The 230,686-nt window shown below is 67.4% G+C and carries 197 protein-coding genes, 1 tRNA gene and 2 pseudogenes (2 of these 200 cut by a window edge); 92 read left to right on the top strand and 108 right to left on the bottom strand.

Features of this window, described 5'->3' with window-relative positions:
- From U0177_RS04750 to U0177_RS04735, 4 genes are all read left to right on the top strand, one after another.
- Positions 1-851: the end of an ABC transporter ATP-binding protein gene (locus U0177_RS04750; protein ID WP_409569446.1), read on the top strand. 970 nt of this gene lie to the left of the window's left edge; only the last 851 of its 1,821 coding nucleotides appear in the window; its start codon lies beyond the left edge, outside the window; it ends in the stop codon at positions 849-851.
- Positions 848-2,668 carry an ABC transporter ATP-binding protein gene (locus U0177_RS04745; protein WP_409569445.1) on the top strand — a complete coding sequence of 607 codons (1,821 nt, stop codon included), beginning with the start codon at positions 848-850 and terminating at the stop codon, positions 2,666-2,668. Before U0177_RS04750 ends, U0177_RS04745 begins: the two co-directional genes overlap by 4 nt.
- A gap of 147 nt (positions 2,669-2,815) precedes the next feature.
- Positions 2,816-3,229 (top strand): CBS domain-containing protein, encoded by a 414-nt coding sequence (locus tag U0177_RS04740; RefSeq protein WP_409569444.1) that lies wholly within the window; start codon positions 2,816-2,818, stop codon positions 3,227-3,229.
- A 125-nt stretch (positions 3,230-3,354) separates the two neighbouring features.
- Positions 3,355-3,741, top strand: a complete 387-nt coding sequence (locus U0177_RS04735) for a RidA family protein (RefSeq protein ID WP_409569443.1) — start codon at positions 3,355-3,357, stop codon at positions 3,739-3,741.
- Here U0177_RS04735 and U0177_RS04730 read toward each other — a convergent pair.
- Both U0177_RS04730 and U0177_RS04725 read right to left on the bottom strand, forming a co-directional pair.
- Positions 3,738-4,040, bottom strand: a complete 303-nt coding sequence (locus U0177_RS04730; protein WP_409569442.1) for a hypothetical protein — start codon at positions 4,038-4,040, stop codon at positions 3,738-3,740. The genes U0177_RS04735 and U0177_RS04730 overlap by 4 nt on opposite strands.
- Positions 4,041-4,121: 81 nt before the next feature.
- Positions 4,122-5,075, bottom strand: a complete 954-nt coding sequence (locus U0177_RS04725; RefSeq protein WP_409569441.1) for a ParA family protein — start codon at positions 5,073-5,075, stop codon at positions 4,122-4,124.
- A gap of 324 nt (positions 5,076-5,399) precedes the next feature.
- On the opposite strand from U0177_RS04725, the gene U0177_RS04720 reads away from it, so the two are divergent.
- A complete protein-coding gene (locus U0177_RS04720; protein ID WP_409569440.1) occupies positions 5,400-5,660 on the top strand; it encodes a glutaredoxin family protein in 261 nt (86 codons plus the stop codon).
- A gap of 172 nt (positions 5,661-5,832) precedes the next feature.
- Here the strand turns inward: U0177_RS04720 and U0177_RS04715 are convergent.
- Positions 5,833-7,122: pseudogene (locus U0177_RS04715) on the bottom strand (adenylosuccinate synthase).
- Between the two features lie 261 nt (positions 7,123-7,383).
- Here U0177_RS04715 and U0177_RS04710 point away from each other — a divergent pair.
- Together U0177_RS04710 and U0177_RS04705 are read left to right on the top strand one after the other, a co-directional pair.
- A complete protein-coding gene (locus U0177_RS04710; protein WP_409569439.1) occupies positions 7,384-9,519 on the top strand; it encodes an ATP-binding protein in 2,136 nt (711 codons plus the stop codon).
- Between the two features lie 72 nt (positions 9,520-9,591).
- A complete protein-coding gene (locus tag U0177_RS04705) occupies positions 9,592-10,230 on the top strand; it encodes a YigZ family protein (RefSeq protein WP_409569438.1) in 639 nt (212 codons plus the stop codon).
- A 345-nt stretch (positions 10,231-10,575) separates the two neighbouring features.
- Here the strand turns inward: U0177_RS04705 and U0177_RS04700 are convergent, their stop codons facing one another.
- Positions 10,576-10,893: a transposase gene (locus tag U0177_RS04700; protein WP_409569437.1), complete on the bottom strand. Its 318-nt coding sequence runs from the start codon at positions 10,891-10,893 to the stop codon at positions 10,576-10,578.
- A gap of 546 nt (positions 10,894-11,439) precedes the next feature.
- Here U0177_RS04700 and U0177_RS04695 point away from each other — a divergent pair.
- Positions 11,440-11,877, top strand: a complete 438-nt coding sequence (locus tag U0177_RS04695; protein WP_409569436.1) for a hypothetical protein — start codon at positions 11,440-11,442, stop codon at positions 11,875-11,877.
- Positions 11,878-12,007: 130 nt separating this feature from the next.
- Here U0177_RS04695 and nifS read toward each other — a convergent pair whose 3' ends face one another.
- The 9 genes from nifS to U0177_RS04650 form a co-directional block, all read right to left on the bottom strand.
- A complete protein-coding gene (nifS, locus tag U0177_RS04690) occupies positions 12,008-13,186 on the bottom strand; it encodes a cysteine desulfurase NifS (RefSeq protein WP_409569435.1) in 1,179 nt (392 codons plus the stop codon).
- Positions 13,187-13,304: 118 nt separating this feature from the next.
- Positions 13,305-14,384 (bottom strand): ABC transporter ATP-binding protein, encoded by a 1,080-nt coding sequence (locus U0177_RS04685; RefSeq protein ID WP_409569434.1) that lies wholly within the window; start codon positions 14,382-14,384, stop codon positions 13,305-13,307.
- A gap of 82 nt (positions 14,385-14,466) precedes the next feature.
- Positions 14,467-15,495, bottom strand: coding sequence for an ABC transporter ATP-binding protein (locus tag U0177_RS04680; RefSeq protein ID WP_409569433.1), 1,029 nt, complete (start codon positions 15,493-15,495; stop codon positions 14,467-14,469).
- A 49-nt stretch (positions 15,496-15,544) separates the two neighbouring features.
- Positions 15,545-16,540, bottom strand: coding sequence for an ABC transporter permease (locus tag U0177_RS04675; protein WP_409569432.1), 996 nt, complete (start codon positions 16,538-16,540; stop codon positions 15,545-15,547).
- Between the two features lie 101 nt (positions 16,541-16,641).
- Positions 16,642-17,655, bottom strand: coding sequence for an ABC transporter permease (locus U0177_RS04670; protein ID WP_409569431.1), 1,014 nt, complete (start codon positions 17,653-17,655; stop codon positions 16,642-16,644).
- 110 nt (positions 17,656-17,765) lie between these two features.
- On the bottom strand, positions 17,766-19,568 hold the full coding sequence (locus tag U0177_RS04665; protein WP_409569430.1) for an ABC transporter substrate-binding protein: 1,803 nt from the start codon (positions 19,566-19,568) through the stop codon (positions 17,766-17,768).
- 195 nt (positions 19,569-19,763) lie between these two features.
- Positions 19,764-20,012 carry a hypothetical protein gene (locus U0177_RS04660; RefSeq protein ID WP_409569429.1) on the bottom strand — a complete coding sequence of 83 codons (249 nt, stop codon included), beginning with the start codon at positions 20,010-20,012 and terminating at the stop codon, positions 19,764-19,766.
- Between the two features lie 165 nt (positions 20,013-20,177).
- Entirely contained in the window at positions 20,178-21,347 is a 1,170-nt protein-coding gene (locus U0177_RS04655; RefSeq protein ID WP_409569428.1) for a hypothetical protein, read from the bottom strand.
- 366 nt (positions 21,348-21,713) lie between these two features.
- Complete coding sequence (locus U0177_RS04650; protein WP_409569427.1) at positions 21,714-23,117, bottom strand: UTP--glucose-1-phosphate uridylyltransferase; 1,404 nt, start codon at positions 23,115-23,117, stop codon at positions 21,714-21,716.
- Between the two features lie 562 nt (positions 23,118-23,679).
- Between U0177_RS04650 and U0177_RS04645 the strand changes: the two genes are divergently transcribed.
- From U0177_RS04645 to U0177_RS04590, 12 genes are all read left to right on the top strand, one after another.
- Positions 23,680-25,152 carry a PLP-dependent aminotransferase family protein gene (locus U0177_RS04645; RefSeq protein ID WP_409569426.1) on the top strand — a complete coding sequence of 491 codons (1,473 nt, stop codon included), beginning with the start codon at positions 23,680-23,682 and terminating at the stop codon, positions 25,150-25,152.
- A 195-nt stretch (positions 25,153-25,347) separates the two neighbouring features.
- Positions 25,348-26,130, top strand: coding sequence for a PhzF family phenazine biosynthesis protein (locus U0177_RS04640; RefSeq protein ID WP_409569425.1), 783 nt, complete (start codon positions 25,348-25,350; stop codon positions 26,128-26,130).
- A gap of 117 nt (positions 26,131-26,247) precedes the next feature.
- Positions 26,248-26,757: an Lrp/AsnC family transcriptional regulator gene (locus U0177_RS04635; RefSeq protein WP_409569424.1), complete on the top strand. Its 510-nt coding sequence runs from the start codon at positions 26,248-26,250 to the stop codon at positions 26,755-26,757.
- A 1-nt stretch (position 26,758) separates the two neighbouring features.
- Complete coding sequence (locus U0177_RS04630) at positions 26,759-27,025, top strand: hypothetical protein (protein ID WP_409569423.1); 267 nt, start codon at positions 26,759-26,761, stop codon at positions 27,023-27,025.
- 306 nt (positions 27,026-27,331) lie between these two features.
- Positions 27,332-28,303: a DMT family transporter gene (locus tag U0177_RS04625; RefSeq protein ID WP_409569422.1), complete on the top strand. Its 972-nt coding sequence runs from the start codon at positions 27,332-27,334 to the stop codon at positions 28,301-28,303.
- Between the two features lie 89 nt (positions 28,304-28,392).
- Positions 28,393-29,448 carry a homoserine dehydrogenase gene (locus U0177_RS04620; protein WP_409569421.1) on the top strand — a complete coding sequence of 352 codons (1,056 nt, stop codon included), beginning with the start codon at positions 28,393-28,395 and terminating at the stop codon, positions 29,446-29,448.
- Positions 29,449-29,500: 52 nt separating this feature from the next.
- Positions 29,501-30,469, top strand: a complete 969-nt coding sequence (locus tag U0177_RS04615) for a threonine/serine dehydratase (RefSeq protein ID WP_409569420.1) — start codon at positions 29,501-29,503, stop codon at positions 30,467-30,469.
- 519 nt (positions 30,470-30,988) lie between these two features.
- The gene (locus U0177_RS04610) at positions 30,989-31,210 is read left to right on the top strand and encodes a hypothetical protein (protein WP_409569419.1); all 222 of its coding nucleotides are present in this window, start codon (positions 30,989-30,991) and stop codon (positions 31,208-31,210) included.
- A 39-nt stretch (positions 31,211-31,249) separates the two neighbouring features.
- On the top strand, positions 31,250-33,139 hold the full coding sequence (locus tag U0177_RS04605; RefSeq protein ID WP_409569418.1) for a cupredoxin family copper-binding protein: 1,890 nt from the start codon (positions 31,250-31,252) through the stop codon (positions 33,137-33,139).
- 281 nt (positions 33,140-33,420) lie between these two features.
- Entirely contained in the window at positions 33,421-34,251 is an 831-nt protein-coding gene (locus U0177_RS04600; RefSeq protein WP_409569417.1) for a hypothetical protein, read from the top strand.
- A 37-nt stretch (positions 34,252-34,288) separates the two neighbouring features.
- Positions 34,289-36,433 carry a cupredoxin domain-containing protein gene (locus U0177_RS04595; RefSeq protein ID WP_409569416.1) on the top strand — a complete coding sequence of 715 codons (2,145 nt, stop codon included), beginning with the start codon at positions 34,289-34,291 and terminating at the stop codon, positions 36,431-36,433.
- Positions 36,434-36,667: 234 nt separating this feature from the next.
- A complete protein-coding gene (locus U0177_RS04590) occupies positions 36,668-37,066 on the top strand; it encodes a PleD family two-component system response regulator (protein WP_409569415.1) in 399 nt (132 codons plus the stop codon).
- A gap of 368 nt (positions 37,067-37,434) precedes the next feature.
- On the opposite strand, the gene U0177_RS04585 is transcribed toward U0177_RS04590, so the two are convergent.
- Positions 37,435-37,611: a hypothetical protein gene (locus tag U0177_RS04585; RefSeq protein ID WP_409569414.1), complete on the bottom strand. Its 177-nt coding sequence runs from the start codon at positions 37,609-37,611 to the stop codon at positions 37,435-37,437.
- 148 nt (positions 37,612-37,759) lie between these two features.
- On the opposite strand from U0177_RS04585, the gene U0177_RS04580 reads away from it, so the two are divergent.
- A complete protein-coding gene (locus U0177_RS04580; protein WP_409569413.1) occupies positions 37,760-38,686 on the top strand; it encodes an alpha/beta hydrolase in 927 nt (308 codons plus the stop codon).
- 231 nt (positions 38,687-38,917) lie between these two features.
- Complete coding sequence (locus U0177_RS04575) at positions 38,918-40,102, top strand: phosphodiester glycosidase family protein (RefSeq protein WP_409569412.1); 1,185 nt, start codon at positions 38,918-38,920, stop codon at positions 40,100-40,102.
- On the opposite strand, the gene U0177_RS04570 is transcribed toward U0177_RS04575, so the two are convergent.
- From U0177_RS04570 to U0177_RS04540, 7 genes are all read right to left on the bottom strand, one after another.
- Positions 40,089-41,570 carry an ATP-binding protein gene (locus tag U0177_RS04570; RefSeq protein ID WP_409569411.1) on the bottom strand — a complete coding sequence of 494 codons (1,482 nt, stop codon included), beginning with the start codon at positions 41,568-41,570 and terminating at the stop codon, positions 40,089-40,091. The two genes, U0177_RS04575 and U0177_RS04570, sit on opposite strands and share 14 nt — an antisense overlap.
- A 6-nt stretch (positions 41,571-41,576) precedes the next feature.
- A complete protein-coding gene (locus U0177_RS04565) occupies positions 41,577-42,257 on the bottom strand; it encodes a response regulator transcription factor (RefSeq protein ID WP_409569410.1) in 681 nt (226 codons plus the stop codon).
- 205 nt (positions 42,258-42,462) lie between these two features.
- On the bottom strand, positions 42,463-43,200 hold the full coding sequence (locus U0177_RS04560; protein ID WP_409569409.1) for an SIMPL domain-containing protein: 738 nt from the start codon (positions 43,198-43,200) through the stop codon (positions 42,463-42,465).
- Positions 43,201-43,306: 106 nt separating this feature from the next.
- Positions 43,307-44,101 carry a hypothetical protein gene (locus U0177_RS04555; RefSeq protein WP_409569408.1) on the bottom strand — a complete coding sequence of 265 codons (795 nt, stop codon included), beginning with the start codon at positions 44,099-44,101 and terminating at the stop codon, positions 43,307-43,309.
- Between the two features lie 121 nt (positions 44,102-44,222).
- Entirely contained in the window at positions 44,223-44,792 is a 570-nt protein-coding gene (locus U0177_RS04550) for a histidine phosphatase family protein (protein ID WP_409569407.1), read from the bottom strand.
- The gene (locus tag U0177_RS04545; RefSeq protein WP_409569406.1) at positions 44,789-45,880 is read right to left on the bottom strand and encodes a site-specific DNA-methyltransferase; all 1,092 of its coding nucleotides are present in this window, start codon (positions 45,878-45,880) and stop codon (positions 44,789-44,791) included. Before U0177_RS04545 ends, U0177_RS04550 begins: the two co-directional genes overlap by 4 nt.
- A 173-nt stretch (positions 45,881-46,053) precedes the next feature.
- Positions 46,054-46,129, bottom strand: a tRNA-Gly gene (locus U0177_RS04540).
- 355 nt (positions 46,130-46,484) lie between these two features.
- On the opposite strand from U0177_RS04540, the gene U0177_RS04535 reads away from it, so the two are divergent.
- Together U0177_RS04535 and U0177_RS04530 are read left to right on the top strand one after the other, a co-directional pair.
- Positions 46,485-48,476 carry an acetoacetate--CoA ligase gene (locus U0177_RS04535; protein ID WP_409569405.1) on the top strand — a complete coding sequence of 664 codons (1,992 nt, stop codon included), beginning with the start codon at positions 46,485-46,487 and terminating at the stop codon, positions 48,474-48,476.
- Entirely contained in the window at positions 48,463-48,966 is a 504-nt protein-coding gene (locus tag U0177_RS04530) for an aminoacyl-tRNA deacylase (protein ID WP_409569404.1), read from the top strand. The genes U0177_RS04535 and U0177_RS04530 overlap by 14 nt, the downstream gene beginning before the upstream one ends.
- Before the next feature lie 91 nt (positions 48,967-49,057).
- Here the strand turns inward: U0177_RS04530 and U0177_RS04525 are convergent, their stop codons facing one another.
- Complete coding sequence (locus U0177_RS04525; protein WP_409569403.1) at positions 49,058-49,525, bottom strand: Lrp/AsnC family transcriptional regulator; 468 nt, start codon at positions 49,523-49,525, stop codon at positions 49,058-49,060.
- Positions 49,526-49,907: 382 nt separating this feature from the next.
- Here U0177_RS04525 and U0177_RS04520 point away from each other — a divergent pair, with 382 nt between their 5' ends.
- The 3 genes from U0177_RS04520 to U0177_RS04510 all read left to right on the top strand — a co-directional run bounded on the left by U0177_RS04520 (position 49,908) and on the right by U0177_RS04510 (position 53,328).
- The gene (locus U0177_RS04520; protein WP_409569402.1) at positions 49,908-50,933 is read left to right on the top strand and encodes a fumarylacetoacetate hydrolase family protein; all 1,026 of its coding nucleotides are present in this window, start codon (positions 49,908-49,910) and stop codon (positions 50,931-50,933) included.
- 97 nt (positions 50,934-51,030) lie between these two features.
- Complete coding sequence (locus tag U0177_RS04515) at positions 51,031-51,576, top strand: hypothetical protein (RefSeq protein ID WP_409569401.1); 546 nt, start codon at positions 51,031-51,033, stop codon at positions 51,574-51,576.
- Between the two features lie 180 nt (positions 51,577-51,756).
- Positions 51,757-53,328: a VanZ family protein gene (locus U0177_RS04510; RefSeq protein WP_409569400.1), complete on the top strand. Its 1,572-nt coding sequence runs from the start codon at positions 51,757-51,759 to the stop codon at positions 53,326-53,328.
- On the opposite strand, the gene U0177_RS04505 is transcribed toward U0177_RS04510, so the two are convergent.
- The 4 genes from U0177_RS04505 to U0177_RS04490 all read right to left on the bottom strand — a co-directional run bounded on the left by U0177_RS04505 (position 53,314) and on the right by U0177_RS04490 (position 60,203).
- Complete coding sequence (locus U0177_RS04505) at positions 53,314-55,044, bottom strand: sugar phosphorylase (protein ID WP_409569399.1); 1,731 nt, start codon at positions 55,042-55,044, stop codon at positions 53,314-53,316. The genes U0177_RS04510 and U0177_RS04505 overlap by 15 nt on opposite strands.
- An 83-nt stretch (positions 55,045-55,127) precedes the next feature.
- The gene (locus U0177_RS04500) at positions 55,128-57,041 is read right to left on the bottom strand and encodes a glucosyl-3-phosphoglycerate synthase (RefSeq protein WP_409569398.1); all 1,914 of its coding nucleotides are present in this window, start codon (positions 57,039-57,041) and stop codon (positions 55,128-55,130) included.
- A 64-nt stretch (positions 57,042-57,105) separates the two neighbouring features.
- Complete coding sequence (locus U0177_RS04495) at positions 57,106-58,425, bottom strand: glycosyltransferase (RefSeq protein WP_409569397.1); 1,320 nt, start codon at positions 58,423-58,425, stop codon at positions 57,106-57,108.
- The gene (locus U0177_RS04490) at positions 58,422-60,203 is read right to left on the bottom strand and encodes an amylo-alpha-1,6-glucosidase (protein ID WP_409569396.1); all 1,782 of its coding nucleotides are present in this window, start codon (positions 60,201-60,203) and stop codon (positions 58,422-58,424) included. Before U0177_RS04490 ends, U0177_RS04495 begins: the two co-directional genes overlap by 4 nt.
- Before the next feature lie 393 nt (positions 60,204-60,596).
- Here U0177_RS04490 and U0177_RS04485 point away from each other — a divergent pair, with 393 nt between their 5' ends.
- The 12 genes from U0177_RS04485 (at position 60,597) to U0177_RS04430 (ending at position 74,949) form a co-directional block, all read left to right on the top strand.
- Positions 60,597-61,247, top strand: coding sequence for a TetR/AcrR family transcriptional regulator (locus U0177_RS04485; RefSeq protein ID WP_409569395.1), 651 nt, complete (start codon positions 60,597-60,599; stop codon positions 61,245-61,247).
- A complete protein-coding gene (locus tag U0177_RS04480) occupies positions 61,244-63,004 on the top strand; it encodes an efflux RND transporter periplasmic adaptor subunit (RefSeq protein ID WP_409569394.1) in 1,761 nt (586 codons plus the stop codon). The genes U0177_RS04485 and U0177_RS04480 overlap by 4 nt, the downstream gene beginning before the upstream one ends.
- A gap of 81 nt (positions 63,005-63,085) precedes the next feature.
- Positions 63,086-63,859, top strand: coding sequence for an ABC transporter ATP-binding protein (locus U0177_RS04475; protein WP_409569393.1), 774 nt, complete (start codon positions 63,086-63,088; stop codon positions 63,857-63,859).
- 151 nt (positions 63,860-64,010) lie between these two features.
- Entirely contained in the window at positions 64,011-65,261 is a 1,251-nt protein-coding gene (locus U0177_RS04470; protein ID WP_409569392.1) for an ABC transporter permease, read from the top strand.
- A gap of 286 nt (positions 65,262-65,547) precedes the next feature.
- Positions 65,548-66,612 (top strand): glycosidase, encoded by a 1,065-nt coding sequence (locus tag U0177_RS04465; protein ID WP_409569391.1) that lies wholly within the window; start codon positions 65,548-65,550, stop codon positions 66,610-66,612.
- A 155-nt stretch (positions 66,613-66,767) separates the two neighbouring features.
- Positions 66,768-67,559, top strand: a complete 792-nt coding sequence (locus U0177_RS04460; RefSeq protein WP_409569390.1) for an ABC transporter permease — start codon at positions 66,768-66,770, stop codon at positions 67,557-67,559.
- Between the two features lie 214 nt (positions 67,560-67,773).
- A complete protein-coding gene (locus U0177_RS04455) occupies positions 67,774-68,571 on the top strand; it encodes an ABC transporter permease (protein WP_409569389.1) in 798 nt (265 codons plus the stop codon).
- A gap of 221 nt (positions 68,572-68,792) precedes the next feature.
- Positions 68,793-69,881, top strand: coding sequence for a DNA sulfur modification protein DndB (gene dndB / locus U0177_RS04450; RefSeq protein ID WP_409569388.1), 1,089 nt, complete (start codon positions 68,793-68,795; stop codon positions 69,879-69,881).
- A 13-nt stretch (positions 69,882-69,894) separates the two neighbouring features.
- A complete protein-coding gene (gene dndC, locus U0177_RS04445) occupies positions 69,895-71,343 on the top strand; it encodes a DNA phosphorothioation system sulfurtransferase DndC (RefSeq protein ID WP_409569387.1) in 1,449 nt (482 codons plus the stop codon).
- Positions 71,340-73,367, top strand: coding sequence for a DNA sulfur modification protein DndD (gene dndD / locus U0177_RS04440; RefSeq protein WP_409569386.1), 2,028 nt, complete (start codon positions 71,340-71,342; stop codon positions 73,365-73,367). Before dndC ends, dndD begins: the two co-directional genes overlap by 4 nt.
- Positions 73,364-73,759 carry a DNA sulfur modification protein DndE gene (gene dndE / locus U0177_RS04435; protein WP_409569385.1) on the top strand — a complete coding sequence of 132 codons (396 nt, stop codon included), beginning with the start codon at positions 73,364-73,366 and terminating at the stop codon, positions 73,757-73,759. Before dndD ends, dndE begins: the two co-directional genes overlap by 4 nt.
- A complete protein-coding gene (locus U0177_RS04430; RefSeq protein WP_409569384.1) occupies positions 73,759-74,949 on the top strand; it encodes a cysteine desulfurase family protein in 1,191 nt (396 codons plus the stop codon). The genes dndE and U0177_RS04430 overlap by 1 nt, the downstream gene beginning before the upstream one ends.
- A gap of 82 nt (positions 74,950-75,031) precedes the next feature.
- On the opposite strand, the gene U0177_RS04425 is transcribed toward U0177_RS04430, so the two are convergent.
- From U0177_RS04425 to U0177_RS04395, 7 genes are all read right to left on the bottom strand, one after another.
- A complete protein-coding gene (locus U0177_RS04425; RefSeq protein ID WP_409569383.1) occupies positions 75,032-75,343 on the bottom strand; it encodes a DUF433 domain-containing protein in 312 nt (103 codons plus the stop codon).
- Positions 75,344-75,696: 353 nt separating this feature from the next.
- Entirely contained in the window at positions 75,697-77,529 is a 1,833-nt protein-coding gene (locus U0177_RS04420) for a DUF262 domain-containing protein (RefSeq protein ID WP_409569382.1), read from the bottom strand.
- Positions 77,530-77,754: 225 nt separating this feature from the next.
- Complete coding sequence (locus U0177_RS04415) at positions 77,755-77,967, bottom strand: helix-turn-helix domain-containing protein (protein ID WP_409569381.1); 213 nt, start codon at positions 77,965-77,967, stop codon at positions 77,755-77,757.
- Between the two features lie 365 nt (positions 77,968-78,332).
- Positions 78,333-78,749, bottom strand: coding sequence for a hypothetical protein (locus tag U0177_RS04410; protein WP_409569380.1), 417 nt, complete (start codon positions 78,747-78,749; stop codon positions 78,333-78,335).
- Positions 78,746-80,689, bottom strand: a complete 1,944-nt coding sequence (locus U0177_RS04405; protein ID WP_409569379.1) for an AAA family ATPase — start codon at positions 80,687-80,689, stop codon at positions 78,746-78,748. The genes U0177_RS04410 and U0177_RS04405 overlap by 4 nt, the downstream gene beginning before the upstream one ends.
- Complete coding sequence (locus tag U0177_RS04400) at positions 80,679-80,873, bottom strand: hypothetical protein (protein ID WP_409569378.1); 195 nt, start codon at positions 80,871-80,873, stop codon at positions 80,679-80,681. Before U0177_RS04400 ends, U0177_RS04405 begins: the two co-directional genes overlap by 11 nt.
- Positions 80,874-80,876: 3 nt before the next feature.
- Positions 80,877-82,928 (bottom strand): DEAD/DEAH box helicase family protein, encoded by a 2,052-nt coding sequence (locus U0177_RS04395; protein ID WP_409569377.1) that lies wholly within the window; start codon positions 82,926-82,928, stop codon positions 80,877-80,879.
- A 693-nt stretch (positions 82,929-83,621) separates the two neighbouring features.
- Between U0177_RS04395 and U0177_RS04390 the strand changes: the two genes are divergently transcribed.
- Positions 83,622-84,608: an ATP-binding cassette domain-containing protein gene (locus U0177_RS04390; RefSeq protein ID WP_409569376.1), complete on the top strand. Its 987-nt coding sequence runs from the start codon at positions 83,622-83,624 to the stop codon at positions 84,606-84,608.
- 229 nt (positions 84,609-84,837) lie between these two features.
- Here the strand turns inward: U0177_RS04390 and U0177_RS04385 are convergent, their stop codons facing one another.
- The 3 genes from U0177_RS04385 to U0177_RS04375 form a co-directional block, all read right to left on the bottom strand.
- The gene (locus tag U0177_RS04385) at positions 84,838-85,203 is read right to left on the bottom strand and encodes a hypothetical protein (RefSeq protein ID WP_409569375.1); all 366 of its coding nucleotides are present in this window, start codon (positions 85,201-85,203) and stop codon (positions 84,838-84,840) included.
- A gap of 540 nt (positions 85,204-85,743) precedes the next feature.
- A complete protein-coding gene (locus U0177_RS04380) occupies positions 85,744-87,588 on the bottom strand; it encodes a beta-N-acetylhexosaminidase (RefSeq protein WP_409569374.1) in 1,845 nt (614 codons plus the stop codon).
- Positions 87,589-87,703: 115 nt separating this feature from the next.
- Entirely contained in the window at positions 87,704-89,092 is a 1,389-nt protein-coding gene (locus tag U0177_RS04375; RefSeq protein WP_409569373.1) for a GH1 family beta-glucosidase, read from the bottom strand.
- Positions 89,093-89,543: 451 nt separating this feature from the next.
- On the opposite strand from U0177_RS04375, the gene U0177_RS04370 reads away from it, so the two are divergent.
- From U0177_RS04370 to U0177_RS04355, 4 genes are all read left to right on the top strand, one after another.
- On the top strand, positions 89,544-90,548 hold the full coding sequence (locus U0177_RS04370; RefSeq protein WP_409569372.1) for a LacI family DNA-binding transcriptional regulator: 1,005 nt from the start codon (positions 89,544-89,546) through the stop codon (positions 90,546-90,548).
- A 199-nt stretch (positions 90,549-90,747) separates the two neighbouring features.
- Positions 90,748-91,257, top strand: coding sequence for a CvpA family protein (locus tag U0177_RS04365; RefSeq protein ID WP_409569371.1), 510 nt, complete (start codon positions 90,748-90,750; stop codon positions 91,255-91,257).
- Between the two features lie 78 nt (positions 91,258-91,335).
- Positions 91,336-91,686, top strand: a complete 351-nt coding sequence (rsfS, locus tag U0177_RS04360; RefSeq protein WP_409569370.1) for a ribosome silencing factor — start codon at positions 91,336-91,338, stop codon at positions 91,684-91,686.
- A gap of 7 nt (positions 91,687-91,693) precedes the next feature.
- Positions 91,694-91,885, top strand: coding sequence for a hypothetical protein (locus U0177_RS04355; RefSeq protein WP_409569369.1), 192 nt, complete (start codon positions 91,694-91,696; stop codon positions 91,883-91,885).
- Positions 91,886-91,911: 26 nt separating this feature from the next.
- Here U0177_RS04355 and U0177_RS04350 read toward each other — a convergent pair whose 3' ends face one another.
- The 9 genes from U0177_RS04350 to U0177_RS04310 all read right to left on the bottom strand — a co-directional run bounded on the left by U0177_RS04350 (position 91,912) and on the right by U0177_RS04310 (position 99,761).
- Positions 91,912-92,394 carry a molybdenum cofactor biosynthesis protein MoaE gene (locus U0177_RS04350; RefSeq protein WP_409569368.1) on the bottom strand — a complete coding sequence of 161 codons (483 nt, stop codon included), beginning with the start codon at positions 92,392-92,394 and terminating at the stop codon, positions 91,912-91,914.
- A complete protein-coding gene (gene moaD / locus U0177_RS04345; RefSeq protein WP_409569367.1) occupies positions 92,387-92,677 on the bottom strand; it encodes a molybdopterin converting factor subunit 1 in 291 nt (96 codons plus the stop codon). Before moaD ends, U0177_RS04350 begins: the two co-directional genes overlap by 8 nt.
- Before the next feature lie 99 nt (positions 92,678-92,776).
- Complete coding sequence (gene hisF, locus U0177_RS04340) at positions 92,777-93,574, bottom strand: imidazole glycerol phosphate synthase subunit HisF (protein ID WP_409569366.1); 798 nt, start codon at positions 93,572-93,574, stop codon at positions 92,777-92,779.
- 60 nt (positions 93,575-93,634) lie between these two features.
- On the bottom strand, positions 93,635-94,729 hold the full coding sequence (locus U0177_RS04335) for a hypothetical protein (RefSeq protein WP_409569365.1): 1,095 nt from the start codon (positions 94,727-94,729) through the stop codon (positions 93,635-93,637).
- A gap of 89 nt (positions 94,730-94,818) precedes the next feature.
- Positions 94,819-95,532: a 1-(5-phosphoribosyl)-5-[(5-phosphoribosylamino)methylideneamino]imidazole-4-carboxamide isomerase gene (hisA, locus tag U0177_RS04330; RefSeq protein WP_409569364.1), complete on the bottom strand. Its 714-nt coding sequence runs from the start codon at positions 95,530-95,532 to the stop codon at positions 94,819-94,821.
- 69 nt (positions 95,533-95,601) lie between these two features.
- A complete protein-coding gene (gene hisH, locus U0177_RS04325) occupies positions 95,602-96,243 on the bottom strand; it encodes an imidazole glycerol phosphate synthase subunit HisH (protein WP_409569363.1) in 642 nt (213 codons plus the stop codon).
- A 20-nt stretch (positions 96,244-96,263) separates the two neighbouring features.
- The gene (locus U0177_RS04320) at positions 96,264-97,448 is read right to left on the bottom strand and encodes a class I SAM-dependent methyltransferase (protein ID WP_409569362.1); all 1,185 of its coding nucleotides are present in this window, start codon (positions 97,446-97,448) and stop codon (positions 96,264-96,266) included.
- The gene (locus tag U0177_RS04315; protein WP_409569361.1) at positions 97,448-98,482 is read right to left on the bottom strand and encodes a histone deacetylase; all 1,035 of its coding nucleotides are present in this window, start codon (positions 98,480-98,482) and stop codon (positions 97,448-97,450) included. Before U0177_RS04315 ends, U0177_RS04320 begins: the two co-directional genes overlap by 1 nt.
- 316 nt (positions 98,483-98,798) lie before the next feature.
- Positions 98,799-99,761, bottom strand: coding sequence for an A/G-specific adenine glycosylase (locus U0177_RS04310; protein ID WP_409569360.1), 963 nt, complete (start codon positions 99,759-99,761; stop codon positions 98,799-98,801).
- A gap of 247 nt (positions 99,762-100,008) precedes the next feature.
- On the opposite strand from U0177_RS04310, the gene U0177_RS04305 reads away from it, so the two are divergent.
- A complete protein-coding gene (locus U0177_RS04305; protein ID WP_409569359.1) occupies positions 100,009-101,868 on the top strand; it encodes an ATP-binding protein in 1,860 nt (619 codons plus the stop codon).
- A gap of 36 nt (positions 101,869-101,904) precedes the next feature.
- On the opposite strand, the gene U0177_RS04300 is transcribed toward U0177_RS04305, so the two are convergent.
- The 6 genes from U0177_RS04300 to U0177_RS04275 all read right to left on the bottom strand — a co-directional run bounded on the left by U0177_RS04300 (position 101,905) and on the right by U0177_RS04275 (position 107,806).
- The gene (locus tag U0177_RS04300) at positions 101,905-102,876 is read right to left on the bottom strand and encodes an isoaspartyl peptidase/L-asparaginase family protein (RefSeq protein WP_409569358.1); all 972 of its coding nucleotides are present in this window, start codon (positions 102,874-102,876) and stop codon (positions 101,905-101,907) included.
- A gap of 49 nt (positions 102,877-102,925) precedes the next feature.
- Entirely contained in the window at positions 102,926-103,165 is a 240-nt protein-coding gene (locus U0177_RS04295) for a hypothetical protein (protein ID WP_409569357.1), read from the bottom strand.
- Positions 103,162-103,845, bottom strand: coding sequence for a TIGR03560 family F420-dependent LLM class oxidoreductase (locus tag U0177_RS04290; protein WP_409569356.1), 684 nt, complete (start codon positions 103,843-103,845; stop codon positions 103,162-103,164). Before U0177_RS04290 ends, U0177_RS04295 begins: the two co-directional genes overlap by 4 nt.
- Before the next feature lie 271 nt (positions 103,846-104,116).
- On the bottom strand, positions 104,117-105,643 hold the full coding sequence (locus tag U0177_RS04285) for a sugar ABC transporter ATP-binding protein (protein WP_409569355.1): 1,527 nt from the start codon (positions 105,641-105,643) through the stop codon (positions 104,117-104,119).
- Positions 105,644-105,660: 17 nt separating this feature from the next.
- Complete coding sequence (locus tag U0177_RS04280) at positions 105,661-106,647, bottom strand: ABC transporter permease (RefSeq protein ID WP_409569354.1); 987 nt, start codon at positions 106,645-106,647, stop codon at positions 105,661-105,663.
- A 67-nt stretch (positions 106,648-106,714) separates the two neighbouring features.
- Positions 106,715-107,806, bottom strand: coding sequence for a sugar ABC transporter substrate-binding protein (locus tag U0177_RS04275; protein WP_409569353.1), 1,092 nt, complete (start codon positions 107,804-107,806; stop codon positions 106,715-106,717).
- Between the two features lie 161 nt (positions 107,807-107,967).
- Here U0177_RS04275 and U0177_RS04270 point away from each other — a divergent pair, with 161 nt between their 5' ends.
- Complete coding sequence (locus U0177_RS04270; protein WP_409569352.1) at positions 107,968-109,005, top strand: LacI family DNA-binding transcriptional regulator; 1,038 nt, start codon at positions 107,968-107,970, stop codon at positions 109,003-109,005.
- 223 nt (positions 109,006-109,228) lie between these two features.
- Here the strand turns inward: U0177_RS04270 and U0177_RS04265 are convergent, their stop codons facing one another.
- The gene (locus tag U0177_RS04265) at positions 109,229-109,498 is read right to left on the bottom strand and encodes a hypothetical protein (RefSeq protein WP_409569351.1); all 270 of its coding nucleotides are present in this window, start codon (positions 109,496-109,498) and stop codon (positions 109,229-109,231) included.
- A 16-nt stretch (positions 109,499-109,514) separates the two neighbouring features.
- Positions 109,515-111,539, bottom strand: coding sequence for an APC family permease (locus tag U0177_RS04260; protein ID WP_409569350.1), 2,025 nt, complete (start codon positions 111,537-111,539; stop codon positions 109,515-109,517).
- Between the two features lie 219 nt (positions 111,540-111,758).
- Between U0177_RS04260 and U0177_RS04255 the strand changes: the two genes are divergently transcribed.
- The 8 genes and pseudogenes from U0177_RS04255 (at position 111,759) to U0177_RS04220 (ending at position 119,671) form a co-directional block, all read left to right on the top strand.
- Positions 111,759-113,219 carry a DUF4118 domain-containing protein gene (locus U0177_RS04255; RefSeq protein ID WP_409569349.1) on the top strand — a complete coding sequence of 487 codons (1,461 nt, stop codon included), beginning with the start codon at positions 111,759-111,761 and terminating at the stop codon, positions 113,217-113,219.
- Positions 113,216-113,902, top strand: coding sequence for a response regulator (locus U0177_RS04250; RefSeq protein WP_409569348.1), 687 nt, complete (start codon positions 113,216-113,218; stop codon positions 113,900-113,902). The genes U0177_RS04255 and U0177_RS04250 overlap by 4 nt, the downstream gene beginning before the upstream one ends.
- A gap of 88 nt (positions 113,903-113,990) precedes the next feature.
- Positions 113,991-114,872, top strand: a complete 882-nt coding sequence (locus tag U0177_RS04245; RefSeq protein ID WP_409569347.1) for a CPBP family intramembrane glutamic endopeptidase — start codon at positions 113,991-113,993, stop codon at positions 114,870-114,872.
- Between the two features lie 278 nt (positions 114,873-115,150).
- Positions 115,151-116,287, top strand: a complete 1,137-nt coding sequence (locus U0177_RS04240) for a hypothetical protein (protein WP_409569346.1) — start codon at positions 115,151-115,153, stop codon at positions 116,285-116,287.
- 251 nt (positions 116,288-116,538) lie between these two features.
- Complete coding sequence (locus U0177_RS04235; RefSeq protein WP_409569345.1) at positions 116,539-117,180, top strand: HAMP domain-containing protein; 642 nt, start codon at positions 116,539-116,541, stop codon at positions 117,178-117,180.
- 641 nt (positions 117,181-117,821) lie between these two features.
- Positions 117,822-118,706: a GAF domain-containing protein gene (locus tag U0177_RS04230; protein WP_409569344.1), complete on the top strand. Its 885-nt coding sequence runs from the start codon at positions 117,822-117,824 to the stop codon at positions 118,704-118,706.
- A 58-nt stretch (positions 118,707-118,764) separates the two neighbouring features.
- Positions 118,765-119,203, top strand: a pseudogene (locus U0177_RS04225) (ATP-binding protein); the annotation flags it as partial.
- A complete protein-coding gene (locus U0177_RS04220) occupies positions 119,183-119,671 on the top strand; it encodes a response regulator (protein WP_409569456.1) in 489 nt (162 codons plus the stop codon). The pseudogene U0177_RS04225 and the gene U0177_RS04220, both read left to right, overlap by 21 nt.
- Positions 119,672-120,113: 442 nt before the next feature.
- On the opposite strand, the gene U0177_RS04215 is transcribed toward U0177_RS04220, so the two are convergent.
- The gene (locus tag U0177_RS04215; RefSeq protein ID WP_409569343.1) at positions 120,114-120,566 is read right to left on the bottom strand and encodes an SRPBCC family protein; all 453 of its coding nucleotides are present in this window, start codon (positions 120,564-120,566) and stop codon (positions 120,114-120,116) included.
- Between the two features lie 386 nt (positions 120,567-120,952).
- Between U0177_RS04215 and U0177_RS04210 the strand changes: the two genes are divergently transcribed.
- Positions 120,953-122,224 carry a DEAD/DEAH box helicase gene (locus tag U0177_RS04210; RefSeq protein WP_409569342.1) on the top strand — a complete coding sequence of 424 codons (1,272 nt, stop codon included), beginning with the start codon at positions 120,953-120,955 and terminating at the stop codon, positions 122,222-122,224.
- A 287-nt stretch (positions 122,225-122,511) separates the two neighbouring features.
- Here U0177_RS04210 and U0177_RS04205 read toward each other — a convergent pair whose 3' ends face one another.
- Both U0177_RS04205 and U0177_RS04200 read right to left on the bottom strand, forming a co-directional pair.
- On the bottom strand, positions 122,512-123,147 hold the full coding sequence (locus U0177_RS04205) for a DUF998 domain-containing protein (RefSeq protein ID WP_409569341.1): 636 nt from the start codon (positions 123,145-123,147) through the stop codon (positions 122,512-122,514).
- On the bottom strand, positions 123,144-123,806 hold the full coding sequence (locus U0177_RS04200) for an MBL fold metallo-hydrolase (RefSeq protein WP_409569340.1): 663 nt from the start codon (positions 123,804-123,806) through the stop codon (positions 123,144-123,146). The genes U0177_RS04205 and U0177_RS04200 overlap by 4 nt, the downstream gene beginning before the upstream one ends.
- Before the next feature lie 120 nt (positions 123,807-123,926).
- On the opposite strand from U0177_RS04200, the gene folB reads away from it, so the two are divergent.
- From folB to U0177_RS04175, 5 genes are all read left to right on the top strand, one after another.
- The gene (gene folB, locus U0177_RS04195; protein WP_409569339.1) at positions 123,927-124,298 is read left to right on the top strand and encodes a dihydroneopterin aldolase; all 372 of its coding nucleotides are present in this window, start codon (positions 123,927-123,929) and stop codon (positions 124,296-124,298) included.
- Between the two features lie 34 nt (positions 124,299-124,332).
- Entirely contained in the window at positions 124,333-125,025 is a 693-nt protein-coding gene (locus tag U0177_RS04190) for a RibD family protein (protein ID WP_409569338.1), read from the top strand.
- Positions 125,018-126,055, top strand: a complete 1,038-nt coding sequence (locus U0177_RS04185) for a zinc-dependent alcohol dehydrogenase (protein WP_409569337.1) — start codon at positions 125,018-125,020, stop codon at positions 126,053-126,055. Before U0177_RS04190 ends, U0177_RS04185 begins: the two co-directional genes overlap by 8 nt.
- Positions 126,056-127,332: 1,277 nt before the next feature.
- Positions 127,333-127,710: a 6-pyruvoyl trahydropterin synthase family protein gene (locus tag U0177_RS04180; protein ID WP_409569336.1), complete on the top strand. Its 378-nt coding sequence runs from the start codon at positions 127,333-127,335 to the stop codon at positions 127,708-127,710.
- Positions 127,703-128,785, top strand: coding sequence for a glycosyltransferase family 4 protein (locus U0177_RS04175; protein ID WP_409569335.1), 1,083 nt, complete (start codon positions 127,703-127,705; stop codon positions 128,783-128,785). Before U0177_RS04180 ends, U0177_RS04175 begins: the two co-directional genes overlap by 8 nt.
- On the opposite strand, the gene ribA is transcribed toward U0177_RS04175, so the two are convergent.
- On the bottom strand, positions 128,758-129,399 hold the full coding sequence (gene ribA, locus U0177_RS04170; protein WP_409569334.1) for a GTP cyclohydrolase II: 642 nt from the start codon (positions 129,397-129,399) through the stop codon (positions 128,758-128,760). The two genes, U0177_RS04175 and ribA, sit on opposite strands and share 28 nt — an antisense overlap.
- A 126-nt stretch (positions 129,400-129,525) precedes the next feature.
- Here ribA and U0177_RS04165 point away from each other — a divergent pair, with 126 nt between their 5' ends.
- A complete protein-coding gene (locus U0177_RS04165) occupies positions 129,526-130,791 on the top strand; it encodes a glycosyltransferase (protein ID WP_409569333.1) in 1,266 nt (421 codons plus the stop codon).
- Between the two features lie 71 nt (positions 130,792-130,862).
- On the opposite strand, the gene U0177_RS04160 is transcribed toward U0177_RS04165, so the two are convergent.
- Both U0177_RS04160 and U0177_RS04155 read right to left on the bottom strand, forming a co-directional pair.
- The gene (locus U0177_RS04160; RefSeq protein ID WP_409569332.1) at positions 130,863-132,053 is read right to left on the bottom strand and encodes an MFS transporter; all 1,191 of its coding nucleotides are present in this window, start codon (positions 132,051-132,053) and stop codon (positions 130,863-130,865) included.
- On the bottom strand, positions 132,050-132,904 hold the full coding sequence (locus U0177_RS04155; RefSeq protein ID WP_409569331.1) for a 1-acyl-sn-glycerol-3-phosphate acyltransferase: 855 nt from the start codon (positions 132,902-132,904) through the stop codon (positions 132,050-132,052). The genes U0177_RS04160 and U0177_RS04155 overlap by 4 nt, the downstream gene beginning before the upstream one ends.
- Positions 132,905-133,239: 335 nt before the next feature.
- Between U0177_RS04155 and U0177_RS04150 the strand changes: the two genes are divergently transcribed.
- Entirely contained in the window at positions 133,240-135,921 is a 2,682-nt protein-coding gene (locus U0177_RS04150; RefSeq protein ID WP_409569330.1) for a LuxR C-terminal-related transcriptional regulator, read from the top strand.
- Positions 135,922-136,164: 243 nt separating this feature from the next.
- Positions 136,165-137,142, top strand: a complete 978-nt coding sequence (locus U0177_RS04145) for an NAD(P)-dependent alcohol dehydrogenase (RefSeq protein ID WP_409569329.1) — start codon at positions 136,165-136,167, stop codon at positions 137,140-137,142.
- A gap of 184 nt (positions 137,143-137,326) precedes the next feature.
- Here the strand turns inward: U0177_RS04145 and U0177_RS04140 are convergent, their stop codons facing one another.
- From U0177_RS04140 to U0177_RS04130, 3 genes are read right to left on the bottom strand one after another with little or no spacing between them, the layout of a single operon-like run.
- Positions 137,327-138,064: a DUF2306 domain-containing protein gene (locus U0177_RS04140; RefSeq protein ID WP_409569328.1), complete on the bottom strand. Its 738-nt coding sequence runs from the start codon at positions 138,062-138,064 to the stop codon at positions 137,327-137,329.
- A gap of 23 nt (positions 138,065-138,087) precedes the next feature.
- Positions 138,088-138,318: a helix-turn-helix transcriptional regulator gene (locus U0177_RS04135; RefSeq protein ID WP_409569327.1), complete on the bottom strand. Its 231-nt coding sequence runs from the start codon at positions 138,316-138,318 to the stop codon at positions 138,088-138,090.
- 1 nt (position 138,319) lies between these two features.
- Positions 138,320-138,772 (bottom strand): hypothetical protein, encoded by a 453-nt coding sequence (locus tag U0177_RS04130; protein WP_409569326.1) that lies wholly within the window; start codon positions 138,770-138,772, stop codon positions 138,320-138,322.
- Between the two features lie 349 nt (positions 138,773-139,121).
- On the opposite strand from U0177_RS04130, the gene U0177_RS04125 reads away from it, so the two are divergent.
- Complete coding sequence (locus tag U0177_RS04125; protein WP_409569325.1) at positions 139,122-139,637, top strand: ClbS/DfsB family four-helix bundle protein; 516 nt, start codon at positions 139,122-139,124, stop codon at positions 139,635-139,637.
- Positions 139,638-139,671: 34 nt separating this feature from the next.
- Here U0177_RS04125 and glmS read toward each other — a convergent pair whose 3' ends face one another.
- The 4 genes from glmS to U0177_RS04105 all read right to left on the bottom strand — a co-directional run bounded on the left by glmS (position 139,672) and on the right by U0177_RS04105 (position 144,727).
- Entirely contained in the window at positions 139,672-141,516 is a 1,845-nt protein-coding gene (gene glmS, locus U0177_RS04120; RefSeq protein WP_409569324.1) for a glutamine--fructose-6-phosphate transaminase (isomerizing), read from the bottom strand.
- An 803-nt stretch (positions 141,517-142,319) separates the two neighbouring features.
- On the bottom strand, positions 142,320-143,105 hold the full coding sequence (locus tag U0177_RS04115) for a hypothetical protein (protein ID WP_409569323.1): 786 nt from the start codon (positions 143,103-143,105) through the stop codon (positions 142,320-142,322).
- Between the two features lie 222 nt (positions 143,106-143,327).
- On the bottom strand, positions 143,328-143,723 hold the full coding sequence (locus U0177_RS04110; RefSeq protein WP_409569322.1) for a hypothetical protein: 396 nt from the start codon (positions 143,721-143,723) through the stop codon (positions 143,328-143,330).
- Positions 143,684-144,727 carry a bifunctional metallophosphatase/5'-nucleotidase gene (locus U0177_RS04105; protein WP_409569321.1) on the bottom strand — a complete coding sequence of 348 codons (1,044 nt, stop codon included), beginning with the start codon at positions 144,725-144,727 and terminating at the stop codon, positions 143,684-143,686. The genes U0177_RS04110 and U0177_RS04105 overlap by 40 nt, the downstream gene beginning before the upstream one ends.
- 127 nt (positions 144,728-144,854) lie before the next feature.
- On the opposite strand from U0177_RS04105, the gene U0177_RS04100 reads away from it, so the two are divergent.
- A complete protein-coding gene (locus U0177_RS04100) occupies positions 144,855-145,883 on the top strand; it encodes a zinc-binding dehydrogenase (RefSeq protein ID WP_409569320.1) in 1,029 nt (342 codons plus the stop codon).
- 243 nt (positions 145,884-146,126) lie between these two features.
- On the opposite strand, the gene U0177_RS04095 is transcribed toward U0177_RS04100, so the two are convergent.
- Positions 146,127-147,401: a hypothetical protein gene (locus tag U0177_RS04095; RefSeq protein WP_409569319.1), complete on the bottom strand. Its 1,275-nt coding sequence runs from the start codon at positions 147,399-147,401 to the stop codon at positions 146,127-146,129.
- 200 nt (positions 147,402-147,601) lie between these two features.
- On the opposite strand from U0177_RS04095, the gene U0177_RS04090 reads away from it, so the two are divergent.
- Together U0177_RS04090 and U0177_RS04085 are read left to right on the top strand one after the other, a co-directional pair.
- Positions 147,602-148,636 (top strand): DUF2330 domain-containing protein, encoded by a 1,035-nt coding sequence (locus tag U0177_RS04090; protein WP_409569318.1) that lies wholly within the window; start codon positions 147,602-147,604, stop codon positions 148,634-148,636.
- Between the two features lie 378 nt (positions 148,637-149,014).
- Positions 149,015-150,403: a hypothetical protein gene (locus U0177_RS04085; RefSeq protein WP_409569317.1), complete on the top strand. Its 1,389-nt coding sequence runs from the start codon at positions 149,015-149,017 to the stop codon at positions 150,401-150,403.
- On the opposite strand, the gene U0177_RS04080 is transcribed toward U0177_RS04085, so the two are convergent.
- The 6 genes from U0177_RS04080 to U0177_RS04055 form a co-directional block, all read right to left on the bottom strand.
- Entirely contained in the window at positions 150,400-150,831 is a 432-nt protein-coding gene (locus U0177_RS04080) for an ACT domain-containing protein (RefSeq protein ID WP_409569316.1), read from the bottom strand. The two genes, U0177_RS04085 and U0177_RS04080, sit on opposite strands and share 4 nt — an antisense overlap.
- An 8-nt stretch (positions 150,832-150,839) precedes the next feature.
- Positions 150,840-151,628 (bottom strand): alpha/beta fold hydrolase, encoded by a 789-nt coding sequence (locus tag U0177_RS04075; protein ID WP_409569315.1) that lies wholly within the window; start codon positions 151,626-151,628, stop codon positions 150,840-150,842.
- Positions 151,629-151,847: 219 nt separating this feature from the next.
- Positions 151,848-152,705, bottom strand: a complete 858-nt coding sequence (locus U0177_RS04070; protein WP_409569455.1) for an alpha/beta fold hydrolase — start codon at positions 152,703-152,705, stop codon at positions 151,848-151,850.
- Positions 152,706-152,804: 99 nt separating this feature from the next.
- Entirely contained in the window at positions 152,805-153,242 is a 438-nt protein-coding gene (locus U0177_RS04065; RefSeq protein ID WP_409569314.1) for a universal stress protein, read from the bottom strand.
- Positions 153,239-154,393 (bottom strand): hypothetical protein, encoded by a 1,155-nt coding sequence (locus U0177_RS04060; RefSeq protein ID WP_409569313.1) that lies wholly within the window; start codon positions 154,391-154,393, stop codon positions 153,239-153,241. The genes U0177_RS04065 and U0177_RS04060 overlap by 4 nt, the downstream gene beginning before the upstream one ends.
- A 98-nt stretch (positions 154,394-154,491) precedes the next feature.
- Positions 154,492-155,853 carry a tetratricopeptide repeat protein gene (locus U0177_RS04055; protein WP_409569312.1) on the bottom strand — a complete coding sequence of 454 codons (1,362 nt, stop codon included), beginning with the start codon at positions 155,851-155,853 and terminating at the stop codon, positions 154,492-154,494.
- A 349-nt stretch (positions 155,854-156,202) separates the two neighbouring features.
- Between U0177_RS04055 and U0177_RS04050 the strand changes: the two genes are divergently transcribed.
- Positions 156,203-157,588 (top strand): cystathionine beta-synthase, encoded by a 1,386-nt coding sequence (locus U0177_RS04050; RefSeq protein ID WP_409569311.1) that lies wholly within the window; start codon positions 156,203-156,205, stop codon positions 157,586-157,588.
- Between the two features lie 109 nt (positions 157,589-157,697).
- On the opposite strand, the gene U0177_RS04045 is transcribed toward U0177_RS04050, so the two are convergent.
- Positions 157,698-159,707: a CapA family protein gene (locus tag U0177_RS04045; RefSeq protein WP_409569310.1), complete on the bottom strand. Its 2,010-nt coding sequence runs from the start codon at positions 159,705-159,707 to the stop codon at positions 157,698-157,700.
- 328 nt (positions 159,708-160,035) lie between these two features.
- Between U0177_RS04045 and U0177_RS04040 the strand changes: the two genes are divergently transcribed.
- The 3 genes from U0177_RS04040 (at position 160,036) to U0177_RS04030 (ending at position 164,251) form a co-directional block, all read left to right on the top strand.
- Positions 160,036-161,946, top strand: coding sequence for a SpoIIE family protein phosphatase (locus U0177_RS04040; RefSeq protein WP_409569309.1), 1,911 nt, complete (start codon positions 160,036-160,038; stop codon positions 161,944-161,946).
- Positions 161,933-163,132, top strand: a complete 1,200-nt coding sequence (gene cysS / locus U0177_RS04035; protein WP_409569308.1) for a cysteine--tRNA ligase — start codon at positions 161,933-161,935, stop codon at positions 163,130-163,132. Before U0177_RS04040 ends, cysS begins: the two co-directional genes overlap by 14 nt.
- Before the next feature lie 387 nt (positions 163,133-163,519).
- The gene (locus U0177_RS04030) at positions 163,520-164,251 is read left to right on the top strand and encodes a hypothetical protein (RefSeq protein ID WP_409569307.1); all 732 of its coding nucleotides are present in this window, start codon (positions 163,520-163,522) and stop codon (positions 164,249-164,251) included.
- Between the two features lie 206 nt (positions 164,252-164,457).
- Here the strand turns inward: U0177_RS04030 and U0177_RS04025 are convergent, their stop codons facing one another.
- The 4 genes from U0177_RS04025 to U0177_RS04010 form a co-directional block, all read right to left on the bottom strand.
- Positions 164,458-165,570: a sugar phosphate nucleotidyltransferase gene (locus U0177_RS04025; RefSeq protein WP_409569306.1), complete on the bottom strand. Its 1,113-nt coding sequence runs from the start codon at positions 165,568-165,570 to the stop codon at positions 164,458-164,460.
- A 208-nt stretch (positions 165,571-165,778) separates the two neighbouring features.
- The gene (locus U0177_RS04020; protein ID WP_409569305.1) at positions 165,779-166,738 is read right to left on the bottom strand and encodes a GDP-mannose 4,6-dehydratase; all 960 of its coding nucleotides are present in this window, start codon (positions 166,736-166,738) and stop codon (positions 165,779-165,781) included.
- Between the two features lie 184 nt (positions 166,739-166,922).
- Positions 166,923-168,881 (bottom strand): AAA family ATPase, encoded by a 1,959-nt coding sequence (locus U0177_RS04015; RefSeq protein WP_409569304.1) that lies wholly within the window; start codon positions 168,879-168,881, stop codon positions 166,923-166,925.
- Between the two features lie 54 nt (positions 168,882-168,935).
- Positions 168,936-169,622: a hypothetical protein gene (locus U0177_RS04010; protein ID WP_409569303.1), complete on the bottom strand. Its 687-nt coding sequence runs from the start codon at positions 169,620-169,622 to the stop codon at positions 168,936-168,938.
- 113 nt (positions 169,623-169,735) lie between these two features.
- On the opposite strand from U0177_RS04010, the gene U0177_RS04005 reads away from it, so the two are divergent.
- The 3 genes from U0177_RS04005 to U0177_RS03995 all read left to right on the top strand — a co-directional run bounded on the left by U0177_RS04005 (position 169,736) and on the right by U0177_RS03995 (position 173,622).
- On the top strand, positions 169,736-170,578 hold the full coding sequence (locus U0177_RS04005) for an ABC transporter substrate-binding protein (protein WP_409569302.1): 843 nt from the start codon (positions 169,736-169,738) through the stop codon (positions 170,576-170,578).
- A 650-nt stretch (positions 170,579-171,228) separates the two neighbouring features.
- Positions 171,229-172,212 carry an N-acetyltransferase family protein gene (locus U0177_RS04000; protein ID WP_409569301.1) on the top strand — a complete coding sequence of 328 codons (984 nt, stop codon included), beginning with the start codon at positions 171,229-171,231 and terminating at the stop codon, positions 172,210-172,212.
- Positions 172,213-172,215: 3 nt separating this feature from the next.
- Entirely contained in the window at positions 172,216-173,622 is a 1,407-nt protein-coding gene (locus tag U0177_RS03995; protein ID WP_409569300.1) for a cytochrome P450, read from the top strand.
- A gap of 112 nt (positions 173,623-173,734) precedes the next feature.
- Here the strand turns inward: U0177_RS03995 and U0177_RS03990 are convergent, their stop codons facing one another.
- The gene (locus U0177_RS03990; RefSeq protein ID WP_409569299.1) at positions 173,735-175,066 is read right to left on the bottom strand and encodes a glycosyltransferase; all 1,332 of its coding nucleotides are present in this window, start codon (positions 175,064-175,066) and stop codon (positions 173,735-173,737) included.
- Positions 175,067-175,195: 129 nt separating this feature from the next.
- Complete coding sequence (locus U0177_RS03985; protein WP_409569298.1) at positions 175,196-175,663, bottom strand: NUDIX domain-containing protein; 468 nt, start codon at positions 175,661-175,663, stop codon at positions 175,196-175,198.
- 236 nt (positions 175,664-175,899) lie between these two features.
- Between U0177_RS03985 and U0177_RS03980 the strand changes: the two genes are divergently transcribed.
- From U0177_RS03980 to U0177_RS03950, 7 genes are all read left to right on the top strand, one after another.
- Positions 175,900-176,037, top strand: coding sequence for a hypothetical protein (locus tag U0177_RS03980; protein ID WP_409569297.1), 138 nt, complete (start codon positions 175,900-175,902; stop codon positions 176,035-176,037).
- Between the two features lie 3 nt (positions 176,038-176,040).
- On the top strand, positions 176,041-176,910 hold the full coding sequence (locus tag U0177_RS03975) for a metallophosphoesterase family protein (protein WP_409569296.1): 870 nt from the start codon (positions 176,041-176,043) through the stop codon (positions 176,908-176,910).
- Positions 176,911-176,946: 36 nt separating this feature from the next.
- Positions 176,947-177,480, top strand: coding sequence for a hypothetical protein (locus tag U0177_RS03970; protein ID WP_409569295.1), 534 nt, complete (start codon positions 176,947-176,949; stop codon positions 177,478-177,480).
- On the top strand, positions 177,480-179,099 hold the full coding sequence (locus tag U0177_RS03965; protein WP_409569294.1) for a S8 family serine peptidase: 1,620 nt from the start codon (positions 177,480-177,482) through the stop codon (positions 179,097-179,099). Before U0177_RS03970 ends, U0177_RS03965 begins: the two co-directional genes overlap by 1 nt.
- 61 nt (positions 179,100-179,160) lie before the next feature.
- Positions 179,161-179,769: a sigma-70 family RNA polymerase sigma factor gene (locus tag U0177_RS03960; RefSeq protein WP_409569293.1), complete on the top strand. Its 609-nt coding sequence runs from the start codon at positions 179,161-179,163 to the stop codon at positions 179,767-179,769.
- Positions 179,770-179,820: 51 nt separating this feature from the next.
- Positions 179,821-180,717, top strand: coding sequence for an anti-sigma factor family protein (locus tag U0177_RS03955; RefSeq protein ID WP_409569292.1), 897 nt, complete (start codon positions 179,821-179,823; stop codon positions 180,715-180,717).
- 83 nt (positions 180,718-180,800) lie between these two features.
- Positions 180,801-181,391: a VTT domain-containing protein gene (locus U0177_RS03950; protein WP_409569291.1), complete on the top strand. Its 591-nt coding sequence runs from the start codon at positions 180,801-180,803 to the stop codon at positions 181,389-181,391.
- A gap of 4 nt (positions 181,392-181,395) precedes the next feature.
- On the opposite strand, the gene U0177_RS03945 is transcribed toward U0177_RS03950, so the two are convergent.
- From U0177_RS03945 to U0177_RS03895, 11 genes are all read right to left on the bottom strand, one after another.
- Positions 181,396-182,460: an ATP-binding protein gene (locus tag U0177_RS03945; RefSeq protein WP_409569290.1), complete on the bottom strand. Its 1,065-nt coding sequence runs from the start codon at positions 182,458-182,460 to the stop codon at positions 181,396-181,398.
- 49 nt (positions 182,461-182,509) lie between these two features.
- Positions 182,510-182,794 carry a DUF503 domain-containing protein gene (locus U0177_RS03940; RefSeq protein WP_409569289.1) on the bottom strand — a complete coding sequence of 95 codons (285 nt, stop codon included), beginning with the start codon at positions 182,792-182,794 and terminating at the stop codon, positions 182,510-182,512.
- Positions 182,795-182,861: 67 nt separating this feature from the next.
- Positions 182,862-183,599 carry an LON peptidase substrate-binding domain-containing protein gene (locus U0177_RS03935; RefSeq protein WP_409569288.1) on the bottom strand — a complete coding sequence of 246 codons (738 nt, stop codon included), beginning with the start codon at positions 183,597-183,599 and terminating at the stop codon, positions 182,862-182,864.
- Positions 183,600-183,849: 250 nt separating this feature from the next.
- On the bottom strand, positions 183,850-185,058 hold the full coding sequence (locus U0177_RS03930) for a bifunctional ornithine acetyltransferase/N-acetylglutamate synthase (protein ID WP_409569287.1): 1,209 nt from the start codon (positions 185,056-185,058) through the stop codon (positions 183,850-183,852).
- Between the two features lie 63 nt (positions 185,059-185,121).
- On the bottom strand, positions 185,122-186,306 hold the full coding sequence (locus tag U0177_RS03925; protein WP_409569286.1) for a class I SAM-dependent rRNA methyltransferase: 1,185 nt from the start codon (positions 186,304-186,306) through the stop codon (positions 185,122-185,124).
- Positions 186,307-186,380: 74 nt separating this feature from the next.
- Positions 186,381-187,421, bottom strand: a complete 1,041-nt coding sequence (gene tdh, locus U0177_RS03920; RefSeq protein ID WP_409569285.1) for an L-threonine 3-dehydrogenase — start codon at positions 187,419-187,421, stop codon at positions 186,381-186,383.
- Between the two features lie 176 nt (positions 187,422-187,597).
- Complete coding sequence (gene recG, locus U0177_RS03915) at positions 187,598-190,120, bottom strand: ATP-dependent DNA helicase RecG (protein ID WP_409569284.1); 2,523 nt, start codon at positions 190,118-190,120, stop codon at positions 187,598-187,600.
- 13 nt (positions 190,121-190,133) lie between these two features.
- Positions 190,134-190,970 carry a DegV family protein gene (locus U0177_RS03910; protein WP_409569283.1) on the bottom strand — a complete coding sequence of 279 codons (837 nt, stop codon included), beginning with the start codon at positions 190,968-190,970 and terminating at the stop codon, positions 190,134-190,136.
- 46 nt (positions 190,971-191,016) lie between these two features.
- Positions 191,017-191,865, bottom strand: coding sequence for a DegV family protein (locus U0177_RS03905; RefSeq protein ID WP_409569282.1), 849 nt, complete (start codon positions 191,863-191,865; stop codon positions 191,017-191,019).
- A 75-nt stretch (positions 191,866-191,940) separates the two neighbouring features.
- Positions 191,941-193,569, bottom strand: coding sequence for a DAK2 domain-containing protein (locus U0177_RS03900; protein WP_409569281.1), 1,629 nt, complete (start codon positions 193,567-193,569; stop codon positions 191,941-191,943).
- An 83-nt stretch (positions 193,570-193,652) separates the two neighbouring features.
- Positions 193,653-194,021: an Asp23/Gls24 family envelope stress response protein gene (locus U0177_RS03895; protein WP_409569280.1), complete on the bottom strand. Its 369-nt coding sequence runs from the start codon at positions 194,019-194,021 to the stop codon at positions 193,653-193,655.
- Positions 194,022-194,126: 105 nt separating this feature from the next.
- On the opposite strand from U0177_RS03895, the gene rpmB reads away from it, so the two are divergent.
- On the top strand, positions 194,127-194,312 hold the full coding sequence (rpmB, locus tag U0177_RS03890; protein ID WP_409569279.1) for a 50S ribosomal protein L28: 186 nt from the start codon (positions 194,127-194,129) through the stop codon (positions 194,310-194,312).
- 184 nt (positions 194,313-194,496) lie between these two features.
- Here the strand turns inward: rpmB and U0177_RS03885 are convergent, their stop codons facing one another.
- The 8 genes from U0177_RS03885 to accD all read right to left on the bottom strand — a co-directional run bounded on the left by U0177_RS03885 (position 194,497) and on the right by accD (position 204,657).
- A complete protein-coding gene (locus U0177_RS03885; protein ID WP_409569278.1) occupies positions 194,497-195,375 on the bottom strand; it encodes a Cof-type HAD-IIB family hydrolase in 879 nt (292 codons plus the stop codon).
- 56 nt (positions 195,376-195,431) lie between these two features.
- A complete protein-coding gene (gene prmC / locus U0177_RS03880; RefSeq protein ID WP_409569277.1) occupies positions 195,432-196,400 on the bottom strand; it encodes a peptide chain release factor N(5)-glutamine methyltransferase in 969 nt (322 codons plus the stop codon).
- A gap of 38 nt (positions 196,401-196,438) precedes the next feature.
- Positions 196,439-196,933 carry a hypothetical protein gene (locus tag U0177_RS03875; RefSeq protein WP_409569276.1) on the bottom strand — a complete coding sequence of 165 codons (495 nt, stop codon included), beginning with the start codon at positions 196,931-196,933 and terminating at the stop codon, positions 196,439-196,441.
- A 178-nt stretch (positions 196,934-197,111) separates the two neighbouring features.
- Positions 197,112-198,608, bottom strand: coding sequence for a SpoVR family protein (locus U0177_RS03870; protein ID WP_409569275.1), 1,497 nt, complete (start codon positions 198,606-198,608; stop codon positions 197,112-197,114).
- An 88-nt stretch (positions 198,609-198,696) separates the two neighbouring features.
- Positions 198,697-199,806, bottom strand: a complete 1,110-nt coding sequence (locus U0177_RS03865) for a DUF444 family protein (protein ID WP_409569274.1) — start codon at positions 199,804-199,806, stop codon at positions 198,697-198,699.
- 115 nt (positions 199,807-199,921) lie between these two features.
- Complete coding sequence (locus tag U0177_RS03860; protein ID WP_409569273.1) at positions 199,922-201,994, bottom strand: PrkA family serine protein kinase; 2,073 nt, start codon at positions 201,992-201,994, stop codon at positions 199,922-199,924.
- 803 nt (positions 201,995-202,797) lie between these two features.
- Positions 202,798-203,661, bottom strand: coding sequence for an acetyl-CoA carboxylase carboxyltransferase subunit alpha (locus U0177_RS03855; RefSeq protein WP_409569272.1), 864 nt, complete (start codon positions 203,659-203,661; stop codon positions 202,798-202,800).
- 96 nt (positions 203,662-203,757) lie between these two features.
- Positions 203,758-204,657, bottom strand: a complete 900-nt coding sequence (accD, locus tag U0177_RS03850; RefSeq protein WP_409569271.1) for an acetyl-CoA carboxylase, carboxyltransferase subunit beta — start codon at positions 204,655-204,657, stop codon at positions 203,758-203,760.
- A gap of 399 nt (positions 204,658-205,056) precedes the next feature.
- Here accD and U0177_RS03845 point away from each other — a divergent pair, with 399 nt between their 5' ends.
- The 5 genes from U0177_RS03845 (at position 205,057) to U0177_RS03825 (ending at position 210,510) form a co-directional block, all read left to right on the top strand.
- On the top strand, positions 205,057-206,055 hold the full coding sequence (locus tag U0177_RS03845; RefSeq protein WP_409569270.1) for an SH3 domain-containing protein: 999 nt from the start codon (positions 205,057-205,059) through the stop codon (positions 206,053-206,055).
- A 220-nt stretch (positions 206,056-206,275) separates the two neighbouring features.
- A complete protein-coding gene (locus U0177_RS03840) occupies positions 206,276-207,103 on the top strand; it encodes an exonuclease domain-containing protein (protein WP_409569269.1) in 828 nt (275 codons plus the stop codon).
- A 326-nt stretch (positions 207,104-207,429) separates the two neighbouring features.
- Positions 207,430-208,182 carry a CehA/McbA family metallohydrolase gene (locus U0177_RS03835; protein ID WP_409569268.1) on the top strand — a complete coding sequence of 251 codons (753 nt, stop codon included), beginning with the start codon at positions 207,430-207,432 and terminating at the stop codon, positions 208,180-208,182.
- Positions 208,183-208,273: 91 nt separating this feature from the next.
- The gene (locus tag U0177_RS03830; RefSeq protein ID WP_409569267.1) at positions 208,274-209,458 is read left to right on the top strand and encodes an MGDG synthase family glycosyltransferase; all 1,185 of its coding nucleotides are present in this window, start codon (positions 208,274-208,276) and stop codon (positions 209,456-209,458) included.
- Positions 209,459-209,469: 11 nt separating this feature from the next.
- Complete coding sequence (locus U0177_RS03825) at positions 209,470-210,510, top strand: YbhN family protein (protein WP_409569266.1); 1,041 nt, start codon at positions 209,470-209,472, stop codon at positions 210,508-210,510.
- A gap of 89 nt (positions 210,511-210,599) precedes the next feature.
- Here U0177_RS03825 and U0177_RS03820 read toward each other — a convergent pair whose 3' ends face one another.
- Positions 210,600-211,523 (bottom strand): LPXTG cell wall anchor domain-containing protein, encoded by a 924-nt coding sequence (locus U0177_RS03820; protein ID WP_409569265.1) that lies wholly within the window; start codon positions 211,521-211,523, stop codon positions 210,600-210,602.
- Between the two features lie 331 nt (positions 211,524-211,854).
- Here U0177_RS03820 and U0177_RS03815 point away from each other — a divergent pair, with 331 nt between their 5' ends.
- Positions 211,855-214,605 (top strand): protein kinase domain-containing protein, encoded by a 2,751-nt coding sequence (locus tag U0177_RS03815; protein ID WP_409569264.1) that lies wholly within the window; start codon positions 211,855-211,857, stop codon positions 214,603-214,605.
- Between the two features lie 158 nt (positions 214,606-214,763).
- On the opposite strand, the gene U0177_RS03810 is transcribed toward U0177_RS03815, so the two are convergent.
- The 3 genes from U0177_RS03810 to U0177_RS03800 form a co-directional block, all read right to left on the bottom strand.
- Positions 214,764-216,311 (bottom strand): aldehyde dehydrogenase family protein, encoded by a 1,548-nt coding sequence (locus tag U0177_RS03810; RefSeq protein ID WP_409569263.1) that lies wholly within the window; start codon positions 216,309-216,311, stop codon positions 214,764-214,766.
- A 101-nt stretch (positions 216,312-216,412) separates the two neighbouring features.
- Complete coding sequence (locus U0177_RS03805) at positions 216,413-217,990, bottom strand: hypothetical protein (RefSeq protein WP_409569262.1); 1,578 nt, start codon at positions 217,988-217,990, stop codon at positions 216,413-216,415.
- 402 nt (positions 217,991-218,392) lie between these two features.
- Positions 218,393-220,312, bottom strand: coding sequence for a hypothetical protein (locus U0177_RS03800; protein WP_409569261.1), 1,920 nt, complete (start codon positions 220,310-220,312; stop codon positions 218,393-218,395).
- A 551-nt stretch (positions 220,313-220,863) separates the two neighbouring features.
- Here U0177_RS03800 and U0177_RS03795 point away from each other — a divergent pair.
- On the top strand, positions 220,864-222,663 hold the full coding sequence (locus U0177_RS03795; protein ID WP_409569260.1) for a pseudouridine synthase: 1,800 nt from the start codon (positions 220,864-220,866) through the stop codon (positions 222,661-222,663).
- A 63-nt stretch (positions 222,664-222,726) separates the two neighbouring features.
- Here the strand turns inward: U0177_RS03795 and U0177_RS03790 are convergent, their stop codons facing one another.
- Together U0177_RS03790 and U0177_RS03785 are read right to left on the bottom strand one after the other, a co-directional pair.
- Positions 222,727-223,425: a CAP domain-containing protein gene (locus U0177_RS03790; protein ID WP_409569259.1), complete on the bottom strand. Its 699-nt coding sequence runs from the start codon at positions 223,423-223,425 to the stop codon at positions 222,727-222,729.
- A 122-nt stretch (positions 223,426-223,547) separates the two neighbouring features.
- Positions 223,548-224,117: a CAP domain-containing protein gene (locus U0177_RS03785; protein ID WP_409569258.1), complete on the bottom strand. Its 570-nt coding sequence runs from the start codon at positions 224,115-224,117 to the stop codon at positions 223,548-223,550.
- Positions 224,118-224,506: 389 nt separating this feature from the next.
- Between U0177_RS03785 and U0177_RS03780 the strand changes: the two genes are divergently transcribed.
- The gene (locus U0177_RS03780) at positions 224,507-225,160 is read left to right on the top strand and encodes a DNA-3-methyladenine glycosylase family protein (RefSeq protein WP_409569257.1); all 654 of its coding nucleotides are present in this window, start codon (positions 224,507-224,509) and stop codon (positions 225,158-225,160) included.
- Here the strand turns inward: U0177_RS03780 and U0177_RS03775 are convergent.
- The 3 genes from U0177_RS03775 to U0177_RS03765 all read right to left on the bottom strand — a co-directional run bounded on the left by U0177_RS03775 (position 225,150) and on the right by U0177_RS03765 (position 228,377).
- Positions 225,150-225,440 (bottom strand): PspC domain-containing protein, encoded by a 291-nt coding sequence (locus U0177_RS03775; protein ID WP_409569256.1) that lies wholly within the window; start codon positions 225,438-225,440, stop codon positions 225,150-225,152. The genes U0177_RS03780 and U0177_RS03775 overlap by 11 nt on opposite strands.
- Before the next feature lie 187 nt (positions 225,441-225,627).
- Positions 225,628-226,218, bottom strand: a complete 591-nt coding sequence (locus U0177_RS03770) for a CBS domain-containing protein (RefSeq protein WP_409569255.1) — start codon at positions 226,216-226,218, stop codon at positions 225,628-225,630.
- Positions 226,219-226,667: 449 nt separating this feature from the next.
- Positions 226,668-228,377 carry an NAD-dependent malic enzyme gene (locus U0177_RS03765; RefSeq protein ID WP_409569254.1) on the bottom strand — a complete coding sequence of 570 codons (1,710 nt, stop codon included), beginning with the start codon at positions 228,375-228,377 and terminating at the stop codon, positions 226,668-226,670.
- Between the two features lie 290 nt (positions 228,378-228,667).
- Here U0177_RS03765 and U0177_RS03760 point away from each other — a divergent pair, with 290 nt between their 5' ends.
- Both U0177_RS03760 and U0177_RS03755 read left to right on the top strand, forming a co-directional pair.
- The gene (locus U0177_RS03760) at positions 228,668-230,302 is read left to right on the top strand and encodes an acyl-CoA dehydrogenase family protein (protein ID WP_409569253.1); all 1,635 of its coding nucleotides are present in this window, start codon (positions 228,668-228,670) and stop codon (positions 230,300-230,302) included.
- 98 nt (positions 230,303-230,400) lie between these two features.
- Positions 230,401-230,686 carry the beginning of an SDR family NAD(P)-dependent oxidoreductase gene (locus tag U0177_RS03755; protein WP_409569252.1) on the top strand. Its footprint extends 8,423 nt past the window's final position, so the window shows 286 of its 8,709 coding nt (coding positions 1-286); its start codon is at positions 230,401-230,403; its stop codon lies beyond the right edge, outside the window.

The raw sequence follows: 230,686 nt of genomic DNA, 5'->3' as shown, positions 1-230,686 counted from the left end.
TGCGCGATGGCGACACGCCGCTGCCGGCCGGGCCGCTGGCCGTCGATTTCGAAACGGTGTCGTTCGGCTATGCCGACGAGGCCGCCAGCGGCCCGCAGCAAACCAGCGCCGGCGTGCCGGCCGGCGCCTACCAGCCGCCGGCTGAGATCGAGCGGGTTGTGCACGAGGTCAGCTTCTCGCTCGCTCCTGGCCGGGTGCTCGGCATCCTTGGGCGCACCGGCAGCGGTAAAACCACGCTCACCCGGCTGCTGTTCCGGCTCTACGACCCGCAGGCCGGCGCCATTCGGCTCGGCGGGCTCGACATTCGCGACGCCAGCCGGGCCGGCCTGCGCGCCCGCGTGGGCATGGTGACGCAGGACGTCCAGCTGTTCCACGCCAGCGTGCGCGATAACCTGACATTCTTCGACGAGACGATCGGCGACGCGGAGCTGCTGGCCGCGCTGGGCGAGCTGGGGCTGCGGCCCTGGCTCGACGCGCTGCCCCAGCGGCTCGACACGATCCTGGCCAGCGGCGGCGGGCTCTCGGCCGGCGAGGCCCAGCTGCTGGCGTTCACGCGCGTGTTCCTGCGCGACCCCGGCCTGGTGATCCTGGACGAAGCCTCGGCCCGGCTCGACCCGGCTACCGAGCAGCTGCTCGAGCGCGCGCTCGACCGGCTGCTGCGCCCGGCGCAGGGCCGCCGCACCGGTATTATCATCGCGCACCGGCTTGGCACCGTGCTGCGCGCCGACGACATTCTGATCCTCGAGGGCGGGCGCGTCGCCGAGTTTGGCCCGCGCGAGCAGCTGATGCGCGACCCTGGCTCGCGCTTCGCCGCGCTGCTGCGCGTGGGCATGCACGAGGTGCTGGCATGAAACCAGCCTGGTGGTTCTACTGGCGGCTGATCCGCTTTGTGCCGTGGATCTACGCGATCAACCTGGCCGCGATCATCGTGGTGCTGCTGCTCGAGCTGGCGCCAGGGCTGCTCATCCGCGAGTTCTTCGATACGCTCTCCGGCCAGGCGCGCACCGGCCTGGGGGTGCCGGCGCTGGCGGCGCTGCTGGTGGGGGTGGCGCTGGCGCGCATGGCCACGCTGTACTTGCTTCCGGCTACCAACACCACATTCAAGTACACCGCTGGTGGTCTCATCCGCACCAACCTGCTGGCGCGCATCCTCGAGCGGCCTGGCGCGCGCGCGGTGCCCTACTCGCCCGGCGAGGCGATCAGCCGCTTTCGCGAAGATATCGACGAGACGCTGTGGAGCCTGATCCTCACGAACGACCTAATCGCGCTGACGATCTTCGCGCTGGCTGGCCTGGCGATCATGCTGGCGATCAACCCGTTCATCACTGTCGCGGTGTTCCTGCCGCTCGCGCTGGTCGTGGCCGTCACTAACCTTGTCGGCCAGCGGCTGCAGGCGTATCGCAAGGCCAGCCGCGAGGCCACCGGCGGCGTCACCGGCTTTCTGGGCGAGGTGTTCGGCGCGGTGCAGGCGGTGCAGGTTGCCGGCGCGGAAGCGCGCGCGGTGCGTCACTTCCGCAAGCTCAACGACGCGCGCCGGGTTTCGAGCCTGCGCGACCGGCTGTTCAACGAGATCCTGCACTCGGTGTTTTTGAATACCGCCAACCTTGGCACCGGCCTGATCTTGCTGCTGGCGGCCGACGCCATCCGCACCGGCGGCTTCACGGTGGGCGATTTCGCGCTGTTCGTCTATAACCTTGGCTGGATCACCGAGTTCACCGGCCATTTTGGCGTGATGCTCTCGCGCTACCGCCAGGCCCAGGTGTCGTTCGAGCGCCTGGTGCTGCTGCTCCAGGGCGCCCCGCCCGAGTCGCTCGTCGCGCACCGGCCGGTGTGGCCGGCGAGCCCCACACCCCACGCCCCGCGCCAGGAAGCCGCGCCGGCCCCTGGCGATCGGCCGCTGCTCGAGGCGCGCGGGCTGGCATTTCGCTACCCCGATTCGGGGCGCGGCATCGAGCAGATCGATCTGCGGCTGGAGCGCGGCTCGTTCACGGTGATCACCGGCCGGATTGGCGCGGGCAAGACGACGCTGCTGCGCGCGCTGCTGGGGCTGCTGCCGGCCGACGCGGGCGTGCTGCTGTGGGAGGGCGCGCCGGTGGCCAACCCCGGCGCGTTCTTTGTGCCGCCGCGCTGCGCCTACACCGCACAGGTGCCGCGCCTGTTCAGCGCCAGCCTGCGCGAGAACTTGCTGCTGGGCCTGGGCGAAGATCGGGCCGACCTGCCCGCTGCGCTCCACGCCGCCGTGCTCGAGCACGACCTCGCCGCGATGCCGCATGGCCTCGATACGCCGGTAGGTCCGCGCGGCGTGCGGCTCTCGGGCGGCCAGATCCAGCGTGTCGCCGCCGCGCGTATGTTCGTGCGCCAGCCGGCGCTGCTGGTGCTCGACGACCTCTCGAGCGCGCTTGATGTCGAGACCGAGCAGGCGCTATGGGAGCGCTTGGCGGCTGGCAGGCCGCAGACGGCAGGCGATCGCGAGGCCTCGCCGGCCGGCCACTCGCCGCCGACGATATTGGCCGTCTCGCACCGCCGTGCCGCGCTGCGGCGGGCCGATCAGATCATTGTGCTGAAAGACGGCCGCGTCGCCGACCAGGGCACGCTCGATCAGCTGCTGGCCGCCAGCGACGAGATGCGCCGCCTGTGGGCCGGCGACGCCAGCGCACCGCCAGCCTGAGAAGAAAATATCACCAACGCTTGTCGGATCTTCCCTTACAAAACCGGCCGCTAGGCGTATGCTTGACGTATCTGCATTTGACAACTTAGGGAGCATATGGCTGCCGGCCGCGCTGCGCGCCCACGACAGCCAGGAAGGAGCCGGATCATGCGTGTTGCGGATCGGATGAGCACTCCGCCTGTGACCATCGTGCCGGACATGAACCACCATGCCGCGCTACGCCTGATGCAGGAGCATGGCATGCACCACCTGCCGGTCGTCGATCGGCAAGGGCATCTGGTTGGCATCGTCGCCGAGCGCGATCTGCTGCTGGCAGTCGCTCACTATGTTCAAACCCCGATCGAGATCTCCGAGGTAATGCAGCGCAATGTCTTCACCGTCGCCGCCGATACGCTGCTGACCGAGGCTGCCACGCTGATGGTGCGCCACAAGATCGGCGGCCTGCCGGTGGTCGACGCCGAGCAGCAGATTGTCGGCGTCATCACCGAGACCGACATTTTCAAGGCGTTTGTGGCGATGCTCGAAGAGGGCCAGGATTTCACCAAGGCCCGCGGCAGCTAGGCTTCGCCGCTGCCCGCCGCTCGTGCCGCAGCCCCGCTTCCCATCCGGGAAGCGGGGCTGCTTGTTTGCGCGCGGTAGTACAATGAACCGGCGCGCGAATGCCGCGCGATCAGCAGGAGGTGACCATGGCTCCGGAAGTTGTGTACCTGGCGGCCGAGGGCGCGGCTGCGGCGCTGCCGTTCTCCGAGGCGGTGCGCGTCGATCACACGCTGTACCTGTCGGGCCAGCTCGGCACCGACGCGGCGCTGCGGCTGGTGCCGGGCGGCATCGCCGCCGAGACGCGCCAGGCGCTCGAGAATATTCGCCGCGTGCTCGAGCGCAACGGCGGCTCGCTCGCGAATGTGGTGAAGTGCACGGTCATGCTGGCCGATATGGCCGAGTGGCCAGCCATGAACGAGGTGTATCGCACGTTCTTCACCGAGCACCTGCCGGCGCGCAGCGCGTTTGGCGCCACTGGCCTGGCGCTGGGCGCGCGCGTCGAGATCGAGTGCGTCGCCGTGCTGCCGGGCTAGCGCTCGTCGGTCGGGCCGCCCGAGATCGTCTGCGTCAGCGATTTCCAGATGTCCTGCACGGTCGTCTGTACCGTCGCGATCGTCTGGCGGATGGGGTCGGGCGAGAGGCGCGCGTCAAGGCGGGTGCGCGCGTCGTTGAATACGTCGTTCAGCAGCTTGTGCGCGTAGTCGCCGTGCAGCCGCGCGAACTCTTCCACGTACACTTCCAGCATCACATCGGTGTTCGAGCTGGTCTGGGCCTCGCTGAGCACCTGCTGAAGCAGCGCGCGCACGTCGCTGCGAAAATCGTCGGTTGACATAAAAGCTCCTTTAAGGGCAGCCAGCGCCGCGGCCATCGCAGGTTTGACGGCCCGGCCGCGCGCGTTGTTGCATCGCCTGGCTCAGCGCCGCGGGCCGCTCGCCAGTGTCTGGTGGCGGTACTTGCAATGCTCGCAGTAGGCCACGCGGTAGCCGGCCAGCGTGGCGAACTGCAATGCGTGCCCGCAGTTTGGGCAGGCCTCGGGGCCGCGCGGCGCGGCAGCCACCGCTGTTGGCGCTGCGGTGGCCGGCCTGGGCGCGGCGTCGCTGCCATTGGCCGGGCGCGCGCTGGCGCGGAAGCTGAACATCGCGCCGAGCCGCTCGACCAGCAGCGCGTAGTCGATCGCGCCGCGCGATCGCGGATCGTACTCGTAGATCGTCTTGCCCAGCGTCGGCGCCTCCGAGAGCCGCACATTCACGCGGATCGGGTCGGCCACCAGCGCGCCGTAGCGCCCGCGCAGCGCGGCCAGCAGCTCGCCCGACTGGCGCACGCGCGGGTCGAACATCGTGGGGATGATCAGGCGGATGCTGCCGCTGTTGCCCTTCACGCCGGCCACCTGCGCGAACAGTAGGTCGATGCTTTTGAGCGAGAAGTGCTCGATTGCCGTGGGCACGATCACGTCGGTGGCGCAGGCCAGCGCGTTGGTGCTCAGCGTGGTGAGCGAGCCGCCGCTGTCGATCAGCACCAGGTCGTAGGCGCCATACAGCGGGCGCAGGCTTGCGTCCAGCGCGCGGCTCCAGTCGGCGCGGCGGGCGATCTGCGGCTGCACGCTCAGCAGCGTCTCGTCGGAGGCCAGCAGGTCGAGGTTTGGCCGCGCCGGCACGACGCACTCGGCCGCGCCCACGCCGTCGGCCAGCACATCGTAGAGTGTGCGGCGCGGGCGCAGCCCCAGCGCCAGCGCCAGGTTGCCTTGCGGGTCGGCATCAATCAGCAGCACGCGCGCGCCCTTCAGCGCGAACCCTGCGCCAATACTTACGACGGTGGTGGTTTTGCCGATCCCACCCTTGGCATTCGCAACGGCAATGACGCGGCCCATGCCTACCCTCTGATTTCGCGGCCAGGTGCAGTAGATCCAAGTGTATCATACTTACTCCGTTTGATCACTTTCTTTTTGGTATGCCCTAGGGCTCGTGCAACGCCGGCCCTCGCCTCCCCCTACCCCCTCTCCCGAGCGCGGGACACGGGGGATTACTGTTGGCTGTGTGGTGCGGTCGCCGCCGCGACCGCACCACAAAGGCAGATGTGTTTCCCGAAACCAAGAAATCAGCCGAATTTGGTATAATATTGGTGTATAGGCGCAATCGAGGCGGCCGGCTGCCGCCTTGCGGCTCAGAGACATGTATTGGAGGCAGATTTTCTTATGACTATCGCGAATCTGACCATTACGATCTATGCGACACCCTGGTGCGGCGATTGCAAGCGCGCGATGCGCGTGTTCAACCAGCACCAGATCGACGTGTACTATGTCAATATCGAAGAGGACGACGAGGCCCGCCGCTATGTCGAGCAGCTGAACAACGGCTACCAGAGCGTTCCGACGATCGTATTCCCCGACGGCTCGATCATGGTTGAGCCATCGCCGGCGGCGCTGACGCAAAAGATCGCGGCGCTGAACAGCTGACGCGCTGCCGTAGCCATGGCGGCACTTACGAAATGAGCAGCGGCCAAGCATCGCTTGGCCGCTGCTCGTGTTGTGGGCTTGATACCAAATCCAGCTGATCGCTTGGATTATGCCGGGGGTTTGGGGCGGCTTCGCCGCCCCGGCCAAATTCTTTTCTTGTGCGGCGCCGGCACTACAACGCCGAGTTCACCTCGATGATCTGGTCGCGGCCGGGGCCAACCGAGATCATCCCGATGCGCGCGCCAGTCAGCTCGCACAGCCGCGCCACGTAGTCCTGCGCCTCGGCGGGCAGCCGGTCGAAGCGCCGCACGCCGCTGGTTGGCGCCTGCCAGCCTGGCAGCTGCTCGTAGATCGGCTCGACCTTGGCGAGCACCTGGACGTTGCTGGGCGGGTAGTTCAGCTCGGCGTCGTGCAGCCGGTAGCCGACGCAAACCTTGATCGACGGCAGCGTGTCGAGCACGTCGAGCTTGGTGATCACCATGGTGTCGATGCCGTTCACACGCGCGGCGTAGCGCGCCAGCACCGCGTCGAACCAGCCGACGCGCCGCAGCCGCCCGGTGGTCGTGCCTACCTCGGCCCAAGGCGTGCCGATCTGGCGCAGCACATCGGCTTCGGCGCCCTGCACCTCCGAGGGAATGGGCCTTCGCCCACGCGCGTGGCGTAGGCCTTGTACACGCCCACCACCGAGCTGAGACGGGTCGGCCCGATCCCCGCGCCCTGGCAGGCGCCAGCCGCGCCCGGCGGCGATGATGTGACATACGGGTACGTGCCGTAGTCGAGGTCGAGCAGCGCGCCCTGCGCGCCTTCGAGCAAGATCGTCACGTCTTTGTCCAGCGCGCGCTGGACGATCGGGTGGATGTCGGTCACGTGGTCGGCCAGCTTGCGGCCATGCTCGAGGTAGCGCAGGTAGATCTCGTGCAGCGACAGCGGCGGCGCGTTATACACCGCGGCCATCAGCTTGTTCTTGAGGTTCAGCACCTGGCGCAGCCGGCTGAGCAGCGTTTCCTCGTACAGCAGGTCGCCGAGCCGGATGCCCACGCGCGACATCTTGTCGGCGTAGGCCGGCCCGATGCCGCGCCCGGTCGTGCCGATCCGCTGGTCGCCGCGCAGCGTCTCGTCGCTCTGATCCTGCACGATGTGGTAGGGCATAACCACGTGGGCGCGCTCGCTGATGAACAGCTTGGCCGTGCTGATCGCCTGGGCCTGCAGCGCCTCCAGCTCTCGATCAGCACCGCTGGGTCGACCACCACGCCGTGGCCGATGATATTGACTGTGCTTGGGTCGAAAATGCCCGAGGGAACAATGTGCAGCTGAACGCGCCGCGGTCGTTCACCACGGTGTGGCCGGCGTTATTGCCACCGCCATAGCGGATCACCAGCCGAGCGCGCTCGGCCAGCAGATCGACAATATGGCCCTTGCCTTCGTCGCCCCACTGGGCGCCGATCACTGCAACGACCGGCATAGCACGTTTCCTTTGCGAGCTTGGGTAACAACGAAGCCTATTATAGCGCAACCGCGCGCGCTATTGGCAAACCCATAAGTCCTGCTTTTTCCGGCGGCTGTGTAGTAGCCTGGCCGGCGCGGCGCGCATAAGTTGGCTGTTTGTCATCTTGCGGAGTTGACAGTGCCCCGAGACGCGCTACAATACAAGCCATATCAACGGCCTGCCCGCTGAAGCCTCATCGGCGCGACGGCGAAGCCATCCGCCGCTCGGAAGCCCTGGATGCTCACGCTACCATCCACAACCCAGCCCGCGCTGCCGCTGCTGGCCACAGCCGCACGCTTGCTGTCGAGCGACCACGCGTTCGCCGATCGCATCCGCGACTTGTTCACACTGCTGCACGAAGCCGTACACTACTACGATGCCCGCCTGGTCTACTGGCGCCAGACCGCCGCCTCGGGCACGCCCGCCGAGCAGATCGCCACCGCCGACGGCTGGCACACCTACTGGATCGACGACCTGACCGACCTGGCGGTGCAGCGCGGCGCGCCGGTGCATACGACCATCCCGTTCAGCAAGCTGCTCGACGATGCTCCCGGCGATCTGCCCGCCGAGATCGCGTACTTCGGTACGCCGATCGTGTGGAGCGACCAGACGTGGGGCGTGCTCGAGCTGCGCGCGGCTGAATCGGCCGCCTTTTCGCCCGCCGAGCAGGCGTTTGTCGCCGCGCTGATGCCGCTGCTGGCCGCCGCCGTCGCCGTCGAGCATAGCGACAGCGCGCTGCCGACGATCACGCAGCGCGCCGACGAGCTGACCACCGACCAGGCCCACGAGATCGCCATCCTGCGCCAGGCCCTCGAGCCGCCGCTCTCGCTCAGCGCGCTGCTGAGCATGCTGCTGCGCTGGGCGCTCGAATCGACCGGTGCCGAGGCCGGCGCGATCAGCCTGGTCGACGCCGATCGCGGCGAGCTGGTGGTGCAGGTGCACGAGGGCTACCCTTTCAACGAGGCCAACCTGTACGGCGAGCAGCGCCGCCGTCTAAGCTGGGAGCAGGGCGTGGTGGGCAAGGCCGCGCGCACCGGCCGCTCGATCCTGGTGCGCGACGTTCATCGCGAGCCGGATTTTCAGCCCGGCAGCCCGCTGATCCGCGCCGAGCTGGCGCTGCCGATCGTCGCCGAGGCGAAGACGCTGGCGGTGCTCGTGCTCAGCAGCCCGCGCTCGGCCGCGTTTGGCGAAAGCGAGGTGGCCTTCGCGCAGGCGATCTGCGCGCTGGCGCCCCAGCCGCTGCGCCGCGCGCTGCGCTACCAGGAGCTGCTCGAAACCAGCACGCAGCTCAACCAGGTGGTGACGAGCATGCCGATTGGCCTGGCGCTGCTCGACATGCAGGGCCGCGTGCTGCGCCACAACCCGGCGTGGCTACACGTCTGGGGCATCGTCGACAGCGCCGACGACGCGCCGTTCCACGTTCCCTGGGATCTCGTGCCGCTGGTGCTGGCGCGCCTCGCCAACCCGATGGGCCTGAACGATTTCTGCGCCGCCGACCAGGCTTCGCCCACCGAGGTGCAGACGATCACGATCCGCCTGCGCGACCCGCACCAGGAGCTCGACGTGCTGTCGGTGCCCACGCGCGATAGCCTCGGCCAGCTGACCGGGCGGCTCTGGCTGGTGAGCGATGTGACGCGCGAGCGCGAGGCCGACCGGCTCAAGAGCGAGTTTATCTCGGTGGTGTCGCACGAGCTGCGCACGCCGCTTACGTCGATACTCGGCTATACCGAGCTGCTGCTGGCGCGCGACTTCGCCCCGGCCGAGCAGCGTGAGTTCGTCCAGACCGTCTACAACGAGGCCAACCACCTTTCGCAGATGGTCGAAGATATGCTCGGCATCTCGCGCCTCGAGGCCGGCACCGTCAAGCTGAACCAGTGGGTTGTGTCGATGCGCCAGCTGGTGAACGAGATGACCGCCCAGCTCAGCCACCATCTCTCGGTGCGCCACCGTATGATCATCGACATCCCCGAGCAGCTGCCGCCAGCCTACATCGACCGCGACAAGATCAAGCAGGTGCTGTTCAACCTGCTGATCAACGCCGCCAAGTACTCGCCGCGCGGCGGCGAGCTGGGCCTGACGGTCGCCGAGGCCGCCGAGCTGCCGCCCGATCACCCGGCTGGGCGCTTTCTGCTGGTGAGCGTGCGCGACCAGGGCATCGGCATCGCCGCCGAAGACCTGCCGCGGATCTGGGAGCGCTTCTACCGCGTCGACAATACCAACACGCGCCGGATCGGCGGCACCGGCCTCGGCCTGGCGATCACCAAGGCGCTGGTCGAGCTGCACGGCGGGCGGATCTGGGCCGAGAGCACGCCCGGCAAGGGCAGCACCTTTCTCTTTACGCTGCCGACCGTCACCGAGCTCGTGCGGCCATAGCCCGGCTGCCCTGGCGCCGCCGCAGCCTGCGCCCGGCCGAGTAACGAATTTCGCCAGCCTGCACCGGTTGCTATGCCCGATCGCGATACAACCAGCCCGCCAACAAACCTGGTTCCCGCCGCGCCGGCCCGCGCCGAGATCCGCGTCGTCAACTCGCGCTTTATCGCCAGCATCGCACCCGCCGCCAGCGTCGACGCTGCGCGCGCCTTTATTGCCGCAGTGCGCGCCGAGATGCCCGACGCCAGCCATCATGTGCACGCCTACCTGATCGGCCACGGCGCCACCACCACGCTTGGCGCCAGCGACGACGGCGAGCCGCCTGGCACGGCCGGCCGCCCGACGCTGGCGGTGCTGCGCGGCAGCGGCCTGGGCGACACCGCGCTGGTGGTGACGCGCTACTTCGGCGGTACGCTGCTGGGCACCGGCGGGCTGGTGCGCGCCTATGGCGACGCCGCCAAGGCAGTGCTGGCGATCGTGCCGCGCGCCGAGAAGATTGAGCGGCGCGTGCTCGAGCTGGTGGTTGAGTATGGCGCCTACGAGCCGGTGCGCCGCCTGGCCGCCGCGCATGCCGGCAGCATCCTCGCCGAGCAGTTTGCCGCCGATGTGACGCTGCAGGTGCGGCTGCCGCTGGCGCAGCTGGCCGCGTTCACCCGCCAGCTCGAAGAGCTGACCGCCGGGCGCGCGCGCGTGGCCGAGCTGCCGGATACCTAGGGCATACCAAAAAGAAAGTACCCAAGGTGATGCCAAATCCGGCTGATCACGTGCTTCAGGGTGGTGGTTCGGGGGCGGCTGTGCCGCCGTGAATTTCTGCTTCAGGGTGGGGGTTCGGGGGCGGCTGTGCCGCCGTGAATTTCTGCTTCAGGGTGGGGTTTGGGGGCGGCTGTGCCGCCGTGAATTTCTGCTTCAGGGTGGGGGTTCGGGGGCGGCACAGCCGCCCTATGCGCATTGCTTACGCCACACAGCTATCGGTACTCATCAAAAACCGCTGGAAGGTACACGGATGTTTCCTGCGTCGGTTCTTGCGGCAGCCTGCTTGAATACAGCGTGCCAGCGTCGTCAGCGCGTCCCGCAGCCGTGCGGGCTGCCCCATCGCCGTTGCCAGCGCGATCCAATGCGTACGAATTGTCTGTGCCGCTTTTCTTCAACCCGTGCGGGCGCATCCCACCTGCTCACGAGCAGCAGCCAATGCTGCACAATTTGATTGAGCAAGCGTCCATACAATTCACACAGCACCCGCCACGGCTGCACGTCCCGTACCAGATCAATCTGCCCGTGGCTTTTCCACAGCTTAAACAGCAGTTCGATCTGCCAGCGCGCCCGCGCCAGCACCAGCGCCTCCGTCACGGTCAGTCCGTCCGGCGGGATGGTGGTCACAAACACGCTCCACGCCGCCAAGGCCAAGCGTCAGCGCGCTGACCATCTGGCCCTGCGCTTTGGCTTCCTCCCGCAAGCGGCGGCGGCGCTGGTCGACCACCTCCTGCGGTGCCCGCACTGCCAGCAAGCGCGCCCGCACCTGCGCCTCCCGCCCCAGCCGCACCGGCAGATCGAGCGTTGCCTCGGGCATGGCGGCCAGCAGGTCGTGCAGGCGCCGCCCAGCGTCCATCGTCCGTTTGCAGGCTGGTCAGTGCCTGCATGCGGAGAACCAGGACACGCCCTGCGCGTCCAACTCCGCCAGCAGGGCGAGGTCAAAATAGCCCAAATCCACCAGCCGGACCGCGCCCTGCGGCAGATCGTGATGCAGGGTGGCGTGAGCATCCGGTTACCTGCGGCCATCGTGCAGGGTCGGGCCGCGCAAGCGCCCGTGCGCAGGTCGAGGGCGACCTGGAGCTTAAGCGCCGCGTTGCCGGCGTCGGGCGTGCCATTACCGCAGCCGGTCCAGACCGCAGCGAGCGCCTCGGGCAAGGCGATCGTGGTACTATCTTGCACCACCACCTCGGCGAAGCGGTCGAGGATGGGCAAGCTGAGTGGGTCAGCACACAGCACCTCGCCAATCGCAGCCCCGAGCACGTGTTCCAGACAGGTGGCGGCGGTTCGGTCAAACCGCTGATGCAAGGCTTCGGGCGAGATGGTTACGCCCAAGGCGGCACTCGTCTGCGTCAGGGCGCTCAAGCTCGCCTGCGGGTCGGCACCGAGGCCAAACACGAGCGTTTGCACGAACACACTGCCGGTCAGTTTGGCGTCCGAGCGCTGAACAAAGCCGGTCTGGCGGCCGGCACGGTGGCTTCCTCGGTCAACACCGCCGCAAGCGTGGCGGCCAGCTGCAGTATAGTCGTCATCAGGGCGGCTCCTGTCGGTGTTTGGTTGTGGTTTGGCGACAACAACCATACCACAAGAGCTGTCCTTGTCTACTACGCTTAATGCGTATGGGGGCGGCACAGCCGCCCCCGAATTTCTTTTTGTGTTGCACTGCGTGGCTTCGCCACGCAGTGCAACACAATCTACGTATCATAACAAGAAAGTGACCAAACGGAGTTGATACGAAACAGCTCTAGGCCGCGTTGCGGTATGCTGCCGAGACCGAGCGCAGCCGCTCGATCAGGCCCGGCAGCGTATCGAGCACAAAGTCGATATCGGCCTCGGTCGTCGATTTTCCCAATGTGAAGCGCACCGAGCCGATCGCGCGCTCGTAGGCGATGCCCAGCGCCGTCAGCACGTGCGAGGCTTCGAGCGAGCCGCTGGAGCACGCCGAGCCGCTTGACGCGGCGATGCCCTGCTGGTCGAGCAGCAGCAGCACGCTTTCGCCCTCGACGAACTCGAACGCCAGGTTGGCATTATTGGGCAGGCGCTGTGTCGGGTGGCCGTTGAGCGAGCTATACGGCACCCGCTCGAGCACCCCGGCGATCAGCCGGTCGCGTAGCGCCGTGCATTGCGCCACGTGCTCGGCGCGGCGCGCCAGCGCCAGCTCCAGCGCGGTTGCCATCCCGACGATCCCTGCCACATTTTCGGTACCGGCGCGGCGTCGGCGCTCTTGCCCGCCGCCGTTGAGCTGCGGCAGCAGCGGCGTGCCGCGGCGCACATACAGCGCGCCTACGCCCTTGGGGCCGTAGAACTTGTGCGCCGCCAGCGTCAGCAGGTCGACATTCAGCGCGTCGACGTTTAAGTCGAGCGAGCCGGCGGCCTGCACGGCGTCGGTGTGCAGCGGCACGCCGCGCGCCCGGCAGATCGCGCCAAACTCGGCCAGCGGCTGGATTGTGCCGATCTCGTTGTTGGCGTACATCAGCGACACCAGCACCGTGTCGGGCCGGATGGCAGCCCGCAGGTCGTCGGGGCTGACCAGCCCGCCGCTATCGACCGGCAGCACCGTTGTTTCGAAGCCAAACGCCTCGAGGTATTCGAAGGCGTGCAGCACCGCGTGGTGCTCGATCGCGCTGGTGATCAGGTGCGCGCCGCGGCCGGCCTGGCGCTGCGCCAGCGCCACGCCCTTGATCGCCAGGTTATCGGCCTCGGAGCCGCCGCCGGTGAAAATGATCTCTTTGCGGCTCGCCCCCAGCGCGCGCGCCACCGTCTCGCGCGCGTCGTCGAGCGCCTCGAGCGCGGCGCGGCCGGCCTGGTGAATGCTCGAGGGGTTGCCGAATGCTTCGCTGAAATACGGCAGCATCGCCGCGACAACCTGCGCGTCGACGGGGGTAGTTGCGGCGTAGTCGAGGTAGATCGAACGCTCGGCCATGGGAGTTCCTTTGTTGAAATGGCCACGAAGACGCGAAGACTCAAAGATTCGAAGGCGTCGTGTGCCTTGGAGTCTTCGAGTCTTCGTGGCGCTTGATATCGCGTTGGTAGGCTGCGGGCTATGCCTGGGGCGCGGGCGGCGCTGCCACTGGCGGCGGCGCGATCGCCTCGGCACCACGGCCGGGCATCAGCTCAATCGACTCGCGCGCGCGCCAGCAGGCCGCGAAGTGGCCATTGCCATAGTCGGCGAACGGCGGCTCTTCGACTTTGCAGCGGTCGATCACGATCGGGCAGCGCGTATGGAAGTGGCAGCCCGACGGCGGGTTGAGCGGGCTGGGCACATCGCCCTCGAGGATAATGCGCTTGCGGCGCTTTTCGACGCGTGGGTCGGGGATGGGCACCGCCGACAGCAGCGCCTGGGTGTACGGGTGCATTGGCATGGTGTAAAGCTTGCTGCCTTCGGCCAGCTCGACGACCTTGCCCAGGTACATCACCGCCACGCGGTCGCTGATGTGCTTCACCACCGAGAGCCCGTGCGCGATAAACAGGTACGTCAGCCCCAGCCGGTCCTGCAGGTCTTCGAGTAGGTTGATCACCTGGGCCTGGATCGACACGTCCAGCGCCGACACTGGCTCGTCGCACACCACGAACTCGGGCTCGACGGCCAGGGCGCGCGCGATGCCAATGCGCTGGCGCTGGCCGCCCGAAAACTCGTGCGGGTAGCGGTTGATGAAATACGGGTTCAGGCCCACCAGCTGCAGCAGCTCTTGCACGCGCTCGCGCACGGCCTTGCCCTGCCGCAGGTTATGCACGCGGATCGGCTCGCCCACAATATCGCCAACCGTCATGCGCGGGTTGAGCGAGGCGTACGGATCCTGGAAGATCATCTGCACCTTGCGGCGCATGCGGCGCATATCTTCGCCCTTGAGCTTCACCAGGTCCTGGCCCTGAAACAGCACCTCGCCGGCAGTGGGGCGGTACAGCTGCAGAATCGCGCGGCCGGTGGTCGATTTCCCGCAGCCCGACTCGCCCACCAGGCCAAGCGTTTCGCCCTTCTTGATGCTGAAGCTCACGCCGTCGACCGCCTTCACGGCGCCGACCTGGCGCTGGAATACAATCCCCTTGGTGACGGGAAAGTGCATCTGCAAATCACGCACCTGGATCAGATCATTCCCCGATCCGTTTGCATGTGTCGTCATAGCTATCCTCGTTCATCGTAAGGCCGCACGCGGTGTGCGTAGCCGGCTGCTCTGGGCGCCACGCACGGCGCACGGCGGATGATCAGGCGATCTCGGAGACGGCTCGCAGCTCGTCTTTGTTCGGGATCGGGGTTTCGAGCGTAATATCGAACAGGCAGGCGGCGCGGTGATCGGGCCCGACCGGCCGCAGCGGCGGCACTGTCTGGTCGCACTTGCCGGCCACGAAGTAGTCGCAGCGCGGGCTGAACGGGCAGATCGGCGGCAGGTTGATCAGATCCGGCGGCAGGCCGCGGATCGGCGTGAGCTTGCGGCCCTCTTGCTCGTCGAGGCGCGGGATCGAGCGCAGCAGGCCGATCGTGTAGGGCATGCGCGGGTTGGCGAAGATCTCGTTGGTTGGCCCTTCCTCGACGATCCGGCCGGCGTACATCACCACCACGCGGTCGGCCATGCCGGCCACCACCCCCAGGTCGTGGGTGATGATAATCACCGCGGTGCCGGTCTCGTTCTTGAGCCGGTTGATCAGCTCGAGGATCTGCGCCTGGATCGTCACGTCGAGCGCGGTGGTCGGCTCGTCGGCGATCAGCAGCTCGGGGTTGCACGAGAGGCCCATGGCGATCATCACGCGCTGGCGCATGCCGCCCGAGAACTGGTGCGGGTAATCGTCGAGCCGGCGCGCGGCGCTGGGGATGCCGACCATGCTCAGCAGCTCGACCGCGCGCTTGCGGGCTTCGGTGCCGGTGAGCTTCATATGCAGCTCGAGCGACTCGGTGATCTGGCGGCCGATCGTCAGCACCGGGTTGAGCGACGTCATCGGGTCCTGGAAGATCATCGAGATCCGGTTGCCGCGAATATGGCGCATCTCCTCTTCGGAGTAGTCCAGCAGGTTTTCGCCGTCGAACATCACCGAGCCGTTGGCGATCTTGCCGGGCGGGTTGGGGATAAGCCGCATCAGCGACAGCGACGTGACGCTTTTGCCCGAGCCGCTCTCGCCCACGATGCCGAGCGTTTCGCCGCGCTCGAGATGAAAAGAGACGTCGTTGACGGCGTTGACAATGCCGTCTTGCGTCTTGAATTGCACTTTTAGGTTACGAACCTCGAGTAATGGCGGCATAGTAGCGTCCTTCGATATGCATTGAGTGGAACTCAGGATGCCTATATTGTTACCCGGCGTCGCGTGGGTCGAGTGCGTCGCGTAGGCCATCGCCGATGAACGTGAACGCCAGCGTGATCGTCGCGATCGCGATCGCCGGCGCGATCATCAGCCAGGGCTGGGCGGTGAGCGCGGCTTTCCCGTCGAGGATCATATTGCCCCAGCTCACCGGGAACAGCGCGTCGCGGTCGGTGGCCGGGCGCAGGCCGATGCCCAGGTACGAAAGCACCGCCTCGGCGATGATCGCGCCCGGCACGATAAACGCGCCCGAAATAATGATCGGGCCGAGCGAGTTGGGCAGCAGGTGTTTGAACAGGATATTATGCTGGCGCACGCCGATCGCGCGGGCTGCCTCGACGAACTCTTTCTCCTTGAGCGAGAGCACCTGGCCGCGCACCAAGCGGGCCACGCCGACCCAGCCCACCAGCGACAGCGCGCCGAACAGGATCACGAAGCCATTCCAGAACTTGCCGATCGGCGTGTCTTTCAGCGCGGTCATCACGATGATGAAGAACAAAAACGCCGGGAACGAGTAGACGATCTCGGCGAAGCGCATGAGCAGCGCGTCGAGCCAGCCGCCGGCGAACCCCGACACCAGGCCGATCACCGTGCCGAGGAACAGCGTAAACGCCATTGGCACGAAGCCCACCACCAGCGAGGTGCGCGTGCCGTACACCAGGCGGCTCCAGACATCGCGGCCGATCGCGTCGGTGCCAAGCGGGAAGTTCCAGTTGCCCGAAACCGCCGGCCGGTTCGGCACCGATATCCAGGCGGCCTGGCGGTAGCTGTTATTCTGAAAGATGTCGAGCGGGTTATGCCCGGCCAGCAGCGGCGCGATCACCGCCACGATCACCAGAAAGCCGATGTATATCAGCGCGCCCACGGCGGCCTTGTTGCGCAGCAGGCGGCGGCGTGCGTCGCTCCACAGGCTGCGCGGCGCGCGCTGCGCAAACGCCTGCTCGACCGAATCGACCACGCTGTTTGTATTTGTCAGGGTCGTCGCCATAATTCACCTCGTATTCCAGTTGTGAATGTTGATGTACGGGCACGATTCGATCCGCCGCGCCCGCACTGTGGTGCGTGCTTGAGCGCACGCCCGACGAGACGCTAGCCCTGGCTGCGAATGCGCGGGTCGAGCAGGCCATAGCTCAGATCGACGACAATATTGGCCGCCACCACCAGCGTGGCATAGATCAGCGTCGAGCCCATGATCATCGAGTAGTCGCGCTGGAAGATCGCGTCGACGAAGAACTTGCCGACGCCGGGGATGCTGAAGATCGACTCGGTGATCACCGCGCCGGTGATCAGGTCGACCAGCGCGGGGCCGAGCACCGTCACCACCGGGATCAGGGCGTTGCGCAGAATATGCCGCGTGATCACCATGCGCTCGTTCAGGCCCTTGGCGCGCGCGGTGCGGATATAATCCTGGCGCTTGACCTCGAGCACGGTGGTGCGGGTGATGCGCGTGATGAACGACATCGTCGAGAGGCCCAGCACCAGGCCGGGCGCCAGGTATGGCCGCCAGGTATTCCAGTCGTTGTTGGTAATCGAGATCCATTTCAGCGTCGTGCCGAAGAAAATAATCACCAGCAAGCCGATCACAAATGTTGGCACCGACACGCCGATTGTGGCGAAAAACAGGCTGATGTAGTCAACAATCGAGTTCTGGCGTAGCGCGGCCACCACGCCGAGCGGGATGCCGACGCACACCGCAAACAGCATGGCCAAGAGGCCGAGGCGCATCGAGAACGGCCACTGCTTGAAAATAATATCTTGCACGCTCTTGCCGCGCTGGCGATACGACGGCCCCAGGTCGCCGCGCACGGCGTTAGCCACATAGTTGAAAAACTGGCTGTCGAGGTAGGCCCGGCCGAGCGTCAGCGGGTTGCGCTCGCCCTGGTCGTAGAGCTTCTGAAACGCGCTGGTATTCACATACTGCGGTTTATCGAGGCCGAAGCGCCGATTAAGCGAGGCCAGCGTCGCGCCGTCGACCTGTTTCTTGTTGTTGTCTTTATCGAATGGGCCGCCAGGGGCCTGGTGCATCAAAAAGAACGACACCAGCGCCACAAAGAACAACACCGGGATGGCCCACAGGAACCGACGAATAATAAACTGCAGCATGTCGTCAATCCTCTCAAGCCGGCCTGCGCTGCCTGTTGGCGCTGCGCGGGGCGGCGGCGATGCGATGATGGTGGCACCTTGCGAGCGCCACCATCATCACGTTGGTCAGCTTACTGTCCGAGTGTCACATTCATCAGGCCGGTGATCAGGCCGGGCTCGTCCGAGTCCTGCGGCGTGAAGTCGAGGCCCTTCACCCATGGCTTGATCAGGAACTGGTTCTTGCTGTTGCCGTAGATGATCATCGGCAGGCCGCCAATCACCTGCACCTGCGCCTGTTGGTACAGGTCGGCGCGCTTGGCCGGGTCGAGCTCAATGTCGGCGGCGTCCATCAGCTTGTCGGCCGCGGGATCCTTGTAGCTGATGTTCTTGGCGAACTCGGTGCGCGAGTGCCAGAAGATGCTGAGCCAGTCCTGCTGGTCGGGGTAGTCGGCGCACCAGCCACCGCGCGTCAGCTGCGGGAAGGTCTTCGGGTCTTTGCGCAGCGCGGTCAGCGTCGTGGCCTCGACCGGGTCGAGCACCAGGTCGACGCCGAGGTTCTTCTTGTACATCTGCACGAGGTACTCGGCGCGCTGCTGGTTGGCCGGGTTGCTGCTCGAGTAGGTCAGCTTGATCTCGGGCAGGCCCTTGCCCTCCGGGAAGCCAGCGTCGGCGAGCGCCGCCTTGGCCTTGTCGAGGTCGAGGTCGAAGCGCTTCTCATTCGCGTCGTACCCAGGGTACCCCGGCGGGATCCAGGTCAGCGTCTTGACGTTGCTGTTCTTCAGCGCGTCGCGGATGAACGCCTCGCGGTCGAAGCCGTAGGCGAACGCCTCGCGCACCTTCGGGTTGTCGAACGGCTTGCGCAGCAGGTTGAACTCCCAGCCCAGGGTGCAGGCGCCGGCGTAGCTCTTGAACTCCTTGCCAAGCACCGCGTCGGCCTCAACCGTCGGCACGTCGTTCGCGTCCGGGGTCATCACGTCGACTTCGCCGTTCTTGTAGGCTTGCAGCGCCACGGCGAGGTCTTCGATGTACTGGAAGCGCACGCCGGCGATCTTGGGCTTGCCGCCCCAGTAGTTCTCGTTGGCCTTGAACTCGATCAGGTTCGAGGCTTTGTCGATCTTGCTGATCTGGAACGGGCCATTGCCGATCTGCTTGCTGGCATCTTCCCACCACGTCTCGCTCGACTCAAACGAGTCTTTCTTCGACGGGTAGGCCACCCAGATGCCGGCGATCGTCGGGAAGTACGGCGTCGGCTGGGTCAGCGAGAACTTGATCGTCTTGTCGTCGGGGGTGGCGATGCCGAGCTTGGCCTTGAGGTCAGTCAGCTTGGCCTCGTCGGTCGGCACAACCGTGTTGATCACGTCCTCGGCGCCCTTGATCATGAAGAACGTCTGCTGGTAGTCGCCGGGGTTGTGCGGGTCGAGCGAGTGGTAGATCGCCTCGGCGAAGTCCTTCGAGGTCAGCGGCGAGCCGTCGCTGTACTTCAGGCCATCGCGCAGCGTGAACGTCCACTCGGTGCCGTCCTTGTTGCTCTCCCACTTCTCTGCCGCGGCCGGAACCGTCTTCAGGTCTTTGTCGAAGCGGGTCAGGCCCTCGTAGTTCAGGATCAGCACCGCGATCTCGTTCGAGAACGACGATTTCTGCGGGTCGAGCTGATCGGGCCAGGTCGACTCGGCCATGCGCAGGTAGCCGTCCTTGTCGGGCCCGCCCGCGCCAGCATCGGGCGCGGCGGTGGCCTCGGGCGCAGCGGTGGCCTCGGGGGCGGCGGTAGGCGCAGGCGCTGCGGTGGGCGCAGGCGCGGCGGTGGCCTCGGGCGCGGCGGGCGCGGCAGTGGGTGCGGCGGCCGGCGTGCCGCCGCCACAGGCGGCGAGAATCGGCAGAACGAGGGCGAGCAGCAGTGCCATAGCGAAGCTGCTGCGTAGGTTCATTCGCTTCATGTGAAGCAAGCTCCTTTCACAAGCGTCTGTTCACAGCATGATTTCGAGTTCGGAGCGAGCGAGGGTGTCGATCGCTCTGGACCGATATCGTCGGTTCGGCCGATAGCCACCTCCTTTCCAGCGAGACAAACGCGCCTGCAAGATAGCATCGTTGCGCATGCTCAGCGATAGGAACAAGCTCGTCATGGGCCGGCGCTAGCGCATCATGCGCGCCAGCGGCACGACATACCAGTAGGCTGCCGACAGCGGCGCGTACGCCTCGGCCGGCGTGCCGATCGACCACGACCGGCGTGCGCCGGGCGCGTCGGCCGACACGCGTGCGCGTACAGCCGCAAACACGCGTGCCGAATCGGGCGCTGGGTCGTCGGTGCATCGCAAGGCGTCGCGCAGCATACAGTCAAGGTCGTCGACTTCGCGATTGTGATTCGACGTTACGTCAATCAAAGCACCCTGCGCTTCGACACAGCCGTCTTGAAGAGGTCTTATTCCTAGCGGTTCGCAAATGGTAACACGCTGTTTTCGGGTTGTCAAACCACGATGCGAGCGGTGGCCCACAATAATGCGGCGCAAGTACCCGAAAGGCATGGCATTGCGCACTGCGGCATCGCGCTAGGCGACTGCTTGCTGTGTCGTCGAGAGCGCGATCGCGTCCAGGTAGCTGGCGAGATCGCGCCGCAGCTCGTCGTCGGCGGCGTCGTGCAGGCGCCAGAGCGCCCGCTGGATCACCTGGGCGTCGTAGGCAATCTGCGCGTTGCGCAGCGGATCGACTGGGTCGAACAGGCCGTTGCCCTGCTCGTCGAAGCTGTTGGCGATGTAGGTAGTAAGCTCGTCGAGCGTGTCTTTCGTCAGCGCCTGGCCGCCGCGCCAGAACAGCCGGGCCAGCGCCGGCGAGTAGTGCAGCCGGGCAGTCTGCTCGGCGCCAAGGATGCTGTTGATCCGCGCGCGCGCGCGCCGCACGTCGTGCTGGGCTGCGCGCAGCCACAGGCGCTGGTAGCCGGTAGGCGGCACCGGCGGCGCCGACACCAGCTGCAGCGCCGGCTCGGCCGGGCGCTGCGGCGCGCGAAATTCGATCAGGCCGGCGTGGCGCAGCACCTCGCGGCTCACGGTCTGGCGGTATTCAGCAGTGTCGACCGTCGCGGTGATGTAGACGTTGGGAGGGATGACCGGCTGGCAGTCGGCAGGAAAGCCTGGCAAATTGAGCCGCTTTGCGCCGTTGGGCGTCACCTGCAACAGCATCTCGAAGTAGTAGTCGAGGTCGGCCGGGTGGAGTGCGTCGAAGCACACCATGTAGGCCTTGCCGAAGTTGTTTGGTGCGGCCGCCTCTTGCAGCAGCTCGATGAATCGCCACGAGCTAAAGTGCTCTTGCAGTGTGCGGTAGTAGCGATCTTTGCCGGTAGCATTGGCCCAGCTTCCGGCGCCGCTGATGCACTGGTACTGTGGGCTATCGCGCCCGACCAGCGCCTCGGCGAACAGGCGCGCCAGCTCGGTTTTGCCTTGGCCGGCCACGCCCGTCAGAATAACAAACGGGTTGGTTTTCAGCGAGACGTAGTAGTTGACGATCAGTGCCCGCGGCAGATCGCACCCGCCTGAGCGAATGACCCCGACGATATGCTCGAGCAGCTGCTGCTCGCCGCACGCGGCGCCGCGCGCCTCGCGGCAGATCGTCTGGGCTAATGGGCTGTGATTACGCCAATGCGGCACCAACGCCAACTTCCCCAGGCCATCGGCGGCCTGCCCACCGGCGTCATCGGCGGCGGTTTCCTGGAAGTATTCCAGCATCAGGCTGTCCTCACCTCTTGTGTATCGCGCGGCTGCGCTCGATCACCGTCGACCGGCCGGCGCCGCGCTTCTATAAATCATCTCCAGCGGCGCATGCTAGCCGCCGCAAGCTTATTTTACCATTTATTGGCGCTGCCGCCGCCCGAGTGCTGCTGGTTCGTGGCCCGGCTGGTGAAACCCTCTGTACTCATACACACGCGCGCGCGGCATATGGTTCATTCTCTTTACATGTTTTACAATTTTTCGTGCTCTGGCCGCGCTGCCACTCTGCCGAAGCGCGAAAAAGCATCTGCGGGGCGGTTTTGCCGCCCCCACAGATGCATCAAGCAGGAGGATTGAAACTTTCCAAGCCACTAAATCGGGCGGCTACAGCTCGCGGAGGCCGTCGAGCACGGTGTTATCGGGCAGGTGGCGCTGCTCGGGCGCATTATTCTCGACGCGCACCGCGCCACGGCAGACCACCCCGGCGCCGAAGGCTACGTCGCCGCGCACCGCCAGCCGGTCGCACTCGCGCAGGCTGGGCGCGCCGTGGGCGAAGCGCGCCTCGAAATCGGCGATCAGGCGGTAGAAGCGCGGATCGAGCGCCACCAGCGCGGCCGGCCGGCTGCCCACCTGGCGCAGCGAGTAGTGCTCGTCGAGCGTGTAGATATCCGAGCGCAGGCGCAGCAGGTCGTCGCAGGTCTTCACCGGCATGAAGCGGTCACGGCCGACGCGCAGCACCTGCGCGCCAGGGAACACCGCGATTGCCGCGCCCATGGCCGTCTCGAGCTGGTACACCGGCGGCGAGCCGGCGTCGCGCGGGTCGAGCGTTTTGCTGTTGCGGATCATGGGCAGCTTGAGCACATTGTTGTTTTCGTCGAGGATCTGCTTGAGCCGGCGCAGGTTGATCCAGATGCTGTTGGTGTTGAAATACTTGTGGCGGGCGATATCCTGGAACGCCGGCAGGTCGGCCTCGGGGCACTGGGCGATCTCGCGCAGGATGAGCTGGCCGTCGCGGCGCTGGGCGATATGGCCGCCCTTCTTATCGGCCTCGGTGCGGTCGGTCACTTCCATGATGAACGGCAGGCGCTTGTTGGCCAGGTAGCCGAGGATGCCCAGGTCGAGCGTAGCGCCGAGGTTGTCGGCGTTCGAGATGAACAGGTACTCGTAGCCGCGCGCCAGCAAGGTCTCGAGCATGCCCGAGGTGGCCAGCGCGATGTACAGCTCGCCGTGGCCGGGCGGGCACCACTCGAGGGTGGGGTTGGCGGGCCACTCGGCGGGCGCCAGCGTATCTTGGAGGATCTTCGGCACCTTGTGCTGCATGAGCGAGAGCGGGATGGGGCCTTGCAGCTCGGGGTAGCGCTCCAGCACCGCGCGCGAGTCGGCGTCGGTGTTGAAGCTATTCATCAGGATGAGCGGCACGTGCTGCTCGTAGCGCGCGCCGAGGCCGAGCGTCTGGCGGGCGATGATATCGAGAAACGTCAGCCCGTCGCGGGCAACCAGCAGCGACTTGGCCTGGTCGAGGCCCATGCTGGTGCCCAGCCCGCCGTTGAGCTTCAGCACTGCGGCGCGGCCGAGCGCGGCGCGGCCGGCGGCGGCATACGCGGCGGTATCGGCAATATCGGGCACGGCCGCCACCGGCGCAATGGATTCTTCCGGGATCATGCCGACGCTGCCGGCTGCCAGCACGTCGTAGTAGTAGTGAAAGTTGTCGATCACGATCGCGGGCAGTCCCTCGCGGCGCATGCGCTCAGCAAATGGTGCAAAGTTGGCTGTGTTGTTGTGCGGCATAGGTTTTCTCTCTCAGTAGATGACACAGATTGTACCGATGATGATCGGGTCTACGCCAACGATCGATGTGGATTGAACAGCCTGTTTCTGATTGCCCTATAAGTATTTCAGCTAGGAGTTATGAACTTGCGTGATTCGGCTTCTTCACGGTACGAGATTAAGCCTGCGGCAGCATGGTACCTGCTGAGCTTCTTGTGCCCGTTTTCCGCGCCGAGCGCGGAACAACCGCACACGATACGGAGAAGAGTACCGCTCTGCCGAAGGCTGAGAGCGCAAACTGCGTTTGTCCTATCTGAATTATAGCATGGGCGACTGTAGCAAGACATAACAAAGCATTCATCGTTAGGTCGGGCCCCACGCATGCACCGTGATCGCATATCGCAAGGAGCGTGCCGCACGGCTGCCGGGCCGGCACCTGCCTGGAAACACCGCGATTGTCCTGGCCTTTTGACCTATCTTGTATCTATGCAAGCGATACAATTGGCCGTACTATTGCGAGCAATAGGCCGGTAAGGAAGGACAATGCAGGACAATCGCCGGCGCCAAGCAGGAGTACACGCAGGTGCAGATCAGCCTGAATCGCAACAGCCCGCAGCCGCTGTACACACAGCTGGCGCAAGACATCCAGCGGCGCATTCGCTCGGGGGCGCTGCCGCCGGGCACGCGGCTGCCGACGGTGCGCGAGCTGGCGCGGCAGCTTGGCGTAACCCGGCTGACGGTGCACACTGCCTATAGCGAGCTGCAATCGGGCGGCTGGGTCGAGGCCACGGTTGGGCGCGGCACGTTTGTGGCTGCGCAGAGCGAGCCCGACGCTGTCGAAACTGAATATGGCCGCGATCTGTCGACGCCGAGCATTCTGAACGACATGCTGCGGCTGGCGCGGCTGCCGGGCATGCGCTCGCTGGCCATGGCCGACGCCGCGCCCGACCTGTACCCGACGCGCGAGTTCGGCCGGGCGCTCAACGAGGCGCTTGGCGCCGGCCTGGCGGTGCTGAGCTACACTGCCTCGCAGGGCGACCCGCTGCTGCGCACCACGCTGGCCGAGCTGCTGCGCGAGCGCGGCATGAGCCCCGCGCCCGACGAGATCGTGGTGACATCCGGGGTAACGCAGGGCATGTCGCTGATCGCCCGCACGCTGGCCCGCCCCGGCGACACGGTGATCGTGGAGCAGCCGACGTACCTGGGGCTGCTGAATGTGCTGAACAACCACGGCCTGCGCCCGATCGGCGTGCCGGTCGACGACGAGGGCCTGGTGGTCGAGGCGCTCGAGCCGCTGCTGTACGAGCACCGGCCGCGCTTTATCTACACCATCCCGGTCTTTCAGAACCCTGGCGGCGTATGCCTGAGCGATCGGCGGCGCGCGGCGCTGCTCGAACTGATCGCGCGCCAGCGCGTGCCGCTGGTCGAAGACGACATCTACAGCGCGCTGGTGTACGAGGGCACGGCGCCGCGCGCGCTGCGCGCCGACGACAGCGCCGGGCTGGTGCTGAACATCGGCGGCTTCTCGAAATCGCTGCTGCCAGGCGCACGGATCGGCTACGTGGCCGCCGCACCGCAGTTTATCGGCCGGCTGGTGGCCGCCAAACAGGCCGACGACCTGTGCTCGCCGCCGCTGATGCAGCGCGCGCTGGCGCTGTTCATCCAGCACGGCTGGCTGGCCGCGCACCTGCGGCGCGCGCTGCCGCGCTACCGCGCCCGCCGCGACGCGCTGATGACCGCGCTGGCGCGCTACTTCCCCTCGGGCGTGCGCTGGACGACGCCGCGCGGCGGGTTTTGCTCGTGGGTGGCGCTGCCGCCCGGCACTTCGGTGCCCGACCTGTACCTGGCGGCGGTAGAGCGCGGCGTGGGCTTTGCGCCGGGCGACGTGTTCTTTGCCGAAACGCCGCCGCAGCCGTACCTGCGCCTGTCGTTCAGCAGCCTGCCGCCCGAGCAGATCGACGAGGCGGTGCAGATCCTTGGGCAGCTGATCAGCAGCCAGGCGACGCGGCGCGCGTTTGTGTCGCCGCCGCTGGCCGAGTGCGTGCCGCTAGTGTGATACGCTGTTCGCTTGATCATGTATCGATTGTGCTGCACGACGTGGCGAAGCCACGTCGTGCAGCACAATAAGAAATCGGGCGGCGAAGCCGCCCCCAAACCCCCACCAACGTGATGATATGCGCAGATGTTGGCGCGAAGCGCCAACATCTGCGCGATAAATGAAAAGTACCACTTGAATACAAGGAGCAGCAGGATGACGCGCATCGCGATCTACCAGGTCGACGCCTTCAGCAGCCGCGTGTTCGGCGGCAACCCCGCGGCGGTATGCCCGCTCGAAAGCTGGCTCGACGACGCGCTCATGCAGCAGATCGCTGCCGAGAACAACCTCTCCGAGACGGCGTTTTTCGTGCGGGGCGGCGAGCGCTACGGGCTACGCTGGTTCACGCCTGTGGTCGAGGTCGATCTGTGCGGCCACGCCACGCTGGCCTCGGCGTTCGTGCTGTTTAGCGAGCTTGAGCCTGAGCGCGCGGCGATCACCTTTTCGACACGCAGCGGCGACCTGACGGTGACGCGCGACGGCGACATGCTCATGATGGACTTCCCGAGCATCGCCACCACGCCCTGCGACCCGCCGGCCGACCTGGTGGCCGGCCTGGGGTGCGCGCCGCTCGAGACGCGCAGCGGCATGGATCTGCTGGTGCTGCTGGAGGACGAGGCGGCGGTGCGCGCGCTGCGGCCGCACATGGATACGCTGGCGCGGCTCGACACGCGCGGCGTGATCGCCACCGCGCCCGGCGACAGCGCCGACTTTGTGTCGCGCTTCTTCGCACCGGCCTATGGCTTGCCCGAGGACCCGGTGACCGGCTCGGCGCACTGCGCGCTGGCGCCCTACTGGGCCGCGCGGCTCGGCAAAACCCACCTGCACGCGCTGCAAGTGTCGGCGCGCGGCGGCGAGCTGTGGTGCGAAGACGCCGGGGCGCGCGTGCGGATCGCCGGCCGAGCCGCGAAATTCCTTCACGGTACAATAGAACTATAGAAAATTACAACCTCAGACGTATTGCTAAAATAAAAAAAGAATATTACAATGCTTATTGTAATATTCTTACAGAAACGCACCGGGAGCGCGGCGCGCGATAGACGAAAGAAACCACTGATGGACGAGCTGGACACAATCGACCTTCAGATACTGAAGCTCCTGCAAGCGGATGGCCGCATGTCGAATGCCGACCTGGCGCAGCGTGTGGGGCTGGCGCCGCCGACGGTGCTGCGGCGCGTGAAGCTGCTGGAAGAGCGCGGCTACATCCGCGGATATGTCGCGCTGGTCGACCCGCTGCGGCTTGGGCTGACGGTAACGGCGTTTATTTTTGTCGAGACCGCCGCCGGCTGCGATCTGCTCGAGGCCAATGATTTCTTGATGCGGCTGCCCGGCGTGCAAGAGGTGCATCACACGATTGGCGAGTGGTGCTTTCTGCTGAAGGTGCGCACCACCACGCCGCAGATGCTCGAGCAGCTGATCTACACCCAGCTGCGCAATCACCCGGCCGTGCGCCGCACCTTCACGACGCTGGCGACATCGTCGACATACGAAACAACAACGCTGCCGCTGCCTGAGAGCGGCGCCGATGCGCGCAATGGGCGCGCCATACATGCCATGGAGGAATGACATGACCACGATCGCCCGCACATACACGCCCGACACCGCCGAAGAGCTGAAACCACGCGCACGCAGCGGCGGGCCGCGCACCCCACGTGGCCCCCAGCCCACCGCCCGGCCCGACTGGTTCGAGCGCTACACCACGCAGGGCAGCTACGGCTCGCACATGCCGCTCGACACCCGGCTGCACTGGGATTGGCTCAACCCGCTGAATATCATTCCGGCGTTTATGTTGCTGCTGGTGGCGCTGACGCTTGTTAGCTTCCTGGCCGGCTAAGCCGAAAAGGCCACGCTGCATAGCAACTCCGTCTGAGTGCTTTCGTTTTGCGATGCCCTGCCCGGTTTCGCTGGGCAGGGCATCACAAGACGTTTCGGGTGGCGCAGCCGCCCCGAACCCCTATGTAACACGAGCTATGCGGTCTCCTCCCGCGCGGGAGGCTTGAGGGCGCAAGCCCTCCAAAACCATCTCTTTTTGGCCGGTCGCGGCCACCACCGTGGCCGCGACCGGCCAAAAGGAGCTGGAGGCGGCGCAGCCGCCCCCGAACCCCACCACGCAAGTGATGTATGTAACTGAAAGAAAGCGATGCAACGAACCACCCGCACCGGCTATCTGCTGACGGTTACTGCCGCGATCGTATGGGCGGCCACCAGCCCCGGGATCAAGTACCTGCTCGAAACGCACCACGTGCCCGCGCTGGCGATCGCCTTCTGGCGCGACGCGCTGATGGCGCTGGCCTGCTTCGCCGCGATCGGGCTGGTGCGCCCGGCGCTGCTGCGGGTGAGCCGGCGCGACCTGCGCGGACTGGCGGCGGTCGGCACGATCTCGATCGGCATCTACCACGCGCTGTGGGTGCTGTCGATCGTGCTGAATGGCGCGTCGGTGGCAGTGGTGATGATCTACACCTTCCCGACCTTTGTGACGCTGGGCGCCTGGCTGCTGTTCGGCGAGCGCATCCGCTGGCCACAGGTGCTGGCGCTGGCGATCTCGCTGCTGGGCGCGGCGCTGCTGGCGCGCGCCTACGACCCGGCGGTGCTGCGCGTGAGCTGGCTCGGCACACTGGTGGGGCTTTCGACTGGCCTGGCGCACGCGGGCTATGTGCTGTACAGCCAGCGCTCGGTGCAGAACATCAGCCCGTGGGCTTCGCTGGCCTACACCACGCTGTTCGGCTCGCTGGCGCTGCTGGTGCTATGGTTTGTTAGCGGCGCGCTGGGCATCACCGACGCCAGCCAGACGCGCAATATCGTTGCGGCGGTAGGCACCAGCGCGCCGCCGTGGGTTGTGCTGCTGATCCTGGCGCTCGGGCCGACGCTGATGGGCTACGCGCTGTTCACCATGGCGCTGCGCCACATCCCCGGCCGGGTCGCCAGCATTGTGGTGATGCTTGAGGCGCCGGTGTCGGTGCTGCTATCGGTGGCGCTGCTGGCCGAGCGGCTTGAGCGGCCGCAGATCGCCGGCATGGCGCTGATCTTGGGCGCAACCGTGCTGCCGCGGCTGCTCGCCGCCGACGCGCCGGCCGCCGAGGCGCACGCCGCGCCACTGCCGGCCGACGGCTAGGCCTGTCGCGCGGCGGGCGAGTTTCGCATATAATGCCGCCAGCGCGTCGGCGATGATGTTCGGCGCCTCCGAATCGCAAGGAGCCTGGTGTGAGCATAACCCGTCGCCTGATCCTGAGCGGCCTGGGCAATGTCGGCCGGAACTTTCTCGGCATTCTGATCTCGCAGGCCGACCTGATCCGCCGCGAGTATGATCTTGAATTCGTCCTGGTGGGCGCGGCCGATTCGGGTGGCGTGATCAGCAACGCGAGCGGGCTGGACGTGGCCGCGCTGCTGGCCGCCAAGCAGGCCCGCCGCAGCGTGGCGACGCTGCCAGGCGGCCGGCCGGGCGCTGGTGCGGTGGAGCTTGCGCGCACGCTCGACGCCGATATCCTGCTCGAGGCCACGCCGGTGAACCTGAAAGACGGCCAGCCCGGCCTCGACACCGCGCGCACCGCGCTTGAGCGCGGCATGGCTGCTGTGCTGGCGAACAAAGGCCCGCTGGCGCTGGCGTACCTCGAGCTTGCCGCGCTGAGCGACCTCTCGGCCGACGAGCGCGCGGACGCGCCGCCGCGCCCGGCGCTGCGCTTTAGCGCGTGTGTCGGCGGCGCCATGCCGACGATCAATATCGGCTGGCGCGACCTGGCCGGAGCGCGGATCGAGCGCGTCGAGGCGGTGCTCAACGGCACCACCCAGGGCATTCTGCGCATGATGGAAGCGGGCGCGAGCTACGCCGACGCGCTGGCCGAGATGCAGCGGCGCGGCCTGGCCGAGACCGACCCGTCGCTCGACGTAGAGGGCTGGGACGCCGCGAACAAGATCGTGATCCTGGCCAATGCCGTGCTGCTGCGCCCCTCGACGCTGGCCGACGTGGACGTGCAGGGCATCGCCAAGCTTTCGGCCGCCGACTTGCAGGCCGCCGCAGCGCGCGGCGAGCGGATCGTGCTGCTGTGCCTGGCCGAGCGCACCATGAGCGACTACCGCCTGAGCGTGCGGCCAACCGCGCTGCCGGCCAGCCACCCGCTGGCGCGCATGGGCGGCGACGAGATGGGCGTGGTGTACTACACCGACATCGCCGGCCGCCTGAGCGTCACCACGCTCGAGCGCGACCCGGTGCCCACCGCCGCAGCCATGCTGCGCGACGCGATCGACATCGCCACGCACTAAGCTGGCCCGGCCGCGCCTCGCTTCTTTCACCCCCACTTCGAGGACATACGCTATGACCTACGACCTCTCGCTCGACGCCGTCGAGCAGGCGCGGGCGCGGATCGCGCCGTATGTGCGCCATACCCCGCTGCTGGCACCGCCACAGCTACGCGGCGAGCTACCGCCCCAGCTGCGGCTGAAGCTCGAAAACCTGCAGGTGACCGGCTCGTTCAAGGCGCGCGGCGTGTTCAACACCCTGCTGCAGCTCGATGAAGATGCGCGCGCGCGCGGCGTGATCGCCGCCTCGGGCGGCAACCACGGCGCAGCGCTGGCCTACGGCGCGTGGCGGCTTGGCGTGCCGGCCACGGTGTTTCTGCCGGCCGCCGCCAGCGCCGACCGCGTGGCGCGCATCGCCACCTGGGGGGCGCGCGTGGTCAAGCACGGCGCGGTGTGGGACGAAGCCCACGCCCAGGCGCTGGCGCACGCCGCCGAGACCGGCCAGGCGTATGTGCACCCGTTCGACGCCGACCGCACCCTGGCAGGCCAGGGCACGCTCGGGCTTGAGCTGCTCGACGACGTGCCCGAGCTCGACTGCGTGCTGATCGCGATTGGCGGCGGCGGCCTGATCGCCGGCATGGCCGCGGCGATCAAGCAGCGGCGGCCGAACGCGCGGATCGTCGGCGTCGAGCCCACGGGCGCCGCCGCGATGCGCTACGCGATCGAGAGTGGCCGTGTCGCGCCGCTGCCCGAGGTGCGCACCTTCGCCGACACCCTGGCGCCGCGCGCGGTGAGCGAGCGCACGCTCACGCTGACCCGCCGCTATGTCGACGAGATTGTGACGGTGAGCGATGCCCAGATGCTGGCGGCCATGCGCTGGCTGTGGGCCGACTGCAACCAGCTGGTCGAGCCGGCCGGCGCCGCGGTGATCGCGGCACTGCAGAGCGGTGCGGCCGACGTATCGCGCCACGCTCACCCGGTGGCGCTGATCTGCGGCGGCAACGCCGCAGTCGAGGGCGTGTTCGCCGCCTACCAGCCACGCTGATACCAGCTCCGCTTGTTCTCTTTCTTGTTGCTAGTATAGCCTGCGGCAGCATGGTACTCTGCCATCGTTGTGCGTTGTTTCCGCGCGAGCGCGGAAACAACGCACACCTCTACGGAATCGGGTACTGCTCTGCTGAAGGCAGAGCCCGCCAACTGCGGAAGCCATAAAAGAATTTCGCGGGCGGCAACGCCACTCCCGATCCCGCACCCCAGCACCGCATCCATACCTATAGACATGCAGACCGGGCGAGCGGCGAGCTTGCCGGTCGCCCGGCGGCGCACGCACCCCGCACGCCGTGCTAGGCATGCAAAACGCCCCGGCTCTCGTATACATCGGTGACACCATCACGCCAGCATAGCGGCAGCGTGCCGCCGGCGAGCGGCGCATCCCCACGCGCCGGGCTAACCGCGACGCCCGATCTGCGTGAAATGTCGTACAGGTTTAGCCGCGCGCCGGGCGCTCGACACATGGTCGACAAGCATCGCCTACAATCGGCTGGTCTTCAGCTGGAGGGTGCCTATGTCGAACGACCCGGAGAAACAGGGCGGCTCGTTTGTTGTGCGCATCTGGTGGGAGCACAGCAGCGACGAGCAGGGCGGCGGGCGCTGGCGCGGCTGGGTTCAGCACGTGCGCAACGGCAACCAGATCTACTTCGCCAGCCTGCACGACCTGAACAGCTTTATCGCGGGCGAGATCGGCATTGAGCGCGGCGAAGAGCGCGCCTCCGACGGGCTGGGATAGTGTAGCGCCGGGCTGGCCTGGCTGTGAAAGGAAGCGGGCATGAATGGCAGGGGCTTTCTCGGCACCAATGCGTCGGTTCTGGCCGACGTTTCGCTGGTGCTGGGGATCGTCGTGGCACTGGTGCTGACGGTGGGAATGCTGCTGGCGGTGATGAAGCGCTACAACGCGCACCGCTGGGTGCAGACGGTGGCGGTGTGTATAAATGTCGTGCAAGTGCTTTCGATCATGATCGCCTCGTTCTTCAAGTCGGCCGCGCCCGGCATTCCGCAGAAGCTGAACGAGACGTACTATCGGGCCGCGACGATCCATGCCGCGCTTGGCTTCATCACGCTGATCTTCGGCACGTTTGTGATGCTGCGCGGCAACAAGCTGGTGCCGCGGGCGCTGCGCTTCAAGAACTACAAGCTGTTCATGCGCACGGCCTACGGCCTGTATGTGGCCGTGACGCTGCTGGGGATCTGGGTGTACAGCGTGTGGTATGTGAACGAGCCCGCGCCCGCCACCGCCGCCGCGCCCCAGCCTGTGGCGCAGAAGGCAGACGAGCTGACGGTGCCGATGGCTAACTTCGTATTCAACCCGCAAGAGGTTGTGATCCCGGTAGGCGCGACGGTGGTGTGGGTAAACCAGGATGGCGCGCCGCACACCGCCACCGCCGACGACGGCGCGCTGTTTAAATCCGAGCTGCTCGCGAAGGGCCAGAGCTTCAAGCACACCTTCGACAAGGCCGGCACCTTTGCGTACTACTGCGAGCTGCACGGCAGCGCCGGTGGCCAGGACATGGCCGGGACGATCAAGGTGGTGCCGGCCGGCGAGGCGCCGCAGCTGGCCGCCGCCGCGCCGCAGATCGCCGCGCCCACGCCGCAGCCCACGCCCGAGCCGCTGCCGGTGAAGTACTTCGGCAAGCCGAGCGGCACCGCCGCCTTCCGCGACGACAAAGGCCGCAACGACCAGGTCGTCGTGAACCTGCGCGTCGACGCGCCGCCGCAGGCCGGCCAGTCGCTGTTCGCCTTCCTTACCACGCTCGACGGCAGCGCGACCCAGCCGCTTGGCCCGCTGCAGCTCGACGGCGGCGGCGGCGCCAGCGGCACGTTCAACGCGCCCGACGGCGCGAACCTGGCCGCGCGCTTCAACCGCTTTGTGATCAGCCAGGAGGCCGCCGGCAGCCAGCCGGCCAAGCCCAGCGGCCAGCCGATCTTCGAGGGCGTGCTGCCCGGCCAGGCGTTTCAGTTCCTGACGCAGCTGCTGGCGAATGGCCCGGGCCTGCCGGCCCAGCAGGGCTACGTGGCCGGCATCCGCCTGCAGACCGACGAGCTGGTGCGCCACGTGGCGTTTCTGGCCAACGCGCGCGCCTCCGGCGACCTTGCTGGCGTCAAGCGCCACGCCGAGCACGTGTATAACCTGATCGCCGGCTCGCTCGACCCGAAGTTCGGCGACCTGAATGGCGACGGCCGATCGCAAAACCCCGGCGATGGCTTCGGGCTGCTGCAGAACGGCGGCCAGGCCGGCTACCTGCTGGCGGCCGGCAACGCCGCCACCGCCGCCAAGAATGCCCCCGACGCCAGCGACGGCGTGAAGGCGCACTCCGAGCACGTGCTGATCTGCACGCAGAACATGCAGGAGTGGGCGGTGGAAGGGCGCGGCCTGGCCTTGCAGCTGGCCCAGGCCAGCGACCTAGGCGCCACCGCGCAGCCCAGCGCGCGGCTGGCCCAGCTGAGCGAGTGGATCCAGCGCGGCGACGACGCCAATGGCGACGGCGAGATCGCGCCGGTGCCGGGCGAGGGCGGCGGCCTGGTGGCCTACGAGCACGCCCAGTTCATGGCCGGGTTCGGGCTATTCCCGTTCAAAGCCGCCGACGCGCCGCTCGCGCCGCTGACGTTTGTGCTCTACCCGGTGGCGGCGCAGGCCGCGCCGCACCAGCATCATCACTAGCATAGCGTATAGAGCGATCATCCGCAGATGAGACTGGATCGGAAATAGGGGAGCCGGAGAGGCAAAGCCCCTCCGAACCTCCCTGGTGGGGCGTCTATGGTAGGAAAGCTGCCATAGACGCCCCACCAACAGGAGATTTTGGGGGCCTGCAGCCCCCAAGCCCCCACTATTGTTATTCCAATAAAGTCTGTTGCACCGATTGCACAGATGACGCTTAACGCGATATATAGAGTTTCCGGCGGCGATCTACCGGCCGCCGGCCGCGCTCGAAGGAGATGCCGATGCTTTCACCAACGACACAGAAGCTCACCTACCTAACTGCCGGGCTCTTCGCGCTGATGGGGCTGGCGCTGTTCGCCGCGCCCAGCTGGGCTGCGGCCAATGCAGCGTGGAAGATCACGCCGTTCGCGGCCATGACCATGGGCGGCTGGTACCTCGGCGGCGCGCTCATGGCGTTCGAGGCCGCCCGCAATTGGGATTGGTCGGTGAACCACACGCCGCTGATCTTCACCTGGGCGTTCAGCGCGCTCGAGGCCGGGCTGCTGGTGGTGCACCGCCAGGTGCTGCACCTCGACACGGCCTTCGGCATCGCCTACACGATCGCGCTGGCGATCAGCGCGGTGGCTACGCTGGCGAGCCTGGCCGACTGGGCGCGCGCCCGGCCGCGGATTGCGGCGGCCGGCGGCGCGAACCCCTGGTGGTCGCGCGCGCTGGCGGCGGTGTTCGTGATCGTCGTAGCGTTCTTCGCCATCCCGCTGCTGATTGGCAGCGCGCGCGGCGGCACGATCTGGCCGAGCGAGCTGACGCTGCTGACGGCGCGCAGCTTTGGCGCGTTTTTCCTGGCGCTGGTGCTGAGCATCGCGCCGCTGATGTTTTCGCGCGGCATGGCCCCGGTGGTGGCCGAGATGCGCCCCGGCATCGCCATGAGCGCGCTGATCGGCGTGGCCGCGCTGGTGTTTATTGGCGATTTCGACTTTGGCGCGCGGCCGCTCGGGATTGTGTATATCGGCGCGTACGTAGCCACAATCGCCGGCGCGGCCGTGCTGCTGGCCTACAATCGCGCCCAGCGCCAGCCGCAGGCCCAGGCGCAGGCACGGGGCGCGCGCTCGTAAGCCTAGCATTGTTTTCGCAGATGAAAGGAGCAACCCCTTGAACCCACGGAGATCTCTTCTTGCTCTGCTGATCGTCGCCGCGCTGCTGCTGGCGGCCTGCGGCGGCGCGCCGGCCGCCGAGCAGCCGCCTACCGCCCAGCAGGCGCCTACCGCTGCCGCGCTGCCCACCGCCGCGCCGCTCGCGCCAACGCCGACATTCGAGCCGGCCGCCGACGCCGAGCCAACCGTTGGCGCCGCACCCACCGCCGCACCCACCGCCGCGACTGCAGCGCAGGGCGGCGGCGCGCTGGCCTGGCGCGACCAGGTGCTGCGCAACGACGAGGTGATCGTGTCGGTGAGCGGCCTGGCCGCGCCGCCCAGCGGCCAGGTGTATGCCGCATGGCTTGGCGGGAAAGATGCCAGCCTGCCGCTTGGCCCGCTGACGCTCAGCAGCGACCCGGCCACGCTCACGTTTGTGTCGCCGAACAACGAGAACCTGCTCGGCACCTACAGCCAGGTGTATATCACCCAGGCGGCCGAGGCCGAGGCCACAACCAACAACAAAACCGTGGTGCTGGCGGCCGCTCTGCCGGAAAAGGCGCTGGTGCACATCCGCCACGTGCTGTTCAGCATTGGCAATACGCCGAACAAGATCGGCTTTGCGCTGGGGCTGCGCCAGGAGACCGACGAGCTGCAGCGGCACGCGCAGTTCCTGAACGATTCCTTTAAGGCCGGCGACTTCCGCCTGGTGAAAGTGCACGCCGAGCATATCGCCAATATTATCGAAGGCTCCGAGGCCCACGACGTCAATGGCGACGGCAAGATCCAGAACCCCGGCGACGGCTTCGGGCTGCTGCAGAACGGCACCCAGGACGGCTACATCAAGGGCATGGTCGACCACGCCAAGCTGGCGGCCGAAGCGCCCGACGCCACCGACGCGATCAAGCTGCACGCCGGCCATGTGCAGATCGCCGGCGAGAACACCCGCGTGCGCGTGCAGGACATCCACGACCGCGCCGATAAGATCGCCCAGGCCGGCGGCATCGCCGATACGCAGCAGGATGTGCTGAAGATCCTCGCGCTGGCGCAGCAGACCATCCAGGGCCTTGATGTGAACCAGGACGAGCAGATCGGCCCGGTGCCCGGCGAGGGCGGCGTGCTGACGGCCTACCAGCACGCCCAGCTGATGGCTGGCCTTGCGCTGGCGCCGGGCCAGGCGCAGGCCCCCGCCGCGGCCGAAGCCCAGCCGGCGGCCCAGCCGCAGACGGTGAATATCGATATTGGCGATAACACGTTCGCGCCGAACAAGATCACCGTGCCGCTAGGTGCCACCGTGGTGTGGAGCCACAAGGGCCAGCGCAAGCACACCGTCACCGCCGACGACAACTCGTTCACCAGCGGCACGCTCGAGGCCGGCGGCAGCTTCAAGCAGACGTTCAGCAAAGCCGGCACCTTCCCATACTACTGCGAGTTCCACGGCGGCCCCGGCGCCGCCGGCATGGCCGGCAGCATTGTGGTGGCCGAGCAGTCGGCGGCGGCCCAGCCCGCAGCAGCCCAGCCCACCGCCGCGCCCGCCGCGCAGCCAACCGCCGCGCCTGCGCCAGCGGCCGGCGCGAACGAGGTGGTGATTGGCGACAACACCTTCACCGCAAAGGAGATCAGCGTGCCGGTGGGCGCCACCGTGGTGTGGAGCCACAAGGGCCAGCGCAAGCACACCGTCACCGCCGACGACAACTCGTTCACCAGCGGCACGCTCGGGGCCGGCGGCAGCTTCAAGCAGACGTTCAGCAAAGCCGGCACCTTTGCATACTACTGCGAGTTCCACGGCGGCCCTGGCGGCGCCGGCATGGCCGGGGTGATCAAAGTTGGCGATGGCGGTGGCGCCGCAGCTCAGCCGACCGCAGCGCCCCAGCCCACCGCGGCGCAGGCCGCGGCGCCGGCAGCGGTGACCGTGTCGATGAAAGATTTTGAGTTCGCGCCGACCGAGATCACGGTGAAGGCCGGCGGCACAATCACCTGGAAGAACGACGGCGCCAAGCCGCACTCGGCCACCGCCTCGGACAACTCGTTCGACACCGCGATCTTTCAGCCCGGCGAGTCGAAGACCGTGACGTTTAGCAAGCCTGGCAAATTCCCATACTACTGCCAGCTGCACGGCACGCCCGACGGCAACGGTATGGTCGGCACGGTGATCGTCGAGTGATACGCTGTTCGCTTGATCACGTATCGATTGAGTTGCACGACGTGGCTTCGCCACGTCGTGCAACTCAAGAAGAAATTTGGGGGCGGCGAGCCGCCCCCAAACCCCCACCAAAGTGTACGTCATCAAGCGAAATTGGTATGCGAGCCTGGCGCGGGTGAAACCAACGCACCTGCTCGATCGTCTCAACACGTGAGCCATCAGGTGCTGGTGGCGCGCGCTGCCACAGGAGGAAGTATGCCGGTGGAACCGTTTCGCGTGCTGGTGATCGACGACGATGCGAACCTGCGGGTGCTGCTGAAGCTGCTGTTCGAGCACGAGGGCTACCAGGTGCTGCTCGCGCCCGACGGCGAAATTGGCCTGACGCTGGCCGAGGGCGGCAGCCCCGACGTCATTCTGCTCGACGTGGCGATGCCGCATCGCAGCGGGCTGGAGGTATACCTCGACCTGCAGAACAACCCGCGAACCGCCGGCATCCCCGTGCTTGTCTGCTCGGCCGCGCTGACCCAGCTGGAGGCGCGGCGCTGGTACACGCTGCCGAATGTGCTTGAAGTGATTGCCAAGCCGTTCGATATCAACGCGCTGATGCAGCGGATCGAGCTGATCTGCCGCAGCCAGCTCGCGCCCCAGGCGTAAACGGCGGCGCGGGCGCGGCTTGGCCGCGCCCGCGCCTTCTGATACCGCATCCGGCTGATCACTTGCCTTATGTGAGGGTTCGGGGGTGGCAAAGCTGCCCCCGAACTTCTTTTTGTGTTGCACTGCCTGGCGAAGCCAGGCAGTGCAACACAATCTTAGGACTTTCGCAGTTGGCGTGCTCAGCCATCGGCAGAGCGCTACTATCTTCGTGTATTGTATACAGTTCTTCCACCTGGAGCGCGGAAAAACTGCATACAGAAGATACAGACGTACCATGCTGCCGATGCTGCCGCAGGCTCAATCTCGCTACTTGAGGAAGCCGAAGAGCGCAAGTGCGTAACTCCTATAGTGATCGAGCGAAGAGTGTATTACTCGCCGGATTGGTCATTCCGGCTGGCCGCGCGCGTTAGCCCAACGACCAGCAGCGTGCTCATCCCTCCAAGGATGTACCCCACTGTCAAAATCAGCATAGGCGCCACCATCTCATTTACATAGTTGCTCTCGCTGGCGCCGACGGCACTGTCGGCGCTGCGAGCTGTCGCCATAGTATGCGCGCCAGATAAAGCCCCAATGAACAAGCGGTAAGGCTTGAATGAGCGCGGGACTCAAGAAATCATTAGGCGCGATTCATCCCGTGCTAAGCCTGCCGCGCTATACTCCAGCCAGATCGTAGAGATAAGGCATACGACTGGTTTGATTCGCTCGCACGCTATGCTGGTGGTGTTGGCTGGCCTGATGATCGGCTGTGCGGGGTGCGCCGAGCGCCGCGCCCAGCCCACGGCCACGCCTCCGATGACGCCCACGGCCGCGCCGGCGCCTACTTCCACACCGGCGCCTACGTCTACACCTACATCGACGCCCGCGCCTACTGCCACGCCCGCGCCGACATCGACGCTAGCGCCCACGGCCACGCCGGCCTGCGCCGAGCCGCACGGCGCCGTCGCGATCGAGCGGCTGCACAGCGCCGCCATGGGCCGCGACGAGCAGTTTCGGGTGTATACGCCGCCGTGCTACGCCGGACGGCCCGATCGGCGCTACCCGGCGATCTACCTGCTGCACGGCGGCGAGCACAACGACGAGCACTGGGACGACATTGGCGTCGACGATGCGGCCGACGCGCTGATCGCCGCCGGCGCTATCGCGCCGGTGCTGATCGTGCTACCCGACGGCGGGCAGGATTTTGGCCCGCTGAGCGGCGACCCGCCGCCGTTCGCGCGCTTTCTCGAGCAGCGGCTGATCCCGTACATCGATAGTCGCTACCGGACCCAGCCCGATCGCGAGCACCGCGCCCTCGGCGGGATCTCGTATGGCGCGGCGTGGGCGCTGCTGCTGGCCGCGCGCTACCCCGGCATGTTTCGCGCGGTGGGCGCGCACAGCCCGGCGATCGGCGCGTTTAATGGGATCTACCCCGACGCGGCGGCGCTCGCGCACGGCGGCGTGCGTGTGTACCTCGACGTTGGCGACCACGACAGCCTGCGCGAGCCGGCGCGCACGTTCGACGCCACGCTCGCGCAGGCCGGCGCCGCGCACGAGCTCCACGTGTTTGCCGGGCGGCACGCCGAGGCATACTGGCGAGCGCACCTGGCCGACTATCTGCGTTTCTACGCTGCGGGCTGGTGATGCCGCCCACCCGTCGCCTAAACGGTGGGGGTTTGGGGCCGCAGGCCGCCAAGGAAGATCGTGAAGGGCGCCTGCCATCCACACCTCCAACACCGGCGAGCGAACCATATCGAAGGCGCGGTTCGACTCGATTCGCGGGGGTGCGACGCGGCACTGCGCGGGCGCGATAGAATGCGCCCCTACGCCTTCGGAGCAATCAGCTGGAAGCCAAAGTGAGAAACGAGACCGACTATGCTTCGAAACACGCCTTTTGCCCGGCCGAGCCGATCCTCGACTCCGGCAGGCCGCCACAGCCAGGGCTGGCGCTGGCTGCGCGCGGCGCTGGTGTGCATCGCAATCCTCGGCGGCGGCATTGCGATTGCGCTCTACGAAGATCCTTCGCTGGTGCCGCAGGCCGTTGATGTCGCCCGTGCGCTGGTTGGCCCGCAGCCGGTGGCGCTGGTCGAGTCGTGGGTGTTTCAGGCGCAGGACAGCGTGCGCCAGGCGCGCTACCAGGCCACCGGCGCGGCACCGCAGGTGCGCTGGGCCGCCCCGCCGGCCGCCAAACCGGCGCAGGCTGCGGGCGCCGCGCCAGGCGTGCCGGCGGCTGCCACGTCCGTGCCGTCCAGCGCAGGCGCCGGCGTCGTGCCGGCCTGGGCGCCATTTGTGTACACGCCCAGCGGCGCACCAGCGCTCGATCGTGCGCTGATTGCGCCCGACCCAACCCGGCCGTATGTCGAAACCGCGCTGGTGCGGGTTGATCTGCGCGCCGCGCAGCTGCACCTCGTGGCCGGCACGCAAGAGCCGCAATCCGATATACGCGCGGCCCGGCCGGGCAGCATCCCCGCCGCCGACCAGCGAGCGGGCTATCTGCTGGCGGCATTCAACGGCGGCTTCAAGGCGGCCAACGGTGCCTTCGGCATGGGAGTGGGAAAAACCACGCTGCTGCCGCCGCTCGATGGGCTGGCGACCCTGGCGATTTACCGCGATGGCTCGGTGCGGCTGGGAGTGTGGGGCAGCGACATGCAGGCCACGCCCGATATGGTCGCGTTTCGCCAGAACTGCCCGCTGCTGCTCGACCACGGCGAGCTGACCAGCGACGCCACCAGCGACGACCCGGCGCTGTGGGGCAAAACTGTGAAGAACAAGATCGCCACCTGGCGCAGCGGGCTAGGGCTCAGCGCCGACGGCCGCTTTCTGTACTATGCCGCAGGCGATGGCCTGACCGTGCCGGCGCTGGCGCAGGCGCTGGCCGACGCGGGCGCCGACCGGGCGATGCAGCTGGACATCAACAGCTGGTGGACGCGCTTTGTCACGTATGCGCCAGGCGCCGGCGGGCGGCTTGCCGCCCAGAAGCTGCTGGCCGACATGATCGGCGACACCCGCCAGTTCCTTGCGCCCGACCAGCGCGACTTCTTCTACCTTACGGCGCGTTGATGCCCATATCGGCGCGCACGATCGCCAGATCGGCCGGGGCGTCGCCGGTGGGCAGCGGCAGCCAGAGCTGAAACCGGCTGCCCTGGCCGGCGACGCTGCTGGCCTGCACGCCGCCGCCGTGCACTTCGGCCACCCACTTGACGATCGCCAGGCCCAGCCCGGCGCCGCCGGCCGCGCGCGAGCGCGATTTATCGGCGCGGAAGAAGCGCTCGAACACGCGCGGCAGGTCGTCGGTGGCGATGCCCACGCCGGTATCGCTGACGCTCAGCAGCGCCCGGCCGCCGGCGCACGCCAGGCCGATGCCGACTTTCCCGCCCGGCGGGGTGTGCTGAATAGCGTTGACCACCATATTTAGTAGCGCCTGCTTGAGCCGGTCGCGGTCGCCGATCACCTCGACCTGCTCGTCGACCTCGGGCAGCAGCGTGACCGCCTGGGCCAGCGGCGCGAGGTCGCGGATCACCTCAAGCACCAGCTCGTCGAGCGCCACCGGGCCGCGGCGCAGCTGCATGCCCACCTCGGCCTGGGCCAGCAGCAGCAGGTCGCTGGCCAGGCGCACCAGCCGGTTCACCTCGCGCTCCATTGCCGCCAGCGACATGTCGAGCTCGTGAGGGTCGCGCGCGGCGCCGCGCCGCAGGATCTCGAGGTTGCCGCGCATCGCCGCCAGCGGGGTGCGCAGCTCGTGCGACACATCGGCCACAAAGCGGCGCTGCGAGGTGAACAGCGTCTCGAGGCGCTCGAGCATCTCGTTGATCGTCGCGGTGAGCTGGGCGATCTCGTCGTCGCCGGGGGCGGCCGGCACGCGCTGGGCCAGGTCTTCGGCGCGCACAATCTGGCGGGTAGTGTGTGCCACCTGGCCCACCGGCAGCAGCGCGCGCGCGGCCAGCCAGGCGCCGCCGCGCAGCGACGCGAGCAGCGCGATCAGGCCGATCGCCCCAAGCGAGAGCGTGAGCAGCTGGAGCGTGCGGTTGATCTCGCGCAGCGGCTGGGCAACCTGCAGCACGCCAACGATCCGCTGATCTTCCCAGAGCGGGCTCACCATCATCAGCATCGGGGCATCGCCAAGCGCGGTTTCCCACACGTGCGCGTGGCCGCCCAGCGCCTCGGCGCGCAGGTTTTCGGGCAGTGGCAGCACCTGGCGCTGCAGGCTCGCCGAGGTCACAACCACCTGGCCGCTTTGGTTCGATACCTGAACGTACAGCGAAGGCGCCTTCAAGCCCTCAACGCTCAGCGGGCGCGTGCGCTGCAGAAACGCCGGGTTGTTGAAGTAGTCGGCCAGCTCGATATTCGAGCTATCGAAGTCCTTCTGGATCAGCTCGGAGGAAGAGCTCAGCTCGCGCTCGATCTCGGCCAGCAGCGTCGAGCGCACTGCCAGCGCCATGCCGATGCCCATAAGCATCAGCACCAGCCCGAAGAAGGCGGTGTAGCCAAGCGCGAGGCGGGTTCGGAGCGCCAGTGGGCGTTTCAGCATGGGCGCCTATGCCTCGTCGCGCAGCACATAGCCAACGCCGCGGATGGTGTGGATGAGGCGCGGCGCGCCGGCGGCCTCGAGCTTCTGCCGCAGCGCGCGAATGTACACCTCGATCACATTGCTTTCGCCGCCGAAGTCGTAGCCCCAGATGCGCTCGTACAGCAGATCGCGGGTGAGCACCTGGCGCGGGTGGCGCAGAAACAGCTCGAGCAGCTCGAACTCTTTGGCGGTGAAGATCACGCGCGTGGTGCCCAGGCGCACGTCGTGCGCCACCAAGTCGAGGCTTAGCGGGCCGTAGCGCAGCACTTCGCCACTGTCTTGGGCCTGGTGCCGGCGCAGCTGCACACGGATGCGCGCCAGCAGCTCTTCGAAGGCGAACGGCTTCACCAGGTAGTCGTCGGCGCCAGCCTCGAGCCCGGCCACGCGGTCGGCCACTGCGTCGCGCGCGGTGAGCATGATGATCGGCACATGCGAGGCGGCGCGCAGGCGCTGGGCTACCTCCATGCCGTCGATCCCCGGCAGCATCAAGTCAAGCACCACTACGTCGGGCGGGCGCTCGCGCGCCGCCGCCAGCGCGGCCAGGCCATCGCCGGCAACCTCGGCGGCGAAGCCTTCGAATACCAGCCCGCGCCGCAGGTAGTCGGCAATTTCGGCTTCGTCTTCTACGATCAGAATTCGCTGGCTCATGGCGTGCTCTTTGCAATCGGGCGCTGCGGTTGCATCCTAGCATAAAGCCGGCTGCCGCACAATTGGCAGGCGCTGCGCCAGTATCGCCGAGCGGCCTAATGGCCTGGTGAGGCGCGGATGAAGCGCCGATGAGAGCGCGGCCGGGCACAAAGGCGCGGCGAAGGCGAGCCTTCGCCGCGCACTGCGGCAGGTATGCGGGGGCGCCTCAGCGCAGCGCGAAAGTCGCCTGCACGTCGACGCTGATCGTCTGCGCGCCCGGCTGCACCGGCACGTTGGGGGCCTGCTCGGCGGCGCGGTCCATCATGGGCATGGGGATGGGCGGCGTGCTCACGTTTTCGCTGATCACCAGCACATCGCCCACCGCCGCGCCGCCGGCCGACGCCAGCTGCCCGGCGCGGGCCTTGGCGTCGGCCACGGCCTGCTGGCGCGCCTGCTCCATCAGCTTGGCCTGGTCGGCTACGCTAAAGCTGATGCCGTAGATGCTGTTCGCGCCGGCCTGCACCACCTGGTCGAGCAGCGTGCCGGCGGTGTCGAGCTTGCGGATGGTGACAGTGACGCTGTTGCTGACGCGGTAGCCGGTGACCTGGCGGCCATCGGAGCCGTAGACCGGCGCGATCGAGAAGTTGCTGGTCTGCAGATCCTGCTCGGCCACCCCCAGCGCGGCGAGCTTCTGCTGCAGCGCCTGGGCCTGGGCGCTGTTCTGCGCCAGCGCCTCTTTGGCGGTGGCCGCGTCGGTCTCGACGCCGATCTGCACGGTGGCGGTATCGGGGCGGGCCTTCACCTCGCCGTGGCCCAGCACCGACACCTGGCGCATGCCCGGCACGCCCGCGCTCGATTGCGCCGCGACCGGCCGGGTGTACAGCAGCGCGCCGACGCCTGCCAGCAGCGCCAGCAGCAGCGCGCTCGCCACCACGCTCACAATTGTCCCAAATCGCTGTGTCATCTGGTTGCCTCCTCGGGGTAGATGCAGCCGGTGCGCGGGCGCCCGGCGGTTGTTCGTTTCACACCCAGAGGACGGCGGGGCAGCGCGGAAAGTTCCCGCGTGGCGTCTACGAGAGCGAGCCGGCCAGCCTGGCCGAGCGGCGCTGCAGCAGCGCCCGGCCGAACGCCATCACGCCCAGCCCGCACAGCCCAAACCACGCCCAGGCCGAGGCGCCGGCGGCGAAGCGATTGAGATGCAGCAGCGACACCACCAGCACCAGCGCCAGAACGAACAGGTTGGCGATGGTAAAGATCCGCGTCGCGCTCGGGCGCGGGTCGCGCGCGGCCAGCAGCGCGCAGGCGGCTATGCCCAGAAAGAACGTGCTGTAGATCTGGCCCAGCACCGCCGGCAGCTCCCAGGGCCATATGCGCGCTGCCAGATCGGGCAGCGCCAGCAGCACCATCCCGGCCGCGCCCAGCACCAGGGCGTAGGCCCAGAACAGCGGCGCGAGCCGGCTGCGGCCCGGCGGTACGGCATCGCGCCCGCGCATGCGCCACAGCAGCGCGGCAACCAGCAGCGGGTCGGCCAGGTATGAAAGCAGCCAGCCCCACGGGAACGGGCGCGGCGGCACGAACTCGGCGAGCCGCGGCAGAGTGATCAGCAGCAGCAGCATCGTCACCAGCCCTACCTCGATCAGCACAATCCGCGTTTCGGCGTAGCTGTGCGCCCGCAGGCACAGCAGCGTGCTCAGCCAGCCCATGGCGTACAGCGCGGCGATAAAGCGCGCGTTCAGCGGGCTGGCATCCCAGGGCAGCAGCCGTGGGATGAGCGCCGGCGCGACGACGCCAAGCGCCACCACCAGCGCCTGCACCATCACCAGCAGAAAAAACGCGCGCAGCCATACCGGAATCGAGCGATCCACGATGCACTCCTTTTCGCCAATGGTTGATTTCGGTTGGCGCCAGCATAGCGTAGGGGTGTCGTGTGAGCGTCGAATGCGCCGGCATCTGCCTTCAGCCAGCACGACATAGCGCGGCGCGGCGCTACTCGACGCGCGCGGCCACGTCGAGCAGGCTGAAATCGGGCAGCGACAGCGCCACGATCGCCGGCATGCCCAGGCTGCGCCAGAACGGCAGCGGCGCGATGCCTGCGTGCTGGGCTACGAACAGCGCCAGCACCGTGCCATGGGCGACGATCGCCAGCCGCCGATCGGGGTTGGCGGCCAGCACCGCGCGCACTGCCCGGCCGAAGCGCTCGCGCGCCTGCGCAAAGGTTTCTTCGCCGAACACAAGCTCGCCGGGGCGCGCAAACCCGCCGGCGACAGCCGCGTCGAATGCGTGCTGCTGCATCCAGCTGGTATGCTCGCGGCGGTGCTCGTGTAGATCGGGCGCGCTGGAGCAGGGCAGGCCGAGCCGCGCGGCGGCCAGCGCGGCCGTCTCGCGCGTTTTGCGCTCGTCGCTGCCGACGATCAGGTCGAGATCGTAGGCGCGGAGGCGCTCGGCCAGCAGCTCGCAGCGCGCGCGGCCGGCCGCCGTAAGCGGCCAGAGGCTGGGGGGCTCGCCGGGGGTAGGTTGAGATTGCGAGTGGCGGATCAGGATCAGGCGGTCGATCATGCGCTGTCGTGGGCCTGCTCGCGCTCGCGGCGCACCTGGGCGCGCAGCAGGTCGATCGGCCGGCCGCGCGCCTGGCCGGGCTCGCGGAAGAACCAGTGCTCCCAGCCGTTGCAGGGCGCCTGCATAAGCGCGCGGCCCACGGCGTGGATCGAGCCGGCCAAGTCGCCGCACTGGATCTGGCTGTTGGCCAAGATCACCGCCGCCAGCGCGTCGTTATCGCGGAAAAACAGCTGCTGGCCGGGCCGCAGCAGCCCGCGCTCGATCAGCGCGCCGAACGGCAGTCGCGCCTGGGCGCGCTTGCGCCGGGTGTTGAACACCGCCGGATCGAACGGGGCCGGCGCGACCTGGGCGATGCGCGCCTCGGCGGCCTGGGCGTAGATCTCGTCGCGCTCGATCCCGACCCAGTGGCGGTGCAGCTGCTTGGCAACCGCGCCGGTGGTGCCGGTGCCGAAAAACGGGTCGAGCACAATGTCGCCGGGGGCCGAGGAGGCCAGCAGCACGCGGTAGAGCAGCGCCTCGGGCTTTTGCGTCGCGTGCAGCTTGGCGCCGTCGGCGCGCAGCCGCTCGGCGCCGGTGCAGATCGGCAGCTCCCAGTCGCTGCGCATCTGCAGGCCCTCGTTCAGCGCCTTCATCGCCTCGTAGTTGAAGGTATAGCGCGCGCCGCGGCGCTTCTGCGCCCAGATCAGCGTCTCGTGAGCGTTGGTGAAGCGCACGCCGCGGAAGTTGGGCATGGGGTTGGTTTTGACCCATACCACGTCGTTGAGGATCCAGAAGCCCAGATCCATCAGGATGGCGCCGACGCGGTAGATATTGTGGTACGAGCCGATCACCCAGAGCGTGCCGGTATCTTTCAGCACGCGCCGGCAGGCGGCCAGCCAAGCGCGGGTGAAGCGATCGTAGGCGCTGAAATCGTCGAAGCGATCCCACTCGTCGTCGACGGCGTCGACGCGCGTCATGTTCGGGCGCCACAGATCGTTCTGGAGCTGCAGGTTGTACGGCGGGTCGGCGAATACCACGTCGACCGATTGCTCGGGCATGCTGTTCAGCACCTCGACGCAATCGCCGCGATATACCCGATCGATCTGCACTGCTGGCCCCTTTCGCGCCGCGTGGTTGGCACCTGCCGCCACCGCAGATAGTACCATATCGCGCACGGTCGTGCCAATGTGCCGCCGTGCCGGCGCGAGCGCGGCAGCGGCGCTGCACCGGCGAGCTGCCGAAGCCAACGCAAAAGCCAGGCTGTGTAGCCTGGCTTTCACAATGGAGCGGGAGACGGGGTTCGAACCCGCGACCTGCACCTTGGCAAGGTGCCGCTCTACCAACTGAGCCACTCCCGCATCGACGTGGCAGATTATAGCATGGCCCTGTGTTTTTTGCAAATTCTAGGGCGCCTTCAGGGCTCGTGCAAAGCCTGTCGACCCCTCCCCTACCCCCTCCCGTCAGGGGAGGGATGAACACATCTGGCTGTGTGGTGCGGTCGCGGCGGCGACCGCACCACACAGCCAACAATAATCCCCCCTCGCCCGCACGCGGGAGAGGGGGGTAAGGGGGGGTGAGGGCCGACGTTGCACCAGCCCTGGCTGCCGCCGGCTCCATATTGACAAAGCCGCGCAGACGGTATACCCTCTGTGCTCGGGCGATGCTGCCTGCGCGGCCGGGGCACGCTGGTCTGCTGGCACCGAGGAGGATGCTATGGCACCGATCCAAGAGGGCGATATGCTCTGGCAGCCCACGGCCGAGGACCTGGCGCAGGCCAACCTGACGCGCTACATGCGCTGGCTCGAGGCGACGCGCGGCCTGCGCTTCGGCGGATACCCCGAGCTGTGGCGCTGGTCGGTCGATCAGCTCGAAGCGTTCTGGGCCAGCCTGTGGGAGTATACTGGCGTTGTCGCATCGCGCCGCGCCGAGGTTGTGCTGCCCGAGCGGGTGATGCCAGGCGCGCAGTGGTTTGCCGGCGCGCGCCTCAACTACGCCGAGAATATCTTCAGCAAGCGCGCCGACGAGCGGCCGATGATTGTGTTTCAGGCCGAGGATCAGCCGCTTGCCGCTTTGAGCTGGGCCGCGACCTACGAGCAGACCGCGCGCCTGGCCGCGGCGCTGCGGCGCATGGGCGTGCGCCCCGGCGACCGGGTGGTGGCCTATTTGCCGAACATCCCCGAGGCGATCGTCGCGCTGCTTGCCACCGCCAGCCTCGGCGCGATCTGGTCGTGCTGCGCGCCCGACTTTGGCAGCCGCAGCGTGCTCGATCGCTTCAGCCAGATCGAGCCGAGGGTGCTGATCGCCGTCGATGGCTATCGCTACGGCGGCAAGCTGTTCGACCGGCGCGCGGTGCTGGCCGAGCTGCAGGCGCAGCTGCCCTCGCTGCGCCAGACGATCGTCCTCCCACGGGCGGGCGCGGGCCTGGGCGAGCTGCGCGACGCCGTGCTGTGGGACGACGCGCTGGCCGCGAGCCCGCCGGCCGGGCTGCAGTTCGAGCAGGTGCCGTTCGATCACCCGCTGTGGATCGTGTACTCGTCGGGCACCACCGGCCTGCCCAAGCCGATCGTGCAGAGCCACGGCGGCATTCTGCTCGAGCATGCCAAGGCGACGATCTTCCACAACGATCTGCGGCCCGGCGACCGCTTCTTCTGGTTCAGCAGCACCGGCTGGATGATGTGGAACTACCTGGTGGGCAGCTTGCTGAGCGGTTGCAGCATTGTGCTGTACGACGGCAGCCCGGCCTGGCCGGATATCGGCGCGCTGTGGGCGCTGGCCGAGCGCGCCGGCATCACCTACTTCGGCACGTCTGCGGCGTTTATCGCGGCGTGCATGAAGGCGGGCCTGCGGCCGAGCGAGCACTACGACCTGCGCGCCATTCGCGCGCTCGGCTCGACGGGCTCGCCGCTGACGGTGGCTGGCTTTGCGTGGGTGTACGCGCACGTGAGCCCGCGGCTGGCGCTCGAGTCGCTCAGCGGCGGCACCGATGTGTGCACCGCGTTTGTCGGCGGCGTGCGCGTGCAGCCGATCTACGCCGGCGAGATCCAGGGCGCCTCGCTTGGCGCGAATGTGCAGGCGTTCGGCCCTGGCGGCAGAGCGCTGGTGGGCGAGGTTGGCGAGCTGGTGATCACCGCGCCAATGCCCTCGATGCCGATCGCTTTCTGGAACGACCCGGGCGGCGCGCGCTACCGCGCCAGCTACTTCGATATGTACCCGGGGGTGTGGCGGCACGGCGACTGGATCGCGATCAACGAGCGCGGCGGCTGCGTGATCTACGGCCGATCCGACTCGACGATCAACCGCCAGGGCGTGCGCATGGGCACCAGCGAGATCTACCGCGTGGTGGAGGGCCTCCCCGAGATCGCCGACAGCCTGGTTGTCGACCTCGAGCTGCTCGGGCGCGAATCGTTTATGCCGCTGTTTGTGGTGCTGCGCGCCGGCGCGTCGCTCGACGAAGGGCTGCGCCAGCGGATCAGGCAAGCGCTGCGCCAGGAGGTATCGCCGCGCCACGTGCCCGATGAGATCGTGGCGATCGACGAGGTGCCGTACACGCTCAGCGGCAAAAAGCTCGAGGTGCCGATCCGCCGCATTCTGCTGGGCCACCCGGTGGGGGTGGCGCTGAGCGCCGGCTCGCTGCGCAACCCGGCCGCGCTCGATTTCTTTCTGCGGTTCGCCGATCGCCTGAGAGGTTCGCTTGACCAACCCTAGCTCCAGCCAATCGCTGCGCAGCCCCGCCGAGCTGCGCGAGATCGCGGCCGCGCGCGGGATCGCCGCGACGCTGCACCACGCCAGCCAGCCCATGCCCACCGTCGAGGCCGCCGCCGCCGCGATCGGCGTGCCGGTGGAGGCGATGACCAAGAACATTGTGTGCATCGTCGGCGAAGCGGCCATCCTGGTGATCGCCGCCGGCCGCGCGCGCATCGACGACCGCGCGCTGGCGCGGCACTTCGGCGTGAGCCGCGGCAAGACCGGGCTGGCGCGGCCCGAGCAGGCCTATGCGATCACCGGCTTTGTGGTGGGCTGCATGCCTTCGTTTGGCCACCGCGTAGCGCTGCCGACGCTGGTCGACCCGGCGGTGCTGCGGCTTGAGCGCGTGTACGGCGGCACCGGCGACCCGGCGGTGCTGATCTCGCTGGCCACCGCCGACCTGCTGGCGCTCACCGGCGGCCAGGCTGCCGAGGTGGTGCGCCAGGGCTGACACCAAGCGCAGCGATGCTGACCCTGCGGGCGCCCCGGAGCGCGTCAGCATCGCCGATTGCTCTGCGCGGCCCGGCTGCGATCTGCGGCGCTCAGCGCTCGGGCGGCTCGAGCTGGTGGCGCTCGACCGCCGACGAAAGCACCAGCGCGGTGGTGATCTGGCCGTAGGGGTTGAAGCGGTCGATCAGCGCCTCGAGGTGCGCGACCGAGGCGGCCGCGATCTTGAGGATGTAGCTATCGCTGCCGGTGACGCGGTGGCACTCGATCACCTCGGGCAGCTCGCGCACCAGGTCGGCCACGCGCTCGCCGCGCTCGCCTACCTCGCTCAGCCGCATAAACGCCAGCAGCTCCAGCCCAACCTTCGCGGGGTTCACGGCCGCGTGGTAGCCGGTGATCACCCCGGCCTCTTCGAGGCGCCGCACGCGCTCGGCCACCGCCGGCGCCGAAAGCCCCACCGCGCGCCCAAGCTCGCTGAACGAGCTGCGCGCGTTGGCCTGCAGCAGCCGCAGCAGCTTGCGGTTGATGCTGTCGAGCAGCTCGTTGGAATGGGCACCAGCCATGGTGTTGCGCCTTCGCTTTGTTCGCTGATCAAGGCTTAGGACTTACGCCGTTGCGCTGTTCGGCTTCCCGAAACCGTGCATTGTGCCTGCGGCAGCAGGGTACTTCGCTTTCTTTTGTGCTGAGATTTTGGCGCTTTGCGCCAAAATCTCAGCACCATCCATGAAAAGTACCGCTCTGCCGAAGGCAAAAACGCGCACCGCGTAAGTCCTGTAAAAGGAAAGTACCGCTCTGCCGAAGGCTGAGTACGCTAGCTGCGTAAGTCCTAAAGGCTATCGGGTTCTGCGCGCGCTGTCAAATCCGGCCGCGCCGGCCGCTGCAAATAGGGTACAATAGCGCCCGTGCCGCAACCCGGCGTCGGGCCGGCCGATTCGGAGAAACAGTATGCGCTTTGTCAGCTTCAATTATATCGACCGTTTCGCGCGCGCGGGCGTGCTGCTGGGCGAGGCGGTGATCGATATCGCGGCGGCGGCGCCGCTGGTGTTCGAGCAGCACGACGACCAGCGCTGGGAGCTGCTGGACATCCTGCGCGGCGCGCCAGACGGCATGGGCCTCGACGGGGCGTTCGAGATCGCCACCGCCGTGCTCGACCAGCTGGGCGTGAGCGATGCCGACGAGTTCGGCCAGATGGTTGCGCCTGGGCGCGGCCTCTCGGGCGCCATCGCGATCGGCGGGGTCGAGATGGTGCTGCCGATCGACGAGGTGCGGCTGGTGGCGCCGCTGCCGCGCCCCAACAGCCTGCGCGATTTCTATGCCTTTGAGCAGCACGTGGCCACCGCCAACCGCAACCGCGGCCGCGATGTGCCCTACGCCTGGTACGAGATCCCGGTGTTCTACTTCGGCAACCACATGGCGATCTATGGCCCGAACGCCGACATCCCGCTGCCGCGCACCAGCGCGCTCGACTACGAGCTTGAGGTCGCCTGTGTGATCGGCCGGGCCGGGCGCGACATCGCCGAGGAAGACGCCGAGGCGTATATCGCCGGCTACACGATCCTGAACGACTGGAGCGCGCGCGACCTGCAGCGCGAAGAGATGGCGGTGGGCCTCGGGCCGGCCAAGGGCAAGGATTTCGCTACTTCGCTTGGCCCCTGGCTGGCCACCCCCGACGAGCTTGCCGACCTGGCGCTGGGCGACGGGCGCTTCAACATGCCGATGCTGGCGCGCGTGAACGGCGAGGAGCGCTCGCGCGGCAACTTCCGCGATATCTACTATACGTTTGCCCAGATGATCGCGCGGGCCTCGCGCGACGCCACGCTGTACCCCGGCGACATACTGGGCAGCGGCACTGTCGGCACCGGCTGCCTGCTCGAGCTCACCGCCGGGCAGGGGCCGTGGCTCGCCCCCGGCGACGAGGTCGAGCTTGAGGTCGCCGGCCTGGGCGTGCTGAAGAATCAGATTATCCCGTAGGCGCCACCAAACCGCTATGCGCTATTCTGCGTACTGACATAGCGGTGGCACGCGGCGTGCGTGCCGCTAGTGTATGTGCAGGCAAGGAGTACTCGCTATGGCGACAAATATCAACGCATCGCAGGCGCGCCCGGCCGCGGACGCCGAGCCGCGCGGCGGGCGGATTGGCGTAGCCTTCGATTGGGGTTTTGGCGTGCAGATGGCCGCTGTGGGCCTCCTGACGCTGGCCGGGGTGCCGAACAACGGGGTGACGGTGCCGCGGCTGCTGGGGCTGCTGCCGCTGGCCGGGGCGGCGGCGGCCTACGCACAGGGCGAGGCGCTGCGGCGCGGCAATGGCCTGGCCTGGTGGGTGCAGGTGATCGGCAACAGCGCGCTGACGGTGGCGGGCATCGGCAGCCTGGCGGTGCTGCCGCGCCAGCTCGCGGCGGGCCACTACGGCTTTCTCTACACCGTCGTGCTGCTGCTGGTGGTATCGCCGCTCGAGGTGTGGCTGCTGACGCGGCCCGGCTCGCGGCGCTGGTACGGCTCGGTGAACCCCGACGAGGCGCGCGCCCGCCATAGCGGCGCCTGGATGACCGGCACGGTCGCCTGGGCGGTGGTGTGCGGCCTGCTGCAGACGGCCGCCGGGCTGGGCTGGATCTAGCTGGTTCCTTGTTCCACGCGCGCTGCGCGCAGGTGCTGGCGATAGGTCGCTGGCGCCTGCGTATTTTGTTTGGGTGGCTAATCGTTTCTTAATAGAAACAGTGTAAGAATTTCGTAGTACACCGCGCGCCCTACCCAGCGGCGGGGCGCCTGTGGTACGAGAAAGGAACACGCTGTTTGTATGAAACGTCTTGCATCACGATATTTGCGCAGCGCCGGGCTAGGCGCCTGGCTGCTCACGCTTGGCAGCGTGGGCGTTATCCTGCACCTCACGCTGCGCCCCTACGATTTTCAGATCCCAAGCGCGCTGCGCACCGCCGGCCTGGCCGGCCTGCTCGGCGCCTTTCTGTCCGGCCCGGTCGACCCCGCCGATATTCTCAATAATATTGTTCTGTTTGTGCCGCTGGGGGTTGGCCTGGCGTGGCTGCTCGAGCGGCGCGGCTACCGGGTGCGCGGCGCGCTGCTGCTGGCCCTCGCGCTTGGCGCGGGGCTCTCGCTGTCGGTCGAGCTGATCCAGCTGTTTCTGCCCACCCGCACCGCTACCCCGGCCGATGTCGCCACGAATACGTTTGGCGCGGGCGCGGGCGTGCTGCTGCTGCACGGCGCGCGGCTGGCGCTGGCCTCGCCGCGCAACCAGGCCGCGGCGCTGGCGGGCTACGCCCTGGCCGGCCTGCTGCTCTCGCTGCCGCTACAGTCGGCCGCGCGCCTGAGCGGCTGGGACGATCAGTTCCCGCTGATCGTCGGCACCCAGCACGACGAAGAGGCATGGGAGGGCACCGTCTTCGACCTGTGGATTGCGAACGATGTGATCGCGCCCGATCAGATCGGCGCGTTTGGCCGGCCCGGCCAGCCGCAGCCGCCGCTCGGCGATGCGGTGCTGGCGGCCTACCAGTTTGCCGGCGCCCAGCCGTATGCCGACCGCGCCGGCCGCTCGCCGGATCTGCTGCCGCGGGCTGCGGGTGTGAGCGCGTTGGACAGCGGCGTGGCGCTGCGCGATGGCGCCTGGCTCGAAAGCCCGGCGCCGGCCGGCGCGCTGAACCAGGGCATCGCGCACACGTCGCGCTTCACGCTGATCGCCACGGTGGCGGGGCGCCCGCAGCAGCCAACCTCCGAGATCGTGTCGATCAACGGCGCCGACTATCGCCGCAACCTGATCGTCGGGCAGCAGCGCCGCAATCTGTTTCTGCGCGTGCGCAACGGCGCCACTGGCGAGAAGGCCGCCAGCCTGGCGCCGATCATTATTCGCGATGTGTTTGCCGACACCCTGCCGCATCGCCTGATCGTCACGTACGATCGCGGCGCCGTGCGCGTGTACGTCGATGGCCACGCCCAGCCGAATGTGCAAATGTTCTCGCCCGACCTGGCGCTCTGGACGACGCTGCTGCCCTCGAAGGTTGCCGAGCTGCTGATGAAGCAGCGCGTGCTGCGGCTCGACGCGCGCTTCACGATTGTGTACGAGCTGCTCTACTACTGCCTGCTGTTCGTGCCGCTGGGCCTGCTGCTGGCGCTGGTGTCGCGGCACTGGCTGGGCGCGTTTTACCCGCGCGCCCGCGCCGCGCTGCTGCTGGGCCTGGCCGCCGGGTTCGCGCTGATGCTCGAGCTGGCGCTGGCGCTGGCCGGCGGCCGGCCAATTGAGGCGGGGCGGCTGCTGATCAGCCTGGCGGTGGCCGCGCTGGCCTGGCGCGCCTGGGCCGCGCTGGTGGGCCGGCGGCGTGGCCGGCTTCAAGCAGATGGAAGCCTAGCTAGCCCATAGCACCTGGTACGGCGCCAGCTCGATCGCGCACTCGGCCCAGCCGGCTGGCGCAACCACCTGGCCGCTCAGCAGGTCGGCGAGCGGGCTGCCGGCCAGCTCGGGCAGATCGGCGGCGCGCAGGCGCAGTCTCAGCGGCGCACCGCTCAGATTGTGCGCGCACAGCACCGCCGCACTAGCCTGGCCGCGCAGCACCACAAACGCGCTGTCATCGAGCGCCAGCACGCGTTGCGGCGCGCCTGGGTGAAACGCGCGCTGCGCGGCGCGCGCCGCCAGCAGCGCCCTGAAGCGCGCCAGCACTGTGCTGGCGCGGCTGCCCGGATCCGCAAGGCGCGCCGCAAGCTCGGCGAAGTGCCACTTCTCGCGATTGATCGAGCGCGCGCGCCCGCTGGCCGCCACGCCGGCGTGGTAGTTCGGCGAGCCGAACAGGCTGTGGATGTAGATCCCCGGCACGCCCTGCAGCGCCAGCATGATCGCGTTCGCCGCCACGAAACGCTCGATGGCGCGGCTGGGGCTGGCGCGCTGCTCATCGGGATGCGTCAGCGCGTCGAACAGCGTGATGTTGAGCTCGTACGGGCTCTGTGTGCCGTCGGGGTTGTTCTTGTACGAAACATGCCCGCCATGCGCCTCGGCGCGCGCCGCCAGCGCGGCAACCTCGGCCGGCGTGAGCATGCCGCTGGCCGGCACCACGCCAATGCCGTCGTGCGACGCCAGGAAGTTGAAGAAGGTCGTGGATGGCGCTGGCGCGCCCAGCCCGGCGGCCCAGCCGGTGAGCGCGCGCGCCGAGCCGGTGGCAAAGCTGTGCAGCACCAGCGGCGCCAGCGGGAACTGGTAGACCATCTGGGCCTCGTTTGTGCCGTCGCCGAAGTAGCTGATGTTATCGCGGTGCGGCACGTTCGTCTCGGTCACCAGCAGCACGCCGGGCGCCGCCGCGTCGAGCACGCTGCGGAACAGCTGCACCGCGCGGTGGGTTTGCGGCAGGTGGATGCAGCGCGTGCCCGGCTGCTTCCACAGGTAGCCGATCGCGTCGAGCCGGATCAGCTCGGCGCCGCGCGCCACGTACTCCAGCAGCACGTCGATCATCTCGAGCATCAGCGCCGGCTCGGCGTAGTTCAGGTCGATCTGGTCGGCGCTGAAGGTCGTCCAGACGTACCGCGTGCCGGCCGGGGTGTCGAACGGCGTCAGCAGCGGCGTGGTGCGCGGGCGCGTGACGAGCGACAGGTCGGTGGATGGATCCATGCAGATGAAGCGCCGCTCGGCGCCCGGCTCGCCGCGCAGAAACGCCGCGAACCAGGCGCTTTGCGCCGAGACGTGGTTCACCACCGCGTCGAACATCAGCCGGGCGCGCCCGCGCAGCCGCTCGATCTCGCCCCAGCCGCCAAGCTGCGGGTCGACGGCGGTGTAGTCGATCACCGAGAAGCCGTCGTCGGACGAGTAGGGGTAGAACGGCAGGATGTGCACGGCGCTGGTCAGGCCGCGCAGCGGGCCATCCAGCAGCCGCGCGAGCGTGGCCAGCGGCGGCTCGCCCTCGGCGCGCACCTGGTCGCCATAGGTGATCAGCACGGCGTCGCGCTCGGTCAGGCGCTCGCCCGCCGGCCGCGCCAGCTCGGGGTGCGCTCGCGCGAACTCGGCCAGGGTCGCGGCCAGCTGCGCGTAGGCCGGCGCGGCGCGCTCGGGGCCGTACAGCGCCTCGAGGTGCGCGCGGATGGCCTGGCTCATAGCCGCTCCTTTCTGGCTGTTGACCGGTTGCAGGGTATCGTCCTTGATGCAAACGTGGCAACTTGCCAGCTTGCCGGCTTGGGCTAGCTGCCACGCGGGCCGCGCCAGCTATTGCCGAGCGTGGGCGGCAGGCCGCGCAGGCGCCGGTACTCGGGGATGCTGGCCATGGGCGGCCGCTCGTGGTCGCGGATCTCGCGCACCTCGAGGTGGAAGCCGCCGTCGGCGGCGTGCTGGATGAGCTTCATGGCCTGGTTCACCGGCTCGACCAGCTGCACGCGCCGGCGCTCTTCCATGCGCTGCATCACCACCTGGATGATCGCGAACGCCATCTTCGAGAGCGAGAGCAGATCCTGATTGCGGTGGATGCGCTGCTGCAGGTCGACCTGCGCCAGCGCGCCCAGGCCGTGGTACTCGAGCAGGTCGAGCAGCATGCCGGTCTCGACACCATAGCCGGTGAAGAACGGCACCCACTCGATCGCCTCGCGCCGCACCGCGTACTCGCCCGAGAGCGGCTGCACCACGCCCGAAAGCTCGGGGTAGAACAGGTTCAGCAGCGGCCGGGCGGTCAGCTCGGTGACGCGGCCGCCCCCGGTGCCCACCACCGTCTCGCCCACGCGCAGCGGGCGGCGGTAGAACCCCTTGCTGTACACCAGTCGCGGCTCGCGCAGCAGCGGCCCGAGCAGGCCGTAGATGAAGCGCGGGTGGAAGTTGGTGATGTCGGTGTCGACCCACACCACAATATCGCCCTTGAGCACATACAGGCTTTTCCACAGCGCCTCGCCCTTGCCGCTGAACGACCCGTACTGCGGCAGGATGTCCTGGTGAATAAACACCGGGATGCCGTGCTCGGCGGCGATCTCGCGGGTGCGGTCGGTCGAGCGGCTGTCGATCAGCACGATCTCGTCGAGCAGCGGCGCGTCGTGCATGAGCGCCTGCTGCGAGCGGCCGATCACCTCGCCGACGGTCGCGGCCTCGTTCAGCGCCGGCAGTGCTAGGCTGATCGTCAGGCCGCGCTGGCGCTTGAGCTCGACCAGGCGCTGGATGTTGCGGAACTCGGCGCTGGTGAAGGTATTTTCGGCGAACCAGCGATCGACGGTGGCCGAGAGGTCGCGCTGCTGCTGCCAGATCTGCTGGGCCTGGGCCTCGGCCGGGGCCATGCGCCGGCATACCAGCGCCACCGCGGCCGACGAGAGCCGCAGGATACGCTCGGCCAGCGGCCCGATCGGCGCCTCGGGGTCGGTGCGCCGGCCGGTCACGCCTAATACGATCAGCTGGTGGTCGGCGGCCTCGGCCAGGATGGCCTGCTCGGCGGGCATGGCGCGCTCGAGCCAGCGGTTGACGCGCGGCAGCGAGCGCAGCGACTGCAGGCTCTCGCGCACGGTCAGGTCGTCGGGGCGGCGCGGGTCGTGGGCGTACAGAATGGTGATCGCGGCGTCGTGGTGGTTCGCCAGCGCCAGCGCCATGTCGCAGGCCAGCGGCGTGTGCGGGCCGTTGCGCACCGGCAGCAGCACGCGCGGCACGGCCGCTTCGGCGCCAAGCCGCAGCACTACCACGTCGCAGGGCGGGTCGCGCAGCAGCGCGTCGATCGGCGGGCCAAACAGCCGCTCGGGCGACGATCGGTCGTCCTGCCAGCCCAGCAGCAGCAGGTCGGCGCGCTGCTCCTGAATGGTAGTGCGGATGCCCTCGGCGAGCGTGTGCGCGACCGTGATCGCGACTGCCGGCGGCGCGTCGGGCTCGGCCTCGGCCAGCGCGCCGGCCAGCTCGTCGAGCTCGGCGCGGGCGCGGCGGGTTTCAAGCACGCCGTCGCTCAGCGGCGGATCGGGCGGCACCTGCACCACCCGCACCAGCAGCACGCGCCCGCCGTGGTGGCGGGCGATCGCCTGCGCCAGCGGCAGCAGGCGCTGTGCGTCGTCGGGCTCGCTCAGCGGCAGCGCCACCAGGTATCCGGCGGCGGGCGCGGGGCGATCTATCACCGTTTCTTGCATTGGCTGGCTCACGGTAGGCACACTCCTTCCTCGTGTAGCGTAGGGTGACGCATGCGCCGGCGCGACGCGGGGGCGATCAGCGTGGATCGGCCAGGAGCGGCACGACGGCGTGCCGGTAGATCGCTTCCCAGGTGTAGTAGCGCCGCACGCGCCTCCGGAGCGCGGCGCGCGGGTCGTCGTGCAGCGCGGCGGCCAGGCGCCCGGCGATCGAATCGGGCGGCTCGTCGAGCGCGAAGCGTACCGCTGCGGCGCCGGCCGTCTCGCGGAATGGTGCGATATCGCTGCAGAAGATCGGCAGGCCGGCCAGGCCGGCCTCAATGATCGGGATGCCGAAGCCCTCGTAGGCGCTTGGGAACAGCAGCGCGTCGGCCAGCTTGAAGAAATCGGCCAGCATGGCGTCGCTCACCGGCAGCGCCCGGTTCCACTCGTCGGTGTAGTGCTCGTAGAGAAACACCACCGCGTCGCGCGCGCCGCTGGCCTCGCACAGCGCTTTAAGCTCGTGGAGGTACGCGGCGTTGGTTGGGTTGTGCGGCCCCGGCGGGCCGGTGATCACCAGGCGCGGTGCTAGCCCGTGGCGCCGCAGCGCGCCGGCGACCGCGATCGCCAGCTCGATGTTCTTGCGCCGCGTGATGCGCGCGGGCAGCAGCAGCAGCGGCTCGGCTTCGAGCAGCTGTAGGCGCCGGCATAGCGCCACCGTCGCAGGCTCCAGCTTTAGGAATTCCACCAGGTCGATGCCGGGCGGCACTACGTCGACGTAGTCTTCCGGCACGCCAAGCATCTCAGCAAGAAGCGTGCGCCGGTCGTTCGATACCGCTACGTAGCGCACGCCCGGCCAGGCGCTGCGCAGGAGATCCCAGGGGTAGCCGGGGTGCAGATCGGGCGCGTACAGCGGGTCGCGCCAGGCGAAGTCGTGGCACCACGCGATCAGCCGCGGCGCGCGGCCCTCGGCCAGCAGCCGGCTCAGCGCCGCGGTAAAGGGCAGGTTTTTGTGCAGCGTCAGCAGGTTGTGCACCAGCGCCACGTCGGCGCCTTCGAGCGCGCCCGCCAGCCACTCGGCCAGCTCGGCCGTCAGCGCTTCAAAGCGCGGCCCGACGATCCCGGCGGACAGCTCGCGCGCCACCTGCTCGGCGCGCTCGCCGCGCGAGCGCAGCGCCGGGTTCGCCAGCACCGTCACACCTGCATGCGCGTAGTCGGCCTGGCCGGCCACGATCCGCACGGCGTGGCCGTCGGCGGCCAGCAGCCGCGCGTGCGCCGCGATCGTGGCCTCGACGCCGCCGACGGTGGGCGGGCCGGTGTAGTGGAGAATAGCGACGCTCTGGCGGCCGGCCGCCGGCCAGAGCGCGTCGAGCGGCCCTGGCTGCGCGTGCGCGGCGGCTTGTCGTTCGTCGTTGGTCATAGCTCTCCGCGCGACATGCGCACTGCTAGGTCGATAAAGCACGCCGCCGACCAGCCGAACATCGGCGCGGCCTTGGGCGGCGCCTCGCCAGTCTCGGGGTGGTAATACTCGTAGATGTCGTTCTGGCTCATCACCAGCGCCAGCGTGCGCTCGGCCAGCTCGCGGGCCTGGGCGGGGTAGCCGGCGCGCGCCAGCGCCTCGACAAAGATGTAGTTGATGTTGATCCACACCGGGCCGCGCCACATCTGAAACGGGTCGTACTTGGCGTCGCTCGCGGCGACTGTCGGCAGCGGGTAGCGCGTCCAGAACGAGCGCGGGTCGTGCAGGTGCGCCACCAGCCGGTCGGCGATCTTCTGCGGCATGCGGCCAGTCCACAGCGGGTACATGCTGAATGGCGTGAGCACGTGAATGGGCTGGTGGTCTTTCTGGCTCCAGAACAGGCCGGCCTTGTCGTCGTAGAAGTGCTGGATCATGCGCTCGGCCAGCGTGTCGGATTTACGCTGCCACATCTCGGCCTCGCGGCCGCGCCCGAGCACGCGCGCCATGCGGCCGAGCGCCTGCATCTGCAGGCACAGGTAGGTGTTCAGGTCGACCGCCTCGACGGGTACGCCGCCATCCCAGAGCGGGCTGTCGTCGAGGCCCGACGAGAACGGGTGCGAGTACTGCACGATCCCGTCGGAGTCGTCGTCGTTCAGGCCGAACCACCACGAGTTCCAGCGCACCAGCGGCTCGTAGATCTCGCGCAGCATATGCTCGTCGCCGGTTGTGTCGAATACGTGCATGGCCACCCAGCCGACGATCGGCGGCTTGGTGACGGCGGCGGCCACCGGGATCTGCAGCTGCGTGATCGTGCCTTCGTCGTACACCGCGTCGGGGATCATGCCGTCGGGCTGCTGGTGGTCGAGCATGAACTCGATCTGGTCGCGCGCCAGCGCCGCGTCGGTGTAGCGGAATGCCAGCGCGTGGAAGTAGTTGTCCCACTGCCATGCGCCGACATAGTGCGCCTTGCTGGGCGCGACGCTTTCGCGCCGGAAGAAGCCCTGCGGCGACATGAGATTGTTGCCGAGCACCCACCAGGCGTAGTAGTACTGGCCGCGCAGCGGCTCGCTCACCGGCGGCACCGCCGCGAACCAGCGCTCCCAGCGCTCTTCGGCCGCGCGCAGCGCCGCGCGAAACGGCAGCACCGTGCGATCCAGCTCGGGCGCGGCCTGGATGTGCAGCGTGATCGCGACATCGGCCTCGCCCGTGGCGGGCTGCTCGGCCAGCACCAGCGTCACGTCGTAGCCCCCGCCGTTGCTCTCGACGCGGTTGAGCAGCAGCTCGCCGTTGGTCGAGTAGGCGCAGTTGCGCACCGACTTGAACTCGCCGCCCTGCGCGTCGGGGCGCACTAGGTCGGGCGCGACGCTGAAGCGGATGCCGCAGGCCGTGCCGCGCGGCAGGCCGAAGCTCAGCGTGCGGCCATCCTGAAACACCAGCGTAAACGCGCCCAGCGGCGTGTCGAACAGCAGCGCGTGCGGGTAGCTCGTCAGCTCGAACGGCAGCGGCCGGCCCTCGCCGTCGACAAAGCGCAGATCCGAGATGAACGGCGGCCGGTTGCGGTAGGTCGAGAGGCCAGGCACCAGCGCGGTGAGCCGCTCGGCCAGCTTCACATACAGCGCGTGAGGCTCGCGGCGGTCGCGGTATACCAGCAGCCGCGAGCCGCGGTCGCTGAAGGGGACGTGCTCCGGGGCGATGCGATTTTCCAGCAGACACAGGAACGGCGAGCTTGGGCGATACAACCGGCTGCCTTTCTCACTAGTGCCGTGGCAGGTCGCGCGGTAGTGCACACATCTCGCGTGAACCCTACCACAGCGCGCGCCGCCTTGTCAAGCCCGAGCAGCGTAGAGCTAGCCCTCAGGCAACGTCTTTCGAACCCTGCTTTGTTAAGGGACGGGAAATACATCTGGCTTTGTGGTGCGGTCGCCGCCGCAACCGCACCACAAAGCCAACAATTATCCCCCCTTTCCCGCGCGCGGGAGAGGGGAAAAGGGGGTGAGAGCCGATGTTGCACAATCTCTGGCAAATCATGTGCAATCTATTGACAAAAGATTGGCATCGTGCTATCTTATATACCGTTCAGTCAGAAAGGTTCCGTTGCAAAGTATGTGCAACGGAACACACCAGGCACAACCGTGATAGCAAGCGACACGATCACAACCAGCGGCTACAACCCGACGGCGCTCAAGATCCTGCACACCGCAGCGCAGCTGTTCATGCAGCTAGGCTACCGCGCGGTCTCGATCAACGACATCGTCAAGGCCGCCGAGATCACCAAGCCGACGCTGTACTACTACTTCGCCGACAAAGCCGAGCTGTTTACGCAGATGGGGCTGCAGAAGCTCGAGGCCATGCACGCGGCGATCGACGCCGCGCTGGTGGGCGCGCGCGGCCTCGAGGCCCGGCTGGCGGCGCTGGCCGGGGTGCTGCTGAACGCCAGCGACGGTGATATGCGCCTGATGCGCCACGAGATGGCCGAGCACCTTGGCCCGGCGCACCAGGCGCGGCTTGCCCAGGCGTTTCAGCAGCACCTGTTCATGCCGATCTACCACGAGATGCAGGCCGGCATCGAGCGCGGCGCGCTGGCGCAGCACTCGGCCGCCGAGCTGACAATGCTGTTTCTAGCGCTGATGGAGGCGTTCCACGGCTACGGCGGCCAGATCAGCGGCATGCAGCTGCCGCCGCAGATCGGCCAGTTTCGCCCGCAGGTGTTTACCCCCGCCGCGCTGGTGGGTATGTTTCTGTATGGGGTTGCACGAACAGAGGAGCGAGGAGCAACAGAATGACCACCCTTCCGCAATCGCGCTTCGGCGGCCGGCTCAAGCGGCCGAGCCTGCCGGTGATCATCGCCGCCGTTCTGGTGCTGGCGCTGATCGCGACACTGCTGATCCGTACGTTCGCCGGCCGCGCGGCCGACCCGCTTGCCGGCGGCACGGCCGCCACCGTGGCGCGCGGCCCGCTGGTGGCCAGCATCATCGCCACTGGCAAGCTCGAGCCAAGCCAGACTGCCGCGCTCTCGTTTAACGGCGCCACTGGGCGCGTGGCCGAGGTGCTGGTGGCTGAGGGCGACGCGGTGGCCAAGGACGCAACCCTGGTTCAGCTCGACACCCGCCGCCTCCAGGCCGAGTTCGCCGCCGCCGATGCCGCGCTGGCCCAGGCTCAGGCCGACCTGCAGGGCCTGAAGGATGGCGCGACGCCCGAGGAGCTTGCCGCCGCCAAGGCTCAGGTCGCGGCCGCTCAGGGCCTGCTGCGCCAGACCAACGGCAGCGTCACGCCGGCCGACGTGCGCGCGGCCCAGGCTGCCGTCGACGAGGCCCGCGCGCGCATGGCTACGCTCGAGGGCGCCCCCAGCTCCGACGCGCTGACCCGCGCCCAGGCCGCGCTGGTTGAGGCCCAGGCCAACCTCGATCAGCAGCGCAGCGCGCTGGCTACTGCCAAAGAGCAGGCCAACCGCGCGATCGAGCTGCGCGCCAACGCCCTGCGCGATGCCCAGGCCACCTACGCCCAGGCGCAGCGCGACCGCCAGCGCGCGCTCGACGACGACCGCGACCCGCGCACCAATGCGCCGCTGACCGACTCGGCCAAAGAGGCGTATATCAACGCCGCCGCCGCCGCCGAGCGCGCCATGAGCGACGCCGACGCCGCGCTGGTGCTGGCCCGCGCCGACTACGAGGCCGCCAAGCAGGGCGAGATCGCCGGCCTTGCCGACGCGAATGCCAAGCTCGCGCGCGCCCAGACCGACCTGAACACGCTGCTGAACCCGAATGCCCAGGACGTGGCCGCCGCGCGCGCGCAGCTCGAGCAGGCTCAGGCCAACTTTGCGCGCCTCAGCGGCGCCCAGCGCCAGGGCGCCGTCGAGGCCCAGCAGGGCAACGTGGCCGCCGCGCAGGCCAAGCTCGACCAGCTGCTCGCCGACCCGAAGGCCAGCGATCTGGCCCGCGCCCAAGCGCGCGTGGCCCAGGCCCAGGCCCAGCTCGACCTGGCGAAGATCAAGCTCGACGACGCCACCCTGCGCGCGCCATTCGCCGGCACTGTCGCGGCGGTGAACGTCACGGCGGGCGAAGACGTGGGCCAGCAGGCGCCCGTGACGCTGCTCGACACCAGCCGCTACCAGGTGAAAGTCACCGTCGACGAAGTCGACGTGGCGCGCGTCGCGGTGGGCCAGCAGGTCGAGGTGCTGCTCGACGCGCTGGGCGCGCCCGCGCTCAGCGGCACTGTCAAGCGCATCTCGCCGCAGTCCGAGGCCGGCAAGAGCGTCACTTCCTACGAGGTGGTCGTCGAGATCGACGCCGGCGCGCGCCCGGTGAAGCCAGGCATGACCGCCAGCGCCAGCATTATTAGCGCCCGGCGCGACGGCGCGCTGCACATCCCGGCCGCGGCCGTGCGCGAGGAGAACGGCGCCAGCGTGGTGACGCTGATCAGCGCCGACAAAGACGGCAAGCAGCAGCTCAGCACCCAGCCGGTGCAGGTGGGCCTGCGCGCCGGCGACCAAGTCGAGATCCTCGGCGGCCTGAACGAGGGCCAGCAGGTGCTCGTCAAGTAACACGACCGCGTGTCAGGTAGCATAGCAAACGCGGTGGCCCGCGTTCTGAGCTAATTCTGCATCCGGCAGAAAGGGGAGACCATGAGCATCAACTACGTAACCGAGGCCGAGGTCGCCGAATATGTGACCGAGCCGGTGGTGCGGATCGAAAATGTGACCAAAGATTTCACCACCGGCGGCTCCAGCTTCCGCGCGCTCGACGACGTGTCGGTCGAGATCCACCGCGGCGAGATGGTGGCGATCATGGGGCCGTCGGGCAGCGGCAAGAGCACACTGATGACGATCATCGGCCTGCTCGACAGCCCGACCAGCGGCAACTACTGGCTCGACGGCCAGGACGTAAGCGGCCTCAGCCGCTTCGAGCAGGCGCGCGTGCGCAACGCGAAGATCGGCTTTGTGTTCCAGAGCTTCAACCTGCTGCCGCGGCTCTCGGCGCTGAAGAATGTCGAGCTGCCGATGGTGTACGGCCGCGTCGACGCGCGCGAGCGCGAGCAGCGCGCCCGCGAGGCGCTCGTCGCCGTGGGCCTGGGCGACAAGCTCAGCAACCGCCCGAACGAGCTTTCGGGCGGCCAGAAGCAGCGCGTGGCGGTGGCGCGCGCGCTCGTGGGCATGCCCAGCATGATCCTGGCCGACGAGCCGACCGGCGCGCTCGACACGCGCACTGGCGCCGAGATCATGAGCCTGTTCCGCACGCTCAACCGCGAGCAGGGTTTGACGATCGTGATCGTGACGCACGACCCCGAGATTGGCCGGCATATGGATCGGGTGATCGGCCTGCGCGACGGGCGCGTCAGCCCGAACATCCTGCAGGAGTACTACAACGTTCAGCCACTCCAGGTGCCGGTGCTGGGCTAATTCTTTTTGCCTGCGGCGGCATAGTACCAGTTGTGTGCGATTTTCCACACAGAGCGCGGAAAATCGCACACAATAAAAACGTAAAGTACCGCTCCGCCGGAGGCTAAACCAGCCAGCTCCGTCGGCAATATATTGAGATGAAAGAACGAAGATGCTCAAAGAGCAATTCCTCATGGCGCTCGACAGCCTGCGCGCCAATAAGTTCCGCTCGCTGCTGACGATGCTCGGCATCATTATTGGCGCCAGCACGCTGGTGGCGGTGCTCTCGCTCGGCAACGCCGTGCAGGGCCAGGTGTTCGAGCAGTTCATCGACTTGGGCACCCGCCGCGTGGCTGTGCTGCCCGGCGACCCCAAAGCCAAGGGCGCGCGCGACGTGCCGGGCTACGGCTTGATCTCGATCGCCGACTACCGCACGCTCGAGAGCCTGGTGGCTCAGCATCCCGAGATCTTCCGCAATATTGTGCCCGAGATCGCCCTGCCGCGCGAGGTGCGCGCCGGCACCGTGGCCGTGCAGGCGACGGTGGTAGGCACCAGCGCCGACTACAAAGCGGTGCAGACGACTCCGGTGGCGTATGGCCGCTTTCTGACTGAGGCCGACGAGCGCGAGCGCGCGCGTGTTGGCGTGCTTGGCTACCTCACTGCGAAAGACCTGTTCGGCGAAGACCCGGCCGCGCGCCAGGCGGCGATCGGCAAGTCGATCGAGATCGACGGCCAGTCGCTGACGATCGTCGGCATCCTTAAGGAGAACGGCGGCCCGTTCTCGACCGACCAGCGCGTGTTTGCCCCGGTGAGCACCGTGCGCCTGCGGCTGATTGGCGACCTCGACCTGCCCGGCCGCGGCACGCAGATGACCAGCATCCTGCTGGGGCTGAACAGCGAGAAAGATGTCGACCGCGCCGAGGCGCTGATCACCAGCAGCCTGCGCGGCGCGCGCGGCGTGCCCGCCGACGCGATCGACGATTTCCGCCTGAACCTGCCGACCCAGGCGCTGGGTGTGCTGCGCGGCATCAATGGCGCAATCACCGGGTTCATCGCGCTGGTGGCCGGCATCAGCCTGGTGGTGGGCGGCATCGGCATTATGAACATCATGCTGGTGGCGGTGACCGAGCGCACCCGCGAGATCGGCGTGCGCAAGGCGCTCGGCGCTACCGACGGCGACGTGCTGGGCCAGTTCGTGCTCGAGGCCGTGGCGATCAGCCTGGTGGGCGGCACGATCGGCGTGAGCCTGGCGATCGGCCTGGTGCTGCTGGTCGGCGTGGTGGCCGGCTTTGCCGCGCCGATCTCGTGGCTGGCGGTGGCGCTGGCGCTGGTCTTCGCCTCGGCGATAGGCATTGGCTTCGGCTTCTACCCGGCCCGCCGCGCCGCGCTGCTGCCGCCGATCGAGGCGCTGCGCTACGAGTAATCCCACATCCGGCTGATCACGTGCTGTATCGTGGGGCTCGGGGGCGGCTTCGCCACTCCCGAGCTTTCTTTGTCTGATGCCCTGCCCGGCTTCGCCAGGCAGGGCATCATACCAATTGGTGGGGTTTGCGGGCGGCTTCACCGCCCACAATTTCTTTTCTTGGCGGCGCCCGGCTTGCCGGGCGCCGCACAAGAAAACACAAGTAACCAAACGGAGTTGGTATTATAGCCTACAGGCGCCTCGCTGCGCGTGGTATAGTACCGCGCACAAGCAGAGGAGCAGCGACATGCAGCCATTTCAGATGCGCCGCCTGGGCGTGATCATGCGCGGCGACCCGCACAACCCCGACGAGGTGCTGGGCGTGCTCAACCCGGCTGCCGCGCGCGACCCCGGCGGCCGGCTGTTTTTGTTTCCGCGCGTCGTCGCCGCCGGCAACTACTCGCGCGTCGGCCTGGCCGAGGTGCTGTTCGACGCGGCCGGCGAGCCGGTTGCGGTTCAGCGGCGCGGCTATGTGCTCGAGCCGACCGAGCCATACGAGCAGAATGCGCGCACCGCCGGCTGCGAAGATGCGCGCGTCGGCTATGTGGCGCCGCTCGGCCGCTACATCATGGCCTACACCGCCTATGGCCCGCTCGGGCCGCGCATCGCCCTGGCCGAGTCGCGCGATCTGCTGAGCTGGCAGCGCATCGGCCCGCTGAAGTTCGCGTTCGACCCGCGCCTGCGCGTCGATTTCGACCTGTACGACAACAAAGACGCCTTCTTATTCCCCGAGCCGGTGCGCGACCCGCACGGCCGCCCGGCGCTGGCGCTGATCCACCGCCCCGCCCACACCCAGGGCGGCGTGCGCGTGCTGCCGGCCGGCGTGGCCGAGCCGCGCGCCAGCATCTGGATCTCGTACTGCGATGTCGACGCGGCCCAGCGCGACAGCGGCGCGCTGCTGCGCTGGCGCGATCACCAGCTGCTGGCGGCGCCGCAGCACGAGTGGGAAAGCACCAAGATCGGCGGGGGCGCGCCGCCGCTGCGCACGCCGCTCGGCTGGCTGATGATCTACCACGGCGTGGCCGGCCCGATCGTCGAGAATGTCGACCACCAGCCGTTCGTGCACTACAGCGCCGGCGCCATGCTGCTCGACGCCGACGACCCGCGGCGGGTGCTGTACCGCTCGGCCGCGCCCACGCTCGCCCCCGAGGCCGCCGAGGAGCGCGAGGGCGTGGTGCCGAATGTCGTATTCCCCACCGGCCTCGATCCGCGGCCGGGCGGGCGCGTCGACGTGTACTACGGCATGGCCGACGCGGCGATCGGCGTTGCGCGCCTGGACATTCCGGCCGCACTGGCGGGCGCCGGCGCCTAGAACCAAGCGGCCGGCGGCTCGGCCGAAAGACCGATAGACACGCCTATGTGAGTGCGGTATTCTCTACGGCAGTCGCGCGACATAGCTTCGGTGCGCCTCGGCAGGCCCCCTCGGGCCGCCCAGGCGCCTTTCGGCGTTCACAATCGGGAGGAAACATGCGGCTGTACTACGAGATCGCGCTGCGCTCGTTTCGCCGCGCCACGGTGTACCGAAGCTCGTACGTGGCGGGCATTCTCACGAACGCCTTCTTCGGCGTGCTGCGCTCGTTTATGTACATCGGCCTGTATGGCGCGGGCGGCGCGGTGGCCGGCTTCAGCCTGCGCGACGCGATCAGCTACACCTGGGTGACGCAGGCGCTGATCTCGATCGGCGCCGGCTGGGTGTTCTCGCGCGAGCTAATGCAATCCATCCGCACCGGCGACGTCGTGACCGACCTGTCGCGGCCGTGGAATTTCTACGGCTACTGGCTCAGCCAGTCGCTCGGCGAGCGCTGCTTCAACCTGCTGGTGCGCGGCGCGCTCACCTACCTGATCGGCGTGCTGTATTTCGGCGCGGCAGTGCCCGGCGCGGCGCAGTGGCTCGGGTTCGCGGCGGCGATCGCGCTGGCGCTGGTGCTGTCGTTCGCGTTTAGCTTCATCGTGAACATGAGCGCCTTCTGGCTGCTCGACACCAGCGGCGTGACCATGGTCGCCAATATTATGCTCAGCTTCTTCTCGGGCTTTCTGCTGCCGCTGGCGTTCTTTCCGGCGCCGCTGGCGGCGCTGGCGCGCGCGCTGCCGTTCCAGGCGATCACGGCAGTGCCGGCGCAGATCTTTCTCGGCCAGGTCAGCGGCGCCGCGCTCGGCCAGGCGCTGCTGCTCCAGCTCGGCTGGGCGGCGGCGCTGGTGCTGCTGGGCCTGCTGATGCTGCGCGCGGCCATGCGCAAGGTGGTGGTGCAGGGCGGGTAGCGGCCACAAAAGCAAGAAAGCACCATGCCGCCGCGGCAAAATACGCCTATTACGACTTACGCAGTTGGCGCGCTCAGCCTTCGGCAGAGCGCTACCTCATTCCGTAGAGCTGTGCGGTTTTTCCGCGCTGTGCGCGGGAAATGGACACACGATGATCAAAAAGTACCTCTATACGTGGGCGACCGTTGCTTGTGTAGCTTCTTAGGAGGAGCGCATGCTCTCGCTCTACTTCCGGCTGATCGGCGCGCGCATCCGCGCCCAGATGCAGTACCGCGTGTCGTTCTGGATGGAGCTGATCGGCTTTGGGCTGGTGACCGGGCTGGAGTTCGTGGCGGTGGCGATCCTGTTCGCGCGCTTCCGGGCGATCGCCGGCTGGTCGCTGGCCGAGGTGGCGCTGCTGTACGGCCTGGCCTCGGCGGCGCTGGGCATCGCCGAGATGGCCTGCCGCGGCTTCGACTCGCCGTTCGAGCGCATGATGCAGCAGGGCGCGTTCGACACGATCATGATCCGCCCGATCGGCAGCTTCTTCGGCGTGCTCGCCTCGGAGTTCCAGCTGATGCGGCTGGGGCGCGTGACGCAGGGGCTGGTGGTGCTGGGCTACGCCCTGGCGCGCCTGCCGATCGGCTGGACGCCCGGCAAGCTGCTGCTGCTGCCGCTGACGCTGCTGTCCGGCGCGGCGATCTACTGCGGCCTGGCGGTGATGGGCGCGACGGTGTGCTTCTGGACGATCAAAACCCCCGAGGTGATCAATATTTTCACCGTCGGCGGGGCCGAGGCTTCGAGCTACCCGCTGAGCATCTACAGCGGCCTGGTGCGCGGCGTGTTCCTGTTTGTCGTGCCGATCGCCTTCGCCAACTACCCGGCCGCGCTGTACCTGCTCGGCCGCGCCGACCCGTTTGGCCTGCCGGGGTGGGCGGCCTGGCTGGCGCCGCTGGCGGCCGCGCTGTTCTGCGCGCTGGCCGTCGCCTTCTGGCGCGTGGGTGTGTCGAAGTACCAGGGCGCGGGGAGCTGACGAAGGCGCAGAGCCGAGAACTGAGAATGGACGGTGTGCAGCGCGGCTCTCAGTTCTTCGGCTCGATCTTCGAGTATAGTAGCCAATACAACTTTGTGTTGTACCTCTTCCCTTGACAAATCCCCTGTTACAAATATACTTCCACGTAGACTATTTTCACTTCCATGCTGCATTCAACCCGCCTGCCTATGTCAAGGTGCCGGTTTTAGTTCGAGGCGCTCATGGAAGCGTTTACTTACCAGTTCACTGCGCTACGCGGCATCCAGGCTGGCCGCGAGTTCTATGTAGTAATGTGCCCGCTTAAGCTGATCCCAAAGATCTTTTTGTTCGACGAAGAAGAGATCCCGCCCGAGCTGCGCGCCCAGCGCACGCTCAATCGCGCGCGCGTGCCCGAGATTGCGCGCTACCTGCTCGACAACCCGACCGAGTATGTCTTTTCGTCGATCACGGCTTCGATCGACGGCGAGGTGTCGTTTGAGCCGCGCGCCAGCAAAGGCCAGGAACGCAATGTCGGCAGTTTAGTGGTGCCGATGACCGCGCGCTTTCTGATTAACGACGGCCAGCACCGGCGCGCGGCGATCGAAGAGGCGCTGAAGGAAAATCCGCAGCTTGGCGATGAAACAGTCTCGGTGGTGTTTTTTATCGACGCCGGGCTTGGCCGCAGCCAGCAGCTGTTCGCCGACTTAAATACCCACGCGGTGCGCCCAAGCAAATCGCTTGGCATCCTTTACGATAAACGCGACCCGTTCTCACGCCTGGCGTTGAGCCTGGCCGAAAGCGTGCCTGTATTTCGCGGCCTGACCGAGATGGAGAAGACGACGATCTCGAATCGCAGCCCAAAGCTGTTTACGCTCAGCGCGATCTATCAGGCCACTCAGGAACTGCTGCATAAACACCGTAACGACTCAGTGACCAGGGCCGATCTGCCGATCGCGCGCGATTTCTGGACAACGCTGAGCGAGACGATCCCCGAGTGGCGCCAGGTGATCAAGCGCGAGGTCAGCGCGGTGATTTTGCGGAATCAGTATGTCCACGCGCATGGCGTAGTGCTGCATGCATTTGGCATCGCCGGCCGCACGCTGCTGGCAACCTACCCTGATGATTGGAAGAAACGCCTCGCGCCGCTGGCCGAGGTCAATTGGTTGCGAACAAACACCACGCAATGGGAAGGGCGCTCGATGGAGCATGGCAAAATGAGTAAGGCGCTAATCAACGTGAACCTGACTGCGAATCTGATCAAACAGATCATTGATCTGCCGCTTTCGGCCGACGAGGCGGCATTGGAAAAACGGGTAGCCAAACAAGCATAGCGTGGGGGCTAGCATGACAACCAGACATGGCCTGCCGAGTGAGAGCCATTCGGTGTTCGATACAAAAACAATCGATGATATCTACGCCGAGATCCGCGAGGTGTATGCATCAAGCAAGATGCCGTGGGTGATCGGCTATAGCGGCGGCAAGGATTCGACGGCGACGCTGCAGCTGGTATGGTATGCGCTGGCGAGCTTACCGGTTGAGCAGCGCCACAAGCCGGTGTATGTGATCGCCTCAGACACGCTGGTCGAGACACCGGTGATTGTGGATTATCTGAACGCTACGCTGAGCCAGATCAACCAGGCCGCCAAGGCCGCACAGATGCCGGTCGAGGCGCAGAAGGTGGTGCCGCAAACGACCGATACCTTTTGGGTGAACCTGATCGGCCGTGGCTACCCCGCGCCGAACCAGCGCTTCCGCTGGTGTACCGAGCGCATGAAGATCAACCCGGCCAATCGCTTCATCCTCGACCGCGCGGCCGAGTTTGGCGAAGTGGTGATGGTGCTGGGCGGGCGCAAAAGCGAAAGCGCCAGCCGCGCGCAGGTGCTGAACAGCCACCACGGCAAGGTCACCGGCAGCCGGCTGCGCCGCCACCATATCCTGACCCGCGCGTATGTCTACACGCCGGTTGAAGATTTTACAACCGACGATGTTTGGACGTACCTGCTTGGCGTGGCCTCGCCCTGGGGCAGCAACAACCGCGACCTGGCCGCGCTGTACCGCAGCGCGCAGTCGGGCGAGTGCCCGCTGGTGGTCGATGATACCACGCCCTCGTGCGGCAACAGCCGCTTTGGCTGCTGGACATGCACTGTGGTGACGCGCGATAAGTCGATGGAGGCGATGATCGACAATGGCGAAGAGTGGATGCTGCCGCTGCTGGAGTTCCGCGACTGGCTGGCCGATACCCAAGATCCTGCCAAGAAGCATCTTTTCCGCGAGCATAAGCGCCGCACCGGCCAGGTGTCGGTGAAAGACGGCAAGCTGATCCGCGGGCCGTACAAGCTTGAGTTTTGTAAAGAGATACTGCGGCGCTTGCTCGACACCCAGAACCAGGTGCGCGCTGAAGGGCCGGATGCCAATCAGGAACTGATCAGCGCGGCCGAGCTGCACGAGATCCGCCGGATCTGGCGCACCGAGCGCCAGGATTGGGACGACGCAGTGCCGCAGATCTACGCCGAGATGACCGGGCGCACGCTTGATTGGCTGCAAGACGATATTGGCGCGTTTTCGGCCCAGGAATATCGGGTACTCGACGAGATTTGCCAGGAACAGCAGATCCCAACTGATCTCGTGGCGCGCTTGCTTGAGCAGGAGCGCCAGCTACAAGGTATGCACCGCCGCGCCGGGATCTTTCAGCGCATCGACGACGTACTTGGCGAAGAATGGCGCGACGAAACGACTATTCGCGAGGCGTACAATATTCCACTGTTAGCTGCGGTAGAAGAAGCAGGGTCATGATTTTCACTCGGCTCACGATTACAAACCTTGGTGTGTATCGCGGCCGGCACGAGTTCGAGCTGCGCCCGCAGCAGCGCGACGGCGAAACGCGCCCAATCGTGCTGTTTGGCGGCAAGAACGGCGCCGGCAAGACGACTATTCTCGATGCTATTCGGCTGTGCCTGTACGGCCGCAGCACGCTGGGCATGCGCGTGCGCCGCGCCGATTATGAGACATACATCCGCCAGCGATTTCACCGCGATGCCCAGCAGCTGCCGGTGCAATCGGCCAGCGTGGGGATGCTGTTTGAGCATGTGCATGCTGGCGTGCTCAGCACCTATGATGCGGTGCGCTCATGGCGGCTGGATGGTACAGCCGTGCACGAGCATATCTCGATCTACAAGGACGGTCAGCCATTCCAGGAGATTGCGCCTGAATATTGGAACGACTTTTTACGCGACCTGATTCCACCCGGCCTGGCCGACCTGTTTTTCTTCGACGGCGAGCAGATCCAGGCGCTGGCCGACGAGGAGCGCGAGGCCGAGACCCTGGCGGCGGCGGTACGTGGGCTGCTGAATATCGACTTGATCGAGCGGCTGCGCTCTGACATCAGCGTGTATCTACGCCAGCAGGAGAAGCAGGATCGTTCGCGCCTCCAGCAGTCCGCCGACGAGGCCGAAGCAGCGCATCGCGATGCCGAGCAGCGTGTGAATGATCGCCGGCAGGATCTGGCCCAGCTTCAAGCCAAGCTCGATCGTGTCGCGATGCAGATCGACAAGGCCCGCCAGGCGCTATTACGTGAAGGTGCGGGGTTTATCCACCAGCGCGATGCGATCGAGCAGCGTCAGCAACAAGTCGCGCGCGAGTTGGATCAGACCCGCGAGGCCATCCGCGAGCTGGCGACTGGCCTGTTGCCGTTTTCGGTGGCGCCGCAGTGGGCGCGCCGGCTACGCGAACGACTGATGTATGAAGCTGGCATCGAACAGGCCAATCTTGTGTTCGATTCGCAACAAATGCAGGCTGCTCAGGTTGCGCTGAAGTTACTCCAACCAGAATTTCAAACCAGCACCGCACCGCAGGTGCTGCCGCAGGATTGGGCGCAGATCGCCGGCGCAATCCAAGGGTTGCTCCAACCCACGCCACCAACCGATCCAGCCGAGATTCGACATCAGCTCGCTGCACAGGACCGCGAAAAATTGCTTGGCTGGATTGCGAGCGCGAGCCAGCAGGTGCCTGAACAACTGCATCAATTGAGCCAGCGCTTGGAGCAGCTTGAAACCGAACAGCACCAACTCCAGCAATCCCTCAAGCAAGTGCCGACCGACGATGTTGCATTGCCGCTGCTCGACGAGTTCAACCATCACGCAGAAGATAAAGGCCGGCTGGAGGAACAATATCGACGAGTAGCCGATGAATTCAATCAGCTTGAATATCAGCTGGCCGGGCTTGCACGCGAGCGCGCTGCGGCCTGGCAGCGCTTGGCCACGATCGGTGATGCCGACGCGCGCGTCGACCGCGCCGCCAAGGTGCAGGTTATTCTGCAGCAGTACCTGGTACAGATCACCGAGATCAAAATCCAAGAGCTGGAACAGGCGATCGCGCAGTTCTTTAACCTGCTATGCCGCAAGCGCACGCTGGTGCGCGAGGTCAAGATTAATATGCAGAGCCTGACCGTATCGCTGTACAGTCTGAATCGTGTGCCGCTACCCAAATCGGATCTATCAGCCGGCGAGAAACAACTATATGCCACGGCGCTGCTGTGGGCGCTGCGCTCGGTTTCCGGCCGCGCGCTGCCGATTATTATCGATACGCCAATGGGGCGGCTGGATAGCGACCACCGCGATGCAATGCTCACAACCTTCTTTCCACACGCCGCACACCAGGTGCTACTGCTTTCGACCGACACCGAAATCGACCCGGCCGCCTTTCGGCAGCTTGAGCACGCAGTCTCGCATACGTTCCGGCTGGAGTTCGACCAGGACACCGGCAGCACGCACGTCGAGCGCGGCTATTTCGCGCCGCAGGCACAGGAGGCGCTGGCATGAAACTGACCCGCCTGCGCGTGTGCAACGAGGTCGATCAGCGGCTGATGCATCTCAAAGCGCGCACCGGCCTGACGCCGAACTTACTCTGCCGGATCGGCTTTTGTTTGTCGCTGAACGACCCGACCGTACCCGACCCAGGCGCCTACCCGCCCGATAGCGACCGTGAGCTGAACCGATATACGCTGACCGGCGAGTGGGATATGTTCTTTGTGGCGCTGATCCGCGAGCGCTGCGCCTTCGACGGGCTGGATCTTGAAACGGCGCTCGAAGAGCAGTTCCGCGCGCATGTCAATCGTGGGGTGCTGATGCTGTATAACCGCGTGAAGCATCTGGGCGACCTGGCCCGGCTGGTGCAGGAGCAGCTGCCGGCGGCGAGTGTGGGAGCAACATAATGACCGAACCGCGCCCGATCATCTACCTCGACCATAACGCGACCACGCCGGTCGACCCGCGCGTGCTTGCCGCGATGCTGCCGTACTTCAGCGAGGTGTATGGCAACGCCGCGAGCATCGACCACGAGGCCGGCCACGTGGCCAACCAGGCAGTCGAGCGCGCGCGCGAGCAGTGCGCCAGGGCGATCGGTGCGCGGCCCGAGGAGATTGTGTTCACCAGTGGCGCGACTGAGTCGGACAATATTGCGCTGTTTGGCGTGGCCGAGCGCTATGCCGCCAAGGGCGACCATATCATCACCTGTGTGACCGAACACAAAGCTGTGCTCGATTGCTGCCAGCGGCTGGAGCAGCTGGGCAAGCGCGTGACCTACCTGCCGGTCGATCAGTATGGCCTGGTTGACCTCGAAGCAGTGCGCAAGGCGATCACGCCGCGCACGGTGCTGATCTCGATTATGTTCGCAAACAACGAGATCGGCACGATTGCGCCGGTGAAGGAGATTGCAGCGATCGCGCACGAGCATAGCGTGCTGTTCCATACCGACGCGGCCCAGGCGGTGGGCCACGTGCCGGTGGAGGTCGAGGCCATGCAGATCGACCTGCTTTCGTTTTCGGCGCACAAGCTGTATGGGCCAAAGGGGATTGGCGGGCTGTATGTGCGGCGGCGCGGCCCGCGCGTCAAAGTCGCGCCGGTGATCTATGGCGGCGGCCACGAGCGCGGCATGCGCTCGGGCACGCTGAATGTGCCGGGGATTGTTGGCATGGGCATGGCGCTGGAGCTGGCAACCAAAGAGATGGCGGCCGAGGCCAGGCGCTACCGGGCCTGGACCAGCCAGATCTACGAGCGGCTACAAGCCGAGCTAGGCACACAGAACGTCGCGCTGAACGGCCACCCAAGCCAGCGCCTGCCACACAACCTGAACGTATCGCTCGCAGGCATCGAGAGCAAATCGCTGGTGGTGCAGCTCAAGGGCATCGCAATCTCAACCGGCTCGGCCTGCACCTCGGCCACCGTCGAGCCTTCGCATGTCATCCTGGCGCTGGGCTATGGCGAACAACGCGCACATAGCGCGATTCGGCTTGGAGTTGGCCGAGGGAACACTCATGTGGAGATCGACACGGCGTGCGCGACGATTGTCGCAGGGGTACGGCGAATACAAAAGCTAAGTGCGACTCAACCTGCGATTGGATGATGTGGTAACGTCGACGCCATGGCGACGCAAGGCGAGCGCTACATCAGGATCGACATTTTCATCGAGATGCAGGCGGATGCGATCAGCCATGATTCAATGCCCGAAGTTTGGCGCGCAATCGGGACGGAGTGTTGTTGCGAAAGGTCTCAGCGAAGCCGTGATCAGCGCTCATACTTTGATCGAGCTCTGCTTGATGATCGTAATAGTACGCCATCGCCGCATAGACCGCCGCCAACGGCAGATCATATTTACCAGCGATCTCTTCCAGCGATTGACCAAGCCGCAGGTACATCAACACAATATCAGCCACGGTAATGCGTGTCTCTGCGATGCGAGGCCGGCCACCTCGGATGCCCGGCGTTATCTTAATATATCGATCGAGGGCGATCGTCATTACTTTCTCCTGGAGATGAAATATGGTCGCAATACTGTACTGAATGCATGGTTAGTATAGCACATCGCTGATCAGGTGCTGTGAAGCTGCTTTGCTGTAGCATGTTCTTGATCCAAGTATGGCTATCTGCAGGGGCAAATCCGTGGAATTAGTTTCCCTAGTTGGTCAAGCATGATCGACGATCTCCCGACATATATAACGTGCGATACCTTTCATGACCTCACAGTCGCTCCATCCGAGCCGAATCGTGGCCAGCACACAACGGCCACCCGACTAAGCGCCTGCCGCATAATCTGAACGTCGCGATCAAATGGACGAGAGCAAGTCACTGGTGGTGCAGCTTTATTTATCTCTTACGCCGAAAATATTTTCAATGCCATATCAATAAGTAGCTTTTGCCTCTTCCTAACTTCATTGATATCCCATATAGATAGCGTTGCCAGATCACGGTTGAGCGCAATACTAGATCCACTATAATCTGAGCGCTTCAAATTGAACGGTTTATTGCCAGCTTTACTATTATCGTTGCCTCCCCAAAAAGACAAATTTCCCAAGTTGTTGACTATTGGGTCGAGATCTGGATTTGGAGACGTTGGATTTTTAGCATGAATATGTTCAATAGTTAGTGTGGCAATATCGAATAAACGAGTCCTATCGGGGTTTAAGTTGCCTGTACCTCCTTTCTTACACCAATAGTAATAGTCCTCGATTGTCGACAAGAAATGGCGTATTATCAAACGATTTGATGTGATGCCGTAATTCAGTTGATCTAGAAGCCCCACCTCGAAGGTGTGATCCTTCGCATGATTTATTTGCAGATTATTCAATTGCGTCTGTAGTAATGACAGATTATACGTACTTGGATTCTGGCGGATGAGCTTTGCTTGTGCATTATAAACATTTCCGAGGCGACTTGCGTGGGCTCCCACAATAGTGATATATCTAAATGAGAAACGCTCCAAAAGGTGAACAATTTCGGCAAATAGATTCTCCGCCAAACATTGACTAGCACTAAGTAGCAGCGGGATACAAATAGTATGTTTCAACGTCTTGATAAGCCGTTGAAGTCTATCACGATCCCAAGCTGGTAGAATGGTCGATTGATATGGCCACTGTCCATCACTAATATCAATAAATGCCTCTACATTGTTTCCCATATCCAATACCCGATCGCGGACATTATTAGCGTGACTGGCATCGAATTGACCTGGATACTTAAAGAATGTAGAACGATACTCGTTGGCTAAACCCCGTTGAGGAGCTCGTTTTCCCTGATAAGAGGGATAATACGCCTTTAGAAAATAGTCAATTTCCAAATCCTTATATCCTAGAATTTCATCCCATGTGGCCTCTGTCTGAGCTTGCTGGCTATCATATCCTTCCAGCATTTCTAGCGTATAAGAACGCAAGAGATCACCATCACTAAGATTTTTGCCACGATCGTTTAAGATTGAGAATAGACGATATGCTTCCTGATGATTGTCACTTATAATATGAATGACGTAGCAATCAACAGTAAGGCACGAATGAAGAATAAGAAGCTTATTAATTTTCTCATCAATTGAGTGTGATGTATCGCTAATGATAGGTTTATGGATTAGTTCTTCATAAATATACCGCCATGCTTGCTGTAAACGCCGATGAGAGTCGCGCTGAAAGATTGTCTGCGTTCGAGAATTACCAGCGTTCTCTAATATCTCTTTAAAAAAGGAATCGTCTGCTTTAGATAGGTTTATTCTGTGATGGTGCTTTACTTGTCCTTGTTCAACCTCTGGATATACCAAATGAGTATTGTTTATGACATCGGAGTGCGCATTAGCAGTCTGGGCTCCAGTATTGTTACCTTGGCTCATTGCTTCTACAGCAATCTTCTCGAAGCCACTTAATAAGGCATTCAATGCTATTGTTACTGTTGTTAGTCTTTGCTGCCCGTCGACAATATCGTATTCATCACCAGACCGTGTACCTGCAACTGTTCGTTTGACACTTACTACACCTCCAAAAAAGTGGGCCATTTGCTTACCAGGCGTGTTCAATCGCATAGTATATATGTCTCGGATATCATGAACAAACTCCTCAATTTCCTCTTCGTCCCATGCATATGAACGCTGATATCTTGGAATCTTTAAAGGAAATCTCTGCAACAAAAGCTTTCCAAATGGAAGATTCTCAGTAGCTTCGATCATGGTGTTGCTACCTTTCTAATGAGACAAATCAGTAATTTATCAGTGGATTACTGTTATCCCCTTATTGCATGGCACACATTTGTTCTGATATGACGATTTGCAGCATTGGTATGCCTTGTACCATCATTTTGATAGCCTATAACGGCGCGTACTCGCTCGATAGATTCATGGCTTCCTAATCAGCTATTTTAGCTCTAGCACAAATGTGTGTCATGCAATGAGCTGTTATCCCAATTCCCGCGCATCATCCATCAACTGATCCGTTGTCACCTGGAAGAACTTGGCAATCTTCAGGATCAGCTCGGCCGATGGCTGGTGCGAGCCGGCTTCGAGCCCAGCAAGATGGCTGTGCGCAACACCCAGCTGTACGGCGAGTTGGCGATAGCTTAGGCCAGCGCGCTCACGCAGGGTCCGCAGCTTTTCACCAAATCGTTGCATAGTGTCGTACGCGCCAGAGGTATTGACATTCAGGTTCAGCCATGCTATAGTGTTCAGTGTGACCGAACACCTACAGTCTGCTTGAACAATGATGCAGAAGTAGATTGTAGATAGGAACCAAGCCTATGGGCGCTATGACTCCTGAAGAGCTACTACGCCACTGGTCTGGCGAAGCCCTATCCGCTGATATGGCGATCGGGCAGGTTCTACAGCATTTGGTCAAGCTGCAGACTACAGTAGAATCGCTCAACCGCACGGTCTCAAAACTACGTGCTGATACAGAAGCGCTTGGCCTGCGAACTAGCGCCACACCTGCAAAATCCTCAAAACGGCGGTCTGACTGATCATTGGCTATACTACCATAGCTAGACGGTTCTGATCAAATCAACCAGACTCCAAAGTGGCTGCCCAACTTGATCAACCACCTGTGCCTTCAGTTCTTGAATTCCGGCGTTGGCATATTCCTCGGCGATCTGGACAATTAAGTCTTCGTCAGCCAGCACCTGAATATCGCCGGTTTTGGCAATTGCAATCGCTTTGAGGATTGGCATGTCAGCTTGCTCTGAGAACTGGGTGAAATGAAAGATTTGCTGCTTCTTGCCAACGATTGGTTTGGGCAAACCTCGGCGATAACCCAAGCATGTCGCTAGCATAAACACGTCTTTCATGGTTCGGAACGGTGCGTTCTCGGGGTTGTTACCCTCGGAAAGCTGTTTGTATAGCTCGTGCAGGCTAGCGTCGATACTCACGCGCCCGCTGCCGCGCCCGGCTGTATCACTCATCGTCGCAGCTCCTCAATGATGGTGCAGCTGGTGTTTGGGTCGAAATGTAGCACATACTCGGCGCCAATGCGTGGCCGCAGATTTTCCAGCGCCTGGTCGCGCAGCTCTTCGTCAGTCACAAACAGCACGAGTTGCGTTGCCAACTCAGGAATCCGCGCCGTAATACTTTCGCGGTGGGCCGATGATAATCGGCCAAACGGTGTGTCCATCACCAGCGGGGCCTCGCGCTCGGCGACGCCGGCCATAGCGGCGATAAAGGACAGGCTGAGCACCTGTCGTTCACCGGCCGAGAGATCAGAGCGCGCCGGTAAGCCGTAGCGGTCGATCACGTCAAGCTGATACTCTTTGGACAGCCGAACCTCGCTGAAGTGCCCACCCTTCCAGGCCAGCGACTGAAAGATCTCTCGCGCGCGCTGCTCGATCTGTTGGCGCTTCTCTTCGGCGAACGACTTATAAACAGTGTCGATAATCTCCGAGGAGTGTTGCGCCAGTTCGATCTTGTGGCTTAGCAATTGCTCGCGCACCTCACTCTTGCGGGCGAGGCTGATCTGTTTCTCGAGCTCCACGATTTTCTTGCGCAGATCTTCAAGCTGCATTCCGACGCGAATGTCTTCTTCCTGATACTTATCCATGTCGGCCTTAAATTCGGCACGCTTCTTCGAGAGCATACTGGCTTCGCTATGATCAGAATCGTCCATCTGCTGCTTAATATCGTCGCGTTCGGCATAAAGACGATCCATTGTTTGTTCCAGGCGCACCTTCTCGACCATCGCGTCGTTAAGCACGCGCACGATATCTGCGCCGCGTTCAGGCAATGACCTTAGAATGCCGCTGGTGGTCAGCACATTATTTTCCAGTGAACTCGGTACTGCCGAGCCAAGTAGCTTTAGCAAATGTATATGCGCCTCATCGTGCTCGGCGAATGACCGCCCGCAGATACACATCTTGCGGTCGAGCAGATCCTGCACAAACTGCTGGCGGATATTGCTAGGGATTTCGCCGCGCTGGCGCTTCTCATCGAGGATAGCTTGGGCTTTCGCAATTGCATTGCCAATCAGTGCGATATAGCCCTGGCTGGCCTGGTCGCGAATGCGATTAACCAAGCCTTTGAAGTCCAGGTCGCGCTCCTGCATCTGGGCTGTGTATAGGTCGTACTGTTTTTGGAGCGCCTGTACTGCATCGAGATTACGCAGCTGCTGGTTGACTTCTTCGTCGTGCTTTTTAGCGGCCGCGATCTCTTTCTTAAGATTATCCTGGCGAGCAGCCAGATCAGTCTCTTGCTGGCGCAGCTCAACATCCTTCGCGACCAGGGCTTTCAGTTCGCCACTGGCCAAGCTGCGTAGCTCAGTGCGTAAGTCGCGCGCAACTTTGCCCAAGTGATCGCGGGCGTTCTCAAGTACCTTCAGGTTGAGCACGCCATACACCGCATAGCGCACTTCGTCGGCCGATTCGGGCCGAGCGAATGTCTCGATTTTTTCGCCATCGAAAAGGAAATAGGTTCGGACATTCGCCGGCAAAATCGCATTCATTGTGCCGATAGCATTATCGACACGTACTGATTGACCATCGTAGCGCGTACGCATCAACAAAAACTCGATATCCGGCTTTTCACGAACGCTGCCGTCGGGCTGCTTCATCCCTTTCAGTTGCCGTGAGGCGACATAGCGCTGCCCCTCGTGAATAAAGGTCACAACAACTTTGGTTCGAACTTCTTCACCGACCTCCGCGCGCAGCACTGCTTCTTTGCTAATGATCTGCCCGATACCCTCAACACCTTCGCCATACAAGCACCAATTGAGCGCAGCAAAGAGCGATGTTTTGCCGGCCCCATTAACGCCGTGAAACACCGTAACATTGCGCTCGGCGTCCTGCGAAAAACGCACCAGTTGCTCGCCGAAGTATTGGCGGAAGTTGGTCAGGGCGATCCGCTCAAGCTTCATTGTCGGCGTCCTTCAGCGTATCGCGAGCGATCCGATCGAGGATGTCGAGGATCGGGCCTTTATAGCGTGGCTCCCTGAGATGAATATTTTCTAGCTCGAACTGGATGACGTCGGTGATCACCTGCCGGGTTGCGTCGTCGCATTCGGCGAACAAGGCCATGATCTGTTTTTGAAGCGTCGCCATATATCAGACCTCATAGATATCGTATCTTCTTGCGATGGCGCGGATAACGTCAAGCGCTTGGTGTTTGTTACGCGCGCAGGCCGCGAATTCACGAAACCGCCCAACCTCGTGCCGTATTATACTTTGCTCGGCGCTGAACAATGCGCCGCCGCGCCATGATTGTGGAGGAATTGCGACAAGATCATAGATCATCGCCTCGCTTTTGCCTGGTGAGCGACGCAAAATGCGCCCGCGCCGTTGGATAAACTCGCGCGGGTTACTACTGCTCGCGAGAATAAAGGCAATGCGCGTGCTTGGTACATCGACGCCTTCATCCAGGCATTTCATTGCTACCAAACCGTCGAGCTGACCGCTAGCGAAATCCGTCAGCAACTGCTGGCGCTCGTCGTTCGGCTCTTCGGCAGTAAAGCGATGAATCAGCATCTCGTGATTCCAACCAAGTAGCCTGCAAACCTCGTCGATCTGCTCGGGTGCGCAGTAAAACAGGGCATGCTGGACTTTGCCGAGTTCTGTAAGTAGCCGATCCAATATGACAAGTTTGTTTGCGGCATTATTGAGCAGCCGTGCGCGTTTGATCAGCAGCATTTCCAGCGCATTTTGCAGATCGTCGTCGTCGCTCTCCATGAGCTTGCCGATCTGTAGGCTCAGCTGCTGATACTCGGCCAGCTCGTCGGGTGTCAATTCCACCAGCTGCGGGTAGTAGGTATATGGTGTAAGCACATCACCGATCGCGCGTTCGAGTGGAAATTCGAACACCGTCGGGCCGAAATATGTACGTAGCGCTGATGTGCCAACGTCATCGAACCAGCGATCTGGCGTTGCCGAAAGCCCAAGGCGATTGGCGATCGCTTCTGGTAAGCGCAATCGGCGCTGTTCTGCGCCAAGATGATGCACTTCGTCGGCGATCAGCATTGCTGGCCCGCTGATTCGCGCAATCGCCAGCTGAAAATCATTATCGGTAAACGTTGTGTGGGTAGTGATCACGGCCAGATGAGTGCGATCCTGATGATTATACTCGCTAATCTGCTGGTTGAGCGGCTTGAGCCAATCTTGTTTGCGCTGGTAGGCAAGGATCGGTACAAGGCCAAATTCGGCAGCTTCGCGCTTCCACTGATCAACCAAGTGCTGGTAAGGGCACGTAATTATGACTGCTAGGCGTCGATCCCGGCCAAACAAACGTACCATAGTGGCTAACGCGGTGATAGTCTTACCCGTGCCTGTCGCCATTTCGAAAATACCCTGGCACCCCTTTTTGAACCATTCGCGGAGCGCCTCTTCTTGATAATCGCGCAGCCGTAGATCAGTTGGGCGATGTGGTTGATCTGGCAGTTTGTAGCTGCCCAAGCGCTCGGCTATGTGTTCAGGCAACTCATACGGCCGTTCCCCGCTGCGCAGCTTCAAGATCTGCTCACGCGCGGCCTCGGGCAGATCGAAGACGCGCACATTTGGGTCTTCGCCATGCCACAACCGGTCGAAGCGCTCACGATCGTGGAGAACAACATCGGCGTGATAGGTATTCCATGAACAAAAGGTCTTGATCGACTCGTAGTTACGCGTGCCTTGGATACTATCGTTATAGCTACCCTCGAAGCTCACACTCTCGCCGTTGGTGTCGGTAAAGACGCCAAATTTTGCATGGAATTCACCGGTCAACTCATGTGCAGGCACCGCTAAACGGAAATCGATCACGCGATCGGCGATCATCCACGCCAATGCTGATAAAGTCTCTGTTTCGAGAGTACGTGCTAAGGTCGCAATATTCTGGTCGAGCGCTTGATAAAGCAAGCTATCACGGCGGGCACGGCTGCCCTTCAGCATAGCCTGCCAATCATCGGCCGACAAGATCGGGCTGGTGATCCAACGTGCACTGCCGCCGTTTTGGGCAAACACAGCCATACCTCGGGCATTAATTCGCAGCCACCCCGAGCTAAAGAAGCCAACGCCGCGATCGTAGCGCGCGGCGCCAGCCAGCAACGGCCCGAAGAGATCCCTCGTGAGGTCGTGCGTGGACGTGTCGAGGAAGGCAGGGATGGCGAGGTCGCGAAATAGCGCCATGTGGATAGTTAAGCATTGCTAGACTGTGCGATTGCTCATAATCACAGTATAGATGTATTTTTCTGATATGCAAGCGGGTATAGTGGTGTTTTTGGTTGCTTTTTTGAAATCTTGATAGTTTCTTTTGCGGGCGCTTCGCCCCGCGCCCCGATTAGGTCGCTCACGCGGTTGATTCTTGCGGGCGCTTCGCTCCGCGCCCCGATTAGGTCGCTCACGCGGTTGATTCGTGCGGGCGCTTCGCCCTGCGCCCCGATTAGGTCGCTCACGCGGTTGATTCTTGCGGGCGCTTCGCCCCGCGCCCCGATTAGGTCGCTCACGCGGTTGATTCTTGCGGGCGCTTCGCCCCGCGCCCCGATTAGGGGAACCAGGCCGGTTCCCCTAAAACCCCTCCAGCAAGTGAAGCCCTACCAGCGGGAACGCCATGCGCTCATGCCTCTGGGCAAACCAACACGTGCTTCTGTGCCCCAAGGCATGCGCCACCAGCATTTCGAATGAGGCAGCTTGCTTTACGGGGTCCGGGGCAGCGCCCCGGCGGCGGGGATGCAAGGGGCCGGCGGCGGCCCCTTGCCGCGGGGCACGGGGCCGCGTAGGCCCCGCTAGGCGCGCTGAGCTACGACCGCAGACCGTTGGCGAACGGAACGCGCTGCTCGATACTGTGTGCTCCTGGGGCAGGCAAGCAGAAATGAGGGTGCGATGCCACTGATCGAAGTCGAAGATCTACGCAAAACGTTCAGCGTGGCGGTGCGGCGCGGCGGGCGGATGGGCGCGCTGCGCTCGCTGCTGGCGCGCGAGTACCGCCAGGTGACGGCGGTAGACGGCGTGTCGTTCGCGCTGGAGGCCGGCGAGATGGTTGGCTACATCGGCCCGAACGGCGCCGGCAAATCGACGACGATCAAGATGCTGACGGGCATCCTGGTGCCGAGCGGCGGGCGGATCGAGATCGACGGGCGCATACCGCACCAGCGGCGCGTCGAGCACGTGCGGCGCATCGGCGTGGTGTTCGGGCAGCGCAGCCAGCTGTGGTGGGACCTGCCGGCGATCGAGTCGTTCGAGCTGCTGCGCCACATCTACCGCATCCCCGAGCCGCGCTGGCGCGCGAATCTGCGCGAGTTCACCGAGCTGCTCGAGCTTGGGCCGTTCCTCGAAACCCCCGTGCGCCAGCTGTCGCTCGGCCAGCGCATGCGTGCCGACCTGGCGGCGGCGCTGCTGCACGAGCCCAAGATCCTGTTCCTCGACGAGCCGACGATCGGCCTGGACGTGGTGGCCAAAGAGCGCATCCGCCGCTTTCTGCACGACATCAACCGCGAGCGCGGCGTCACGGTCATCCTCACCACGCACGACCTCGACGACATCACCAGGCTGTGCCAGCGCGTGGTGCTGATCGACCACGGCCGCGTGATCTACGACGGCGGCCTCGAGCGCCTGCGCGAGCGCTTCGGCCGCGAGCGCACGCTGGTGGTGGATCTCGACCAGGAGGTGAATGGCATGAGCGTGCCGAACGCCGAGCTGGTGCGCCGCGAGGGGCCGCGCGCATGGCTGCGCTTCAGCCGCGAGGCCACCACCGCCGCCGCGCTGATCGCCGAGGTGGCAGCGCGCTACCGCGTGCGCGACCTGACCGTCGAGGAGCCGCAGATCGAGGCGATCGTGCGCGGGATCTACGAGACGGGCAGCGCCGGATAGTTTGCGGGCGGGCAGAGCGCAGCTGGCGGGGCGAGCACAAGGCTCGCCCTAACCGGGGCAGCCACGCTTGTCGGGGTGCAGCTGGCGGGGCGAGCACAAGGCTCGCCCTAACCGGGGCAGCCACGCTCGTCGGGGTGCAGGAGGGGGCGGCTAGCGGGGCGAGCACAAGGCTCGCCCTAACCGGGGCAGCCACGCTCGTCGGGGTGCGGGGAGGGGCAGGGCTTGCGTGTTACATCGCGGAGTTGGAGCGCTTGCCGGGCCGTTTGCGCTCCGACTTGCGCTTCAGCCCCAGCATCAGCACTGCCGGCGAGTCCGAGCCATACTGCGCCACCACCTGCGCCCGCGCCCCTAGCACATCCTCATGGAGCGCCCACTCTGCCTCGATCGACGCCGCGCGCATCTCGAGCAGTACCTTTGCCGCCCGCGCCTCGGCGGCGTGGGCATCGCGCACGCTGTCGCTCCGCGAACTCAACGACGGCGCGCTGTGTGCACTATTCACTGGCGTATAATCTACGAGCTTGTTGATACCAAGCACCGTGCTCAGGTCGAACCGTACCTTGTTGGAGGGCAGCCGTTTCCTTTTGTTGCTGTTCATAGTTCCTCGTTGATGTCGTCATTGCATCGTTGCTTGTGCTGGCCAATCCAGCACGTAGGCAAATATACCATTGCTGCCGAACGGCCGCTACCACATTTTATTGCAATTGGTGAGCGTATAGCGAGCAGTGATGTCATTCACTGCATTCACCCTATAAATCACAAAATACTGCCGCAATATAGCAAGTGATCGCAGTGACCTAGCAAGTGATCGCAGTGACCTAGCAAGTGATCGCAGTGACCTAGCAAGTGATCGCAGTGACCTAGCAAGTGATCGCAGTGACCTAGCAAGTGAGCGCAGTGACCTAGCAAGTAAGGGCGAGCCTCGTGCTCGCCCCAAGCACGCCCTCGTGCTCGCCCCAAGCACGCCCTCGTGCTCGCCCCAGCCGCTGCGCCCCAGCCCACAGGATCGGAGCGCGCAGGCCCACACGGGGTATGTGTAGGTGTGTGTAGGTGTGTAGGTGTGTAGGTGTGTGTAGGTGTGTGTAAGGGCGAGCCTTGTGCTCGCCCCCGTGCTCGCCCTCGTGCTCGCCCCAAGCCCCTAAGTGGCATAGTCCCGCATCGCGCGCTCGAGGCGCGCCACGCTATCGCCCAGGCCGCCGGGCCGGTTGCGCGCCAGCCACACCGCCCGGTACTCCTCGATGATCTCGCGCATATCGGCCGCCAGCGCGCGCGCGGCCCCCGCGTCGGGCGCGTGCATGTACAGCCCGCGCATGCACGCGTGCCGCAGCAGCCGCGCCGTCTGCGCAAGCTCGCGCGCCAGCAGCGCCGCGTCGGGCCGCGCCAGCCGCAGCGCCGGCAGCAGCGCTGCCGCCTGCTCGGTCGCCTCCAGCGCCGCCTCGAAGTCGGCCTGCGCGAGCAGCGGGCTGCTGTGCGCCTCGGCCGCCGGCATCTGCAGCGCCCAGAACAGCGCCGACGAGTTTGGCGGCTCGACGCCGGCCGCGCGGTAGATGTTGCCCAGGCCGTAGGCCAGCTGCCCAGCCACGCCCGCCGTGTCGCCGAAGGCGAAGCGATCGAGCGCGGCCGGCAGGTCGAGCGCGCGGTTGGCCGCCAGCGCCCAGCTGTAGGCCGCGCCGGCTGCCAGGCCCAGGTAGCTCACCGGCAGCGCCTGCCAGTGCCCGCGGTCGCCCCAGTCGGTGTTGAGGTAGCCGCTCGCGCCGTGGCTCAGGCCGTGCTCGGCCGCACTGCGCAAGTTGCCGAGCGCGTTGTCGGTGCGGCCGGCGATGCTGCACCAGGCCGAGGTGCCGGGGCACACGTAGAACGGGATGCCCGAGGCCGCGAAGCGCGCGCCGTGCTCGGCGAACGGGTGGCTGGCCTCGTAGCCCCACTCCAGCGCGATCGTGTCGCGCGGCAGCTCGGGTATCAGCTCGGGGTGCTGCACAATGATGTCGCCCCAGAACTGCGGCGTGCGCCCGTGTGCCCGCGCCTCGGCCAGCACCTGCCTCAGGAAATCCAGGTACACTGGCCCCTCGCCACGCCGCGCCACCTCCTCGCGGCTGCGGCCCTGGCCCAGGTCTACCGTCTCGTCGCAGCCAATATTGACCATGCGGCTGGCGAAGTGCGGCAGCAGCTCGCCGAGCATGTCGCGCACCAGCGCGATGCTGCCTGGGTCGCCGGGGCACAGGCTGAACGGGCCGCGCATCCGCGTGTTCCACGGCGTGTCGAACTCGTCGTGCGTCTCGGCCAGCGCGGCGTAGCGCGGGTGCATGAGCCAGCGCTCCATGTGGCCGAAGGTGTTCTGGTTCGGCACCAGCTCGACAAACCGCTCGCGGCAGTAGGCGTCGAGCCGCAGCACGTCCTCGCCGGTCATGGGCGAGGCGGCGGCCCACACCTCGGGGTGGCGCGTGTAGGCGAAGGTGTGCTCGGTGTAGAGCTGGAGCTGGTTCACCTTCCAGCCGGCGAGCATGTCCACCAGCCCAAACAGCGTCTCGAGCGTCGGCACCTTGTCGCGGCTGATGTCGAGCATCACGCCGCGCGCCGCGAAGTCGGGCCAGTCGTCGATCGCCAGGCACGGCAGCTGCGCCCCGCGCGCCTCGGCGAGCTGGATGAGCGTGGCCGCGCCATAGAACGCGCCGGCCGGGTCGTGCGCGGTGATCGTGATCCGCTCGGGCGTGATCGCCAGCTGGTAGCCCTGCGGGCGCGTGGCCTGCGCTGGGTCGATGCGGATGCTCACGGCCACGGCAGGGTCGCCGTCGTCGAACGCCACGATGGGCCACGCGCCCGGCGCCGCCGCGCGCAGGCTAGCCTGGAGCCGCTGCGCCGCGCCGAGCAGCAGCGGTGCGGCCGCGCCGTCGAGCGCGATCCGCCGCGCTCCGTCGAGCTGGTGCTGGCCAGCGTGCCGCGCCAGCGCGCGCGGCTGCGGCAGCAGCACAAGAGCTTCGGTCATCGTCGCCTCTTTCTCTGCAGATGCACGGCTGGCTATAGCAATCCTATCGGATTCATAAAGGGGAGGAGATTTTTCTTTGGGGGGCTGCGCCCCCCTGGCCCCTGCTTTTTATGACTCATGTAGGATTGCTATAGCTCGCGTCGATCGCATTCTCGGCCACTACCTGCTGGTACCACAGCGCGCTGTCCTTCAGCGTGCGCTGCTGGGTCGCGAAGTCGACCCAGGTAATGCCGAAGCGCTGGCGGTAGCCAAACGCCCACTCGAAGTTGTCCATCAGCGACCAGATATAGTAGCCGGCCAGCGGCGCGCCATGCTCGATCGCGCGGTGGGCGGCGGCCAGGTGCTCGTGCACATAGCGGCGGCGGCGCTCGTCGCGCACGCGCCCGTCGGCGCCGGGAGCATCCGAGTAGCTCGCGCCGTTCTCGGTGATGTACAGCTTGGGCACGCGGTAGTCGGTGGTGATGCGCATGAGCAGGTCGTACAGGCCGCTGGGGTAGACCTCCCAGCCCATCTCGGTCCACTCCTCGCGCGGCGCGCGCACCACCGTGCGCGGGGCATTCTGCTCCTCGGGCACGCGGCTGCTGCGCAGCACCTCGCGGGTGTAGTAGTTCACGCCCAGGAAATCGGTAGGCACGGCGATCGCCTCAAGGTCGCCGTCGCGCAGCCACTCCGGCCCCGAGGCCGGGAGGTAGCCGGCGGCAACGTGATCGGCCAGCATATCGGCCGGGTAGCGCCGGCCGTACAGCGGGTCGAGAAACCAGCGGTTCATGTAGCCGTCGTGCCAGCGGTATGCGTCGGCGTCGGCCGCGCTCGGCGAGGCCGGGTAGCCCGGCGAGGGGTTCAGCACGATCCCCACCGACGCGCCGGGGCTGTTGCGGCGGATCACCGGCACGGCCCAGCCGTGCGAGAGCAGCAGGTGGTGGCAGGCGGCCAGCGCGGCCGGCCAGTCTTTCCAGCCAGGCGCGTGCTCGCCGATCTGGTGGCTCAGGAACGCGGCGCACCACGGCTCGTTGTGGGTCATCCACAGCTTCACCCGGTCGCCGAGCGCGCGCGACACAATGTCGGCGTACTCGGCAAACGCCTCGGCGGTGGCGCGCGCCGGCCAGCCGCCCTCGTTCTGCAGCGCCTGCGGCAGATCCCAGTGGTACAGCGTCGCGGCCGGCTGGATGCCTTGCTCCAGCAGCGCGTCGACCAGGCGGCTGTAGAAGTCGAGGCCGGCCTGGTTGGCTGGGCCGCGCCCGGTGGGCTGGATGCGCGGCCAGGCCACGCTGAAGCGGTACGACTTGACGCCTAGCTCTTTCAGCAGCGCTACGTCTTCGCGCCAGCGGTGGTAGTGGTCGCAGGCGACATCGCCGGTGCTGCCGTCGGCGATCTTGCCGGGGGTATGGCTGAAGCGATCCCAGATCGACTCGCCGCGGCCGTCTTCTTCGCTAGCGCCTTCGATCTGGTACGACGAGGTGGCGGCACCCCAGAGGAAATCGCTGGGGAATGTGAGCTTGGGCATAGGAACCTCACATCTTCAAGAACTGCGGAGTCCACGAGAGCCGCGCGGCACCGGCGCGGCGCGGCCTGTGTAGTATACCGCAATCGCTTGCAGACACTGCGGGCTTCGCCCCGATTGGCATACGACTTGCTTGAAAGACCATGGGCTTCAACGCGCGTTCCTGCCTTTGCGCCTTTGTGGCAAACGCCTTTCGGCGAGCCACAAAGGCAGGCAGGTGTAAAGAACATGGGCTTCAGGGCGCGTTCCTGTCTTTGCGCCTTTGTGGCAAACGCCTCCGGAGCGGCATATCGGGCGAGTGGCCCGCTTGATCCTGCAACCGATTTCAGAGCGAGCCGCGCGCCTATTGATAAGAGCCACGCTTGCATATATAATAGGCCCACCGCTATCGAATAATTGATTGTAAAAGGCGCGAAGGCGCAGACGTGCCGTGCCAGGAGCTACCTCTCAGCGTATGACCAAGCCCGCAACGATACACGACATCGCCCGCGAAGCTGGCGTATCGGCCAGCACGGTTTCGCGCGTGCTGAACGGCACAGTGCCGGTGGCCGAGAACAAGCGCGCCGCCGTGCTCGACGTGATCAACCGCTGGAACTACCGGCCGAATGTCGTGGCGCAGGGCCTGGCGCGCGGCCGCGCCGGGGTGATCGGCGTGCTGACGCAGGCTATGTTCAGCCCGTTCTACGGCGAGATCTACCAGGGCATCGAGCAGGGGCTGCACGGCAGCGCCTTCCACCCGATGTTCGCCAGCGGCAACTGGCGCACCGCCGAGGAAACCACCGCGCTCGACCTGCTGCTGCAGCGCCAGGCCGACGGCCTGATCGTGCTGTGGGGTACGCTGCCCGATCAGCAGCTGCAGCAGGTCGCCGGCCAGCGCCCGCTGATCGCGATCGGCCGATCGATCGCCGGCTTCGAGCGCCAGTGCCTGCGCGTCGACGATGTGCAGGGCGGCTACCAGGCTACCCGCCACCTGATCGACCTGGGCCACCGCCGCATCGCGCATATCACCGGGCTGCTGGCCCAGCAGGATGCCCGCGACCGCCGCGAAGGCTACCTGCGCGCGCTGGCCGACGCCGGGCTGCCCGCCGAGCCGCAGCTCGTGGTCGAGGGCGATTTCGCCGAGCAGTCGGGCCTGCTGGCCATGCAGGCGCTGCTGGCGCGCGCGGCCCGCTTCACCGCGATCTTTGTTGCCAACGACCAGATGGCCTACGGCGCGCGGCTGGCGCTGTATCGCTACGGCATCCGCGTGCCCGACGACATCTCGATCATCGGGTTCGACGACCAGGTTGGTTCGGCCTACACCACCCCGCCGCTCACCACCGTGCGCCAGCCTACGCAGGCGATGGGCCGCGCGGCCGCGCAGGCGATCGTGCGCATGCTGAACGACGAGCCGCTCGACCTGCCGACCTTTGCCACCGAGCTGATCATCCGCGAATCGACCGCGCTCTACCGCAATTAGTACTTGCCTGGCCAGGACGCGCGCAGCGTCCTTCGGCCCACCCCCTCGCCCCCTCGCCTTCTGCGGCCCTTACCCCGGCGCGCCGGCGCGTGGTATACTTACACTCCCTCACACGGGTGGGCGGCTGATCGACGGATCGTGGGCGCAAGCCGAAACCGCGCCCAACCGCTCGAAATATCGGCGCATCGATAGGAGCGCTATGAGTACGCTCGATATGCTAGTCGTCAGCGTGATCGTGCTGTGCGGCTTGCTGGGGATCTACTGGGGCTTCATCAGGCAGGTGCTGTCGGTGGTCGGGCTGGTGGCCGGCCTGGTGCTGGCCCAGCGCTATGGTGGCCGCGCCGCCGACGCGCTCAGCTCGTTTGTGTCGAACAGCGCGCTAGCCCAGGTGCTCGGCTTTGTGTTCGTGCTGCTGGCGGTGAGCGCGGCCGTCAGCCTGGTGGCCACGCTGCTGCGGCGTTTTGTCGGGCTGCTGTTTCTGGGCTGGCTCGACCACCTGATCGGCGGCGTGCTGGGCCTGCTGCAGGGTGCGCTCGTCAGCACCGTGCTGCTGCTGATCGCCGCGTTTTTCTCAACCGAGCTATTCGTCGGCGCGCTGGAGCGCTCGCGCGTGGCGCCGCAGCTGGTGCACGCGCTTGGCGCGCTGGTGCTGGTATTTCTGCCCGCGCCATTCCATTCGCCGGTACAGCGCTTGCTAACAGGGCAGTAGGCGCAACACCCAGTTTACATAGAACGTCAATTCTGGTAGAATCTAGCCTGTGTAACCCGCGACTTCGAACAGGAGCAGATGATCATCGAATCCACAGCACTTGCGCGGCGGGCGCTGGAGCTGGCCGAAGACAAGCAGGCTAGCGATATTGTGATGCTGGATCTGCAGAAGCTCAACTCGGTGGCCGATTATTTTGTGATCTGCACCGGCGAGAGCGATCGGCAGCTGAAGGCGATTGTCGATACGATCGACGAGACGGTTGGCCGCGAGTTCGGCCGCGACGCGCGCATTGAAGGTACGCCCGACACGGGCTGGGTGTTGCTCGACTACGGCGATGTTGTCGTGCATGTGTTCTCGGTTGCCCTGCGCGACTATTATCGGCTCGAGCGTCTTTGGAGCAAGGCGACCCCGGTGGTGGTCGTTCAGTGAGGGTAGCATGGAAACGAACCGCAGCACACGATACGTTCTGTTTGCTCTAGGCGCCGCGCTCGGCAGCGCGCTGGGCCTGGTTCTCGGCTCGCTGCTGACGTTCTGGATCGGCGAGGAAACGCTGCGCGCCATTCAGCGCGGCCTGCGCCGGCTCACCGGCGGCGACGACCGGCCGAACTTCGAGATGCTCCTGCAGTAGGTTTGCGCTAGGCAGAGCTTCACAGCTCAGAGCTTGGAACCTGATTTGCGTTCCTTCTCGTCCCCTACCCACTCGCTCGCGCCGTCGGCCCAGATCTCTTTCTTCCAGATCGGCGCGACCTGCTTGATCCGATCCATGATCTGTTCGGCGGCCTCGAATGCCTCGTGGCGATGCGGCGCGGCCACAACGATCAGCACGGCGGCCTCGCCGATCGCCAGCCGGCCGATGCGGTGGTGGATGGCGATCGCGCCGGTGCGCCACTGCGTGCGCGCCTCGTCGGCCAGCTGCGCCAGCACTTTCGCCGCCATTGGCTCGAACGCCTCGTACTCGAGGTAGGCGGTGGCGCGCCCGCCGAAGTTGTTGCGCACTACCCCAGCGAACGTTACAATCGCGCCCATCTCGGGCGCCGCCACCAGCGCCACCAGCGCCGCCGGGTCGAGCGGCTCGGCGGTGATGGCGTAGAAGGCGGCGGGCTGCGGTGCCTGGGCCTTGGGCGCTGAGCTATCCATGGGCATCCCCTGATCCTGCTAGAGCATACGCAGCTGGCGCGCCGCCGCTCACCGGCGGGATGAACGCGACCTCGTCGCCATCGCGCAGCTCGGTTTCGGGCGTGCCATACTCCTCGTTCACCGCGTACAGCAGCTTGCCGCGGTAGGGCGCCAGCCGCGGGTAGCGCGCCGCCAGCAGATCCCACAGATCGGCCACCGTCGCGCCTGCGCCCAGCTCCACCTGCTCTTGGCTGCGCCCGGCGATATCGCGGTGCCCGGCGAAGTAGCGAACTGTCACGTGCATGTGTGTCTCTCGCAGGCCAGGGCCAAACACAAACCCAAGGCGCTGCGGCGAGGGCAACCGCGGCCCTCGCGCAAGCGCGTGTTCGCCCCTGGCGCCTGGCTATTCGTCCGTGGTGGTGTGCCGGATCGGCACGCCGTGCTCGGCCAGGTAGCGTTTTACATCGGCGACGCTGTACTGCCCGAAGTGAAAGATCGAAGCCGCCAGCACCGCGTCGGCGCGGCCCTCGCCCAGCCCGGCGAGCATATGCTCGGGCGCGCCAACGCCGCCCGAGGCGATCACCGGCACGCCCACCTGATCCGAGATCGCGCGCAGCAGCGCCAGGTCGTAGCCGCTGCCGGTGCCGTCGGCGTCCATGCTGTTGATCACGATCTCGCCTGCGCCCAGCTCGACGCCGCGCCTGGCCCACTCGAGCGCGTCGAGGCCGGTTGGCCGCGCGTTGGCGCCGGTGTGGGTGAACACCTCCCAGCGCGGGCCGGCAGCCTGGCCGTCCGGCGGGGCGCGCCGCGCGTCGATCGACAGCACAATACACTGGCTGCCGAAGCGCCGCGCGCCATCCTCGATCAGCTGCGGGTTGAGCACCGCGGCGGTATTGATCGAAATCTTGTCGGCGCCGGCGCGGAGCATGCGAAACATGTCGTCGACGGTGCGGATGCCGCCGCCAACCGTGAGCGGGATGAACACCTGCGCGGCGGTGCGCTCGACCACCTCGGCCATGATCGAGCGGTCGTCGCTGCTAGCGGTGATGTCGTAGAACACCAGCTCGTCGGCGCCGGCGGCGTCGTAGGCTGCGGCCAGCTCCACCGGGTCGCCGGCGTCGCGGTGGTTGAGGAACGCCACGCCCTTCACCACGCGGCCGCCCTTGACATCAAGGCATGGGATGATTCGTCGTGTTAACATAGGCTGTGCTCTTCATACCAATCGGCCAGCGTGGCCGCTGCCGGCTGCGCTGCTACCGCGTCACTTCGTGCCGCCGCGCTCGATCTGCTCGGCCTTGAGCTGCTCGAGCTGGCTGTGCAGCGTGGCGGCCAGCGCGTCGACGAAGCGCGTGGTGCCGCGCTCGACCTCGCTGATGTAAATGCTCTGCTCCTGCTGCGCCTGGTCGAGCCGCGTCGTGGTGCGCGCCAGCCGCTGCTCGATATCGCGCACCCACACGTCGAGCCGCTCGAGCCAGGCGCTGATCTGGCGATGGTGCTGCTCGTCGGTCTCCTGCAGCGCCACGACTTTATCTTCCTGCTGGTGGCGCAGCTCTTCGAGGCGCTCCTGGTTCATCAGGAAGCGCTCGGTGGACACGCGCTCGACGCGCTTGATCTCGCTGATGATGTCGGGCAGGCGCGCCTCGATATTGTTGATCTGCGCGGGCAGATCGGCCGTCAGCAGCTCGATATGCTGGCGGATCTCGTCGAGCCGCACAATCCGGCTGTGGTGGTCGTCGAGGACCGAGCGCACGTCGGCCACCAGCTGCTGCGCCTCGACGGCCTGGCGGCGCAGGCTCTGCTTCTCGATCTGCAGATCCTCGCTGAACTTGCGCGTCTCGCCGCGCACCTGCTCGTCGGCGGCGTACAGCCCCTCGAGCTGGCCGGCCAGCGCGCGGTGGCGCTCTTCGCCCTCGCGGATCTGCGCCTGCCAGCTCAGCGTGCGCTGCTCAAGCTCTTCGATCCGCACCAGCCAGCCGGCCACCTGGTCGCGATCCTGGCGGCGCGCCTCGCCAAGCTGGTGGATCTGCGTCTGCATCTCGCGGATCGGTTTGGCGCCTTCGTCCACCTTGATCAGCGCGCCGGCGATCTCTTTGCGCAGCGTGGCAATATCGCGCCGGTAGCCGTCGAGCGACTGCCCGACCTCCTGGCGGTAGCGCTCGAAGAGGCCCTCGGTCTGCGCCGCAGTGGCCTCGACTTTGCGCACCTGCTCCATGGCCCAGTTGTACTTGTTGGTCTGGTCTTTGATCAGCCGGCGCAGCTCGTCGATCTGCCCTTGCAGGTACACGATCTGCGATTGCTCGGCGGCGCGCAGGCGCTCTTCTTCATATTTGCTGGTGACGTTAGGCTTGTTGGTCATGTGTGTCTCCGGGTCGAGTTGTTTGAGCCGGTTACGCGGTTGCTCGCCGCGCGGGTTGTTTGGAGGGCGGCGCAGCCGTGCACGCCGCGCTACCGAAGCGCCGCGAGCGCCTCGGGCAAGCTCAGGTTGCCGGTATACAGCGCCTTGCCGACGATCGCGGCCTCGACGCCGAGCGCCGCCAGGCGCCGCAGGTGTGCCACATTGCCAACGCCGCCCGACGCGACAATCGCCGGGCCGTCGTGCTGCACCAGCGCGCCGATCGCCGCAAAGTTCGGCTCGGAAAGCGTGCCGTCGCGCGCGATATCGGTGTAGATCACGTGCCGCACGCCCAGCGCGGCCATGTGGTCGATTAGCGCGGTGGCCGTCACCTGCGACTGCTCGACCCAGCCGGCGGTTGCGACAATGCCGTCGCGCGCGTCGACGCCGATCGCGATCTCGTCGCCGTAGCGCTCGACCAGCCGGGCGATCAGCTCGGGCTGCTCGACGGCTGCGGTGCCTAGCACCACGCGCGAGACGCCCAGGCCCAGCGCGGCCAATACTGCCTTTTCGTCGCGCAGGCCGCCGCCGATCTGCACCGGCACCGACACCGACTGGACGATCGCGAGAATAATGTCGGTATTGACGGGGTGGCCTGCGCGCGCCCCGTCGAGGTCGACAACGTGCAGCATTCTGGCGCCCTGCGCCTCCCAGCGCTGCGCGACTGCGGCCGGGTCGTGGTCGTATATGGTCATGCGCGCGAAATCGCCCTGGTAGAGCCGCACGCATTTGCCGTCTTTGATGTCGATCGCGGGAATTATATCCATGTATTTTTTTGGCATGGGGCCGCGGGCAGCCGGCAGCGCCGCTATGCTGCGCCGGCCGCGTGCTGCCTACTAGTGAGCCGCCCAGTGTATAAAATTCGACAAAAGCTGCAGGCCCCAGCGCCCGCTTTTTTCTGGGTGAAACTGAACCGCAGCCAGGTTGTCGCGCAGCAGCGCGCTGGGAAAAGCGGTGCCGTAGTCGGTCGTCGCGGCGACAATCGCGGGGTCGGCGAGGTCGCAGTAGTATGAGTGCACAAAATAGAAGTCGCTGCCGTCGGGGATGCCCGCGAACAGCGGGTGCGCGGCGGTAGTGGGGGCGTAGCGCAGCTGGTTCCAGCCGATCTGTGGCACTTTCTGGCCGCCCGGCAGGCGCCGCACGCTGCCGCCGACCACGCCGAGGCATGGGTGCGGGCCGAACTCTTCGCTCTGCTCGCACAGCACCTGCATGCCCACGCAGATGCCCAGAAACGGCTTGCCGGCGCCAACGCTGTTGCGGATGGCCGCCACCAAGCCCAGGCGCTCGAGGCTGTTCATGGTGTCGAGGGTGGCGCCCACGCCGGGCAGCACCACTGCAGGGGCGGCCAGCACCTCGGCCGCGTCGGCCGTAACGCGCAGCGCGGCGCCGACTTTCGTGAGCGCGCGCACCACGCTGCGCAGGTTGCCGGCGCCGTAGTCGATCACTGCGATCGGTGATTCTGCCTGTGCATTGTTCATGGGTGTGTATTATACCATTGTTATGCGGCCGCGGCCCAGACGCGGTAGCCGCGGCTCTGGGCCAGGCAATCGGCGCGCGCGAAGCTCGCGCGCAAGAGCTGGTCGTAGCGCAGAAATTGGTTCGCCACCAGCACGAACCGCCCGCCGGGCCGCAGCGCCCGGCGCGCCTGCGCGATGAATGCCTGGGCTATGTCGTAGGTTACCGCCTTGCCGACGTGAAACGGCGGGTTGCTGAGCACCAGGTCGTATGCGGCGTGGCGCTCGGGCGGCACGCCGTCGGCGGCGTGCACGCTGGCATTGCCGATGCCGTTACGCGCCAGCGTGGCCGTAGCCGCCGCCACGGCGAGCATGTTCGCGTCGGCCAGCTCGGCGTGGGCCGCACCCAGCCGCGCCGCCACGGCGCCGATCGCGCCGCCGCCGCAGCCCAGGTCGAGCACGCGCAGGCCAGTGGGCTGCTCGATCGTCTCGATCAGCAGCCGCGTGCCTTCGTCCAGCCTGTCGTGCGCGAACACGCCCGGCAGGCCGTACAGCCGCAGCCGCACGCCGCGCAGCTCGGCCTCGAACTCGGCCCAGCTGCCGGGCGCGATGCCCGGCGCGCCGGCCCAGGCGGGCAGGGCGCCGCCGGGTGTGCGCTTGAGCGCCTGCGCCACGCGGCAGCCGCCGCCGTAGGCCAGCACCGCCGCGCCGCCAAACAGCGCGCCCGCGTCGTCGATGATCGAGCGAATGCCGTGGTCGTTTGCGCCGGCCAGCAGCAGCGCGCCGCCCTCGGCCAGCGCGCCGAACGCCTCGAGCAGCCGCCGCCGCGCCAGCCGCCGGTCGGGCGGCGCCAGCAGCAGCGCGAGGCCGCAGCTGCCTGCGTGCTCGGGCAGCAGGCTTATGCCGTCGAGCACCTGCGCGTTGCCCAGCGCATTGGCCGCGAACGTGCGCCTGGCCATGGCGATGCCGATCGCGCTCAGGTTGGAAAACAGCAGCGCCGCCGGCCGGTCGCGCAGCGCCAGCGCGGCCGCCAGCGCGGCGTTGCCGCTCGCCAGCAGCGCCACGCGCGCGCCGGCGGGCGGGCGGGCCGCCTCGTACAGCAGCCGCTCGGCGGGACCAACAGTGTCCCAGTCGGGCATCCCTGGCTTGGTGATCAGCTGAAACGCCTGGCCGCCCAGCGCGACGGTGCGCGTATGCACCTGCTCGTATGGCGGCGCCTGGGCTGGCATCAGCCGCGGAAGATCGGGTGGCGGTCGAGCGCCCGCCGGATCAGCGCGCTGATGTCGGGCTCGGCGGTAAGCGCCGGGCCGAGCGGGTCGGCGGCGGGCGCGCGGCCCATGAGCGCGCGCAGCGACGCCAGCGCGCCGCCGCTCAGCGCCGGCAGGCTGTAGCCGCCCTCGAGCACCAGGGCGATCTTGCCGCCGCACAGCTCGCCGGCCAGCGCCACCAGCCGCTCGGTCAGGGCGGCGTAGCCAGCGATCGACAGCGACAGCGGGCCGAGCGGGTCGTCCCAGTGCGCGTCGTAGCCGGCCGACACCAGCAGCATCTGCGGCTCGAAGCGGCGCAGTGCCGGCAGCAGCACCTGGTCGAACAGCTGCGTGAAGCCCATATCGCCGGTGCGGTAGGGCAGCGGCAGGTTCAGCGTGGCGCCGTAGCCGTCTTCAATGCCGGCCTCGCCCTCGCTGCCGGTGCCGGGGTACAGCGGCGACGCGTGCGTCGAGCAGAACAGCACGGTGCCGTCGTCGTAGAAGCAGTCCTGGGTGCCGTTGCCGTGGTGCACGTCGAAGTCGACGATCGCCAGCCGGCCGAGGCCGTGGTTCTGCAGGGCGTGGCGCGCGGCCACCGCCACGTTGTTGAAGAAGCAGAAGCCCATGGGCTGGCCGGGCGTGGCGTGGTGGCCCGGTGGCCGTGTGAAGGCAAAGGCGTTGCTGGCGCGCCCGGCGGCCACCGCGTCCACCGCCGCGATCGCTGCGCCGGCCGACATCAGCGCGGCGTGCCAGGTATCGCGGGTGGTGTAGGTGTCCATGCCGAACCAGGCGTCGTCTTGCGAGGCTGTCCAGCGCACCATGTCGAGCAGGCGGCGGCTATGCACGGCCAGGATCTGCGCCTCGCTGGCTGGCTCGGCCGGCAGCTCCAGCAGGTCGGGCCGCAGCCCGCTGGCGTCGAGCGCGGCCTCGATCGCCTGGAGGCGCGTCTTGCGCTCGACGTGGCTTGGCTCGTCGTGGCCTTCGTGCTGGGTGTTGAAGCTGACGGCGGTGGTCATTACGCGCCCGTTCTGTATGCCAATGCGGCTCGCATTATAGCATACGCGGCTGCGGTCGGCCGCGCCCGTCGGGCAGCGCTCTGTTCTAACTGGCACGACTTACGCGGTGTTCTCGCGCGTGGGAAGTTTGGAGGGCGCAAGCCCTCCAAGATCGAGCCGAGCGAGAGAGCAGGCTACCGCGGTGGCCGCGACCTGCCAAAAGGAGCTTTTCGGGGGCGGCTTTGCCGCCCCCGAACCCCCACTACGTAGCTTGTGTAATTGAACGCAGGCTGCACCGGCGCCGCTTTAACCAGCACGGGGCGAGGCCCCGCCGCAGCTAGGGCAGCCGCACCGCGTCGCCATCGCGCTCGAGCAGGCCGTCGCGGGCCAGGCCGTCGACAAGCGCCAGCAGCCAGGGCATATCGCCCGCGCCGAAGTCGTCCTTCAGCGCGGCGCCGAGCGCGGCTATACCGAGCGACTGCCCGGCCGGCAGCGCGCGCAGCGTGTCGATCGCCCTGCCGCGAAAAAAGCGGCTCGACCCGGCGTAGGGCGCGGCGCGGCGCTCGGCGAGCGCGCGAGCGCGCGGGGGCGCGGCGGGCATGGTGGGCGCGCCCGCCTCGAAGGCCAGCTCGTCGGCAGCGCGCCGCGCGGCGTAGTCGCGGCACCAGCGCTGGGCTGGGCAGCGCCAGCAGGCCGGCGCGGGGATGCAGATCAGCGCGCCCAGCTCCATGATCGCCTGGTTCCAGGCCCAGCCCTGGCCGGGCGGCACGGCGGACTCGGCCAGCGCCAGCAGCTGCGCCTCGGGCAGGGCCGTAGGCTCGGCGAACAGGCGCTGGAGCACGCGGCGGATGTTGGTGTCGATAAAGCCGACGTCCTGCTCAAAGGCGAAGCAGGCGATCGCCCCGGCGGTGTAGCGGCCGATCCCCGGCAGCGCCAGCAGCGCCGGCAGGTCGCGCGGGAACTGGCCGCCGTGGTCGGCCAGCACCACGCGCGCGGCGCGCTGCATATTCACGGCGCGGCGGTTGTAGCCCAGCCCGGCCCAGGCGCGGATCACCTCGGCAGTTGGCGCGGCCGCCAGCGCCTCGAGCGTCGGGAAGGCTGCAAGGAACGAATGGTATTTGGAAATCACCCGGTCGACCTGCGTCTGCTGGAGCATAATCTCCGACACCATGATCCGGTAGGGGTCGCGCGTGTGGCGCCAGGGCAGGTCGCGGCCGGATGCGGCAAACCAGCCAAGCAGCGCTTGCCAGATCGCCGGCAGATCGGCTGGCGGGGTGGAGTTCTGATGCATAGGCGACATTATACTGCTAGTTCTCCTCATCCGGCTGATTACCTGCTTTGTGCGGCGGTTCAGGGGTGGCGAAGCCGCCCCCAAATTTCTCATTGTGTTGCACTACGTGGCGAAGCCACGTAGTGCAACATAGCCTATAAGTGATCAAGCGAACAGCGTATCAAACGGTGTAGGTATAATTGTCACATAGTCGTAATACAGCCGCGCGAGCGCCTGAGTATAATCTAAGTACTACCATTATAAGTCTCACAAGCTCATGGTTAGCGAACCGGCCGACTCGATCGACACTGCCCGCCTGCCCGCTACGCGCCTTCAGCTGCGCGGTGTGGCCTGGCTGGCTGCGCTGCTTGCTGGGCCACTTGTGCTCGCGGCGGCCTGGCTCAGGCCGGGGCTCAACCAGCCGATGCTGCACAACCCGGCTGGGCACCTGCTGATCGCGCTCGCCGGCGCGCTGATCGGCGTGGCGCTGGCCCTGCTGGTACTGCACGTCGCGCGGCGCGCACATGATGGCCGGGTGTTTCTGGTGGGCATGGGCTTTCTAAGCACCGCCGGCATTCTGGTTACGCACGCGGTGGCTACGCCCGGCGCGCTGCTCGGCGGGCGCGAGCTGGCCACTGCGTTCTCGGCGCTATTCGGCCTGGTGCTTGGCAGCGTGTTTTTCGCGCTCAGCGGGCTGCCGCTCGCGGCTGGCGCCAATACCCTGCTGATGCGCAGGGCGCGCCTGATCGTGCTGGCGCTTTTCTGCTTCATCGCGGTGTATAACTGGCTGCTGCTGCTGCTGATCCCAAGCTTCGGCGCCGCGACCGCGCCGGCTACGCACTCAAGCGCGCAACACGCGCCCGGCGCCGTGCTGCCGGCGGTTGCTCTCGCGGCGGTGCCGATCGCCGGCGCGCTCACGCAGCTGCGCGGCTGGCTTGTCGGCGCCGGCTTGGCGCTGTGGGCGAGCGCTGCGCTGCGCCACTACCAGCTGTACCGGCGCTCGCCCTCGCGCTTTGGCCTGGCGCTGTGCTGCGGCGCGGCGCTGTTCGGCGAAGCGCTGCTGACGCAGTACTATGCGCAGGCGTATAGCCTGCTGTTCTGGGTGTACCACGCGCAGGAGTTTCTGGCATTTGGCGCGGTTGGCTACGCGGTGCTGGCGGGCTACCGCAGCGGCCTGAGCCGTGAGAGCGTGCTCGAGAGCCTGCTGCTGGCCGGCTCGCGCGCGCGCCTGCAGGCCGAGTACATTGGCGCGATGGATGCGCTGATCGACGCGCTGGCGCATGGCGACCGGCCCGACCCGGCGCTGCGCGGCGCACTGCGCGAGCGCGTCGGCCTGACGGATAGCCAGGTGCAGGTGTTTGAGCGCGCCGCGCTGGCAGTGGCCCAAGAGCGCCGCCAGCGCCACGAGCTCGAGCGGCTCAACAGCACGCTGCGCCAGGTCGAGGCGCACAAGAGCCAGCTGACGCAGATGGTAGTGCACGATCTAAAAAACCCGCTGACCGCGCTGATCAGCTTCCTCGACGTTCTGAACATGAGCCAGCTCTCGCCCGCGCAGCACGATCTGCTTGAGGGCGCGCTGCGCAGCAGCCAGAATCTGTCGGGCCTGATCGGCGATATGCTCGACGTCACGCGTATCGAGGAGGGCCAGCTCGAGCTTGAGCTGAGCTGGTTTGTCGCGCACGATCTGCTGCACGACTGCGTCGGCGCGCTGCGAAGCTGGCTGGAGCAGGAGGGCAAGTCGGCCGAGATACGCGCGCCAGCCGAGGCGGTGCTGATCCATGGCGACCTACGGCTGCTGCGGCGGGTGGTGCTGAACCTGCTGTCGAATGCGATCAAGCATACACCGCCCGGAACGCATATTCTGCTGAGCGCCGCTGCCGTTGCGGGCGGCGCCGGCGTAGGTGTCGCGATCGAGGTGGCCGACGACGGCCCGGGCATCCCGCCCGAGCGGATGGAGCGGATCTTTCAGCGTTTCGGCAGCTTTGCCAGCCGGCCCAGCGCACGCCAGAGCAGCACCGGGCTGGGGCTGACATTCTGCCGCCTGGTGGCCGAGGCGCACGGCGGCTCGGTGGGCGTCGAGAGCAGTCTGGGCGCGGGCGCGACGTTTCGGGTGCTGCTGCCGTGCGCACAGCAGTAGCGCAGCGGCCTGGCTGCTGCGAGCCAGGCGCTTTGCCTAGATCCCGACCACCTCGTCGGCGCCCTCGGCGCGGTAGGCATAGGCCATGCGCGGCGTGTTGAAGGCAAACCCGACGCGCCCGCGCGGGTCGAGCAGGATGCAGCCGCCCAGGCCGCCCACGCGCCGGCCGAGCACGTCGATCGCCGCGCGCGCTGCGGCCATCGGGTCGTAGCCGGCGCCGATCAGGTCGGTGGCGGTTTTCGCCAGCAGCACCTTCATGATCGACTCGCCCCAGCCGGTGGTCGAGCAGCCGCCGGTGGCGTTGTCGGCATACAGCCCCGCGCCAATCAGCGGCGAGTCGCCGACGCGGCCAGGCAGCTTGTTGGCGGTGCCGCCGGTGGATGTGCCGGCCGCCAGCCGGCCGGCGCTGTCGAGCGCCACGCAGCCGACGGTATCGCCGGGGTGCTCGAGCGGCGGGCCGGAAGGGCGCGGCGCCGGCGCATCGTCGCCCTGCTTGGCTGGCTGCTTGGCCTCCCTGGCCGCGCCAAACGCGTCCTGCGTCCGAAAGTCGGCCTGGGTGCGCAGATCTTCCCAGCGGCGGCGCTCGCGCTCGACGATCAGCTCGGCCGGGTCGCACAGCGGCACGCCGGCCGACTCAGCGAAGCGCTCGGCGCCCTGCGCAACCAGCAGGATGACTTGGCTTTCGAGCACGCGCCGCGCCAGCGTGATCGGGTTGCGCACTCGCCGCACGGCAGCCACCGCGCCCGAGCGCAGGGTATCGCCCTGCATCACTGCCGCGTCAAGCTCGACATCGCCGTCGCGGTTGAGCACGCTGCCAACGCCGGCGTCGAAGATCGGCGCATCTTCGAGCGCGCGCACGGCCACCTCGACGGCGTCGAGCGCGCTGCCGCCCCGCTCGAGCACGGCCCAGCCGGCGCGCAGCGCGGCGCGGCAGCCCTGCTGGTGCTCGGCAACCTCGTCGTCGGGGATGTCCCAGGCTCCGCCGTGGACGATCAGTGCTAGTGGCATGGCAACCTCTCTGCCGACGGCAACAGCGCCGCGGCGTACGGCGAATACATCACAGCTGCGGCAGCACCGTGTAGGCCATAAGCTCGAGTGTATCGGTGTCGTCCAGGTCGAAGCGCTGCCACATCACGCGGCGCGCGCCCAGCTCGGCCAGGCGCCCGAGCTGCTCGACGAGCTCGGCGGGCGTGCCGATCAGGAAGCCCTTCGCCTGCAGCTCGGCCGGGGCGCGGCCGGCCGCGGCCACCTGGCGGCGTACGTCGGCGTCGTCGCGCCCGATGATGATGCTGGTCATGAACGAGCGCCGGACTGTGGCCGGGCGCGGCCGGCCGCGCACAGCAGGTCGTCGAGGTGCGCGCTCAGCTCGCCAAAGCGCTCGACCGCGACATTATGCGCGTTCCACTCGTCGGCGAAGCGCGCGGCCAGCGGCAGCGTGCGGCGGAGGCCATTGCCGCCAATCAAGATCGGCGGGCCGCCGGGGCGCTGCGGGCGCGGCAGCAGCACGGCACCATCGAGCTGGAAGAAGCGGCCATGGAAGCTGCTGGGCGTGTCGCAGCGCAGCAGCCGGGTGGTGATCTCGAGCGCCTCTTCGTAGCGCGCGAAGCGCTCGGGCAGATCGAGCAGCTCGAAACCGTTGACGGCGTGCTCGCGCTCTTGCCAGCCCGCGCCCAGGCCCAGCGTCAGCCGCCCGCCCGAGAGATCGTCGACGGCGGCGGCCTGGCGGGCCATGATATTCGGGTGGCGAAACGAGACCGGCGACACCAGCGGGCCGAACTCGATCCGGCGGGTATGGCTGGCCAGCCACGCCAGCGACACCCACAGGTCGAGCGCGGCGAAGTCGGGCGGCTGCGGCGGGGTTAGGTGGTCGGATCGGTACAGCCCGGCGTAGCCCAGGCGCTCAGCGGCCTCGGCCAGCCTCTGCCAGCGCGGCCAGGTAAGGCCGGCCTGGCCCTCGACGAAAATCGCAAGCTCCATAGCGCACCACGTATACCACTTACGCGGTCGGCATCGTTACCCTCGCAGATACGTGTCTCGCCGAGGGCCGAGCATGTTTAGACGCACATCAACCGCGTACCTCGTATTCATTACACGAGCTAGGCGGTGGGGTTCGGGGCGGCAAAGCCGCCCCGAACACTCTTTTGGCGGGTCGCGGCCACCGCAGTGGCCGCGACCCGCCAAAAGAGATGATTTTGGAGGGCGTAAGCCCTCCAAGCCTCCCACGCGAGGGGTCACCGCGTCGCTCGTGTTAATTGTTCGTGTGGCCGAGGGCGCCGCCCGCCTCGGAGCCAACCGCGTAGCTCATGATCGCTTCTTCGTTGGCCTCGGCGCGCGACAGCTCCTTGACGATCGTGCCCTGGCGCATCACCATGATCCGGTCGCTCATGCCCAGCACCTCGGGCAGCTCCGACGAGATCATGATGATCCCTACGCCCTTTTTGGTCAAGTCGTGCATGATCTGGTAGATCTCGGATTTGCTGCCGACATCAATACCGCGCGTCGGCTCGTCGAGGATGAAGATGCGCGTGCCGATGCTGAGCCAGCGCGCCAGTACGACCTTCTGCTGGTTGCCGCCGCTCATGTTCACGACGATGAAGTTCGGGCCGGGCGTTTTAATGCTCAGATCTTTGATCATCTTCTGCACCAGCGCAAGCTCGCGCGAGAGCTGGATCACGCCGGAGCGGCACAGCTGTTTCAAGCCCGAGATCGTGGTGTTGATCGTGACGTTCAGCTTCAGGAACAGGCCTTGCGCCTTGCGATCTTCCGTCACCAGCGCTACGCCGTGGTGGATCGCGTCGGCCGGCGAGCGCGGCTTGTAGGGCTGGCCGAGGATGCGCATCTCGCCGGTGTACGGGTCGGCGCCGAAGATCGTGCGCACCAGCTCGGTGCGGCCCGAGCCGGTGATCCCGGCGAAGCCGACGATCTCGCCGGCGTGGAGCTTGAACGACACATCGTGCACCAGCTTGGTGCGCGAGACGTGGTCGACCTCGAGCAGCACCTCGCCCGGCGCCGCGCTGCGCTGCGGGTAGACATCCTTCAGCTCGCGGCCGATCATGAGCTTGATCAGGTCGTCCATGGTCACGTCGGCGACCTTCCGCGTGTCGATGTAGCGGCCATCTTTCAGCACGGTGACCTCGTCGGCCAGCTCGAAGATCTCTTTCAGGCGATGCGAGATATAGATCACGCCGATGCCCTGCGCCTGGAGCGAGCGCACCACGTCGAACAGCTTCTCGAGGTCCTTCTCGCCCAGCACGGCCGATGGCTCGTCCATGATCAGGATGCGCGTCTTGCGGTTCAGCGATTTGGCGATCTCGACCAGCTGCTGCTCGGCGACCGAGAGCGTCGAGGTGAGCGTATCGACCGAAAACGTCACGCCGAGCGAGTCGAGGATCTCGCGCGAGCGCTGCTTCACCAGCGCCCAGTCGACGGCGAGGCCCTTGCGGGGCAGGTGGCCGAGGAAGATATTTTCGGCAACCGTGAGGTTGCGGGCCAGGTTAAACTCCTGGTAGATCGTCGAGATGCCGAGGGCCTGGGCATCCTGCGGGCCGCGGATATCGACCGGCTTGCCCTCGAAGAAGATCTGGCCCTCGTCTTTGCTATACGCGCCAGAGAGGATCTTGATCAGCGTCGATTTGCCGGCGCCGTTCTCGCCGAGCAGCGCGTGCACCTGGCCCTCGCGCACGGTGAGGTTGACGCCCTGCAGCGCTTTGACGCCGGGGAAGCTCTTGCCGATGCCCTTCATCTCGAACAGAATCTTGCCGGGGGACGAGCTCATGGCGGCCTCCTGTGCGGCTACTTACCCCGGTGCGAGAGGTAGTCGATCGACACGGCGACAATCACCAGGATGCCGGTGATCAGCACCTGGTAGATCGAGCCGACGCCCATGAGCTGGAGGCCGTTGCGGAACACGCCGACGATCAGCGCGCCAATCAGCGTGCCGAGGATCTGGCCGCGGCCGCCCAGCAAGCTGGTGCCGCCCAGCACGACGGCGGTGATGCTGTCGAGGTTGCCCGTCTGGCCGGCCTGCGGGTCGCCCACGCCGGTGCGCGACACCAGCAGCAGCCCGGCGACGCCGTAGCTAATCGCGGCCACGGTGTACACGGCGGTGAGCACGCGCTTGGTGTTGATGCCGGCCAGCCGGGCGGCCTCGGGGTTGTCGCCCACCGCATACACCGCGCGGCCGGCCGGAGTCGATCGCAGGATATACCAGGTGATCGCGTAGAGAATAACCATCAGCACCGAGCCGTAGGTGATCTCGGTGCCGGCGATGCTAAAAGTATTGCCAAGAAACAATTGCTCGGAGGGCAGGTTGGTAATCGTGGCGGTGGTATAGATACGCACCAGGGCGTAGGCAATATTGAAGGTGCCCAGGGTGACGATAAACGGCGGCAGGCCGATCGAGGTGATCAGCGCGCCGTTCAGCAGCCCGAACACCACGCCGGCCAGCAGGCCTACCAGAATGGCCAGCAGCGGGTTCATGCCCGACTGCACGGCGAAGCCGGTCATCAGCACCGACGAGAGCGCCATGATCATGCCATTCGAGAGGTCGATGCCGCCGGTAAGGATCACCAGCGTCTGGCCGATCGCCAGTGTACCGACGACCATCACCTGTTGAATAATCAGCGAGAGGTTTGACCCGGTGAGGAATTTGTCGCTTTGGGTCGCAAAGAAAATGCTTGCCAGCACGAGCGCCGCAAACGGGCCCATTATCGGCGATCCGCGCAACAGCTCGAACAAGCCGGAGCGACGTTTGTTGGCCTGGCTCACAACTGCGCTCATAGGTGAGATCCTCTTCGATGGATGAGCGGCAGCAGGCACGCCCCTGCTGCCGCCCAGTCGGCCTATGTTACTTGGTGCCCCAGCAGTTCGCGGTGCCGAACTTCGAGTCCTTGCTGTCGACGCCAGTCTGCGCCTTGTCGGTGATCAGCGTCACGCCGGTGTCGGTGTAGCCCGATGCCTTGGTGCCGTTCTTGGCGAAATCGACCACCGCCTGCACGCCCATCGAGGCCATCTTCAGCGGGTACTGCTGCGAGGTGGCCGCAATCTGGCCATCGACCACGCCCTGCACGCCGCGGCAGCCGCCGTCGACCGACACGATCGTGATGTTCTTCTCTTTACCGGCGGCCTTGATCGCCTGGTAGGCGCCGAACGCGGCCGGCTCGTTGATCGTGTACACCAGGTTGATGTCGGGGTTCTTGCTCAAGCAGTTCTCCATCGCCGTCTGGCCCTCGGTCTGGTCGCCGTGGGTATCCTGCGAGCAGACGACCTCGGCCGAGTTGACCAGGTCCGACGAGTTCGGGTCGGCCTTGGCCAGGCCGTAGCCCTGCAGGAAGCCATTGTGGCGCTGCGCGCCGACGGTGATGCCCGGGGCCAGGTCAAGCGTCGCGATCACGGGCTTCTTGTCGCCCATGGCGGCCTTGGCCCACTGGCCGATCAGCAGGCCAGCGTTGAAGTTGTTGGTGGCGAAGAGCGCGTCGACGGCGTCTTGCGGCTCGGTGGCGGTATCGAGCGCGATCACCAGCACGCCCTTATCGCGCGCCTTCTTGATGCTCGGAACGATCGCCTTGGTGTCGCTGGGGGTGATCAGGATGCCCTTGGCGCCGGCGTTGATCATGTTCTCGAGCGCCGTCACCTGGCCTTCGTTGTCGCCATCTTTGGCACCAGAGCCTGTCAGCAGCTTGACCTTCAGCTCATCGGCTTTGGCCTGCGCGCCTTCCTTCATCTTCACGAAGAATGGGTTGGTCTCTGTCTTGGTGATCAGACCGACAATGATCTCGCCGCTTGCCGCTGGGGCCGCGCCGGCCGCAGTTGGCGCCGCGCTGCCGCCAGTCGAGGCAGGCGCCGCCGAACCACATGCTGCCAGCAATAATACCACAAGAACGACGCAGATGAGGCTGACGAGCCGCGCACTACGACGTGGCGTGAAACGGTGAACCATTGGTTGCCCTCCTTGAGCTACGCCACCGGCTGCTGTACCGGTGTGACAACGTTGTCAACTCCTGACAACGTTGTCAAAATATCATAAAAATGGTTGCCTGTCAAGTGGCAATCTGCTATAATGGCCTAAGCTATCGAGTGATTGACACACTGGTGACAACGTTGACAACAGACGACGACATGTCGGCACGCGCGCCGACCATGCGCGATGTGGCTGCAATCGCCGGAGTAAGCATCAAAACGGTATCGCGGGTGATCAACGACGAGCCGGGGGTGTCGTCGGAGCTAGCCGAGCGCGTGCAGGCAGCCGTGAAGCTGCTAGGCTACCGCCACAACAGCGCCGCCAGCAATTTGCGCCGCGCCGACGGCCGCACCGCCACGATCGGGCTGCTGCTCGAGGATGCCGCGAACCCGCTGTTCTCGGCGCTGCACCGCGCGATCGAGGATGTGGCCTGGGAGCACGACACGCTGGTGTTCGCGGGCAGCAGCGACGCCGACCCCGAGCGCGAGAAGAAGATCGTCCTGGCGCTGTCTTCGCGCCGCATCGATGGCATAATCGTGGTGCCGGCGATCCACGACCACAGCGGCCTGGTGTATATGCAGCGGCTGGGCCGGCCGATTGTGTTTGTCGATCGCCTGGCGGCCCTGCCCGACGCCGACAGCGTCACCGTCGATAACCGCGTCGGCGGCAGCACCGCAGTGGCGCATCTGGTGGCGCACGGGCACCGCCGGATCGCGTTTCTGGGCGATCTGCACTCGATCTGGACGGCCGCCGAGCGCCACCTGGGCTATATCGAGGGCCTGGCCAGCGCCGGCATCCAGCTCGACCCGCACCTGGTGTACCAGGATATTCGCGGCAGCGTGGCGGCCGAGTTCGCCACACTCGATCTGCTCGGCTCGGCCAACCCGCCCACCGCGCTGTTCACCGCCCAGAACCTGATTACGATCGGCGCGATACGTGCGCTGCAGCGGCTCGAGCTTCAGCATAAGGTTGCGCTGGTGGGCTTCGACGACCTCGAGCTGATGGATCTGCTCGACCCTGGCGTCACGGTGATCGCCCAGAACGCGGCGAAGCTGGGCCGAACTGCCGCCGAGCTGCTGTTTGCTCGCCTAGGTGGCGACCGCGCGCCGCCGCAGCATGTCGTGGTGCCGACACGGCTGATCGCGCGCGGCTCGGGCGAGATCCGCTTATCAAGCTAAGTACGCGCTAGCGCAGGTATTGCGATGCCCTGCTGGCTTCGCCGGGCAGGGCATCGCAAAAGAGTAGGGCGTACGCAGCTGCCTTGCCCGGCTCGCGCAATTGGGCGCTTTTGCCTGCGGCAGCATACTACTCAGCCGTCGTTGTGTGCGCTTTTCTGCCCAGAGCGCGGAAAAACGCACACCTCTACGGCATCAGGCACCGCTGTTTGGGCGGCCTGCAAAGCTACCTTGCGAAGAGCCAAGGGCGTAGCCACATTTCGAGCAGCGTCAGCACCACCAGGCCAACCACGCCGGCCACGCCGCAGTGCACCACCAGGCCCAACAGGTTCAGCGGGCGCTGGGCGAGCATATCGGCATGCCAGCTGATGTACGCCGTCGTGGCCACGGCGAGCGTCCAGATGCCCCATAGCAGCGCCTGCAGGCCGTCGATCGCGGCCAACAGCCGGCCTGGGAATTGCGGGCGACCAGTGTGTTCGGAAGGTTGCTGTCGCATGGAATTGCTCCTCTGGCTACTCGTGCGCGGCCGGCGCCGGCTGCCAGGCATCGGAGATACGGTAGTGCACGTCGGTGACGGCAACACCCTGTATCTGCTGAAAGGCGAACTTAAACAGCGGGCCGCTATTGCGGTGTAGCAGCTGGCCCCATACCGAGTCGGTCACCAGCTGGGCCATAATAATGTTCACAAACGCGTCGGGGTGCTCGCGCTTGATCTCGTTCACCAGCCGCACGATCGGCGCGGTGAGGCTGCGGTAGGGCGAGGGCAGCACATACAGCTGGCCGTGGTCGCCCAGGTATGAGTGCCACTTTTCGAGCACGCGCGCGGTTTTCTCGGGCCGGATGGCCACGTGCACGGCCGCCCAGGGCTTGCCCAGCGACTCGGCGAAGCTGATCATCTGCATGGTGCCGTGGTGCACATCGTTCACGAGCACGATCGTCTCGACGCCGTGGGTACGCAGATCGACCGGGCGCGACTGCAGGCTCAGAGCGTGCTTGACCTTCTGGTAGTGATGGTGAATGCGGAAAAAGCCCAGCACCAGCAGCGGGATCAAAATCACCACGATCCACGCGCCCTGGCTGAACTTGGTGATGGCGAAGACCACCATAACGATCGCCGTCAGCACGCAGCCGACGGCGTTGATCGCCTGTTTGGCGCGCCAGTGCGGGTCGTAGCGCAGCGTCGAGCCTTCGGTATGGATCTCTTCGCCCGGCTGCATGCGGCTGATCTTGCGCCAGCGCACCACCATGCCGGCCTGCGACATGGTGAAGCTCAGGAACACGCCGATCGCGTACAGCGGAATCAGCAGGTGGGTGTCGCCGTCGAACAGCACGATCAGCAGCGCGGCCAGCCCGGCCAGCGTGGCAATACCCCACGAGAACACCAGCCGGTGGCCGCGGTAGGTCAGCTGGCGCGGCAGAAAGCCGTCGCCGGCGTGCAGCGCGCACAGCCGGGGGAAATCGGCGTAGCTGGTGTTCGCGGCCATGATCAGGATGGCCGTGGTGGCAGCGGTCATCAGCAGGTACAGCGGGCCGCTGCCGAAGATCGTGCGGCCCAGCTGCGAGATCACCGTCTCGTGGTCGGAAGGCAGCGCGCCGACGCGCAGCGCCAGAAACGTAATGCCCATGAACATCAGCATCAGCACGCCGCTCATCCAGACCATGGTGGTGGCGGCGTTGCGGCTCTTGGGCTCGCGGAAGGCGGTGATGCCATTCGAGATCGCCTCGACGCCAGTGAGCGCGGTGCAGCCGCTCGAGAACGCCCGCAGGATCAGAAACAGCGTCAGCGGCTGCAGCTGGCCGGATGCGACCGACTCGACGCCCCGCACCTGCGTGAGCGTGCCGCTGGCCACGCGGTACAGCCCGGCGCCGAGCATCAGCATGGTCATGGCGATGAAGAAGTAGGTGGGGCCGGCGAACGCGCGCCCGGACTCCTTCACGCCGCGCAGGTTGACCAGCGTCATCACCAGGATCAGCGCCAGGCAGATCTCGACCTGGAATGGCCGCAAGTTTGGGAAGGCCGAGGTCAGCTGCGCCACGCCTGCGGCAATGCTCACGGCCACCGTCAGAATATAATCGGTGAGCAGCGCCGCGCCAGCGGTTTGCGCCGGGCCTTCGCCCAGGTTATCGCGCGCGACGATATACGCGCCGCCGCCGCCGGGGTAGGCGAAGATCGTCTGGCGGTACGAGAGCGTCAGCACCACCAGAAGTAGGGCGATCGCGCCGGCGATTGGCAGCGCGAAGTGAAAGTAGATCGCGCCGGCCGCCGCCAGCACCAGCAAAATTTCTTCGGTGGCGTAGGCCACCGACGAAAGTGCGTCGGAGGCGAATACTGCCATGCCAACCGCTTTGCCGATAGTCTGGTGCGGGGCTGCGGCGGTTTCAAGCGGCCGGCCAAGGATCAGCTGAAACAGCGAAGCGGGCCTGCCGGGCGGAGGCTCGCCGGTGGCCTGGGTGGCGATGCCCTCGGCTGCCTGCTGCAAACTGTGGGGCGCTAGCTCGGGTGCGCCAGCCGGGCCAATGTTCATTACGCTTGTCACATGGTCTCCAGGTAGGTAGCGGTGCGCTGCGTGCGCGAGCCAGGCGCTGCCTGGCATATGCGCTTAGGAGCTCAATGTACCGCCAAACAGATTTGGAAAGTGTTAGGATTTGCGATATGGGTATAAGGATTGTATAAAGGTGGCTGCACATTCTTTTGCGACTTGCTGGTATCATGGCGCGGCCGGCGATTAGAAGGAAGAGAAAGGCGCAATCATCGAATGGACGCAACCTGGAATTGGAGCGCGCCGCCGCGCTACGCGCTGAGCATCGGCGGCGTAGTGATCGTCACGGTGCTGCTGACGCAGCTGCCAGCGCTGCACGAGACCACGATCTCCATGATCTACCTGGTGGTGGTGCTGATCAGCGCGACAACCATCGGCCTTGTGCCGGCGATTCTGGCCTCGGTGCTGTCGTTTTTGGCGATCAACTTTTTCTTTGTGCCGCCGCTGCACACCCTGGCGGTAGCCGACCCGCAAGACATCGTGAAGCTGCTGACGTTTCTGGTGGTGGGGGTGATCGCCAGCACGCTGGCGAGCCGCGCGCGCGAGCAGGCCAACACCGCGCAGCGCAGCGCCACCGAGCTGGCGGCGCTGTATGGCTTGAGCCAGACGCTAGGCGCCGAGGTGTCGCTCGATCGCGCGCTGCCGCTGCTGGCGCAGACGACGATCCAGCTGGTGAGCGTGCCGAGCTGCGCCATTCTGATCTACGACGAGAACGGCTTCCTGAGCCAGCGCGCGCTAGCGGGGGCCCAGCCCAGCGAGCCCACCCGCAATGTCGATATCTTTCTGCGCATTGGCGCGCGCGTGCTCGGCGTGCTGCGCGTGGCCCAACGCTCGCTGCAGGAAGAGCTTGCGCCGGCCGAGCACGAGCGGCTCGAGATGATCGCGACGCAGGTGGTGCTGGTGCTTGAGCGCGCCCGGCTGGTGGACGAAGCCAGCCGCGCGCGCGCGCTGGCCGAGGCCGAGCGGGTGAAGGGCACGCTGTTTGCCTCGGTGTCGCACGATCTGCGCACGCCGCTGGCGGTGATCAAGGGCACTGTCACCGATCTGCTCGACGACGCGGTGGCGCGCGAGCGCCCGGCCCAGCGCGAGATGCTCGAGGCGGTGAACGACGAGGCCGACCGGCTGAACCGCCTGGTTGGCAACCTGCTCGAGATGTCGCGGATCGAGTCGGGCTCGTACTACCCGGCGCGCAACTCGCAGGACGTCGGCGAGCTGATCGGCAACGTGGTGGCGCGGCTGCGCTCGCAGCTGGCCCGGCACCCGATCACGGTCGACATCCCGGCCGAGCTGCCGCCGGTGCAGATCAGCTACATGCATATCGACCAGGTGCTGACCAACCTGCTGGAGAATGCTGCAAGCTACACGCCCGACGGCACGCCGATCGTCGTGCGCGCGGCGGCCGACGATACGCAGATCGAGGTGACGGTGTGGGACCGTGGGCCGGGGATCCCCGAGGGCCTGTACGCGCGGATCTTCGAGAAATTCGTGCGCGTGGCCGACTCCGAGCGCCACGCCAATGGCGCGGGCTTGGGCCTGGCGATCTGCAAGGGCATTATCGAGGCGCACGGCGGCCGGATCTGGGCCGAGAGCGCGCCGGGCGGCGGCGCGCAGTTCGTGTTCACGCTGCCGACCGTGGCCGTGCCCGCCGCGCGCCCGCTGGCCGGGCGGCAGCTGTGAGCGCGCGTATTCTGGTGGTCGACGACGAGCCGCAGATCGGCCGGCTGCTGCGCTCGAGCCTGAGCGCGCGCGGCTACGAGGTGGCGATTGCCGAAGACGGCCAGCGCGGCGTCGAGCTGGCCGCTAGCTGGCGGCCCGATGTGATCCTGCTCGACCTGGGGCTGCCGCGCCTGGATGGCCTGGCGGTGTGCCGCCAGGTGCGCGGCTGGTCGCAGGTGCCGATTATCGTGCTGACGGTGCGCGACGGCGAGCACGACAAGGTGCAGGCGCTCGACATCGGCGCCGACGACTACCTGACCAAGCCATTCGGCATCGACGAGCTGCTGGCGCGGATTCGCGTGGCGCTGCGCCACGCCCAGGCGACTAGCCCGGCCGAGCCGGTGCTGCGCTTCGGCGCGCTGAAGATCGACCTGGCGCAGCGGCGCGTGAGCCTCGACGACCGCGAGGTGCACCTGACGCCAAAGGAGTATGATCTGCTGTGCGCGCTGGCGACCCAGGCCGGCAAGGTGCTGACGCACCGCATGCTGCTGCGCGCGGTGTGGGGCAGCGCCTACGAGCACGACGTAGCGACGCTGCGCGTGTTTGTGACGCAGCTGCGCCGCAAGATCGAGACCGACAGCGCCCGGCCCAGCCGGATCGTCACCGAGCCGGGCATCGGCTATCGCTTTCAGCCCGATGGCTAGCGCAGCCGGCGCCGTGGCAGAAGCATACGCGCCGGGTTTGGGAACCTGCCTCACGACTGGAAAACCACCTTTCAACAGGAGCGCTCCAATGCAAACCATCCGCCATGTTCTGCGGTTCGCCGGCCTCCGCCTGGCGCTGGCCTTTGTGCTCGCCTCCGCCGCGCTGCTGGTCGTGGCGATTCTGAGCGGCTCGGTTCCCGGGCCGCTTGCGCAGTTTGTCGCCGAGACGGCCGGCGCGCTGCTAACCGCCGGGATCGTGCTGCTGCTCGAGCGCGGGATCGAAGGCCGCCCGGTCGCCGAGGGCGGGCTGGCGCCGCGCGCCGCGCCGCAGGCGATCGGCCAGGGCGTGCTGATCGGCGCGGCGCTGATGGCGGCGATCTTTGGCGCGCTGGCGCTGGCCGGCTGGTACCATGTCGCGCGCGTGGCCTTCGAGCCGCTGGCGCTGCTGGGCAGCGTAGTGCTGTTTCTGCTGGTGGCGCTGTTTGAAGAATTCTTGTTTCGCGGCATCCTGTTCCGCCAGCTCGAGGGCGTGTTCGGCTCGTGGGCGGCGCTGGCGCTGAGCGGCGCGCTGTTTGGCGCGGCGCACCTGGCCAACCCCGACGCGACGGTCTGGTCGACGCTGGCGATCGCGATCGGCGCCGGCGCGCTGCTCGGCGGCGCCTACCTGGCCACGCGCAATGTCTGGATGGCCGTCGGCATCCACTGGGCCTGGAACTTTTTCGAAGGGCCGTTTTTTGGCGCGGCGGTGTCGGGGAATGCCACCAGCAGCGTGCTGGTGAGCAGCACGGCTGGCCCGGCCGATTGGACCGGCGGCGCGTTTGGGCCCGAGGCCGGGCTGGTGGCGCTGATCGCGACGCTGCTGGCGAGCGTGCTGCTGCTGCGCCTGGCGGTGCGGCGTGGGCATATCTACACCCCGGCCTGGCTGCGGCGCGGCGCGGCGCGCGAGCAGGGAACCGCAGGCGGCGTGTAGGCGTCATGGCAGTATGGGCGAGCATTCGGGCTCGCGAGGGATAGGGCGGCGTGCAGCAATGCGGCGCCGCCTTTCCTTTTCAGGCAGCTTGATACGATCTTCGCTTGATCACTTATCGATTGTGTTGCACTGCGTGGCGGCCACGCAGTGCAACACAAGGAGTAGCGGGCGGCGAAGCCGCCCAAACCCCCACCAAAGTGTAAGTAATCAAGCGAATTTGGTATGAAAGGTTCTTACGATTTTTCGTAGGCGCCGCCTAAAACAGAGAGGAGCACTGTTTGAACATCCGACACATGGGCCTGCTGCTGGCCGTGCCGCTGCTCGCGCTTGCGCCGCAGCTCGGCGCGCCGGCGCTGGCGCAGAGCCAGCGCTGCTTTGCCGAAACGCAGCTGTGCATCGCCGGGCCGATACGCGCCTACTGGGAGCGCAACGGCGGCCTGGCGACCTTTGGCTACCCGATCACGCCGCTGCAGACCGAGCGCGTCGAGTCGCAGGATCTGCCGGTGCAATGGTTCGAGCGCGACAGGCTGGAAGACCACGGCGCCGCCGGGGTGATGGCCGGCCGCCTTGGCGCCGAGATCCTCGAGTGGCAGGGCCGCGCATGGCAGCCGCTGCCCGCCGCGGCCGGCAACCGCGGCTGCCGCTACTTTCCCGAAACGCAGCACTCGGTGTGCCAGCCGTTTCTGAGCTACTGGGAGCGCAACGGCGGCCTGGCGCGCTTTGGCTACCCGCTCACCGAGGGCACCGCCGAGTCGGCTGGCAACTGGTATGGCGCGGTGCAGTACTTCGAGCGCCGGCGCATGGAGTACCACGAGGAGTTTGCCGGCACGCGCTCGGAGATCTTGCTGGGGCTGCTTGGGCGCGCGGTTCGCGACGCGCGCGCGCTCGGCGCATGCGCCGGCCAGATCTTCGCCCCCTGGCGCCACGCCTTCGCCAGCGTCTCGTTTCGCGGCGCGCTGGGCTGCCCGCAGCCGGCCATCCAGGGCGCGCCCGGCGCGGTTCAGCCGTTCGAGCACGGCAGCATGCTGTGGGTCGATCTGGGCGCGCAGGGCCGCAAGATCTACGTGCTGCCGCCGCGCCCCGAGGGCGCCGACGCCACGCTCACGCCCATACGCTTCCAGGTGTACGAGGACACCTGGGCCGAGGGCCAGCCGGTGAATGCCGGGCTGACGCCGCCGGGCAGCCTGCTGGAGCCGCAGCGCGGGTTTGGCAAGGTGTGGCGCGAGCACCCCGAAGTCCGCGCGCGGCTAGGCTGGGCCTTCGCGCCCGAGTCGCCCGCCGCCGCCGACTATCAGCCCTGGTCGGGCGGCGGGGCGCTGCTGTGGTTCCCGGCGCTGAACGACACGCGCCACGGCTTCGGCACCGTGTTCGCCCTGGCGCCCGGCGGCGGCCTCGAGATGGTCAACCCGTTTTAGGGCCTCAGAGCCTAGCTGGAGAGCGGCGGCGGCCACGAATGTGGCCGCCACCCGCCTTGCGCGCTCTGGCAGAGCCCGAAAAGCATCTTGCGGGGCGCGATGATTGAGGCGCGTCAAGCCGCTTCGCGGCGGCGCCTGCTTACAGTTCTATCTCAGCCGCGCGCCGCGCGCACCCTTCGGCGCTCGTGCTGCGTTTACAGCTAGTAGGAGGCCGGTTTCGGCCATGGCGCGCCCGAAGAGAGGCCCGCAGCATGACGCAGCAATCCACACATACATCCTCGATCAGGCGCCGTGGCTTTTTGGCGGTGCTGCTGGCGCTGGCTGCGCTGCTTGGCGGGCTGGCCGGGCTGGTATTCTGGGCCTACAGCGTGCTCGACGCGCTGCTGGCGCCGCTGCTGGGCGCACAGCTGTGGCTGGGCGCGCAGAACGTGGCCTACGGGCTGGCGATCGACCTGGTGCCCTATGCCGGCGGGCTGCTGCTGGGCATGCTGCTGCTGGCCTGGCTGCTGGCGCGCTGGGTTGCCCGGCCGCTGCGCCAGCTGATCGCCTCGGCGACGGCGCTGGCCGAGCGCGGCGACGGCGGCCGCCTGCCCGTGCGCGCGGCTGGCGAGGTCGGCGAGCTGGCGCGCAGCTTCGAGGCGCTGGCGCAGTCGTTCGACCAGTCGGCGCGCGAGCTGCGCGACCAGAACCAGTCGCTTGAGGCCAGCGTGCGCCAGCTGGATGGCCTGCTGCGGATCAGCCGCGAGCTGAACGCCTCGCTCGACCCCGACCTGCTGGCGCGGCGCTTCGCGGCGGCGCTGCGCGACACCTTCGGCTACGAGCATAGGGCGTGGCGCTGGCTGCGGGCGACGTACTGCTGCACCACTTCAGCGACAACGCCGGCGAGCACATAGCTTCGCGCCGGCGCTGCGCGCCCCGCTTGTCGACACCAACGCGGCCGGGCGCGTGGCGCTCACCGGCGCGCGGCTGCGCATCGGCGACATCCAGCTCGAGCCGGCGCTCGACGCCCGCCGGGGCTGCCGGCGGCGCGCGCCGAGCTGGCCGTGCCGGTGAGCTACTGAGGGCCAGCTCAGCGCGGTGATCGTGCTGCAGAGCAGCCGGCCCTACAGCTTCGGCCCGGCCGACGAGCAGCAGATCGAGCTGCTGGGCCACGCCGCTGGCGATCGCGCTTACCAACGCCGGACTGTTCCAGAGCGAGCAGCTGCGCCGCCGCTGGCCGAGGCGATCTACCGCGTGTCGCAGACGCTGAGCGCCGCGCTGACGCCGGCCGACGTGCCCGAGCTGATCCTCGACCAGCTGGCCCAGGTGCTGCCCTACGACCGCAGCGCCCTGCTGGTGATCGACGGCGACGTGTTCGCGATCGCCGCGACGCGCGGCTACCCGGCCGCCCATGCCGCCGAGCGCACCCGCGCCCGGCTGGAAGATGCGCCGCTGATCGCCCAGATTGCCGAGCACGAGCGGCCGATCATCATCGACGAGGTGCGCCACGACTCTGCGCTACCGCCCGATTGTCGGCGGCGCGGCGGGCGAGCCGGTGCGCAGCTGGCTGGGCGTGCCGCTGCTGGGCCAGGGCCGGATCTATGGCGCGCTGATGCTCGAGAGCGAGCAGCCCAACCGTTACGGCGACGAGGAGCTGCGCGCGATCGCCGCGCTGGGCAACCAGGCCGCCGTGGCGATGGGCAACGCCCGCCTGTACGCCGAAGCCCAGGAGCGCACGCTTCAGCTTGAAGTTGTGACCCGCGTAACCCAGGAGGTCAGCACGCGCGATGTCAGCCGCGAGCTGCCCGGCATCCTGCGCACGATTATCCACCAGATCCGCCGGGTAGTGCCCTGCGACTACGCCGCGCTGGCGCTCTACAGCCCCGACGACGACGACTTCGCGTTTGAGACGGTGTACGATTTCGCGGTGCGCGACTGGGCCGAGTTGCCGCCGGGCAAGCGCGAGCCGGCCGAGGGCACGCCCTGGCAGACGGCCTGCCGCACCGGCACGGCGCTGGTGCAGAGCGAGCTGGTGCGCAGCTCGTTCGCCTACGACCGTGGCCTGGCGGCGGGCGGCCTGCGCTCGGGCGTGGTAATGCCGATCGTCGGCGCGAGCCGCGCGCTCGGCACGCTCGATTTCGCCAGCCGCGAGCCGAATGCCTATGGCTCGACCCAGGTGGCCAGCGCTGCGCGAGCTTTCGCACTACCTCGGCACGGCGCTGCACAACGCGCGCCTTTCGCAAGAGCGCGAGGAAACCGCCGCCAAGCTCGCGCGCACCCAAGAGCACCTCAACCTTGTCGACAAGGTGCGCGCGGTGGGCCAGCTGGCCTCGGGCGTGGCCCCACGACTTCAACAACCTGCTGGCGGGCATCCTCGGCAACGCCCAGCTACTGCTGTTCGAGGCCGCCAGCGACGACCAGAAAGAGATGCTCAGGGTGATCGAGCGCCCGCCAAAGACGGCGCCGAGACGGTGCGGCGGCTGCAGGGCTTCGCGCGCATGGAGCACGACTCGCCCATGACCGAAGTGCGCCTGGACATGCTGGCGCGCGACGCGATCGACATCACGCGGCCGCGCTGGCGCGACGTGGCCCAGAGCCGCGGCGCGTCGATCGAGATCGTCAAGCAGCTTCAGCCGGTGATGCCGCTGGCCGGCCGGCCGGCCGAGCTGCGCGAGGTGCTGACCAACCTGATCATCAACGCGGTCGACGCGATGCCCAAGGGCGGCAAGCCTACCGTGGCCTGCTACGACGACATGGTTGGCGACGCGGCGGACGGTGCCGGGCAGAGCGTGGTGGTTGAGGTGGCCGACACCGGCGTGGGCATGGACGCCGAGACGCGCGCGGATCTTCGACCCGTTCTTTACCACCAAGGGCGAGGGCGGCACCGGCCTGGGCTTGGCGGTGTCGCTGAGCATCGTGCAGGGCCACGGCGGCCAGATCGACGTCGAGAGCGAGCGCGGCGCCGGCACGCGCTTTAGTGTGCGCCTGCCAGTGCGCAACACCGGCCCGGCGGCCAAGAGCGGCCAGCCGCGCCTGCCGCAGCTGGTGCAGCCCGGCCACATCCTGTTTGTCGAAAGCGAGGCCATGATCCGCGACGCCACCAGCCGCCTGCTCTCCCGCTGGGGCCACAAGGTCGAGGCGGCCGAAAATGGCGCCGAGGCGCTGGCCAGGTTCCTGCCCGACACATTCGACCTGGTGATCTCCGACCTGGGCATGCCCGACATGAACGGCTGGGAGCTGCTGGCGCAGATCAAGGCGCGCGACCCGCGCGTGCCGACGGTGCTGATCACCGGGTGGGCCGCCAGCTGGCCGAAGACGAGGCGCGCCGCCGGGGCTGATTTCGTGATCGAGAAGCCGTTCGACCAGGACGATCTGCGCGATATTCTGGCGCAGGCGCTGGGCTAGGAAGCTATGCGGTCGGCCTGCCGAGCCGCTGTTCCTCAAATACAGGAGTTACGCGGTGCGCGTTTTTGCCTTCGGCAGAGCGGTACTTTTTGATGGATAGTGCTCGATTTTCGCGCTTTGCGCGAAAATCTGAGCACAAGTAGAGGTGCAGTTTTTCCGTGCTCCGCGCGGAAAAACTGCACACACAACTGAGAAGCTGTTTGAAAGGGGTGGTTTGGAGGGACGAAGTCCCTCCAAGTTTCCACTTTTCTGGCGGGTGGCGGCCACGAATGTGGCCGCCACCCGCCAGAAGGGGAAGTGCGAGGCATAGCTCCTCGCGCACTCCCTTTTCAAACAGGCTCTGAGGAAGCCGAAGAGCGCAAATACGCAACCCTACCAAAAACATGCGCTCGGATGGTGGCGCTCTGTGCCGCCGTCCGAGCACAGCGAGGCCGCGAAGGTGCTACGCCGCGGCGGTGCGGCTGCGGTGGCCCTCGATATATTCCTTGAAGTTCGCCAGGTCTTCTTCGAGCTGCGCCTCGGGGTTGCTGAAGATACGGGCGACGACCTCGCCGAGCTTGCCGGCCGGCGGCACGTACTGCAGCGTCACAGTGATATGCGTCTGGTCGTTCGCCAGCGACTTAAACACAACCTGGCCGCTGGTGGTGATATCGCCGTTGTCGCGGCTGTTCCAGGCCAGCCGGTCGTTCGGCTCCATGGTGGTGGTCTGCGCGTCCCACTCGATCTCCTTGCCGAGCGGCCCGTCCATCACCCAGTGGCTGGTGCGGTCGCCGGTTTTGCGCACCGACTTGATGTAGCGCATGAAGTAGGGGAAGTTCTCGAAGTTTGCCCAGGCGTTGTACGCCTCGGTCACGCTCGCGTTCACAATGATCTGCTTGGTAAACTGATCGGCCATTGCGTGCTCCTTCTCTTATTGTCACGGCTACGCGGCCACCTGCGTCGTGAGCTGATTTTGCCTGCGGCAGCACGGTAGGTGCGGCCTTCTGTGCTGCCGCAGGCGAAAAAGCCGGCCGCGTACGCCGTGTCGTCGTGAGCTGTATAGCGCGAGCAGGGTTGCAAGAGCTATGCCGCCCGCCAGCACGCCAGCCGCACGTGTGGTATACTGGCACAACGCGCCGGCCGCTCTGGGTTTGGCACAGGCGCGCCGAAAAGACCGTGCTTACCGTTTCTTCCCAGAGGGACACGCACTGTAAGCCTGGAGTTGAGTGGCTGTGCCGCGTGCGTGAAACTGCTTCACCTCTTCACATTGCCCAGGACTCCCCGATTGACTAAGGATAGAATTTGAGCTTCGACCAATTCAACCTCGACCCGCGCCTGATGCAGGGTGTGCGGGCGGCTGGCTATGCCGTGCCCACGCCCATCCAGGCCGCCGCCATCCCGCCGGCGCTGGCCGGCCACGATCTGATCGGCACTGCGCAGACTGGCACCGGCAAGACTGCCGCATTCGCGCTGCCGATATTGCAGCGGCTGCTGAAAGCGCCGCGCGGCCGCGCGGCCTCGGGCTGCCGCGCGCTGATCGTGACGCCAACGCGCGAGCTTGCCGAGCAGATCAACGACGCATTCCGCGTGCTGGGGCGTGCCAGCGGGCTGCGCAGCGCCACAATCTACGGCGGCGTGCCGATGGCCCCGCAAGAGCGCGCGCTGCGCGACGGTGTCGAGATCCTCGTGGCCTGCCCCGGCCGCCTGCTCGACCATATCGACCAGGGCAACGCGCGGCTCGACGGCGTCGAGCTGCTGGTGCTCGACGAGGCCGATCGCATGTTCGACATGGGCTTTCTGCCGGCGGTGCGGCGCATTCTTGGCTTTGTGCCGGCCAAGCGCCAGACGATGCTGTTCTCGGCAACATTTCCGCCCGAGATCGAGCAGCTAGCGGCGCAGGCGCTGCGCGACCCGCGGCGCATCGCCGTGGGCCTGAGCCAGCCTGCCACTACGGTGGCGCACGCGCTATACCCGGTGGCGCAGCATCTGAAGACCGGGCTGACGCTTGAGCTGCTGCGGCGCACCGACGCGCGCTCGGTGCTGATCTTCACACGCACCCGCCACCGCGCCGCGCGCCTGGCGCGCCAGCTCGAGCGCGCCGGCCACCGCGTTACTTCGCTGCATAGCGACCGCACGCAAAACCAGCGCCAGGCCGCGCTCGACGGCTTCCGCAGCGGCACGTACCAGATCATGGTCGCGACCGATATCGCCGCGCGCGGCATTGATGTCGCCAGCATCTCGCATGTGATCAACTACGACATTCCCGACACCGCCGACGCCTATATTCACCGGATCGGCCGCACCGGCCGGGCCGAGCGCGAGGGCGATGCGTTTACGCTGGTGACGCCCGAGGACGACGCGACGGTGCGCATGATCGAGCGCGCGGTCGGACGACGGATCGAGCGCGCCACGATCGCCGGCTTCGACTACAACGCGCCGCCCAGCCAGCAGTTTGCGCCCGCGCCACGCCACGAGCAGCGCGCCGCCCAGCCGGCACATCGCAGCCCGAGCGTGCAGGCAGCGGGCCGCTCCGGCGCTAGCATGCCTCGGCGCGGCCGCGGCGGCGCGCGCTAGCCGCCGCACCTTGTTGTCGCCTCGCTCGTTTGGAGAGCGGGGCCATCCGCGATGCGCTTGCCCTGGACAACATTTCGTTTTATTGTATTGGGCAAATACACCCTGCACGGTGGGGTGAAGCGCGCGCGGCTTCGCCGCGCCGCGCCGCACCATAACTAATATGCAGCATGTGCTTGCCCAGCACAAATATTTCGTTGTATGATGCCCTGCCTGGCTTCGCCGGGCAGGGCATCATACAACGAAACTGCTCGAACGGAGTTCGGATCATTGGTATGCCGGGCGCGCTGCTACTGCGGCGCCCGCTCGGCGGCAAGCCGCCACAGCCGTAGCGCCACCGCCACGCACCAGCCAAGCACCGCCAGCAGCAGGCCGTAGAACAGCAGCCCCTTGAGCAGAAACGCCGGCCCTACCAGCGCGGCCACCACGGCGGTCAGCGCGGCGTAGCCGCGCCACTGTGCGCGCCGGAAGGCCCAGGCCAGCGCCAGCAGGCCGGGCCAAAACGTGAGCCCGAGCGCGGCGAACGCGAGATCGTGCATGCGGCCAAGCGCGGTCGGCGGCCCGCCGGCGAGGGTCGGGTCGGTTGGCGCGCTCAGCGCGGCCATCGCCACCCCGGCGAGCGCGATCAGCAGCGCGCCGCTTCGGCCGGCCCGCCCCGCACCCAGCGCGCGCCGCAGCCCGCCGGCGAAGACGATCAGCAGCAGCCCGCATGCGATAAACGTCCAGGTCATCCAGATGCCGTGTGGCCCGAGCGCCAGGCCGCTCGGCCAGTCGAGCGTTGGTGCGGCGAGCGGGCGCCAGCCCAGCGATCGCATGAACTCGTACTGCGCCGCCGTGAGCACCACCAGCGCGCCGCAGAGCAGCAGCGGGCCAGCCAGGCCGGCCAGCGCGGCGTAGCGCAGCGCGCGCCGATCCGCCGCGCTCATGGCAGCCCCGCCACGAACGCGCGCAGCGCAGCGCCGTCGCGCAGCGGCGGCCCATGCCCAAAGCACACCAGCTGTGGCCCAAGCGCCGCCACCGCCCGCGCCGACTGGCGGTTGCGCGCCGGGTCGAGCGTGAAGCGCGCGAGCGGCTCGATCAGGCCGACGCGCTGGGTCAGCGGGTGCTGGTTGGCGAGCACGTCGCCGAGGATCAGCGTGCGGTCGGCCGCGCGCCAGAGCGAGATGTGCCCCGGCGTGTGCCCGGGCGTCTCGACGACGGTGAAGCTGCCGACGTGGTCGCCCGCGCGTAGCCGCCGCGCCACCGGGTAGGCGCCCCCGCCGAAGCCGGCCGCCAGCAGGCGGTTCGCGAAGCTGCGCGGCAGCAGCGCGGCTGTGTCGCCCTGCTCCATGGCCGCCGCGTCGCGCGCACCGCAGCAGAGCGGCAGGCCGAATGCACGGCAGAGCGCGCGGCTGCTGCCCTGGTGATCGGGGTGGGCGTGTGTCAGCACGTGGGCCGCCAGCCGCCGCCCGCGCAGCTGCCGCAGCAGGCCGCGCCGCATCCAGCGCACCCCGGCGTCGACGACGATGTCGCCGAGCAGGTAGGCGTTGATTGCGTACATCGGAAAGCCGCCGAGGATAAAGACATCGTCCGCTAGTTCGTGCATACGCGCCTCCGGCGTGTGTGGCCGCATCCTGCGCCATGGTATACTACATCGCTGCGGAATGGGCACGCCCGCGCTCTACCGCGCGTGATCTGCTATTGCTGCCGAGGAGGGAATGTAGCCGTGGACACCGACCGTATTCTGCTGGAAGGCATGCGCTTTGTTGGCTACCATGGCACGCTGCCCGAAGAGCGCCGCCTTGGCCAGCCATTCGTGGTCGATATCGAGCTGCGGTGCGACCTGCGCGCCGCCGGCGTTTCCGACGATCTGGCGCTCACCGTCGACTATAGCGAAGTGTACCAGCAGGCGCGCGCGATTGTCGAGGGCCAGGCCGTGAACCTCACCGAGACGGTGGCCGAGCGTATCGCCGCCGCCGTGCTCGAGCGCCACGGCCGGGTGCAGGCTGTGCGGGTGAAAGTGGCCAAGCCGCACGTGCGCCTCGGCGACACCGCGCTGCTTCATTCGGCTGTCGAAATTGTGCGCCGCCGCGCCTAGCCCGGCCGCCTGTTTGCCACGAAACGGCACCAGCATGGCACGACCTTCCGTCACCCTTTGCTATACCCAGACGCTCGACGGGCGGCTTGCGACCGCCGACGGCACGTCGCAGTGGATCGGCGGGCCGGATTCGCTGCGCCTGTGGCACGGCCTGCGCGCCCAGCACGGCGCCATCCTTGTGGGCGTCGGCACGGTGCTGAAAGACAACCCGCGCCTGAATGTTCGGCACGTCGCGGGGCGCGACCCGCTGCGCGTGGTGGTCGATAGCGCCCTGCGCACGCCTGATACCGCGGCGGTGCTGGCCGGCGGCGCGGCGCGTGGCACGCTGCTCGCGACAACCGAGCGGGCGGGCGCGGCGCGCCGGGCGGCGCTCGAGGCGCTCGGCGCCAGCGTACTCGTGCTTCCCGCCGACGCGGACGGCCGTGTCGACCTGGGCGCCCTGCTGGCGGCCCTGGCGCGCGAGGGCATCGGCACGCTCATGGTCGAGGGCGGCGCGGCGATCGTCACCTCGCTGCTGCGCGCGCGCCTGGCCGACCGGCTGGTCGTCTGCGTCGCGCCGCGACTGATGGGCGCGGGCCTGGCGGCGATCGGCGACCTGGGCGTGGCGCGGCTGGAACAGATGCCGTCGATCGCCGATATGGCCGTCGAGCGCTACGGCGCGGACATTGTGCTGGATGGGCGGCTGCGCTACCCGCCCGGCGACGCGGAGGAGCCGGCCCATGGCTAAGCTTCGCGCCACGGCGGTATGGATGCGCGGGCCGCGCACGATTGAGCTGCGCGACGAGGAGGTGCCCGAGCCACAGGCGGGGGCGCTGCGCGTGCGCGCGGTCGCCTCGGCGCTCAGCCAGGGCACCGAGATGCTGGTGTACCGTGGCGAGGTGCCGCCCGAGATGCCGCTCGACCTGCCGACGCTTGCTGGTGGGTTTGGCTTCCCGATCAAGTATGGCTACGCGGCCGTCGGGCAGGTGCTCGATGTCGGGCCGGGCGCGGGCGAGTTCGCGCCGGGCGATATGGTGTTCGCGCTGCACCCGCACCAGAGCGTGTTCCTCGTGCCGGCGCAGCTGGCGCTGCGGCTGCCGCCCGGCCTCGACCCGCTGGCCGGCGTATTCAGCGCCAACCTCGAGACGGCGCTGAATATCGTTCACGACACGCCGCTGCACCTGGGCGAAACCGTAGTGCTGTTCGGGCAGGGCGTGGTCGGGCTGCTGGTGGCGCAGCTGCTGCGCCTCGCCGGCGCGCGGCGCGTGCTGGTGGTCGACCCGCTTGAGCGGCGGCGGGCGCTGGCCCTGCAGGTTGGCGCCGACGCGGCCTTTGCGCCCGCTAGCGACCTTGGCGCGCAGATCCGCGCGCACAACGACGGCCGCGCCGCCGATATTGCGATCGAGGTCAGCGGCAGCGCCGCGGCCCTGCAGATGGCGATCGACGCCGTGATGGACGAAGGCAGCGTGATCGTCGCCTCGTGGTATGGCAGCAAGCCGGTGACGCTGAATCTGGGCGGCAACTTCCACCGCGGCCGCATCCGCCTGCGCTCGTCGCAGGTCGGGCGCTTGAACCCCGAGCTGGCGCCGCGCTGGGATCACGCCAGGCGCTTCGTGGCGGTGCGGGCGCTGCTGCCCCGGCTGCGGCTGGCCGAGCTGGTGACGCATAGGCTGCCGCTTGCCGCCGCCGCCGCCGCCTACGACCTCGTCGATAGCCGCACGGGCGAGACCGGCCAGGTGGTGCTGGTGTACGACGATAGCCCAGCGCAGAGCGTTTGAGCGTTTGAGCGTTTGAGCGGAGAGCGCATTGCCGCATGTAGGGCGCGCATCGTGCGCGCCTTCACAGGGAAGAAAGCCATACCATCCTCAATGCCGTACGCTCATGCCTCAGGGCAAACCGTCACCTGTACCCGCGCCGCGAGGCATGCGCCACCGGCGTAGCGAGAGCGGCAGCATTCTTTACGGGGTCTGGGGTGCGAAGGCCCCGAGCTGACCTCAATGGAGAGAAGGCGCGCACGATGCGCGCCCTACGGGAAAGGCCGTGCCAGCGGCAACGTCAGACGCGCATGCCTGGTGGCGCGGAGTGACATGTCGGTTTGCCGCGGGGCGCGGGGCGCGAAGCCCCGAGCTGACCTCAATGGGGAGAAGGCGCGCACGATGCGCGCCCTACGGGAAAGGCCGTGCCAGCGGCAACGTCAGGCGCGCATGCCTGGTGGCGCTGAGAGACATGTCGGTTTGCCGCGGGGGATGGGGGCGCGAAGCCCCGAGCTGACCTCAATGGAGAGAAGGCGCGCACGATGCGCACCCTACGGGAAAGGCAGTGCCAGCGGCAACGTCAGACGCGCATGCCTGGTGGCGCGGAGAGACGTGGCGTTTTGCAACGAGGATGGGGGTGCGAAGCCCCGAGCTGACCTCAATGGGGAGAAGGCGCGCACGATGCGCGCCCTACGGGAAAGGCTGTGCCAGCGGCAACGTCAGACGCACGCGCCTGGTGGCGCGGAGAGACGTGGCGTTTTGCAACGAGGATGGGGGCGCGAAGGCCCCGAGCTGACCTCAATGGAGAGAAGGCGCGCACGATGCGCGCCCTACGGGAAAGGCAGTGCCAGCGGCAACGTCAGACGCACGCGCCTGGTGGCGCGGAGAGACATGTCGGTTTGCCGCGGGGGATGGGGGCGCGAAGCCCCGAGCTGACCTCAATGGAGAGAAGGCGCGCACGATGCGCGCCCTACGGGAAAGGCTGTGCCAGCGGCAACGTCAGACGCGCATGCCTGGTGGCGCGGAGTGACATGTCGGTTTGCCACGAGGCATGCGCCACAGGCGTAGTGACAGAGACAGCATTCTTTTACAGGGTCTGGGGCGAAGCCCCAGCGCGGGAGTGCAGAGGGCGGGCGTCCGCCCTCTGCCGCGGGGCGCGGGGGCGCGAAGCCCCCGAAAGCGCTCGCGGGGCATGGGGGCGCGAAGCCCCCGAAAGCGCTCGCGGGGCGCGGGGGCGCGAAGCCCCCGAAAGCCTTCGTTGGGGAACGCTTGAGCAAGTGAGCAAGGAGTGAGGCCCGCACATGTACGAGATTGGGGTGGCCGCGCAGTTTGAGGCGGCCCATCGGCTGGTTGGCGACTTCGGCCCGGCGACGCGGCTGCACGGGCACACCTACCGGCTGGAGGTGGCGCTGCGCGGCGAGCGCCTGCAGCCCGATGGCACGCTGTACGATATCGGCCGGCTGAACGCCGCTGTGGCCGAGCTGGTTGGGCGGCTTCACTACCAGAACCTCGACGACCTGCCCGAGCTTGCCGGCACAAACACCACCGCCGAGCATGTCGCGCGCTTCTGCTGGGAGCAGCTGGCGGCGGGGGTGCGCGGCCTGGGGCTGGCCTCGCTGCTGGTGCGCGTCTGGGAGTCGCCGGGCGTCTACGCGGCGCGAGACGACCGCCTTGACTAGCCCGCGCGTCGCGTTCATCACCGTTGGCGACACCCGGCGGCTCACCGGCGGCTACCTGTACCACGCCCGCGTATTCGCGGCGCTGCGCGAGGGCGGCATCGCGCTCGATGAGGTTGTTGCGAGCGCAGCGGCCTTGCCCGCGCAGCTTGAGCGCGCGGCGGCCTTCGGCGGCGAGTTCGACCCGCGCCCGTTCGACGTGGTTGTGGTCGACGCGCTGGCGCGGGCGGTGTGCGCGCCGTGGCTCGATCGCTGGCGCGCGCTGCGGCCGGTTGTGGCCATGGTTCACGAGCTGCCGAGCCTGGCCGGCGGCGGCGCGGCCGAGCTGGAGGCGCCGCTGCTGCGATCCGACCTGCTGATCGCCGTGAGCGCGCACGGCCAGGCGGCGCTGGAGCGGCGCGGCGTGCCGGCCGGGCGCATTCGCGTGGTGCAGCCCGGCTGCGACCGGCTGCACGCTCCCGCGCTGCCAACCCCGCCAAGCCCCGAGGAGGCAGCGCTGCGGGCGGCGGCGGTGGGTCAGCCGCCTTCGGCCGTGGCGCTGTGCGTGGCGCAGTGGATCCCGCGCAAAGGGCTGCTCGAGCTGGTGCAGGCGTGGGCCAGCGCGCCCCGGTCGCCGGCGCTGCTCGAGCTGGTGGGCGAGAACGACGCCGACCCGGCGTATGCGGCCGAGGTTCGTGCGGCGATTGCGCGCGCATCCGCCGCCGCGCCGATCCTCGTGCGCGGCACGCTCGACGACGCGGCGCTGACGCGGGCCTACGCGAGCGCGGCGCTGTTCGTGCTGCCCTCGGCGTTTGAAGGCTACGGCATGGCCTACGCCGAGGCGCTCGCCTTTGGCCTGCCGGTCGTCGCCTGCGCCACCGGCCCGCTGCCCGAGCTGGTGGGCGATGCCGGGCTGCTGCTGCCGCCGGGCGATCCAGGCGCGCTGGCTGGGGCGCTGGCGCGCCTGCTGGGCGACGCCGGGCTACGCGAGCGGCTGGGGCGCGCCGCGCGCCGCCGTAGCCACGCGCTGCCGACGTGGGCCGACGCGGCGCGGCGCTTCGCTGGTGTGCTTCACGAGGCCAGGCTCGCGCGGCGCTGAGCGCCCGGCAGGGCCGGGTTCAGCTCCTCGGGCAGCAGGTGGCCCATACGCTGCTGCTTGGTCTTCAGGTAGTGCAGGTTGGTGGCGTTCGGCGCGACAAACAGCGGCACGCGCTCGCACACCTCGATGCCATAGCGCGTCAGGCCGTCGATCTTGTCGGGGTTGTTCGTCAGCAGGCGCACCCTGCCGATCCCCAGGTCGGCCAGGATCTCGGCGGCGACCCCGTAGTCGCGCATGTCGTCGGGCAGGCCGAGCGCCCGGTTGGCCTCGACAGTATCGAGCCCCTGCTCCTGAAGCGCGTAGGCGCGGATCTTGTTGACGAGGCCGATGCCGCGGCCCTCCTGGCGCAGGTAGATCAGCACGCCGCAGCGCTCGGCTTGCAGCAGCCGCAGGCTGTGGTCGAGCTGCTCGCCGCAGTCGCAGCGTGCCGAGCCGAACAGGTCGCCGGTGATGCATTCCGAGTGCAGGCGCACCAGCACCGGGGTGGCGCCGGACGGGCTGCCGACCGTGAGCGCGAGGTGCTCGTGGCGCTGCTCTTCGTGATAGATCGACAGCGTGAATGTGCCGTAGCGCGTCGGCAGGCTGGTGCTGGCGCTGCGCTGAATCGTTGACATGCTGCTACTTCCTCTCTGTCTGGTGAGCCGTATGTTTCAGGAGGCACGGCGTGGCTCGCCGGCCCGGTGTGCCTCTGTATTGCGGATGTGGCGTCGGCAGTGCCCGCGCCACACGCTGGTGGGCAAATGCGACGCGTGATCACGCTGCTGACAAGCGGCACGCGCGGCGATGTGCAGCCGCTGGTCGCGCTTGGCGCCGGCCTGCAGCGGCGCGGCTACGCCGTGCGCGTGCTGACGCACGAGCCATTTCGCGGGCTGGTGGCCGCGCACGGCCTGGGGTTCGTGCCGCTCGATGGCAACCCCAACGAGCTGTTCGCCCGCCCCGAGCTGCGCGCGGCGCTCACCTACGACGGCGGCCTGCTGCGCAGCGCCCGCAGCGCGCTGGCCTACCTGCGCGCCGCCCGGCCGCTGTTCGCGCGCATGCTCGCCAGCGCGTGGCAGGGCAGCCAGGGCTCGGGCGCGCTGGTTGTCTCGCTGCCCACCACCTGGGGCGATCAGATCGCCGAGGCGCTGGGCATCCCCTGCGTATGGGCGCTGACGCAGCCGCTGGGCCGCACCCGCGCGTTCCCCTCGCCGCTGCAGCCGTTTGGCCTCTCGCTGGGGCCGTGGTACAACGCCCTGACGCACGCCCTCGCCGAGCATGCCGTGTGGCAGCCCTGGCGCGATATGCTCGGCCGCTGGCGGCGCGACGCGCTGGGGCTGGCGGGCCGCACCGGCGCCGGCTGGGCCGCGCGCACTGCGGCGCGTGGCGACCTGTTTCTGTTCGGCTATAGCCCGCGCGTCGCGCCGCGCCCGCCCGACTGGCCCGGCCGCTTCCACGTGACCGGCTACTGGCTCCTCGAGCGGCCGGCCGGCTGGCGGCCCGACCCAAGCCTGCTGCGCTTTCTCGAGGCCGGGCCGGCGCTGTATGCCGGCTTCGGCGGCGCTATGGCCGTGCCCGACGAACGCCTCTTGGCGCAGGTGGTACGTGGGCTGGCGCTGGCAGGCCAGCGTGCGGTGCTGCTGGTGGGCGCCGGCGCCCACCAGCGCGCGCTTCCGCCGCATGTCTACCCGCTCGGCGCGGCCCCGCACGACTGGCTGCTGCCGCAGGTTGGCGCGGCGGTGCACCACGCCGGCGCGGGCACGCTGGCCGCCGCCCTGTGCGCCGGCATCCCCTCGGTGTGCGTGCCGTTCGGCGCCGACCAGTTCTTCTGGAGCGGGCGCGCCGCGCGTTTGGGCTGCGCCCCCGCGCCCATCCCGGCCCGCGCGCTCAGCGCCGAGCGCCTGGCCGAGGCGATCGACGCCGCAGTGCGCCAGCCGATATTCAAGCAGCGCGCGGCCGGGCTGGGCCAGCAGATCGCCGCCGAGCGAGGCGTGGAGCGCGCGGCCGATCTGATCGAGTCGCACCTTTAGTCCTTTATCGCCTGTCTGGCAAGAGGCTGTGCCCCTCGCGCTTCCCAGCTCCACGCCCAACTGCCCTGCGCCTATAGTGTCGTTTTCGTCGCGCGGGCGCCGGCCCACAGCGCCGCGAGCGCCACCAGGCTGCCCAGCGCGTATGGCGCGGCGTCGCCCAGGTAGTCGAACGACAGGCCGGCAAGTAGCGGGCCGCCGACGAGCGCTAGGTTGATGACGATCTGCATGCTGCCCATAAGCTGGCCCTGGCCGCCCGGCGCGACGCGCGCCGAAAGCATGCTGGTGAGGCAGGGGATGCTCAGGTTGCTGCCGAGCGCGAGCAGCGCCACAATCGGGAACAGCATCCAGCCGCGCCCGGCGACGGCCACCAGGCCAAGGTTGGCTGCCATCAGCGCCAGCCCGCCGAGCGCCAGGCGGCGCTCGCCCAGCCTCGGGCGCAGCCAGCCCAGCGCCACCGCCTGCGTCGCCACCGCGCAGGTGCCGACAAACGCGTAGAAAAAGGCGTTATCGGCGGCCTGCCAGCCGAAGCGCGCGCGGCTAAACAGCGGAAAGTTGCTCTGCAGCCCCGAGAACGCCAGGTTCAGCAGCAGGATCGTCAGCAGCAGGCCGCGCAGGCTGCCGGGGCGCAGCGCGGCGGCAAGCTGGCGCGCCGGGTTCAGATCGGCCAGCCGCCGGCGCGCGCGGTGCTCGGGCGCGAGCGACTCGGGCAGCAGCAGCAGGCCGAGCAGCGTGTTCGCCCCGGCGATCGCGGCGGCCACAAACACCGGCACGCTCAGGCCATAGCGGATCAGCAAGCCGCCCAGCGCCGGGCCGGCCATCATCCCCAGCCCGAACGCCGCCCCGGTGGCGGCAAAGCCGCGCGAGCGCCGGTCGGCGTCGGTGCTGTCGGCAATATACGCCTGCGCTGTGCTGATATTCCCGCCGGTGATGCCATCGAGCAGTATGGCTGCGGCGAGCAGCCAGAGCGAGCCGGCGACGCCGAGCAGCAGGTAGGCCAGCGTAGTGCCCAGCAGGCTTACCAGCAGCACCGGCCGGCGGCCGTACTGGTCGGACATGCCGCTGAGCACCGGGCCGCCCGCCGACTGGGCCAGCGCGTACAGCGAGCCGAGCAGGCCCACCAGCGTGCCGCCGGCCGCCAGGCGCCCGGCATAGATCGGCAGCAGCGGGATCACAATGCCGTAGCCGAGCATGTCGACGAACACCGTGACGAAGATAAACGACTGGGGCACGAGCCAGCGTGCCGAGCTGCGCGCGCCGATCATGGGCTGGCCTCGGCGCCGCGCTCGATCAGCCGGCGGCACTCGGCGATGATCGGCGCGCTCACGTCGGCGCCCTCGCCGTGCAGCGCCCCGGCGTCGATCGGCCGGCCGAACGCGACGCGCACGGTGCCGCGCTGCAGCGAAGGAAACACGATCTGCAGCGTCGCGGCCAGCAGCTGCTGGTGCTGGCGGCCGCGCAGGTAGGCCAGCGGGTGGCGCAGCGCCGCGCTCGAGAGCACGCCGCTCACCACTGCCGGGGCCACCACCAGGCCCGGCACCAGGCGCGCAAACACGGCGATGCTCGCCGACCAATCTTCTAGAGCGGCGGCCGCGCCTGGCAGCACCGCCGGGTCGGGCTCGATCCGGCCGCCTGGAAACGTCAGCAGCGCCCCGCCCGCGCGCAGGTGGCGCGCCGCCGCGCGGAGCACCTGGCTGCGGTCGGGGGCTGCCTCGCTGACGGTGATCAGGTGGCGCGAGGTGTGCGGTAGCGCGCGCAGAAACGGCCGGTCGGCCGCGATGACCCGCAGATCGCCGCGCGGGATTGCCGCGAACAGCGCCAGCGTATCGTAGAGGCCGGGGTGGTTCGAAACGATCAGCAGTGGCCCGGTGCGCGGCAGCGGCTGGCCCTGCACGGCTACATTGCCGACGTACTGGCCCAGCACCCAGGCGCCGGCCGCCTGCAGGCCCGCCGATGCCACCAGCGCGTCGTAGGTGAGGATCTGCCGCGCCAGCCGGCGCGCGGGCGGCCGGCACAGGCGCTCGAGCATGGCGCGCCCCCGGCGCACCTGGCTTAGCCCCATTGATGTCAGCAGATCCTGGCTGTTGATCGCCGTCAGCTCGTCTAGTGTGGTCATGCGCTCTCGCACCGGCTCGCTATCTGGCCGATAGTATAGGATATACGGAAGCGCAGGCGGTTGCGTATCTATGCCGCCGCTCCGCGCTGCCGCGTTTCGCACCTGTGTGGTGGCGTGAAGTGTAGTGCCGGGGCGTATCACGAACTATGCCATTATAGCCGAATGGCGCGAAAGCACCGCCACAGGGCTTAGCGGCGCTGTGGGCCTGCGCGGGCCCTGGCCGATTCGATTGACAGGCCGGGTTAGCTCTGCTACGATCGCTACACGTTTTCCCCGGCCCTCCAAATCGATACGCGGGCCTCGCTCACGCCTAACTATTGCGCTGGGATTGAGCTATGTCTATGCCAATTCTGGCTACCAAGCTGTATATCCCGCGGCCGCGGCCCAGGGCCGTGCTGCGCCAGCGGCTGACCGAGCGGCTGAGCGAGGGCCTTCACCGCAAGCTGACGCTGATCTCGGCCCCGGCCGGCTTTGGGAAAACCACGCTGCTCGGCGAGTGGCTCGCCGGCAGCGATCGGCCGGTGGCCTGGCTCTCGCTGGATGCAGCCGACCGCGACCCGGCGCGCTTTCTGGCGTATCTCGTCGCTGCGCTGCAGGCGGCAGCGGCAGCCCCCGCCGCGGGGCTGGCCGGCGCGCTCCAGTCGCCGCAGCCGCCACCAATCGAGGCAAGCCTCACGGCAGTGCTGAATGAGATCGCCGCCGCGCCCCGGCCTTTTGTGCTGGTGCTCGACGACTATCACCTGATTGCCTCTCCCGCGATCGACAGCGCGCTCGCCTTTCTGATCGAGCACCTGCCGCCGCAGATGCACCTGGTGCTCGCCACGCGCGAAGATCCGCAGCTGCCGCTTGCACGGCTGCGCGCCAGCGGCCAGCTAACCGAGCTGCGCGCCGGCGACCTGTGTTTTACCCAGGATGAAGCCGCCGGGTTTCTCAACCAGGCGATGGCGCTTGGCCTTTCGGCCGAGGACGTGGCCGCGCTCGAGCGGCGCACCGAAGGCTGGATCGCCGGCCTCCAGCTGGCGGCGCTCTCGATGCGCGGGCGCGACGATGCCTCGCGGTTCGTACAGACGTTTGCCGGAGATAACCGGTATATCGTAGATTACCTTGTCGAAGAGGTGCTGCGGCGCCAGCCTGAGGCCGTACGCAGCTTCTTGCTGCAAACGTCTATCCTCGGCCGGCTGAGCGGCCCGCTGTGCGATGCCGTCACCGGCCGGGGCGATGGCGTGGCCGTGCTGGAAGCCCTCGAGCGCGGCAACCTGTTTGTGGTGCCGCTGGACGATACCCGCCACTGGTTTCGCTACCACCACCTGTTCGCCGATGTGCTGGCCGCGCACATGCTGCACCAGCAGCCGGCGCTTGCCCCGGCCCTGCACCAGCGCGCGAGCGCCTGGTATGCCGAGAATGGCCTGCCGGCCGAGGCGATCGGGCATGCGCTGGCCGCCAACGATTTCGCGCGCGCGGCCGGCCTGCTCGAGCTGGCGTGGCCCGCGATGGACGGGCGTTTTCAGGCCGCCGCCTGGCTGGCATGGGCCAGGGCGCTCCCCGAGGATCTGCTCGGCGACAGGCCGGTGCTGGGCGTTGCGTATGCCTGGGCGCTGCTGAACGGCGGCGAGCTTGAGGCCGCCGAGGCCCGATTGCGCGAGGCTGAACGCTGGCTGGCTGCCCCGGCCGCCGGCCCGGCTGGCCAGCCGCTGATCGCCGACCAGGCGCAGTTTCGCACGCTGCCGGCCTCGATCGCCACGGCCCGCGCCTACCTGTCCCAGGCCCGCGGCGATATCCCCGGCTCGGTGGTGTATGGCCGGCGGGCGCTTGAGCTTTTGCCGGAGGACGACCACCTCCGGCGCGGGCCGGCCGCCGCGCTGCTGGGGCTGGCCCAGTGGGCGCGCGGCGACCTGGAGGCGGCCCACCGGGCGATTGCCGAGGCCATGGCTAACTTCCGGCGCGTGGGCAACCTGCACTTCGCAATCAGCGGCACGCTTGGCATGGCCGATATCCGTGCGGTGCAGGGCCGGCTCGGCGACGCCATCGGGGCGTATATGCAGGCGCTGCAGCTTGCGCTCGGCCAGGGCGAGCCGCTGCGCGGCACCGCCGACCTGTACCTCGGCTTGAGCGAGCTATACCACGAGCGCGGGCAGCTCGACGCGGCCAGCCAGCACTTGCTGCGCAGCCTGGAGCTGGGCGAGCAGGCCGCGCTGCCCGACTGGCAATACCGCCTGTGCCGCGCCCAGTCGCGCTTCAAGCAGGCCGAAGGCGACCTGGCCGGCGCGCTTGAGCTGCTCGGCGCGGCCGAGCGCCACTACCGCAGAACGCCGCTGCCCGACGTGCGGCCGCTCGCGGCTGCGCGGGCGCGGGTGTGGCTGGCACAGGGCCGCCTGCGCGAGGCCACGCGCTGGGCGCACGAGCAGGGCTTGTCGGCCGATGGCGAGCTGAGCTATCTGCGCGAGTTCGAGTACATCACGCTGGCGCGGCTGCTGATCGCCGAGGGCGGGCGCGCCACTCACGCGGCGGTGCGGCTGCTGGATCGCCTGCAGCAGGCCGCCGAGGCCGGCGCCAGGATGGGCAGCGCGATCGAGATCGGCGTGCTGCAGGCGCTGGCTCACCAGTCGCAAGGCGACTCTGCGGCGGCGCTTGGCGCGCTGGGGCGCGCGCTCGGGCTGGCGGAGCCGGAGGGCTATGTGCGCGTGTTTGCCAGCGAGGGGCCGCCGCTGGCGCGCCTGCTGTCGGCCGCCGCCGCGCAGGGAATGGCGCCCGGCTATATCGCCAAGCTGCTGGCCGCCTTCCAGGGCGCGGCGCCCGCGCACGCGCCGGCCGCTTCGCAGCTAGCCGAGCCGCTCAGCGCGCGCGAGCAAGAGATACTTCAGCTGATTGCCAACGGGCTGTCGAATGGCGAGATCAGCGCGCGGCTGTTCCTGGCCTTGAGCACCGTCAAAGGCCACAACCGCAACATCTTCGATAAGCTCCAGGTGCAGAGCCGTACCGAGGCCGTGGCGCGCGCCCGCGAGCTGGGCTTGCTGTAGATCTACCTCACAACAATACCCCGGCCAGTACTTTAGTATCTCCACCCCGATACCGTGTTGCTGCTATGCTACTGGCATGTCGAGCAATTGATACGCTGTTCGCTTGATCACTTCTCGATTGTGTTGCACTACGTGGCTTCGCCACGTAGTGCAACACAATAAGAATGGGGGCGGCGAAGCCCCGCCCCCAAACCCCCACCAAAGTGTCAGTCATCAAGCGAATTTGGTATGAGGAGCAAACCAATGAAGGCGATGGTATACACACGGTACGGCGCACCCGATGTTCTTCAGCTCAAAGAGGTGCAAAAGCCCGCCCCCAAGGATGATGAAGTGCTGGTGAAAGTGCTCGCGGCCTCGGCCGCCGCTGGCGACTGGCACCTGCTGCGGGCCGACCCATTCATGATCCGCTTCATGTATGGCCTGCTGACGCCAAAATACCCGGTACTCGGCTCGGACGTGGCCGGGCGGGTCGAGGCGGTGGGCAAAAACGTGAAGCAGTTTCAGCCTGGCGACGAGGTATTCGGCGACCTGTCGCGCAGCGGGTTTGGCGCTTTTGCCGAGTATGTCACCGCCCCTGAGGCCGCGCTCGCGCCCAAACCCAGCCGGCTGACGTTTGAGCAGGCCGCGACCGTGCCGGTGTCGGCGGTGACCGCGCTGCAGGCGCTGCGCGACCAGGGGCAGATTCGCGCGGGCCAGAAAGTGCTGATCAACGGCGCGTCTGGCGGTGTGGGCACATTTGCGGTGCAGATAGCCAAATCGTTCGGCGCCGAGGTTACAGCCGTGTGTAGCACCGGCAATATCGAGCTGGTGCGCTCGATTGGCGCCGACCACGCGATCGACTACACGCGCGAAGATTTCACCCAGAGCGGGCTGCGCTACGACCTGATCCTCGCTGCAAACGGCTACCATCCGCTTTCGGCATACCGGCGCGCACTAAGCCCGCAGGGCCGCTATGTGATGACCGGCGGCTCCTCTGCGCAGATGTTCGAGGCCATGCTGCTCGGCCCCTGGCTCTCGCGCAGCGGCGGCCAGAGCATCGCCAACGTGCTGGCGAAACCGAACCAAAAGGATCTGCTGTTTATGAAAGATCTGATCGATGCTGGCAAGGTCACGCCGGTGATCGATCGGCGCTTCCCGCTGAGCCAGGTCGCCGACGCTATCCGCTATCTTGAGGCAGGCCACGCGCGTGGCAAGGTCGTGGTTGCGTTATCGGCTGCGTAGCGCGTCAGGCCAAATCGGCGGATCACCTGCTGTATCGTGGGGCTCGAGGCGGCAGGGCCGCCCCCAAATTTCTTATTGTGTTGCACTCCGTGGCGAAGCCACGGAGTGCAACACAATCGATACGTGATCAAGCGAACAGCGTATCACAAGACAAAGCGGCCAAACTAAGCTGACATAACGTGTTTCACGGGCGCGGGGCCGAGCCGGCGCTCGGCGAGAGCCCTGCCGCCTGCGGGCGCTGCGCGCGGCTGCGGCGGGGGCGCCTGCGGATGATCAGCTCGGCCACCGCGAGGTTGATCAGCCACGCCGCGCCCATCAGCAGGTCGCGGCTCAGATCGCCCGGCGCGCCAAACGCCAGCACCCACAGCAGCGTCACAATCACCTGCGTGCCGGCGCCCTGGCCGATCGCGTAGCCGCGCATCATCCACGCGCGGTGCGCCGCGAGGTTGCGCCGGCGCATGGCCAGCCAGCCGAGCGCGATCGACGCGACCATGCCCACGCCGACGGCGAGGCGGAAGCCGTACAGCAGCGGGCCTTGCAGGTGCGGCGCGAGCGGGTAAAACTGGGCCATCCACAGCCCCGAGAGCGCGGCGGCGATGCCGGCTGCCGCCAGCACGATTCCGGCGTTGCGGTGCCACGCGGGGCTGCGCCGGCGAAACGCGGGGGCGAACTGGAACGCGCCCACCAGGCAGAACAGCAGCGAGCCGACGATGTGGATCACCACCGGAGCCGGCGCGGCGAAAAACCGCGCGTTGTCGGGGGTTACGGCGGCGCCGGCCGCCAGGCTCACAAGGCGCGCGACGCCGGCCACCAGCGGAACCATCGTGAGCGCGATCAGCGCGGCGGGAATTGCCCACTCGGCGCGGCGCGCGGCGGCGGCGCGCGCTGAGTGCTCGGGCGGGGTGTGCGTGTGCTTGATCATTGTTTGTGCCTTTTTCTAATGCGTCACTTGCCGGCGTCGCCGGCTTCTTCATAGGAAAAAACTTGCTCCAGCGGCACGCCGAACACGCGCGCGATGCGGAACGCCAGCTCGAGCGAGGGCGAGTACTTGCCTTTCTCCATGGCGATAATGGTTTGGCGTGTTACGCCGACCTTCTCGGCTAACTCCTCCTGCGTCATCTCATTGCGGAAAAAGCGCAGCGTCCGAATGTTGTTGTTGATCTGGCCTTTGCCCATCTTAAAAGCCTCTTCGGTACAGGTACAGCCGCGCGATATCGGCGACAATCTGGGCGACCAGGCCCGAAAAGATCAGCAGCGCGAACATCACCAGCGGCGGCTGGCCAAGCACCAGCGTGAGCATCGACAGCGCGACGCCGATCGAGAGTACGCGGTACGCGATGGTTGTGCCGCGCAGGTCGATCAGCTGGTCGCGCTCGTCCTGCACGTCGCTCAGCGGCCGCTCGTCCCTGGTCTGGATCGTGTGAATCACATTCGACGCGATGTGGGTGACGATCATGATCGCAATCGTACCGACCGTCGCGAGCACAACCACAATGCCCCACAGCCGGAACACGCTGCCCTGCTCGAAGTTGCCGCCGCGCGCGAGCTGAAACAGGCGCACTAGGTAGAATGCCAGGATCAGCGCGAAGTTCGCCAGCGAGGCGGTGATATTTTTTTCCTGGAAGGACATGCGCTCCTCCGATTGTTCGTTGCGGTTTACCTTTAGTCATCTACAGTGAACAAATAGTATAATAAAACATACTTAATGTCAAGTGTATTTTACATAGCGGCTGCGCGAATGCCGGGCGGGGCGTCGCCACAAGGCGCAAGGGCGCGATGCTCTACTATCAAAGTCGCTTGATGACTTACACGTTGGTGGGGGTTTGGGGGCGGCGACGCCGCCGCCAAAGTTCTTTTTCCTGTGCGGCGCCGCACAAGAAAACACAAGTAATCAAACGGAGTTGGTATAATAGGCTTTCTGGCATAGCGGCAAAATTCTTGCTCGCATGCTCGCTCGGACTGTGAGAAAGGAGCGCCGTATGACCGAACCACTGAGCAAAGCCGCGCTGCTCGAGCTGATCGAGCGCGAGCGCGGGCTCTGGGATGCCATGGTGGCCGAGGTCGGCGAGGGCCGTATGCTCCAGCCCGGCGCGTCCGGCGACTGGAGCTTCAAGGACGTCGTCGCGCACCTGAACGGCTGGCGGATCGTGACGCTGGCGCGCCTCGCCGCCGCCCGCGACCACGGCGACCCGGCCGCGCCGCCGTGGCCGGCCGGCCTCGACGGGGAGAGCGAGGCCGATCTGGAGGCGATCAACGACTGGATCTACCACGCCAACCGCGGCCGGCCGCTCGGCGAGGTGCTGGGCGAGTACCGGGACTCGTTCCGGCGCATGTACGAGGCCGCCAGCGCGCTGAGCGAGAGCGAGCTGAACGACATCGACCGCTACCGCTGGCTCCCAGGGCGCTACCTGGCCGACGTGATCACCGGCTCGTTTGAGCATTTCCACGAGGAGCACGAGCCGGTTGTGCGCGGCTGGCTGGCGCGGCTCGGCTGAGCGCGCCGCGCCAGCCAACCCTGCGCGATCGGCGTCACTCCACCGTCACGCTCTTGGCGAGGTTGCGCGGCTGGTCGACATCGGCGCCGCGGCGCAGCGCGAACTGGTAGGCGATCAGCTGCATGGGGATGCTGGTGAGCACCGGCGTGAGCAGCGGCAGCGTCTCGGGCACCTCGATCACGTAGTCGGCCTTGGCGCGGATCTGCGCGTCGCCCTCGCTGGCGATCGCGATCACGTGGCCGCCGCGCGCCTTCACCTGCTCGATGTTCGAGAGCATTTTCTCGTAGATCGCGTCGCGCACCGCCACGCACACCACCGGCATGTCCTCGTCGATCAGCGCGATCGGGCCGTGCTTCATCTCGCCGGCCGGGTAGCCCTCGGCGTGGATGTAGCTGATCTCCTTCAGCTTCAGCGCGCCCTCCAGCGCGATCGGGTAGCTCACCTGCCGGCCCAGGAACAGCGCGTCGCCGGCGCGGTGGTAGCGCTCGGCCAGCTCGTGGTAGATCGCCTGCTGCTCGAGCACGCGCGCGACTTTGCCCGGCAGCTCGACCAGCGCCTGCACGTGTGTGCGGATCGCGTCGGGCCGTAGCGCGCCGCGCGCCTGCGCTAGCCGCAGCGCCAGCAGGTACTCGACCACCAGCATCGAGGTGAAGGCTTTGGTCGAGGCTACGCCGATCTCGGGGCCGGCGTGCAGGTACAGCGCCCCGGCGTCGGCCAGGCGCGCGGCCTGGCTGCCGACGGCGTTCACGATCGCGGCGCTCTTCACGCCCTGCGCGCGCGCCTCCTCCATCGCCGCCAGCGTGTCCACCGTCTCGCCGCTCTGCGTGATCGCCAGCAGCAGCGTATCGTCGCCGAGCAGCGGCTGGCGGTAGCGGAACTCCGAGCCGTAGTCGACATCCACCCGTAGCTTGGCCAGCGTCTCGATCATATATTTGCCGATCAGCGCGGCGTGCCAGGCCGTGCCGCAGGCCACCGCGTACACCCTCCCGAGCCGCCACAGGTCGCCGTCGGCAAGCCGCAGCTCGTCGAGCAGCACCGCGCCGCCCTCCAGGTCGATCCGGCCGCGCAGCGCGTCGGTGAGCGCGCGCGGCTGCTCGAAGATCTCTTTCTGCATGAAGTGCTTGAAGTCGCCCTTGGCCGCCGCCACCGGGTCCCACGGCACCGTGGCCGGCTGCCTGCGCACGGGCGTGCCGTCGAGCTTCGACACCTGCGCGCCGGCGGGCGTCAGCACCGCCAGCTCGCGGTCCTCGATGAAGAGCATGCGCTGGGTGTAGTCGAGGATCGCCGGCACATCCGAGGCCACGAATGTCTCGCCCTCGCCCAGCCCGATCACCATGCCGCCGGCGTTGCCCAGGCGCGCGGCCACCAGCCGCCCCGGCTCGTGGTGGCTCATGGCCACGATCGCATTGCCGCCGCGCAGCTCGGCCAGCGTCAGGCGCATGGCCTGCTCGAGCGAGCCGCAGGCGGCGTAGTGGTCGCCCAGCAGCAGCGCAATCACCTCGGTGTCGGTCTGCGATTGGAAGGCGTGGCCGCGCGCCGCCAGCGCGTGCTTCAGCTCGAGGTAGTTCTCGACGATGCCGTTCTGGATCACCACGATCGACCCGCTGGCGTCGCGGTGCGGGTGGGCGTTGGCCTCGGTCACGCCGCCGTGGGTGGCCCAGCGCGTGTGGCCGATGCCGAAGCTGCCGTGCGTCGGCTGCTCGCGCAGCTGCGCCGCCAGGTTCGCCAGCTTGCCGACACTGCGCCGCAGCTGCAGCTCGCGCCCGTCGTCGATCGCGATCCCGGCCGAGTCGTAGCCGCGGTACTCAAGCCGCCGCAGGCCGCCCACCACCACCTCGGTGGCTTCGCGCGGGCCAACATATCCGACAATGCCGCACATTTCTTGCTCCTTGTGTGTGCCCGGCGGCGCGCGGCGCTTGCCCGCGCGGCTCGGCCCCAGCCCTTCGCCGCGCCCGGCGCGGGGCCGGCACTGGTGCGCTGTGGCGAGCCGCGCGCGCGGGCCGAATCCGCATAGGCCGCCGGATGGCGCAGCCGCACCCGCCGCCACTGGCGTGGGCGCGCTGCTGCGCAACTGTTTGTATGCTGCCGGGGATGCGCGGCCGAGGGCCAGGGGCGCGAGTTGGCCCTGTCTATGCCGCAGACAATGCTGTGGTGCTCACTGCTGGCCTGGGTTGTTCCGCCCGTCGCCGGGAGGGTTTGCAGGCCGCTCGCAGGCGGTGGCGCGCCTGGGAGGCATCCGCTGATCTGTCGATTTTCTACTAAAACTGAGAAGCTGCCTGAATGCGGGTGGTAGCCACATGCGCGGCCGTCATCCTCCAGAAAGGTGTGGGCGAGGGGCATATCCCCTGGCGCTTCGCCTGTTCAGACAGGTTCTTAGAACAGTATTAGCCCCACCTCGCGATGGGGAACCTCCACCTCGTCAGCTGAGCGGGTGTGGCCGCCCAGCCCATGCGCTTGTGCTTCGTGCTCTGGCTGCACCTCCTGCCGCGCCTGTGGCCGCTACTATAGCAATCCTACATGAGTCATAAAAAGCAGGGGGCCAGGGGGGCGCAGCCCCCCAAAGAAACATCTTCTCGCCTGTATGAATCCGGTAGGATTGCTATACGCGCGTAGTATAGCACGGCGGCGGGGTTTCACAAATGATAATTTCGCTATATGGATTGCCGGCTATTGCGCGCCGCCCTACGCCCGTGCCAGCGGCACAAACAGCCTGGGGCCGGGCGCGGGGCCGGGGCGCGCCTCGGCGTCGGCGGCCACCGACGCGAGGTGAAAGCGGCTGGCGGCGCGCGTGGTGTTGTCGCCCAGAAACAGGAAATTGGGCGTCTCGTACGGGTCGGGCTGCCCGCCGAAGGCGGTGTAGTCGCGCAGCGCGCCGCTGAGGATCGGCGCGCCATTGGCGGCCAGCCGGTAGCCGCCGTCGCGCAGCACCAGGCTGTAGCGCACCAGCGCGGCGCCAGTGTCGAACGCAACGCCCTCGGCCTGCGTGAACAGCCGCTGCTGGCCGCCCTCCTGCGCCCAGACGCGATTCTTCCAGAAGCCCAGCTCGATGCCGCGCAGGTTGTCGCAGATCGCGATGACGCTCAGGCCGGCGCGATTGGCGCTGCCGCTGTGGTCTTCGTCGTCGAGCCGCAGCGCGAAGGTGATCGTCACGCCGGCGGTGTGGTCGAGCACCGGCACCGGCGCGCTGCTGCCGAGGAAGCCGGCGTGGCTGGCGAGGTAGCCGGCCTTGATCGCGATGGCGCCGGTGCTGTCGAGCACTGCCGCGCCGGGCTCTAGGCCCTGCGCCGGCGCGCCGCCGATCGCGAAGTAGGCCCAGCCCTGCGCCTGCGGCAAGCTGCCTTCTGCGGCGTCGTAGAGCGGCTGCGGGGCTGCGCTGGCCGGGGTGCCGGCGGCCAGCAGCGCGCCAACCAGCAGCGCGCGGCAGATCGCGCGGCGCCAGCGCCGGGGGCGGTGCGGTGGTTTGAGCATGCGCTTTGTCTTTGTGCGATGGTGTACGGCAGTGCGGGGCATGAGTAGTATACTCTATTTTCGCGCGCGGGGCGGGAGGCTATAAAAATGCGCCAGCTCGAATCCGGCGCCGGTGGTGCATGCCTCGTGGCGCGGCGGCACGTGCCGCGCTGCCCTGAGGCATGTGCGCCAAGCGCTGCTCGCCGGCGCGGCGTCGTTTCAGCCCGCATGGCTCCCCGCCGATCAGCCGCCGGCCGGGCCGGCGCCGAGGCGCCCCAGCGGCACGCGCGCCGGGTGGTGGGCGGCCAGGTACGCCTCAATCGCCTCGCGCACGATCACCCGCATGTCGAACTCGGCGCGCAGGCCCCACTCGCGCGGCGTGTAGCCGCCATAGTGCTCAAACTCCCAGTCGGTGGCGGCTACGCGGTACTCGCGCGCCGGGTCGAGCGGCTGCCCGCCGACGAGCAGCCGGCCGTCGCGCAGGCTTGCGCCGCTCAGGTGGAACAGCCCGCGCGGCTGGCCGCGCAGCTGGCGTGGGCGCTCGGCGGCAAACGCCGGGTCGAGCCCGCGCCGCACCAGCTCGCCCAGCTGCGCGCCGCTCAGCGCCGCCACGCCGGGGTTGGCCGGGCTGGCGCACACATCCCACAGCGCCAGCCAGGCCAGCGGCCGCCCGGCAGCGGCCCGGTAAAGGCCTGGCCCACGGCCGCAAGGCCCACCTCGGCGCCCATGCGCTCGCGCAGCACGTCGGCCAGCAGGTTGCCCACGCCGCACTCGCGGTCCGGCGCGAAGTCGAGCGGGTCGGCCAGCTCGCCGATGATCGTGCTGAGAAACTCGGCCACCTCGGCCTCGGCTGCGGCCGCCTCGGCCAGCACCGCCGGCGCGGGCGGCGTGTCGTCGGGCACCGGCTGCACGCTGGCGCGCGCCACGAGCCGCTCGCCTTCCCAGGCCAGGTCGACCCGGCCGAGGTGCTGGGCGTACTCGCCGGCGTGCGCCAGCAGCACCCCGCCCACCAGCTCGCCGTTGGGCAGCAGGTCGTGGCTGTGCGCGCCAATAATGATATCGGCCAGGCCCTGCACGCCAGCGGCCAGCTCGCGGTCGGCGCGCAGGCCCAGGTGCGAAAGCACGATCACCGCGTCGGCGCCGTCCTGGCGCAGCGCGGCGGCCAGCTCGCGCGTCAGCGCCAGCGGCTCGGGGGTGGCCAGGCCGAACCAGCGCGTGTAGTCGCCCTCCATATCGGCGGTCAGGCCGATCAGCCCCAGGCGCGCGTCGCCGGCCGCGATCAGCAGGCTCGGCTGCACCCCTGGCAGCGGCGCGCCGTCGGGCTGGCGCACATTTGCCAGCAGCAGCGGGTAGCGCGCCGCCGCCGCGTGGCTTGCCAGAACCTCGGGGCCGTAGCGCAGCGGCGCGGCGTTGCCCACCGCCGCCGCGTCGCAGCCGGCCGCGCTCAGCAGCCGGTGCATTGCCGCGCCCTTGGTGAGGTTGCTCAGGCGCACTGCGGTGTCCTCGCTGTCGCCGGCGTCGAAGAACAGCGCCGGCGTGCCCGGCTGGCCCGCACGCACGCGCGCCACCAGCGTGGCGATGCGCGCCAGGCCCTCGATCCGGGCGTGGATGTCGTTGGTATGCAGAATCGTGATCGATCGCATCAGCTCTCCTATCATATCTGCCGAAGGCAAAAACGCGCACCGCGTAACTCGCGTAACATAATAGCACGCCCGGTTCTATGCTATAGTCATGCAGTCGCGGCGGGGAAAGCAAGAACGGGAGAAAACAATGCACGCACTGGTATTCTACGAGCACGGCGGCCCCGAGCAGCTGCGCTACGCGGGCGTGCCCGAGCCGGTGGCCGGGCCGGGCGAGGCGCTGGTGCAGGTGAAGGCGGCGGCGCTGAACCACCTCGACCTGTGGGTGCGCCAGGGCATCCCAGGGCTGCGCCTGGCCATGCCGCATATCGGCGGCTCCGACGTGGCCGGCGTGGTCGCGGCCGTCGGCGAGGACGTCGACGAGGCCTGGGTCGGCCGCCGGGTGATCATCAACCCCTCGCTGGGCTGCGGCCGCTGCGAGTACTGCCGCGCCGGCCAGCAGTGCCTGTGCGCCGGCTTCCACGTGTTTGGCGAGCACGTGCCGGGCGGCCTGGCCGAGTACGCGGTGGCGCCGGCCGCGAACCTGTACGCCATCCCCGACGACTTCGGGTTTGCCGAGGCCGCGGCCGTGCCGCTGGTTTACCAGACGGCCTGGCGCGCGCTGATGACCCAGGCGCGGCTGCGCGCCGGTGAGCGCGTGCTGATCCTTGGCGCGGGCGGCGGCGTGGCCTCGGCGGCGATCCAGATCGCGCGCCTTGCCGGCGCGTATGTCTACGCCGCCACCAGCACGCCCGCGAAAGAGCGCCGCGCGCTCGAGCTCGGCGCCGACGAGACGATCAACTACCGCGAGGTCGATTTCTCCAAGGAGATCTGGCGGCGCACCGGCAAGCGCGGCGTCGACGTGGTGCTCGAAAATGTCGGCCCGGCCACCTGGGCCGGCAGCATGCGCGCGCTGTGCCGGGGCGGCCGGCTGGTGACGTTCGGCGCTACCACCGGGCGCTTCGCCGAGACCGATCTGAACCTGCTGTTCTGGAACCAGGTCAGCCTGATCGGCTCGACCATGGCTACCTACGCCGAGTTCGAGGCGGTGATGGGCCTGGTGTTCAGCCGCCGCCTGCGGCCGATCGTCGACCGTGTGATGCCGCTGCGCGATGGCGCCGAGGCCCAGCGGCTGCTCGGGGCCGGCGAGCAGTTCGGCAAGCTTGTGCTCGAGCCATGAGCCTCTGCCCGAACGGGCGGTTTACCACCAAGGCGCCAAGCGATCATACGTGAAAAAGCATCAACACGACATACACGATCGTGGTGTCTTCGTGTCGTGGTGGCTACTTCTCAGACTATTTCTGAGCGGCGCGGCGGCATCCTGCGGCTCGGCGCGCAGTGGCCGGCAGAGAAAACGCCGCTGCGCCGGGTGGTTCCTCCACCCGGCGCAGCGGCAGCCGTGCTCGCTCGGCCCTACTTGCGATCAGCAGTTGCGCGTCCACAGGCTGGTCGGGCTCGTGCAGGTCTGCGTGTCCTTCGGCGTCTGCTCGGGGCCGGCCGCGCCAACCGAGATCTCGAGCCCGGTCGGGCCGCCTAGCGTGCCGCCGCCCAGGTTGCTGCCCTCGATCAGCGGCGTGTCGGGCTCCTCGGGCGCGCCCGGCGCCGTGCCGATAAACGTGCCGCCATCGACGTCGAAGTCGACGATCTGCAGCCGCCCGCTCTCGACACCGCTGGCCGTGAGCTTGTAGCTGCCCACTGGCAGCCGCTCGTCGATCGCCAGCACCGCGTAGAAATCGCCGTTGCCGTCGGCCCGCTGCGTCGGCAGGCCGCGCACGCCGCCGTCGGGCAGGGTGATCCACAGGCCCACCGGCTCGTTCGGCTTAAACAGCGTGCCCGACACCGCGATCGCCTGGCCGTTCTGGCTGGTTTCGGCCAGCGCCGGGAAGGCCACCCGCAGCTCGGCCCAGCCGCTGGGGATCGACTGGCGGCCGCGCAGCTCGAATGGCGCGAACACCTGGTACTTGCTCGTCAGCCCGTAGGCCGTAAAGGTGTACTTTCCGGTCTGGTGCGCGCTGGTGAACTGGAAGGTCGATTCGATGTTGCCGGCGTCGCTGGCCACCTGCGTCGGGTACCCCAGCACCGAGCCGTCGGGCTGCGTGATCCACACGCCGACCTGCTCGTTCGGGTAGAAGCCGGTGCCGTGGATGTTCACCAGCGCGTCGTGCTCGGCCGATGCCTCGAATGTGCCGTTCTTCCACACCGCCAGCTGCGCTGGGCTGGCGCCTGGCTGCGCGCTCGGGCGCGGCGCCACCACCAGAAAGCCGATCGCCGTCTGGCCGCTGTGGTTGCCGTACGCCGTCATCTGGTAGCAGCCGTAGGGCCACTTGTTGCTGATCGGGTACTCGAAGTACAGGTCGCCGGCTACGTCGGCCTTGTAGTCGGTGGTGAAGTTCGTCGGCATGTTCACCACGCCGTCGAGCAGGTAGGCCGCGTCGGGGCTGAAGATCTGGCCGTCGGGGAAGCTAAAGCTCACCGTCACCGGCTCTTGATCCCAGAAGCCGTGCAGCTCCGAGCCGAAGATGTCGTCCTGGTAGCTGGCGATTTCGGTCTGGCCGGTGCGGTCGCACGCCGCGCTGGCTGGGCCATGCACGAAGTAGAGCGCGCCCGCCGCCGACTGGCGCACGTATAGCCCTACCACCAGCGCCAGCCCTAGCGCGAACACAACTGCGAAGCGACGTGTGCGGACATGTCGTACCATACCACAAGCTCCTCGTTACAAAACCAACATGTCTTTACTGTGCCGATGCAACTTTCTGCTAGAATGGAGTGCTGGGAGCTGCTTTCAGCAAAATCTCATAGTTTTGTCAGATCATCATAGGCCTGCCGCTGTATAACGACCTAGACCGGTACATGACGTATTGATGACACAGGTGTCAAAAAAGCGATAAAATGAGGCATATGCGCGTGAAAAACAGCCTAGTCGTGCTAGGAATTGCGGTGCTGCTGCTGGCGCTGCCGGCGGGGGCGCTGGCCTGCGGGATGCCGCTCGCGGCGCGCATCCCCTCCGAGCAGGCGCTGATCACATTCGCCAACGGCCGCGAGCAGATCATCGCCAGCGTGCAGCTCGAGGCCGATAAGCCCGGCGCGGCGGTGATCTTTCCGGTGCCGGCCGCGCCCGAGGTTGGCGTGCTCGAGCGCGCCGACCTGTTCGACTACCTGGCCGAGGCCACCCGGCCCGAGCTGCGCATCACCGAGGTGCCCTCGCCATCCGATGGCGCGCCTGCCGGCAGCGCCGCCGGCGGGGTGAATGTGCTTGGCCGCGACCGCATCGGCGGCTACGATGTCGCGCGCCTCGCCGCCGACGACCCGAACGCGCTGCGCGCCTGGCTCGACGCCAACGGCTACCGCGCGCCGGCCGGCGCCGAGCCGATCCTCCAGGCGTATATCGACGAAGGCTGGAAGTTCGTGGCGGTGAAGCTCGCGCCCGATCGCCCGGCCAATGGCGCGCTCGCGCCGCTGCGGATGGCCTTCAGCTCCGATCGGATCGTCTACCCGATGCGCCTCGGCGCGCTGGCCGATCGCCCGCTCGACGTGCTGCTGTACATCGCGGCCGATCACCGCGTCGCAGTCGCGCCGCTGGCGCTGGAGTACGCCGGCCCGGCATCGCAGCTCAGCCCGGCGCCGCCGGCCGAGTTCGCCGGCCTGCTGCGCGCGCCGTTCCTCACCAAGCTGCGCGGCGCGGCGCTGGATCCTGCGGCGCTCACGCGCGATTTCGTGGCCGAGCAGGCGCCCGACGACGCGCCGTTCCGCAAGGTCGAGAGCCGGGTGGTGTACGTGCCGGGCGCCGCGCCCAGCGCGCGCAGCATGGCCGGGCCGATCTTTGGCGTGGTGCTGGTGTTCATCGCCAGCCTGGTGTCGTTTGGCTTCGCGCTGGGGCTGCGCCGCCGCATCAATGCCATCGCCGGCCCCGACCCCGACGATCAGGAGGACTGATTCGATCCGTTGCTTTAGAACCTACGCAGTTGCCTTGTTCGGCTCCCTCAATCGGGCGCTTTTGCCTGCGGCAGCATGGTACTCAGCTATCTGTGTGTGCGGTTTTCCGCGCGGAGCGCGGAAAATCGCACACGATACGGAGCATAGTACCGCTCTGCCGAAGGCTGAACCGGCTAGCTGCGAAAGTCATATGCTTTAAACGCTGCCCTGGCCGGCGAAGCCGGCCAGGGCAGCGTTTAAAGAAGTTGCTATAAACTGTAATCAACCCTCAATCTATGTAAGCGCGCCATCATTCAGGCGGCCACACCGCGACCATATACTACACCTGCACGTCTTAACCAGGGGAGCATGGTCTCCCGGTGGAGAGGAAAGGTCGATATGGCTCGCTTGTATTTTGCTGCGCTCCTGCTGTTTGCGCTGCTTGCGGCGCTGCCGGCCGCCGCCGCGCCCAGCCAACCGGCCGCGCTGGCGCCTCAGGGCGCCGCGCCTGGCGCCGCCAACCCCGATTTCATGGGCATGGTCGTGCGCGACCCATTCTACGATTTCGCCAGCAACCCCGATTTCCCTGGCCAGCCGAACCGCGCGTTCCAGGATACCATGGGCCGGCTGCTGGCCAACGCCGGCGTGCGCTGGGTGCGGATCGAGTTCATGCGCGGCGCCGCGCCCGAGGCCGATTTCGCGCGCTACGATTACTTCATCGGCACGGTGGCGCCGCGCTATGGCCTGAAGGTGCTGGGCCTGCTGGCCACCAACATCATCGCCGACAACCCCGCCGATCTGAACCGCGTCGCGCCCGACGCCAGCCCCGACCCGAAGTACGGCTACGGCACCAACCCGTACATGCGCCACTGGCTCGACGCCGCGCTGCGCATCGCCGCGCACTACAATGGCGCCGATCCCCAGGCCGGCCGCGTGCACGCCTTTGAGGTCTTCAACGAGATGAACCGGCTGTTTGGCGACGGCACCGGCCTGCCCGCCGGCCTCGACTACGCCGGCCTGAACCCGGCGTACGTCGCGCGCATCCACGCCAAGTTCTACCGCATCTGCAAGAACACCGACGCCAGCCAGCCCGCCGCGCTCTGCCCCAGCGACACGCAGATCATCCTCGGCGGGCTGCACCCCAAGGGCACCAGCGCGCGTCGCGACAACCCGCGCACCAAAGAAACCTTTACGTACACCGACGAGCAGTACCTCCAGGCGATGTACCAGAGCGCCTTCAGCGACTTCAAGAACAGCCCGCAGAACCTGCCGCCCTGGAATGGCGCCTACCCGGTCGATGGCGTCGGCTTCCACCCCTACCCCGAGGAGATCACGCCGCGCGCCCAGGCAAGCGGCATGTACCAGGATGTGTACATCAAAATCCTGCCGCGCATCAAGCAGATCCGCGACACGCTCGTGTTGTTGGGCGATGGCGGGCGGCCGCTGTGGATCACCGAGATCGGCTATAATCTCGCGTTCTACAAGAATAGCGGGCCAGGCGCGCCATCGGCGCAGGCCGATTTCATGCGCGAGATCTACACGTCGCTGGCGGCGCGCGGCGATATTGCGAATGTGTTCTGGTTCAAGTACGAGGATTTCCCGCCCGCCGACGGCGCGAACGCGCAGATGTGGGGGGTAGTGCGCATCCGCTTCACCAGCGGCGCCTGCGAGGGTGGCGTGTGCTACACGCCCGACGGCACGCCCGATCAGGTGCGGCCGGCCTACCTGGTGTACCGCGAGCTGGCCGGGCTGCCGATCGCCCGCACCTACCTGCCGGTGGCGCGCTAGCCGCCGGCCAGCCGCTCGAGCGCGTCGAGCGCGGCGGGCAGGTGCCGCTCGCGCACCAGCAGGTGGTCTTTGGCGTAGCCGCAGACTGCCAGGATCGGCACGTGCGCCTCGGCCAGCGCGCGCCCGACCGCCGCGAGAAAGCCGACCAGGTCGGCCGGAAGGTCGGCCTCGAACGAGATCGCGCGGAATGGCGCCTCGGCTTGGGCCTGCCCGAAGGCCTGGCCCAGCACGGCCCACTCGTCCTCGGGCAGCGTCAGCGTGATCATATCCGGCTCGACGATCAGCTGGGCGAAGGGCGAGCGCACGCGCGCGAATGCCTCGGCGGCGGGCGCGCGTGCGCCGGGCGGCAGCCCTACCAGCACAAAGCGCTCGGGCCGCACGCGCCAGGGGCGCCGGCTCAGAATCTCGGGCACGCGCGGGTCGCTCATCGTCTTCCTCACTCCTCGTCTTCGCCGCGCCAGCTGCGGCGGCGCTCGACAAAACCCTCGATCTGGCGGTTCACCGCGTCGGGGCGCTCGATCTGCGGCAGGTGGCGCGCGTAGCGGATCAGCTCGAAGCGCGAGTTTGGCAGCTCGGCGTGGGTGCGCTGCAGCGTCGCCACCGGCACGATAAAATCGAACTGGCCGCCGACGATCAGCGTTGGTGTGGTGATCGTCGGCAGCAGGCCCCAGCCGCGCCACGGGAACAGTGTGCCCGAGAGGATGCGCTGCAGCACAAACAGCGGCGCGAAGAAGTTCGGCATCAGCACCGGCTTGAGCCGGTCGATCAGCCGCAGCGGCAGCGGCAGGCGCAGCAGCAGCTCGTAGAAGCGGTTGAGGTGCATCTCGGGCGCGGTGGCGATCAGCACCAGCTTGCTCAGCCGCTGCGGCTGGGCCGCCGCGAACGTGAGCGCGATCGGGCCGCCAAACGAGTGCGCCATCAGCACAAACGGCTCGGCCACCTTCAGCTGCTCGAGCGTCTGCGTGAAATCCCACAGGAACTCTTCGAGCGAGTAGGCCGAGTCGGGCCGATCGGACTGGCCGTGCCCGCGCAGGTCGGGCGCGATCACGCGGTAGTGGCGGCTGAAGTGGGCGATCTGGTACTTCCACTGCTCGGAATTGCCGCCCGCGCCGTGGATGCACACGATCGTGCCGCGCGCCGCGCCTTCGCTTGGGCCGGTGTCGATCACGCTCAGGCGCACCGGCAGCGAGCCGGCCACCAGGATGGTTTTGCGCGCGAAGTCCATGCTGTTGCCCGTGGTGCTTGGTGGGCGCCGTGCCGCTAGGCCTATTCGCCACAGCGGCGCAGCGCGCCGGGTTGTTCTACCACATTGGTGGGGGTTTGGGGGCGGTTTCGCCGCCCCCGAATTTCTTTTTGTGTTGCCCTGCGCGGCTCCGCCACGCAGGGCAACACAATCTATACAGCACAATCTAGTAGATGATTGCTCTATGGCTTGCGGGCCGGCTCACGCGCGCGAGCTGCCCAGCAGAAACTCGAGCAGCACGCGCGCGAACTCGTTTGGCCGCTCGTCCATCGGGTTATGCGCCGCGCCGCGCACCACCGTGTAGCGCGCGCCGGGGATCGCGGCGGCCACCTGCCGCGAGAGCGCCGGCGGCACAAGCGGGTCGAACTCGCCGCTGATCACCAGCGTGGGCAGGCTCAGCTGGGCCATGCGCCCGCCGATCGGGTTGGCGAACAGGCCGTCGAGCAGCGCCCGCAGCGCGTCGGCGTCGTGGCGTGCCATGTAGGCGACACGCCGCAGCGCCGGGCGCACCAGCCCGCCGCCGTGTGTGTGCGGCACGTACTGCGCCACCAGGTTCAGCGGGCGCGCCAGCGCCATGCTGGCGCGCAGCGCCGCCCAGCCGCCGAGCGGGTCGAGGTACGATCGCGTGAACGACGGCATCGCGTTCGGCTGGGCCGCCGGGTCTACCAGCACCAGCCGCTCGACCAGCGCGGGGTAGCGCAGCGCCAGCTCGATCGCTATGTTCCCGCCCATCGAGTGGCCCACCAGCACCACCGGCGGCAGCTCAAGCTCCTGGCACAGCGCCGCGGCGCGGCCGGCGATCTGATGCATCTGTACGCTGCCAAGCAGCGGCGTATCGCCGTGCCCCGGCAGGTCGGGTGCGAACGCGCGCGCGTGTGGCGCCAGCGCTAGCAGCGTCGACCACCAGATCTCCTTGAACGAGCTCCAGCCGTGCAGCAGCAGCATTGGCGGCCCGCTGGCACCGGCGCTCAGGTAGCGCATGCGGCTGCGCTCGGCGAACTGCTCGCCCGGCGGCTCGGCCGGGGCCAGGTTTGCCTGATGGTTCGGGCTTGGTATCATCAAGTTATACTCGCCGGCGCCTGGGCACGCTACGGCCGTTTCCACAGCCATCCGGCCAGGCAGCGTCTTTGGGCTTTGTCAGCGGCGCCGCGCGGCTGCTCAGGCCGGGTCGGCGACAATGTAGATGTCGATGCCCTGGCTGGCGCCCAGCACCTGGCGCACCAGCGAGCCACGGCGCACCTCTTCAAGGCGGCTGCGCGCCGACTCGCCCATCACAATGTGCGTGACACGATTGGCCTGCGCGAACTGGGCGATCGACTGGGCCAGCACACTGCACGGCTCGATCTTCACCACTGCGCCGAGGCGACGGGCTATCTCGAGATTGTGCTGCAGCATTGTCTGGTAGCCGGGCGCGTCGCTCTCGCCGATCTGGAAGTGCACTGCCAGCAGGTCGCCGCCAAGCGCATTCGCCAGGAATGCCGCGCGCTGGATCAGCCGCTGCGACACGGGGTTATAGCCGACGCACACCATCACGCGCGCTGCGCCCACCCACGGCGGCGGCAGATATTCCGGCTCGGGAGCGGGCTGCTGGCTCATAGCGCAGGGCTCGTCGAAACCGAGGATCTGCCAACCGGCCAGCTGGCGGGCGCGCCCTGCACCAGCAGCCGCAGATCGCGCGCGTCCGGCGGCACGTCGAAGATCAGCGGGATGCTCTTGTTGCCGCCGTCGGCGGGGATGGCCTCTTCCATGCTCAGGTCGCCGTGTTGGCCACGGCCGTATGCCGCCAGGTAGGCGCTGGAGATCGCCGGGTTCGCCGGGTAGCGCTTGCCAGCGCGATCGACCAGCACGAGCAGGTCGGGCGGGATGCGCGCCGGCGCTGTGCCGTCGTTGCCGATCGCTACCAGCGCCAGCAGAAAGCGGCCTGCCGGCTGAAACGCGCCGATGCTGCCGTCGACCAGCACTGCGTCCTCGGGCCGCAGCAGCGCGACGTGCCACTCGCCGCTCTGCACAACCTGGCCGATCGCCAGCGTTGGCCGCGTAGGCAGCGCGGCTGTTGGCGGCGCGGTGGCCGGCAGGGCCAGGGACGGCGACGCTGAAAGCGCCGGCGGGGTATCGGCGGGCGGCGAGCCTGGCTGCGCGGCTAGGCCCGGCGTGGCGCTGGCCAGGGCCGGCGTGGCGCCCGGCAGCGATGGCGACGCGGTGGGGAGTGTGGCGCGCGGGGCATCCGCGCCGGGCCGCAGCCACCACAGTGCCAGCAGCACAATCAGCAGCGCCACGCCGATCACCACATACAGCGGCCAGCGGATCGCGCGGGCCTGCTCTTCGGGCGAGGGCTGTGTGGGCGTGAGCGATGGCGCCGCGCCGACGCCGGCTTCGGGTGGGCTAGGCGCCGGCTCGGGCGCGGGCGGCGATGGAGTGACCTCGGGCGCGGGCGGCGATGGAGCGACCTCGGGAGCGGGTGGTGGTGCCGGCGAGGCGCCCATGCGCTCGAGGCCACGCTGGGCCAGCGGGTTCTGCGGGTCGAGCGCGATCACCCGCTCGAGCGCGTGGCGCTGCTCGGCGCGCGTCTCGGCCGAGGCCGCCAGCGCCAGCCAGATCTGCGGCAGATCGGGCCGCTGCGATGCCAGCGCGCGCAGGAGCGCCCGCGCGGCCGGCACGTCGCCGCTCTGGCGCGCGCGGTTGGCCCGGCTGAGCAGCGCCATGGCCTTATCGGTCGATAGCGTGGGATTGTTTGGGTCGTCCGTCACGCTGCCTCGTCATCAGAAAGCGCCAAAAACCGAGAACCGAGAACCGCAACGGCCGGCTGGTTCTTGGCTCTCGGTTCTTGTGAGCATCTACGCCTGCGCTATGGCACGACGTTCAGCGGCCAGCCCTGGTCGTTCTTGCCGGCGGCGAAGAGCGTGAGGCCCTGCGCGCCGGGCGGCACGTCGAACACCAGGTACACGCTTGTCTGCACGCCATTGGCCGGGATCGCGTCTTCCAGGCCCACATCGGCGTTGATGCCGCGCTGCACCAGCGCGCTCGACACCTGCGGTTGGGCCTGGTACACATTGCCCTGCGCGTCTTTCAGCGCGAAGAACCCGGCCGGCAGCGGCTGGTCGGCGCCGGTGTTGTTGGCGGCCCAGGCCAGCACGTGCAGGTAGGTGCCCTGCGCGGTGAAGCTGCCGGCCTGCTTGCCCACCGCCACCACGTAGCTGGCGTTCGGGTAGGTGTACGACCAGCCGTTGGCCTGCAGGATGGTGCCGATCGGCACCGGCTGGAGGTTCGGGTTGGCGCTGGCGGGCGGGATCGGCTGGCCTGCCGGCGCTGGTGCGCTGGTGGCCGGCGCCTGGGTTGGCGCGGGGTTGTTCGTCGCGATCGGAATGGTGTTCGAGAGCGTCGGCGTGCTCGAGATCTCGCCGGTGTTGCTGATGCCGCCGGTGTTGCTGATGCCGCCGGTGCCGCCTGGCAGCGACACAGTCGGCAGCGCGCCGCCTGCCGCCTTCGCCGTGGCGGCGGCCGACGTGGCGGTGGTCGCCACATTCGTGCCGCGCCCGCGGAACACAAACGAGTAGATCACAATGCACGCCAGCACTGCCACGATCAGGCCCAGCAGGCCCAGCAGCAGCGGGCTCGGCCCGCCGCGCACCGGCGCAGCGCGGAGATCGTCGTCGTCGTCGCCCGAGCGGATCGGCGTGCTGCCACGGCGCGCGGCGCTGCGCTCGCGGGCGGTGCCGCGTGAGGTGCCGCGCGGCCGATCGCCAGCCGCCGCTGCGTCGAGCGCGTCGGCGTCGCCGACTGGCTCGCGCGCCGGCACCTCGGCGCGCGGCAGCGCGTCGTAGTCGTCGAAGGCCGAGTCCAGCTCGGCGGCGTAGCGCTCTTCGTCGGAAAGCTCGCGCGCGGGTGCGGGCGGCGCCTCGGCCGGCGCGGGCGCGACGGCGCCGGCCACCGTCGGAGCGGCCGATTCATCCAGCTTGGTGGTGGGCTTCACGCCCATCGCCTGTAAACCCTTTAGCGCCATCTCGTTGGTTGGGTCGAGCTCGACCACATGCTCCAGCGCGGCACGACGCTGATCGGGGCCTTCGGCTACGCCGGCCAGCCATAGCCACGCCTGCAGGTTGGTGGGATCCTGGCGCGTCAGCAAGCCAAATAGGTTGCGCGCCTCTTCGCGGTTACCCTCGCGCGCGGCCTCGATCCCTAGCTGGAGAATCGTATCGGACTCCGCCATGCGAAGCTCCTTCCTCGTGCATCGGGCTGGCGCCACGACGCTACAGTGCTGGTCGCGAATCCTGGATTATGCGAGGTCAGAATGCAATATGCTACAACAGAACGCGGTTCATCTGGGCTATTCTACCACACCCGAGTTTTACGGTCAACAGTTAGATTTTACGCTGGCGCGCCAGCAAGGGATCGATCGCGTTCATGCCCGCCGAAAGTGTAATGGCTTACAGGTTCTGCCCGTAGGCTAGCCGTGCGGCCCCTGTGGCCCGCCGATCCGTGGTACCATACTGCCACTTTGGCGCGGTGTAGCGCGCGCTCGCTGGCGAGCAGCATATAGTAGTACAGGAGGCGACGGCATGTTCGCAACGGATACGCTCGACATCAAAGATAGCGTGCTGGATACAATTGGCAATACGCCGCTGGTGCGGCTGAACAAGGTCGCCCGCGGCGTCAGGCCGGCCCTGCTGGCGAAGGTTGAGTTTCTCAACCCAGGCGGCAGCGTGAAGGATCGGATCGGCCTGGCGATGATCGAGGCGGCCGAGCGCGAGGGCCGGCTCAAGCCCGGCGGCACGATCGTCGAGGGTACCAGCGGCAACACCGGCGTGGGCCTGGCGATCGCTGCGGCGATCAAGGGCTACAAGTGCGTGTTTGTGATGCCCGACAAAATGAGCGACGAGAAGATCCGCCAGCTGCGCGCGTTTGGCGCGCGCGTGGTGATCACGCCTACCGCCGTCGAGCCCGACGACCCGCGCTCGTACTACTCGGTGTCGCGCCGTCTCTCCGAGGAAACTCCCAACGCCATCCTGGCCGGCCAGTACTGGAACCCGGCCAACCCCGAGGCGCACTATCGCAGCACTGGCCCCGAGCTATGGCGCCAGACGGGCGGCCGGATCAAGGCGTTCATCGCCGGCATGGGCACCGGCGGCACGATCAGCGGCACCGCGCGCTTTCTCAAAGAGCAGAATCCGGCGATCAAGATCGTTGGCGTCGACCCGGTCGGCTCGCTGCTGCAGCATTATTTCCAGACGCGCGAGCTTGGCCCGGCGCACTCCTACAAGGTCGAGGGCGTCGGCGAAGATTTTTTGCCCAGCACGCTCGATTTCGATCTGATCGACGACGTGGTGCAGGTGAACGACCGCGAGTCGTTCAGCATGACCCGCCGGCTGGTGCGCGAGGAGGGCCTGTTCTGCGGCGGATCGTGCGGCCTGGCGGCGGCTGGCGCGATCAAGTGGCTGCGCGGCAATGGCGCCTTCCTCGGCGAAGACGATCTGGTGGTGGTGCTGCTGCCCGACAGCGGCTCGCGCTACCTGTCGAAGGTCTTCGACGACAACTGGATGCGCGAGAATGGCTTCCTCGAGCCTGCCACCGTCGGCGATCTGCTGGCTGCGCGGCCGCGCGAGGTGATCTCGGCCGGGCACGATACCAGCGTTGAGGCGGCGATCCGCCTCATGAAGACCCACGGTATCTCGCAGCTGCCGGTGCTCGACGAGCAGGGCGGGCTGCACGGCCTGATCGGCGAGGGCGACCTGCTCGATTATCTGCTCTCCGGCGGGGCGATGGACCACACCATCGCCGACCTGCACGCCCACGAGGTCGCCACGGTCGACCCGGCGATGCCGCTCGAAGAGCTGACGCCGATCTTCGGGCGCAGCGCGGCGGTGGTGGTGGTCGACAGCGGCCGGGTGGTGGGGATCGCCACCAAGATCGACCTGATCGATTTTCTGGCCAGCCGTGGGCGCTAGCGCAGCAGCTTCCTCTCTATTTCACGGGCGCTATGGCTTGTTTGTACCTGGGAAGCTGCCAGGAAGGGCAGGGTGCAGCGGCGCGCCGCCGTTGCACCCTGCGCCAGGCTCACTCGCGCGGCGGTGTGTCGCGCGCGAGCAGCTCGCGTAGCAGCTCGCCGTCGCTTGGCGCGCGGCGGCGCGCGCGCACCTTGGCCCATAGCCGCGCGCCCCAGCCGAGCGTCGCCAGCAGCAGCAGCAGGTTGAGCGCCAGCGCCGGCCAGAACCACCACGCGCGGCCGGGAGCGCTGGCGGCGAGATTCGTATTCGGCGCGGGCGGCGGGCCTGCGCGCGTGGCAGCGGGTGCGGCCGGCTGTGGCAGGGTTGCTGGTGCGGCGCACGCCTCGGTGTATTCGCGGCCCAGCGCTGCCAGCCGCACCTGCTGGGCCAGCGGCGCGTCTGGCGGCGCGCCGGCTGCCAGCTCAAAGCGCGCACGCTCGAAGTACTGCACCGTCAGCGCTTGCCCGCTCGCGTCGCGCTCGCGCAGCAGCCCGCTGATCGGGTAGCCGAACACCGGCAGCCCGCCGTAGGCCGCGAAAAACGCGCGGAAGCGCGCGTCGGCGATGCCGTCGCCGTCGGCGCTGCCGTGGCGCGCAATCGGCGCATCGCCGTAGAGCCGGCGGAACGCCGCCACGCCCACGAGCGTGCCCGACACGCGGTAGGGCCAATCCAGATCGGGGTGCAGCTCGAGCCGCTGGCGCTCGGTCAGCAGCACCGTGGTGCTGGTGCGGCAATCGCCGGCCAGCCCTGGCGCCGGCGGGCCGAGCGGCGCGCCCAAAACCACCTGCGCGTCGCCGGCCGGGCGTGGTGCGGCGCCGCCCAGTGTGGCCAGGTACTGCGCGAAATCGCCGCCGATTGGCAGATCTGGCGCGGCCGGCAGCGTATACGCCGGGCAGACCTGCACCGGCCCGCGCAGCGCCGCCGGATCAGGCGGCAGCTGGCGCGCCCCGCCGGGGTCGCGCATCTCGGCGCGCACGTGCGCGATCACATCGTCGTAGCCCTGCGCCGGGATGGGCGCCGGCCGGGTGTCGCCGTCGACGTGGATCGTCGGCAGGTAGCGGTAGCCGCTCACGCGCGCGCGGCCGTCGGCGGCACGGATGATGCCGACGTAGAAGATCGCCGAGGTGGCGCTAAAGCTTTCGGCCTGAAACGCGCCCTGCGATGCCAGAAAGTTCGCCAGCGAGTAGATCACCAGCGTCTTGCGCCCGCCCGCGTCGATAATGTCGACTGGCTGGAGCGTGTGCGGCTGGGCGCCGAGGATAATATCGGCCCCGGCTGCGGCGATCTGCCGCGCGCCGTCGATCTGCGTCGCGTCGGGGTAGAACTGGTACTCGTAGCCCCAGTGCGCCGCCACAATCACGATATCGGCCTCGCGCCGCGCCTGCGCCACGGCGTCGAGCACGCTCTGGCGCACCCCGCCCTGCTGGCCGTACTCGTTCGACTGCCACAGCAAGTTCACCTGGCTGTGCGGGTCGGCGATGCCGTTGGTGCCCCAGCTGAACGACAGAAACGCCACGCGCAGGCGCGCGCCGTCGCGGCTCAGCGTGATCGGCAGGTAGGGCGGGCGCGGTTGGCCGGCGGCGCTGCTCGGCACGGTGCCGTGCTGCTGAATGCCATTGCGCGCCAGCACATCCAGCGTCGCGTCCAGCCCCTCCGGCCCACGGTCGAGAATATGGTTGTTCGCGGTCGACACCAGGCCGATGCCGGCACGCCTCAGCGCGGCAGCCAGCTGCGGGCTGTAGTTGAACGCCGGGTAGCCACTGTGCGGGCTGCCCTCGAGCATGGCGCCGTCGAAGTTGGTGTAGGCCAGGTCGGCCGCCTGCAGAAATGGCCGCACCCGCTCGAACAGGTAGTCGTAGCCTTGCGCCTCGGCCGCCGCCTGGATGTTCTCGTGCGGGAATGTGTCGCCGGTGGCGGCAAGCGTGAACTGCACCTCGCCGGGGCCGCCCGCGCCGCAGGTATTCGCGCTCAGCAGCGGCTGGTCGAGCCCATCGGCGCGCTGGGCGCGCGCCGTGCCGGGGCCGGCGGCCAGCAGCGCCGCTAGCCAGAGCCACAGCAGGGGCGCCGCTCGTGTACGCATGCTCGCGCTCGCTCCATCTGGCAGAAACGCTGTGAGTATACAGGGCTCGTGCAACGTCGGCCTCACCCCTTACCCCCTCTCCCGCGCGCGGGAGAGGGGGAGGGTGAGGTGGTCGCCGCCGCGACCGCACCTCACAGCGCAGATGTGTTTCCCCTCCCCTGACAGGGGAGGGGTAGGGAGAGGGTCGAAAGACGTTGTACCAGCCCTGTGCGAGTATACCATAAAGGCTCCCGAAATCGCCATCATGTGCTATAATTGAAACCCGTTTAGTGGTTGTACCCCCATTTGAGAGCCGCTCATGCGCCGTCCGAGCTTCTGGCGGTTACGTTTGCCGCGCCAACCTGCCGATGACTCGACTGCCGGCGTCCGCACCAGCATTGCCAACCGGCTGCGCTGGTCGCTGCTGATCTCGTCGACGCTGCCGCTGCTGATTGTGGGCGGGCTGCTGCTGGCGCTCAACGCCAATGCGCAGCAGCGCAGCGTGTATAGCGACCAGGTCGATCTGGCAAAGCGCGTCGAGCTTGATGTCTCGCGCTACCTCGAAGAGCTGCGCAACCAGCTCGATCAGTTCGCGCTGAAGGTGCGCCCGAGCACTACCCCGGCCCAGATCACCACCCTGGCCAACGACCTGGTCAATCGCAACTACCCGAACATCCTCGACCTGGTGCTGATGAACAGCGCCGGCCAGGAGCGGCTGCACATGATCAAGCTGCTGGCCCTGCCCGACGACCAGCTGTACGATCGCGGCGCCGACTCGCAGGTGCAGCGCGCGCTGCGCCAGGGCCTGGTGAGCTACACGCCGATCGCGCGCAACGCCGACAATGTGCGCTCGTTTATCGTTACCATGCCCATCCGCAACGACGCCAACACCATCGTCGGCGCCCTGCGCGTCGAGCTGAGCGCCGAGCCGCTGGCGCACGATCTGGCGATCGCCATCGCGAACTCCAAAAGCTACCCGTACCTGGTGTCGGCGCCCGATGGCCGCGTGCTGCTCGACGACGGGCGGCCGGGGTTTGTGCCGCCAAGCGATATCGCCGCGCTGATCAGCACGACCGACCAGGCCGTGCAGTATAGCGGCGCGCGCGGCCAGGACGTGATCGGCGCGCAGGCCCCGGTGATTGTGAACGACGGCAACGAGAACACCGGCTGGACGGTGGTGGTCGAGCAGCCGACGGCGACGGCGTTCGTCGGCCTGCGCACCAGCATTCTGCTGCTTGGGCTGCTGGTGGTGCTGGTGGGCGCGCTGGCGCTGGGCTGGGCCTTCCGCCAGGCGCGCCAGTTTCTGCGGCCGCTCGAGGCGCTGCGCCAGGGCGCTACCGCCCTGGGTGCCGGCCATCTGAGCTACCGCATTGGCGCGCTGGGCGACGACGAGATGGGCGAGCTGGCGCGCACGTTCAACAGCATGGCCGAGCACCTGCAGGAATCGCTGGCCGAGATCGAGCGCCGCAACGAGCGCCTGCGCCGCTCGATGGCGCTGGCGCGCGATATCCAGATCGGCCTGCTGCCCGACCGCCCACCCTGGAACGGCGACGAGGTTGCGGTGTACGCGCGCTCGCTGCCGGCCTACGAGGTCGGCGGCGATTTCTACTCGTACCTGGCGATGTCCGAGGGGCGCGCGGCGATCGCGATCGGCGATATCTCGGGCAAGGGCGTGGGCGCGGCGCTGCTGATGGCGCTCACCGCCAGCGCCGTCGAGTCGCAGAGCCGCCAGATCGAGCACCCGGCCCAGGTGCTCACCGCGCTGAATAACCTGCTGGCGCCGCGCCTGCGCGCCAACCACATGAACGCCGCCCTGCTGTTTGTCGTCGTCGACCCGCGCGAGCAGACGCTGCGCGTGGCAAACGCCGGCATGATCGCGCCGGTGCTCGTGAGCAAGCACGGCAATTCGTTCATCGAGGTTGGCGGGCTGCCGCTTGGCTCGTTCGCCGGCGCGCTGTACCAAGAGCAGACGGTGCATTTCGAGCCCGGCGATATGCTCCTGCTGCTCAGCGATGGCGTGGTCGAAGCGCACGACGCCAAAGGCGAGCTGTTCGGCTTCGAGCGGCTCGAGGCGACGCTCAACGAAACCCAGCCCTACGATGTGCGCGACCTCGTTGAGATGGTGCTTGAGCGCGTGCAAACGCATATGGGCGATATGGAACAGCACGACGATATTACCATTGTCGCAGTGCGCCCTTCGATCGCGTCGGAGAGTGGCGCATTAGAAGAGGATCAGACCATCTCCTATGCAACTATTTGACACTCTCAGAGGCCAGATCGCGCCACTGGAAATCCCTTCCGACCGCCCGCTCACGCTGTATGTCTGCGGCGTGACGCCCTACGACACCACGCATATCGGCCACGCGCACACTTTTCTGATCTTCGATGTGCTGATCCGCTACCTGCGCCACCTTGGCGCCGAGGTGCGCTACTGCCAGAATGTTACCGATGTCGATACGCCGCTGTTCGAGCGCGCCAGCCGCGACAGCGTGGCCTGGGATGAGCTTGCCCGCCACGAGACCGAGCAGTTCGTGCGCGATTGCCGGGCGCTGAACCTCATCCCGCCCACGTTTTTCCCCAAGGCCTCCGACGAGATTCCATATATGATCCCGATCGTCGAGCGCCTGATCTCGCTGGGCCACGCGTACGAGCGCGGCGGCAGCGTGTACTTCAGCGTGAAGACCGACCCTGAGTATGGTGCCATGACGCGGCTGGGCTACGCCGATATGCTCAAAGTTGCCAACGAGCGCGGCAACATCCCCGACGACCCGAACAAGAACGACCCGCTCGATTTCGTGCTGTGGCAGGCGGCCGCGCCCGGCGAGCCTACCTGGCAGAGCCCGTGGGGCCCTGGCCGGCCCGGCTGGCATATCGAGTGTACGAGCATGTCGACGCGCTACCTCGGCGAGCAGATCGATATTCACGGCGGCGGGCGCGACCTGATCTTCCCGCACCATCCCTCCGAGATCGCCCAGACCGAGGCGTACAGCGGCAAGCGGCCGTTTGTGCGCTTCTGGATGCACGGCGGCATGGCCTTCCTCGGCGGCGAGAAGATGAGCAAGTCGCTCGGCAACATGGTGTTCATCCGCGACGCGCTGAACCAGCATAGCGCCGACGCGCTGCGCTGGTACCTGCTGTCGTTCCCCTACCGCGACGATTTTCACTACCAGCGCGACGGCGTTGTGGCGGCCGAAGCTCAGTTGGCGCGCCTGCGCGACGCGTTGGCCGCCTCAGGCGGCAGCGGCCCGGCCCTTGACGCGGCGGGCGCCCGCGATGCATACTTCGCCGCGCTCGATAACGACCTGCAGCTGCCGGCGGCGCTCGCGCAGCTCGATCAGCTGTCGGGCGCGATCCTTGCCGCCGCCGCCGAGGGGCATGCCGTGGCCGATGCCCAGGCTGCGCTGCGCACCATGGCCGGCGTATTTGGCTTCTGGGCCGCCGAGTAGCAGCGCGGGCGATGTGCTACAGTGGCGGTTTCGGCAAAGCCGAAACCGCCACCCTCGCTGCCGCAGGCATGTGCCGCCGAACAAGGCAGCTGCGTACGTTCTTTTTGCGATGCTCTGCCCGGCGAAGCCGGGCAGAGCATCAGCGCTCGTGCAACGTCGGCCCTCCCCCTTACCCCCTCTCCCGCGCGCGGGAGAGGGGGATATTGTTGGCTGTGTGGTGCGGTCGCCGCCGCGACCGCACCACAGCCAGATGTGTTAACCCCCTCCCCTGACAGGGGAGGGGTCGACAGACGTTGCACGAGCCCTGGGCAGGGCATCGCAAAAGAAAGCGATCAAACGGAGTGTGCTACAATACAGTGTACTACCCACACACGAAAGGGCACTGCAATGGCGCTCGCACTTACGATTGGGATATCGGTGCTGCTGCTGGTGCTGACGCTGCTCGGCTATGCGCGCGATCTGCGGCGCGGCACAATCGCGCTGCTCGGCACGCTGGCGGGCGCGGCGCTGGTTGACTTTTGGGGCGTACGCTGGGGAAATAGCCTGGCCAGCCGGCTGGTGGAGGGCGACCAGGCGCGCACCACGCTGCTGGTAAGCTGCCTGCTGTTTCTCTGGAGCGTGCTGGTGGTGGGCTATGGCGGCGGTATGCTGCTGGCGCGGCCGAAAGAGCGCCCAGTGGGCCAGCGCATGGCCGGCGCGCTGCTCGGGCTCGTGAACGGCCTGCTGATTGTCGGCTTCCTGCTGCGCTACGCCACTGCGCAGGCCAGCTTCGCCACCACCGTGAAGGCCGATCTGCTGGCAAACCTGATCAACACCGCCATGCCCTGGCTGTTCTTGGGCGCGGCGGCGGTGGTGACGGTGCTGGTGATCGGTCGCGGGGCCATGAGCCTGCTGGGCCGCCCCGCTGCCCCGCCGCGCCGCCCCACCGCGCCGCCGCCGGCTGCCCCGCGCCCGTCCGCCGGCAGCGCGCCCGCGGCTGGCTCCGCCGAGCGGCGCATTGGCTCCGGCGAAGCGCTCGACAAGGTGAACGATGCCCTGCGCCAGCAGGGCGCTAGTCGGCTACCGCTAGCGGTATTGGCTCAAAGCTCCGTGCTGCCGCAGGCTCAATCTCTACCGTGAGGAAGCCGAAACACGCACGCATGTAACTCCTATTTGTAATGCCCTGCCCGGCGAAGCCGGGCAGGGCATTATACCAAATTCGCTTGATGACTGACACTTTGGTGGGGGTTTGGGGGCGGCGAAGCCGCCCATTTCTTATTGTGTTGCACTACGTGGCGAAGCCACGTAGTGCAACACGATCTATACGTGATCAAGCGAACAGCGTATCAGAACGAGATCGCCTGATCTTTTAGCTCGGTGCTTGGCCAGATCCGGATGCCGCGCTCCAGCCGGTTCTCGCCGCCGATCGTGCAGTTATCGCTGACGATCGTGCCGTCGGAGATGTGCGCCTTGGCGCCGATGCGGTTGCCGCGGCCCACCACGCACGAGCGCAGCACCGCGCCCGCGCCAACCTCGTTGCCCTCCCACAGCACCGAAGCCTCGATCACCGCGTCGGCGCCCACCGTCGTCCGCGCGCCGATCGTCGTCGGCCCAATGATCTTGGCGCCAGCGCCGATCACTACGCCCGCGCCGAGCATCACCGGCCCGACGATCTGCGCCGACGGGTGGATTTGCACCGCGCCTTCGGCCCACACTCGGTCGGCGATCGGCGTGCCGCGAAACTTGTAGCGCACCTTGCCGATCAGAATATCGTGGTGTACCTCAAGGTAGGCCGACGGCTTGCCTACGTCGGTCCAGTAGGCGTTCGACGGGTAGCCGAACATGGGGTCGCTGGTCTGCAGCATCACAGGGAACAGCCCGCGCTCGAACATATAATATTGCGCGGGCGGCACATAGCGGAAGATTTCTGGCTCGAGAATATAGGTGCCGGCGTTGATCATGTTCGTGGTTACGTCTTCGGGCCGTGGCTTCTCGAGAAAGCGCGTGATCCGGCCGCTCGCCTCGGTCTCGACCAGGCCGAACGCGGTGGGATCCTCCACCGGCGTCAGCGCGATTGTCAGCTTGCTCTCGTGCTCGCGGTGGAACGCCAGCATGGCCTGCAAGTCGAGGTCGGTCATGACGTCGCCGTTGAATACAAATGTGGTGTCGTCGAGCATATGCTCGATATTCTTCACCGCGCCGGCGGTGCCGCGCGGCTCGGGCTCCTCGACGATATGCACCTTCACGCCCAGGCGCGCGCCGTCGCCCAGCGTCTCGCGAAAGCGGTCGGCCAGGTACTGCACCGCCAGAATGACCTCGCTGATGCCTTGGTCGCGTAGGTTTTCGATCATGTGCTCGATGAACGGCTGGTTCAGCAGCGGGATCATCGGCTTGGGTGTATTGCAGGTGAGTGGCCGCAGGCGCGTGCCCAGGCCGCCCACGAGGATTACGGCTTTCATTTTTGTTTCCTCCATAAACATCGGCTGTGATGGAACATATACCAGCCGATTATATGATTTGATAGAACCTGGCTATTACAAAATCTACGCTTGTACCTCGTAACGGTGTAGCATCCAGCCTGCCACCGTCAAGGCTTTTCATGCGGCGCGGGCCAGAAAAAGGATCAGGGGCGGCAGCGCCACCCCTGTGTTTATGCGGGCGTGAGAGCTAGTGCGCCGCGCGCACCTGCTGCCGCCAGTATTCCAGCACATCGGCCAGGGTGTCTTCGAGCGCGATGCGCGGCTGCCAGCCGGTATGCTGGCGGAACAGCGCCGAGTCGCTCACGACGCGCGGCACATCGGCCGGGCGCATGCGCGCCGGGTCGGGCTCGACGCTGATCGGCTGCGAGCTGAGCGACAGCAGCGTGTCGAGCAGCCAGCGCACGCTGACGCAGCGGCCGGCCCCGACGTTATAGGCATTCGGCACCTGGCCGGCGCGCGCCGCCAGCGCGTAGGCGCGGGCGATATCGCGCACGTCGGTAAAATCGCGCTCGGCCGCCAGGTTGCCGACGCGGATCACTGGCGGCTGCGCGCCGGCCTCGATCCGCGCGATCTGCGCGGCGAACGCCGAGACCACAAACTGCTCGGATTGGCGCGGGCCGATATGGTTGAACAGCCGCAGCCGCAGGGTGCGCAGGCGGTGGCTGGCGTGATACTGGTAGGCCAGCAGATCCTGGGCGGCCTTGCTGACGGCGTACGGGTTCACCGGGCTGAACGGCGTGCGCTCGTTCAGCGGTAGATCCTCGGGGCGGACGTGGCCATACACCTCGTTGCTGCTGGCGACCACCAGCAGTGGGTCGAGCCGCAGCTGCAGCACCGCCTGAAACAGGTTGAGCTGCGCTGCGACGTTGGTCGCGAGCGTGCCGGCGGGGTCGTCGAACGAGCGCGGCACATTCGACTGCGCCGCCAGGTGAAACACTACGTCGGGCCGGGTATCGGCCAGCGCGGCCAGCACCGCGCCGGGGTCGTTCAGATCGGCCGCGAGCACCTGCACGTGCCCGCGCAGCTGTGGCAGCTTTAGCTCGGCCTGGCGGGCGAGCCCCCATATTTCCCAGCCGGCCTCGCCGAGCAGGTGCTCGGCCAGGTGGCCGCCAACAAAGCCATTGATACCGGTAATAAGTGCGCGCATAGGGGTACTATAGCGGAAAGCCTATGAGCGTGCAAGTAATAGCCGGTACCGCCTGGCTGACGATTTTGCAATTTGCGTTCCATTATCGCAGGCGCGGTGGGCCGTAGTGCGCGCCCCAAAAAACAGCCGCCCCGCTCACAGTACGAGAGCGGGGCGGCGCACAGAAGCGAGCGCGCGGTCGGCGCTAGGGCTGCGGGTCGTCGGGGGCGGCTTCGATCGCGCCGGTGGGCGCGTAGGGGTCGGCCGGGGCCTGCGAGGCGGCAGGGATCGTGACCTCGGGCAGCGGCTCGTGCGCTTTGCCGTTGCCATTGCGGCCATTGCGGCGGATGCTGGTAGGCTCGGGCAGCGGGCGCGTGCCCAGCAGGCCGAATGGCCGGGCCTCGATGGCGCGCGGGTCGGTGAACGGGTGGGCGGCCTCGACGCGCGCGAGGATCTCGTTCACGTCGATGTCGGTCAGCTCGTTGCGCAGGATCAGCGCCTCGGCGATCGCGATCACCGCCTCTTTGTTGGCTTCGAGCAGGCGCTTGGCGACGCGATACTGCTGATCGAGGATGCGCTCGACGCGCGGCTTGATCTCGCCGGTGGCGATGCCGCCCATCGCGCCATACGAGAAGAAGCTGTCGTCCATCGCCCAGTAGCCGACCATGCGCGTGGCCGCGTCGGTGGCCTGGATCATATCCATCGAGACGCCGGCGGTGGTGTAGCCGAGGAATGTCTCTTCGGCGGCGAACGCGCCCAGCGTGACGGTAATGTCGTCGAGGATCTCCTGCTTGTTGGGGATGTGGTGCTCGTCGAGCGGCTTGCTGCCGACAAAGCCGGCGGCCTGGCCGTGGCGCACGATCGTCACCTTCGAGATGCGCTCGCGCTTGATCAGCTTGGCCTGCAGGTAGGCGTGGCCGGCCTCGTGGTAGGCGGTGGCGCGGCGCTCTTCATAGGCCAGGTTGCGGATCGGCTGCTTGAGGCCCCACTCGTGCACCTCGCGCGCGGCGGTGAAATCCCAGTAGTTGATCGCCAGCCGGCCATCGAAGTGCGCGTGGATCACCGCCTCGTTGATCACATACTTGATCGCCACCGGAGTGTAGCCGATCGTATCGGAGACCATGCGATCCATGGGCATGGGCTCGTGCTTGACCTTGCTGAGGTAGTACTCGATGATCTCCTTGCGCCCGTCGCCGTCGGGCCGGTCGACGACGATCTTGCGGTCGAAGCGGCCGGGGCGCAGCAGCGCCTGGTCGAGCGTCTCGACGAGGTTGGTGGCGCCCATGGTCAGCACCGCCGGCATGTCGACTTTCTTTTGGATCAGGCCGAGGTTGCGCAGCGTCTTGCGCCACCACTTGACCTCCTGGGGCGGCGGATCCATCTGCAGCAGCAGCTCGTTGAGAATGCCGGCGCCCATCATATTGCCCATCATGCCGCCGCCCATGCCCATCATGCCGCCGGCCATGCTCGAGCTGCGCGCGCCGCCGATCGCGTCGATTTCGTCGATGAACAGGATGCAGGCGCCGTACTCTTTGGCGAGCTTGCGCGCTTTGCTGTAGAGCATGCGCACGCGCAGCGGGCCGACGCCGACGAACATATTCTGGAACGAGGGCGCGCTGGCGTAGCCGAACGGCACGCCGGCCTCGGTCGAGATCGCCTGGGCCAGGTAGCTCTTGCCGGTGCCGGGCGGGCCGACGAGCAGCAGGCCGCGCACGGCCTCGCCGCCCATGTCCTTGAACTCCTTCGCGCCCTTGAGCAGCGTCACAATGCGGCGCGCGGCCTCGAGCACCTCGGGGTTGCCGCGGTAGTCCTTGAACGACACGCCGGTCTCGCCTGGCTTCACCCAGTAGGTGCGGCCACGGCCGAGGAACCAGAAGATCGCCACGAACTGGATGATCGCCAGCGCGATCGTCAGCGCCATCTGGAAGGCGAACATCAGCGCGTCGAGCACCGGGTTGCCCTGCGACACCCAGGCCGTCACCGAGGGCGCGACATAGTTCCAGTACAGGTAGATGCCGACGACGATCAGAATGGTGCGGCGGATGAGCCGCCACGTCTTGCTCGGCCAGCGCTCGAGCATCTTGTCGATCTTCTGGTCGATCTCACGATCCAGGTCGTCGCGGTATCGCTGATCGGATGGCGGGCTATAGGGTTCCAAAGCCATCGCAACACTCCGTTTCTTGCTGAATGGTATCGGGCCGGCGAGAGACGCTGGGGGTTACTGGCCGTTTGAGCTGCCGGTGCCGTTCTGCGGCGCCAGCGGCGAGTCGATCTCGACGATCTTGCCGTCGGCGTCGGCGCGGAAGATCATTGGGAAGCGCCGCTGCTGGTTGCGCAGCTTCAGGTCGACGGTGTAGAAGTACAGGCCGCCGTTGCCTTCCTTGATGCCGCCGATATAGTCGTAGTGCACGAACTTCAGCCCGAGGTTGCGCTGGTAATCGGCCTGCGCCTGCAGCGTGGCCTTGGTGGCGCCGTTCGCCAGCTGAGAGGCCTGGTAGTCGGTGCTGTATGCCTCCCACATCATGTCGGCGTTGAAGTTCTGCTGGCCCTCGATGAAGTGCTCGACCGCGATGGTGGGCGGCAGCGAGTCGGCGCGCTGAAATACGGGTGTGCTCGGCTTCGGCCCCCACAGCATGTACGCCATCCAGCCGATCACGCCAAGCAGCACCACAATGATCGACACAAACGCGGCGTAGGGGCGCACCGCACGGCCAACCACCGCCGCGCCGTACCACAGGCGCCGTACGAACAGGCGCACGAAGCGGCGGGTGCGGGTGAAGCGGCTGGCGCGGATGGCGGGCGCTGGAGCTGCGGCGTAGACTGGCGGCTGTGGCGCGGGGGCAACTGGCTGGGCATAGACGATCGGGGTATGCGAAGGCTGCTGCGGTTCGCGAATTTCTTCCATCGTCGTCATCCTACGTAACGGTTATGGGCGGCCTTTTTCGATAAGCTGAAGTATACTGGATCGATTTGTGAATCGCAACGGATTTGAATAAGCATACGATGAGAGCAGTTCGATTGGATGCATGGCAACGCCTTCGGCGGCTGTTGGGCGGGCGGCTTGGCTGGCTGGCGCTGGCGGCGCTGCTGGCCTATGCGCTGCTGGCGGCGGCGGTGCAGCTGGGCGCTAGCCTGGGCGGCCAGGGCCCCGACCCGGTGTGGGCGGCGGCGCGCGCGCGTGGCACGCTGCGCGTGGCGGTCGACTTCGGCTACTACCCGTTTTCGGCGCTGCGCGACGGCCAGCCGATCGGCTACGACATCGACCTGGCCACGGCGGTGGCGGCCAAGCTGGGGCTGCGCGCCGAGTTCGTGGCCGGCAACCTCGATTCGATCTACGACGACCTGGCGGCCTACAAGGCCGACCTGGCGGCCTCGGCTCTGCCCTACGCGCCCGAGCAGGGCTGGCGCGCCGGCTTCTCGACGTTCTACTTCAACGCAGGGCAGGTGCTGGTGGTGCCGTCCGGCTCGCCGATTGGCGGCCAGGCCGATCTGGCGGGCAAACGCCTGGCGGTGCCGCTTGGCTCCGACGCCGACACCTTCGCGCGGCGGCTGGCGGCGGGCGACGCGAGCATCCGCGTCGACGCAGCCTACGACACGCCCGCCGCCGCGCTGGCCAGCCTGCGCGCCGGCCGCGCTGACGCGGCGATCGTCGACAACGCGGCGGCGCTGATCGACCTGGGGCACGCGCCAGGGCTGAAGACAGTCGGGCCGGCGCTGACGCTCGAGCCGTACGCGCTGGCGATGCCGGCCGAGGCCTACCAGCTGCGCGACGCCGTGAACCGTGCGCTGGAGGATCTGCGCGGCGAGGGCTTTTTCGAGCAGAACGGCGCCAGGTGGTTTGTCGCAGCGCCGGCCGAGTGAGCAGTATGCTTCCGGTATCGCTTCCTGCGCATCCGAGGGCGGTGGCCAGGAGCGTGTGCTGGTTGTCAGGCGCGCCCGAAGCTAGGCGCCTAGCAGCCGCACGGCCTCGCCGAATGGGAATGCGTCGAGCGGCTTGCCGCCGGTGCAGTTTCGGCGGAAGATGCTGGCATGTGCTACCTGCATGTGTTCTGTCGATAGCATACCATACCTGTAAATGACACGAGTGACGCGGTGTCCTCCCGCGTGGGAGGCTTGGAGGGCGCAAGCCCTCCAACATCACTCTTTTTGGCTGGTCGCGGCCAACGCCGTGGCCGCGACCAGCCAAAAGGAAGTTTTCGGGGCGGCTTTGCCGCCCCGAACTCCCACCGCGTAGCTCGGGTAAATGAACAGGGTTGGTGCAACGTCGGCCCTCACCCTTACCCCCTCTCCCGCACGCGGAAGAGGGGATTATTGTTGGCTGTGTGGTGCGGTCGCCGCCGCGGCCTGCAAACAGCCAGACTGTCACCCCTCCCCTGTCAGGGGAGGGGGTAGAGAGAGGGTCGAAAGACTTTGCACCAGCCCTGGGTAAATGAAGTTTGCCCACACGGCGTACAGGCTTGTGTGGTACACTAATTTCAGATGCCCGAAACTTCCACCGACGAGGTACCCGCGTGCCCGAGACGTGTTCCATCCGCGCGTTCGCGCCATCCGACGCCGAGTACGCGGCGCTGGCGGCGATCGGCGCCAGCACGCCGCCGCAGTTCGCGCTCGACTACGAGTTCCGCGATGCCGCCGACTGGCGCGAGTTCGACGAATCGTTTGCGCAGGCCGGGCGCGCGCTCACGCGCTACATGGCGGCTTGCGATGGCGTGCCGGCAGGCTATGCCTACGCCTTTGAGGTCGACTGGGCGCCGCCGCCCGGCCGCTTCTGGTGCGTGCTGCGCGTGCGCCCCGAGCAGCGCGGCTGCGGCGTGGGCGCGCGCCTGTACGATCGGCTGCTGGCCGACCTGGCCGGGCGCCGCGCCGCCGGCCTGCTGATCGAGCTCGACGACAGCGAGGCCGCGCTGCGCCCGGCGCTCGAGCGGCGTGGCTTCCGCGCGCAGCTGCAAAGCTGGGCGTTTGTGCTCGACCCGCGCGCGTGCGACCCTAGCCGCTTCGCCGCCTACGCGAAGCTGGGCGGGCTGACGATCGCCACGCTGGCCGACGAGATCGCGCGCGGCGCCGACTGGCTGCCGCCGCTGCACCAGCTGTACGCGCTGGTGGCCGGCGACGTGCCGATCCCGATAGACCCGCACGCCAGCCCGCCGCCCGAGTGGCTCGAGCACCAGGCGATCGGTCTGCCCGAGTCGCTGCCCGAGGCGTTCTTCGTAGTGCGCGACGGCGAGCGCTACGCCGGCATGAGCTTTCTTCACGCGAATGGGCCAGGGCGGCTGTTTCAGCGCATCACCGCCATTCACCCGGCGTACCGTGGGCGCGGCGTAGCGATGGCGCTGAAGCTCGCGACGATCGAGTACGCGCGCGCGCACGGCTGCCACGAGATCCGCACCGCCGTCGAGTCGAACAACCCGAGCATGCTGGCGATCAACCGCAAGTTCGGCTTTGAGCAGCGCGAGGGCCTGACGCTCTTCGAGCGCGCGCTCGAGCTACCAGGGTAAAGCATGGCAACCACAATACGCTCAGCTCGTGTGCCAGGCCCGCGCGCGCCGCTTGGCTGGCGCGGCCAGGCGCTGGCGTTTCTGCGCGACCCGATCGCGTTTATGGCGCTGCTGCGGCGCCAGTATGGCGAGCTCGCGAGCGTGCAGGAAGGCTACCAGTGGTGGATGTTCGCGTTCGGCCCGGCCTACAACCAGCAGGTGCTGTCCGACGCGGCGCTGTTCCACTCGGTGGCGATCGCGCCGCTCACCACCCCGCCGAACAGCGCGCTGGCGCGCCTGACGCGCAACCTGCTGAGTATGAACGGCGACACGCATAAGCAGCAGCGCCGGCTGATGCTGCCGGCCTTTCATCGTAAGCGCGTCGAGGGCTATCGCGACGCGATCGTAGCGCTGGCCGAGCACGAGCTGGATACCTGGCAGGTCGGCCAGCAGCTCGACATCGCCCGCGCCATGCAGCGCCTGACGCTGCGCATCGCCTCGCGCACGCTGTTTGGCGTCGATGCGGCCGGCGACGCCGACAGCGTGGGCCGGCTGATCGACAGCTGGATGGCCACGCTCGAGTCGGGCGGTGTGCTGCTGCTGCCCAGGGATCTGCCGGCGACGCCGTTTCGCAAGCTGCTGCGCCTGTCCGACCAGCTCGAGGCGCGGGTGCAGGCGGTGATCGCCCGCAAGCGCGCCAGCCCGGCTGGCCAGCCCGACGTGCTGAGCATGTTGATCGAGGCGCGCGACGACGACGGCGTAGCGCTGACCGACGAGGAGCTGATCGGCCAGGCCAGCCTGGTGTTCATCGCCGGGCACGAGACGAGCTCGAACGCGCTGACCTGGACGCTGTTTCTGCTGTCGCAGCATCCGCGCATTCTGGCCGAGCTCTGCGACGAGCTGGCCGGCGTGCTGCGCGGCGGCGCGCCGACGGTCGAGCAGCTTGCGCGCCTGCCGCTGCTCGACCGCGTGCTCAAAGAGAGCATGCGCCTGCTGCCGCCGGCCTCGTTCATGATGCGCTACACCACCCGGCCGGCGCAGCTTGGGCCGCATACGCTGCCGGCCGGCGCCACCGTGACGGTCAGCCCGTACATCACGCACCACTCGCCGGCGCTGTACCCCGACCCGCAGCGCTTCGACCCGGCGCGCTGGGAGCGGATCGCCCCTGGCACCTACGAGTACATGCCGTTTGGCGCCGGGCCGCACATGTGCCTGGGCTCGACGTTCGCGACGATCGAGATCAAGATCGTGCTGGCGCTGCTGCTCCAGCGCTACCGTCTGGAGCTGGCGCCCGGCGCGCGGATCGACCGCCGGGTGAAGATCACGATGTCGCCGCGTTGGGGTATGCCGATGCACGTGCTGCCGCAGGGCAGCCTGCCGCGCCCAGTGCGCGTGCGCGGCAATGTGCGCCAGATGGTCGAGCTGGGGTGAGGCAAATCACTCCGCAGCTGTGCCCAGATCCGCCAGCGCGCGCGCCGTCGCGCCGAGCAGCGCCGCGTCGTCTTCACTCGCGCCAAGCCCGGCCAGCGCCTGGGCGATCGGCTCAATCGCCGACCTCGCGGCACGTGGTCCTAGCCTGGCGGCGCGCGGCGGGTGGCTCGGGCCTGCGGCTGCCGGCTGCGGGGTGGTGGTTTCCTGGCTCGCGGCGGCGGGCTGCCACAGCGGCTGGCGCAGCTTGGGCGTATCGCCCCAGCCGTAGCGCGCGCCAGAAGCGCATGTAGCCGGCGGCGGCGCCTTCGAGCGTGTGCTCGCGGGCGACATACGCGCGCGCGGCGGCGCCCATCGCCACGGCCAGATCGGGGCGTGCCGCCAGCAGCCGGCAGTAGGCCACGATCAGGTCGCCCTCGCTGCGATCCAGATCGACCTGTGCGGCGATGCCGCCGGGCAGCTCGGCGAACGAGCCGCTGGCGGTGACGAGCGTGGGCTTGCCCGCGCCCAGCAGCCGCAGCAGGCTGGCCGAGGTTTCGCCGGCGGTGGGGTGGCGCAGGTTCACGCAGATATCAGCGGCGGCGACGTAGTCTTCGAACGCGGCGCGGCCGACGTAGCCGGTGGCGGTGGCGGCATCCGCCAGGCCGGCGCGCGCGATCGCCGCGCTCAGGTCGTAGTTTGGCGAGACGCTGCCAACCAGCACGTAGCGCGCGTTGGCATGCTCGGCGCGCAGCAGCTTGAGCGCGCGCAGCACCGCGTCGACGCGCTTGTACGGGTTGATATGGCCGAACGAGGCCAGCAGCAGCGCGTCGGCCGGCAGCCCCAGCCGCGCGCGCGCGGCGGCGCGGTCGATCGGCGGCGGCAGCGGCACGCCCATCGGCACGTGCGCGGCCGGCAGATCGGGGCGCAGCGCGGCGGCGCGCCCGAGCACATAGCGGCTATGCGCGATCAAGCCCTCGGCCGCGCCAAGCACCCGCTCGCAGAACGGCAGGTCGAAGGCGGCCTCGACAAAGCGCCCGCGCAGCATCAGCTCGGCCACGCGCTCGCCCTCGGCGCCGTAGCGCTGCGCGGCCTCGGCGCGGTAGCGCTCGACATCGCGCTCGACCACCGCGGCGTAGTTCAGCATGAAGTGGTGCAGCACGAACTCGTGCAGCACTACCACGCCCGGCACGCGCTGCATGGCCCGCCAGATCGCGGCGTGCACCGGGCTGTTGCCCATGTGGTACACGATCGCGTCATAGCGGCGGCGGCGCTGGTCGCGCTCGAGCTGGCCGATCGGCCGCACCTCCATGTGCTGCAGCAGCTCGGCGTTCGCCGGCCGCAGCCCGTCGTCGGCGTACGCCACCACTTCGGCGTACTGTGCCAGGAATGGCAGCAGCTCCTCGCTGTAATCGGAGATCCCCGACGGCGCGGGGTTGAGCGGGCTGGCGTAGGCGATCCGTCTCATGCTCGATGCTCAAAGACGTAGAGGGCGCGATTGATCGTGCCCGCACACGGAAGATAGCTGAGCCCATGCTGGCGCATGCAGAACTGCCGCATTCAGGTGCCGAACAATGCGGCTGCGCACGCCCGAGGGCTAATCGAACACGCCCGCGCGGCCGGCGAAGGCATCGTTCAGCATCCGCACGCAGCGCGGCATGACGGCGGGCAGCGCCTCGGCGGGAAAGTAGCGCAGATCCATAAACTCAGTGTAGTCGGGCGCAAGCGACCCGCCCTCGACGCGGCAGTCGAAGAACGCCGTCACGATCTGCGCCTGATCGCCATTCGGGTAGGTCCACTCGAAGTCCGGGCCGGTATATAGGCCGATCAGCCGCTCGATGCTTACGTGCAGCCCGGTCTCTTCCAGCACCTCGCGCACCAGTGTGTGCGCGGGCGTCTCGCCTAGCTCCACAACCCCCGACGGCGGCGCCCACAGCATGACGTCGTTGCGGCGGCCCAGTAGCACGCGGCCCTGCGCGTCGCGGATAAACGCGCTCGCCGCTAGCTGCAGCACGCGCTGGTGGCCTACATAGCTCCGCAGCCAGCGCATATAATTCACGGTCATCGCCGACCTCCCAGGTGATCATTCCTGGGGCGCCATTATACTATCTTTTGCCGGTGGTTTTATGCTACAATCGTTGCTGGCGATGCGGCCTGCCCGCCTGGGTTTGCGAAGTGCGCCGGAAGCACTGGCCTATCTCCGGCAGGCGCGTTTGCCAGCAGGGCACGGTCAAAGCGTGCGAGCAAGCCTTCGAGTCGTTGTGGCCATGCGCAAGGCACTGGTTGTAGAAGGGGAACACCATGGAGATCGTCATCCCAACCGTGAAATATATCTTCGTCGCGGCTTTTGGCGTCGAGATCATCCTGATCCTACGCGCGCTCTACCAGCTGGCTCGCGAGAAATCGCGGGTGGCGGTGGCCGCGGCGCCGGAGGAATAGCCCGTGCGCTATGTTCTCATGCACGTCTCCGATCTGCACGCCGGCCCGCCATTTCTGCCGCGGCTGGCCGAGCAGGTGGCGCGCGAGGCGCACGACCTCAAGCCTGATCTGCTGGTGGCCTCGGGCGATTTCGTGCAGCGCGCCGATTTCCCGAGCCAGTGGCGGGCGATCAGCGCCTACCTCAAGACGCTGCCCGAGCCGCGGCTGGTGGTGCCAGGCAACCACGACGTGCCGCTGTTCAATGTGTTTAACCGGCTGTTTCGCTCGTACAACGCCTACCGCAAGCATATCTCGCCCGATCTCAACCCGGTGTTCGAGCGCCCCGGCCTCGCGGTAGTGGGCGGCTGCACCGCCCACGGCCGGACGGTCGACGGCGGCTTTCTTTCGCCCGAGCAGATCGCGGCCATGGAGCGACACTTCAGCCGCTTCCCGGCCGGCACGTGCAAAGTGGCGGTGCTGCATCACCACGTCGTCAACCCGCCGGGCGCCGAGCGCCGCAACATGATCAAAAACGCCGAGCAGGCGGTCGAGCTGCTCGATCGCAGCGGCGTCGAGCTGCTGCTGTGTGGCCACATCCATGTCTCGTACGTCGGCACTACGCTCGACGTGCGGCCGGATCTGCGCCAGGGCACGATCATCTGCCAGAGCGGCACCACCACCTCGCGGCGCGGCAAGGGCCGCGAGCGCGGTAAGAATTCGTATAATGTGATCGAAATCGAAGACCAGGTGATCAAGATCGGCCAGCATATGTTCCTCGAGGATGCCGGCCGATTCGTGCCAATCGCCGAGCATGTGTTTCCGCGCCGCTCGGCCGGGGTGTACATGCTGCCACGCTCCGAGCGCGTGGTCGACGCCGACCTCGCGACCGATTAGGAAGCTGTTTGAAAAGGCGCCGTGGTGAAGTGAGCCATGCCGATCGAGCCGAGCACCACCCGCAAGCCCGCAACCCAACCGCTGACGCCGCCGCCCGAGCTGCTGGCGCAGGCCGCGCCGCGACCGCGCCTGCCGGGCTGGTGGCGCTGGGCCGTGCTGGCCGCCGCGCTGCTGGTCGCTGCGGGCGTGGGGCTGCTGCTGCTGCGCGCCAACGACCCGCGCAACGACGCCCGCCCGCTCGAGGTGGTGAAGGGCTTCGCGGCCGCGATCGAGGCCAGAGACGCCGACGCCATGCTCGCGGCGGTCGAGCCGACGATCTACCGGCGCGAGATCGGCCCCGAGGTGCGCGCCTATGTCGAGTATCTCGAGGCGGCGAGTTTCGAGAACGCGCGCTACGAGCTGCTCGACAACGACGGTGATCGCGCCCACGTGCGCTGGACGGCCACGATGCACTATACGCTTAACCTGGGCGATACGCGCAAAACCGGCGAGCGCGCGATCGACACCACTTTCGAGCTGGCCAAGCTCGAAGGTGCGTGGTACCTCCATAGCGCCGCAATGCCACGCTGATGAAACGCCTCCTGCCGGCTATGCTGCTCGCACTCGCGCTTGCGCCCGCGCTCACGCAGGCGAGCCCCGAGGCGCCCAACGACCCGCGCTTCGGCGAGCAGTGGGGCCTCGCGCAAGTTGGCGCGCAGTGCGCCTGGGCTAGCACGCTCGGCAGCCCCGACGTGACAGTCGCCGTTGTCGACAGCGGCGTCGACCTGCGCCACCCCGACTTGGTCGGCCGGCTGCGCGCCGATGGGCGCGACTTTGTGGATGGCGACGACGACCCGAGCGACGAGAACGGGCACGGCACGAATGTCGCCGGGATCATCGCCGCCACGCTCGACAACAACGAGGGTGTTGTTGGATTGGCGCCCGGCGTCAGGATCTTGCCCGTGCGCGTGATGAACGCCAAAGGCGCCGGCTCGGATCGCGCGATTGCGCGCGGCGTGCGCTACGCCGCCGACAAAGGCGCGCAGGTGATCAACCTCAGCCTCGGCGCCTCGCTCACCATCGACGCCGACACCGTCTCGGAGCAGGTCACCAGCGCGATCCGCTACGCCCAGAGCAAGGGCTCGCTGGTGGTGGTGGCCGCCGGCAACGATTTTCTGCCGCTCGAGAACGCGATCGTCGGCGATAACCCCGATGTGCTGGTGGTGGCTGCGACCGACGAGAACGACATCAAGGCCGACTTCTCGAACTCCGGCCCGTGGGTCAGCGTCGCCGCGCCGGGCGTGCATATCCTCTCGACAATGCCAACCTACGATGTGTACCTCACCAGCCAGGTGCCGCGCAGCGAGCGCTTCAGCACCGGCTACGACTACATGAGCGGCACCTCGCAGGCTACGCCGTTTGTGTCGGCGCTGGCGGCGCTGCTGTTCTCGGCCCACCCCGACTGGGACTGGCGGCAGGTCGAGCAGGCGCTGAAGCAGAATGTCGTAGATATCTCGGCGCAGAACGCCACGCTGGCGGCGAAGGGCTACCTTGGCACCGGCCGTATCGACGCCTGCAGGGCGCTGGGGGGCAGCGCGCCCGCGCCTACCGCTACCGCCGAAGCCACTCCGGCCCCGGCCGCACGGCCGACCGCGCGCCCGGCTCCAGCCGGCCCGTCGCCTACCCCGCTGGCGGTGGAGGTGCCCGGCAGCGTGAGCGGCGCAGGTGGCCTTGCGCGCGACCTGCTGCTGATCGCCGGGGTGCTGGCCTGTGGCGGCGTGCTGCTGTTCGCGCTGCTGCTGTTTGGGCTGTTTCGGCTGGCGCGCCGGCCGCGAGCCGCGCCCGCCGCGCCTACCTATAGCGCACCGCCGCCCGGCCCGCAGTGGCAGCCGGCGCCCGCGCCCGCCGCAACGCCGGCGCAGTGGGGCGTGCTCAGCGTGGTGGCCGGGCCGGCCCAGCCCCGCAGCTACCCGCTGGGCGGCTCAGGCGCGCTGATCGGCCGCGGCGACGATTGCGCCGTGCTGCTGCTCGGCGACGCGACGATCTCGCGCCGCCACGCGCTGCTGCGCAACGATGGCCGGCAGATCACGATCGAAGACGCCGGCAGCACCCACGGCACCTACCTTGGCGGCCAGCGCGTGGCTGCAGCCACGCCACTGCGGCGCGGCGATATCATCCAGGTAGGCCAGACACTCCTGCGCTTCGAGTGAGCCGCAAGGCTATGCTATACTAGGCGCGTTCGAGCACTTCTGCGCCGGAGCAACACACACAATGGCAGACGAGGAGCGACGTATCGTCGAGCGTGCTCAGCGTGGCGATGTCGAAAGCTTCAACACGCTGGTGCGCACGTACGAGGGGCGGGTCTACAACGTATGCTACCGCATGCTCGGCGACCCCGACAGCGCCGCTGATGCCGCGCAGGACGCGTTCCTCTCGGCGTTTCGCAATTTGCGCGGGTTTCGGGGCGGCTCGTTTCGCTCGTGGATGCTGCGCATCGCCACCAACACCTGCTACGATCTGCTGCGCTCGCGCAAGCGGCGCCCCACCGTATCGCTCGACCTCGAGACCGAAGAATCCGACGACGCCGCGCCGCTCCAGATCGCCGACACCGCCGAGTCGCCCACCGAGTTCGCGCTGCGCCGCGAGCTGGCCGCGGCGATCCAGCAGGGCCTGGCCGAGCTTCCCGACGAGCAGCGGATCATCCTGATCCTCAGCGATATCGAGGGGCTGGCCTACGAAGAGATCGCCCAGATCACCAACACCAACCTCGGCACGGTGAAATCGCGCCTGAGCCGCGGGCGCGCGCGTCTGCGCGATGTGCTCAAGGCTGGGGAACTTCTGCCGGCGCGCTACCGTCATGAGGGTGATACGTTAAGATGACGTAACGAATACACGTGTTGGGTTGCTCGTACGACTCGGCACACCATGGATATGACGACACATCCCGATCGACAACCGAATGAATACGACATCGAGCTGCTCTCGGCGTATATCGACCAGCAGCTGAGCGATGCCGAGCGGGCCGCGCTGGAAGTGCGCCTCGAGCGCGAGCCGGCCCTGCGCGCCCAGCTCGACGATCTGCGCGCCACCGTGGGCTTGCTGCGCGATCTCGCGCCGGTGCGCCCGCCACGCTCGTTCACCCTCGACGCAGCCACGGTGGCGCCGCGCCGGATCTGGTCGTTCCCGTGGATGCAGCTCGGGTCGGCGCTGGTGGCGGCCACGCTGCTGGTGGTGTTTGGCTTTGTGCTGACGCGCGAGCTTGGCCGAAACAGCCCGGCCACAGCGCCGATGGCCGCTTCGGCACCTACCGCCGCGCCAGCAGCCGAAAAGGCGCCAGCCGCAGCCAGGCAGGCCGTTGAAGCTACCGCTGCGCCTGCCGCTGCCGCGCCCATGCTTGCGCCTGCCAACACTCCGGTCGCCGCCGCCGAGCCGACGAGCGCGCCTGCGGCGGACAGCGCCGCGCCAGCGCAGGCCACGCCCGAGGTGTCGCTGGTGGCCGCGCCGCCGGCAGAGCCAACCGCCTCGCCCGCGCCCACCGACGATCTTGCGCAGTACAACAGCGCGCCGGCGGCCGGGTCGGCGCCCCAGGCCGAGGCCCCGCAGCCTACCCTGCCACCGCCTGGCGCGGCGGGTATCGCGGCGGCAACGCCCGGCGCGCCGATCGCCACATCGGGCAGCTCGTCGCCCGGCACCACCACGCTTGAGCAGCCGACCGCGCCGCCCGCCCCGGCGCCAGTGGCTAGCTCGCCAGGCGGGGTGTGGCTGGCGCTGGGCGCGCTGCTGGTGATTTTAGCGCTCGGCGCGTGGCTGCGCCTGCGCCGGCGCTAGCGCCGGGCGACGCGCTCCGGTATCGACCGAGGCCGCCATACCAGGGTGAAGCCCGCGTATGGCGGCCCAGCAGAAACGCGGCGATGACTTCCGAATCACTCCAACCCGCCCCGAGCACTGACCAAGCCGCCGCCAAGCGGCGCGCCACCATCCGCACCATTGCTATCGGCGTGGTGGCGGTGGTGCTGAACGTGCTGGCCTACGCGCTGCTGCCGCCGGATCTCGCGCGGCGCCTGGGCGCTTTCAGCTACCTGGGCGTATTTCTGGTGACGCTACTGGCGAACGCCACGACGATCGTGCCGACGCCATATATTCCGATTGTGGCGTGCATGGCCGCGCAGAGCGACAACTTGCCGCTGGTTATCGTCGCGGGCGCGCTTGGCTCGGCGCTGGGCGAGTCGGTGGCGTTTTTTGTGGGCCGAACGGGGCGCGCGATTATCGAGGAGACGCGCTTCTACCTGTGGGTGCACCGCCAGCTCCAGCACCCCTGGCGCGCCTTCGTGGTGCTGTTCGGGCTCTCGGCGCCGCCAAACCCGGCCTTCGACGTCGCCGGGCTGGCGGCTGGCGCGCTCGACGTGCCCTACTGGCTGTTTTTCACGGCCGTGTTCCTCAGCCGCATGATCCGCATTGGCATTATCGCAGCCGCCGGCATCCAGTTCTGCGCGGCCGGCTGAGCGCTCAGGCGCGCGGCTTTGGCGGCCTGCGGCGGCGCGGCGCGGCGGCCTCGCCCCCGACCTGGCGCAGCGCCTGCTCGATCGCCGCGTCTTCGGCGGCCATCTGCGCCGCGTAGCTCTCGATCTGCAGGCTGCGGCGCTGGCGCAGCGCCAGCGGCGCGATCGTGGCGACATCGGCGCGCGTCGTAACATCGCGGTTGTCGGCGGCGGCGCGGGCGCGCGCGCCTTCGAGCAGCGCGATCTCGGCGCGGTGCGAAGGGATCTTGAGCGCCTGAATGCAGCCAAGCGCGTAATCTTCGACATCGGGCGGCACCTGCACGTGTGGCAGCAGCTCGCGTGCCGTGGCGATCTCGTGCTTGAGCTGGCCGAGCTCGCCGGCGAAGCGCGCGCGGAACTCCTCGGGGCTCTGGCGAAACTCGCGCGTGCGCCGGTAGATCTCCAGGCGCTGGCGGCGCTCGGCGAGCGGGGCGACCCACACCCGCAGCCCGAAGCGGTCGAGAATCTGCGGCCGTAGCGTGCCCTCCTCGGGGTTCATCGAGCCGACCAGCGCGAACTGGGCCGGGTAGAGCCGCGTCATCGGCCCGCGGCGCACAAAGGTGCGCCCCTGGGCGGCGGCGTCGAGGATCGCGTCGACGACGCGCGCGTCGAGCAGGTTGATCTCGTCGATGTACAGCAGGTTGCGGTGCGCCTTGGCCAGCACGCCTTCTTCCAGCAGGATGCGCTGCTGCTCGAGCGCAACGCGCTCGTTGATGCCGCCTACTACGTCTTCAAGCCGGGCGTTGAGCGGCAGCTCGATGATCCGCATGGGCGCCTGCCGCGTCACGGGCTGGCCGTCGTCGCCCGGCTCCTCGCGTGCGATCAGCGGCATCAGGTCGGCCAGCGCGCGCACTGCCGTGGTTTTGCCCACGCCATACGGCCCAACCAGCAGCACTCCGCCGATCTGCGGGTTCACCAGCGTCAGCGTGAGCGCGGTCTTCATTTCGGCCTGGCCAACAATGGCGAGGAACGGGTAGGGCAGCAGCTCGTCCATATGATTGACAAAGGACGAAGGATCAAAGACCAAAAACAAGGACGAAAGAAAATCTCGTCTTTTGCCTTGATCTTTCGTCTTTCGTCAGCTAAAGAAGCTCGATCGCATAGTCGATCACCGGCGCGTCGGGCCGGTTTTCCTCGATCCAGCGCACCACCGCCTCGAGCTGGCCGCGCGCATACTCCGACGATCCCGAGACGCAGGCGACGCCCAGGACGGCGCGGGTATGCGCGTCTTGCGCGTCGACCTCGGCGGCCGAGACGTTGAACTCGTTGCGCAGGCGCGCCAGCACCGATTTGACGATGCTGCGCTTTTCTTTCAGCGAGAATACGCCGGGGAGATGCAGAATAATCGTACAGGCGCCAATAATCATATCTGTGCGCTTGGTGCCGCCGCACGCAGGACGAAGAGCGTCAAACGCTGGCGGCGCTCAGGTCTGGCTAGTTCCAGGTGCCGGGGCCGCTCCAGCCGCGCTCGTTTTCGCCCGGCTCGATGCCCGGCAGCATTGCCAGCTCGTTGCGAATGGCCGCGCTCATCTCGCGCAGCCGCGTGCCCACATCGGCCTCGAGCCAGCGCTGCTTCTGCTGGTTATCGACCTGCAGGCGATGCGCCAGCCAGTAGGTCAGCTCGGCGCTGTTTTCGGGCAGGGCCTCGCGCGGCGCGGGCGTGCCGGTGAGCGCGCCCACCGCAGCCCAGTAGCGCCCGTACAGCTCGCGTAGCTGCGTGGCAGCCGCGCCGTCGACGGCCGCGCTTTCTTCGGGCAGGTACGCTACCGAGGCGATATAGTAGGGCTGGCGCTGCACCAGGTACTGAATGCGGAAGCGGCGCTGCCCAACTGCGATCAGGTAGTAGCGCCCATCGTCGAGCCGCACGCTCTCGGCGGTATTGATCTGCGCGGTCGTGCCGATCGGGTAGGGCTGCGCCTCGCCGCCGAGCTGGCGGCGCAGCTGGTTCAGCTCGGCGTCGCCGCCGCCCGACGCCTCGACCTGCTGGCGGAACCACGGGTCGTCGGGGTTTACCTCGCTGCCGGCGCGGATCAGCGCCACGCCAAACGGGCTGCGCTGCTCGATGCAGCGGCCGATCATCAGCCGGTAGCGCTCTTCGAAGATATGCAGCTGGATCGGCGCGCCCGGAAACAGCACGCTGTTCAGCGGGAAGATTGGCAGCTTGATGATCATACGCTCTTCTGTCTCTGGGGAGCTTATACTCAATGAAGCTGTTTGAAAAGGGTGGTTTGGAGGGACGAAGTCCTCCAAATATCACTCGTTCTGGCAGGTGGCGGCCACGAACGTGGCCGCCACCTGCCAGAAGGGAAGTGCGAGGGGCATAACCCCTCGCGCACCCCTTTTCAAACAGGCTCTTGGTGTTGCACCCGTGGCGAAGCCACGGAGTGCAACACAATCTCTACGTGATCAAGCGAACAGCGTATTATAGGGCCAAAAACGAGTCGGCCGGGCCGGTGCACGCCCACACCGATGCGGCGTGCAGCCCCATGTGCAGATCCACCGTCAGCTCGACCTCCGGCGCCGACAGCGCCTGCACAGCCGTGGCTGGCTCAAAGCGCGCCGGCATGCCCTCGAGCATCACCGCCACCGGGCCGAGCCGCAGCTCGAGCAGATCGGGCCGCAGCTCGGCGCCGCTAGCACCTACCGCCACCAGGATGCCGCCCCAATCAGGCAGCGCCTGGGCGCAGGCCCAGCGCACCGCCGACGAGCGCGCCACCGCCTGAGCCACCTGGCGGGCGCTGGCCTCGCTCGCCGCGCCGCGCACGTGCACCTGGACGATCTTGCCGGCGCCGGCCGCGTCGCGCAGCACCTGCTGGGCCAGGTCGGCGCAGATCGCGTCGAGCGCCTCCTGCCAGGCGCCATACTCCCACGAGCCGGCGTCGACGATCGGCTCATTGGCGGCGGCGCCGTTCGCCAGCAGCAGAATCCCGTCGTTCGGGCTTGGGTCGCCCTCGAGCACGGTGCGCCCGAACGACAGCGCCACGCTCTGCTCGAGCGAGCGCGCCAGCAGGCGCGTGTCGATCGCCACATCGCTGGTGAGCAGCGCCAGCGTGGTAGCCATGCGCGGGTGGGCCAGGCGGCCGGCCTTAGCCATCCCGCCGATCGCCACGCTGCGGCCCTCGCGCAGCGACACCACCAGCGCGCGATCTTTCGGGCGTGTGTCGGTGGTGAGAATCGCCATTGCCGCGCGCCGGCCGCCGCCGCTGTCGAGCTCGGAGACGGCCCGGCGCACCGCGTCTTTCATGCGGTGCATGGGCAGCGGCACGCCGATCTGGCCGGTCGACATCAGCAGCACGCTGTCGCGCGCGATCTCAAGCTCGTCGGCGGTGATCTTGGCGCACTCCACCGCGTCGGCCAGCCCCTGCTGGCCGGTGCCGGCGTTGGCCTGCCCGGCGTTGATCAGCACCGCGCGGATCTGCTCGCGGTTGCGCGCCAGGATGGCCTGGTTGAAAAACACCGGCGCGGCCAGAATGGCGTTGCTGGTGAAGCTGGCGGCCACGCGGCAAGGGTGCCGCGAGTAGACCAGCGCCAGGTCGCGCGCGCGCACCTCCTTCAGCCCCCCCGCGACGCCTGTTGCGCGGAAGCCGCTTGGGCTGGAGACGTGCCCGTCTTCGAGGATGTTGTAGCTCATAAGAATTGCAAAAGGCGCACTCTTCCGCAGGCAGAAACACGCCGACCGCGCAAGCCCTGGGGATTACGCGACGCGGCAGACCAGCCCCTTGAGGTACTCGCCTTCCGGGAAGCTCAGCAGCACCGGGTGGTCGGGCGCTTGCGTCAGCCGCTCGACGATCTGCACGTCGCGGCGGGCGTCGAGCGCGGCGCCGAACACCACCTTCTGGAACAGGTCGGCCGATACCAGCCCCGAGCACGAGAAGGTGGCCAGCACGCCGCCGGGCCGCAGCAGCTGCATGGCGATCAGGTTGATGTCTTTGTAGCCGCGGGTGGCCCGCTCGAGCTGGGCCTGGGCATGGGCGAACTTGGGTGGGTCGAGGATCACTACGTCGAACTGGCGGCCCTCGTGGCGGTACTGGCGCAGCAGCTTGAACACGTCGGCCTCGACCGGCTCGACGCCGGCCTGCTCGTTCGCGGCCAAGTTGGCGCGCAGCATCTCAAGCGCGGGCGCGCTGCTGTCGGCCGCCAGCACGTGCGCCGCGCCGGCGCGCGCGGCCGCGATCGCGAAGCCGCCGCTGTAGCAGAAGCAGTCGAGCACTTCGCGGCCGGCGCAGTAGCTGGCAACGCGCAGGCGGTTGTGCGCCTGGTCGAGGTACGCGCCGGTTTTCTGCCCGGCGCGCAGGTCGGCCAGCATTGCCAGGCCGCCGGGCTGGCGCGCGCGGATCTGCTCGGGCGGCGCCTCGCCCCACAGCAGGCCCTCGCCGGGCGGCAGGCCCTCTTTCTCGCGCACCTCGGCGTCCGAGCGCTCGTAGATGCCGCGCGGGCGCGCCAGCTCGGCCAGCAGCCCCGCCACCATGTCGGCGCGCGCGGCCATGCCCTGCGTCAGCAGCTGCACCACCAGGTAGGCGCCATAGCGGTCGACGATCAGGCCGGGCAGGCCATCCGACTCGGCGAACACCAGCCGGCAGGCGATGTCGTCGCCGGTGTAGCCGAGCCACTCGCGCGCGGCGATCGCGCGCGCCAGGCGGCGCCGCAGCAGCGCCTCGTCGATCGGCTCGTCGGCGTCCCAGCTGAACAGGCGCGCGCGGATCTGCGAGCCGCTGCTCCAGGTGCCGCGCGCAAGCCACTCGCCGCTCGCAGCGCACACTTCCACCGCGTCGCCGCGGCCGACATAGCCCTGCACGCGCGCGATCGCCCCCGAGAAGATCCAGGGGTGGCGCTGCTGCACCGGACGTTCTTTGCCTGGGTTGAGCGTGATTGTCGCCATAGCTCTCTGCACACTGAGGCCGCACGGCGCTAACTGTAACACAGCGCTAGGGCACGGTCAAGACACATCGGCGCTCACAGGTGCTCCCAGTCGAGCACAATCTTGCCGGCCTTGCCCGAGCGCATCAGCTCGAAGGCGGTCTCGTACTCGCTGTAGGGCATGCGGTGCGAGATCACCGGCGCGATGTCGAGCCCCGACTGCACCATCGCGGTCATCTTATACCAGGTCTCGAACATCTCGCGGCCGTAGATGCCCTTGAGCGTCAGGCCGTTGAACACCACGGTATTCCAGTCGATTGCCGCCGGGCCTGGCATAATACCGAGCATGGCGATCTTGCCGCCGTGGCACATGCTGCCAAGCATATCGTTCAGCGCCGCTGGGCTGCCCGACATCTCGAGGCCCACGTCGAAGCCTTCTTTCATGCCCAGCTCGGCCATGGCGTCGCCGAGCGTGCGCTCGTTCACGTTGATCGTCAGCGTCGCGCCCATGCGCGCGGCCAGCGCCAGCCGGTCGGGGTTCACGTCGGTCACCACCACGTAGCGCGCGCCAACGTGCTTGGCCACGGCCGTGGCCATGGCGCCAATCGGCCCGGCGCCGGTGATCAGCACGTCTTCGCCAACCAGGTTGAACGACAGCGCGGTGTGCACGGCGTTGCCGAACGGGTCGAAGCACGAGAGGATCTCGAGCGGGATGCTGGGGTCGCAGTGCCAGACATTCGCCACCGGGATGGTGATGAACTGGGCGAACGCGCCGTTGCGGTTCACGCCTACGCCCTGCGTGTTTGGGCACAGGTGCCGCCGGCCGGCCAGGCAGTTACGGCAGCCGCCGCACACAATATGGCCCTCGCCCACCACCAGCTCGCCCGGCCGGTGGTCGGCCACATTGGCGCCAACCGCGTCGATCACGCCTACGTACTCGTGGCCGATCGTCATGGGCGTCTTGATCGTCTTCTGCGCCCATGCGTCCCAATTGTAGATATGCAGGTCGGTGCCGCAGATCGAGGTGCGCAGCACCCTGATGCGCACGTCGTTCGGGCCGACCTCGGGCACCGGCACCTGCTCGAGCCAGAGGCCCTGCTCGGGTAGTTTCTTCACCAGCGCAGGCATGGTCGTCATCGCGTCCTCGCTTTGTGTATCTATCGCCGCAGCGTCGCGTCGCTGCCGCAGATCATACGGCATGATCGGACGCTTGCGCAAACGCCGGCAGAGCGGTTCTCTTTTTCAATTCTTTATGCGATGGCCCGCCTGGCGAAGCCAGGCGGGCCATCGCATAAAAAGAGATCAACGGGAAGCTAGCCCGCCTTGGCCGCGTCGGCCCAGAACGCCTCGACCTTGGCCCTGAGCAGCGCGTGCTCGGGCTTTTCGAGCCGCGGGTCTTCGGCCAGGATCTTCTGAGCTTCGAGGTTTGCGGCGTGCAGCAGGCGCGTGTCGGCCAGCTGGGCCACCTTCAGGTCGGGCGTGCCGCTCTGGCGCGTGCCGAAGAACTCGCCGGGGCCGCGCAGCTGCAGGTCGATCTCGGCCAGCTTGAAGCCGTCGCGCGTGGCCTCCATGGCCTCGAGCCGCTGCCGCGTCACCTCGTTGTCTTTGTCGCTCACCAGCACGCAGTAGCTCTGGTGGATGCCGCGCCCGACGCGGCCGCGAAACTGGTGCAGCTGCGCCAGGCCGAAGCGGTCGGCGCCCTCGATCAGCATGGTGGTGGCGTTCGGCACGTCGATGCCCACCTCGATCACCGCAGTGGCCACCAGGATGTCGTACTCGTGGTTGCGGAACGACACCATGGCCTCGTCTTTGTCGCGCGGCAGCATCTTGCCGTGGATCAGCGTCACCCGCAGGTCGGGGAACACTTCGCCCTGCAATTTGGCGTACATCTCCTCGGCCGAGGGCAGGTCGACCTTCTCGCTCTCGTCGACCAGCGGGCACACCACGTAGGCCTGGCGGCCGCGGCTGATCTCGCGGCGCATGTGCTTGTAGGCTTTGTCGCGCTCGGGCGAGGTGATCCAGCGCGTCTTGATGTCTTGCCGGCCGGGCGGCAGCTCGTCGAGCACCGAGGTGTCGAGGTCGCCGTAGATCGTCATGGTCAGCGTGCGCGGGATGGGCGTGGCGGTCATCACCAGCATGTGTGGGTTGAAGCCTTTGTTCTTCAGCCGCTGGCGCTGCTCGACGCCGAAGCGATGCTGCTCATCCACCACCACCAGGCCAAGCTGGGCGTACTGCACGCTCTCGGTGATCAGCGCGTGCGTGCCGACGATCAGGTCGACATCGCCCTTGGCGATGCCTTCGAGTACGCGGCGGCGCTCTTTCGCGCCGAGGCTGCCCGTCAGCAGCGCCACGCGCACGCCTGCGCCGTCGAGGTCGTCTTCGGGCACCATGTCGAGCAGGCGCTTCAGCTCGTCGATCTCGGCCTGGTGCGCCTGGGCCTTGGCGTCGGCCGGCTGGGCGGCCTCGGCCTGGGCTGCGCGCGGCACGCGCACCTTGCTCAGCAGCGCGCGCAGCCCCTTGTAGTGCTGCTCGGCCAGGATCTCGGTCGGCGCCATGATCGCGGCCTGAAAGCCATTCGCCACCGCCTGGAGCGCCGTAGCCGCCGCCACGGCGGTTTTGCCGCTGCCTACATCGCCCTGCAGCAGGCGCGCCATCGGCACCGGCCGCGCGACGTCGGCGAAGATCTCTTCGAGCGCCCGCACCTGCGCGCCGGTCAGGTCGAACGGCAGCTTCGACAAAAACTCCTCGTGCACACGCTCGTTGAAGCTCATGGCGTAGCCGTGCTCGCCCTGCCACAGCAGTTTGCGCTGCAGCACGCCCAGCTGGATGAACAGGAACTCGTCGAAGCCCAGCCGCCGCCGCGCGTGCTCGAGCTGCGCCTTGTCGGCCGGGAAGTGGATCTGCGCCAGCGCCTCGCCCAGCGGCGGCAGCCCGGCGCGCTCGCGCACTTTGGCGGGTAGGTAGTCGGCCACCAGCGGCGCCGCGCGGTCGACCACGCGCTTGATGATCGTGCGGGCGTTGCGCTCGTACAGCCCTTTGGTGAGCGGGTGAACCGGCACCAGCCGGCCGGTGTGGATCAGCTCGTCGTCGCTATACGGCTCCCAGTCGGGCCCAGTCATCTGGCGCAGGCCCTGAAACGAGTCGATCTTGCCGCTCAGCACGATCCGCGCGCCGATGCTGAACTGCTTGGCCAGCCAGGGCTGGCGGAAGAACACGACCTTGAGGTTGCCGCTCTGGTCGCCCACCAGCAGCTCGATGCCGCTCATGCCGCTGCGTGTGCCAAAGGTGCGGATGTCGACGACCGACGCCACCACGGTTTCGGTCGAGCCCACCTGCAGGTCGGCGATCTGCTTCTGCGAGGTGAAGTCGTCGTAGCGGTGCGGGAAGTGGTACAGCATGTCGTACACGTTGCGCACGCCCAGGCGCTTGAACGACTGCGCGGTAACTTTGCCGATGCCCGCCAGCTGGTCGAGCGGCGTGTCGAGCGTCAGCGGCTTGGCTTCGGCCGGCGCTGCGGCTTGGGGCTTGGCGGCAGCGGTTTGCGGCGCGCGTGGCTCGCCGGTCTCGGCTTTCTGAGTGGGCCGGAACAGCTCGCGCAGCGCCTCGATCGCGATGCCAATGCGCGCGCGGCGGGTAGTGGGGTCGAACATACCATAGCCCGCCAGCAGCTCGAGCGTCTGCTGCACTGGCGGGTGCGCCAGCGCGCCGTTGGCCTCGAGCCGCCAGCTTGTCAGAAAGCGCTCCAGGCCGCCGGGTGCGGCGCTGTCGTCGCAGCCGCGCTCTTGCTCGGCCCGCAGGATCTTGCCTAGCTGAATGATCTGCTCTCTGCCGTCCATGCTCAACTGCCGATTACTTCAGTAGGCCCGCCAGCCCCAGCGCGCCCGGCCCGGCGTGGGTGCCGAGTACGCCGCCGGCCTGCTCGACGAAGATCTGCCCGCGCGGCAGCAGCCCGGCTGCGGCGCACTGATCGGCCATCTGCTCGGCCGCGTCGCGCGTGGTGCTGTACAGCACCGCCAGCTGGTCGAACGCGCCGCGCTGCTGGGCCAGCTCGATCATGCGCGGCGGCACGCGTTTCCAGGTGCGCACCTGCTCGAGCGGGTGCACCTCCGAGAGCCGCACCTCCATGATCGGCTTGACGCTGAGCATGGTGCCGAGCAGCGCGCGCATGCGGCCGATCCGGCCGCCTTTCTCGAGGTAGCGCAGCGTCTCGAAGGCCACGAACAGCACCGTGCGGGTGCGCAGCTCTTCCAGCAGCGCGGTGGCCTGCTCGAGCGTGGCGCCGTCGCGCAGCGCCTCGGCGGCCTTCAGCACCAGGAAGCCCATCGACATAGTGACGGTGTAGCTGTCGACGCAGGCAATCCGCGCGCCCTCGACCAGCTGGGCAGCCTGGCGCGCGGCGTTGTAGGTGCCGCTCAGATCGCCGGCCAGGCTGATCGACAGGATCTCGTGGCCGGCCTCGGCCAGCGGCCGAAATGCCGACTCGAACATGCCCACCGAGGGCGCCGCAGTTTTGGGCGGCTCGGGGCTGGCTACCAGCCGGGCATAAAATTCGTCGCGTGTGAAGTCGATATCGTCGCGCAGCGTCTGGTCGCCAAACTGCGCCAGCACCGGCACCACCGTGATGTCATATTTCTGGTACAGCGCGCGCGGCAGGTCGGCGGTGCTGTCTACGACAATTTTGACCACTGGCTCCTCGTTGCTGGGCGGCGGGCGGCCCGCGCCGCCCGCCTGCTCAATCCATGCCTTCGAATACCGCCACGCCCATCGCGCCGGGGCCGAGGTGCGCGCCAATGCTCGGGCCAAACTGCATGATCTGCACCTGGTCGCGCGGGAAGATCGGGTCGACTTTCTCGAGCAGCTTCTCGACATCCTCGGGCGTGGTGGCGTACAGCGCGATCACCTCCTGCACCTTCGGGAAGTCTTCGATAAACGTGTACAGCCCCTCGATCGCCTTGGCGCGCGTGCGCGTGCGCTCGTACGGCACGATCTCGCCCTCGTCGAGCAGCATCAGCGGCTTGATCCGCTGCATCGAGCCGAGCACGGCGGTGGCCAGCGAGAGCCGGCCGGTATGCTCGAGGTACTCGATCGTATCGACGAAGAACACCACGTGGCAGTGCTGCATCAGGTTGTTGATCAGCTGGGCGATCTCGGCCGGGCTGGCGCCGTCGCGCACCGCGCGGGCCGCGTGCGACACCACCAGGCCCAGGCCCATCGAGGCCAGCTTGGTGTCGATCACCTCGATGCGCGTGGCCGAGGCCGGCAGCCGCGCGCGGGCCTGCTGCGCCGAGCGGCACGTCGAGCCGAGCCGGCCCGAGAGGTGCAGCGAGAAAATATACTCGTACTCGGGGGTGAGCCGCCGGTACAGCTGCTCGAACACCACCGGCGGCGGCGCCGAGGTGGTGGCCTTGATCCGTCCCTCTTGCATCCACTGGTAGAACTGGTCGTTGGTGATGTCGAGCCCGGCCCGAAAGGTCTGCTCGCCGACGTGCAGGTACATCGGCACAACCTCGATCCCCAGCTCGTGCGCCAGGCCGAGGGGAATATCGGCGGTGCTGTCGGTTACGATCTTGATGCCGGCCATGGCGCTGGCCTCCCTCCAACAGAATGAGGATACTCCGCAAGTCATGTATTGTACCGCAATCGCGCGGTTGCGGTGCTATTCGGCCGAGATAATATACTCGTACAGCGGCTGGCCGCCGTTCTGCAGCTCGACCTCGAGATCGGGGTAGTTCGAGCGCACGCGCTCGGCCAGCGTTTCGGCCGCGTCGTCGGCCACGCCGGCGCCGTAGTACACCGTCACGATCTCGCGCTCGCCCAGCTCCATGCGCTCGAGCAGGTCGTCGATCACCGCCAGCCGCTCGTCGCCGGCCACCACCAGGTCGCCGTCGAGCAGCCCGATTGTCTGGCCGGCGCGCACGCTCACGCCGTCGACGGCGGCGTCGCGCACGGCGGTGGTGATCTCGGCCGTCTGCACCTGCCCGGCCGCCGCGCTCATCGCCCGCACATTCGCCGCCAGGTCGGCCTGGTAGTTGAAGCCCAGCAGCGCCGCGATGCCCTGCGGCGCCGTTTTGGTCGGCAGCACTTCGACGCGCTTGTCGGTGAGGCTGGCCGTCTGGCGCGCGGCCATGATCACATTGCCGTTGTTCGGCAGCACGATCACGTCGCGCTGCGGCAGCTCGCCGATCGCCGCGAGCAGGTCTTCGGTGCTGGGGTTCATGGTCTGCCCGCCGCCGACGATCGCGCCGGCGTGGAGGTTGCGGAACAGCGTGGCGAAGCCCGGGCCGGGCGCCACCGCCACCACGCCCACCCGAGTTTCGAGCGCAGGCGCGGCGCTGCCGGGCCGGGCGGCCTGGTGCAGCTGCTCGCGCTGCACGTCCATGTTGGCGATCTCGATCTGCTCGAGCGCGCCAAAGTCGATCGCATAGTTCAGCGCGTCGCCGGGGCGCAGCAGGTGAATATGCACCTTGATCAGCTGCTCGTCGCCGACGATCACCGCCGACTGGCCCATGGCTGCGAGCGTGCTGCGGATCTGCTCGTAGGGCATCGCGCTGCCGCGCAGAATGAAGTTGGTGCAGTAGCCAAAATCATCGGGGCCGTGGATGTCGTCGAAGGCCATGGCCGCGGCCGGCCGCGCCGAGTGGTACTCAACCGTCTCGCCGCGGGCGTAGCGCAGCATGCCCTCGAAGATCAGAAACAGCCCCTCGCCGCCCGAGTCGACGACGCCGGCGTCGCGCAGGGTCTTCAGCAGCGTGGGCGTGCGGTCGACCGAGGCGCGCGCGCCGTGCGCCGCCGCCGCCAGTACCGCCAGCAGGTTTGCCTGCGGGTTGGCCAGCTCGGCGGTGGCGGCCTCGCTGGCCTCGCGCATCACCGTGAGCATGGTGCCTTCCACCGGCTTGAGCACGGCGCGGTAGGCTGCGGCGCTTGCCTGTGCCAGTGCGGCGGCCAGCTCGGGCGCGCCCATGTCGGCGTGGCCGGCCAGGCCCTGCGCCACGCCGCGCAGCACCTGCGAGAGAATAATGCCCGAGTTGCCGCGGCCGCGCATCATCGCCCAGTACTTCACGCGCTCGGCCACCGCCGCCACCGACGGCTCAGGCGCCACGTCTTTGATCGCGCCGCTGAGCGTGAGCGACATATTCGTGCCGGTGTCGCCGTCGGGCACCGGGAAGACATTCAGCGCGTTGACCTCGGCGGCGTGTTGCTCGAGCCAGCGCGCCGCTGCGGCCAGTGCCGCCAGAAGGTGCGGGCCATCCCAGCGCTGTGCCGCGCCCTGTGACGAATCCTCCACCGGATATCTCCAACAAAATTTTGAGCTTTACGTGTTGAGCTGAGAGCTGCGTAGCCCTATTCAACACTCAACACTCAAAACTATCAGTTTTTCAGCCCCTGCACGCGCACATTCACGCGCGCCACCGGCATGCCTAGCGCGCGCTCGACGGCGTAGCGCACATTTTCCTGCACATTGCGTGCGACCTCGGCGATGCGCATGCCGTACCCTACGATGATATACACATCGATCTCGACCCAATCATCGCCGATCCGCACATCTACGCCGCGGTGCGCGTCGCGCTGGTGCAGCACCTGCGCCACGCCCTCGCGAAATGTGTGTGGCGCCATTCCCACCACGCCATACGACTGCCCGACGCTGCTGGCCACGATCGAGGCGATCGCGCGCGGCGCGACTTCGATCGTTCCGGTGGGTAGCTGGCGCTGGTTTGGCGGCGTTCCTTGCTGGCTCATCCTGCCCTCTCGTTTGCCAACCGGCCCGGCATATGGTATATTCTACCTTCAGTGTTTCACAACAGCTTTGCGACGCTCGGCATCCGCCGAGGAGGTTATTCGACAATGGCAACCTGTCAGCTCTGCGGCAAAAAGCCGACGTTCGGCAACAATGTGAGCTTCTCGAAGCGGCACACCCGCCGCATGTGGCGGCCGAACATTCAGAAAACGACGCTCACACTTGACGGCGGCGTGTCGGTGCAGGTGAAGCTCTGCACTCAGTGCCTGCGCACCGTGAGCAAAACGCGCTAGTCGCGTCGAAGGCCCCACGAAGTCCGGCACCCGCCTTGGGTGTCGGTCTTTTTTTATGTACAGCCGCCGCAAGGCTAGGGCATTATAGCGGATGGGATCGTGCGGCGCAATACCCAATTTTGCACGAACGCTATGCTGGCGCGAGTTCCTTGGTGTGAGAAGCTGCCTAAAACTCGACGCGCGACTATGCCAGAATATAGCGCTCGATCGCCCACGCCACGCCGTCCTCGGCTACGTGCGGAACCACGGCATCGGCGGCGGCGTGGGCGGCCGGGATGCCATTGGCCATGGCCAGGCCCAGCCCGGCCCACTCGATCATCGGCAGGTCGTTCTCGTGGTCGCCGATCGCGATCACCTCTTCGCGAGCGATGCCCAGCCGGGCCGCGAGCTGCGCTAGCGCCGCGCCTTTGTTGACATCCGGCGCGGTCAGCTCGCCGAACAGCGTATGCGAGCGCACTACCTCCAGCCGCCCGGCGAAGTGCGCTGCCAGCCGCGCCACCTCGCGCTCGACCACCGGCGAGTCGGCGACGAACAGCAGCTTGGTGGGCGGGTTGGCCACAGCGGTGCCGGCCAGGTCGTCTGCCACGGCATTCTCCCCCTGGCTCAGCAGCCGGGCGATCCGCGCATGGACGATCGCCTGGGGTAGGTTCGGGTCGACCACCACTTCGGGCCGCTCGGGATGCCAGCTGAGGTACAGGTCGAGCTCGGGCCGCGGCCTGGCGATCCACAGCCGCTCGTCGATATAGGCGATCACAAAAATGTCGCGCGCGATGAGCTGCTCGATCGCTTCGGCCGCCAGCCTGGCCGGTGTGGGCTGGTGATACCACACGGCGCCATCGCGCGTGTCGCGGATCAGCGCGCCCTGGAAGCAGATCAGCGGGCCATCGATGCCCAGCTGCTGCGCGAATGGCACGGTAGCGCCAAACATGCGCCCCGTCGCGATCGTTACGTGCACGCCTTGCGCCTGTGCGGCCGCCACCGCCGCGCGCACCCGCGGCGAGATCGCCAGGCTGCCGCTGAGCACCGTGCCGTCGAGGTCGAGCGCGAGAAGTTTGTATGCCACGTTACCCCCATGGATTAGCCGGCCGCCTGCTGGGCTGCCTGTTGCTTGCTGCCACCTTATACACACCGCGCGGCCGGCGCGTAGCTTGTGTCGGCTACCACCACCCGGTCGTGGCCGGCCAGGTCGCGGTGAATCGCAACCTGTGCCTGCGGAAACGCCTGACGCGCGAGCTCGGCTACGGCCGCGCCCTGCATCGCCCCGATCTCGAGCAGCACCGCGCCGCCAGGGCGTAGCGCGCCGGGCGCGGCGGCCAGCAGCCGGCGATACAGATCCAGTCCGTCTGACCCGCCGTCGAGCGCCAGATGCGGCTCGTAGCGGCGCACGCCAGGGTCGATCTCGTCCAGCACGGTGTAGGGCGGGTTGCTCACCAGCAGATCGACTGGGGCATCGAGCGGCGCCAGCAGGTCGCCCTGCCGAAACGCTATTCGCCCGGCAACGCCGTGGCGCTCGGCGTTCAGCCGGGCCAGCGCCAGCGCGCCGGGCGAGATGTCGACGGCGATCAGCTGTGCGCCGGGCAGGTGGCAGGCCAGCGCCACGGCGATGCACCCGCTGCCGGTGCCGATGTCCCCTATGACGAAGGGCGAAGAAGCAGAGACGAAAGGCGAGGAAACCGGCGCAGTTGCTCGCTCGCGCTTGGGTTTTCGGCTAGCGGATGCGGCGGCCAGCGCCAGCTCGACCAGCAGCTCGGTCTCGGGGCGCGGCACCAGCACCCGGCGGTCGACGGCGAAGTCGAGGCCGTAGAATTCTCGGTGACCCACCAGGTAGGCCACCGGCTCAAGCGCGGCGCGGCGCTCGATCAGTGCGCCGAAAGCCCCTGCATGGCCGCTCGGAAGCGGCGCGCGCCCTTCGGCCAGCAGGCGCGCGCGCGGCCAGGCTAGCACATGCGCCAGCAGCAGCTCGGCGTCGAGGCGCGGGGTAGTGCTGCTGGCGCGCAGCCTGTCGGTGGCGCGGGCGAGTGCCTCTGCGATGGTGAGCGGTTCGTTCAAGTGGGCTTGGTTTTCGGTGTGCGCGCCAAGACGGCCCATCGGGCCGCCTTGGCGCGCAGGGAGGGCTTTGTTGTGGCTTATGCGCCTGGCTCGCGCAGCGCATCGGCCAGCGCGTCGGCCATGCGGCCAAGCAGCGCGAATGTTGCCGGGTAGGCCAGCGCCTCGCGCTCGGCCATGCCAGGCGCCCAGCGGTAGCGCGCCACCTGGGCGCGCGGCTCGGCCGCCCACAGCGTCACTTCCCAGTACGACACTTCGCCGGCATCGCGCTGCGGCGGCGACGAGCGCAGCTGGGCCATGCCCTCGCCGCCATCGAGCTCCCACACCGCCAGCGGCTCTTCGAGGAAGCTCAGGCGCCGCGCCGCCGCCGCAGCCGCAGCGCTAAGGTAGCCCCGCGCGTCGGCGGGCGCGGCGCCGCCCGTGCCCACTGTCAGGTCGCGCAACGTCGCGCTGTAGCGGTCGCGGTCGAAGAACGCCAGCTCGGCGCTCAGGCCCGCGTCGGCGACGCTCAGCGGCTGCGTGTCCGCTGGGCCTAGCTCGCGCAGCCGCTCGATTAGCTGTTTGCCGATGCTCATCTGCTTCTCCTTATGCTCTTTCTATCTCAACAGTCCGGGTTGATTCGCCTCGCAGGTGGTTGGCAGCCTTTCATGCTGCTTTGCCTGCAGCAGCAGGGTACTTGCCGAGCTTGTGTGTGCGCTTTTCCGCGCGGAGCGCGGAAAAGCGCACACAACTAACGCTCTGCCGAAGGCGAAATTAGTCGATCTTGCGCTCGCTGAAGTCCTTGCCGTCAAACGAGATCAGGCGTTTCTTATCGTCCACCACTGTCTCGATATGCACCGGGCGCGACCAGATCTTTTGCAGGTTGCGCAGCGTGTCGCGGGCGTAGTCCATCTTCAGGTCCACGCCCTCGTGGCGGTGGCGCAGGTACATCTCGCCGCGATTGTTGTAGTTGCCATCTTCGACGTAGATAAACGGCTGGCCGAAGTTGGTGAGCCGGAACAGCAGCTTCTGCTTGATCTCCTTGAACTCGCGCGAGGCGATCTCGTACAGGTCGGTGTCGCGGTTGTAGCGGAACGAGAACAGCTTCTGCTCGAGGCAGAACTCGGGCGTCAGAAACGCGTCGATGAACGTCACGTCGTTGTGCATGCGCCGGATCTCGAACACCTTCTGGCGGCCGAGGCCCAGCTGCTTATCCCAGTTGCGCTTCTCGGCGATATCTTCGCACTCGTCGTACTCTTTGCCGAACTTGCCCTTGTTCCAGCGATCCTCGACATCGCGCAGCAGCTCGATCCCGAGCTTATACGGGTTCAGCCGGCCGGGCTGCGTCGCAACCACGCCCGAGTGGTGGTCGGCGAAATCGACCACCTCGCCATCCTTTAGCGCCTTCTTGGTCATGATCTCGGAGTGCCAGAACGAGGCCCATCCCTCGTTCAATATCTTCGTCATGCCCTGGGGTGCGAAGTAGTACGCTTCGTCGCGGATGATCTCGAGGATGGTGTGCTGCCAGCGCTCAAGCGGCGCGTAGTTCATGAGGAACAGCAGCACGTCCTTCTGCGGGTTCTCGGGGAAGCGCCGCTGTTTGGCGCGCTCGGCCTCGAGGCGTTTGCGCTGCTGGTCGAGGAACTCGGGCGGGTTGATGAACCCCTTCATGTACGAGCGATCGACCCTTAGGCCCTCGACGACATCGGGCTCGTCGTCGTCGACGATCGGGCGCAGCGTCTGGGCCTCGGGGCGCTTGATATACGGCGCGTGGTAGTCGATCAGGTTGTCGAGCGAGAGGCAGGTGTCGATGAAATCTTCGGCCAGCTCGTAGCCGTACCGATCGACGATCCGCTGGATGCGCGCGGCGTGGTTGGCCATCTCGTCGAGCATCTTGCGGTTGGTGTGGCCGAACCACATATTGTTTTTGAAGAAGTCGACGTGGCCGGCGACGTGAGCCATCACCATCTTTTGCGTCACCATCTCGTTGCCCTCGAGCAGGTACGCATACGATGGGTTGGTGTTGATCACCATCTCGTAGATCGTCGAACCGAGCCAGACGTGGCCCTTGATCAGCTGGTCGTACTCCATGCCGAAGCGCCAGTGTGGGTAGCGCGTCGGGAAGCCGCCGAGCGCCGCCGTCTCGTAGAGCGTGCGGTAGTCGAGCACCTCGTAGATGATCGGGAAGAAATCGAGGCCGTAGTTCTTGGCGTACTCCTCGATCTCTTCCCAGGCGGACTGGAGCTCGGGTGGCAGGCTTGTTTTTTTCATGTGGTTTTGCGTTCTAAGCTCTGCGTTTTGCGTTCTAAGTTGCGCGAGCTAACTCAAAGCGCAAAGCTCTAAGCTCAAAACTTCCTAATCACTTGCCTTTGCCGAGAAAGTCTTTGATCGCGTCGTAGATATCGTCGCGGTCGGCGATCTCGGAGATCACGAGGTTGTCTTCCTTGCCCAGGTACTCTTCGAGGTCGTGCGCGAACCGCCCCGAGCCATACAGCGAGCGCACCTGGCCGTAGCAGAACTGGTTGGTTTTCGGCAGCACCTGGCTGCGCAGCAGCTCGACGCACTCGCGCGTATCGCCGCCGCCCCAGTTGTCGCCATCGGAGAAGTGGAATGGGTAGATGTTCCACTCGTCGGGCGAGTAGCGCTCGTCGATCAGCTTATTGCACAGCTTATAGGCCGACGAGATCTTGGTGCCGCCGCCCTCGCGGATGTGGTAGAACGTGTTCTGGTCGACCTCTTTGGCCGCCGCGTCGTGCACAATGTAGCGGATCTCGATCTCTTTGTACTGCGAGCGCAGCCATGTCTCGATCCAGAACGCGGTGATCCGCACCAGCTCTTTCTGCTCGGTGCCCATCGAGCCCGACACGTCCATCATGTAGATGATCACCGCGTTCGACTCGGGCATCTGGGTTTCTTTCCACGAGCGGAAGCGCATATCTTCGCGGATCGGCACCACCACCGGGTTGGCGGCGTTGTACTCGCCCGACGAGATCTGGCGGCGCAGCGCCTCGCGGTAGGTGCGCTTGAAGTGGCGCAGCGAGTCGGGGCCGACGCGGCGGATGCCCGAGTACTTATCTTTCTTCGAGATGATATTCTTCTTGCCGCGCGGCTCGATATTCGGCAGCTGCAGCTCTTCGCCAAGGATCTGCGCCAGCTCATCGAGCGTGATATCGACCTCGATCACATGCTGGCCTGGCTCGGAGCCGGCCTCGCCCTGGCCCTGCTGCGGGTCGCCCTGGCCAATCGGCTCGCCCACGTCGCCATCGCCCTGGCCCACGCCGCCGCCCTGCTTGGTGCCGTAGCGAAACTGCGGCAGGTCGATCTGCGGCAGCGGTATCGACACATACTTGCGGCCCTGGCGGCCGATCATCTCGCCCTGCGACATGTACTTGCGCAGGTCTTTTTTGATTTTGCCGCGCACGATCTGGCGGAAACGGCCCAAGTCGCGCTCGACACGTCGGATGGACATAGCGTTGCCTTAGGTTACAGGTTACAGGCTCTAGGCTACAGGTTCTAGGTTACAGGAAGATAGGTGTTGAACCCTGTCCCCTGTAACCTGTCCCCTGTAACCTGTCCTCTGTAACCTAGTTCTTTGTATCCCCACGCGCGAAGATGCTGGCCACGTAGTTCAGCACGTCGGTGGCGCTCTGCTCGTTGTAGCCGAAATCGCGGATCAGCCGGGCCTTCACCACGTCGATCTTCTCCTGGGTGTCTTTGTCGATCACCCGCGAGACCAGCGACGTGAGCTTGATCGAGTCCTTCTGATCTTCGAACAGCTTCAGCTCGAGCGCCTTGTGCAGCCGCTCGTTGGTCTTGTAGTCGAACGAGCGCCCTTCGATCGCCAGCGCGCCGATGTAGTTCATGATCTCGCGCCGGAAGTCGTCTTTGCGGCTCTCGGGGATGTCGATCTTCTCCTCGATGCTGCGCATCAGGCGCTCGTCGGGCTCTTCCGACTGGCCGGTGAACTTATTGCGCACGCGCTCGCGCTGGGTGTAGGCCTTGATGTTGTCGATGTAGTTGCCGCACAGCCGCTTGATCGCCTCTTCATCGGCGCTGATCGCGCGCTGCACCTCGTTCTTGACGATCTCGGTGTACTCTTCTTTGACCACCGACAGCAGATCTTTGTAGCGCTTGCGGTCTTCCTCGGCGTTGATCAGCGCGTGGTTTTTCAGGCCGCCCTCGAGCTCGTTCAGCACCATGAACGGGTTGATGTAGCCATCTTCCTGGAAGTTCACCAGCGCGTTCGAGATCTTGTCCTGGATGTAGCGCGGGCTGATGCCCTCCATGCCCTCGCGCTGGGTTTCTTTGCGCAGCTCTTTGATGTTGTCTTCGGTGAAGCCGGGCAGCGTCTTGCCGTTATACAGCTTGAGCTTCTGCAGCAGCGTCAGGTTGGGCTTCTTGGGCTCTTCGAGGCGCGTGAGCACCGCCCACATGGCCGCGACCTCGAGCGTATGCGGGGCGATATGCACGCGCACATTGCGGCGGTTGAAATCGCGCTCGTAGATCTTGATCTCGTCGCGCAGGCGCGTGATGTAGGGGATGTCGATGCGCACCGTGCGATCCTTGAGCGCCTCCATGAACTCGTTGTTCTCGAGCCGGCGGTACTCAGGCTCGTTGGTGTGGCCGATGATCACCTCGTCGATGTCGGTCTGGGCGAACTTCTTCGATTTGATCTTGTGCTCTTGGCTGGCGCCCAGCAGATCGTAGAGGAATGCCACGTCGAGCTTGAGCATCTCGATGAACTCGATCACGCCGCGGTTGGCAATATTGAACTCGCCGTCGAAGTTAAACGCGCGCGGGTCGCTGTCCGAGCCGTAGATCGCGATCTTGCGGTAGTTGATATCGCCGGTGAGCTCGGTGCTGTCCTGGTTTTTTTCGTCTTTGGGCTGGAACGTGCCGATGCCGACGCGATCCTGCTCGGAGAACACCAGGCGGCGCACGCGGATGTGGCGCATGACCTTGCTCCAGTCGCCGCCGTAGCGCAGCATCTGCTCGCGGAAGTTATAGCGGCACGATGGGCACAGGTCGCCGATAATGCGGATGTGCTCGCCCTCGGGGCGCTCGCTGTTGAACTCGCGCGCAAAGCGCTCGCGCAGCTCGATCGGCACGAGGTGCAGTGGCTCTTCGTGCATCGGGCACGCCTGCCAGTCGTTTTCTTTCAGCGTGGCCGGGTCGAAGTCTTCGGCATCGCCGAGGTACCAGTCGAAGGTGTAGAGCGCGCCGTTGTCGGTGCGCGAGTAGTGCTCGAGGCCCTTCTTCAGGCGGCGCACGATCGTCGACTTCGACGAGCCGACCGGGCCGTGCAGCAGCAGCACGCGCTTCTCTGTGCCGTAGCCCTGCGCGGCGGCCTTGAAGAAGTTCACAAGGCGCATGAGCGGGATCTCGAGGCCAAAGATCGCGTCGTTCTGGTCGAACGACATATCGCTGAAGAACTTATAGCGGATCAGGCGTTTTTTGGCGTCGATGAACTCCTCGGCGCCGTACGACATGATCATGTCGTAGATCCGCTGGAACGCATTGCGCGTCACACGCGGGTTCTGGCCCACTACGTCCAGGTATTCGCTGAACGAGCCAGTCCAGTTCAGCTCCTGGAATTTTTTACGATCCTGAAGCTCGCTCACGAGCTGCAGAAGCGAAGCGCCAACCTGTGTAGTCATCTGTGTCCTCCTGGTTGTGACCGTTCATCGCCGTGCGGCTATGCTGCCGCGGCGCTGAATCACGAGCGACCGCCCCCCGCGCATAGTACGCCATTGCTGGCTAGCGGGTATTGCGAGGCGGTCTTGCTAAGGTGCACGGCTCGGTGTCGGGACAGATTGGTAACAAGTGCCGGGTTGTTCGCGCCGGTTACATTGAGCCAACGTGCTCAGGCGCGCTGATCTGATCGACGGTGATGGTTATACAACTTTAGATCTCAGGGAGCGTTTTGAGGGAGGCCTGGTCTTCCAGGTGGCTGTATTATAGCAACGTTATGTATCAGCGTCAAGGGTTTTGGCGTACATCAGTACTACTCAGGCCGCGAACGCGGCGCCAACAGGCAGCTCCCTCGCCGTATGTACCGGAATAAACGTCGCCAGGATCTGTTTTCGGAGCTTCGCCGAGCCATCTGAAAAAAGGGGAGTGCGCGGCCTATGTGCCTGGCGCATGCCTTTTCATACAGCTTCTCATAGAGCGATCATCGACAGATGAGACAGATTGCACAGATGACGATCGAGCTACGCCAGCGACACGGCCTGGTATTGAACAGCCGGCATCTGATCGCTCTATCGATACGATACGCAGCGTTGGCGCAAAAGGATGCGGCCGGGTATGCTTGCCCGGCGAATGTGTGGCCCGTGCTGCGACGAGCCGAAGTATTGATATGCTTGGGGTTAAGCGAGGGGGCGCCCCACTTCCTCCACCCCACCACCAGCCACGACCAGTCGAGGACGGTATTGCAGGAAGTATGCCGCGAAAACGGCGCTCAGAAGGGCAAACTAGCCGGTGCGGCGCCATTGGCCGCCAGCAGGTGGTGCTGATCTTCAAGGAAGCGCCCGATTGCGCGATACTTGGCGTAGCGCTGGGCCAGCAGCGCGTCGAGGCTGAGCAGCGCCAGCGCGGCCAGCTGCTCGCGCAGAGCATCGCCGACGGCGCCGACTGCGGCGCCGGTATCGGTGTGGGCGCCGCCCTCAGGCTCGGGGATGACGGTGTCGATGATCCGCAGCTCGAGCAGATCCTGGGCGGTGATCTTCATGGCTTTGGCCGCGTCGGGGGCTTTGGAGGCATCGCGCCAGAGGATGGCGGCGCTGGCCTCGGGCGCGGCCACCGAGTACACCGAGTGCTCGAGCATCAGCAGCCGGTCGGCAACGCCGATCGCCAGCGCGCCGCCGCTGCCGCCCTCGCCGATCACGGTGGCCAGGATGGGCACGCGCAGGCCGGCCATGGCCAGGAGGTTCTCGGCGATCGCGCGGCCCTGGCCGCGCTCCTCGGATTGGGTGCCTGGGTCGGCGGCGGGGGTATCGATGAAGCAGAGCACCGGGAAGCCGAACTTCTCGGCGTGCTCGAACAGCCGCAGCGCCTTGCGGTAGCCCTCGGGGCGCGGCATGCCGAAGTTGCGCTTGACGTTCTCGCGCGCGTCGCGGCCCTTCTGGTGGCCCACCACCATCACCGTGCGGCCGTCGAAGCGCGCCAGCCCGCCGACGATCGCCTGGTCGTCGCCGAAGCGCCGGTCGCCGTGCAGCTCGACGAAGTCTTCGCAGATGCCGCGCACATAGTCGAGCGTATGCGGCCGGTGCGGGTGCCGGGCCAGCTGGACTTTATCCCAAGGCGTAAGCATTGCGTTCGTCATATGTTTCTGTCAACGGACCAAAGACGAAGAACCAAAGACCAACAATCGATGAATTCCTCGCGCTCTTTGGCCGCTGATCGTTTGTCCTTCGTCTTCTCAGGCGTTTACCATCGCTGCGGTGCCACTCGCGGCTACCTCCTCGGCCGATTTGCCGCCGTACAGGCGCAGCAGCCGGGCCAGCGTTGCGCGCAGCTCGGCGCGCGGCGTCACCATGTCGATCATGCCGTGGTCGAGCATGAACTCGGCGGTCTGGAAGTGTGGCGGGAGCTTCTGGCGGATGGCCTGCTCGATCACCCGGCGCCCGGCGAAGCCGATGTTCGCGCCCGGCTCGGCGATGATAATGTCGGCCACCGAGGCGTAGGAAGCGGTGACGCCGCCGTAGCACGGATCGACCATGAGCGAGATATGCGGCTGGCCGGCGGCGGCGAGCCGGGTGAGCGCCACGCTGACCTTGGCCATCTGCATCAGCGCCAGCACGCCCTCTTGCATGCGCGCGCCGCCCGAGGTGTTGATCGTCAGCAGCGGCGTGGCCTGGTGGGCCGCGCGCTCGGCGGCGCGGGCTACCTTTTCGCCGAATACGCTGCCCATCGAGCCGCCAATAAAATCGAATTCGGCGATGCTGATCTGCAGCGGCAGGCCGGCGATCGCGCCGCGGCCGCTGATGATCGCGTCGAGCTGGCCAGTCTCTTGCTGCTTTTCGTGCAGCTTCTGGCCGTAGTTGTCTTTCGGCGATACAAAGCCGAGCGGGTCGGTCGGCGCAATCGCGGCGTCTTCTTCTACAAACGAGTCGCCGTCGAGCAGGCCCAGCCACTCGCGGGCGCTGAGGCGCATGTGGAAACCGCACTTGCAGACTTTGAGGTTGTCGTTGAGCTGCTTAACATAATTCAACTCGCCACAGGCCGGGCACTTGACCCACATATTATCGGGGATCTGCTGGCCGTTTTCGCGGGCGGCCGGCGTGAAATGCTTAGGCTGGCGGCGAAACCACTCTTTCATCGGGTGCTCCTCGGGTTGATATGCGCTGCGTATTATACCACACGGTACTCGGGCGGCAGTGCATGCCAGAGCCGCAGTAGGCTTCCGCCAAGGCCCGGCGCCCTTTGCCGCCACCCGGCCTGCCCGCGCGGAAGCGCGGAGATGGTTGGCGCGGCTGGCGGTTTCGGCGTTGCCCAAACTGCGAACCTGCAATAGATCGTCCCAGCCGGGCGCGTCGGCGCGCAGGCCGGCGAATTTTTACACTCTTACGCGCCGAACAGTGCGCGGATTGCGCCGATACGCGCTTCCGACAGGCTTGCGTGTTAGGCGAAGTTAGCATATGATACGTGCTAGGATCAACGGCGCGCGTCGGTGGCGTGTTGTTCTGCCCGTGCTACTGCCGAAAGGAAGCCATAACCAATGCTCGACGCACTTCAGAATCCGATTGTAATTGCCGTCGTCGTGCTTGTGCTGGTAGTGCTTATCGCGATCCCCGTGCTGGTACGGCGGCGGCGGGCGGCCCAGGGCGAGGTGCTGCCGCCACCCGAACTCGGCCAGCCTGTCGACTACACCTCGGTGCCGTATGTCGAGCCGAAGACGCTGGGCGAGCGCTTCCGCGACGCGCCGATCGGGGTGAAGCTGCTGCTGATACTGGTGCCGCTGGCGCTGATTATCGCAGGTTTTGTGGTGTGGCAGGCGTTTTTCAGCGCGCCCGAGGTGGCGAACGTGCCGCCGCCGCCGCCGCCGTCGATCACCGATGTGACGGCCACGCTGGCATCGGCGGCGCGGATTGTGGTGGACGCAAAGACCAACCTGCCCGACGGCACGGTGGTAACGGCTGCGATGAAAGAGGGCGGCAGCGATTTTGCCTGGGCCAACCAGCAGTCGGCGCAGGCGCAGGTGAGCGGCGGGCTGGTGCGCGTGGTGATCGAGCGGGATGCCGCCGCGCCGCGCCCGCGCCGCGACCAGGAGCACACGCTGATTCTGAGCGCCTCGGCGAACAACCAGTCGGTTAGCTCCGAAGCCGCCAAGCTGACGATCCCGTCGATCTATGTGAACGACTTCTTCCGCGACCAGGCCGCCCCACCGACGGTTGCGCCTACCGCCGCGCCGGCGCCGACGGCTGTGCCCGAGCCGACCGCCGCGCCCGAGCCAACTGCCGCGCCAGAGCCAACCGCCGCGCCGGCGCCAACGGCTGCGGTGTTCAACGGCGGCAACATCCGCAAGCAGCCGCGGGTGACAAAAGACCCGGCCGACGTGCTGGGCCAGCTCGAGGCCGGGCAGACGGTGACGCTGCTGGAGCGCACGGAACAGGCCGACTGGTTCCGCGTCAAAGCCCCAGCCGCCGAGGGCTGGGTCAGCGCCACGCTGCTCACGCTCGACAAGGCCGTGATCCAGCAGGTGCGGGTGGCGCAGTAATACCCTGGCAGGCGCTGCTTTATCGTGGGGTTCGGGGGCGGCCAGGCCGCCCCCGAAATTTCGCTTTGCGCTGCCCGCGGTACGTGTTGATCTTGTGTATCCATACGAAGCATCGTACCGCCCTGGCCGAAGGCTGAGCGCGCCAACTGCGTAAGCGCTAAATGCTATAATACTGCGCTAGATGTGCGCCAGCCGCCGAGAATCAGACGAAAGAGCCCCTTTGCTCGATCAGCCGCTCCATACTGTTCCGCTGGTATTTTTCGACCTTGAAACCACCGGCCTATTTCCACACCGTGGCGACCGGGTGTGCGAGGTTGCGCTGCTGCGCGAGCGCGGCGGCGAGCCCGAGCGGCGCTTTGAGACGCTGGTGAACCCACAGCGGCCGCTGAGCGAGCAGTCGTTTCTGGTCAATGGCATACGCGCCGAAGAGCTAGCCGGCGCGCCGCTGTTTGCCGAGGCCGCCGGGCCGCTGCGCGCGATCAGCGAGGGGGCGGTGCTGGTAGCGCACAACGCGCCGTTCGACATGGAGTTTCTGCATACCGAGCTCGCGCGCGCCGGGCTGCCGCCGATCGCCGCCCCGGTGATCGACACACTCGCGCTGGCGCGGCGCCTGAGCCCGCGCCGGCCCTCGCATAGCCTCAAGGCGCTGGCGCTGGCGCTGGGCGCCCCCGCCCCTTCGCACCGCGCCATGGGCGATGTGCTGGCCCTGCGGGCGGTATTCGCCGATATGGCCGCGCAGCTGGCCACGCGCGGCATCCGGCTGCTCGGCGACGTGCTGCGCTATGCCCGCGGCTTCGACCCTGGCCAGCCGGAGCCGGCCGCGCCGCCGCCGATCGCTACGGCGCTGGCGGCGGGCCAGCTGCTGCGGGTGCGCTACAGCTCGCGCGCCCAGCCCGAGCCCACCGAGCGGATCATCCGGCCGATCGAGATTGTGCGTCAGCGCGAAACGCTGTTTCTGCGCGCATACTGCTACTTCCGCCAGGATCTGCGCGCGTTTGTGATCGACAAGCTGCACGATGTCGAGCTGATCGAAGATTCCCCGGCCTAGCTCGCACCCAACCCCTGGAGCGTCGCATACCCCCAAACCTCCTGGTGGATGACTACCAGTCTTCAAGTCCCTTAATCTGCGGTTCACACCCTCGCAACCTGTAGCTAGCCGGCGCGCAATCTCGCGCCGGCATACTTGCGCTGCCTGGCCGCGCAGCCGGGCCGGCTCGGCCGCACGCCCGATCGAGATCGGGCTGACGACCGAGCGCGAAGTTGGGCCGAATGGCCGAGCAACCCGCGCCGGCCGGCTAGCGTCGAAGCGCCATTGGCAGTATGCCGGCGCAGCCGCCTTCCACGAGGCCCTATCAGTTGAAACGCGAGGCCACCATGAACAGCCAGCTCAGCAAAGCCGACCTGCACATTCACTCGACCTACAGCGACGGCACTGCCAATGTCGCCGCGATCCTGGCGCACGTTGCCCAATCGGATCTGCGGCTGATCGCAATCACCGACCACGACACGATCGCGGGCGGGCGGGCGGCGGCGCAACTTGCGCGCGATTTCGGCGTCCAAGTTATTGTAGGCGAAGAAGTGAGCACCGCTGAGGGCCACTTGCTGGCGCTGTTCATCGACGACGAGCTGCCGCCTGGCAGGCCCGCCGCCGAAACCATCGCGGCCATCCACGCCCAGGGCGGGCTGTGTGTCGCCGCGCACCCCTACGATCGTAGCGTGCCCTCGCTGGGCGCGCACGGCCTGCACGAACGCCAGGCCGAGTGGCGGCTCGACGCGATCGAGGCGCTCAACGCCGGCGTGATCTGGTCGCAGCGCGGCTGCAACCGCGTGGCGCAGCACGTGGCCGCCGCCATGAACCTGCCGGCGCTTGGCGGCAGCGATGCGCACTCCCTAGCAACAATTGGCCGCGCCTACACTGTGTTTCCTGGCGCGAGCGCCGATGACCTGTACCGCGCGATTGTGCGCGGCGAAGCCAGCTGGGGCGGCGGCTACTGGACGATCGGCCAATACCTCGACGTAAGCCGCCAGTGGGTGCGCCAGCGCGGCATCGGCGGATTGCTGAGGCTCGCGCTCGACGGCGCGGGCGTCACGCCGCGCGATTCGGCAACATTTATCGGCCGCTCATAAACGACTCATCCTGGCTGAAGGGTTTTGGATTAGGAATTGCATGTCCATAACGTAGCTAGCGCCGTTATGGCACTGATAAAGGTCGAACGCTATGGCACATATTCTTTTGCTGCATGCCTCGGTGGGCATGGGCCATCAGCGGGCCGCCGCGGCTATCGCGCAGGCGCTCGGGCAGCTGCCCGGCGTTACGGCGCAGCTGGAAGACACGCTCGACTATACCCACCCGCTGTTTCGGCGCTCGTATCGCGGTTCGTACCTGAGCCTGGCCGACCGTATTCCTGGCGTGTGGAGCGGTTTCTACCGCGCCACCGACCGAGTATTTCCGTCGCGCGGCGTGTTCGCAGCGGCGCGCGCCCAGTACACCGCGTTCGGCATGCGCGATCTGTGCGGGCTGGTCGAGCGCGCGCGCCCCGACGCGATCATCTGCACGCACTTCCTGCCGGTCGAGGCGCTGGCGCCACTGCGCGGCTATGGTCTGCCGCCGCTGGCGTGCGTGATCACCGACTACCACGCGCACACCTTCTGGGCGGTGCCTGGCGCCGATAGCTATTTCGCGCCCACGCCGGCGGCGCGCGCCGAGCTGATCGCCGCCGGCATTCCGGCGGCGCGCGTGAGCGTCAGCGGTATTCCGATCGACCCGTCGGTTTGCCAGCCGATCGATCGGCTGGCGGTGCGGCGCGCGCTGGGCCTGCCGGCCTGGCAGCCGATCGTGACGCTGATCGGCAGCGGCATGCCGGTCGACCGGGTGCGCGCGCTCGCCCAGGCGCTGCTGGCGCGGCGCCTACCCGCCACGCTGGTGATCGCGATGGGGCGCAACACCGTGCTTGCCACGGCGCTGGCCGATCTCGAGCTGGCGGCCGGGCCGGCGCTGCGGCTGCTGGGGCCGCAGCCAAGCCTGGCCCCGCTGCTGGCGGCCAGCGAGCTGGTGATCGGCAAAGCCGGCGGCCTGACGGTGAGCGAGGTGCTGGCGCTTGGCGTGCCAATGCTGATACCGCTGCCGGTGCCGGGCCAGGAGCAGTGGAATGTCGAGTATGTGCTGCGCGCTGGGGCTGGCCGGGCGCACAGCGACGCCGCCGCGCTGGCGGGCGATGCCGCCGAGCTACTGGGCAGCCAGCCCAGGCGCGCGGCGATGGCTGCAGCGGCGCGCGCCGCCAGCCGGCCGCACGCGGCGATGGCGGTAGCGGTGCAGGTGCTTGACCGGGCGCAAGCCGCGCATGCGGGGGCGTGGCGGCGGCCGCAGGCCGCAACATTTGCGACGGAAGCGAGCGTAGTATAGCGATGGAACCAATGCTTGCACAACCAAAACCATTCGCGCCGCGGCTGAACTGGCGCTTGCTGCTGGGCTTGCTGATGAGCGTTGGGATCGTGGCGCTGGTCGTGCTCAACCGCGCGTGGTTGCTCGAAGCGCTCGGCCTGGCGCGCGGCGCCCAGCTGCGCTGGCTGGCAGCGGCGCTTGGCGTGATCCTGGCGAGCTACATGGTCAGCGGCCAGGTCTTTCGGGTGGCGCTGCGCCGGCAGGGCCACCGGCTGGGCACGCTGCGCGCCTGGATGACCGCGCTGGTGGCGATCATGATCAGCCAGTCGATGCCGGCGGGCGGCGTGGGCAGCTACGCGTTTCTGGTGAGCGCGTTCCGCCGGCGCGGCGTGTCGCCGGGCGAGACAACACTGGTGGCGACGCTCGAGATGCTCAGCTACTCGCTGGCAATGGTGCTGATCGCGCTGTTCAGCCTGGCCTACCTGGGCTTCCGCACGTTTTCGACGGGCGTATCGGGCGCGGCGATTGTAGCGCCGCTGCTGCTGGGCCTTGCGATGATCGGCGGGCTGATCTTGGGTGCGCTGGTGCTGACGCGCAGCCCGGCCGCGCTGGCGGCGTGCCTGCGGCGGCTCCAGCCGCTGGCCGCCAAGATCTCGCGTCGGGCGCGCGCACGCGCCTGGCCGGGCCATGCCGCCGCGCGCGTGGCGCATGGCCGCGCGCTGCTGGCCGCGAACTGGCGCACGCTGGCGGTGCTGGTGGGCATTCAGCTGGCGGCGCTGTGCGGCCATAGCTTTGCGATGCTGCTGATCCTGCTGAGCCTCGGGGTACACGCCTCGTTCGCCGTCGTGCTGGCGGCCTTTGGCGCCGCGCTGGTGACCAGCCTGCTGAATGTGCTGCCGGGCGGCGGCGGCACGATCGAGACGATCCTGGCGGCGGTGCTGGGGTTTCTGGCGGTGGGGCCGGCGGCAGTGCCGGCGGCGGTGATCTTTCGGCTGCTGAACTTCTGGCTGCTGCTGCCGCTCGCGGCGGCGGCGTATGCGTGGCTGGCGCGCGGGAATGGCGCCGCGCGTTAATTGCGCCTGCGTAAGCCCTAAAAAGGGTTCGGGGCGGCCAAGCCGCCCCGAACCCTCAACCGTAAAGCAAGTGAACAGCGGATTTGGTATTACCTGTGCGCGGCCTGGCGGCGCAGCCCCAGCCCGGCCAGCAGCAGCAGCAGCGCGCCAAAGGCGGCGATGGCGAGCGGCGCCGCGCTGCCGCCGGTATTCGGCAGCTTGCTGGGCGCGGCCGCGCCGGGCGCCTTGACGCTGATCTGCTTCATCACAATGTTGTTATTCACCACCACGGGCACATCGGGGCCGGGGAACTCGTAGGTGCCGATCGTGCCGGCGTCGATGTGCAGCATCGGCCAGAGCTTGGCGCCGGGCGCAACCGCCTGCTCGAGCTTGATCGCCACCTTGTAGGCTTCGCCTTTCTTCACCGCAGTGTGGCCGATCACCGGGCCGGGCTTATCGTTCACATCGGTATGCACCACGATCCAGCCATCTTCGGTGGCGTTGATCTCGGCCACCTCGATGCTGCCATTCGCCACCGCCTGGTCGTCTACATCGATCGAGGCGGCGGAGGCGGCATCGCCGCTTGGCGCCGCGCCGGTGGTGCCGTCGGAGGCGGTGATGCTGATCTGCTTCATCACGATGTTGTTATCCACCACCACGGGCACGTCGGGGCCGGGGAACTCGTAGGTGCCGATCGTGCCGGCGTCGATGTGCAGCATCGGCCAGAGCTTGGCGCCGGGCGCAACCGCCTGCTCGAGCTTGATTTCGACCTTGTACGACTCGCCCTTTTTCACCGCGGTGTGGCCGATCACCGGGCCGGGCTTGTTGTTCACGTCGGTATGCGCGACGATCCAGCCATCCTGAGTGGCGTTGATCTCGGCTATGACCAGCGTGCCGTCTTTGATCGCCTGATCATCGACGTCGACCGAGTCGGCTTGGCGCAGCGGCGCTGCCCCGGCTGCAGGTGCCAGCGCGAACAGCGCGAGCAGAACCATGAGCCCGGCGAGTGCGATCCGATTGGCGCGTCGGAGCATGGGGTGCCTCCTTGGTAGGTGCGCGGCGCGTGTATGCCGCGGCTCGAGTTCGCAAACCAAAGCAATGCCGGCGATCGCAACATGTGCCGAGCAACCGCACGGCGATGCAGTGGACGTAGAATCGCTGTGCTGCGCAACGTTCAGTATACGCAGCCGGCAACTGGCGCTTGTATTTTCGCAATATGCACATGGCGAACCTAGGATATAATAGCATAGCACGTTGGAAATGACCATAGTGGTGGAGAGGCATTCCGGCAACGATCGCTGCGGGCGTGCGCCAGGCCGGCCGCGCGCTTTGCAACGATTCGCCCGTGCAAAGGGTCGTTAACATATGGATCGATTAATTCAGCAGACACTCGGGCAGTATCGGATCATTGAGCGCATCCGCCAGGGCGGCATGGCGGTGGTGTACAAGGCCTACCAGGAATCGCTCGATCGGTATGTCGCGATCAAGGTGCTCTCGCACAACAGCGACCCGCAGTTCGCGGTGCGATTTAAGCGCGAGGCGCGCGCGATTGCGCAGCTCCAGCACCCGAACATCTTGCCGATCTACGATTCGAACGAGCAGGACGGCCTGCTGTACCTGGTGATGCAGTATGTCGAGAATGGCACGACGCTTGGCGATATGCTGGGCGTGCCGATGGAACAGGCGCGCGCGCTGCGACTGATCAGCAAGGTGCTCGACGCGCTGGGCTACGCGCACAACTATGGCATTATTCACCGCGACATCAAGCCCGCGAATGTGCTGCTGCCCACGCCCGACTGGCCAATGCTGGCCGATTTCGGCATCGCCAAGCTGCGCGGCGACGACCAGAAGCTCACGCTGCCGGGCCTGATCATCGGCACGGCGGCGTATATGGCCCCCGAGCAGGTGACGGGCCAGGCGGTCGATGCGCGCTCGGATCTGTATGCCACCGGCGTGATGTTGTACGAGCTGGTGACGGGCCGGGTGCCGTTCGACGCCGATACGCCAATGGCGCTGCTGGCGAAGCACGCCTACGAGCCGCCGCCGCCGCCGCGCTCGGTTGAGCCAAGCGTTACTCCCGCTGTCGAGGCGCTGCTGCTGCGCGCCCTGGCGAAAGATCCGGCCGGGCGCTTTCAAAGCGCGGCGGCCATGGCCGAGGCCTGCCTGTGGGCCGCCGACCGGCTGGGGCCGAGCAAGCCGGCGGTGGCTGCGCGCTACCAGGAGGGCGTGCGCGCGCTGAACGAGGGGCGCTTTGATCTTGCGACGGCGCGCTTCCAAGAGGTGCAGGCGCTCGACCCGAACTACAGCGACAGCGCCGCGTTGCTGGCGGCCGCGCGCGACGCGCAGCGCGGCCAGCCTGGCTCGCAGCCGCAGGGTACGCAGCCCACGCCGGCACAGCCGCAGGGTACGCAGCCCGCGCCGGCACAGCCGCAGGGTACGCAGCCCACGCCGGCACAGCCGCAGTTCGTCTTCGACTCGGGCCAGCTGGCGCGGCCAGGCGCCCCAGCCGAGCGCCCCTCGGGCCAGCTGCAGCCGGGCGCCGCGCCCGAGCAGCCAGCTCAGCCGCCGGCCACGCCTGCGCCCGCCGCCGCGCCAGCCGGCGCAGGCTCGCGGCTGCGTGTGCCGCTGATCATCGGCGGGGTGCTGGTGCTGCTGGTGCTGGCGGGCGTGCTGATCCTGCCGGGGCTGCGCTCGGGCACGCCGAGTGGCGGCGCGGCCACAAGCGCGCCGCAGCCCACCGCCGCAAACGCGCCGCAACCTACCGCCGCGAATGCGCCGCAGCCCACTGCCGCGCTGCCCGCGCTGCCCGCGCCCGCAGGCACGCTGTCGCTGGAAGACGACTTCGGCGCAGGCGGCGATAAGAGCGGCCTGGTCGGCCAGATCGCGCCCGACCTGGCGCTCGCAATCGCCGACCCCGGTGTCTACAGCATGAAGCTGTCGCAGCCGAACCAGACGCGCTGGGCGTTCTCGCCACGCCTGCTGGCAGGCGATTTCTCGCTGCAAATCGACCTTTCGGACGCGAGCGCCGATCGCACAGGCGCGGCTGCCGGCGGGGTGGTGTTCCGCGCCCGCGACGCCAGCCACTTCTACGCGCTGCTGATCGACGCGCGCAGCGGCACGTATACGCTGCGCAAGCAGGATGGCGCGAATAAGTGGAGCGACCTGATCGCCGCGAAGGAATCGCCGCTGGTGCGCAAGGGTGGCGATGTCAATCAGCTGCGGATCGACGCCTCGGGCAATACCTTCACGCTGTTCCTGAACGGCGCGCAGCTCGACAGCGCCAGCGACGGCGCGTATGCCTCGGGCATGCTCGGCACGCTGGTAGCCAACGCCGAGGCAGGCACCTCGGAGATGCGCTTCGACAACCTGAAGATCTGGAGCGCCGACAAGGCCCCGCAGTTCTCGAACCGGCCGGCCACGCAGCAGTCGTTCAGCGGCGAGATGGTGCTGATCCACGGCGGCGACTTCATCATGGGCAGCAACGCCAACCCGGCCGACCTGCCGCACGTGGTGCAGATCGACGACTTTTATATCGACCGCAACGAGGTGACGAACCAGGCGTTCGTGACGTGTGTCGACCAGCGCGGCTGCGAGCTGCTGAACTTCAAATCGGCGACGCACCCCGACTACGCCAGCAATGGGCAGTTCAGCTTCTTCCCGGTGCTGAATGTCACCTGGCAGCAGGCCAAGTTCTTCTGCGAGCAATCGGGCAAGCGCCTGCCATCCGAGGCCGAGTGGGAGAAGGCGGCCTCGTGGGATGCCTCGGCGCGTATGAAGATGGCGTGGCCGTGGGGCAACAGCTGGGATCCCAGCCGCCTGAACTCGGCCGACGCCAAGCGCGACGATACCGTGGCGGTTGGCACGTTCCGCGACGACATCAACGGGACGCGCGACATGGCCGGCAACGCGGCCGAGTGGACCAGCACGCTCAAGACGCCTTATCCGTACGATCCGGCTGATGGCCGCGAAGATCCGAACGCCCCAGGCCCGCGCGTGGTGCGCGGCGGCTCGTGGGCCCAGACGCAGGCGGAAGTGTCGCCGGCCGCGCGCCAGGCCTTCCCGGCGAATACGTCGAGCGACCAGATCGGCTTTCGCTGCGCGTCGCCGGCGCAGTAGCGGCGCGCCGCCTAATTCGCTTGACAACTTACTCTTTGGTGGTGGTTTGGGGGCGGCAGCCGCCCCAGTCTTATTGTGCTGCACTACGTGGCGAAGCCACGTTGTGCAACACAATCTATACGTGATCAAGCGAACAGAGTATCACAGAATGAAAGCGATCAAGCGGAGCCGGCATCATCCGGCGGCAGCAGCGCGTCCCACCACACCCGGCCATCGCGCCGCTGCATCAGGTCGACATGGATATGCTTGGGGAGCGTGTAGTCGAGGTAGCCAAGCAGCCCGTGCTCGTTGCCGAAGCCGCTCTGCTTGAAGCCGGTGAAGCCGGCGTGCGGGATGATCAGGTGGTAGTCGTTGATCCAGACGGTGCCGGCGTGGATGCGCTTGGCGACCTCGACCGCCGCCTGGATGTCGCGCGACCACACCGCCGCGCCCAGGCCGTACTCGATATTGTTGGCTAGCTCGATCGCCTCGGTGACGCTGGTGTACGGGATCACCGCCAGCACCGGGCCGAAGATCTCTTCCTGCGCGATGCGCATATCGTTGCGCACATTCGTGAAGATCGTCGGCTGCATGAACGGCGCGCGCTCGAAGCCGGCCACGCTGGCGGGCTTGCCGCCTAGCGCCAGCGTGGCGCCCTCGTGCAGCCCGGCCTCGACATAGCCCATGACGGTGCGCAGCTGCTCGTGCGACACCATTGGCCCCACGTCGGTCTCGAGGTCGAGCGGGTTGCCCAGGCGCAGCTGGCTGGCGCGCGCTACCAGTCGCCCGGCCAGTTCATCGTACAGCTGCCTGGGCACGAAGCAGCGCGCGCTGGCCTCGCAGCTCTGCCCGCCGTTCAGGTACACGCCGAACAGCAGCCCGTCGGTCACCAGGTCGAGGTCGGCGTCGGGCATCACGATGCTAGGCGATTTGCCGCCCAGCTCGAGCGAGACGCGCTTGACGTTCGTGGAGGCTTGCTGCATCACCCGGCGGCCGCTGGCGGTCGATCCGGTGATCGATATCTTATCGATCAGCTGGTGCCCGGCCAGCGCCTCGCCCACACTGCCACCAGGCCCGGTCACCAGGTTGATCGTGCCGCGCGGCAGCAGGCCGGCTTGGTCGATCAGCTCGAACAGGCGAATGGTAGTGAGCGGCGTGTACGAGGCCGGCTTGAAGATCACGACGTTACCGGCCGCCAGCGCCGGCGCCATCTTCCACGAGGCAAACAGCAGCGGGTAGTTCCAGGCGGCGATCTGCGCGCACACGCCGATCGGCTGGCGCCAGATGAAATTCCAGCTCACCGAGGGCATATCGGTCCAGGGCACCGGCTCGTAGGGGTGGCGGCGCGCGATTTCGGCGAAGGTATGCCAGTGCTCGGCCGCGCCGGGTAGGTCGATGAACAGGCTCTTGCGCATTGGCACGCCGAGGTTGCGCGACTCAAGCTCGGCCAGCTCGTCGGCGTGCGCTTCGATCAAGTCGGCGATGGCGTGCAGCACGCGCGCGCGCTCGTGCGGCGCGGTATGCGGCCACGGCCCGCGGTCGAATGCTTTGCGGGCGGCCTGCACCGCGCGCTCGACATCGGCCGGGCTGCCTTTGGCCACGTAGGCCATCGGGGCGTCGCGCGCCGGCTCGTTCACCGGCATGATCTCGCCATCGGCGGCGTCGACCCAGCGGCCGTCGATGTACAGCCCATAGCGCGGCAGGTCGTCGGTGTGGTTTGCTTCCATACGCATTGCTCCTGGTGCTCTTTGTCGGGCATGCTGCTATGCGTCATGATAGCAGACGCGGCGCGCTGCGGCAAGCGAGCCGTGCGTCTGATGCTGGTGGGTCACTTTGGCACATAGGTAAAAATCGTATCGCGGAATGCGAGCTTATAGTGCTGCCGGATGGCGTCGAGCATTTCGGGCGTCCAGCGGCCGGATGGGTCGATCCGGTCGTGGCCGAGATCGACCGGGAGCATAATTGCGCTGAAGCGCCGCTCGGCGATCTCTTGCATCAGGCCGCTCTCGTCCCACACGCCGCTTTGCGCCGCCGGCCCCATGGTCGATGGGTCGTCGTAGCGTAGCGGCCGGCCGGCCGCCATCATCAGCCCTACATCGTCGGCGAGGATCTCGCCGGGGGTATTGCGCATGAAGTCCAGGTAGCGCTGGGGCGTCTGCGGCGGCGCCAGCTCGTTGATGTACCAGTCTTGCGGCCGGTAGGCCAGGCCAAGCTGCGCAATCAGCAGTGCCAGCGCCAGCAGCGCGGCGAGCGGCCGGCGCTCGCTCCACTCGGGCAGGCGGCCGGCGCAGATGCCAACCGCCAGGCTGATCGCCAGCAGCGACTCGAGCAGGTGGTTGTGGTTGGCGCCGGTCTCGCCCGCGCCCAGCAGGGTGATCGGCGCCAGCAGCGCGTAGCAGGCCGGCACCAGCACGCGCCGATCGCGCGGCGCCAGCGCCAGCAGCACGCCGGCCGCCAGCACTACCCCCGGCGTATAGGGCAGCAGCAGCGCCACGAACTTGCGCCACAGCGCCACCGACCACCACTCGCTGCGGTGCAGGCCCCAGATGTGCGCGGTGAACTGAAAGCTGGTGATCAAGTCGAGCGTGACCCAGGCGCCCAGCACCAGCGCCAGGTAGCACAGCCCGAACAGCAGCGTGCGCCGCCGCAGCGGCAGCCGGCCCACGAACATGGCCGGCCCGGCGCCGGCGCGCCAGTCGCGTAGGTCGTCGAATGCGAGCGCCAGGCCGGTGGCTAGCGGCGCGGCCACGGTCGTCTGCTTAGCGAAGAACGCCAGCGCGAAGCACAGCGCCGCCAGCGGCAGGGCCAGCGGCGATAGCCGCTCCAGGCGGAGCGGCCACTCGCGCGCGGCTGTGTCGGGCCGGCCGGAGGCGGCGGTAGCCATGCACAGGCCCAGCGCCGTACACAGCAGCGCCAGCAGGTCGGGCTTGATGCGCGTGGCCCACAGCAGCAGCGGCGGCGCGCTCGCGAACAGCGCCAGGCCGGCGATGCTGCCGAGCCACATGCCGCCAGCGCGGCGGCAGGTTAGCACGATCAGCAGCGCCACCGCCAGCGCCGCCGCCAGCGAGACCAGCCGGCCGGCCCAGAAGACATGCGGCCCGGCGATGTGCGCGTCGGCGAGGCCCAGCAGCAGAAAATGCAGTGGCGGGTAAGGCGCCGACACAAATCGCAGGCGCTCGAGCGGCTGATACAGCGGCTGGCCGGCATAGAGCAGCCGCGCCTCGTGTAGCAGCGTGCCCTCGAGCCCGTCGTGCGGGTAGGGGTAGCGCAGCAGAAACTGCAGCCTGAGCGCGGCGGCCCAGATCAGCGGCAGCGCGCCGGCCAGCAGCAGCGCGAGCGCGGCCAGGCCGGCGGCGCGGGCGTACGGCCGCCCGGCAGCGCGTGTTTCAGAAGCCGAGTTGAACATAGGCAATCACTATGACGAAGTCCCTTCAAATTACCTTTTCAGACAGCTAATACCAAATTCGCTTGATTACTGACACTTTGGTGGGGTTTGGGCAGGCTTCGCCGCCCCTGCCTCGTATTGTGTTGCACGACGTGGCGAAGCCACGTCGTGCAACACACTCTATACGTGTAGGACTTACGCAGTTGGCGCGCTCAGCCTTCGGCAGAGCGGTACTCTCTTTCGTGTATGGCGCGGTTTTCCGCGCGCGGAGCGCGGAAAACCGCATACAGAAGATGGAGGAGTACCATGTGCTGCCGCAGGCGCAATCTCATCGCTTGGGGAAGCCGAACAGCGCAAGTGCGTAACTCCTAAAGCGATCAAACGGAGTTGGTATAAGGCAAAACGCCGGCAGCGTAAGCCGCGCTAATGCGTGAGCGGCGTGAGCGAGAGCTTGCCGTCGCCAAATACCACGCTGAACCACAGCGCCACGCCCTGCCCCGAAACGAACAGCACCATCAGCCAGGCCAGCGCGCAGACCCAGCGTCCGCGCGCCGCCAGCCGCCCCAGCAGCAGCCCAATCGCCGCCAGCGCCATGGGCAGGAAGAAATAGAAGTAGCGCACCTGCAGCGACAGCAGCAGATCGGCCGCCAGAAACAGCAGCACGCTCAGCAGCCACGCGGCGGCCACCAGCCGCGGCTGGGCGCGGCGCCGGTTCAGCGCGATCAGCGCCAGGCCGCAGGGTAGCAGCGCCAGCCCCGCGCCGCTGTAGGCCAGCCGCATGCCAACCCACAGCAGCGGCGTGGCGCCGGGCAGCCAGCTTTTCGCAGCGTCGCCATCGCGCACCTGGCCGAAATGGTTGATCATGCTCGGCAGCCCGTCGGCGTACAGCGTCGCGAGGGCGAACAGCGCGCTGACCGCCAGCAGCCCGGCGGCAAGGAGCATGTTGCGGTGCGGCCGCGCCAGCACCAGCAAAAACGCGATGCCGAACCACGTGCTCAGCAGCAGCGCCACGCCGATATGCGCGCTGACCGCCATAAGCAGCATAGCGATCGCGCCGGCCCAGGCGCGCCGCGGCAGCGGCCACTCATCGCTCATCAGCGTTACGGCGATCGGTGCAGCGAACCACTGCCCGAACAGCTGCGCCGAAAAGCCGTAGCCCATCACCGTAAACGCCGTGGTGCTGCCGGCGTAGAGCACCAGCGCCATGCGCGCCGCGTGGCGGTTGCCGCCCAGCCGCCGCGCCAGCAGCGCCGCCAGCAGCGCGGTGGTGCCGTCGAGCAGCGCCAGCGCGCCCTGCAGCAGCGAGTCCTGGTCGCCGATCAGCAGCTTGCCGGGCACAACCGCGAGGTAGGTTCCAGGCGGGTATAGGATCTCGCCGTTGCCGAACTCGCTCGATATAACCATGTGAATAAGCTGGCCATTGGCGATATCGGTGAGCAGCCGGGTGTGCAGAAATAGGTCCTGGCCGCCAAAAGTAGGGTAGAGCATGCCGGCGATGCGGATGGCGCAGGCCAGCAGCGCGAGCCCCCACAGCAGCCGGATCTCGCGCGCGCCGCCGGCCCAGGCTAGCGCGCGCTCGGCGACTGGCAGCCCAACCCAGCTGATCGCCAGCAGCGCCGCGCTTGCCACCGCCAGCCGCAGCGTGTAGACATACGCCAGCAGCAGGTCGGCGCCAAGCAGCGCGCCCAGCCCCAGCGCCAGCGCGGCCACCAGCGGCAGGCGCGCGCGCCATGGCAGCCGCACGATCGCCAGCGTCAGCAGCGCCGCGCCGAGGATCGCCGCCTGCGCCAGCAGCGTCGGCAGCGTCGGCGCGCGCCAGCCCGTGCCTGGCGTGCTGAGCTGCACGCGCCGAAGCTTGATCCCCAGCGCGCGCGGGTCGTCGCCAACACTGAACGTAGGGCTGTCGATCGCGATCGTTGCGTCGCCCGAGGCCGCTTGCGGCAGGATGAAGGTGTAGCTGCGCGCCTGGGCCGCGGCGGTGAATTCGAGCCAGGGCTGGCCGTTGAAGCTCAGCCGTACCTGCGCGGGCGCGGGCCGGCCGCCCAGATCCAGCCGCAGCAGTGTTGCAGGCGCCACCAGCGCCTGGCGGAAGCGCAGCAGCGCCTGGCCGTGCGTCCAGCGGTAGCTCGTACCGTCGGCCTCGCGCTCGGGCTCGAACACATTGCCGAGGTAGAAGATCGCCCGGTACGTGCCGGCGTCGACGGCGTAGCCGCCTGCGCGCATGTTGAGCGCCAGCATATCGGCAGCCAGCAGCAGCGCGAGCGCAGCCAGCAGCGCTGCGCCGGGCCTGGCGCCGCGCCGCAGCCGGCGTGCCAGTGCGGCGCGCACGTGGGCCACAGGCATCGGCCGCGCCGTGGCGGTGAGTTGTGAGGGCACCTGCTGGTTAGCCATAATTGCGAGAAACGGCGCCGGCAAACCGGCTTACATCGCGACTATGCTACCCGATATAGGCCCGAAACGCAACCGCGCCGAAATCGTGCTACAAATGTATCGCAAATCGTAGGCGACTGTGGTATACTACCAGTATTCCACTGCGTGTGGCCCCTTGAAGGGCGCCGAATTGTTTCAAACCGCGCACCCGAATCCAGATGTGCCCAGTGGCCCGGCAATGCGCGTAGCGGCGCCCGATGTTCACCAGCCGAGAGGCTGCACACCTGCTGATGGCAGACGATCCGGCGGCGCTATGTGTTGAAATTGTGCCGTGCCACAGCTTGGGGCGGAATGATTCTTGATACACCGGAACTGCGGCTGGTATCCACTGTACGGCGGGGTTCAACCCCAGCTTGATGCTCCACACCCAATGATGTGGGCTGGCCGTGCGCGCCGGCCGGTGGGCATCGGGCATGCCAACCCGCACGAATTTATTGTTCAATCTCTTCATTAAGGAAAATGCATTGAGTGCAGAACGGTTACAGAAGGTGCTGGCTAGCGCCGGCATTGCCTCGCGGCGCGACTGTGAGGAGTTGATCGGCGCCGGCCGTGTGTCGGTGAATGGGAAAGTGGTAGTTGTGCCGGGAACGCGCGTCGACCCTGAGCAGGACGAGATCGCCGTCGATGGTCAGCCGATCGGCAAAATCAACCCGCGCACGTATGTGATGCTGCATAAGCCTGCGGGCGTGGTTTCAACCGCCGAAGACCCGCACGGCCGCCCAACGGTCGTTGCCATGGTCGATCTGCCCGCACGGCTGTTTCCGATCGGCCGCCTCGACTACGACAGCGAGGGGCTGCTGCTGCTGACTGACGATGGCGAGCTGACACAGCGCCTGACGCACCCGAGCTACCAGGTTGAAAAAGAGTATCGTGCGCTGCTCGACCAGGCGCCCTCGCCCGAGGCGCTGCGCGAGTGGCGCAGCGGTGTGCTGCTCGACAATATCCCCACCGCGCCTGCGTGGGTCGATGTGCTCGAGCGAGGCGAAGACGGCGTGTGGGTGCGCGTGGTGCTGCACGAGGGCCGCAAGCGCCAGATCCGCGAGGTGGCCCGGCTGCTCGGCTACGATGTGCTGCGCCTGATCCGTGTGCGCGAGGGGCCGGTGCTGCTGGGCGATCTGCCGGCTGGCGAGTGGCGCCGCCTCACCGACGACGAGGTCGAGGCGGTGTGGTCGCACGTCGGCGGCCCCAATGCCGAGCCGCTTGAGACGCCGGCTCGCGCCGTGCCGGCGCGCCCGCGCCGCCGAACCGCCGATGAAACCGCCGCCCGCCCGCCCCGCCGCGCTGGCCGCGAGGCCGATCCGGCCGCCGTGGCGCCTGCCGCGCCAGACGATGCCGCTCCGCGCCGCCCGCGCCGCGATGCTGCCGAGCAGTCCGCGCCGGCGCCGCAGCGCGGCGAGCGCGATGGATCCCCACGCGGCGATCGGCGCGACGATGCGCCGCGCCGCGACGACCGGGGAGGCAGCTTCGATGCACGCGGGCCGCGCCGCGACGACCGAGGAAGCAGCTTCGATGCACGCGGGCCGCGCCGTGACGACCGAGGAAGCAGCTTTGATGCGCGCGGGCCGCGCCGTGATGACCGGGGAGGCAGCTTCGATGCGCGCGGGCCACGCCGTGATGACCGGGGAGGCAGCTTCGATGCACGCGGGCCACGCCGCGACGACCGGGGCGGCAGCTTCGATGCACGCGGGCCGCGCCGCGACGACCGGGGCGGCAGCTTCGATGCACGTGGGCCACGCCGTGATGACCGGGGCGGCAGCTTCGATGCACGTGGGCCGCGCCGCGACGACCGGGGCGGCAGCTTCGATGCACGTGGGCCGCGCCGCGACGACCGGGGCGGCAGCTTCGATGCACGTGGGCCACGCCGCGACGACCGGGGCGGCAGCTTCGATGCACGCGGGCCACGCCGCGACGACCGGGGAGGCGGCTACGATGCACGTGGGCCACGCCGCGATGATCGAGGAGGCAGCTTCGATGCACGCGGGCCACGCCGCGACGACCGGGGAGGCAACTTCGATGCACGTGGGTCGGGCGCCGAGGGCCAGAACCCCGACCGGCCCGAGCGTGGCAATGAGCGCCTGCCTGACCGACCCGAGCGCGAAGAAAAGCGCGGCCCCGGGCGCGAGTGGCACGAGCGCACTAGCCAGGAAAAGCGCGAGCAGCGCTCGATGGCGCGTGGCCGCCCCGGCGGCTACGGCTCGGGCCGCACCTTTCGCCGCAACGGTTTTCCGTTCCGCACCCGCTCGTCGGACGATAAAGACAAGTAGCTGATTGGCTGAGAAGATCGGGCGAATGGGCGGCGCCAGCTGCCCATTCGGCGTTTATGGCGGCTACTGCGCCGCGCGTCGCGCGAAGTCGGCCGTCCAGTAGAAATGATTACCGCTGGGATCCTCGGCGCTGTAGCAGAAGCCGGCGCCTACCGCTTGCTGTTGCGTATCGAGGATATTGCGGCGGTGCCAGCCGTCGGGCGGCTCGTCCATCCATAGCGCCACCACCTGCAGAGGGTCGTCGTAGCCGGCCGCAATGTTCTCGCTGGGCCACTCCCACGCGGGCACGCTGCCGGCCAGCCGCTGGGCCAGTGTGCGCCCGTCCGACGAAACGTGCGAGATCAGCTGGTGCGCGGCCAGGTCGCAGCTATGCGCGCGCGCCGCCTCCGCTAGCTCGGGGCTGGACTGGTAGGGCGGCAGGCTGTTGGCGGCGCGCGCGCGGTTGATCTCGGCGACCAGTAGCGCCTCGCGGGCGGCTGCGTCGTCGGGCGGCGCGGAGGAGCCGGCAGGCGCGGCGGTGGGCGCGTACGCTGTAGGGGCTGGGCTCGCGGCTGCGTCGTCGGGCGGTGTGGGCGTGGCGGCGCGTGGGCTGGCGGTGCGCAGCGGCAGGGGGCGCCTGCTTAGCGGTGGCGTCTGAGCCGCCAGCGCGATCTGCGCGGTTGGCAGCGGCGCGGCAGGCTGGGGTTGTGTTTCGCGCAGGCCGCAGGCGGTGCAGCCGAGCGCGCACAAGGCTGTTAAAATGTATAAGGCTTTGTGAAGCACTGTACCCTTATCAACGTGTTGTGCCAAAGCCGATTGGTTGCTTTATATACCGCGTGCTTGTGCGGCGCCCGTCTTCGCCTGGTGCCGCACAAGCAACGGGGTGTTGTTGCGCCCGTATCGCTCTACTGCGTGCCGAAATCCTGAGTCCAGTAATAGAAATACGGCCCGCCGATATTGCCGGCGTCGTCGCGCACATTCGCCTGGTCGGAGGCCTGGTAGTAGTAGCCTATGCCGGTTTCGCGCAGGCTGCAGTTGAGCATGTTGGCGTGGTGGCCGGGGCTCTTGATCCAGGCGTTCACGGCGTCTTGCGGGGTTTTGTAGCCGGCGGCGATGTTCTCGGCCAGCTGCGTGTAGGTGTAGCCGGCATCGCGCGCGCGCGTCGCCAGTGTCGATTTGTCCGAGCCGGTATGGCTGAAAATATCGTGCAGGGCCATGTCGGCGCTGTGGCGATTGGCGGCCGCGCTGAGCTTGGGCGAGATCGCCAGGTTGGCATTGCAGCCGTTGCGGCGGCGCTCCTGGTTCACAAGATCCACCACCTGCTGCTCGATCGAGCCGGCCTGCAGCTGGGCGCTGGCAAGTGGAAGGTAGGCCTTGTATGTCGTGGCCGTGGTTTGCGCGGCGGCATAGGCCGGCGCAATCAGGCAAAGCCAGAAAATGCTGGTGGCGCAGAGCGCGCGGCGAAGATAGTACATGCGTCTCTCCCCGTATGATTATTGTTGCTCGGGCTGGGGAAAGTGTATAGGTTTTAACCAACAAGCTCAATAGTACCAGGGTACCGCAACCGATGACAGAATGCTCTCAGCGGCTGTTTGATACGCTGTTCACCTGATCACTTTAAGGCTTACGCAGTTGGCGCGCTCAGCCTTCGGCAGAGCAGTTCTTTCTTTTTGGATGTGTCCATTTTCCGCGCTACGCGCGGAAAATGGACACACGATGATCAAAAAGTACCATGCTGCCGCAGGCACCATGCATGGCTTTGGGAAGCCGAACAGCGCAACTGCATAAGCCCTACAGGTATAGATTGTGTTGCACTACGTGGCGAAGCCGCCCCCAAACCCCCACCAAGTGCAGGAACCCACGTATGGAGGAGAACCGCACCATGGAGCAGACAACGCCGGCCTACCCCGATGGCGCGCTCGAGCATTTACGCGCGGCCGACCCGGTGCTCGCGCGGCTGATCGACGAGTATGGGCTGGTGGTGCGCGAGCGCGACCGGCCGCCGTTCTACGCGCTGATGTCGGCGATCGTGGGCCAGCAGATCTCGGTGAAGGCGGCCGCCGCGATCATGGCGCGGCTGCTGGCGCTGTTTCCAGCGGGTCGGCAGGTTGGCCCGGCCGAGCTGGCCGAGGTTTCGATCGAGCAGCTGCGCGCGGTGGGGCTATCGGCGGCGAAGGCCGCGTACATGCACGATCTGGCCAGCAAAGTCGCGGGCGGCCAGGTGAACCTGGAGCAGCTGCCCGGCCTGGACGACGAGGCGGCGATCGGCGTGCTGACGAGCGTGAAAGGGATCGGGCGCTGGACCGCCGAGATGTTCCTGATCTTTTCGCTCGGGCGGCTCGACGTGCTGGCGGTAGACGACTTGGGGTTGCGGGCGGGGATCCGGCTGGCGTACGGCATGGACGAGCTGCCGAAGGCCGCCGCGATACGTGCGCTGGCCGAGCCGTGGCGGCCATATCGCACGATCGCGACGTTCTACTTCTGGCATCACCTGCACAACATGCCGCTTAGCTATTGAACATGCCGCGCACGCGCTGCATCAGCTCTTCGGCGGTCGACTGCATCTCGCCGACGTTCTCGCGCATCTGCGAGCGCGCGTCGGCGGCGGCGCTATCCTCGTTCGGCACCAGCAGCCACAGCACCACATACACCATCAGGCCGAAGCCGTTGAGCAGGCCGAGCGCCAAAAAGCCAAGCCGCACTAGCAGCGGGTCGATATTTAGCATGGCGGCGATGCCGCCCGCAACACCGGCAACGACGCGGTCGTTGCGGCTGCGTAGAAGACGTTTCCCTTGCATACTGCACCTCGTACGGCGCGAGCGGCGGGTGCTGCCCGCGCGAAGATCTCTGGCCGATTGCTGGTATGACGTAGGGTGCAGCGGCAATGTTGCGGCGGGGGGGGGGCGGGGGGGCGGCGCCCCCCCCCCCGAAATTTCTTTTTCTTGTGCGCCCGGCAAAGCCGGGCGCACAAGAAAACACAAGTAATCAAACGGGTTGGTATAAGTGTGGCGCTGTGCCGGCCTCGGCCCCAGCCGCGCATGCCTCAGGGCCTGCCGGCATGTAGCTGCGTGCCGCCCGGCGCGCTGCAGAACCACAGCACTGTGTCAGGTGCGCCAGCTGGCCGGCGCTATCGGGCACCAGCACAGTGACGCGCACACCCTTCTCGCGCGCGCCGGTCATCTCGAGCAGCACGCGGAATAGGTCGGTCTCGGTGATCATGCCGATCACGTGGCCGTCGCGCATCACCGGCAGGCCGCCAATCTTGTTGTCGGCCATGAGCCGCGCGGCCACCTCGATCGGCGTATCTTCGGCCACCGTCAGCACCTCGGTGCGCATCACCTTCTCGACGGTAAGCTTGCTGAGCAGGTAATTCAGCTCCCAGACGCTGAGCGTAGTGGCCGACGAAGCCGACGCGTGCAGCAAATCGCGCTCGGTGACGATGCCGACCAGGCGGCCGTGATCGACCACCGGCATGCGGCGGATATGCTCGCGCCGCATCATCGTAAGCGCTTCGGGAACCGGTGTGTCGGGGTGTACCGGAATCACCGGATGTGTCATTCGTTCGCCGACAAGCATGCCATTGCTCCTTACACTTCAGTGTGTGTATCCTGTGTGGCCAGCGCGCCGTGCCGGCTGGTATGGCTGGCCGCGCCACGTGGGTTTGCGCCCGTGCTCGGTGCCGAGCGCGCTTTCTGCACCAGCCATGCTGGTGCAGATCGCCGGCTGCGAGAGTAATAAAACCGCAACTTAGCTACGATCATTGGCAATTGGCGTAGGAGCTACACCAGCTCTGCTTGATCACTTTCTTTTTGGTTAAGGAGATATGCAGTTGCGCTCTTCGGCTTCCTCAGGCGACGCGATTGAGGCTGCGGCAGCATGGATTGCCGCTGCTTTATAGGTGTGCGATTTTTCCGCGCTGCGCGCGGAAAAATCGCACACCTATAAAGCAGCGGCTGAACAGGAAGCGGTGGCCAGGCGCGGCAGCTGCCGCGCCTGGCCACCGGGGCACGAGGGGAATATTTCGGTTACACGCGCCGGATGCGGTTGTAGCGCGGCGTCCAGATCAGCGCGTCGATGCGCGCGGCAAGCTCGGCCGCGCTGGATGGCTCGGCCACGCCGGCCTGCTGGGCGGCGGCGCCAACCGCCAGCGCCACCTGGCGGGCCATGCCGCGCACCTCGGAGAGCGGCGGGAACAGCGGGGCGTCCGGGTCGTCGGCGATCGGCGCCAGCGCGCTGAGCGCGCGGGCCGCTGCCACGAACATGCCGTCGGTGACGCGCCGCGCGCCGGAGGCCAGCACCCCCAGCGCCATGCCTGGGAAGATCAGCACATTGTTGCACTGGCTGATCCGCACCGTCCGCCCGCCGTACACCACGTCGGGGAAGGGGCTGCCGGTGGCGATCAGCGCGCGCCCCTCGCTCCAGGCCAGCAGATCGACGGGCGCAGCCTCGCAGCGCGAGGTTGGGTTCGAGAGCGGGAAGATGATCGGGCGCTCGGCATAGCCGAGCATCTCGCGCACGATCGGCTGGGTGAAGGCGCCGGGCTGCGCCGCCGTGCCGATCAGGATCGTCGGCCGCACCTGGCGCACCACATCTTCGAGCGTGATGCCGGCGCGCCCAAGGTGGAACTCGACCGCGCGGCCGAGCGGCTGGGCGAACTCGCGCTTGGCCGGGTCGAGATCCAGCCGGCCGTCGTGCACCAGGCCGTGGCTGTCGACCAGCCAGATCGTGGCGTGGGCATCTTCAGGCGTCGCGCCGTCGGCGACCATCGCGGCGACGATCTGCTCGCAGATGCCGGTGGCGGCCGAGCCGGCGCCCAGCATCACGATCCGCTGATCGCGCAGGCGCTCGCCGCTGGCCGACATCGCCGCCAGCAGCCCGGCCAGCGTCACCGCGCCAGTGCCCTGGATGTCGTCGTTGAACGAGCACAGCTGTTCGCGGTAGCGATCGAGCAGCCGGCGCGCGTTCTGCTTGGCGAAATCTTCCCACTGCAGCAGCGCCTGCGGGTAGACGCGCATGACTGCCTTCACAAACGCCTCGATAAACGCGTCGTACTCGGCGCCGCGCACGCGCTCGTGGCGCCAGCCCAGGTACAGCGGGTCGTCGAGCAGCGACTGATTGTCGGTGCCGACGTCGAGGTGGATCGGCAGCGTGGTGGCCGGGTGGATGCCGGCGCAGAGTGAGTACAGCGTCAGCTTGCCGACCGAGATCTCCATGCCGCCGATGCCCAGGTCGCCCAGGCCGAGCACGCGCTCGCCGTCGGTCACCACGATCGCGCGCACGTCGGTGTTGGCGGTGTTGCGCAGCATTGCCTCGATCGAGTCGCGGTGCGGGTAATCGATATACAGGCCGCGCGGGCGGCGGTAGATATGGCTGTAGTGCTGCGCGGTAATGCCCACCACCGGCGTATAGATCATCGGCAGCATCTCGGTGATGTGCTCGCTGAGCAGCCGGTAGAACAGCGTCTCGTTGCGGTCCTGCAGGCTGGTGAGGAAGATATGCCGCTCCTGGGCGCTGGTTTTCTGGAGGTAGTTCTCGTAGGTGCGTTGGAGCTGCTCTTCGATGGTGGCGATGTGTGGCGGCAGCAGGCCCAGCAGGCCCAGCTCGGCGCGCTCGGCCTCGCCGAAGGCGCTGCCCTTGTTCAGCATCGGGCAGTCGAGCAGCAGCGAGCCGGCCAGCGGCGTCTCGAGTATCTCGTCGCTGGTGTCGGGTTCTTGAACGACCGTATAGGCTTTCATGCGCGGCTCCTTCTTGGGGCGAGCGCGCCGTCGAGCGCGCGCCGATTGGCTCCCGCCACGTGCTTCCTCGCGCCCGGCGTCCCAACGCCTAGCTTATGCGATCGCCCGCGCCCATATGGGTAAGAGATCGTCATTCCGCGAGAAGAAACATTTACGCACCGCAGCGCGCGGCCGAAAGTGAATGTTTGTTACCCTGAGAGGGCGATTTCTTTTCTGTACGGCCCACGCGTGGGCACTACTATCCACATGGCAAACACCATATAAAAACGCTAGCGGTGGGAGGCACGCTAATGATTGGATTAGACGCCGAGACGCGCGACATGGTGATCGCGACGTTGAACGAGTATGCCGAGCGCAAACTTAAGCCCGAGTTTCTGCGCGAGCTGGACGAAAAAGATGAGTTCCCCGCCCAGGTGCTGAAGGATCTGTACGATCCTAACCAGTTTGGCCTGCACCTGATGTTCATCCCCGAAGAGTACGGCGGCCTCGGCGGCGGCGCCTACGACATCTACCGCGTATCCGAGACGATGGCGCGGATCGACCTGGGCATCGCCACTGGCGTGCTGGCCACCTTCCTGGGCACCGACCCGATCACCGTCGGCGGCACCGAAGAGCAGAAAAAGCGCTGGATGGGCAAGATTGCCGACGAGGGCTTGCTGGTGGCCTACGGCGCCACCGAGCCGCAGGCCGGCAGCGACCTGGGCACGCTTACCACCAAGGCCGAGCCGGTAGTCGAAGACGGCAAGGTGGTGGGCTACAAGATCACCGGCCGCAAGCAGTGGATCAGCAACGGCGGCGTGGCCCGGCTCTACACGGTGCTGGCGAACGCGCCGGGCGGCCCCTCGTGGTTCGTGGTCGAGCACGACGCGCCTGGCTTCATCAAGGGCAAGCCCGAAGACAAGCACGGTATTCGCGCCTCGAACACTGCGGCGCTGTTCCTCGACGACGTATACGTGACGGCCGACCGGCTGGTGGGCGGGGTTGAGGGCCAGGGCCTGGCGCAGGCGCAGGCCGTGTTCGGCTACACCCGCCTGATGGTCGGCTCGTTCGGCCTGGGCGGCGGCTGGGCCGCGCTCGAGCGCGCCATTCGCTACGGCCAGACGCGCGTGCAGGGCGGCGGGCTGCTGAGCACCAAGCAGGCCTACACCCACAAGCTGCTGGTGCCGAACGCGGTGCGGCTTGAGGCCGCGCGCGCCTACATCGAGTGGGTGGCCGAGCGGATCGACGGCGGCGACCCCGAGCAGCAGACCGAGGGCGCGGTGGCGAAGTACATGGCCACCGAGGCCGGCAACAAAGCCGCCGAAGACGCCATCCAGGCCCACGGCGGCTACGGCTACACCAAAGAATATATGGTCGAGAAGATCAAGCGCGACGTGCGGATCACCTGCATCTACGAGGGCACCTCGGAGATCATGGAGTGGACGATCGCGCGCGACCGCTGGCAGCTGCACCTGAAGAGCCAGGGCGCCTACTATCGCGACTGGGCCGCGCGCCTGGTGGCCGGCACCCCCGGCAACGAAAGCGGCGCCGCGACCGCCGCGCTGGCGCTGCGCGCGCTGGCGGCCCTGCTCGACCGCTGCCGGCTCGACCGGCTGACGCGCAACCAGCACATCTTGTTCCGGCTCGGCGAGCTGATCGCCTACGCCGAGACAGCCGCGATCTTCGCCGAGCGCGCCGCCAACAACCCGACTGTGGCCACGCCGCTGGCCCCCGAGACGCTGCGGGTGATGGCGCGCATCCACGCGCGCGATGCCGCGCTGAAGGTGGCCAACGACGGGCTGCGCTGGGCGATCGGCGCAGGCCAGACCGACGCGAACCTGCCCGGCTCGCTCGACCTCCCGGCGATCTTCGCGGCCCAGGCCGGGCTGATCGACGATATGAACCTGGTGGCCGGCAAGCTGATCGAGGCGTTCCCCGCCGAGTAGCCAGCTGGCGGTGGGCGGTAAGCAGTTCGCGATGCAGGTAATCAATTCGCGGTGAGCTGCCTACTGCCCACTGCCGGCTACTCTAAGGAGTGATTATTATGAACTCAACAGCCGATCGCGCGATCGCGATCGTTGGCCTCGGGGCGATCTTGCCGGATGCGCCGAACGCGCCAGCATACTGGAAAAACATCCTCGCCAAGCGCTACAGCATCACGGAAGTGCCTTCCGAGCGTTGGAGCGTGGCGAGCTACTATGATGCCGACCCTGCCGCCCCCGACAAAACCTACAGCAAGATTGGCGGCTGGGTGCGCGGCTTTACCTTCGATTGGCAGCGCTTTCGCATCCCGCCGAAGGTGGCCGCCGCGATGGACGAGGGCCAGCAGT

This window comes from Kouleothrix sp., from assembly GCF_046328425.1.
Classification (GTDB): domain Bacteria; phylum Chloroflexota; class Chloroflexia; order Chloroflexales; family Roseiflexaceae; genus Kouleothrix.
The sequence above is the reverse complement of the archived record's forward strand: the minus strand, read 5'-3'. Positions and strand labels throughout refer to the sequence as shown.

Coding starts and splice junctions, on each gene's coding strand:
- U0177_RS04280 (WP_409569354.1), bottom strand. CDS start 106,647: ATGAGCGCAGTTGTGAGCCAGGCCAACAAACGTCGCTCCGGCTTGTTC.
- U0177_RS04515 (WP_409569401.1), top strand. CDS start 51,031: ATGGCGACAAATATCAACGCATCGCAGGCGCGCCCGGCCGCGGACGCC.
- U0177_RS03760 (WP_409569253.1), top strand. CDS start 228,668: ATGATTGGATTAGACGCCGAGACGCGCGACATGGTGATCGCGACGTTG.
- U0177_RS03950 (WP_409569291.1), top strand. CDS start 180,801: ATGACTTCCGAATCACTCCAACCCGCCCCGAGCACTGACCAAGCCGCC.
- U0177_RS03820 (WP_409569265.1), bottom strand. CDS start 211,523: ATGCTCCGACGCGCCAATCGGATCGCACTCGCCGGGCTCATGGTTCTG.
- U0177_RS04510 (WP_409569400.1), top strand. CDS start 51,757: ATGAAACGTCTTGCATCACGATATTTGCGCAGCGCCGGGCTAGGCGCC.
- U0177_RS03955 (WP_409569292.1), top strand. CDS start 179,821: ATGACGACACATCCCGATCGACAACCGAATGAATACGACATCGAGCTG.
- U0177_RS04390 (WP_409569376.1), top strand. CDS start 83,622: ATGCCACTGATCGAAGTCGAAGATCTACGCAAAACGTTCAGCGTGGCG.
- U0177_RS04710 (WP_409569439.1), top strand. CDS start 7,384: ATGCTCACGCTACCATCCACAACCCAGCCCGCGCTGCCGCTGCTGGCC.
- U0177_RS04180 (WP_409569336.1), top strand. CDS start 127,333: ATGTACGAGATTGGGGTGGCCGCGCAGTTTGAGGCGGCCCATCGGCTG.
- U0177_RS03855 (WP_409569272.1), bottom strand. CDS start 203,661: ATGACGAACGCAATGCTTACGCCTTGGGATAAAGTCCAGCTGGCCCGG.
- U0177_RS04685 (WP_409569434.1), bottom strand. CDS start 14,384: ATGACGACACATGCAAACGGATCGGGGAATGATCTGATCCAGGTGCGT.
- U0177_RS04315 (WP_409569361.1), bottom strand. CDS start 98,482: ATGACCACCGCCGTCAGCTTCAACACCCAGCACGAAGGCCACGACGAG.
- dndB (WP_409569388.1), top strand. CDS start 68,793: ATGGAAGCGTTTACTTACCAGTTCACTGCGCTACGCGGCATCCAGGCT.
- U0177_RS04415 (WP_409569381.1), bottom strand. CDS start 77,967: ATGCAACGATTTGGTGAAAAGCTGCGGACCCTGCGTGAGCGCGCTGGC.
- U0177_RS04460 (WP_409569390.1), top strand. CDS start 66,768: ATGCGGCTGTACTACGAGATCGCGCTGCGCTCGTTTCGCCGCGCCACG.
- U0177_RS04185 (WP_409569337.1), top strand. CDS start 125,018: ATGGCTAAGCTTCGCGCCACGGCGGTATGGATGCGCGGGCCGCGCACG.
- U0177_RS04405 (WP_409569379.1), bottom strand. CDS start 80,689: ATGAAGCTTGAGCGGATCGCCCTGACCAACTTCCGCCAATACTTCGGC.
- U0177_RS04400 (WP_409569378.1), bottom strand. CDS start 80,873: ATGGCGACGCTTCAAAAACAGATCATGGCCTTGTTCGCCGAATGCGAC.
- U0177_RS04385 (WP_409569375.1), bottom strand. CDS start 85,203: ATGAACAGCAACAAAAGGAAACGGCTGCCCTCCAACAAGGTACGGTTC.
- U0177_RS04295 (WP_409569357.1), bottom strand. CDS start 103,165: ATGACCAGCATCATCATCGGGCGCGACGACGCCGACGTACGCCGCCAG.
- U0177_RS03765 (WP_409569254.1), bottom strand. CDS start 228,377: ATGAAAGCCTATACGGTCGTTCAAGAACCCGACACCAGCGACGAGATA.
- U0177_RS04025 (WP_409569306.1), bottom strand. CDS start 165,570: ATGAAAGCCGTAATCCTCGTGGGCGGCCTGGGCACGCGCCTGCGGCCA.
- U0177_RS04050 (WP_409569311.1), top strand. CDS start 156,203: ATGTTCGCAACGGATACGCTCGACATCAAAGATAGCGTGCTGGATACA.
- U0177_RS04370 (WP_409569372.1), top strand. CDS start 89,544: ATGACCAAGCCCGCAACGATACACGACATCGCCCGCGAAGCTGGCGTA.
- dndC (WP_409569387.1), top strand. CDS start 69,895: ATGACAACCAGACATGGCCTGCCGAGTGAGAGCCATTCGGTGTTCGAT.
- U0177_RS03770 (WP_409569255.1), bottom strand. CDS start 226,218: ATGCTTGTCGGCGAACGAATGACACATCCGGTGATTCCGGTACACCCC.
- U0177_RS03895 (WP_409569280.1), bottom strand. CDS start 194,021: ATGAGCCAGCAAGGAACGCCGCCAAACCAGCGCCAGCTACCCACCGGA.
- U0177_RS04670 (WP_409569431.1), bottom strand. CDS start 17,655: ATGCTGCAGTTTATTATTCGTCGGTTCCTGTGGGCCATCCCGGTGTTG.
- accD (WP_409569271.1), bottom strand. CDS start 204,657: ATGAAAGAGTGGTTTCGCCGCCAGCCTAAGCATTTCACGCCGGCCGCC.
- U0177_RS04075 (WP_409569315.1), bottom strand. CDS start 151,628: ATGGACTTCGCGCGCAAAACCATCCTGGTGGCCGGCTCGCTGCCGGTG.
- U0177_RS04525 (WP_409569403.1), bottom strand. CDS start 49,525: ATGGCTGGTGCCCATTCCAACGAGCTGCTCGACAGCATCAACCGCAAG.
- U0177_RS04745 (WP_409569445.1), top strand. CDS start 848: ATGAAACCAGCCTGGTGGTTCTACTGGCGGCTGATCCGCTTTGTGCCG.
- U0177_RS03825 (WP_409569266.1), top strand. CDS start 209,470: ATGCTTGCACAACCAAAACCATTCGCGCCGCGGCTGAACTGGCGCTTG.
- U0177_RS03980 (WP_409569297.1), top strand. CDS start 175,900: ATGGAGATCGTCATCCCAACCGTGAAATATATCTTCGTCGCGGCTTTT.
- U0177_RS04140 (WP_409569328.1), bottom strand. CDS start 138,064: ATGATCAAGCACACGCACACCCCGCCCGAGCACTCAGCGCGCGCCGCC.
- U0177_RS04015 (WP_409569304.1), bottom strand. CDS start 168,881: ATGGCTTTGGAACCCTATAGCCCGCCATCCGATCAGCGATACCGCGAC.
- U0177_RS04395 (WP_409569377.1), bottom strand. CDS start 82,928: ATGGCGCTATTTCGCGACCTCGCCATCCCTGCCTTCCTCGACACGTCC.
- ribA (WP_409569334.1), bottom strand. CDS start 129,399: ATGTCAACGATTCAGCGCAGCGCCAGCACCAGCCTGCCGACGCGCTAC.
- U0177_RS04155 (WP_409569331.1), bottom strand. CDS start 132,904: ATGACCACACTAGACGAGCTGACGGCGATCAACAGCCAGGATCTGCTG.
- U0177_RS04605 (WP_409569418.1), top strand. CDS start 31,250: ATGAATGGCAGGGGCTTTCTCGGCACCAATGCGTCGGTTCTGGCCGAC.
- U0177_RS04635 (WP_409569424.1), top strand. CDS start 26,248: ATGGACGAGCTGGACACAATCGACCTTCAGATACTGAAGCTCCTGCAA.
- U0177_RS04010 (WP_409569303.1), bottom strand. CDS start 169,622: ATGGAAGAAATTCGCGAACCGCAGCAGCCTTCGCATACCCCGATCGTC.
- U0177_RS03845 (WP_409569270.1), top strand. CDS start 205,057: ATGCTCGACGCACTTCAGAATCCGATTGTAATTGCCGTCGTCGTGCTT.
- U0177_RS04105 (WP_409569321.1), bottom strand. CDS start 144,727: ATGCGATCGATCACGATTCTGCATACCAACGACATCCACGCCCGGATC.
- U0177_RS04585 (WP_409569414.1), bottom strand. CDS start 37,611: ATGGCGACAGCTCGCAGCGCCGACAGTGCCGTCGGCGCCAGCGAGAGC.
- U0177_RS04570 (WP_409569411.1), bottom strand. CDS start 41,570: ATGCTGAAACGCCCACTGGCGCTCCGAACCCGCCTCGCGCTTGGCTAC.
- U0177_RS03785 (WP_409569258.1), bottom strand. CDS start 224,117: ATGTACTATCTTCGCCGCGCGCTCTGCGCCACCAGCATTTTCTGGCTT.
- U0177_RS04045 (WP_409569310.1), bottom strand. CDS start 159,707: ATGCGTACACGAGCGGCGCCCCTGCTGTGGCTCTGGCTAGCGGCGCTG.
- U0177_RS04130 (WP_409569326.1), bottom strand. CDS start 138,772: ATGTCCTTCCAGGAAAAAAATATCACCGCCTCGCTGGCGAACTTCGCG.
- U0177_RS04125 (WP_409569325.1), top strand. CDS start 139,122: ATGACCGAACCACTGAGCAAAGCCGCGCTGCTCGAGCTGATCGAGCGC.
- U0177_RS03930 (WP_409569287.1), bottom strand. CDS start 185,058: ATGAGCTACAACATCCTCGAAGACGGGCACGTCTCCAGCCCAAGCGGC.
- U0177_RS04625 (WP_409569422.1), top strand. CDS start 27,332: ATGCAACGAACCACCCGCACCGGCTATCTGCTGACGGTTACTGCCGCG.
- U0177_RS03815 (WP_409569264.1), top strand. CDS start 211,855: ATGGATCGATTAATTCAGCAGACACTCGGGCAGTATCGGATCATTGAG.
- U0177_RS04610 (WP_409569419.1), top strand. CDS start 30,989: ATGTCGAACGACCCGGAGAAACAGGGCGGCTCGTTTGTTGTGCGCATC.
- U0177_RS04115 (WP_409569323.1), bottom strand. CDS start 143,105: ATGCTCAAACCACCGCACCGCCCCCGGCGCTGGCGCCGCGCGATCTGC.
- U0177_RS03970 (WP_409569295.1), top strand. CDS start 176,947: ATGCCGATCGAGCCGAGCACCACCCGCAAGCCCGCAACCCAACCGCTG.
- U0177_RS04190 (WP_409569338.1), top strand. CDS start 124,333: ATGGCACGACCTTCCGTCACCCTTTGCTATACCCAGACGCTCGACGGG.
- U0177_RS04560 (WP_409569409.1), bottom strand. CDS start 43,200: ATGACACAGCGATTTGGGACAATTGTGAGCGTGGTGGCGAGCGCGCTG.
- U0177_RS04300 (WP_409569358.1), bottom strand. CDS start 102,876: ATGCCACTAGCACTGATCGTCCACGGCGGAGCCTGGGACATCCCCGAC.
- U0177_RS04495 (WP_409569397.1), bottom strand. CDS start 58,425: ATGACCAACGACGAACGACAAGCCGCCGCGCACGCGCAGCCAGGGCCG.
- nifS (WP_409569435.1), bottom strand. CDS start 13,186: ATGGCCGAGCGTTCGATCTACCTCGACTACGCCGCAACTACCCCCGTC.
- U0177_RS04550 (WP_409569407.1), bottom strand. CDS start 44,792: ATGATCGACCGCCTGATCCTGATCCGCCACTCGCAATCTCAACCTACC.
- U0177_RS03985 (WP_409569298.1), bottom strand. CDS start 175,663: ATGACCGTGAATTATATGCGCTGGCTGCGGAGCTATGTAGGCCACCAG.
- U0177_RS04640 (WP_409569425.1), top strand. CDS start 25,348: ATGACGCGCATCGCGATCTACCAGGTCGACGCCTTCAGCAGCCGCGTG.
- dndE (WP_409569385.1), top strand. CDS start 73,364: ATGAAACTGACCCGCCTGCGCGTGTGCAACGAGGTCGATCAGCGGCTG.
- U0177_RS04085 (WP_409569317.1), top strand. CDS start 149,015: ATGGCTCGCTTGTATTTTGCTGCGCTCCTGCTGTTTGCGCTGCTTGCG.
- U0177_RS04655 (WP_409569428.1), bottom strand. CDS start 21,347: ATGCTGGAATACTTCCAGGAAACCGCCGCCGATGACGCCGGTGGGCAG.
- U0177_RS04650 (WP_409569427.1), bottom strand. CDS start 23,117: ATGCCGCACAACAACACAGCCAACTTTGCACCATTTGCTGAGCGCATG.
- cysS (WP_409569308.1), top strand. CDS start 161,933: ATGCAACTATTTGACACTCTCAGAGGCCAGATCGCGCCACTGGAAATC.
- U0177_RS04740 (WP_409569444.1), top strand. CDS start 2,816: ATGCGTGTTGCGGATCGGATGAGCACTCCGCCTGTGACCATCGTGCCG.
- U0177_RS04705 (WP_409569438.1), top strand. CDS start 9,592: ATGCCCGATCGCGATACAACCAGCCCGCCAACAAACCTGGTTCCCGCC.
- U0177_RS04165 (WP_409569333.1), top strand. CDS start 129,526: ATGCGACGCGTGATCACGCTGCTGACAAGCGGCACGCGCGGCGATGTG.
- U0177_RS04480 (WP_409569394.1), top strand. CDS start 61,244: ATGACCACCCTTCCGCAATCGCGCTTCGGCGGCCGGCTCAAGCGGCCG.
- U0177_RS03965 (WP_409569294.1), top strand. CDS start 177,480: ATGAAACGCCTCCTGCCGGCTATGCTGCTCGCACTCGCGCTTGCGCCC.
- glmS (WP_409569324.1), bottom strand. CDS start 141,516: ATGTGCGGCATTGTCGGATATGTTGGCCCGCGCGAAGCCACCGAGGTG.
- U0177_RS04310 (WP_409569360.1), bottom strand. CDS start 99,761: ATGTCGCCTATGCATCAGAACTCCACCCCGCCAGCCGATCTGCCGGCG.
- U0177_RS03865 (WP_409569274.1), bottom strand. CDS start 199,806: ATGTCCATCCGACGTGTCGAGCGCGACTTGGGCCGTTTCCGCCAGATC.
- U0177_RS03905 (WP_409569282.1), bottom strand. CDS start 191,865: ATGGCCGGCATCAAGATCGTAACCGACAGCACCGCCGATATTCCCCTC.
- rsfS (WP_409569370.1), top strand. CDS start 91,336: ATGATCATCGAATCCACAGCACTTGCGCGGCGGGCGCTGGAGCTGGCC.
- U0177_RS03870 (WP_409569275.1), bottom strand. CDS start 198,608: ATGAAAAAAACAAGCCTGCCACCCGAGCTCCAGTCCGCCTGGGAAGAG.
- U0177_RS03875 (WP_409569276.1), bottom strand. CDS start 196,933: ATGAGCATCGGCAAACAGCTAATCGAGCGGCTGCGCGAGCTAGGCCCA.
- U0177_RS04470 (WP_409569392.1), top strand. CDS start 64,011: ATGCTCAAAGAGCAATTCCTCATGGCGCTCGACAGCCTGCGCGCCAAT.
- U0177_RS04020 (WP_409569305.1), bottom strand. CDS start 166,738: ATGCGCGCACTTATTACCGGTATCAATGGCTTTGTTGGCGGCCACCTG.
- U0177_RS04520 (WP_409569402.1), top strand. CDS start 49,908: ATGCGCTTTGTCAGCTTCAATTATATCGACCGTTTCGCGCGCGCGGGC.
- U0177_RS04375 (WP_409569373.1), bottom strand. CDS start 89,092: ATGCCCAAGCTCACATTCCCCAGCGATTTCCTCTGGGGTGCCGCCACC.
- U0177_RS03940 (WP_409569289.1), bottom strand. CDS start 182,794: ATGATTATTGGCGCCTGTACGATTATTCTGCATCTCCCCGGCGTATTC.
- rpmB (WP_409569279.1), top strand. CDS start 194,127: ATGGCAACCTGTCAGCTCTGCGGCAAAAAGCCGACGTTCGGCAACAAT.
- U0177_RS04615 (WP_409569420.1), top strand. CDS start 29,501: ATGACCTACGACCTCTCGCTCGACGCCGTCGAGCAGGCGCGGGCGCGG.
- U0177_RS04455 (WP_409569389.1), top strand. CDS start 67,774: ATGCTCTCGCTCTACTTCCGGCTGATCGGCGCGCGCATCCGCGCCCAG.
- U0177_RS04430 (WP_409569384.1), top strand. CDS start 73,759: ATGACCGAACCGCGCCCGATCATCTACCTCGACCATAACGCGACCACG.
- U0177_RS04425 (WP_409569383.1), bottom strand. CDS start 75,343: ATGACGATCGCCCTCGATCGATATATTAAGATAACGCCGGGCATCCGA.
- U0177_RS03810 (WP_409569263.1), bottom strand. CDS start 216,311: ATGGAAGCAAACCACACCGACGACCTGCCGCGCTATGGGCTGTACATC.
- U0177_RS04100 (WP_409569320.1), top strand. CDS start 144,855: ATGCACGCACTGGTATTCTACGAGCACGGCGGCCCCGAGCAGCTGCGC.
- U0177_RS04600 (WP_409569417.1), top strand. CDS start 33,421: ATGCTTTCACCAACGACACAGAAGCTCACCTACCTAACTGCCGGGCTC.
- U0177_RS04160 (WP_409569332.1), bottom strand. CDS start 132,053: ATGATCGGCGCGCGCAGCTCGGCACGCTGGCTCGTGCCCCAGTCGTTT.
- U0177_RS04355 (WP_409569369.1), top strand. CDS start 91,694: ATGGAAACGAACCGCAGCACACGATACGTTCTGTTTGCTCTAGGCGCC.
- U0177_RS04565 (WP_409569410.1), bottom strand. CDS start 42,257: ATGAGCCAGCGAATTCTGATCGTAGAAGACGAAGCCGAAATTGCCGAC.
- U0177_RS04090 (WP_409569318.1), top strand. CDS start 147,602: ATGCGCGTGAAAAACAGCCTAGTCGTGCTAGGAATTGCGGTGCTGCTG.
- hisF (WP_409569366.1), bottom strand. CDS start 93,574: ATGTTAACACGACGAATCATCCCATGCCTTGATGTCAAGGGCGGCCGC.
- U0177_RS03990 (WP_409569299.1), bottom strand. CDS start 175,066: ATGAGACGGATCGCCTACGCCAGCCCGCTCAACCCCGCGCCGTCGGGG.
- U0177_RS03775 (WP_409569256.1), bottom strand. CDS start 225,440: ATGCAAGGGAAACGTCTTCTACGCAGCCGCAACGACCGCGTCGTTGCC.
- U0177_RS04070 (WP_409569455.1), bottom strand. CDS start 152,705: ATGATACCAAGCCCGAACCATCAGGCAAACCTGGCCCCGGCCGAGCCG.
- U0177_RS03960 (WP_409569293.1), top strand. CDS start 179,161: ATGGCAGACGAGGAGCGACGTATCGTCGAGCGTGCTCAGCGTGGCGAT.
- U0177_RS04255 (WP_409569349.1), top strand. CDS start 111,759: ATGGACGCAACCTGGAATTGGAGCGCGCCGCCGCGCTACGCGCTGAGC.
- U0177_RS04475 (WP_409569393.1), top strand. CDS start 63,086: ATGAGCATCAACTACGTAACCGAGGCCGAGGTCGCCGAATATGTGACC.
- U0177_RS04665 (WP_409569430.1), bottom strand. CDS start 19,568: ATGAAGCGAATGAACCTACGCAGCAGCTTCGCTATGGCACTGCTGCTC.
- U0177_RS04725 (WP_409569441.1), bottom strand. CDS start 5,075: ATGGGCCGCGTCATTGCCGTTGCGAATGCCAAGGGTGGGATCGGCAAA.
- hisH (WP_409569363.1), bottom strand. CDS start 96,243: ATGAACAATGCACAGGCAGAATCACCGATCGCAGTGATCGACTACGGC.
- U0177_RS03830 (WP_409569267.1), top strand. CDS start 208,274: ATGGCACATATTCTTTTGCTGCATGCCTCGGTGGGCATGGGCCATCAG.
- U0177_RS04350 (WP_409569368.1), bottom strand. CDS start 92,394: ATGGATAGCTCAGCGCCCAAGGCCCAGGCACCGCAGCCCGCCGCCTTC.
- U0177_RS03935 (WP_409569288.1), bottom strand. CDS start 183,599: ATGATCATCAAGCTGCCAATCTTCCCGCTGAACAGCGTGCTGTTTCCG.
- U0177_RS04245 (WP_409569347.1), top strand. CDS start 113,991: ATGCAAACCATCCGCCATGTTCTGCGGTTCGCCGGCCTCCGCCTGGCG.
- U0177_RS04505 (WP_409569399.1), bottom strand. CDS start 55,044: ATGAGCCAGGCCATCCGCGCGCACCTCGAGGCGCTGTACGGCCCCGAG.
- U0177_RS04320 (WP_409569362.1), bottom strand. CDS start 97,448: ATGCCAGCCCAGGCGCCGCCATACGAGCAGGTGCATACGCGCACCGTC.
- U0177_RS04575 (WP_409569412.1), top strand. CDS start 38,918: ATGCTTCGAAACACGCCTTTTGCCCGGCCGAGCCGATCCTCGACTCCG.
- U0177_RS04305 (WP_409569359.1), top strand. CDS start 100,009: ATGGTTAGCGAACCGGCCGACTCGATCGACACTGCCCGCCTGCCCGCT.
- tdh (WP_409569285.1), bottom strand. CDS start 187,421: ATGACGACCATGCCTGCGCTGGTGAAGAAACTACCCGAGCAGGGCCTC.
- U0177_RS04335 (WP_409569365.1), bottom strand. CDS start 94,729: ATGACCAACAAGCCTAACGTCACCAGCAAATATGAAGAAGAGCGCCTG.
- U0177_RS04080 (WP_409569316.1), bottom strand. CDS start 150,831: ATGAGCGACCCGCGCGTGCCCGAGATTCTGAGCCGGCGCCCCTGGCGC.
- U0177_RS04055 (WP_409569312.1), bottom strand. CDS start 155,853: ATGGCGGAGTCCGATACGATTCTCCAGCTAGGGATCGAGGCCGCGCGC.
- U0177_RS04680 (WP_409569433.1), bottom strand. CDS start 15,495: ATGCCGCCATTACTCGAGGTTCGTAACCTAAAAGTGCAATTCAAGACG.
- U0177_RS04410 (WP_409569380.1), bottom strand. CDS start 78,749: ATGAGTGATACAGCCGGGCGCGGCAGCGGGCGCGTGAGTATCGACGCT.
- U0177_RS04030 (WP_409569307.1), top strand. CDS start 163,520: ATGGCGCTCGCACTTACGATTGGGATATCGGTGCTGCTGCTGGTGCTG.
- U0177_RS03805 (WP_409569262.1), bottom strand. CDS start 217,990: ATGTTCAACTCGGCTTCTGAAACACGCGCTGCCGGGCGGCCGTACGCC.
- U0177_RS04365 (WP_409569371.1), top strand. CDS start 90,748: ATGAGTACGCTCGATATGCTAGTCGTCAGCGTGATCGTGCTGTGCGGC.
- U0177_RS03860 (WP_409569273.1), bottom strand. CDS start 201,994: ATGACTACACAGGTTGGCGCTTCGCTTCTGCAGCTCGTGAGCGAGCTT.
- U0177_RS04205 (WP_409569341.1), bottom strand. CDS start 123,147: ATGAGCGCGGCGGATCGGCGCGCGCTGCGCTACGCCGCGCTGGCCGGC.
- U0177_RS04720 (WP_409569440.1), top strand. CDS start 5,400: ATGACTATCGCGAATCTGACCATTACGATCTATGCGACACCCTGGTGC.
- U0177_RS04630 (WP_409569423.1), top strand. CDS start 26,759: ATGACCACGATCGCCCGCACATACACGCCCGACACCGCCGAAGAGCTG.
- hisA (WP_409569364.1), bottom strand. CDS start 95,532: ATGGATATAATTCCCGCGATCGACATCAAAGACGGCAAATGCGTGCGG.
- U0177_RS04735 (WP_409569443.1), top strand. CDS start 3,355: ATGGCTCCGGAAGTTGTGTACCTGGCGGCCGAGGGCGCGGCTGCGGCG.
- U0177_RS04135 (WP_409569327.1), bottom strand. CDS start 138,318: ATGGGCAAAGGCCAGATCAACAACAACATTCGGACGCTGCGCTTTTTC.
- dndD (WP_409569386.1), top strand. CDS start 71,340: ATGATTTTCACTCGGCTCACGATTACAAACCTTGGTGTGTATCGCGGC.
- U0177_RS03800 (WP_409569261.1), bottom strand. CDS start 220,312: ATGCCTGTGGCCCACGTGCGCGCCGCACTGGCACGCCGGCTGCGGCGC.
- U0177_RS04535 (WP_409569405.1), top strand. CDS start 46,485: ATGGCACCGATCCAAGAGGGCGATATGCTCTGGCAGCCCACGGCCGAG.
- U0177_RS04420 (WP_409569382.1), bottom strand. CDS start 77,529: ATGATCGAAGCTACTGAGAATCTTCCATTTGGAAAGCTTTTGTTGCAG.
- moaD (WP_409569367.1), bottom strand. CDS start 92,677: ATGCACGTGACAGTTCGCTACTTCGCCGGGCACCGCGATATCGCCGGG.
- U0177_RS04275 (WP_409569353.1), bottom strand. CDS start 107,806: ATGGTTCACCGTTTCACGCCACGTCGTAGTGCGCGGCTCGTCAGCCTC.
- prmC (WP_409569277.1), bottom strand. CDS start 196,400: ATGGGCCGTCTTGGCGCGCACACCGAAAACCAAGCCCACTTGAACGAA.
- U0177_RS04285 (WP_409569355.1), bottom strand. CDS start 105,643: ATGAGCTCGTCCCCCGGCAAGATTCTGTTCGAGATGAAGGGCATCGGC.
- U0177_RS04265 (WP_409569351.1), bottom strand. CDS start 109,498: ATGCGACAGCAACCTTCCGAACACACTGGTCGCCCGCAATTCCCAGGC.
- U0177_RS04200 (WP_409569340.1), bottom strand. CDS start 123,806: ATGCACGAACTAGCGGACGATGTCTTTATCCTCGGCGGCTTTCCGATG.
- U0177_RS04380 (WP_409569374.1), bottom strand. CDS start 87,588: ATGACCGAAGCTCTTGTGCTGCTGCCGCAGCCGCGCGCGCTGGCGCGG.
- U0177_RS04590 (WP_409569415.1), top strand. CDS start 36,668: ATGCCGGTGGAACCGTTTCGCGTGCTGGTGATCGACGACGATGCGAAC.
- U0177_RS03995 (WP_409569300.1), top strand. CDS start 172,216: ATGGCAACCACAATACGCTCAGCTCGTGTGCCAGGCCCGCGCGCGCCG.
- U0177_RS04675 (WP_409569432.1), bottom strand. CDS start 16,540: ATGGCGACGACCCTGACAAATACAAACAGCGTGGTCGATTCGGTCGAG.
- U0177_RS04730 (WP_409569442.1), bottom strand. CDS start 4,040: ATGTCAACCGACGATTTTCGCAGCGACGTGCGCGCGCTGCTTCAGCAG.
- recG (WP_409569284.1), bottom strand. CDS start 190,120: ATGGACGGCAGAGAGCAGATCATTCAGCTAGGCAAGATCCTGCGGGCC.
- U0177_RS04150 (WP_409569330.1), top strand. CDS start 133,240: ATGTCTATGCCAATTCTGGCTACCAAGCTGTATATCCCGCGGCCGCGG.
- U0177_RS04095 (WP_409569319.1), bottom strand. CDS start 147,401: ATGGTACGACATGTCCGCACACGTCGCTTCGCAGTTGTGTTCGCGCTA.
- U0177_RS04065 (WP_409569314.1), bottom strand. CDS start 153,242: ATGAGCCAGCAGCCCGCTCCCGAGCCGGAATATCTGCCGCCGCCGTGG.
- U0177_RS04145 (WP_409569329.1), top strand. CDS start 136,165: ATGAAGGCGATGGTATACACACGGTACGGCGCACCCGATGTTCTTCAG.
- U0177_RS03925 (WP_409569286.1), bottom strand. CDS start 186,306: ATGGCGACAATCACGCTCAACCCAGGCAAAGAACGTCCGGTGCAGCAG.
- U0177_RS04235 (WP_409569345.1), top strand. CDS start 116,539: ATGACGCAGCAATCCACACATACATCCTCGATCAGGCGCCGTGGCTTT.
- U0177_RS04465 (WP_409569391.1), top strand. CDS start 65,548: ATGCAGCCATTTCAGATGCGCCGCCTGGGCGTGATCATGCGCGGCGAC.
- U0177_RS03780 (WP_409569257.1), top strand. CDS start 224,507: ATGGAGGAGAACCGCACCATGGAGCAGACAACGCCGGCCTACCCCGAT.
- U0177_RS03835 (WP_409569268.1), top strand. CDS start 207,430: ATGAACAGCCAGCTCAGCAAAGCCGACCTGCACATTCACTCGACCTAC.
- U0177_RS04215 (WP_409569343.1), bottom strand. CDS start 120,566: ATGGCCGATCAGTTTACCAAGCAGATCATTGTGAACGCGAGCGTGACC.
- U0177_RS04290 (WP_409569356.1), bottom strand. CDS start 103,845: ATGGAGCTTGCGATTTTCGTCGAGGGCCAGGCCGGCCTTACCTGGCCG.